Annotated in this window: 167 protein-coding genes, 1 tRNA gene and 3 pseudogenes; 105 read left to right on the top strand and 66 right to left on the bottom strand. The window is 63.3% G+C overall.

Annotated features, from left to right (window positions below; all coding sequences use genetic code 11):
* A pseudogene (locus VNZ93_RS04510) lies at positions 1–651 on the top strand (hypothetical protein); the annotation flags it as partial.
* 348 nt (positions 652–999) lie between these two features.
* Here the strand turns inward: VNZ93_RS04510 and VNZ93_RS04505 are convergent.
* From VNZ93_RS04505 to VNZ93_RS04495, 3 genes are all read right to left on the bottom strand, one after another.
* Positions 1,000–1,075 (bottom strand) — tRNA-Lys (locus tag VNZ93_RS04505).
* Between the two features lie 209 nt (positions 1,076–1,284).
* Entirely contained in the window at positions 1,285–2,277 is a 993-nt protein-coding gene (locus VNZ93_RS04500) for a tripartite tricarboxylate transporter substrate binding protein (protein WP_325700629.1), read from the bottom strand.
* Between the two features lie 148 nt (positions 2,278–2,425).
* On the bottom strand, positions 2,426–3,766 hold the full coding sequence (locus VNZ93_RS04495) for an LLM class flavin-dependent oxidoreductase (protein WP_325700626.1): 1,341 nt from the start codon (positions 3,764–3,766) through the stop codon (positions 2,426–2,428).
* A gap of 378 nt (positions 3,767–4,144) precedes the next feature.
* Between VNZ93_RS04495 and VNZ93_RS04490 the strand changes: the two genes are divergently transcribed.
* The 3 genes from VNZ93_RS04490 (at position 4,145) to VNZ93_RS04480 (ending at position 8,582) form a co-directional block, all read left to right on the top strand.
* A complete protein-coding gene (locus tag VNZ93_RS04490) occupies positions 4,145–6,457 on the top strand; it encodes a Tex family protein (RefSeq protein WP_414709982.1) in 2,313 nt (770 codons plus the stop codon).
* 208 nt (positions 6,458–6,665) lie between these two features.
* The gene (dusA, locus tag VNZ93_RS04485; protein ID WP_325700620.1) at positions 6,666–7,730 is read left to right on the top strand and encodes a tRNA dihydrouridine(20/20a) synthase DusA; all 1,065 of its coding nucleotides are present in this window, start codon (positions 6,666–6,668) and stop codon (positions 7,728–7,730) included.
* Positions 7,731–7,754: 24 nt separating this feature from the next.
* Positions 7,755–8,582 (top strand): sulfite exporter TauE/SafE family protein, encoded by an 828-nt coding sequence (locus tag VNZ93_RS04480; RefSeq protein ID WP_325700617.1) that lies wholly within the window; start codon positions 7,755–7,757, stop codon positions 8,580–8,582.
* Positions 8,583–8,731: 149 nt separating this feature from the next.
* Here VNZ93_RS04480 and VNZ93_RS04475 read toward each other — a convergent pair whose 3' ends face one another.
* The 3 genes from VNZ93_RS04475 to VNZ93_RS04465 all read right to left on the bottom strand — a co-directional run bounded on the left by VNZ93_RS04475 (position 8,732) and on the right by VNZ93_RS04465 (position 11,336).
* Positions 8,732–9,445 (bottom strand): retropepsin-like aspartic protease family protein, encoded by a 714-nt coding sequence (locus VNZ93_RS04475; RefSeq protein ID WP_325700615.1) that lies wholly within the window; start codon positions 9,443–9,445, stop codon positions 8,732–8,734.
* A gap of 13 nt (positions 9,446–9,458) precedes the next feature.
* On the bottom strand, positions 9,459–9,662 hold the full coding sequence (locus VNZ93_RS04470) for a DUF1289 domain-containing protein (protein WP_325700613.1): 204 nt from the start codon (positions 9,660–9,662) through the stop codon (positions 9,459–9,461).
* Between the two features lie 96 nt (positions 9,663–9,758).
* Positions 9,759–11,336 (bottom strand): HAMP domain-containing sensor histidine kinase, encoded by a 1,578-nt coding sequence (locus VNZ93_RS04465; protein ID WP_325700611.1) that lies wholly within the window; start codon positions 11,334–11,336, stop codon positions 9,759–9,761.
* A gap of 130 nt (positions 11,337–11,466) precedes the next feature.
* On the opposite strand from VNZ93_RS04465, the gene VNZ93_RS04460 reads away from it, so the two are divergent.
* Positions 11,467–12,078: a glutathione S-transferase gene (locus VNZ93_RS04460; protein WP_325700609.1), complete on the top strand. Its 612-nt coding sequence runs from the start codon at positions 11,467–11,469 to the stop codon at positions 12,076–12,078.
* A gap of 63 nt (positions 12,079–12,141) precedes the next feature.
* On the opposite strand, the gene VNZ93_RS04455 is transcribed toward VNZ93_RS04460, so the two are convergent.
* A complete protein-coding gene (locus VNZ93_RS04455; RefSeq protein WP_325700606.1) occupies positions 12,142–13,053 on the bottom strand; it encodes an NAD(P)-dependent oxidoreductase in 912 nt (303 codons plus the stop codon).
* Positions 13,054–13,180: 127 nt separating this feature from the next.
* Here VNZ93_RS04455 and VNZ93_RS04450 point away from each other — a divergent pair, with 127 nt between their 5' ends.
* Positions 13,181–14,356 (top strand): Mrp/NBP35 family ATP-binding protein, encoded by a 1,176-nt coding sequence (locus VNZ93_RS04450; RefSeq protein ID WP_325700604.1) that lies wholly within the window; start codon positions 13,181–13,183, stop codon positions 14,354–14,356.
* Between the two features lie 183 nt (positions 14,357–14,539).
* Here the strand turns inward: VNZ93_RS04450 and VNZ93_RS04445 are convergent, their stop codons facing one another.
* Complete coding sequence (locus tag VNZ93_RS04445; protein ID WP_325700601.1) at positions 14,540–15,202, bottom strand: Fe2+-dependent dioxygenase; 663 nt, start codon at positions 15,200–15,202, stop codon at positions 14,540–14,542.
* Between the two features lie 269 nt (positions 15,203–15,471).
* Between VNZ93_RS04445 and VNZ93_RS04440 the strand changes: the two genes are divergently transcribed.
* A complete protein-coding gene (locus VNZ93_RS04440) occupies positions 15,472–16,350 on the top strand; it encodes a hypothetical protein (RefSeq protein ID WP_325700598.1) in 879 nt (292 codons plus the stop codon).
* Positions 16,351–16,577: 227 nt separating this feature from the next.
* On the top strand, positions 16,578–17,666 hold the full coding sequence (locus tag VNZ93_RS04435; protein WP_325700596.1) for a TRAP transporter substrate-binding protein: 1,089 nt from the start codon (positions 16,578–16,580) through the stop codon (positions 17,664–17,666).
* Between the two features lie 190 nt (positions 17,667–17,856).
* On the opposite strand, the gene VNZ93_RS04430 is transcribed toward VNZ93_RS04435, so the two are convergent.
* Complete coding sequence (locus VNZ93_RS04430) at positions 17,857–19,515, bottom strand: TRAP transporter large permease subunit (protein WP_325700593.1); 1,659 nt, start codon at positions 19,513–19,515, stop codon at positions 17,857–17,859.
* A 21-nt stretch (positions 19,516–19,536) separates the two neighbouring features.
* Positions 19,537–20,118 (bottom strand): TRAP transporter small permease subunit, encoded by a 582-nt coding sequence (locus tag VNZ93_RS04425; RefSeq protein ID WP_325700659.1) that lies wholly within the window; start codon positions 20,116–20,118, stop codon positions 19,537–19,539.
* A gap of 302 nt (positions 20,119–20,420) precedes the next feature.
* Here VNZ93_RS04425 and VNZ93_RS04420 point away from each other — a divergent pair, with 302 nt between their 5' ends.
* Complete coding sequence (locus tag VNZ93_RS04420) at positions 20,421–21,953, top strand: methyl-accepting chemotaxis protein (RefSeq protein ID WP_325700591.1); 1,533 nt, start codon at positions 20,421–20,423, stop codon at positions 21,951–21,953.
* Between the two features lie 69 nt (positions 21,954–22,022).
* Here the strand turns inward: VNZ93_RS04420 and moaA are convergent, their stop codons facing one another.
* The 3 genes from moaA to gph form a co-directional block, all read right to left on the bottom strand.
* Positions 22,023–23,096, bottom strand: a complete 1,074-nt coding sequence (gene moaA, locus VNZ93_RS04415) for a GTP 3',8-cyclase MoaA (RefSeq protein WP_414709977.1) — start codon at positions 23,094–23,096, stop codon at positions 22,023–22,025.
* Between the two features lie 156 nt (positions 23,097–23,252).
* Positions 23,253–23,756, bottom strand: a complete 504-nt coding sequence (locus tag VNZ93_RS04410) for a PEGA domain-containing protein (protein ID WP_325700589.1) — start codon at positions 23,754–23,756, stop codon at positions 23,253–23,255.
* Positions 23,757–23,953: 197 nt separating this feature from the next.
* Entirely contained in the window at positions 23,954–24,646 is a 693-nt protein-coding gene (gph, locus tag VNZ93_RS04405; RefSeq protein ID WP_325700587.1) for a phosphoglycolate phosphatase, read from the bottom strand.
* 200 nt (positions 24,647–24,846) lie between these two features.
* Here gph and rpiA point away from each other — a divergent pair, with 200 nt between their 5' ends.
* The 5 genes from rpiA to VNZ93_RS04380 all read left to right on the top strand — a co-directional run bounded on the left by rpiA (position 24,847) and on the right by VNZ93_RS04380 (position 30,843).
* Positions 24,847–25,566 carry a ribose-5-phosphate isomerase RpiA gene (gene rpiA / locus VNZ93_RS04400; RefSeq protein ID WP_414709976.1) on the top strand — a complete coding sequence of 240 codons (720 nt, stop codon included), beginning with the start codon at positions 24,847–24,849 and terminating at the stop codon, positions 25,564–25,566.
* A 47-nt stretch (positions 25,567–25,613) separates the two neighbouring features.
* Positions 25,614–26,129 (top strand): DUF2059 domain-containing protein, encoded by a 516-nt coding sequence (locus VNZ93_RS04395; protein WP_325700585.1) that lies wholly within the window; start codon positions 25,614–25,616, stop codon positions 26,127–26,129.
* A 40-nt stretch (positions 26,130–26,169) separates the two neighbouring features.
* Positions 26,170–27,552: a glutathione-disulfide reductase gene (gene gor, locus VNZ93_RS04390; RefSeq protein ID WP_325700583.1), complete on the top strand. Its 1,383-nt coding sequence runs from the start codon at positions 26,170–26,172 to the stop codon at positions 27,550–27,552.
* Between the two features lie 125 nt (positions 27,553–27,677).
* Positions 27,678–29,066, top strand: coding sequence for a class II 3-deoxy-7-phosphoheptulonate synthase (locus tag VNZ93_RS04385; protein ID WP_325700580.1), 1,389 nt, complete (start codon positions 27,678–27,680; stop codon positions 29,064–29,066).
* A gap of 43 nt (positions 29,067–29,109) precedes the next feature.
* Entirely contained in the window at positions 29,110–30,843 is a 1,734-nt protein-coding gene (locus tag VNZ93_RS04380) for an NAD+ synthase (RefSeq protein WP_325700578.1), read from the top strand.
* Positions 30,844–30,955: 112 nt separating this feature from the next.
* Here the strand turns inward: VNZ93_RS04380 and VNZ93_RS04375 are convergent, their stop codons facing one another.
* The 4 genes from VNZ93_RS04375 to VNZ93_RS04360 form a co-directional block, all read right to left on the bottom strand.
* Positions 30,956–32,011 carry a DUF2865 domain-containing protein gene (locus VNZ93_RS04375; RefSeq protein WP_325700577.1) on the bottom strand — a complete coding sequence of 352 codons (1,056 nt, stop codon included), beginning with the start codon at positions 32,009–32,011 and terminating at the stop codon, positions 30,956–30,958.
* An 82-nt stretch (positions 32,012–32,093) separates the two neighbouring features.
* On the bottom strand, positions 32,094–32,984 hold the full coding sequence (locus VNZ93_RS04370; RefSeq protein WP_325700576.1) for a DMT family transporter: 891 nt from the start codon (positions 32,982–32,984) through the stop codon (positions 32,094–32,096).
* 167 nt (positions 32,985–33,151) lie between these two features.
* On the bottom strand, positions 33,152–33,787 hold the full coding sequence (gene maiA / locus VNZ93_RS04365) for a maleylacetoacetate isomerase (protein ID WP_325700575.1): 636 nt from the start codon (positions 33,785–33,787) through the stop codon (positions 33,152–33,154).
* A 56-nt stretch (positions 33,788–33,843) separates the two neighbouring features.
* Positions 33,844–34,323, bottom strand: coding sequence for a MarR family winged helix-turn-helix transcriptional regulator (locus VNZ93_RS04360; protein ID WP_325700573.1), 480 nt, complete (start codon positions 34,321–34,323; stop codon positions 33,844–33,846).
* 340 nt (positions 34,324–34,663) lie between these two features.
* Here VNZ93_RS04360 and hmgA point away from each other — a divergent pair, with 340 nt between their 5' ends.
* The 5 genes from hmgA to VNZ93_RS04335 all read left to right on the top strand — a co-directional run bounded on the left by hmgA (position 34,664) and on the right by VNZ93_RS04335 (position 40,264).
* Positions 34,664–36,004 carry a homogentisate 1,2-dioxygenase gene (hmgA, locus tag VNZ93_RS04355; RefSeq protein ID WP_325700571.1) on the top strand — a complete coding sequence of 447 codons (1,341 nt, stop codon included), beginning with the start codon at positions 34,664–34,666 and terminating at the stop codon, positions 36,002–36,004.
* Positions 36,005–36,016: 12 nt separating this feature from the next.
* Entirely contained in the window at positions 36,017–37,033 is a 1,017-nt protein-coding gene (locus VNZ93_RS04350; RefSeq protein ID WP_325700568.1) for a fumarylacetoacetate hydrolase family protein, read from the top strand.
* A 47-nt stretch (positions 37,034–37,080) separates the two neighbouring features.
* Positions 37,081–38,034: an MBL fold metallo-hydrolase gene (locus VNZ93_RS04345; RefSeq protein WP_325700566.1), complete on the top strand. Its 954-nt coding sequence runs from the start codon at positions 37,081–37,083 to the stop codon at positions 38,032–38,034.
* Positions 38,035–38,136: 102 nt separating this feature from the next.
* Positions 38,137–38,598: a DoxX family protein gene (locus tag VNZ93_RS04340; protein WP_325700563.1), complete on the top strand. Its 462-nt coding sequence runs from the start codon at positions 38,137–38,139 to the stop codon at positions 38,596–38,598.
* Between the two features lie 43 nt (positions 38,599–38,641).
* Complete coding sequence (locus tag VNZ93_RS04335) at positions 38,642–40,264, top strand: FAD-dependent oxidoreductase (RefSeq protein WP_325700560.1); 1,623 nt, start codon at positions 38,642–38,644, stop codon at positions 40,262–40,264.
* A 73-nt stretch (positions 40,265–40,337) separates the two neighbouring features.
* Here VNZ93_RS04335 and VNZ93_RS04330 read toward each other — a convergent pair whose 3' ends face one another.
* On the bottom strand, positions 40,338–40,757 hold the full coding sequence (locus VNZ93_RS04330; protein WP_325700557.1) for a four-helix bundle copper-binding protein: 420 nt from the start codon (positions 40,755–40,757) through the stop codon (positions 40,338–40,340).
* A gap of 172 nt (positions 40,758–40,929) precedes the next feature.
* Here VNZ93_RS04330 and VNZ93_RS04325 point away from each other — a divergent pair, with 172 nt between their 5' ends.
* Entirely contained in the window at positions 40,930–41,124 is a 195-nt protein-coding gene (locus VNZ93_RS04325; RefSeq protein WP_325700554.1) for a DUF2783 domain-containing protein, read from the top strand.
* Positions 41,125–41,183: 59 nt separating this feature from the next.
* Here VNZ93_RS04325 and VNZ93_RS04320 read toward each other — a convergent pair whose 3' ends face one another.
* Complete coding sequence (locus tag VNZ93_RS04320; protein WP_325700552.1) at positions 41,184–41,534, bottom strand: hypothetical protein; 351 nt, start codon at positions 41,532–41,534, stop codon at positions 41,184–41,186.
* A gap of 416 nt (positions 41,535–41,950) precedes the next feature.
* On the opposite strand from VNZ93_RS04320, the gene cysS reads away from it, so the two are divergent.
* The 3 genes from cysS to cimA all read left to right on the top strand — a co-directional run bounded on the left by cysS (position 41,951) and on the right by cimA (position 45,517).
* Positions 41,951–43,273 carry a cysteine--tRNA ligase gene (gene cysS / locus VNZ93_RS04315; protein WP_325700550.1) on the top strand — a complete coding sequence of 441 codons (1,323 nt, stop codon included), beginning with the start codon at positions 41,951–41,953 and terminating at the stop codon, positions 43,271–43,273.
* On the top strand, positions 43,270–43,776 hold the full coding sequence (locus VNZ93_RS04310; RefSeq protein ID WP_325700548.1) for a GNAT family N-acetyltransferase: 507 nt from the start codon (positions 43,270–43,272) through the stop codon (positions 43,774–43,776). Before cysS ends, VNZ93_RS04310 begins: the two co-directional genes overlap by 4 nt.
* 112 nt (positions 43,777–43,888) lie before the next feature.
* Positions 43,889–45,517, top strand: coding sequence for a citramalate synthase (gene cimA / locus VNZ93_RS04305; RefSeq protein WP_325700546.1), 1,629 nt, complete (start codon positions 43,889–43,891; stop codon positions 45,515–45,517).
* 24 nt (positions 45,518–45,541) lie between these two features.
* Here cimA and VNZ93_RS04300 read toward each other — a convergent pair whose 3' ends face one another.
* Positions 45,542–46,147 (bottom strand): TIGR00730 family Rossman fold protein, encoded by a 606-nt coding sequence (locus VNZ93_RS04300; protein ID WP_325700545.1) that lies wholly within the window; start codon positions 46,145–46,147, stop codon positions 45,542–45,544.
* Positions 46,148–46,350: 203 nt separating this feature from the next.
* On the opposite strand from VNZ93_RS04300, the gene VNZ93_RS04295 reads away from it, so the two are divergent.
* Positions 46,351–48,318 carry an ABC transporter ATP-binding protein/permease gene (locus tag VNZ93_RS04295; protein WP_325700649.1) on the top strand — a complete coding sequence of 656 codons (1,968 nt, stop codon included), beginning with the start codon at positions 46,351–46,353 and terminating at the stop codon, positions 48,316–48,318.
* 6 nt (positions 48,319–48,324) lie between these two features.
* Positions 48,325–49,023 carry a phosphatidylserine decarboxylase gene (locus VNZ93_RS04290; RefSeq protein ID WP_325700542.1) on the top strand — a complete coding sequence of 233 codons (699 nt, stop codon included), beginning with the start codon at positions 48,325–48,327 and terminating at the stop codon, positions 49,021–49,023.
* A gap of 21 nt (positions 49,024–49,044) precedes the next feature.
* Here VNZ93_RS04290 and oxlT read toward each other — a convergent pair whose 3' ends face one another.
* A complete protein-coding gene (oxlT, locus tag VNZ93_RS04285; protein ID WP_325700540.1) occupies positions 49,045–50,298 on the bottom strand; it encodes an oxalate/formate MFS antiporter in 1,254 nt (417 codons plus the stop codon).
* Between the two features lie 257 nt (positions 50,299–50,555).
* Between oxlT and pssA the strand changes: the two genes are divergently transcribed.
* From pssA to VNZ93_RS04250, 7 genes are all read left to right on the top strand, one after another.
* A complete protein-coding gene (gene pssA / locus VNZ93_RS04280) occupies positions 50,556–51,461 on the top strand; it encodes a CDP-diacylglycerol--serine O-phosphatidyltransferase (RefSeq protein ID WP_325700646.1) in 906 nt (301 codons plus the stop codon).
* A 225-nt stretch (positions 51,462–51,686) separates the two neighbouring features.
* Positions 51,687–52,469, top strand: a complete 783-nt coding sequence (locus VNZ93_RS04275) for a motility protein A (RefSeq protein WP_325700538.1) — start codon at positions 51,687–51,689, stop codon at positions 52,467–52,469.
* Between the two features lie 32 nt (positions 52,470–52,501).
* Positions 52,502–53,323 carry a flagellar motor protein MotB gene (locus tag VNZ93_RS04270; RefSeq protein WP_325700536.1) on the top strand — a complete coding sequence of 274 codons (822 nt, stop codon included), beginning with the start codon at positions 52,502–52,504 and terminating at the stop codon, positions 53,321–53,323.
* A gap of 147 nt (positions 53,324–53,470) precedes the next feature.
* Positions 53,471–55,387, top strand: coding sequence for a potassium transporter Kup (locus VNZ93_RS04265; protein WP_325700533.1), 1,917 nt, complete (start codon positions 53,471–53,473; stop codon positions 55,385–55,387).
* Between the two features lie 112 nt (positions 55,388–55,499).
* A complete protein-coding gene (locus tag VNZ93_RS04260) occupies positions 55,500–55,838 on the top strand; it encodes a rhodanese-like domain-containing protein (protein WP_325700531.1) in 339 nt (112 codons plus the stop codon).
* 19 nt (positions 55,839–55,857) lie between these two features.
* Positions 55,858–57,015 carry an aminotransferase gene (locus VNZ93_RS04255; protein ID WP_325700528.1) on the top strand — a complete coding sequence of 386 codons (1,158 nt, stop codon included), beginning with the start codon at positions 55,858–55,860 and terminating at the stop codon, positions 57,013–57,015.
* 11 nt (positions 57,016–57,026) lie between these two features.
* Complete coding sequence (locus VNZ93_RS04250; RefSeq protein ID WP_325700525.1) at positions 57,027–58,127, top strand: polyamine ABC transporter substrate-binding protein; 1,101 nt, start codon at positions 57,027–57,029, stop codon at positions 58,125–58,127.
* A 6-nt stretch (positions 58,128–58,133) separates the two neighbouring features.
* Here VNZ93_RS04250 and VNZ93_RS04245 read toward each other — a convergent pair whose 3' ends face one another.
* The 6 genes from VNZ93_RS04245 to VNZ93_RS04220 form a co-directional block, all read right to left on the bottom strand.
* A complete protein-coding gene (locus tag VNZ93_RS04245; protein WP_325700522.1) occupies positions 58,134–59,054 on the bottom strand; it encodes a lipid A biosynthesis lauroyl acyltransferase in 921 nt (306 codons plus the stop codon).
* Between the two features lie 46 nt (positions 59,055–59,100).
* Positions 59,101–60,123 carry a zinc-binding dehydrogenase gene (locus VNZ93_RS04240; RefSeq protein WP_325700519.1) on the bottom strand — a complete coding sequence of 341 codons (1,023 nt, stop codon included), beginning with the start codon at positions 60,121–60,123 and terminating at the stop codon, positions 59,101–59,103.
* 92 nt (positions 60,124–60,215) lie between these two features.
* The gene (locus VNZ93_RS04235; protein ID WP_325700516.1) at positions 60,216–61,490 is read right to left on the bottom strand and encodes a beta-ketoacyl-ACP synthase; all 1,275 of its coding nucleotides are present in this window, start codon (positions 61,488–61,490) and stop codon (positions 60,216–60,218) included.
* Between the two features lie 17 nt (positions 61,491–61,507).
* A complete protein-coding gene (locus tag VNZ93_RS04230) occupies positions 61,508–62,698 on the bottom strand; it encodes a beta-ketoacyl-ACP synthase (protein WP_325700512.1) in 1,191 nt (396 codons plus the stop codon).
* Positions 62,691–63,164 (bottom strand): 3-hydroxyacyl-ACP dehydratase FabZ family protein, encoded by a 474-nt coding sequence (locus VNZ93_RS04225; protein WP_325700509.1) that lies wholly within the window; start codon positions 63,162–63,164, stop codon positions 62,691–62,693. The genes VNZ93_RS04230 and VNZ93_RS04225 overlap by 8 nt, the downstream gene beginning before the upstream one ends.
* An 11-nt stretch (positions 63,165–63,175) precedes the next feature.
* The gene (locus tag VNZ93_RS04220) at positions 63,176–63,457 is read right to left on the bottom strand and encodes an acyl carrier protein (protein ID WP_325700506.1); all 282 of its coding nucleotides are present in this window, start codon (positions 63,455–63,457) and stop codon (positions 63,176–63,178) included.
* Positions 63,458–63,678: 221 nt separating this feature from the next.
* Between VNZ93_RS04220 and VNZ93_RS04215 the strand changes: the two genes are divergently transcribed.
* Positions 63,679–64,038: a septal ring lytic transglycosylase RlpA family protein gene (locus VNZ93_RS04215; RefSeq protein ID WP_325700503.1), complete on the top strand. Its 360-nt coding sequence runs from the start codon at positions 63,679–63,681 to the stop codon at positions 64,036–64,038.
* Here the strand turns inward: VNZ93_RS04215 and VNZ93_RS04210 are convergent, their stop codons facing one another.
* Entirely contained in the window at positions 64,039–64,356 is a 318-nt protein-coding gene (locus tag VNZ93_RS04210) for a hypothetical protein (RefSeq protein ID WP_325700500.1), read from the bottom strand. It abuts the gene before it with no gap.
* A gap of 242 nt (positions 64,357–64,598) precedes the next feature.
* On the opposite strand from VNZ93_RS04210, the gene VNZ93_RS04205 reads away from it, so the two are divergent.
* Positions 64,599–66,323 carry a hypothetical protein gene (locus VNZ93_RS04205; RefSeq protein ID WP_325700497.1) on the top strand — a complete coding sequence of 575 codons (1,725 nt, stop codon included), beginning with the start codon at positions 64,599–64,601 and terminating at the stop codon, positions 66,321–66,323.
* A gap of 25 nt (positions 66,324–66,348) precedes the next feature.
* On the opposite strand, the gene VNZ93_RS04200 is transcribed toward VNZ93_RS04205, so the two are convergent.
* From VNZ93_RS04200 to VNZ93_RS04190, 3 genes are all read right to left on the bottom strand, one after another.
* Positions 66,349–66,930, bottom strand: coding sequence for a carboxymuconolactone decarboxylase family protein (locus VNZ93_RS04200; protein WP_325700495.1), 582 nt, complete (start codon positions 66,928–66,930; stop codon positions 66,349–66,351).
* A 227-nt stretch (positions 66,931–67,157) separates the two neighbouring features.
* Positions 67,158–67,421 (bottom strand): membrane lipoprotein lipid attachment site-containing protein, encoded by a 264-nt coding sequence (locus VNZ93_RS04195; RefSeq protein WP_325700492.1) that lies wholly within the window; start codon positions 67,419–67,421, stop codon positions 67,158–67,160.
* Positions 67,422–67,538: 117 nt separating this feature from the next.
* Positions 67,539–67,973: a low affinity iron permease family protein gene (locus tag VNZ93_RS04190; protein WP_325700489.1), complete on the bottom strand. Its 435-nt coding sequence runs from the start codon at positions 67,971–67,973 to the stop codon at positions 67,539–67,541.
* Between the two features lie 183 nt (positions 67,974–68,156).
* Here VNZ93_RS04190 and VNZ93_RS04185 point away from each other — a divergent pair, with 183 nt between their 5' ends.
* Together VNZ93_RS04185 and VNZ93_RS04180 are read left to right on the top strand one after the other, a co-directional pair.
* The gene (locus VNZ93_RS04185; protein ID WP_325700486.1) at positions 68,157–68,771 is read left to right on the top strand and encodes a L,D-transpeptidase; all 615 of its coding nucleotides are present in this window, start codon (positions 68,157–68,159) and stop codon (positions 68,769–68,771) included.
* Between the two features lie 172 nt (positions 68,772–68,943).
* Positions 68,944–69,735 carry a class II glutamine amidotransferase gene (locus VNZ93_RS04180; protein WP_325700483.1) on the top strand — a complete coding sequence of 264 codons (792 nt, stop codon included), beginning with the start codon at positions 68,944–68,946 and terminating at the stop codon, positions 69,733–69,735.
* A 24-nt stretch (positions 69,736–69,759) separates the two neighbouring features.
* On the opposite strand, the gene VNZ93_RS04175 is transcribed toward VNZ93_RS04180, so the two are convergent.
* The 3 genes from VNZ93_RS04175 to VNZ93_RS04165 all read right to left on the bottom strand — a co-directional run bounded on the left by VNZ93_RS04175 (position 69,760) and on the right by VNZ93_RS04165 (position 75,382).
* Positions 69,760–71,532 carry an N-acetylglutaminylglutamine amidotransferase gene (locus tag VNZ93_RS04175; protein ID WP_325700480.1) on the bottom strand — a complete coding sequence of 591 codons (1,773 nt, stop codon included), beginning with the start codon at positions 71,530–71,532 and terminating at the stop codon, positions 69,760–69,762.
* A 150-nt stretch (positions 71,533–71,682) separates the two neighbouring features.
* Positions 71,683–72,882 carry an MFS transporter gene (locus VNZ93_RS04170; RefSeq protein WP_325700476.1) on the bottom strand — a complete coding sequence of 400 codons (1,200 nt, stop codon included), beginning with the start codon at positions 72,880–72,882 and terminating at the stop codon, positions 71,683–71,685.
* A 142-nt stretch (positions 72,883–73,024) separates the two neighbouring features.
* Positions 73,025–75,382 (bottom strand): xanthine dehydrogenase family protein molybdopterin-binding subunit, encoded by a 2,358-nt coding sequence (locus VNZ93_RS04165; RefSeq protein WP_414709975.1) that lies wholly within the window; start codon positions 75,380–75,382, stop codon positions 73,025–73,027.
* Between the two features lie 221 nt (positions 75,383–75,603).
* Here VNZ93_RS04165 and VNZ93_RS04160 point away from each other — a divergent pair, with 221 nt between their 5' ends.
* The gene (locus VNZ93_RS04160; protein WP_414709974.1) at positions 75,604–76,728 is read left to right on the top strand and encodes a Ppx/GppA phosphatase family protein; all 1,125 of its coding nucleotides are present in this window, start codon (positions 75,604–75,606) and stop codon (positions 76,726–76,728) included.
* Positions 76,729–76,784: 56 nt separating this feature from the next.
* Entirely contained in the window at positions 76,785–77,435 is a 651-nt protein-coding gene (locus VNZ93_RS04155; protein WP_325700465.1) for an RlmE family RNA methyltransferase, read from the top strand.
* Between the two features lie 14 nt (positions 77,436–77,449).
* Here the strand turns inward: VNZ93_RS04155 and VNZ93_RS04150 are convergent, their stop codons facing one another.
* Together VNZ93_RS04150 and VNZ93_RS04145 are read right to left on the bottom strand one after the other, a co-directional pair.
* Positions 77,450–78,379: a tetratricopeptide repeat protein gene (locus VNZ93_RS04150; RefSeq protein WP_325700462.1), complete on the bottom strand. Its 930-nt coding sequence runs from the start codon at positions 78,377–78,379 to the stop codon at positions 77,450–77,452.
* A 106-nt stretch (positions 78,380–78,485) separates the two neighbouring features.
* Positions 78,486–79,877 carry an MFS transporter gene (locus VNZ93_RS04145; RefSeq protein ID WP_325700459.1) on the bottom strand — a complete coding sequence of 464 codons (1,392 nt, stop codon included), beginning with the start codon at positions 79,875–79,877 and terminating at the stop codon, positions 78,486–78,488.
* Between the two features lie 467 nt (positions 79,878–80,344).
* On the opposite strand from VNZ93_RS04145, the gene guaB reads away from it, so the two are divergent.
* The 5 genes from guaB to VNZ93_RS04120 all read left to right on the top strand — a co-directional run bounded on the left by guaB (position 80,345) and on the right by VNZ93_RS04120 (position 86,736).
* Positions 80,345–81,838 (top strand): IMP dehydrogenase, encoded by a 1,494-nt coding sequence (gene guaB / locus VNZ93_RS04140; protein WP_325700457.1) that lies wholly within the window; start codon positions 80,345–80,347, stop codon positions 81,836–81,838.
* A gap of 7 nt (positions 81,839–81,845) precedes the next feature.
* Positions 81,846–82,271 (top strand): MAPEG family protein, encoded by a 426-nt coding sequence (locus tag VNZ93_RS04135; protein ID WP_325700455.1) that lies wholly within the window; start codon positions 81,846–81,848, stop codon positions 82,269–82,271.
* Positions 82,272–82,278: 7 nt separating this feature from the next.
* Entirely contained in the window at positions 82,279–83,580 is a 1,302-nt protein-coding gene (locus VNZ93_RS04130) for an RsmB/NOP family class I SAM-dependent RNA methyltransferase (RefSeq protein ID WP_325700452.1), read from the top strand.
* An 8-nt stretch (positions 83,581–83,588) separates the two neighbouring features.
* A complete protein-coding gene (guaA, locus tag VNZ93_RS04125) occupies positions 83,589–85,145 on the top strand; it encodes a glutamine-hydrolyzing GMP synthase (protein WP_325700449.1) in 1,557 nt (518 codons plus the stop codon).
* Positions 85,146–85,449: 304 nt separating this feature from the next.
* On the top strand, positions 85,450–86,736 hold the full coding sequence (locus tag VNZ93_RS04120; protein WP_325700446.1) for a tyrosine-type recombinase/integrase: 1,287 nt from the start codon (positions 85,450–85,452) through the stop codon (positions 86,734–86,736).
* Here VNZ93_RS04120 and VNZ93_RS04115 read toward each other — a convergent pair.
* Entirely contained in the window at positions 86,680–87,021 is a 342-nt protein-coding gene (locus tag VNZ93_RS04115; protein WP_414709980.1) for a helix-turn-helix transcriptional regulator, read from the bottom strand. The genes VNZ93_RS04120 and VNZ93_RS04115 overlap by 57 nt on opposite strands.
* A gap of 278 nt (positions 87,022–87,299) precedes the next feature.
* Here VNZ93_RS04115 and VNZ93_RS04110 point away from each other — a divergent pair, with 278 nt between their 5' ends.
* Positions 87,300–88,142 (top strand): DUF3883 domain-containing protein, encoded by an 843-nt coding sequence (locus VNZ93_RS04110; RefSeq protein WP_325700443.1) that lies wholly within the window; start codon positions 87,300–87,302, stop codon positions 88,140–88,142.
* A gap of 44 nt (positions 88,143–88,186) precedes the next feature.
* Here VNZ93_RS04110 and VNZ93_RS04105 read toward each other — a convergent pair whose 3' ends face one another.
* Positions 88,187–88,792, bottom strand: a complete 606-nt coding sequence (locus VNZ93_RS04105; protein WP_325700440.1) for a DUF6036 family nucleotidyltransferase — start codon at positions 88,790–88,792, stop codon at positions 88,187–88,189.
* Positions 88,789–89,148 carry a hypothetical protein gene (locus tag VNZ93_RS04100; RefSeq protein ID WP_325700437.1) on the bottom strand — a complete coding sequence of 120 codons (360 nt, stop codon included), beginning with the start codon at positions 89,146–89,148 and terminating at the stop codon, positions 88,789–88,791. Before VNZ93_RS04100 ends, VNZ93_RS04105 begins: the two co-directional genes overlap by 4 nt.
* 461 nt (positions 89,149–89,609) lie before the next feature.
* Between VNZ93_RS04100 and VNZ93_RS04095 the strand changes: the two genes are divergently transcribed.
* Genes VNZ93_RS04095 through VNZ93_RS04085 form a run of 3 tightly spaced genes read left to right on the top strand, consistent with a single transcriptional unit; the run spans position 89,610 to position 95,678 of the window.
* The gene (locus tag VNZ93_RS04095) at positions 89,610–92,594 is read left to right on the top strand and encodes an ATP-binding protein (protein WP_325700433.1); all 2,985 of its coding nucleotides are present in this window, start codon (positions 89,610–89,612) and stop codon (positions 92,592–92,594) included.
* Complete coding sequence (locus VNZ93_RS04090; protein ID WP_325700430.1) at positions 92,591–94,393, top strand: response regulator receiver domain; 1,803 nt, start codon at positions 92,591–92,593, stop codon at positions 94,391–94,393. Before VNZ93_RS04095 ends, VNZ93_RS04090 begins: the two co-directional genes overlap by 4 nt.
* Entirely contained in the window at positions 94,386–95,678 is a 1,293-nt protein-coding gene (locus tag VNZ93_RS04085) for a DNA cytosine methyltransferase (RefSeq protein WP_325700427.1), read from the top strand. Before VNZ93_RS04090 ends, VNZ93_RS04085 begins: the two co-directional genes overlap by 8 nt.
* An 81-nt stretch (positions 95,679–95,759) precedes the next feature.
* On the opposite strand, the gene VNZ93_RS04080 is transcribed toward VNZ93_RS04085, so the two are convergent.
* Together VNZ93_RS04080 and VNZ93_RS04075 are read right to left on the bottom strand one after the other, a co-directional pair.
* On the bottom strand, positions 95,760–96,473 hold the full coding sequence (locus VNZ93_RS04080) for a hypothetical protein (RefSeq protein ID WP_325700424.1): 714 nt from the start codon (positions 96,471–96,473) through the stop codon (positions 95,760–95,762).
* On the bottom strand, positions 96,445–97,164 hold the full coding sequence (locus tag VNZ93_RS04075; RefSeq protein ID WP_325700421.1) for a hypothetical protein: 720 nt from the start codon (positions 97,162–97,164) through the stop codon (positions 96,445–96,447). Before VNZ93_RS04075 ends, VNZ93_RS04080 begins: the two co-directional genes overlap by 29 nt.
* A gap of 227 nt (positions 97,165–97,391) precedes the next feature.
* Between VNZ93_RS04075 and VNZ93_RS04070 the strand changes: the two genes are divergently transcribed.
* From VNZ93_RS04070 to VNZ93_RS04060, 3 genes are read left to right on the top strand one after another with little or no spacing between them, the layout of a single operon-like run.
* Entirely contained in the window at positions 97,392–98,441 is a 1,050-nt protein-coding gene (locus tag VNZ93_RS04070) for a DNA cytosine methyltransferase (protein WP_325700417.1), read from the top strand.
* Positions 98,428–101,592 (top strand): ATP-dependent DNA helicase, encoded by a 3,165-nt coding sequence (locus VNZ93_RS04065; protein WP_325700414.1) that lies wholly within the window; start codon positions 98,428–98,430, stop codon positions 101,590–101,592. Before VNZ93_RS04070 ends, VNZ93_RS04065 begins: the two co-directional genes overlap by 14 nt.
* Positions 101,592–101,996: a very short patch repair endonuclease gene (locus tag VNZ93_RS04060; RefSeq protein ID WP_325700411.1), complete on the top strand. Its 405-nt coding sequence runs from the start codon at positions 101,592–101,594 to the stop codon at positions 101,994–101,996. Before VNZ93_RS04065 ends, VNZ93_RS04060 begins: the two co-directional genes overlap by 1 nt.
* 95 nt (positions 101,997–102,091) lie before the next feature.
* On the opposite strand, the gene VNZ93_RS04055 is transcribed toward VNZ93_RS04060, so the two are convergent.
* Positions 102,092–102,658 (bottom strand): hypothetical protein, encoded by a 567-nt coding sequence (locus VNZ93_RS04055; protein ID WP_325700408.1) that lies wholly within the window; start codon positions 102,656–102,658, stop codon positions 102,092–102,094.
* 503 nt (positions 102,659–103,161) lie between these two features.
* Here VNZ93_RS04055 and VNZ93_RS04050 point away from each other — a divergent pair.
* Both VNZ93_RS04050 and VNZ93_RS04045 read left to right on the top strand, forming a co-directional pair.
* The gene (locus VNZ93_RS04050) at positions 103,162–104,124 is read left to right on the top strand and encodes an ArdC family protein (RefSeq protein WP_325700404.1); all 963 of its coding nucleotides are present in this window, start codon (positions 103,162–103,164) and stop codon (positions 104,122–104,124) included.
* Positions 104,121–104,495: a DUF2958 domain-containing protein gene (locus VNZ93_RS04045; protein WP_325700402.1), complete on the top strand. Its 375-nt coding sequence runs from the start codon at positions 104,121–104,123 to the stop codon at positions 104,493–104,495. Before VNZ93_RS04050 ends, VNZ93_RS04045 begins: the two co-directional genes overlap by 4 nt.
* Positions 104,496–104,561: 66 nt before the next feature.
* Here VNZ93_RS04045 and VNZ93_RS04040 read toward each other — a convergent pair whose 3' ends face one another.
* The gene (locus tag VNZ93_RS04040) at positions 104,562–104,786 is read right to left on the bottom strand and encodes a hypothetical protein (protein WP_325700400.1); all 225 of its coding nucleotides are present in this window, start codon (positions 104,784–104,786) and stop codon (positions 104,562–104,564) included.
* A gap of 298 nt (positions 104,787–105,084) precedes the next feature.
* Between VNZ93_RS04040 and VNZ93_RS04035 the strand changes: the two genes are divergently transcribed.
* From VNZ93_RS04035 to VNZ93_RS04005, 7 genes are all read left to right on the top strand, one after another.
* A complete protein-coding gene (locus VNZ93_RS04035; RefSeq protein ID WP_325700398.1) occupies positions 105,085–107,217 on the top strand; it encodes a ParB/RepB/Spo0J family partition protein in 2,133 nt (710 codons plus the stop codon).
* A gap of 119 nt (positions 107,218–107,336) precedes the next feature.
* A complete protein-coding gene (locus VNZ93_RS04030; protein WP_325700395.1) occupies positions 107,337–107,930 on the top strand; it encodes a DUF6927 domain-containing protein in 594 nt (197 codons plus the stop codon).
* 170 nt (positions 107,931–108,100) lie between these two features.
* The gene (locus VNZ93_RS04025) at positions 108,101–112,441 is read left to right on the top strand and encodes a strawberry notch-like NTP hydrolase domain-containing protein (protein ID WP_325700392.1); all 4,341 of its coding nucleotides are present in this window, start codon (positions 108,101–108,103) and stop codon (positions 112,439–112,441) included.
* Positions 112,438–113,493 (top strand): DUF7146 domain-containing protein, encoded by a 1,056-nt coding sequence (locus VNZ93_RS04020; protein ID WP_325700390.1) that lies wholly within the window; start codon positions 112,438–112,440, stop codon positions 113,491–113,493. Before VNZ93_RS04025 ends, VNZ93_RS04020 begins: the two co-directional genes overlap by 4 nt.
* A gap of 344 nt (positions 113,494–113,837) precedes the next feature.
* Positions 113,838–114,821, top strand: coding sequence for a DUF2493 domain-containing protein (locus tag VNZ93_RS04015; protein WP_414709979.1), 984 nt, complete (start codon positions 113,838–113,840; stop codon positions 114,819–114,821).
* Positions 114,822–114,984: 163 nt separating this feature from the next.
* On the top strand, positions 114,985–115,425 hold the full coding sequence (locus tag VNZ93_RS04010; protein ID WP_325700388.1) for a hypothetical protein: 441 nt from the start codon (positions 114,985–114,987) through the stop codon (positions 115,423–115,425).
* A 554-nt stretch (positions 115,426–115,979) separates the two neighbouring features.
* Complete coding sequence (locus tag VNZ93_RS04005; RefSeq protein WP_325700386.1) at positions 115,980–116,303, top strand: DUF736 domain-containing protein; 324 nt, start codon at positions 115,980–115,982, stop codon at positions 116,301–116,303.
* A gap of 114 nt (positions 116,304–116,417) precedes the next feature.
* Here the strand turns inward: VNZ93_RS04005 and VNZ93_RS04000 are convergent, their stop codons facing one another.
* Together VNZ93_RS04000 and VNZ93_RS03995 are read right to left on the bottom strand one after the other, a co-directional pair.
* A complete protein-coding gene (locus VNZ93_RS04000) occupies positions 116,418–116,618 on the bottom strand; it encodes a hypothetical protein (RefSeq protein WP_325700384.1) in 201 nt (66 codons plus the stop codon).
* Positions 116,619–116,784: 166 nt separating this feature from the next.
* Positions 116,785–117,018, bottom strand: a complete 234-nt coding sequence (locus VNZ93_RS03995) for a helix-turn-helix transcriptional regulator (RefSeq protein ID WP_325700637.1) — start codon at positions 117,016–117,018, stop codon at positions 116,785–116,787.
* A 218-nt stretch (positions 117,019–117,236) separates the two neighbouring features.
* Here VNZ93_RS03995 and VNZ93_RS03990 point away from each other — a divergent pair, with 218 nt between their 5' ends.
* From VNZ93_RS03990 to VNZ93_RS03895, 20 genes are all read left to right on the top strand, one after another.
* Positions 117,237–117,500, top strand: a complete 264-nt coding sequence (locus VNZ93_RS03990; RefSeq protein WP_325700382.1) for a DNA -binding domain-containing protein — start codon at positions 117,237–117,239, stop codon at positions 117,498–117,500.
* Between the two features lie 170 nt (positions 117,501–117,670).
* The gene (locus VNZ93_RS03985; RefSeq protein WP_325700381.1) at positions 117,671–118,021 is read left to right on the top strand and encodes a transcriptional regulator domain-containing protein; all 351 of its coding nucleotides are present in this window, start codon (positions 117,671–117,673) and stop codon (positions 118,019–118,021) included.
* Positions 117,984–118,451 carry a DUF2285 domain-containing protein gene (locus VNZ93_RS03980; protein ID WP_325700379.1) on the top strand — a complete coding sequence of 156 codons (468 nt, stop codon included), beginning with the start codon at positions 117,984–117,986 and terminating at the stop codon, positions 118,449–118,451. The genes VNZ93_RS03985 and VNZ93_RS03980 overlap by 38 nt, the downstream gene beginning before the upstream one ends.
* 173 nt (positions 118,452–118,624) lie before the next feature.
* Complete coding sequence (locus VNZ93_RS03975; RefSeq protein ID WP_325700377.1) at positions 118,625–118,900, top strand: helix-turn-helix domain-containing protein; 276 nt, start codon at positions 118,625–118,627, stop codon at positions 118,898–118,900.
* Positions 118,897–119,394 (top strand): DUF2840 domain-containing protein, encoded by a 498-nt coding sequence (locus VNZ93_RS03970; protein WP_325700375.1) that lies wholly within the window; start codon positions 118,897–118,899, stop codon positions 119,392–119,394. The genes VNZ93_RS03975 and VNZ93_RS03970 overlap by 4 nt, the downstream gene beginning before the upstream one ends.
* On the top strand, positions 119,391–119,939 hold the full coding sequence (locus VNZ93_RS03965) for a S26 family signal peptidase (RefSeq protein WP_325700373.1): 549 nt from the start codon (positions 119,391–119,393) through the stop codon (positions 119,937–119,939). The genes VNZ93_RS03970 and VNZ93_RS03965 overlap by 4 nt, the downstream gene beginning before the upstream one ends.
* A 31-nt stretch (positions 119,940–119,970) precedes the next feature.
* Positions 119,971–120,306, top strand: a complete 336-nt coding sequence (locus VNZ93_RS03960; protein ID WP_325700371.1) for a DUF736 domain-containing protein — start codon at positions 119,971–119,973, stop codon at positions 120,304–120,306.
* A 22-nt stretch (positions 120,307–120,328) separates the two neighbouring features.
* A complete protein-coding gene (locus VNZ93_RS03955; RefSeq protein WP_325700369.1) occupies positions 120,329–121,105 on the top strand; it encodes a lytic transglycosylase domain-containing protein in 777 nt (258 codons plus the stop codon).
* Positions 121,106–121,379: 274 nt separating this feature from the next.
* Entirely contained in the window at positions 121,380–123,134 is a 1,755-nt protein-coding gene (locus VNZ93_RS03950) for a relaxase/mobilization nuclease domain-containing protein (protein ID WP_325700368.1), read from the top strand.
* Between the two features lie 35 nt (positions 123,135–123,169).
* On the top strand, positions 123,170–123,469 hold the full coding sequence (locus VNZ93_RS03945; RefSeq protein ID WP_325700367.1) for a DUF1778 domain-containing protein: 300 nt from the start codon (positions 123,170–123,172) through the stop codon (positions 123,467–123,469).
* A 3-nt stretch (positions 123,470–123,472) separates the two neighbouring features.
* Positions 123,473–123,982: a GNAT family N-acetyltransferase gene (locus tag VNZ93_RS03940; RefSeq protein ID WP_325700366.1), complete on the top strand. Its 510-nt coding sequence runs from the start codon at positions 123,473–123,475 to the stop codon at positions 123,980–123,982.
* A gap of 120 nt (positions 123,983–124,102) precedes the next feature.
* Positions 124,103–124,540, top strand: a complete 438-nt coding sequence (locus tag VNZ93_RS03935) for an antitoxin Xre-like helix-turn-helix domain-containing protein (protein ID WP_325700365.1) — start codon at positions 124,103–124,105, stop codon at positions 124,538–124,540.
* A complete protein-coding gene (locus VNZ93_RS03930) occupies positions 124,537–125,217 on the top strand; it encodes an RES family NAD+ phosphorylase (protein WP_325700364.1) in 681 nt (226 codons plus the stop codon). Before VNZ93_RS03935 ends, VNZ93_RS03930 begins: the two co-directional genes overlap by 4 nt.
* A 159-nt stretch (positions 125,218–125,376) precedes the next feature.
* The gene (locus tag VNZ93_RS03925) at positions 125,377–125,577 is read left to right on the top strand and encodes a hypothetical protein (protein ID WP_325700363.1); all 201 of its coding nucleotides are present in this window, start codon (positions 125,377–125,379) and stop codon (positions 125,575–125,577) included.
* Positions 125,578–125,765: 188 nt separating this feature from the next.
* A complete protein-coding gene (locus VNZ93_RS03920) occupies positions 125,766–127,757 on the top strand; it encodes a conjugal transfer protein TraG (RefSeq protein WP_325700362.1) in 1,992 nt (663 codons plus the stop codon).
* A gap of 28 nt (positions 127,758–127,785) precedes the next feature.
* Positions 127,786–128,271 (top strand): ribbon-helix-helix domain-containing protein, encoded by a 486-nt coding sequence (locus VNZ93_RS03915; RefSeq protein ID WP_325700634.1) that lies wholly within the window; start codon positions 127,786–127,788, stop codon positions 128,269–128,271.
* The gene (locus VNZ93_RS03910) at positions 128,264–128,872 is read left to right on the top strand and encodes an HlyD family type I secretion periplasmic adaptor subunit (protein WP_325700361.1); all 609 of its coding nucleotides are present in this window, start codon (positions 128,264–128,266) and stop codon (positions 128,870–128,872) included. The genes VNZ93_RS03915 and VNZ93_RS03910 overlap by 8 nt, the downstream gene beginning before the upstream one ends.
* Positions 128,873–129,271: an AraC family transcriptional regulator gene (locus VNZ93_RS03905; RefSeq protein ID WP_325700360.1), complete on the top strand. Its 399-nt coding sequence runs from the start codon at positions 128,873–128,875 to the stop codon at positions 129,269–129,271.
* A gap of 284 nt (positions 129,272–129,555) precedes the next feature.
* Positions 129,556–129,873, top strand: a complete 318-nt coding sequence (locus VNZ93_RS03900; RefSeq protein ID WP_325700358.1) for a hypothetical protein — start codon at positions 129,556–129,558, stop codon at positions 129,871–129,873.
* Positions 129,874–129,996: 123 nt separating this feature from the next.
* Positions 129,997–130,575 (top strand): hypothetical protein, encoded by a 579-nt coding sequence (locus VNZ93_RS03895; RefSeq protein WP_325700356.1) that lies wholly within the window; start codon positions 129,997–129,999, stop codon positions 130,573–130,575.
* A 418-nt stretch (positions 130,576–130,993) separates the two neighbouring features.
* Here VNZ93_RS03895 and VNZ93_RS03890 read toward each other — a convergent pair.
* The 3 genes and pseudogenes from VNZ93_RS03890 to VNZ93_RS03880 form a co-directional block, all read right to left on the bottom strand.
* Positions 130,994–131,449 (bottom strand): annotated as a pseudogene (locus tag VNZ93_RS03890) (L,D-transpeptidase); the annotation flags it as partial.
* A 926-nt stretch (positions 131,450–132,375) separates the two neighbouring features.
* Positions 132,376–145,983 carry a filamentous haemagglutinin family protein gene (locus tag VNZ93_RS03885; protein ID WP_325700354.1) on the bottom strand — a complete coding sequence of 4,536 codons (13,608 nt, stop codon included), beginning with the start codon at positions 145,981–145,983 and terminating at the stop codon, positions 132,376–132,378.
* Positions 145,984–146,122: 139 nt separating this feature from the next.
* Positions 146,123–149,653 (bottom strand): autotransporter domain-containing protein, encoded by a 3,531-nt coding sequence (locus VNZ93_RS03880; protein ID WP_325700351.1) that lies wholly within the window; start codon positions 149,651–149,653, stop codon positions 146,123–146,125.
* 762 nt (positions 149,654–150,415) lie between these two features.
* Between VNZ93_RS03880 and VNZ93_RS03875 the strand changes: the two genes are divergently transcribed.
* From VNZ93_RS03875 to VNZ93_RS03855, 5 genes are all read left to right on the top strand, one after another.
* The gene (locus VNZ93_RS03875; RefSeq protein ID WP_325700348.1) at positions 150,416–151,075 is read left to right on the top strand and encodes an STN domain-containing protein; all 660 of its coding nucleotides are present in this window, start codon (positions 150,416–150,418) and stop codon (positions 151,073–151,075) included.
* On the top strand, positions 151,072–151,797 hold the full coding sequence (locus tag VNZ93_RS03870; RefSeq protein ID WP_325700345.1) for an energy transducer TonB: 726 nt from the start codon (positions 151,072–151,074) through the stop codon (positions 151,795–151,797). The genes VNZ93_RS03875 and VNZ93_RS03870 overlap by 4 nt, the downstream gene beginning before the upstream one ends.
* Positions 151,798–151,987: 190 nt before the next feature.
* Positions 151,988–152,545 carry an RNA polymerase sigma factor gene (locus tag VNZ93_RS03865; RefSeq protein ID WP_325700343.1) on the top strand — a complete coding sequence of 186 codons (558 nt, stop codon included), beginning with the start codon at positions 151,988–151,990 and terminating at the stop codon, positions 152,543–152,545.
* A gap of 404 nt (positions 152,546–152,949) precedes the next feature.
* A complete protein-coding gene (locus VNZ93_RS03860) occupies positions 152,950–153,945 on the top strand; it encodes a FecR family protein (RefSeq protein WP_325700341.1) in 996 nt (331 codons plus the stop codon).
* 267 nt (positions 153,946–154,212) lie between these two features.
* On the top strand, positions 154,213–155,919 hold the full coding sequence (locus VNZ93_RS03855) for a ShlB/FhaC/HecB family hemolysin secretion/activation protein (RefSeq protein WP_325700339.1): 1,707 nt from the start codon (positions 154,213–154,215) through the stop codon (positions 155,917–155,919).
* Positions 155,920–155,929: 10 nt separating this feature from the next.
* Here the strand turns inward: VNZ93_RS03855 and VNZ93_RS03850 are convergent, their stop codons facing one another.
* Complete coding sequence (locus VNZ93_RS03850) at positions 155,930–156,142, bottom strand: hypothetical protein (protein WP_325700661.1); 213 nt, start codon at positions 156,140–156,142, stop codon at positions 155,930–155,932.
* Here VNZ93_RS03850 and VNZ93_RS03845 point away from each other — a divergent pair.
* From VNZ93_RS03845 to VNZ93_RS03785, 13 genes are all read left to right on the top strand, one after another.
* Positions 156,084–158,027, top strand: coding sequence for a DUF2341 domain-containing protein (locus VNZ93_RS03845; protein ID WP_325700633.1), 1,944 nt, complete (start codon positions 156,084–156,086; stop codon positions 158,025–158,027). The genes VNZ93_RS03850 and VNZ93_RS03845 overlap by 59 nt on opposite strands.
* 5 nt (positions 158,028–158,032) lie before the next feature.
* On the top strand, positions 158,033–158,437 hold the full coding sequence (locus VNZ93_RS03840) for a biopolymer transporter ExbD (RefSeq protein ID WP_325700337.1): 405 nt from the start codon (positions 158,033–158,035) through the stop codon (positions 158,435–158,437).
* A 51-nt stretch (positions 158,438–158,488) separates the two neighbouring features.
* Positions 158,489–159,007, top strand: coding sequence for a hypothetical protein (locus VNZ93_RS03835; protein WP_325700335.1), 519 nt, complete (start codon positions 158,489–158,491; stop codon positions 159,005–159,007).
* On the top strand, positions 159,004–159,771 hold the full coding sequence (locus tag VNZ93_RS03830; RefSeq protein ID WP_325700332.1) for an energy transducer TonB: 768 nt from the start codon (positions 159,004–159,006) through the stop codon (positions 159,769–159,771). The genes VNZ93_RS03835 and VNZ93_RS03830 overlap by 4 nt, the downstream gene beginning before the upstream one ends.
* Positions 159,772–159,845: 74 nt before the next feature.
* On the top strand, positions 159,846–161,699 hold the full coding sequence (locus VNZ93_RS03825; protein WP_325700329.1) for a putative porin: 1,854 nt from the start codon (positions 159,846–159,848) through the stop codon (positions 161,697–161,699).
* A 167-nt stretch (positions 161,700–161,866) separates the two neighbouring features.
* Positions 161,867–162,313 (top strand): hypothetical protein, encoded by a 447-nt coding sequence (locus VNZ93_RS03820; protein ID WP_325700327.1) that lies wholly within the window; start codon positions 161,867–161,869, stop codon positions 162,311–162,313.
* Between the two features lie 10 nt (positions 162,314–162,323).
* A complete protein-coding gene (locus tag VNZ93_RS03815) occupies positions 162,324–163,373 on the top strand; it encodes a peptidylprolyl isomerase (protein WP_325700325.1) in 1,050 nt (349 codons plus the stop codon).
* A 123-nt stretch (positions 163,374–163,496) separates the two neighbouring features.
* Entirely contained in the window at positions 163,497–164,003 is a 507-nt protein-coding gene (locus VNZ93_RS03810) for a YbjN domain-containing protein (protein ID WP_325700322.1), read from the top strand.
* Entirely contained in the window at positions 163,996–164,793 is a 798-nt protein-coding gene (locus tag VNZ93_RS03805; protein WP_325700319.1) for a hypothetical protein, read from the top strand. Before VNZ93_RS03810 ends, VNZ93_RS03805 begins: the two co-directional genes overlap by 8 nt.
* A 79-nt stretch (positions 164,794–164,872) precedes the next feature.
* Positions 164,873–165,364, top strand: a complete 492-nt coding sequence (locus VNZ93_RS03800; RefSeq protein ID WP_325700316.1) for a hypothetical protein — start codon at positions 164,873–164,875, stop codon at positions 165,362–165,364.
* A gap of 1 nt (position 165,365) precedes the next feature.
* Positions 165,366–166,193 carry a lytic transglycosylase domain-containing protein gene (locus tag VNZ93_RS03795; RefSeq protein WP_325700313.1) on the top strand — a complete coding sequence of 276 codons (828 nt, stop codon included), beginning with the start codon at positions 165,366–165,368 and terminating at the stop codon, positions 166,191–166,193.
* Positions 166,194–166,220: 27 nt separating this feature from the next.
* A complete protein-coding gene (locus VNZ93_RS03790) occupies positions 166,221–166,586 on the top strand; it encodes a hypothetical protein (protein WP_325700310.1) in 366 nt (121 codons plus the stop codon).
* Between the two features lie 85 nt (positions 166,587–166,671).
* Positions 166,672–167,577, top strand: a complete 906-nt coding sequence (locus VNZ93_RS03785) for a LysR family transcriptional regulator (RefSeq protein ID WP_325700307.1) — start codon at positions 166,672–166,674, stop codon at positions 167,575–167,577.
* On the opposite strand, the gene VNZ93_RS03780 is transcribed toward VNZ93_RS03785, so the two are convergent.
* The 14 genes from VNZ93_RS03780 to VNZ93_RS03715 all read right to left on the bottom strand — a co-directional run bounded on the left by VNZ93_RS03780 (position 167,568) and on the right by VNZ93_RS03715 (position 181,050).
* Positions 167,568–167,828 (bottom strand): DUF2274 domain-containing protein, encoded by a 261-nt coding sequence (locus VNZ93_RS03780; protein ID WP_325700304.1) that lies wholly within the window; start codon positions 167,826–167,828, stop codon positions 167,568–167,570. The genes VNZ93_RS03785 and VNZ93_RS03780 overlap by 10 nt on opposite strands.
* 12 nt (positions 167,829–167,840) lie before the next feature.
* Positions 167,841–169,016 carry a TrbI/VirB10 family protein gene (locus tag VNZ93_RS03775; protein WP_325700302.1) on the bottom strand — a complete coding sequence of 392 codons (1,176 nt, stop codon included), beginning with the start codon at positions 169,014–169,016 and terminating at the stop codon, positions 167,841–167,843.
* Positions 169,001–169,987 carry a P-type conjugative transfer protein TrbG gene (gene trbG / locus VNZ93_RS03770; protein ID WP_325700299.1) on the bottom strand — a complete coding sequence of 329 codons (987 nt, stop codon included), beginning with the start codon at positions 169,985–169,987 and terminating at the stop codon, positions 169,001–169,003. The genes VNZ93_RS03775 and trbG overlap by 16 nt, the downstream gene beginning before the upstream one ends.
* Positions 169,987–170,673 (bottom strand): conjugal transfer protein TrbF, encoded by a 687-nt coding sequence (gene trbF / locus VNZ93_RS03765; RefSeq protein ID WP_325700296.1) that lies wholly within the window; start codon positions 170,671–170,673, stop codon positions 169,987–169,989. Before trbF ends, trbG begins: the two co-directional genes overlap by 1 nt.
* The gene (trbL, locus tag VNZ93_RS03760; protein WP_325700293.1) at positions 170,673–171,788 is read right to left on the bottom strand and encodes a P-type conjugative transfer protein TrbL; all 1,116 of its coding nucleotides are present in this window, start codon (positions 171,786–171,788) and stop codon (positions 170,673–170,675) included. The genes trbF and trbL overlap by 1 nt, the downstream gene beginning before the upstream one ends.
* A gap of 3 nt (positions 171,789–171,791) precedes the next feature.
* On the bottom strand, positions 171,792–172,022 hold the full coding sequence (gene trbK-alt, locus VNZ93_RS03755; RefSeq protein ID WP_325700290.1) for a putative entry exclusion protein TrbK-alt: 231 nt from the start codon (positions 172,020–172,022) through the stop codon (positions 171,792–171,794).
* Between the two features lie 11 nt (positions 172,023–172,033).
* Positions 172,034–172,774, bottom strand: coding sequence for a P-type conjugative transfer protein TrbJ (trbJ, locus tag VNZ93_RS03750; protein WP_325700287.1), 741 nt, complete (start codon positions 172,772–172,774; stop codon positions 172,034–172,036).
* Positions 172,771–175,209, bottom strand: coding sequence for a conjugal transfer protein TrbE (gene trbE, locus VNZ93_RS03745; protein WP_325700284.1), 2,439 nt, complete (start codon positions 175,207–175,209; stop codon positions 172,771–172,773). Before trbE ends, trbJ begins: the two co-directional genes overlap by 4 nt.
* 7 nt (positions 175,210–175,216) lie before the next feature.
* Positions 175,217–175,489: a VirB3 family type IV secretion system protein gene (locus tag VNZ93_RS03740; protein ID WP_414709971.1), complete on the bottom strand. Its 273-nt coding sequence runs from the start codon at positions 175,487–175,489 to the stop codon at positions 175,217–175,219.
* A complete protein-coding gene (locus tag VNZ93_RS03735) occupies positions 175,489–175,812 on the bottom strand; it encodes a TrbC/VirB2 family protein (RefSeq protein WP_325700282.1) in 324 nt (107 codons plus the stop codon). The genes VNZ93_RS03740 and VNZ93_RS03735 overlap by 1 nt, the downstream gene beginning before the upstream one ends.
* A 1-nt stretch (position 175,813) precedes the next feature.
* Entirely contained in the window at positions 175,814–176,791 is a 978-nt protein-coding gene (gene trbB, locus VNZ93_RS03730) for a P-type conjugative transfer ATPase TrbB (RefSeq protein WP_325700279.1), read from the bottom strand.
* Positions 176,792–176,995: 204 nt separating this feature from the next.
* A complete protein-coding gene (locus VNZ93_RS03725) occupies positions 176,996–178,267 on the bottom strand; it encodes a matrixin family metalloprotease (RefSeq protein ID WP_325700276.1) in 1,272 nt (423 codons plus the stop codon).
* An 11-nt stretch (positions 178,268–178,278) separates the two neighbouring features.
* Positions 178,279–178,809: a DUF1353 domain-containing protein gene (locus VNZ93_RS03720; RefSeq protein ID WP_325700275.1), complete on the bottom strand. Its 531-nt coding sequence runs from the start codon at positions 178,807–178,809 to the stop codon at positions 178,279–178,281.
* 168 nt (positions 178,810–178,977) lie between these two features.
* The gene (locus VNZ93_RS03715; RefSeq protein ID WP_325700274.1) at positions 178,978–181,050 is read right to left on the bottom strand and encodes a phospholipase D-like domain-containing protein; all 2,073 of its coding nucleotides are present in this window, start codon (positions 181,048–181,050) and stop codon (positions 178,978–178,980) included.
* 397 nt (positions 181,051–181,447) lie between these two features.
* Here VNZ93_RS03715 and VNZ93_RS03710 point away from each other — a divergent pair.
* Positions 181,448–181,642: pseudogene (locus VNZ93_RS03710) on the top strand (hypothetical protein); the annotation flags it as partial.
* Between the two features lie 537 nt (positions 181,643–182,179).
* On the opposite strand, the gene VNZ93_RS03705 reads toward VNZ93_RS03710, so the two are convergent.
* Positions 182,180–187,480, bottom strand: coding sequence for an ATP-binding protein (locus tag VNZ93_RS03705; RefSeq protein WP_325700271.1), 5,301 nt, complete (start codon positions 187,478–187,480; stop codon positions 182,180–182,182).
* A gap of 1,763 nt (positions 187,481–189,243) precedes the next feature.
* Between VNZ93_RS03705 and VNZ93_RS03700 the strand changes: the two genes are divergently transcribed.
* The gene (locus VNZ93_RS03700) at positions 189,244–191,481 is read left to right on the top strand and encodes a hypothetical protein (protein ID WP_325700268.1); all 2,238 of its coding nucleotides are present in this window, start codon (positions 189,244–189,246) and stop codon (positions 191,479–191,481) included.
* A 394-nt stretch (positions 191,482–191,875) separates the two neighbouring features.
* Here VNZ93_RS03700 and VNZ93_RS03695 read toward each other — a convergent pair whose 3' ends face one another.
* Positions 191,876–192,226: a helix-turn-helix transcriptional regulator gene (locus VNZ93_RS03695; RefSeq protein ID WP_325700265.1), complete on the bottom strand. Its 351-nt coding sequence runs from the start codon at positions 192,224–192,226 to the stop codon at positions 191,876–191,878.
* A 192-nt stretch (positions 192,227–192,418) separates the two neighbouring features.
* On the opposite strand from VNZ93_RS03695, the gene VNZ93_RS03690 reads away from it, so the two are divergent.
* Together VNZ93_RS03690 and VNZ93_RS03685 are read left to right on the top strand one after the other, a co-directional pair.
* Positions 192,419–192,670 (top strand): helix-turn-helix transcriptional regulator, encoded by a 252-nt coding sequence (locus VNZ93_RS03690; RefSeq protein WP_325700262.1) that lies wholly within the window; start codon positions 192,419–192,421, stop codon positions 192,668–192,670.
* Positions 192,670–193,977 (top strand): type II toxin-antitoxin system HipA family toxin, encoded by a 1,308-nt coding sequence (locus VNZ93_RS03685; RefSeq protein ID WP_325700259.1) that lies wholly within the window; start codon positions 192,670–192,672, stop codon positions 193,975–193,977. Before VNZ93_RS03690 ends, VNZ93_RS03685 begins: the two co-directional genes overlap by 1 nt.
* 418 nt (positions 193,978–194,395) lie before the next feature.
* Here VNZ93_RS03685 and VNZ93_RS03680 read toward each other — a convergent pair whose 3' ends face one another.
* On the bottom strand, positions 194,396–194,686 hold the full coding sequence (locus tag VNZ93_RS03680) for a hypothetical protein (protein ID WP_325700256.1): 291 nt from the start codon (positions 194,684–194,686) through the stop codon (positions 194,396–194,398).
* Between the two features lie 246 nt (positions 194,687–194,932).
* On the opposite strand from VNZ93_RS03680, the gene VNZ93_RS03675 reads away from it, so the two are divergent.
* The 4 genes from VNZ93_RS03675 to VNZ93_RS03660 all read left to right on the top strand — a co-directional run bounded on the left by VNZ93_RS03675 (position 194,933) and on the right by VNZ93_RS03660 (position 198,238).
* Positions 194,933–195,313, top strand: coding sequence for a hypothetical protein (locus VNZ93_RS03675; protein ID WP_325700253.1), 381 nt, complete (start codon positions 194,933–194,935; stop codon positions 195,311–195,313).
* Between the two features lie 93 nt (positions 195,314–195,406).
* The gene (locus tag VNZ93_RS03670; protein ID WP_325700250.1) at positions 195,407–195,901 is read left to right on the top strand and encodes a hypothetical protein; all 495 of its coding nucleotides are present in this window, start codon (positions 195,407–195,409) and stop codon (positions 195,899–195,901) included.
* A gap of 330 nt (positions 195,902–196,231) precedes the next feature.
* Complete coding sequence (locus VNZ93_RS03665) at positions 196,232–197,176, top strand: ABC transporter substrate-binding protein (protein ID WP_414709978.1); 945 nt, start codon at positions 196,232–196,234, stop codon at positions 197,174–197,176.
* A gap of 51 nt (positions 197,177–197,227) precedes the next feature.
* Positions 197,228–198,238, top strand: a complete 1,011-nt coding sequence (locus VNZ93_RS03660) for a cobalamin-independent methionine synthase II family protein (RefSeq protein ID WP_325700244.1) — start codon at positions 197,228–197,230, stop codon at positions 198,236–198,238.
* Positions 198,239–198,460: the final 222 nt, after the last annotated feature.

Genomic DNA, 198,460 nt, shown 5'->3' with positions numbered 1-198,460 from the left:
CAGCCGGCGGCGGATCGGCTCGAAGCGATGCGCAGCCGCGCCGATGCCATGGTGGCGCGCGCGACCGCGCTCAAGCAGCTCGTCGATGCCGTCGATCCGCTGTATCGCAGCCTTGACGATGCGCAGAAGCGCCGCTTCACGATGCTGGCCGACGGGCCGACCCGTCAGCTCGGCTTGGGTCAGGGCCAGCGCGCAGGCGGAGAAGGCCGTCACGGGCGCGGCTGGAACCGCGGTCATCACGGCGACCATGGCCGGTGGGGCGGCTGGGGCGCCAATCGCGAAGACAGCCGCCGCGGTGACGAGAGTCGCCGCAGCGAGGAGGGTCGTCGTGGCGAGCAGGATCGCCGCTCCGAAGACAGCCGTCGTGGCGATGAGAGTCGTCGTGGTGAGGAGAGCCGCCGTGGCAATGAGGAACGTCGTTTCGAGGAAGGCCGCCGGAGTGAAGACAGCCGCCGCGGTGAAGAAGGCCGCCGGAGCGACGACCGGCGCGAGCGGCGCAGCGAAAGCCGCGAGGACAGAAGCGACGACCGTTCGCGCGAATTCCAGCGGGACGGGCGCTCCGATCGCGGATCTGGATTTGAAAGGGATCGTGACGGGCGGCGCGATGGCGGGAGCGAGAGGAACGAAGACCGGCAGCCCAGCCGCCTTTGACGCCCGGTCATAAAACGGAGAAGCGGCGAGCTGTTCTCGCCGCTTCTCCGCCGGTGTCTCTGGCACTGTTAACGGAGCGCCGGCGATCGCAATCGCCGCAGCGCCAGTTGTTTAGTCAACGCTGCCTGGAGCACGATCTCTGCTGCGATCCGAAGCGCGCCGATGCAGCGATGGAGAAGCTGGCGATAGAGAAGCTGGTGTCCTGGATGACCCGGCGGAGGGCTTTGCCTGAAACCTCTCACGGCGTGAGAGATGCAGCTATGCGAAATCTCTCACGGAGGCAGATGTTCTCAATCTGTCCCGTTCAGACGATCCATTTAAGTCATTGAAATATAATAGATTTGGCAATGGTGGGCGATGTAGGGCTCGAACCTACGACCCGCTGATTAAGAGTCAGCTGCTCTACCAACTGAGCTAATCGCCCCCGGCCGATGCGGCCAGCGGTGGTTGCTTTATCAAAGCGGCCCGGCACTGTCCAGCACGCGCGGCGTCTTTTATCGGTATCCCCGGCTTGGACCATCCGCCGCGCAACCGCCTCCGGCGCGCGAAGAGGAGTCCGGCTGCGCGCCCAACCACATGAGCGGCGGCGTTCGGGCGCGGGACGCAACCTCACCATAGCCTGTTGCTGCCTGGCTATTGCGTTCCGGCGATGCCGGCCTTGCGGACCACGTCGCCCCAGCGTTGGATTTCCGCGTTCACGAAAGCCTGGAGCTCGGCGACGGATTGCGGCGGCATCGGCAGCATGCCGTTCTGGCTGACGAGCTTGCGCGCCTCATCCGTCGCGAGAATGGCGCTGATCTCGCCATGCAGCTTCTGCACGATAGCGGGCGGCGTCTTCGCCGGGGCGACGATCATCTGCCAGGAGGCGGCATCGAAGCCGGGGACGCCCGATTCCGCGATCGGCGGAACGTCGGGAAGCATCGGCAGGCGGCTTGCCGTGGAAATGCCGATGGGGCGGACCTTGCCGGACTGGATCAGACCGAGCGCGGGCCCGAGATCGACGAACATCACTGGGATATGCCCGGCGACGACGTCGTTCAGCCCCGGCAGGCTGCCCTTGTAGGGAACCGGCGACATCTGGATGCCGGTCATGGTCTTGAACATTTCGGCAAAGAGATGATGCGGCACGCCGGGGCCGGCGGTGGCGTAGGACAGCTTGCCGTCCTGCTTCTTCGCATAGGCGATGAACTCCTGCACGGAGCGGACCGGCAGGTCCGGATTGACCACGAGAACGAAGGGCGTCGCCGCCGCGAGGGCCAGCGGCACGAAATCCTTTGCCGGATCGTAGGAGAGCGCTTTGAACAGCGTGACATTCACGGCCATGGTCGCGCTCGGCGCGATCATCAGGGTGTGTCCGTCGGGCGCGGCCTGAGCGGTGAGATTGGCGCCGATGACGCCGCCGGCGCCGGGCTTGTTCTCGACGACGACGGCCTTGCCGAGCTTCTGCTCCAGTTGATGCCCGACCATGCGGCCGAGAATGTCGCCGGCGCCGCCTGCCGTGAAGGGCACGATCATCGTGATGTTGCGGGAGGGAAAATCGTCGGCGTGCCCTGCCGTGGAGAAGGTGAGGGCCAAGGCTGCGCCGGCAAAAGCCGCATAAGCGAAGCGCGCGGTGAAACGCATCATCTGAAATCCTCCCTGGGTCTGCGGGCCGGCTTTGCGGCTTCCTGTCCGTCAGTGTGCCGGATCGACCCCGGTCAAGGCAATGACGGAAATGGCTGCGGCATGCAGCGCTTCGGCGAGCCTCAATGGCGCTTGTCCCGCCGTCGCGCGCCTATTCAGGAAAGAACCGGTTAGGCGGCCGTTTCAGGCCGAGATTCTCGCGCAATGTGCGGCCTTCGTATTCCGTCCGGAAGATCCCGCGCCGCTGCAATTCGGGGACGACCTTGTCCACGAAATCGTCGAGCCCGCCCGGCAGATAGGGAAACTGGATGTTGAAGCCGTCGCTGCCTTCGGTCGTCAGCCATTCCTCCATCTCGTCGGCGATGCTCGCGGGCGTGCCGACCATGGCGAGGCCCGAATAGCCGCCGAGCCGCTGGGCCAACTGGCGGACCGTCAGATTCTCGCTCCGCGCCAGCGCGACGGCGCGCTCGCGGCCGCTCTTGCTGGCGTTGCTCTCCGGGATGTCCGGCAGCGGGCCGTCCGGATCGAAGCCCGAGGCATCATGGCCGAGCGCGATGGAAAGGGAGGCGATGGCGCTGTCGTAATGCACCAGGCTGTCGAGCCGCGCGCGCTTCTCCAGCGCCTCGTCGCGGGTCTCGCCCACCACGACGAAACATCCGGGCAGGATTTTCAGGCTGTCGCGGTCGCGGCCGAGCTTGTCCATCCGGCCTTTGACATCGGCGTAGAAGCGCCGTCCCTCCGCCACCGTGCGCTGCGAGGTGAAGACGGCTTCCGCCGTCTCGGCCGCGAGCTGCTTGCCGGCCTCGGATGCGCCGGCCTGCACGATGACCGGCCAGCCCTGAATGGGCCGCGCGATGTTCAGCGGGCCGCGCACGGACAGGAACTCGCCCTTGTGGTCCAGCACATGCATCCGCTCGGGGTTGAAATAGATGCCGCTGTCAACGTCACGGACGAAGGCATCCTCGGCGAAGCTGTCCCACAGCCCCGTCACCACGTCGAAGAATTCGCGGGCGCGGCGATAGCGCTCGCCATGCTCCATATGTTCGTCCATGCCGAAATTGCGCGCGGCGTCCGGGTTGGACGTAGTGACGACGTTCCAGCCGGCGCGGCCGTTGCTGATATGATCAAGCGAGGAGAATTTCCGCGCGACATGATAAGGCTCGTTGAAGGTCGTCGATGCCGTCGCGATCAGGCCGATATGCTCGGTCACGGCGGCGAGCGCCGGCAGCAGCGTCAGCGGGTCGAACGAAGTGACGGTTGCGCTACGTTTGAGCGCCTCAACGGGCATGTTGAGCACGGCGAGATGGTCCGCCATGAAGAAGGCGTCGAAGCGACCGTGCTCCAGCTTCTGGATGAAGCGCTTGAGATGCTGGAAGTTGAAATTGGCGTCCGGAAACGCGCCGGGATAGCGCCAGGCGCCGGTGTGGATGCTGACGGGACGCATGAAGGCGCCGAGGCGCAACTGACGGGAAGCCGACTGACGGGAAGTCATGGGATCTCCGGATCTCCGGCGCGGTGGTTTATGCGAGCCTAGCGCACGATCCCGAAAAGTGGGAACCGGTTTCGGGCAAGATCATGCTCACACAAAAACGGTAGCGACGGGTCTGATTCAACGAAGTTGGGATCGGACCCTAGCCGAGATTGTCCGCCGGGAAAAAGCGGCGACGGAGCACATTCCTGTCAAGTCATGGGTGTCTTGCGGGCTGAGCCAAGGGCCGGGTGGAAGGGCGGTCGAAAGGCCGCATGTGCCTGTCCATATCTCCGGCGGCCGGGTTGAAGAATCGGAAGCCGGCCTTCCATATGACGCGCTGTGCCGCGCGGGAGATGAAACCTTCCGCGCGGTGCGTCCGGTGAAGGATGATTTTGCGTGATGTCGATCGAGAAGCGGATTGCCGAGGAACTCGGGGTGCGGCCCCAGCAGGTGGAGGCGGCGGTCGGCCTGCTCGATGGCGGCGCGACGGTGCCATTCGTCGCGCGCTATCGCAAGGAAGCGACCGGCGGCCTCGACGACGCGCAGCTTCGCACGCTGGACGAGCGGCTGCGCTATCTGCGCGAGATGGAAGACCGCCGCAAGGTCATCCTCGAATCGATCCGGGAGCAGGGCAAGCTGGACGACGCGCTGGAAGCGGCGATCAACGCCGCCGACAGCAAGAGCCGGCTGGAGGATATCTATCTCCCGTTCAAGCCGAAGCGGCGCAGCAAGGCGGATATCGCCAGGGAGGCGGGGCTGGAGCCGCTCGCCGCCATGCTGCTGGCCGACCCGCAACATGATCCGCAGATTGTAGCGACGGACTTCGTCAACGCTGACAAGGGCGTGGCCGATGTCGCCGCGGCGCTGGATGGGGCGCGCGCCATTCTGGTGGAGCGTTTCGCGGAAGATGCGGACCTCATCGGCCAATTGCGCGAGGAGATGTGGACCCGCGGGCGGCTCACCTCCAAGGTGCGCGAGGGCAAGGCGGAAGCCGGCGCGAAGTTCAGCGACTATTTCGAATTCGCCGAGCCGCTGGTGAAGCTGCCGTCGCATCGCATTCTGGCGCTGTTCCGCGGCCAGCGGGAGGACATCCTCGACATCGCCATCGAGCCCGAGCCGCCGGAAACGGCGAGCGGGCCGACAGCTTACGAATTGCGCATCATGCAGCGTTTCGGCATTGCCGATCAGGGTCGCCCGGCCGACAAGTGGCTGGCGGACACGGCCCGTTGGGCGTGGCGCACGCGCATCGTGATCCATCTCTCGGTCGATCTGCGGATGCGGCTGTGGACCGCGGCCGAAGAAGAAGCCGTGCGTGTCTTCGCCGCCAATCTGCGTGACCTGCTGCTGGCCGCGCCGGCTGGCACGCGCGCGACGATGGGGCTCGATCCGGGATTTCGCACCGGCGTCAAGGTCGCGGTGGTGGATGGCACCGGCAAGGTGCTGGCGACCAGCACGATTTATCCCCACGAGCCGCAGCGGCGCTGGGACGACGCGCTGGCGACGCTGGCGCAGCTCGCGCGCGCCCACAAGGTCGACCTCATCGCCATCGGCAACGGCACCGCCTCGCGCGAGACCGACAAGCTGGCGAGCGAACTCGTCAAGGGCCTCGCGGAGCTCAAGCTGCACAAGATCGTGGTGTCGGAAGCCGGGGCTTCCGTCTATTCGGCCTCGGCCTTTGCCGCGGAAGAACTGCCCGATCTCGACGTGACGCTGCGCGGCGCGGTGTCGATCGCCAGGCGCCTGCAGGATCCGCTGGCCGAACTGGTCAAGATCGATCCGAAGTCGATCGGTGTTGGCCAGTATCAGCACGACCTCAGCGAGCTCAAGCTGACGCGTTCGCTCGGCGCGGTGGTGGAAGACTGCGTCAACGGCGTCGGCGTCGATCTCAACACGGCGTCGGCGCCATTGCTGGCGCGGGTGTCCGGCATCGGGCAGGGGCTTGCCCAGAGCATCGTGACCCACCGCAACGCGCATGGTCCGTTCCGGTCGCGCAAGGCGCTCAAGGATGTGCCGCGCCTGGGGCCGAAAGCGTTCGAGCAGTGCGCCGGCTTTCTGCGGATCACCGGCGGCGACGATCCGCTCGACACATCGGCGGTGCATCCTGAATCCTATCCGGTGGTGCGGCGCATCATCGAAGCGACCAAAAGCGATATCAAGACGCTGATCGGCAATGCGCCCGTCTTGCGGACGCTGTCGCCGAAGTCATTTGTCGACGACACGTTCGGCCTGCCGACCGTCACCGATATCCTGCGCGAACTGGAGAAGCCCGGACGCGACCCGCGCCCGGCGTTCAAGACTGCCGAGTTCAAAGATGGCGTCGAGACGCTCAACGACCTGAAACCCGGCATGGTGCTCGAAGGCGTCGTCACCAATGTTGCCGCCTTCGGCGCGTTCGTCGATATCGGCGTGCATCAGGACGGGCTGGTGCATGTCTCGGCGATGTCGAAGACCTTCGTGAAAGATCCGCGCGCCGTGGCGAAGCCTGGCGATATCGTGCGGGTGAAAGTGCTCGACGTCGACAAGCCGCGCAAGCGGATCAGCCTGTCGCTGCGTCTCGACGACGAGGTGGGAAGCAGACAGGCGCGCTCCGCGCCCGCGCCGGAACGCAAAGCGTCGCGAGCGACGACGTCGGAGGCGCGCGGTGGCAGCGGCGGTGGTGGCGCGCTGGCGGCGGCGCTGCAACGGGCAGGGCTCGGCAGCCGGCCGAACTGACACTGCGGCGAACGCTTGTACCGGTGAGATGAACTGGCCCTTGCAAGCGAACCAGTATCGGAGAGGCCACGGACTCCGGCGGATGGCGAACCCGTCGCCGGCTTTTCCCGCAGCCGCGCTTCGTATAACCAGTGCTGCCGGCGATCCGGCGTGGTGACGTCGCGGCGCGACGATTGCCGCATCCCGATGTCTGGCCTATATTAGGTAAATGTCTGAAAATAAAAGACAATATAGCCAATGGCGCTTCAGCGTCGCGCCGATGATGGACTGGACGGACCGGCATTGCCGTGTCTTCCATCGTCAGCTCACGCGGCAGGCGCTGCTTTATACCGAGATGCTGACCACCGGCGCGGTGCTGCACGGTGACAGGCAGCGTCTGCTTGGATACGACGCTTCCGAACATCCGGTGGCGCTGCAGCTTGGCGGCAGCGACCCGCAGGCGCTCGCGGAGAGCGCCCGGATCGGCGAGGATTTCGGCTACGACGAGATCAACCTCAATGTCGGTTGCCCGTCGGACCGTGTGCAGGAGGGGCGCTTTGGCGCCTGCCTGATGGCGGAGCCGCAACTCGTCGGCGACTGCGTTGCGGCAATGAAGCAGACGGTGCGCATTCCGGTGACGGTGAAATGCCGGATCGGCATCGACGATCAGGACTCCGAACAATCGCTGGCGGCGCTGGCTGCCGCGGTGCGAGAGGCGGGCAGCGATGCGCTCATCGTGCATGCCCGCAAGGCGTGGCTGAAAGGTCTGTCGCCGCGCGAAAATCGCGACGTGCCGCCGCTCGATTATGATCGCGTCTATCGGCTGAAAGCGGCGATGCCGGAAATGCCGGTGTCCATCAATGGCGGTATTCGCAGCCTCGCCGAGGCGCAGCGGCATCTCGGCCACGTCGATGGAGTCATGATGGGACGCGCGGCCTATCAGGAGCCGTGGCGGTTGCTGGCCGTGGATCCGGACATCTATGGCGTCCCGCCGCCGTTCGCGACGGCGAAAGCCGCGGCGCTGGCGCTGCTGCCTTATATCGAGCACGAACTGAGCCAGGGCACCCGCCTGCATGCGATCACCCGCCATATGCTCGGGCTCTTCCGGTCGGTGCCGGGCGCGCGTGCGTTTCGGCGGCATCTTGCGACGGAGGCGGTGAAGCCCGGCGCGGATGCGCGCGTGCTGCGCGACGCGCTGGATTTCGTTGCCGACGATCCGGCGCATCACGGTTCGCTGCATGGCAGTCCTGCGCTGGACAGCCCGGCCGATTTGGCGCAAACCGCCGCGGCTTAGAGTCCCCTCCTGCGGAGTGCCCCGGTGCTGGGCGTCCCTGTTTCAGAACTGGCCTGGCTGGCCGCGATGATCATCGTCGGCGGCATGGTGACGGGCGTCCTTGCCGGCCTGTTCGGCATTGGCGGCGGCGGCATCATCGTGCCGGTGCTGTACGAAGTGTTCCGGGTTCTGGCTGTTCCGGAAGACGTGCGCATGCAGCTCTGTATCGGAACGTCGCTTGCGATCATCGTCCCCACCGCCATTCGCTCCTATCGCGCCCATTCTGCACATGGCGCCGCGTTGTCGACGGTGGTGCGCCAGTGGATGCTGCCGTCGATCGTCGGCGTCGGTGTCGGCGCCTTGACCGCCGCCCTGGCGCCGGCGTCGGTGTTCAAGCTGGCTTTCGTGGTCATCGCCACGTTCGTCGCGGTGAAAGTCTTTGTCGGTCACGACAAATGGCGCCTGGGCAAAACGCTGCCCGGCCGCCTTGCGATGTCTGCCTACGGTTTTGTGGTTGGCTTGTGTTCGTCGCTGATGGGCGTCAGCGGCGGTTCTGTTTCCAATATGGTGCTGTCCCTCTACGGGGTGCCGATCCACAATGCGGTGGCGACCTCCGCCGGCGCCGGCGTGCCGATCACCATTGCCGGTGCGCTCGGTTACATGCTGGCCGGCTGGCCCTATCAGTCACAGATGCCACCGCTGTCGATCGGTTTCGTGTCGATCATCGGTATCGCGCTGATGGCGCCGGTATCCAGTTTCATGGCCGGCTATGGCGTGCGGCTGGCGCACCGCTTGCCGCGGCGCAAGCTGGAGATTGCCTTCGGCGTCTTCCTGCTGCTGGTTGCCGCGCGCTTCCTCGTCAGTCTGTTTTGATTCCGCTTCGGCACAGCGCAGTGGTTTGATCGCGGCCCGAAGCGTTTTCGAGCGCAACGGACATTGGTTCGCGCGAAGCAAACGCGCCGGATCAAGAACCCCAGATCAAGAACCGGAGCCCTTCAGCGCCGCAATGAAACGGAAAGACGCTAGGAGCCTGCGCGCGCCGCGCGCAGCATCAGCTTGGTGCCGCGAACTTCCCAGCTTTCCAGCCGGTTGAGGAAGCTCATGCCGAGCAGGCTGGTTTTGAGCTGTCCCGGCTGGGCGATCAGCGCCGGCACCGCACGCTCGGTGATGCCGCCGATCGATATCCGGTCGAGAGTTACCGGCGCGGCCTGCGTATGGCCGTTCGCCGTGTCGACACGCACCGAATAGGAGAGGAATCCGGTCGGCAGTCCGGCGGCGTGGGCAGCTTCCGCGGTCAGCACCACCCGGCTTGCCCCCGTATCGAGGATCATCGACACCCGCGTGTCGTTGATATGCGCATTGATGGTGAATTCGCCGCCATGCGGGCGGACGATTTCAACCAGATCGCCATGCGTTGCGGCGCGGCCCGGCATCAGTTCGGCCAGGACGCGGTCCGCGACGTCGCGCAGCTCGAACCGGTAGGTGTAGCCGACGCCAAGCAGCGCGGCGAGCAGCATCCAGAACAGCAGTGCCTCAGCGGCTTTCCAGAGACGTCCGCGAAACATCAGCAGCGCAATCGCGCCGAAGATAATGGCCCAGATGATCTTGCGGCCGAGGATCAGCATGTCCTGGGTGTCGAGAAAGCTGCCGATCTGGTCCGGATCGAATGGCGTGATGATCACCGCCAGCGCCGCGGCACAGGCGATCAGGATCACGAGAGCGAATGGGCGGTTCACGGCGCGCGGTCCGTCAACGCGCCGCCCGCGCGCGGCGGGTGCGGGTCGGCAGCTCGGACATGATCCGCGCCCGTTCGCCGGCGGACATTGCGCGCCACCGGGCGATCTCGTCGATCCGGCGGTTGCAGCCGAGGCATAATCCGGTGCCGGCGTCCATGACGCAGACCTTGACGCATGGGCTTTCGATCATCGCGCTATCGGTGGTGGTGGCGGCCATGGCGGCACAGGCAACAGAAGGCAAAAAGACTCGCAGCGGCAAGATACGCACCGCGCGTTGCAAAGCAATTGCAGGGGACGGCGTTAAAATCCAGCCTCAAAGGTCGAGTCTGAACAAAAGACCTTTGCGAGGGGGGCGTGTCTCGGCGGCGCCCGGCGTTTCCGGGGCGATCGACGGCGCTTCGTCCGCGAGCGGGGCCATCGCGGTGACCACCCGTTCCGGCGGGAAGGTGACGATAACCTCGGTGCCGATGCGCAGCTTGGATTTCAGCGAGAAGGTGCCGCCGTGCAGATCGACCAGACTTTTGGCGATCGGCAGACCGAGACCGGCGCCCTGTTCGGCCGATTTGATGGAATTCGAGCCCTGGCCGAACGACGCCAGCACCACCGGAATCTCCTCTTCGGGAATGCCGGGGCCGGTGTCGGTGCAGCTCAGATATTGTCCGCCGGAGGCCGTCCAGCCGGCCTTGAGCCAGATCTCGCCGCCTTGCGGGGTGAACTTGATCGCGTTCGACAGGAGGTTGAGGCAGATCTGGCGCACCGCGCGTTCGTCTGCCCACAGGCGGGGCAGATCGGGCTCGAAGGCTTCATGAATGGTGATGTCGCGGTTGCTGGCGCGCAGCTTCAGCAGATGGTGGCAATCCTCTACCACCATGGTCAGCGAGATCGACTCTTCGTTCAACTCGTAACGGCCGGCCTCGATGCGCGAAAGATCGAGGATCTCGTTGATGAGGCCGAGAAGATGCACGCCGGAATTGTGAATGTCGGCGGAGTATTCCTTGTAGACCGGAACCGAGTGCTCGCCGAAGATTTCGCCCTTCATGACCTCCGAGAAGCCGAGGATCGCATTGAGCGGCGTGCGCAATTCGTGGCTCATCTGCGCCAGGAAGCGCGATTTTGAAATGTTCGCGGCTTCCGCGCGCCGGCGCGCTTCGTCGGAGATTGCCTTCGCCTGTTCCAGTTCGCCGATAAGGGCGTCTTTTTCGGCGCGGGCTTCCAGCGTCGACAGCGTGGTCGAGTAAAGGCGATACGACAGCAGCGCGAAATAACCCTGCGCCGCCACCGCCATCGCGGCGAGGATGTAGTCGCGCAGCGTGCCGAGCAGCAGAAAGTTGAGTGCGACTGCGGCCGCGACCGGAAAGGTCGCGGCGTAGACCGCTATCGGCAGGCTGGACGCCAGCATGCTCGCCACGGCAACCACCAGCAGCATCACGAACAGCATGAAGGTGCTGGAGCTTTCGTCGCCGCCGCCGACCGGATGGATGAGGATGAACATCCAGGCGAGGCCGTAGAACAGGTCGAGAATGATGAAACGCAGCCGCCAGGCCCGCATTTCCGCCGGGCCGTTCGCCGCCGCCAGGAATTGACGGCACTTGGTGATCATCACCGCGTGGATCACCAGAACCGACAGGGTCCATATGCTGGCGGTGAGCGCGCCGGCCCACAGGCTCGACAGGAAGCCGATCGTCGAGACCAGCAGCAGGATGATGAGCGAGGCGGAAATTCGGTTCTGCGCATAGAGACGCAGCAACTCGTAGTCGAATGCCGGACGGGTGCCGCTGGTCGACGTCAGGCGATCGCGTGCCTCGCGGACATGTTGCGCCGCAAGCCGGCGGTTCACGCGTGAACTTTCCGGCGGCAGGGCAAGGTCGGGTCTTTCGCTGAGAGTTGTCATTGCCACCGATACGCAGGAAACTGCCGTAAAGTCTCACGAATACGTTAAAGACGGTCTTAAGGAACCCGCGGGCCGTCATGGTTAACGATCCGTTGCGCCGCGGACGGACAACGGGCGGGAGAGAGCGGCGATGAAGCTTTACGACGGAGGCCGCGCGCCGAACCCCCGGCGGGTGCGCATTTTCCTGGCCGAGAAGGGGATCACGGTTCCGCTGGTGCCGGTCGATCTCGGCGGGCTCGAGCACAAGGGCGCGGCCTTCACCGCACTCAACCCGATGCAGCGGCTGCCGGCGCTGGCGCTCGACGACGGTACCGTTTTGACGGAATCGATCGCGATCTGCCGGTATTTCGAGGCGCTTCATCCGCAGCCGCCGCTGTTCGGGCGCGACCCGCAGGATCGTGCGGTCGTCGAGATGTGGGAGCGGCGCGTCGAATTCCACCTGCTGACGCCGGTATCCAACGTGTTCCGGCATTCGCACCCGGCAATGAAGGAGATGGAAGTGCCGCAGGTGCCGGCATTCGGTGAGGCCAGCCGGCCGAAAGCCGTTGCGTTTCTGGAATTTCTCGACGGCGAGCTTTCCCGACGTCCCTATGTCGCCGGCGACCGCTATTCGGTCGCCGACATCACCGCGCTGGTGAGCGTCGATTTCATGAAGCCGGTGAAACTGGCAGTGCCGGACCATCTCGCCCATGTCCGGCGCTGGCATGCCGAGGTCTCGGCGCGCCCGAGCGCCAAAGCATGATTTGAGGCGTGAGCCGGCGCGGTCATGACCGTTGAGTGGGAAGGGTCATGACCGAGGGTCAGGTCAGCGGTTGAGCAGCGCGATCAGGCTCGACGTGTCCCAGCGGTTTCCGCCCATTGCCTGAACCTGCGAGTAGAACTGGTCGACCAGGGCCGCGACGGGCAGGCGGGCGCCGTTGTTGCGCGCCTCCGCGAGGCAGATGCCGAGGTCTTTGCGCATCCAGTCGACGGCGAAGCCGAAAGAAAACTGACCCTCGGTCATGGTCTTGTAGCGGTTCTCCATCTGCCAGGACTGGGCGGCGCCCTTGGAGATGGTGGCGACCAGCTTCTCGATATCGAGGCCGGCCTTCATGGCGAAATGCAGCCCCTCGGACAGGCCCTGGACCAGCCCGGCGATGCAGATCTGGTTGACCATCTTGGCAAGCTGGCCGGCGCCGGCCTCGCCCATCAGGTTGCAGGCGCGCGCATAGGCCGCAATCACCGGTTCGGCGCGGCCGAAGACCGCCGCATCGCCGCCGCACATCACCGTGAGGACGCCGTTTTCGGCCCCCGCCTGGCCGCCGGAAACCGGCGCGTCGAGGAAATCGAAGCCGCCGGTCTTGGCGGCGGCATACAGCTCGCGCGCGATCTCGGCGGAGGCGGTGGTGTGGTCGACCAGCACCGTGCCCTTCTGCATGCCGTGGAAGGCGCCGTCCGGGCCGAGCATGACCTCGCGCAGGTTATTGTCGTTGCCGACGCAGGCCATGACGAAATCCTGACCCCGGGCGGCTTCCTGCGGGGTTCTGGCGCTGCTGCCCCCGTATTGCTTGACCCACTGGTCGGCCTTGGCGGCGGTGCGGTTATAGACGGTGACCTCGTGGCCGCCCTTGGTCTTCAGATGCCCGGCCATCGGGTAGCCCATTACTCCGAGGCCCAGAAACGCCACCTTCGCCATTGTCGCCCTCCCTGTGTCCTTGCGTATCCTCGCTGCTGCCATAGGTCATTGCTGGCGCAGGCTCGTCAACTGCCGGTTCGACCGACGGCGCATTGACCGCAGGGGCCGCGCCCCTATGGTGAGGGAGACGATTTCAAACGTTTGCTGCGCCGATCGGGGTCCGTTCGCCATGTCAGTCACCAAGGAACAGGTTCTTGAAGCTCTAGCGAAGGTGCCGTCGCCGGACGGCACGCCGCTGCCGCAGGCCGGCGTGCTTTCGCAGATCATCGCCAAGGATGGAAAAGTGTTCTTTTCCATCGGCGTCGAGGCCGCCGCCGTGAAGGCGTGGGAGCCGGTGCGCAAACAGGCCGAGGATGCGGTAAAGGCGCTGCCCGGGGTTGAGTCGGCGCTGATCGCGTTGACGGCGGAGCGGGCCGCGGGAGCCGCGGCGTCGTCAGCCGTGCCCCAGGGAGGCACCCAAAGCGGCACTCCAGGCGGGCATCGGCACGGAGCAGGACACGGCGGGCCAGCCCGTTCCAGCGGGCAGGGCAGCAACCAGCCCGGCGTTCCGGGAGTCGATGCAATCATTGCCGTTGCCTCGGGCAAGGGCGGGGTCGGCAAATCGACGACCGCGGTCAATCTGGCGCTCGGCCTGCGCGATCTCGGCCTGCGGGTCGGGGTGCTCGACGCCGACATCTACGGCCCGTCGATGCCGAAGCTGCTGGCGATCCACGGCAAGCCTGAAACCATCGGCGGCAAGCGGCTGAAGCCGATGGAAGGCTACGGCCTCAAGGTGATGTCGATCGGCTTCCTCGTCGAAGAGGAAACACCGATGATCTGGCGCGGCCCGATGGTGATGTCGGCGCTCACGCAGATGCTGCGCGAGGTCGAATGGGGCTCGCTCGACGTCATCATCGTCGACATGCCGCCCGGCACCGGCGACGCGCAGCTCACCATGGCGCAGCAGGTGCCTTTGCGCGGCGCGGTGATCGTCTCGACGCCACAGGACCTCGCCCTCATCGATGCGCGGCGCGGTGTCGCCATGTTCAAGCGCGTCAACGTGCCGATCCTCGGCATCGTCGAGAATATGAGCCACTTCGTCTGTCCGAGTTGCGGCACCCGCTCCGATATCTTCGGACATGGCGGCGCGCATGCGGAGGCGCAGCGGCTCGGCGTGCCGTTCCTCGGCGAAGTGCCGTTGCATATCGATATTCGCGAGAAATCGGACGCCGGCCTGCCGGTGGTGGCGACCGACCCGGACGGCCCGCATGCGAAGATCTATCGCGAGATCGCGACGCGCCTGCGCGACCAGTTGCGCGGCGGCAGCGCGGCACGCGCCGCGCCGAAGATCGTCATCGAGGCCTAAAAGCAATTCCAGGAAAAAGTGCGCGGCGGTTTTCCGTCCGGAATTGCGTCGGGGACAAAAGCAATTCCAGGAAAAGTGCGCGGCGGTTTTCCGTCCAGGATTGCGTGACTTCATCGAAGCGATCGTTTCGCCATATCCGTGAAACGCCGGGACGCGTGCGACGCGTCCCGCTGTGCTTGTCAGTCAGTCTTCCGCCCACATGCGCAGCAGGTTGGACAGCGATTTCGACAGCAGGTCGAAGTCGGCGCTCTTGCCGTCTCGCGCGAACAGCCGCCGCCGCGCCGTATCGAGATCGAACAGCAATTCGCGCTGCGCCGCATCGCGTATGAAACTGCGCGCCCATCCGGCACAGACGATGCGCGTGCCGCGCGTCACCGGATTGACGCGATGCAGGGTGGTCGCCGGATAGGCGATCATCGTGCCGGCCGGCAGTTTGTAGCTGTCCTCGCCGTCGTGATCTTCGATCACCAGTTCGCCGCCGCCGTAGCTTTTCGGTTCGCAGAGAAACAGCGTGAAGGCGACGTCGGTGCGCAGGCCGCGCATCAGCGCATCGTCGATATGCGTGCCATATTCCATGCCGGGCGCGGTCTTCGAGAACAACAGCGGCGTGAAGGCTTTCGGCCGTGCCGCCATTGTAAAAACGTCGTTGGCGCGCAGCCGGCTTTCGATCAGCTCCCGCACCGTGTCGAGCGAGTGGTCGCGCACCGCGGCCTGCCGGTTGTGCTTCACCAGCCTGGCGGCAAAGCCGGCCGTCTCGCGTCCGTCGACGAAGCGGGCTTTCGCGAGTGCCGAGCGCACGGTTCTGACTTCGTCGGCGCTCAGGACGTTTCCGATCACGAGCCGCATCTCAGGCTCCGCAAGTCACGGGCTGCACAAGTCACGGACTGTATCAGTGTCATTCTCATGATCATTCTATGACACTGCGCGTGCAAACTTGCCAGCCGGCCGGTTGCAGGACGTGCTGATTGGAACGCCTCAAAACTCGACTGCGGATGCGCCATTGAAAATGCGACGTGTCCGGAGGCGGCTTGTAAGCGATATGGTCGTGCGCGACATGTTTGTAACTGGACGCGATGCACGAAGGTTGTATTGTCCGGCGATCGACGAGGTGGACGATGAAGAAGAAAACCAAAATCTGGCTCGGTGTTGGCGCTTTCGCGATGGTGAGCAGCGGCGTTGCGGCAGGTGCGCAGTCTTCGCAGACCGCTGCGTCCGAGCCTTCGCTCGATCCGGTCAATATCAAGGCGCTCGCGGTCACGACGCAGCCGGCCGGCCATATTGTCCTCGCGCAAGGCAAGGGTGCCGGCGGCGAGGGAAGCGAAGGCGGTGAGGGTGGCGAAGGGCAGATCGACCCTGCTGCCGTCGATGCCGATCCGGTCGATTACGGTATCGCCCTGCAGGTGATCGCCGCGCACTACCATGCCGGCCTGCTCGCTTATGAGAACAACGAGCAGGATGCCGGCGCGCAGATGTTCGCGCATGGGCTCAGCGAGGTTTATGTCGAGCTCGAGGACATTCTGAAGAAGCGGGGCGTCGTGGGGCTCGGCGACAAGCTCAATGCGGCAGTCGACGATGCGGCCGACAAGAAGCCGGTCGATGTCGTGCGTCGTCGGGTGACGGATGTTCTCGATGCCCTGACCGGCGCCGAGGCACACGCGCCGAAAGACGACAAGCCGGCGATGGCGGTGAAGACCGAAGTGATGGCCGAAATGCTGGAGCGGGCCGCCGCGCAATATCACGTCAGCGCCAACAGCACGGATTTCGAGTCCTATCTCGACGGCCTCGGTTTTACCCTCGCGGCGCAGGCACAGGCGAAAACCGCGTTGCCATGGCTTGAGCAGCAGGCGCCGAAAAAGGCGGCCGCCATCCGCAAGGCGCTCGATCTGGCGACGCAGGCCTATCCGGGGATCAAGCGCCCGGCGGCCAAGATCGACGCCGGCCGGTTTCTGGCGGCGGCATCGGAAGCCCGTCTGGCTGTCGCGCGGATCCCCTGACGATGTCGCAGCGCAGCGAAGCTGCGCGGCCCGTTTAGGACTTTCTATCGAGCGCCCATCCGCCAGTCTTGTCTTGCTGGACTGCGGGCATTGGTTGTATGCAAAATGTTCGGATGTGCGTGCGGGGCTTCCTTCCGTGCACGGCATGCTTGCATGAGTTCGGCCCGGCCGTGTCCTCTTTGTCCGGGTAACTGAATGTGTTCGACAAAAATCATCGGAGCTGGAGAATGAAACGTCGGCAGTTTCTGGGCGCGGCAGGAGCCGGTCTCGCGGCGGCAACGATTGCAAAGCCGGCCATCGCCCAATCGAATCCCGAGGTGAAGTGGCGGCTCACGTCGAGCTTTCCCAAATCGCTCGATACGCTGTTTGGCGCGGCGGAGGTTTTCGCCAAATCGGTCGCCGAAGCGAGCGACAACAAATTCCAGATTCAGGTCTTTGCGGCCGGCGAGATCGTCCCCGGCCTGCAGGCTGCCGACGCGGTGTCGAACGGCACCGTCCAGATGTGCCACACGGCCTCCTACTACTATGTCGGCAAGGACCCGACCTTCGGGTTGTTCACGGCGCAGCCGTTCGGCCTCAATACCCGTATGCAGAGTGCATGGATGCTGCATGGCGGAGCGCTCGACCTCGCCAACGACTTCTACAAGAAGTTCAATTTCATGGCGCTGCTGGCGGGCAACACCTGCTGCCAGATGGGCGGCTGGTTCCGGAAGGAGATCAAGGACGTTGCCGACCTCAACGGCCTGAAGTTCCGCATCGCCGGTTTTGCCGGGCAGATTTTCAGCAAGCTCGGCACCGTGCCGCAGCAGCTCGCCGGCGGCGACATCTATCCGGCGCTGGAGAAAGGCACGATCGATGCGGCCGAGTGGGTCGGCCCCTATGACGACGAGAAGCTCGGCTTCCAGAAGGTGGCGAAGTACTATTACTATCCGGGTTGGTGGGAAGGCGGCGCGATGCTGCACAACTTCATCAATCTCAACGAGTGGAACAAGCTGCCGAAGAACTATCAGGCGATGGTCAAGGCCGGCTCGGAAGCGGCGCACAACTGGATGGTAGCGAAATACGATTCCGCCAATCCGGGGGCGATCAAGCGGCTTGTCGGTGCCGGGGCGCAACTGCGGCCGTTCCCGCAATCGGTGATGGAAGCCTGCTACAAGGCAACGACCGACACCTATAACGAGGTGTCGGCCAAGAACGCGGACTTCAAGAAAGTCTATGACAGCATGGTCGCGTTCCGGAACGACGAATATCTCTGGTGGCAGGTCGCCGAGCTCGGCTTCGACAGCTTCATGGTGCGCATGCGCTCGCGCGGCTGAGCGTCTGCATCGCGGTTCGACGCGTCATCGGGCCCTCCGCCGGTTTCGGCGGGGGGCTTTTTCATTGTGCATTGTACCGGTGCATTGTGCCGGTGCTGTGGCCCGGCGCCGGTGGCCCGGCGCGCTTCCATCGAATTGTGCGAGTCTGGACGGTACGAGTCGGGATGGTGCGAGTCTGGATGGTACGGGTCTAGAATTTCGGCGGCTGGTCGAGATTGAGCGGCGGCATCTCGATCTGCGGGACTTCGATCTTCACCTTTCCGGGGTCGATGACCACCGTGTCGCCCTTGTAGTGCATGACCATCGCCGGGAACAGGATCACCAGCAGGATCATGATGATCTGGATGCCGACGAACGGCACCGCGCCCCAGTAAATCTGCCCGGTGGTGACGGGCGCGATCCTCTTGCCGCTGACCCGGTCGATATAGGCTTCGCGCGGCGCCACCGAGCGCAAATAGAAAAGGGCGAAGCCGAACGGCGGATGCATGAACGATGTCTGCATGTTGACGCCGAGAATGACGCCGAACCAGATCAGGTCGATGCCGAGCCGGTCGGCCGCGGGGCCGAGCAGCGGCACGATGATGAAAGCGAGCTCGAAGAAATCGAGGAAGAAGGCGAGGACGAAGACCAGCGCGTTGACGAACAGCAGGAAGCCGACCTGTCCTCCCGGCAGCGAGACCAGCAGTTCCTCGACCCAGACATGGCCGTCGACGCCGTAGAAGGTGAGGGAGAACACCCGCGCGCCGATCAGGATGAACATCACGAAGGCGGACAACTTGGCGGTGGCGCGAACCGCCTGCCGCAGGAGATCGATGGTGAGCCGGCGCTTCAGGAAGCCGAGGACCAGCGCGCCGACGGCGCCCATCGCGCCCCCTTCCGTCGGGGTGGCGACGCCGATGAAGATCGTTCCCAGAACGAGGAAGATCAGCAGTAGCGGCGGCACCATGACGAAGGTGATCTCCTGCGCGATCCGCGACAGGAAGCGGAACTTGAACGCCGCGTCGCTGACGCGGTTGATCAGCGCCACCACCAGCGCAAAGCTGATGGAGACGAACATCGTCAGCACGACGAAATCGACGCCGCTCGTATTCGAACGCAGCATCACGAAATAGCCGAACAGGCCGCTGATCACCGCAAGCACGATGACCGAGGTCAGGCCGCGGCTGCCATTGTCCTCGCGAAAGCCCACGGCCTCGGGCGGCAGGCCGGGCGTTGCCTTCGGAAAGATGGTCGAGACGATGAAGATGTAGAGGATGTAGAGGCCGGCAAGCACCAGGCCCGGGATGAAGGCGCCCTCATACATGTCGCCGACGGAACGGCCGAGCTGGTCGGCCATCACGATCAGCACCAGCGAGGGCGGGATGATCTGCGCCAGCGTGCCGGAAGCGGCGATGACGCCGGTGGCGACGCGGCGGTCATAGCCGTAACGCAGCATGATCGGCAGGGAGATCAGCCCCATCGAGATGACCGATGCGGCAACGACGCCGGTCGTGGCGGCAAGCAGCGCGCCGACGAAGACCACGGCATAGGCGAGGCCGCCGCGGACCGTTCCGAAGAGCTGCCCGACGGTGTCGAGCAGATCTTCCGCCATGCCCGATCGTTCGAGAATAAGCCCCATGAACGTGAAGAACGGTATGGCGAGCAACGTATCGTTGTTCATCACGCCATAGACGCGTTCCGGCAGCGCCTGCAGGAAGTCCGGATGGAACTGCCCCAGCTCGATGCCGATCAGGCCGAAGATCAATCCGACGGCGCCGAGGGAAAACGCCACCGGATATCCCAGCAGCAGGAACGCCACCAGCGCCGCGAACATGATGGGCGCCATATTGTGGATCAGGAAGGCGGTCATGAGCGATCGGTGCCTGTTGGATCAACGTTTTTCGATGGCATCGACGAGATGCTCGACTTCGGCTTCCAGCGCGCTCACCTTGGCGGCATGCGGGTCGTCGATCAGGCCTCGCATGATGGCGATACGCTTGATGATTTCGGAGATCGCCTGAAGGAACAGGATGGCGAAGCCGATCATGATCAGCGATTTCGCCGGCCATTGCGGCAGCCCGCCGGCATTCATCGACTGCTCGTTGATCTCGTATGACTTCTCAAAAAACGGGACGCCGGTGACGATCATCACCACGGTCAGCGGCAGCAGGAACAAGGCGTGGCCGACGAGGTCGATGGTGTTGCGCAGCCAAGTCGGCATCAGATTGTTGATGATGTCGACGCGGATATGCTCGTTATCGAGGAGTGTCCACGGCGCGCACAGCAGGAAGACGACGCTGTACAGCACCCATTGCAGTTCGAGCCAGGAATTCGAGGACGTGTCGAAGATCTTGCGGACGGTGGCGTTGGTCGCCGACACCAGGACGGCGATCAGGATCAGCCACGACAGATATTGTCCGACGGCACGGTTGAAGGCGTCAATGACGCGCGTCAAGGGCAGGAGCGATCTGATCAGCGAGTTGAAACTGCGCACGTAACTCCCCAACGCTGCCGATTTGGCCGGCCGCATCGCCCCCGCGCCGTGAGCATCGATCTGCCCCGCGCCTCGGAGATTAGCCAGATGCCCCCGGCCACCGTCAATCGGAAGTTAAGCTGATAGTGTTGCTGATGCCATTGCCGGCGCATTTTTGGCCCTCAAGCCGGCCTGGCCTCCCCAACCCGTTGTTAACCGGCTGCGTGTAGGAACAATCTCCGAAGGCAGCTTCCGGGCAGGCGCTGCCATTTCCATGCACGCCCGCGCGGGGGACGGCCGCGATGCAGCATCTGACGATTTCGGAACGGTTCGTCGCCGCCGCGTCGGCGCCGGCGCTGGCGTTTTTGCTGTGGCACGGGCTGTCGGCAGTCGTCGCAACGCAGTTTGTCCCATCCTCCGGCGCCTTTCTGGCCGCGTCTGCAGCTCTCGGTATCGTTCTGGCGGCTGCGGCTGGCTGGGTGGTCTGGCGGCTGGCGCGGCAGCTTTCATCGACGCTGGACGGCGCGGCGGACACCCTGGAATCGCTGATCTATGCCCAGTTGCCGACGCGTGCGGCCGCGCCGGCGGGGCGCGACCAGGCGGCCCAGATCGCGGCCACGGTCGAGCGGCTGGCCGATGCGATCCGCGAGCGCGAACGGCGCGACCTCGTGCATCGCGATCTCGAACGCAGCCTGCAGACCTCGCGGCGCCTCAACCTGTCGAGCCTCGCCGATGAGGTGCAGAGCGTCACCGGTTATGGCGTGCAGCCGATCATCGAGGGCGTGGCGGCGCTGCGCCGGCGGGCCGGCGACATCCAGACCATGCTCGACAGTGCGCATGCGATCTTCGCGGACGCAGCGCAGACGGCGGAAACGGCGCGCGTCACGCACGGCACCATCGACCAGTTCTCCAGCGAAATGACCGCCGCCATTACCGAGATTGCCGCGCAGTTGCGTTTCGGCACGGAAATGGGAGACGCGGCCGTGTCGCGCGCCAACGCCTCGCGCGGCGCGATCAATGCTTTGGCGCGTGCCGCCGAGGACATCGGCGCCATCGTCGGCGTCATCCAGACGATTGCCGAGCAGACCAATCTGCTGGCGCTCAATGCCACGATCGAGGCGGCGCGGGCCGGGGATGCCGGCCGCGGCTTCAGCGTCGTCGCCGCCGAGGTCAAGTCGCTGGCCATGCAGACCGGCCGCTCCACCGAGCAGATCGCCGCCAAGGTTGCGGAAATCCAGTCGACAACGCGACAGGTGGTGTCGTCGCTTGGCGGCATCGCCGAATCGATCGAGCAGTTGTCCGGCATTACCGGCTCGATTTCCGCCGCCGTCGACGAGCAGCGCGCGACGACCGAGAGTTTCTGGGACAGCGCCAAGCAGATGACCGCGGTCTCCTCGGAGATCTCCACGCGTATCGCCGACGTTTCCCACGCTTTGACCGCTTCGGCCGAGGGCATTCGCGAGGTCGCGGCGACAGCCGAGGCGATCCAGGACGTCTCGGACACGCTGGGGACGTCCATCCCCGAGATGGTCCACCGCGCGGTGAAGGCCGATCTGCGCGAACACCCCCGCTACAATGTGGATCTGTCGGCGACGATCAGTTGCGGCGACCGCACTGTCGCGGTGCGCGTTTTCGATGTGAGCGAGGGCGGGGTGCGGATCGAACGGCTGGAAGGCATACAGATCGGCGACCGGGTGACGGTAGTCTTCGACGGCATGCGCGCCATCGAGGGGCATATCGTGCGCGAAGCCTCGGGACACGAGTTCGGTATCAGCTTCTCGCCGGCGACGCTGCGCCTGGAGGAACTGCGCGACCTGGTGACGCTGGCGGCCTGATCACGCCTATTCCGTCGTTGCGGCATGATCGGACGATGGCGAGCCGGAGGTAGTCTCCGTCAGAACCTGTCAGCCGCCGGTAACGCTCATATGTCGTCCCAGCGCCGGCCGCTTGTGCCGCCGGTCGATGACGAAATCGTGCCCTTTCGGCTTGTGCCGGATGGCTTCGTCGATCGCGGCATAGAGCGGGTCGTTGGTTTCCGATGCCCGCAGCGGCGCGCGCAGGTCGGCCGCATCCTCCTGACCGAGACACATATACAGCGTACCGGTGCAGGTGAGGCGGACGCGGTTGCAGGATTCGCAGAAATTATGTGTGAGCGGGGTGATCAGGCCGAGCCGCCCGCCGGTTTCCTTCACGCGCACGAAGCGCGCCGGCCCGCCGGTCCGGTAGTCGATATCTTCGAGCGTGAAGCGTTCGGAGAGCCGCGTGCGCACCATCGACAGTGGCAGATACTGGTCGATGCGACGCTCCTCGCCGATATCGCCGAGCGGCATCACCTCGATGAGCGTGAGATCCATGCCACGGCCATGCGCCCAGGAGAGCAGGGAAGGGATCTCGTCGTCGTTGACGCCTTTCAGCGCAACGGCGTTGATCTTCACCTGCAGGCCGGCCGCCTGCGCGGCATCGATGCCTTCAAGCACCTTGTGGAGATCGCCCCAGCGGGTGATTGCGCGGAATTTGTCGGCATCGAGCGTGTCGAGCGAAACGTTGATGCGCCGGACGCCGAGGTCCTTCAGCTCGGCCGCATATTTCGGCAATTGCGTGCCGTTGGTGGTCAGCGTCAGTTCATCGAGCGCACCGCTTTGCAGATGGCGCGACAGCGACCGGAACAGGGTCATCACACCGCGGCGGACCAGCGGCTCGCCGCCGGTCATCCGCAATTTGCGCACACCCTTGGCGACGAAGGCGCTGCACAGGCGATCCAGCTCTTCCAGCGTCAGCAGGTCGGCCTTCGGCAGGAACGTCATGTTCTCCGCCATGCAGTAGACGCAGCGCAGGTCGCAGCGATCCGTCACCGAGACGCGCAGATAGGTGATGGCCCGCGCGAAGGGATCGATCAGCGGACGCGGACGCTCACCGGCACGATCGATGTCGGTGGTCGGACGGTCGATCTTCAAATCCATCACGTCGGTTGCATTCATCGCACATCCTGCGGGCACGACAGGCCAGCTTGTAGCCATACTAATGTAGGCAGCCCGGCCAGCGAACGCGAGCACGGCAGTGTCATACAAAAGGCGGAATGCAAAAAGGCCGCACCATCGGGTGCGGCCTGCTGCGGGTCATACGGCAATGCGTGCTTATTGCTGCGATGCAGCGGGGGGCGGCGCCGACGGCCACGGCGACGAAGCCGCTGGTGCGGGCGCCGGGGCAGCGGGGGCCGGTGCCGCGGCCTGCGGCGTGGCAGCCGGCGCGGCGGCGCGCGGCTTCGGAGCCGGTTTCTTCGGTGCGGCGCGGCGGCGCTTGGCCGTCGGCTGCGGCGGTGCGGCTTCCAGCTCGACGGTCGCCGGATTGGGGCGCAGCGTCGGCGGGCCGTTGCCGGTAATCACCTGCAGGTTCTCGGTGGCGGTCTGGTAGCCTTCGAGGGTGAATGTTGCGGTCTGTCCCTCGGTCGTCTGCAGGGCAAGCGAGCAGGGGGTCTTGCAGGTCTGGTCGCCGACCTTCACCTCCGCGCCCGGCGGCTCGGATTCAAAGCGCACCGCATCCGTTACCGGTGCCGGCTTGAAGAAGTCGAAGTCTGAATTCGAAGACGAGCATGCCGCAAGCAGGAGGCTGCCGCCGATAATCGCGATCACTCGATACATGATGAATCCCGTCCATCAGGTGGATAGTCACCTGCCCGCATCAACCATACGGACGGCCACAGATCGGTGCAACCTTGGCAGCCCCGTTAACCTTACCGCGGTAGCGATGAACCATGTCATTCCCGGGGCAGGCCATATTTCACCCCGGGGCTTCCCGGGAAAGCCCTACCGTTTCCCGGGCAGTGCGTTTGGCTCGTTCAGCCGGATGCGGCCGTCTCGTCGCGCCGCAGCATGGCGTGTGCCGCGGCGGCCAATTCGGCGAAGCTGCTGATGGTATGATCGGCCCCGAGCTGCGCGGGTGGAACATCGCTATAGCCGAAGTCGACCGCGATCACCGGAATCCTGGCCGCGCGGGCGGTGCGGATATCCGTCGTTGTGTCGCCCACCATGACGGCAGCGGCCCGGTCGGCGCCGGCGGCCGAGATGGTGCGGAGCAGCGGCGTCGGATCCGGCTTGGGGACACCGAACGTGTCCTGGCCGCAGATCACCGGGAAGCGTCCGTCGATGCCCAGCGCGCCGAGCAGCCGGCGCGCCAGCCCCTCGAGCTTGTTGGTGCAGATGGCAAAGCGCCAGCCGCGGCTTTCCAGATGATCCATGGCCTCGATCGCGCCCGGAAAGGGGCGGGACTGCTCGGCGATGTGGTCGCTGTAATGTGCGATGAAAGCCTGAAACAGGCGTTCGAGGTTCGTCTCGTCGCAAACCCGCTGATGGGCGGCAAAGGCGCGCTGGATCATCACGCGGGCGCCGGCGCCGACGAGGCGGCGCGCGGCATCCAGCGTGACGGGTGGTATCCCTTCCGGCGCGAGCACGGTATTCAGCGTGCCGATCAGGTCCGGGGCGGTATCGACGAGTGTGCCGTCGAGGTCGAAGACGACGAGTGGCGCGTGCATGGTGCTGGTTCGCTAGCCCTGGCAGGCGCAATATGCAAGCCCGGCATGCAAGCCCGGCGCGCGGGCGGCGCCTCGCGCCATCTTGTGCGGTAAATGCTTGCGGCGATGCCTGCGGGATATCGGCCAAAACCGGCTATCCTCGCGCTGCAAACAACGGTAGATAGCCCGTTCACCGCCCCCGATCACCGCCGGATGCTGCGATGTCCGCCGAAAACGCGCCCCTGACCGTCGATGCCCAGAAACGCGCCGCGGCGGCGCGTGCGCTGGAATTCGTGCGCTCCGGCATGCGGCTCGGGCTCGGTACCGGTTCGACGGCCCGGCCTTTCGTTGAAATGGTTGGCGAGAAAGTGCGCGCCGGAATGCAGATCGTTGCGGTGCCGACGTCGGAAGCGACGCGTGCGCTGGCTGCGGAGGTCGGCATCCCGCTGACCACGCTCGACGAGACGCCCGAACTCGATTTGACCGTCGACGGCGCCGACGAGATCGACCCGGCGCTGACGCTGATCAAGGGCGGCGGCGGCGCGCTGCTGCGCGAGAAGATCGTCGCCAGCGCCTCGCACCGGATGATCGTCATCGCCGACGAGTCGAAATGGGTGTCGGTCCTCGGCCGGTTTCCGCTGCCGATCGAGGTCAATGCCTTCGGCCTGGCCGCGACCCGTCGCGCGGTCGAGCGCGCCATCGCCGACGCCGGCCTGCACGGGAGCCTGTCGCTGCGGTCCGGCAAGGACGGCCATGCTTTCGTCACGGATGGCGGCCACCTGATCCTCGATGCGGCGCTCGGCCGGATCGCCGATCCGCAGGCTCTGGCGGACCGGCTGGTAACCGTGCCGGGGGTCGTCGAGCACGGCCTGTTCGTGGGGATCGCGCAGACGGCGATCCTTGCCGGGCCTGCCGGCGTACGCATTGTCGAGCGGCCCTGATCCCTGATCGGTGTGCTGAAGTTTACATCAACGAGGAGCGTTGGAAGATGAACGTCGATCGAATGGTTGCGGGGCTGGCGCGGGGCATGATGGTTGCGGTTGCGCTGACGATGTTGTCCGTGCCCGCCTCGGCGCAACAGCAGCCGTCGGCGGCGGCGATGGCGAGCGCGCGCGAGATCGTCGAGGTGAAGGGGGCGATGAACCTGTTCAACCCGGTGGTTGCCGGCGTGGTCGAGAAGATCAAGCTGACGTTCCTGCAGTCCAATCCCAATCTTCAGAAGGATCTCGACAGCGTCGCCCATGCGCTGCGCGCCGAATATGCGCCCCGCGCCGTCGAAATCCGCGACCAGCTCGCGCGCCTTTACGCGCAGCACTTCAACGAGCAGGAGCTCAAGGACATCCTGACCTTCTACAAGTCGCCGCTCGGCAAGAAGATGAACGAGGAAGAACCGAAGCTCGTCGACCAGAGCATGGTCTTCGTCGAGGGCTGGGCGGAAAAGCTTTCCGAGGAAGTGCTCGGCAAGTTCCGCGCCGAGATGAAGAAGAAGGGGCACGACCTCTAAACCGCACCAACGGGGTCGCAACGCAGGCTGGCGCATCGCGATGGCAGAACAGGACGTCGATCTTTTCGTGATCGGAGCGGGCTCTGGCGGCGTGCGCGCGGCGCGTGTCGCCTCGAGCCATGGCGCGCGGGTGATGATCGCGGAGGAATACCGCGTCGGCGGCACCTGCGTGATCCGCGGCTGCGTGCCGAAGAAGCTCCTGGTCTATGCGTCGCGCTTCCGCGAGGAGTTCGAGGACGCCGCCGGCTACGGCTGGAGCATCGGCACGCCGGCGTTTGACTGGCCGACGCTGATCGCCAACAAGGATCGGGAAATCGCGCGGCTCGAAGCGGCGTATACGACGACGCTGGAGCGCTACAAGGTCGCGCTGGTGAAAAGCCGCGCGGTCCTCGACGGCCCGGGTGCCGTGCGGCTCGCCGACGGCACGCGCATCCGCGCGAAGACGATCCTGATCGCCACCGGCGGCTGGCCTTATCACGGCGACGACATTCCCGGCATCGAGCATGTCATCTCGTCGAACGAGGCCTTCCATCTCGACGTGCTGCCGAAGCGGATCGTGATCCAGGGCGGCGGTTATATCGCGGTGGAGTTTGCCGGCATTTTCGCCGGCCTCGGCAGCGAGGTGACGCTGGTCTATCGTGGCGAGAACATCCTGCGCGGTTTCGACGACGACGTGCGCGAGCATCTGCGCAACGAGATGGAGAAACGCGGCATCAGGATCATCTGCGGCCACACGGTCGCTGCCGTGGACCGCTCGGGCGATGAACTCGTCGTGCGGCTGTCCGACGGCACGCGCGTCCCGGTCGACAAGGTGATGTTCGCGACCGGCCGGCGACCGCACGTCGACGGGCTTGGCCTGGAGACGGCCGGCGTCAAACTCGCTCCCAACGGCGGCATTGCCGTCGATGCCGGTTCGCAGACTTCGGTGCCCGGCATCTATGCGGTCGGCGACGTCACCAACCGCATCAATCTGACGCCGGTCGCCATCCGCGAGGGCCACGCCTTCGCCGACACGGTGTTCGGCAACAAGCCGGTGACGGTCGATCACAGCAATGTGCCGACCGCGGTTTTCTCCGAGCCCGAGGTCGGCGTTATCGGCCTGACCGAGGCGGAAGCGGTGAAGGCCCTGCGGGTGGTCGATATCTACAAGACCAGCTTCCGGCCGATGAAGGCGACGCTTGCCGGCCGCGACACGCGCTCGTTCTTCAAGCTGGTGGTCGACGGCGAGACCGACCGGGTGGTCGGTTGCCACATCGTCGGGCCGGATGCCGGGGAACTGATCCAGGTGGTCGGCATTGCGGTAAAGATGCAGGCCACTAAGGCGGAGTTCGACGCCGTCATGGCCGTACACCCGACGGCGGCCGAGGAACTGGTGACGATGCGCGAAAAAGCCATGAGTTACGGCCGGGAGGCCGCCGAATAGGCCGGAAAGCCTCCCTGCCGCGCCTGGGCGGGCAACTTGGACGGGCAAATTGTCTCGATCTTTCAATATGCTGGCATCGCCTTGCGGCGGCGTGTATAAGGCCGCCACTTTCAGGAGCAGGTGTGATGGCGGAGCGTTGGACCCCCGATAGCTGGCGGAACAAGCCGATTGTCCAGGTGCCGGATTATCCGGATGCGGGAGCGTTGGCCGATGTGGAAAAGCAGCTTGCAAGCTTTCCGCCGCTGGTTTTTGCAGGTGAGGCGCGCAGCCTGAAAAAAGCGCTGGCGCGGGTCGCCTCTGGCGACGCGTTCCTGCTTCAGGGCGGCGATTGCGCCGAGAGCTTCGCCGAGCACGGCGCCAACAATATCCGCGACTTCTTCCGCATGTTCCTGCAGATGGCGGTGGTGCTTACCTATGCGGCGTCCTCGCCGGTGGTGAAGGTCGGGCGCATCGCCGGCCAGTTCGCCAAGCCGCGCTCCTCGCCGATGGAAAAGCGCGACGGCGTGGAATTGCCGAGCTATCGCGGCGACATCATCAACGATATCGCGTTCACTCCGGACGCGCGCATTCCGAATCCGCACCGCCAGTTGCAGGCCTACCGGCAGTCGGCGGCGACGCTCAATCTGCTGCGCGCATTCGCGAGCGGCGGCTATGCCAATCTCGGCAGCGTGCGCGAGTGGATGCTGGGCTTCATCAAGGACAGCCCGCAGTCGCGGCGCTATGTCGAACTGACCGACCGGATTTCGGAGGCGCTCGCCTTCATGCAGGCGTGCGGTCTTGATCTCGAGCGCCATCCGGAACTCAAGACGACGGACTTCTACACCAGCCACGAGGCACTGCTGCTCGGCTTCGAGCAGGCAATGACGCGCATCGATTCGACGTCGGGCGACTGGTACGACACCTCCGGTCACATGCTGTGGATCGGCGACCGCACGCGCCAGCTCGATCACGCGCATGTCGAGTTCTGCCGCGGCATCAAGAATCCGCTCGGTCTCAAATGCGGACCTTCGTCGAAGCCGGACGATCTCATCAGGCTGATCGACATCCTCAATCCGGAGAACGAGCCCGGCCGGCTGACGCTGATCGCCCGGTTCGGCGCCGACAAGGTCGGGGAACATCTGCCGGCGCTGGTGCGCGCGGTGCAGCGGGAAGGGCGCAGCGTGATCTGGTCCTGCGATCCGATGCACGGCAACACCATCACTTCGGCAAGCGGATACAAGACGCGGCCTTTCGATCTGATCCTGAAAGAGGTGAAGAACTTCTTCGCCGTCCATGCCGCGGAAGGAACCTATGCCGGCGGCGTCCATCTGGAGATGACCGGACAGAACGTCACCGAATGCACCGGCGGTGCGCGTGCCATCAGCGATGCCGATCTCAACGACCGCTATCATACGGTCTGCGATCCGCGTCTGAACGCCGAGCAGGCGATCGACATGGCGTTTCTGATCGCCGAGTGCATCAAGACGCAGCGCAACCGGCTGGCGCGGCCGTTGCCGGCTGTCTCGGCATTCTGACGGCGGATTGCGGGCGGATGTCGCGAGGCTTAAAAACCGAGCCATGAACACCCGCCCTGCCGACCGGCTGACGATCGCGATCGCGCAGCTTAATCCGACCGTCGGCGACATTGCCGGCAATGCGGAAAAGGTCCGCGCCGCACGTGCGCAGGCCGGCGACGCCGACCTGCTGGTTTTTCCGGAGCTCTTCATCTCCGGCTATCCGCCGGAAGACCTGGTGCTCAAACCGGCCTTTCAGGCCGCCTGCCGCGCGGCGGTGGAAGCACTGGCGCGCGAAACGACGAGCGGCCCGGCGCTTCTCGTCGGCATGCCATGGCGGGAGAACGGCAAGCTCTACAATGCGGTGGCGCTGCTCGATGGCGGCAGGATCGCGGCGCTGCGCTTCAAGGTCGACCTGCCGAATTACGGCGTGTTCGACGAAAAGCGCATCTTCGTGTCGGGGCCGCTGCCGGGGCCGGTGAGCTTTCGTGGCGTGCGCCTCGGCGTGCCGATCTGCGAGGATATCTGGGGACCCGATCCGGTCGAATGCATCGCCGAAACGGGCGGCGAAATCCTGCTCGTCGCCAACGGTTCTCCCTATCGGCGCGGTGTCTCCGACGAGCGCCTCAACGTCGTGGTCTCGCGGGTTGTCGAATCCGGCTTGCCGCTGCTTTATGTCAATCAGGTGGGCGGCCAGGACGAACTGGTGTTCGAGGGTCGCTCGTTCGTGCTCAATGCTGACAAGTCGTTCGCCGTGCAGTTGCCGGCATTCCGCGAATGCGTCGTCGCGACGCATTGGACGCGCGGACGGGATGGCTGGCGTTGCGACGGACAGCCGCTCGCGGCGGTGGAAGAGGGCGAGCGCGTCGACTACGCCGCCTGCGTGCTCGGCCTGCGCGACTACGTCAACAAGAACGGTTTCGAGGGCGTCGTGCTCGGCCTGTCGGGCGGCATCGATTCCGCGCTGTGCGCCGCGATCGCCGTCGATGCGCTGGGCAGCGACCGCGTCCGCTGCGTGATGCTGCCGTACAAATATACGGCACAGGAATCGCTGACCGACGCCGCCGCCTGCGCCAAAGCGCTCGGGGTGCAGTACGAGGTCCTGCCGATCGCCGATGCGGTGAAAGGTCTGGAAGCAGCGCTGGCGCCGATGCTCGCCGGGACCGGTCGCGACGTCACCGAGGAGAATCTGCAGTCGCGCGCGCGCGGCACGATGCTGATGGCGATCTCCAACAAATACGGCCTGATGGTCGTGACGACCGGCAACAAGTCTGAGATGTCGGTCGGCTACGCCACGCTCTATGGCGACATGAACGGCGGATTCAATCCGATCAAGGATCTCTACAAAACCGAGGTGTTCAGGCTGTCGCGTCTGCGCAATGCGTGGAAGCCCGAGGGCGCGCTCGGCCCCGACGGCGAAGTGATTCCGTCGCAGATCATCACCCGCGCGCCGAGCGCGGAATTGCGGGAAGACCAGAAAGACGAGGATTCGCTGCCGCCCTATGACATCCTCGATCCGATCCTGCGGCGTCTGGTGGAGGGGGAGGAGCCCGTCACCTCGATCGTCGCGGCGGGCTATGACCGCGACACGGTGATGCGCGTCGACAGACTGCTGAATATCGCCGAGTACAAGCGCCGGCAGGCAGCGCCGGGCGTCAAGGTGACGCTGAAGAATTTCGGCCGCGACCGCCGCTACCCGATCACCAACCGGTTCCGCGATCCGGGCACGCCGCTGCCGCAGGCGGACGAGAGTCTGATGGCCGCGCCGCCGATGGCCTCGAGCGCCGCCGACTTCTGATCGCTAGAGCATTTTTGCTTTTGATGGAATCAAAAGCAAAGCTCTGGGCTGTTGTTTTGACGCGTTTTCTTCAAGCGAACCGGTATCCACTTCGCTCGAAAACGCAGCCGGTTCACTGCACCGGCAGGAATTGCGGCCCGACGGTGCGGATCGTGCGTTTGGGCGCTGTCGATCCGCGCAGTCCGTCGTCGGCCGCGTTCGCCGGCGACGAGGCGGCGGCCTTTGCCGAAGGCGGAACTGCCGGATCCTTGATCGGACGGCCTTTGGCGTCGCGCGGCAACGACATCTGGCGGGCGCGATCCTGCGTCACCACGCTATCGCCGCGATCGAATTCGGTGGCGCCGCTCTCTTTCATCGCATCGGCCCAGCTTTGCCCGGGCTGCCGGCAACTGCAGGCCGCGTCGTATTGCTGACGATAGCGGAATGCGGTCGGCAGGCTGGAATAGTTCTGGCCGCCAAGCGAGACCGCCTGCGCGATCTCTTCGCCGGGATTGCGATAGGTGTAGAGGGAGACTTGCGCCGCCGGGCAGGTGCGCTGGCAGATGCGCTCGTCCTCCTGAAAGCGGCCGGGATTGGTGGCGAACGAGATCGGATAATAGTAGCCGTCGCAGGTGCGCACGCAGACGGTGCGATAGGTGCCGCTGGGCATTCCCGCGCCTTCGTCGGAATAGATGGCTTCGCCGCCGCCGCTGCGCCGGCTCGGGCCGAACAGCGTGTCGAACAGGGTCCGCGGCGCCGCGGCGCTGCGGTATTGCGGTCCGCAATCATTCTCGCCAAGCGCCGTCAGCAAGGCGCGGCGCTGGCCGGCGCGATCGAGATTGCCGCTCATCTGCTGCATCTCGGTGCGCAGACGGGCGATGTTGTTGCGGCTCTGCTCGATCTGCCGGTTCAGCGCATTGCATTGCGGCGATGGTGACTGGAACAGCGAGAAGAAGCCGGAACTGGTGCAGTCGAGCTGCCGCGCCTGGGCATTGAGCCGGTCGTATTCGTATTGTTGCCGATTGAGCGTGTCGTCATAGCGGCGCATCTGTTCGGCGCGCGCCGGGTCCATGCTGCCGCGATCGAGCGAGGCCAGTTGCGCCTCCAGCCGCTGGCAGATTGGGGACTGCGCCGTTGCCGCGACGGTGGAAACGGCAAGGATGAACGCGGCAGCGGACGGTATGCGCAAGGAGGCGGGCCTCGTTTTGGCTGTCAGGGCGGCGGCAATCTAACGATAAACGGCGCGCGGGGCGAGAGGCGGGGCGCCGAATTCAGTGCGGCCGATACGCCTCGGCGCGCAGGTTCCAGAGGATGCCGGAGAGGATGACGCCGGCGCCGACGAATACCCATGCGTCCAGCGCCTCGCCGAAGAAGGCCCAGCCGATCAGCGCGATCAGCGGCACGCGCAGGAAATCCAGCGGAACCACGAGCGTTGCATCGCCGGCGCGGAAGGCGTTGGTCAGACAGTAATGCGACGTCGTGCCGGCAATTCCGAGGGTGAGCGCCGCCAGCACGGCGGACTGGTCCATGCGCATCGGGAAGGTGATGTCGCTGCCGAGGAGGCTGAGCGGCAACTGGATGACGGTCATCCAGAAGATGATGCCGAAGGTCGTTTCCGTCGAGGTGAGCAGCTTCGTCGAGATGAACACGACCGCATAGCCGACCGCCGCCAGAAGGACGAGAAGGGCTGCCGGATGGAAGTCCGAGACGCCGGGCCGCAGGATGATCAGCACTCCGGCAAGCCCCAGCAACACCACGCCGATGCGGCTCCCGGTCAGCTTCTCGTGCAGCAGCCAGACCGCCAGCAGTGCCGTCCATGCCGGCGCGATGAATTCCAGCGCGAAGACGGTGGCGAACGGCAGCAGCGTCAGCGCCAGAGCCCAGCAATATTGCGCCGCGTAGTGGACGGAATTCCGGAAAACCTGCAGGCCGATCCGGTTCGTGCGGATCAGCGGCCGGTAGGCCGGCTTCAGCGCCAGCAGCACCAGCATGATGGCAAGGCCGATGCCGGAGCGGATGCTGAGGATTTCGAAAAGATTGAGCCTTGCTGAGAGCAGGCGGATCGACACCGCCATTCCCGAGAACGACAGCAGCGCGCCGGTCATCCAGAGAACAACGCGAGTGAGGTTGCCGATCTTCACGCTTCGGATTGCCCGCTTCACGAAGAAGAGATCGGCTCTCGAGAGCTTTTCGCTTCCGATGATGTCAGAGGCGAAGTTCTCGTTTCCTGTTCTGGTGCGCTTTCTTCACGCGAACCAAATACCCGCCTCGCCTGGAGGCGCTATAGCAGCCGGTCGTCGGTGCGTCATCAGACGAAAGCGGAGAGGTGCTATTCCGCGTCGGGCTGATTCTCGGGGCTGGCTTTCTGGAAGGCCGGCAACTGCATGCAGGCCGCATCGGCAGCGACGATCTTCGGAAAACGGTCCAGCGGCACTTTGAGCCGGCGCGCATTGTAGACCTGCGGCACCAGGCAGATATCGGCGAGAGTGACATGGTCGCCCGCCAGATAAAGCCCGGAGCCGATCATCGTCTCCAGCGCCTCGAAGCCCTGCAGGATCCAGTGATGGTACCAGGTGTCGATCTCGGCCTGCTCATGTTTGAGCACGCGCTTGAGATATTGCAGTGGCGCCAGATTGTTCAGCGGATGGATATCGCAGGCGATCAGTTGCGCCATCGCCCGCACCCGGGCGCGCTCGATGAGGTCGGTCGGCAATAGCGGCGGCTGCGGATGCGCCTCGTCGAGATACTCGATGATCGCCAGCGACTGGGTCAGGATCTCGCCGTTGTCGAGGACCAGCGACGGCACCCGCTGCTGCGGATTGATGGCGCGATAGTCGGGCCGGTGCTGATGGCCGCCGTCCCTGGTGAGATGTATGAACGCCATCTCGTAGGGCAGGCCCTTCAGATTGAGTGCGATGCGCGTCCGATAGGCGGCGGATGAACGGAAATACGAGTAGAGTTTCACGGCGTTGATCCTCCGAGGGCGATCGCGATATCCGGCGCTGCCGGAGGTCGGCGTTGCTAGTCTTTTCCGGCACTGTCATCGAGCATCATTGAACGTTTTGTCAATTTGTCCAGCATGCGATCGAGCATTGCGCGCTCCGACGGATCGAGCGCGTCGAGCAACTCGCGCTCGAAGTCGAGCGCGGTCGGCACCAGATCGACATAGATGGTGCGGCCGGCGGTGGTCAGCGAAAGGAACGCTTCGCGTTGATCGTTGTGATTGACCTTGCGGGTGACGAGCTTGCGTTTTTCCAGCAGCGCGACGGCGCGCGACACCTTGGTCTTGTGCATGTGGCTGTGCTGGCCGATCGCCTTGCCGGTCATCGTGCCATACTGGCCGAGCGTCACCAGCACGCGCCATTCCGGCACCCCGATGCCGTATCGCTCCGCATAGATCCGCGACAGGGCCTGCGAGGTCAGGGCCGACACGACGTTCAATCGATAGGGCAGGAACGTCTCGAGATGGAGGTCGGCGCTGCGGGTTGCCTCCTCGGTCATGCGTGAACCCCGTCCCCGGACCCTGTTTGATGGTTGCATTGCAGACGCTGCCTCGCATTGACGTGCGCCGACGCCCACCCGGTATCCCGCGGCGGGGCGATGCGATCTGAAGAGCGTGCTGGCAATCTGTGCTCCCCCCGACGTCGAGGGCCTCGGTGTCGCCGAAGCCGCCACTGAAGCCATTGAATCTGCTGGCGGACCATGACGGAAGTCGATCCGGCGCGCAACGCGCCGGTGGCGGATGCAAGGGGATAGACGTGCCCGCGCGGACCGGCTTGTTGGTTGCGGGCGCAACCAAACCGGCCTAAAAATGCACGATAGCGAACCGGGAGGATTTCCGATGTCGAGAGACACGATTGCGTCGGGTCCGACACCCGCAGGCTATATGTCGGGCTTTGGCAACAGTTTCGAGACCGAGGCGCTGCCGGGCGCACTGCCCGTCGGTCGCAATTCGCCGCAGAAGGTGAATTACGGTCTCTATGCCGAGCAATTGTCCGGCTCGCCCTTCACCGCGCCGCAGGCGTCGAACCAGCGCTCCTGGCTGTATCGGGTGCGGCCGACGGTGCGCCATACCGGCCGTTTCGTCCGCATCGATCGCGGCGTGCTGCGCACGGCGCCGGAGCGCGAGGATGCTACCCAGCCGCTCGGCCAGCGCCGCTGGGGACCGACGCCGTTGCCCGACGACAAGCGCACGTTCGTCAGCGGTCTGTTCACCGCCACCACGGCCGGCGACGCAGAAAGCATGGCCGGCATGGCCGCGCATGTCCTGCTCGTGACGCAATCGATGACGCACGAGCATTTCTTCAATGCCGACGGCGAGATGCTGGTGGTGGCCGAGCAGGGGCGGCTGCGTTTCCGCACCGAATTCGGCGTCATCGATATCGAGCCCGGCGAGATCTGCGTCATTCCCCGCGGCGTCGTCTTCCGCGTCGAACTGATCGACGGGCCGGCGCGCGGCTATGTCTGCGAGAACTATGGCGGTGCCTTCACGCTGCCGGATCGCGGCCCGATCGGCGCCAACTGCCTCGCCAATCCGCGGGACTTTCTGGCGCCGGTCGCCGCCTATGAGGATCGCGAGGAGCCCTGCATGCTGATCGTCAAATGGGGCGGCGATCTGCATCAGACCGAGATGCCACATTCGCCGCTCGATGTCGTCGCCTGGCACGGCAACTATTATCCGTACAAATATGACCTGCGGCGCTTCTCGCCGGTCGGCGCCATTGCCTTCGATCATCCCGATCCGTCGATTTTCACGGTGATGACATCGCCGTCGGAAACGGCGGGAACCGCGAATGTCGATTTCGTCATTTTTCCCGAGCGCTGGGCGGTGGCGGAAAACACGTTCCGGCCGCCGTGGTATCACCGCAACATCATGTCGGAGTTCATGGGGCTGGTGTACGGCGTCTACGATGCCAAGCCGGAAGGCTTCGTGCCGGGCGGCTTCAGCCTGCACAACACCATGCTGCCGCACGGACCGGACGCCGATGCGTTCGAGCACGCCAGCAATGTCGAGTTGAAACCGGTCAAGCTCACCAATACGCTGGCCTTCATGTTCGAGACCCGGTTTCGCCAGCGTGTCACCGCCTGGGCGGAAGGCCTGCCGACGCAACAGCGCGACTATATCGATTGCTGGTCGGGCCTGAGGAAAATGTTCGACGCGACGCGGCGCGATCCGCGATAGGATAGCGCTGCCATGAAGCTGGCTTCGTTGAAGGGCGGACGCGACGGACGGCTGCTGGTCGTGTCGCGCGATCTGACGCGGGCGGCCGATGCGGCCGGTATCGCGCCGACCTTGCAGGCGGCGCTCGATGACTGGGAACGCCTGGCGCTGCGGCTTGACGAACTGTCGAAGGCGCTGGAGGCGGGCGGTGTGGCGCACCGGCCGTTCGATCCGGCGCAATGCGCCTCGCCATTGCCGCGCGCCTATGCCTGGCTCGACGGCTCTGCTTACGTCAATCATGTCGCGCTGGTACGCAAGGCGCGCGGCGTCGCGGTGCCGGAAACGTTCTGGACCGATCCGCTGATGTATCAGGGCGGCTCCGATGTTTTCCTCGGGCCGCGCGATCCGATCCTCATGGCCGACGAGGCCTGGGGCATCGATCTGGAAGCCGAGATCGTCGTCATCCTCGGCGACGTGCCGATGGGCGCGACCCGCGTGGAAGCGGCCGCGGCGATCCGCCTGATCATGCTGGTCAACGACGTCACCTTGCGCAACGTCACCGGGCCCGAACTCGCCAAGGGTTTCGGTTTCGTGCAATCGAAGCCGTCGTCGGCCTTCACGCCGGTTGCGGCAACGCCGGACGAACTCGGCGCCGCCTTCGACGGTGCGAAAGTCCACCGGCCGATCCTCACCTTCATCAACGGCAAGCCGTTCGGCCGGCCGATGGCGAGCGAGGATATGACCTTCGATTTTCCGACGCTGATCATGCATGCGGCGAAAACCCGGGCGCTCTCGGCGGGGACCATCCTGGGCGCCGGCACCATTTCCAACCGTGCAGCCGACGGCGGGCCCGGCCTGCCGGTGAGCGAGGGCGGCGTCGGCTATTCCTGTATCGCCGAGCAGCGGACGGTCGAGACCATCCGCAACGGCAAACCGTCGACGCCGTTCCTGGCGTTCGGAGACCGGGTGACGATCGACATGCAGGACGATGCCGGGCGATCGATATTCGGCGTCATCGACCAGACGGTGGTGCGCTATCATCGCGGCTGAATGAGCGGCGCAATCCGTGATGCCGCGACAGCGCGTGGGAGGTGAAGATGGCGGTCAAAGGATTCGCGTCGACGACTGACCTGGCGGACAAGAAGGTTTCGTTCGACGAACTGGGGCCGGGCCTTTACGCCTATACGGCGGAAGGCGATCCCAATTCCGGCATCATCGTCGGCGACGACGCCGTCATGGTGATCGACGCGCAGGCGACACCGGCGATGGCGCAGGATGTTATCGCGCGTGTCGCCGCCGTCACCGACAAGCCGATCAGATATGTGCTGCTGACGCACTATCATGCGGTGCGGGTGCTCGGCGCCTCCAGCTACAAGAACGCCGAGATCATCTGTTCCGATACCGCGCGCGCGATGATCGCCGAGCGCGGCCAGCAGGACATGGATTCCGAGATCGGCCGCTTCCCGCGGTTGTTCCGGGCGGTGGAGACGATACCGGGGCTGACCTGGCCGACCATCACCTTTCCCGGTCAGATGACGGTCTGGCTCGGCAAGCGCGAAGTGCGCATCATGCATATCGGCCGTGGCCATACCGCCGGCGACGTGATCGCGGTGGTGCCGGACGCGAATGTCGTGTTCTCCGGCGACCTCGTCGAATACCGCTCGGCCTGCTATTGCGGCGATGCGCATTTCGGCGATTGGCCGGCGACGCTCGATATCCTCGCGGAGATGAAGGCGAAGGCGCTGGTGCCCGGCCGTGGCGCCGCGCTCACCGACCCGAAGATGGTGGCGGACGGCATCGCCATGACCGGCGACTTCCTGACGACCTTGTACGGGACCGTTAGCGAGCAAGTGGCCAAAGGGCGCTCACTCAAGGAGACCTTTGATGCCACCAAGGCGGCGATGGATCCGAAGTTCTCGTCCTATGCGATCTATGAACACTGCATGCCGTTCAACGTCTCGCGGGCATTCGACGAAGCGCGCGGCATCGAGTGGCCGCAGATCTGGACGGCGGAGCGCGACCGGGAGATGTGGGCAGCCCTGCAGGGATAGGCGGTGGGGCACCGCCCCACGCCGGCCGGCAGTTGTGGGGAGCGCGACCTATGCTAGCTTTGCAACGCGGCTGCCGACAGAGCGGCCGGAAAGGGGGCAAGGATGGCTACAGAACGTTCGCGTCTTTTCATTCCCGCGCTTTCACCTGTTTATGCTGGTCTCGAACCTCTCGTGTTGCCGCTGTTGCGCGTGGCGCTCGGCGTAATTCTCATCCCGCACGGTTGCCAGAAACTGTTCGGCTGGTTCGGCGGTCTCGGGTTCGAGCGCTTCAGCCAGCTTTTCGAAACCATCGGCTACAGGCCCGGCGCCTTGTGGGTCACGATCGTGGGGCTGACCGAAGTGGTCGGCGGCATCTGTCTGATCCTCGGCCTGTTCACCCGGGCGGCCTCGCTGCTGGTGTTCATCTTCATGATCAATGCGGTGTGGTTCACCTCGGCGAAAGGCTTCTTCTGGACGTCGGGCGGCTCCGAATATTCCTGGCTGCTGCTGGTCGTGTCGCTGGTCTTCCTGATCCGCGGCGCCGGCGACTATTCGATCGACAAGACGATGAGCAAGGAATTCTGATCGGGCGTGGCGGCCCGGCCGGCGTCGCGGCGGAGGCTGTCGCATGACCGGGTCGCAGCATAAGACGCTCTATCATTACGACTATCATCACTCGCCGGATCAGGACGGGCCGGCGGCGCATCACCGTGTCGTGGTGGTCGGCGCCGGCCCGGTCGGTCTCACCGCGGCGATCGATCTGGCCTTGCGCGGTGTGAAGGTCGTGGTCCTGGACGATTCCGACCGCATCGGCGAAGGCTCGCGCGGCATCTGCTGGGCCAAGCGCACGCTGGAGATCTGGGACCGGCTCGGCGTCGGCGACGCGCTCGTCGCACGCGGCGTCACCTGGCAACTCGGCAAGGTGTTTCTCGGCGACGAACTCGTCTATTCCTTCGACCTGCTGCCGGAAGGCGGCCACAAGATGCCGGCCTTCATCAACCTGCAACAGTATTATGTGGAGCGCGCCTTGGTGGAGCGCGCGGCCGCGCTCGACGCGATCGACCTGCGGTGGAAGAACAGGGTCGTCGGGCTCGAGGCGCGCAATGACGGCGTCCATCTGTCGATCGACACGCCGGAGGGGCCCTATGCGATCGCTGCCGACTGGGTGATCGCTGCCGACGGGGCGCGCTCCGCGATGCGCGACATGCTCGGCCTGGAATTTTCCGGCCATACCTTCGAGGAGAAATTTCTGATCGTCGATGTGCGCATGCACGCCGACGACATTCCGACGGAGCGGCGCTTCTGGTTCGACCCGCCATTCCACACCGGCCAGTCGGCGCTGCTGCATCGCCAGCCAGACGACTGCTGGCGCGTCGATCTGCAACTCGGTCCCGACGCGGATATCGAGGCGGAACTGAAGCCGGAACGCTATCTGCCGCGCATCGAGCGGATGCTCGATGGTCGCTCCTTCAGTGTCGACTGGATATCGATCTATCGTTTCAATTGCCGTCGCATCGACCGCTTTGTCCACGGCCGGGTGATCTTCGTCGGCGACAGCGCGCATCAGCTCTCGCCGTTCGGCGCGCGCGGCGCCAATTCCGGCATCCAGGATGCCGACAATCTCGGCTGGAAGCTCGCAGCGGTGCTCAACGGCGAGGCCGGTTCAGAACTCCTCGACAGCTATGATGCCGAGCGGATGCAGGCCGCGGACGAGAATATCGGTCACTCCACCCGCTCGACCGATTTCATCGCGCCGCGTTCGCCGGCCGAGCATGCCTTGCGCAATGCGGTGCTGACGCTGGCGCCGCGCGCCGCCTTCGCCCGGCGGATGGTCAATTCTGGGCGGCTGTCGGTGGCGACGGTTTACGAGACGCCGCTGAGCACGCCGGACGAGGCGCCGTTCGCCGGCTCCGCGCGGCTCGGCGCGCCGGTGCCCGATGCGCCGGTGACGGATCGCAGCGGTGTCGCCGGCAGCCTGCTGCAGCATCTGACGGGCGGGTTTCAGCTTCTGCATGTCGGCGCGCTCGCGCCGGTGGACGTTCCTTCGGGCCTCGCCCTGACGACAGTCGGCAACGAATTTGCCGATCATATTGATCTTGCCGATCATGCCGGCCTGTTCGCCCAGCGCTTCGATGCGGCGCCCGGCTCGACCTATCTGCTGCGGCCCGACCAGCATCTGGCGGCGCGCTGGCGTATGCTCGATGCGGCGAAAATCGCGGCGGCGCATCGCCGCGCGCTGGCTATGCCGTGAGGCTGAGGCGCGCTCAGGATTTGTCGAAACGCACTTCTTGCCCAATGACCGGTCGTGCTTTGCGGATCGTACTTTAAGCCGGCATCCGCAGTGCATTGAGCATGGCTTCGCACGCGGCCGCACATGCGTTGCAGGCTTCCATACAGACGCGGCAGTGCTTGTGCATGTCGGCATGATTGGCACATTCGCGTGCGCAGGCGCGGCAGAAGGCAATGCAAGTCGTCAGTTGCGCTTCCAGCGGCTGACGGTTCCCGGCCTTGTTGGCGCGGGTAACGATCCGGCCCGTTGCCGCGCAGGCGTCGGCGCAATCGAGATTGAGACGGATGCAGTTGATCAGCGTGGCGACGGAGCGTTCCGACAGGCACGCATCGGCGCAGGTGGAGCATGCTTCAAGGCAGGTGAAACATGTATCGACGCAACGGCTCATCGCTTCGCCATAGGGGGGATGGTCCGGGTGACTCTTGTACATCGTCCGCATCGCGGCCGCCGTCATCGAAACCTCCTGCATTGTCGTTGCGTGGAGAAACCCGGCAACTGTGCATTCGTTCCGGGAACATCGATGACGGTGCGGATTTATCGCGCCGGTTCCGGCCGCGAGTTCCCATGCCACGCGGCGCGATCTAACATGGTGTGGCGATGCGATCGCAGAAGCGGGGCAGGATGGAATGAGCAGACTCAATACCGATGCGGAGGTCGCTGCTGCCGACGCCATCTACACGGCACTGGTGGAAGCGCGCCGCGGCCTCTCCGAGGCCGATGCGGCAGCGCTCGATACGCGGCTGGTGCTGATCCTCGCCAACCACGTCGGCGATGTCGACATATTGCGCGAGGCGATCGCACTGGCGAAGACCGATAGATGAACCAGGGATGAACCAAGGATGAGCGAGCGGTGCTGGCAGTCGCGGCTTTGCCGTCCGCCTCAGCGCGCGCACTCGATAGCGACGAAATCCTGGCACAATCCGCCGCTGCATGGACCTGTCGGGCCACTCACCGGGATCGCGCCGGTGATCTCGTCGCGATCGACCCGGTGGAACGAGCGCGCGGCGGAGAAAGCGCGGGCACGGCAGAACGAGGTGGCGATGGCCGCACCACAACGCTCGCCGTTGGCGAGGCAGCGGTCGATGCCGTAGCCGTCCGGATTGTTGGCGACGATGAACAGGCGCCGGTCGGGCTGGGCCGCAGGCGTGGCGGCAAGGTCGGCAGCAAGCTCGGTGGCCGGCGCACCGGTGCAGAACACCAGAAGGGTGAAGGCCGCAAACAGGCTGCGCATGGGGAAATCTGCCGGATAAAGCCGAGGGCTGGCGGAAAATGCCGCACCCGGTCCGCGAGAATGCCGCTGAAATCTTGAAGGTCCCGTTAACTTCGGGGAGGCGGCGGAACCGGGCGGATGGGCTCTCCTGATGCCCTCAAACCCGGGCGTGTCTTGCGCCGGCGACAGCGGATGGAAGCCCGGGGGAGCGTCGGGAGGCTCGAACGATCGGACAGGGGCCTGACCGGAAAGCGGAAGGTGCGCTGCACCCTTGACGCGGTGCGCGCGGATGCCCATTGTCCCGCCCGTGAACGGCCTCGACCATATCTGCGGCATTTGCCCGGAGATTATTCGCTAGCGGACCCTCGCTGGCTGCGGCCGTCTTTTCTCGAATCGAGATACGAAGGGACGCCCGGCCGGCGGGGCCAGGGTGACCCATGGATTTGAAGCTTTACGATACGCTGACGCGCGAGAAACGGCCATTTCAGCCGATCGATCCGGCGCGCGTGCGAATGTATGTCTGCGGGCCGACGGTCTACGACCACGCCCATATCGGCAATGCCCGGCCGGTGATCGTCTTCGACGTGCTGTTCCGTCTGCTGCGCCAGATCTATGGCGCCGACCATGTCGTCTATGTCCGCAACATCACCGACGTGGACGACAAGATCAATGCGCGGGCCGCCGAACGCGGCATCCCGATTCGTCAGCTCACCGAGGAAACCTACGCCAATTTCAAGGCCGACGTGGCGGCGCTCGGCTGCCTGCCGCCGACCGTCGAACCGCGCGCCACCGAACATATCGCGGAGATGAAAACGCTGATCGAGCGGCTGGTCGCCAACGGCTGCGCCTATGTCGCGGAAGGCCATGTGCTCTTTCATGTCGCGGCGATGACCGATTACGGCCGCCTGTCGAACCGCTCGCTCGATGAGATGGTGGCCGGCGCCCGCGTCGAGGTCGCCCCCTACAAGAAAGACCCGATGGATTTCGTGCTGTGGAAGCCGTCGAAACAGGGGGAGCCCGGCTGGTCGTCGCCTTGCGGCATCGACACGCCCGGCCGCCCCGGCTGGCATATCGAATGCTCGGCGATGTCGTGGAAGCATCTCGGCGAGACCTTCGATATCCACGGCGGCGGCATCGACCTCGTCTTCCCGCACCATGAGAACGAGATCGCCCAGTCGCGCTGCGCTTTCCACACGCCGGTGATGGCGAATTTCTGGATGCACAACGGCTTCCTGCAGGTCGAAGGCGAGAAGATGTCGAAGTCCCTCGGCAACTTCCTCACCATCGACGATCTGCTGAAAGACTGGCCGGGCGAGGTGCTGCGCTTCAACATGCTGCGCACCCATTATCGTCAGCCGATCGACTGGACGCTGCGCGGTCTGGAGGAAAGCTTTTCCAGCTTGCGGACATTGATGGATGGCATCGAGGCGCAGACATCGGATTCGATCGCGCCGGGCGTGTACGAGGCGCTGTGCGACGACATCAACATGCCGAAGGCGATTGCCGAACTGCATGCCATGCATGGCCGTGGCGACGGCGCTGCACTCGCCGCGACGCTCGCTGCGCTCGGTTTTGTGCGGCGGCCGCAGAGCCGACGCAAGGTTGATGAGACAGCCATCGCCGCACTGATCGACAAGCGTCGCGCGGCACGCACGGCGAAGAACTTTGCGGAGTCCGACCGTATCCGCGACGAGTTGCAGGCGATGGGCGTCATCCTGAAGGATTCCAGGGACGGCACGACATGGGAGTTGGCGCCGTGAGCGCCGTCGCGCACCCGCAGATCGCGTTGCGGCCTTTCCTGCCGCAGGACGCGCCGTTCCTCGCCGACATCTTCCGCGCCAGTGTCGAGGAGCTGACCGGCGACGACTACAGCGAGGCGCAGCAGGACGCATGGACGTCGTCGGCCGACGACCTGGAAACCTTTGCCGGTCGGCTCGGCCAGCAGTTAACGTTGATCGGCACGCTCAACGGTTCGGCGGTCGGCTTCATCTCGCTCGCCGGCACCGAAGAGATCGACATGCTCTATGTGCACCCGGCGGCGGCCGGTGCGGGCGTCGCGACGATCTTGCTCGATGCCATCGAAAAGCTCGCCAGGGCGCGCGGGGCGATGCGGCTGACAACCGAAGCGTCGGATACGGCGCTCGGCTTCTTTGCGCGGCACGGTTTCGAGCCGCAGAAGCGCAACACCGTTTCGCGGGCCGGAGAATGGCTCGCCAATACGACGATGCATAAACCGTTGACGTCATCGGGAGCGAATTCATGAAACGACCGGATACGCCGTTTCCGCGTCACTGGCTCTATTACATCGTGCTGAAATTTGTCGTGCTCGCTGCCGCGCTCGGTCTGGCGCTGTATGTGTTCGGGGTTTGGTGGTGATGACTGACGGGCGTGAAGCTGATCAACCGCATCGCAAGGAGCGGCTCTATCTGTTCGACACCACGCTGCGCGACGGCGCGCAGACCAATGGCGTCGACTTCACCTTGCATGACAAGCTGGCGATCGCCGCGATGCTCGATGAACTCGGCGTCGATTATGTCGAGGCCGGTTATCCGGGTGCGAACCAGACCGATACCGAGGTGTTCGCGCAGCACCGCGGCCTGAAGAATGCGGCTTTTACCGCCTTCGGCATGACGCGGCGTCCCGGCCGTTCCGCCTCCAACGATCCTGGTCTGGCGATGCTGCTCGATGCGGCGGCGGATGCGATCTGCTTCGTCGCCAAGTCGTGGGACTATCACGTCAAGGTGGCGCTGGAGACGACCAATGAGGAAAATCTCGCCTCGATCCGCGACAGCGTGACGGCGGCGAAGGCGAAGGGGCGCGAGGTGCTGCTCGACTGCGAGCACTTCTTCGATGGCTACAAGGCTAACCCGGACTACGCCGTGGCCTGCGCGAAGGCGGCCTATGACGCCGGCGCGCGCTGGGTGGTGCTGTGCGACACCAATGGCGGAACGCTGCCGCATGAGGTCGAGGCAATCGTGCGCGCGGTGACCGAATATGTGCCCGGCGACCATCTGGGCATTCATGCGCACAACGACACGGAGCAGGCGGTCGCCAATTCGCTCGCCGCGGTTCGCGCCGGCGTACGGCAGATTCAGGGCACGCTGAACGGGCTCGGCGAGCGCTGCGGCAATGCCAATCTGGTGTCGATCATCCCGACCCTGAAGCTGAAACCGGAGTTCGCTGCCCGTTTCGATATCGGCGTCACCGACGCGAGTTTGCGGAAGCTGCCGGACGTGTCGCGCAAGCTCGACGAACTGCTCAACCGCGCGTCGAACCGGCATGCGCCCTATGTCGGCGAAAGCGCCTTCACCACCAAGGCCGGCATCCACGCTTCGGCGATCATCAAGGATCCGACCACCTATGAGCATGTGACGCCAGAGGCGGTCGGCAACATGCGGCAGGTCCTCGTATCGGAGCAGGCGGGAAAATCGAACGTCCTCGCCGAGCTCGACAAGATCGGCCTGGCTCTCGACAAGGACGATCCGCGCGTCGGGCGGCTGCTGGAAACGGTCAAGGAACGCCAGACGCTCGGCTATTCCTACGAAGCCGCCGGCGCCTCGTTCGAGTTGCTGGCAAGGCGTGCGCTCGGCAGCGTTCCCGACTATTTCGATGTCACGCAGTTCGACGTCAATGTCGAACAGCGCGACAATGCGCTGGGCGAACGCGTCACCGTGACCATGGCGGTGGTCAAGGTGCAGATTGGCGACGACACGTTCCTCTCGGCGGCAGAAGGCAACGGCCCGGTCAATGCGCTCGATCACGCGCTGCGCAAGGACCTCGGAAAATACCAGCGCTATATCGATGGGCTCGAACTCACCGATTACCGTGTCCGTATCCTCAACGGCGGCACCGAGGCGGTCACCCGCGTCACTATCGAGAGCCGCGACGAGACCGGTGCGCGCTGGACGACGGTCGGCGTGTCCGCCAACGTCATCGCCGCCTCGTTCCAGGCGCTGATGGATTCCATCGTCTACAAGCTGCTGAAATCCGGCGCGCCGGTCTGACGGAGCCGGCGGACGCCGACCGCGTTACATCTTGCTGGTCGGCGTCAGATCCATCTGCTTGTCCGCTTCCGGGATGCCGGCGACGGTCGCCTGGAGCATCGGAATGATCTCGGGCACCGTATTGGCGACCTGCACCGCGACCGGCATGCCCTGACGGATGAACTGTGTTTGCCGCATGTGATCGAGCAGACGGGACAGCGGATCCCAGAAGCCGTTGATATTGGCGAGCAGGATGGGCTTCTTGTGCTGGCCGAGCTGCGCCCAGGTCAGTTGCTCGACCAGTTCTTCCAGCGTGCCGACGCCGCCGGGCAGCGCCACGAAGGCATCGGCGGCATCGAACATCTTCTGTTTGCGCTCGTGCATATTGGCGGTGACGATCAGCTCGTGCGCCTGGCGCAGTGCGCGCTCCCGCGTCATCAGGAATTCGGGGATGATGCCGATCACCTCGCCGCCGTGGTTGAGCACCGAGCGGGCGATCGTGCCCATCAGGCCGACATTGCCGCCACCGTAAACCAAGCCGATGCCGGCCGCGGCCATCGCCTGTCCGAGTTCCTCGGCGGCTGCGGCGAAGCCGGGGTCGCTGCCCAGGCCGGAACCGCAATAAACGCAGATTTTGTTGATTTTGCTCATGGGATCAGCTCGGGATGTGCCTGTCGGGACGTCCGTCGTCAAGCCATCCTTGCACGGGATGAATATGTCCGAGAATCTCCCTATATGGACGGAGCCGGCGGCCTGTTTCCGATCCATTCAGCCGGTCCGTTTTGCCGCGGACGCGGTGCGGAGAAGGAATGAGTCGCGCGCCTGACCGACAGCCTGACGAGACGCCCCCGGGGATGCCGCATGCGGCGCCGCCGGTGGAGCAGGCGTCGCTGCTGCAGACGCTGGCCAATCTCTGGCCCTATATCTGGCCGTCCGATCGTCACGATCTGAAGCTGCGGGTGCTGTGGGCGCTGCTGCTGCTGCTTGTCGCCAAGCTCGCCACCATGGCGGTCCCGTTCACGTTCAAATGGGCGACCGATGCGCTGACCGGGCAGGGGGCGCCGACACCGGCCGCCGACGCCGAATGGCTCAGCGGCGCCATCGGCTGGGCGCTTGCCGTACCGGCGGCGATGACCATTGCCTATGGCGGCACCCGCATCCTCATGGCCGGCATCACGCAACTGCGCGACGGCGTCTTCGCCAAGGTGGCGATGCACGCTGTGCGGCGTCTCGCCTTGATGACCTTCGAGCACATGCACCTCCTGTCGCTGCGTTTCCATCTGGAGCGCAAGACCGGCGGCCTGACGCGCGTGCTGGAGCGCGGCCGCAACGGCATCGAGACCATCGTCCGCATGGTGATCCTGCAGGCGGTGCCGACGGCGGTCGAACTGTCGCTGCTCGTGGCCGTGCTGTTCTGGCAGTTCGACTGGCGCTACGTTGTCGTCATCCTGGTGACGGTAGCGCTTTATATGGCGTATACCTATTACGCCACCGAATGGCGCATCGGCATCCGCAAGCGGATGAACGAGAGCGATAGCGACGCCAATACCAAGGCGATCGACTCGCTGCTCAATTACGAGACGGTGAAATATTTCAGCGCCGAGCAGCGCGAGCTTGCCCGCTACGACAAGGCGATGGCGCGCTACGAGGCGGCGAGCGTCAGTGCCTATACCTCGCTCGCGGTGCTCAACGCCGGGCAGGCGCTGATCTTTACCGCCGGGCTGACGCTGACCATGCTGATGTGCGTGCGCGGCATCGCCGCCGGCACCAATACGGTCGGCGATTTCGTCATGATCAACGCCATGATGATCCAGCTCTATCAGCCGCTCAACCTGATGGGCATGCTCTATCGCGAGATCAAGCAGGCGGTGATCGACATTGAGATGATGTTCTCGATCCTCGGCCGCAAGCCGGAGATCGTCGACCGGTCCGACGCACCGGCGATCAAGGTTGGGCCGGGGACCATCCGGTTCGAGAATGTCGCCTTCGCCTACGAGCCGTCGCGGCCGATCCTCAAGGGCATCAGCTTCGAGGTGCCGGCCGGCCGGACGGTGGCGGTGGTCGGGCCTTCCGGCGCCGGCAAGTCGACCATCTCGCGGCTGCTCTACCGCTTCTACGATCTTAGCGCCGGCCGTATCACGATCGACGGCCAGGATATCAGCACGGTGACGCAGCAGTCGGTGCGCCAGATCATCGGCATCGTGCCGCAGGACACCGTGCTGTTCAACGACACGATCCGCTACAATATCCGCTATGGCCGCTGGGACGCGAGCGATGCCGAAGTGGAAGAGGCCGCGCGGCTGGCGCAGATCGATGGTTTCATCCGCCGCTCCCCGATGGGCTATGAAACGGAAGTCGGCGAACGCGGCCTCAAGCTTTCCGGCGGCGAGAAGCAACGCGTGGCGATCGCCCGCACGATCCTCAAGGCGCCGCCGATCCTGATCCTCGACGAGGCGACCTCGGCGCTCGACAGCCATACCGAGAAGGAAATCCAGGACGCGCTCGAGCGCGTCGCCCGGAATCGCACCGCGCTGGTGATTGCGCACCGGCTGTCGACCATTGTCGGCGCCGACGAGATCATCGTGCTTGACGCCGGCGAGATCGTCGAACGTGGCAGCCATGCGCAGTTACTCGCCCGCGGCGGGCTTTATGCCAGCATGTGGAACCGCCAGCGCGAAGCCGAAGAGGCGCGTGAAAAGCTGGCGCTCGCCGAGGAGCAGGCGGCGGCGCCGAACCGCAACCCGCCGCCGGTGGCGGACGACCTCGGCGAGGCCACCACCGATCGCCGCCCGTTCCCCGAACCGCTAGACGCCGCAGAGTGAGGACTGATGTCGATCGTCAATTCGATCCGTTCGCAGATGGTGCCGATCAGCCCCGAGGGCTATCCGTTCATCGGCATTTTCGCGCTGGTCAGTCTGGTACTGTTCTGGCTGTGGACGCCGCTCGGCTGGATCGGCACGGTGCTGACGCTGTGGTGCGTCTATTTCTTCCGCGATCCGCCGCGCGTGACGCCGGTGCGCGACGGGCTCGTCGTCTCGCCTGCCGACGGCCGCGTCAGCCTGGTGCAACTGGCGGTGCCGCCGCCGGAGCTCGGCCTCGGCACCACGCCGCTGCCGCGCGTCTCGATCTTCATGAGCGTGTTCGACTGCCATGTGAACCGCAGCCCGCTCGCCGGCCGCGTCGAGCGCATCGTCTATCACAAGGGCAAGTTCCTTAACGCCGATCTCGACAAGGCGAGCGAGCATAACGAGCGAAACGCGCTGGTGATCGCGACGCCGACGCAGCGGATCGCCGTCGTCCAGATCGCCGGGCTGGTGGCGCGGCGTATCCTCTGCTTCGTCCGGGAAGGGCACATGCTCGGCGCCGGAGAGCGGTTTGGCATGATCCGCTTCGGCTCGCGCCTCGACGTCTATCTGCCTGTTGGCACCGCGCCGCTCGTCGCCGTCGGGCAGACGGCGATCGCCGGCGAGACCGTGCTCGCCGATCTGCTCGCCGCCGACGCGGCGCGGAGTTACCGGGCCGGGTGAAGCCGGCCCGGTCGGCCGCGTTCAGGTCGATTGCAGATATCGTTGCCGCATCGGTTTAAGTAGCGTCAGCGCGAGGATGCCGGTCAGGGCGTCCATGGCGATGATGATGCCGAATACCGGCAGCCAGCTTCCGGTCTGGAGATAGAGCAACGCCGCGATCGGTCCGCCGAGGACCGAGCCGATGCCCTGCGCCATATACAGGAAGCCGTAATTGGTGGTCGCGTGCCGGGTGCCGAATGTGTCGGTCAGGGTCGAGGGGAACAGCGAGAAGATCTCGCCCCAGCCGAAGAACACGACCGCGGACAGGAACACAAACGCCATCGCGTTGTCGCGGAACAGCACCAGCAGCGTCACCGACGCGGCTTCAAGCAGGAAGGCAAGCGCCATCGTGTTTTCCCGCCCGATGTGATCGGACACCCAGCCGAAGAACGGCCGGGTCAGGCCGTTGGTGATACGATCGACGGTCAAGGCCAAGGGTAACGCCGCCATGCCCCAGATGACGATATGGGCGACGCCGAAATCGCGCGCGAAGCTCGCGAACTGCGAGATGATCATCAGGCCGCCGGTGGACATCATGGTCATCATGACGAACATCACCCAGAACACCGGGGTGCGGAGCATTTCCTTCGGCCCGACGTCGCGGACGCCGACGAGAACGGCCGGCGGCGGCAGGCGGTCGTTGGAGGTCGGAGAGCGCATCATCAGCGCCGCGGCGGCGCCGATCACGCCGAGGATGATGCCGAACACCACCAGCGTGTGCTGATGGCCGGCGGTCTTGATCATCGTGTCGATCGGGAAGGTGGTAAGGATCGCGCCGAAGCCATAGCCGGCCGCGACCACGCCGGTGGCGAAGCCGCGGCGGTCGGGAAACCAGCGCACCATCAGGCCGATGATGCCGATATAAACGATACCGGTGCCGACGCCGCAGAGCAGGCCGTAGGTCAGATAAAGGCCGATGATGCTCGAAACATAGGCGGACGTGATCCACCCGAGCCCGGAAAGCGAGCAACCGATGGCGATGAGGAGCCGTGGCCCGTAGCGGTCCACGAGATAGCCCTGCAGTGGCGAAAGCCAGGTCTGCAGAACGATCAGCAGCGAGAAGGTGACCTGTACGGCGGCCAGCGTCGCGCCGAGGCTGTCTTGGAAAGGCTTGGTGAAGAGCGTCCAGACATATTGCGGGCTGGAGATCGATGCCATGGCGATGAGGCCCAGCGCGAGCTGGAACCAGCGCGTTGATGGAATGGCGGCAGGCTGTTCGATGGCTTGGGTCGTCATATCGCAACTCCGATGTCTACAGAGGAAGACGCAGACCCAGCAGGCAAGTTGTAGACCACCAGGGGTCTGCAGCTAACGTGTTGAATTTTCGGAATTTCTATTACGACGCCTGCAATCCTAACGTGTTTCCTTGCGAGCCTCTTCCGCAAAAGGCGTAGCGGAAGGCAGTCATGCACAAGATTTCCGCAGCGGGGGTGGGCGCGGCAGGTTCCGCAGCCCGTCGCGCGCAATGGCAAATCGCGCTATATATCGGCATCATGGTTTTCAATCCGATCGATCCCGAACGTCGTCGCCGGTTCAAGACGATTCCCGTCCGCATGCTGGTGCCGAACGTCATCACGCTGTTGGCGCTCTGCGCCGGGCTGACGGCGATCCGCCTGGCCTTCGAGAACAAGCTCGATCTCGCTTTGGCGGCGATCGTCTTCGCGGCGCTGCTCGACGGGGTGGACGGGCGGGTCGCACGGCTGCTCAAGGGCACGTCGCGTTTCGGCGCCGAACTCGACAGCCTTGCCGATTTCGTCAATTTCGGCGTCGCGCCGGCGCTGATCCTGTATTTCTGGGGGCTGCACGACTTCAAATCGGTCGGATGGATCGCCGCGCTGGTCTTCGCCATCTGCGGCGCCCTGCGGCTCGCACGCTTCAATGTGATGATCGACGATCCCGACCAGCCGGCCTGGGCAGGAAATTTCTTCACCGGCATTCCGGCGCCGGCGGGCGCGATCACCGTCCTGCTGCCGATCTACGCCAACTTCCTCGGCCTCGAGCGCGGCTGGGCCCTGACCGCGTTCACCTTCGTTTATGTGCTGAGTATCGCCTTCCTGATGGTGTCGCGGCTGCCGGTGTTTTCCGGCAAGCAGTTCGGCAAGCGCGTGCGGCCGGAAATGGTTCTACCGATCTTTGTCGTTGCGGTGCTGTTTTTTGCCCTGCTGCTGGCCTATCCATTCGAGGTGCTGACGATCTGCACGCTGCTGTATCTCGGGGCGCTGCCGTTCGGCTGGCTGTCGTGGCAGGCGCATGCACGGGCCGCGGCTGCCGGCCATGTCGTCGCGACACCTGCGGCGCAGACGGCGTCAGGGAAGCCTGAAGCCGCGCCGCCGCCGGTGCAACCCGGCGGCGCAGACCCGCAGACCGATTCCGACGAGCGGCCGGCGCGGCTGAACTGAAGGTCTGCGCATCAGCCGCTTTGGGGCCGGCCTTACCAGCCGGCAGCGGGTCTCCATATTCTGTTGTGGCCTGTCGTGTCCTCTCTTGCCCTCTCTTGCCCGCGCGCGTCCGCGCGGGAAGGGGGCGATTCACGATTTCTTACCCTTTACGCCCCGTTAATCGGCCGCGGCTAGGCTCTCCGGCAGCCTTCAGGCGTGCTCGTCTTCGGATACCGGAGCAATTTGATGGATATCACCACCGGCCTTGGCCTGATTGCTGGGGCAATCGTCGTCGCCACGCTGATCCTGATGGGCGGCGACTTCCGGATGTTCTACGACTCGCACGCCGTCATCATCATTTTCGGCGGCTCCTTCGCCGCAACGCTGATCCGCTTTCCGCTGGTTGCCATGTTGCATGGCCTGCCGCTCGGCATGAAGTTCGCCTTCACGATGCGGCGCACGACGCAGAGTGAACTGGTCGACGAGATCGCCGGTCTCGCCGAGATCGTCCGCAAGCAGGGGCCGATCGGACTCGAAAAAGTGCAGGTTGACGACCCGTTTCTGGCGAAGGGGCTGCGCTTCGTCGCCGACGGCTATGACGGCGATTTCATCCGCGACAATCTCGAGCGCGATCGCGACAACTTCCTGACACATCTCGACGAGGGTCAGAAAATCTATCGCGCGATCGGTGATTGCGCGCCGGCTTTCGGCATGATCGGCACGCTGATCGGTATGGTGCAGATGTTTGCCAACATGACGGATCCGTCGAAACTCGGCCCCTATATGGCGGTGGCGCTGCTGGCGACGCTTTACGGCGCGCTCGTCGCCAACCTCATCTGCCTGCCGATCGCCGACAAACTGCATGGCAAGCTGGTCGACGAGGAAGTCAACCGGACCCTGATCATCGACGGGGTGCTGATGATGCGGGAGGCAAAGAGCCCGACACTGGTGCGCGAAATGCTGATGGCCTATCTGCCCGAGAAGCATCGCCACAATCCGGACGACGCAGTCGCCGCGGTCGCGGCATGACCTGACGGCCGCAGCGTGAAGGCGTAATCGCGATGGCTAAGAAACGGGGCGGACACACAGGCGGTCACGGCTGGTTCGTCACCTTTGCCGATCTGATGGCGCTGCTGATGGCTTTCTTCGTGATGCTCGTCGCCTTCTCGACCCAGGATCAGCAGAAAATGCAGGTGGTCGCCGGCTCGATGCGCGAGGCCTTCGGGGTCCAGGACAAGACCCGCTATTCCGGTATTATCGAGATTCCCGGCTTGCCGACGCGCCCGCGTCTGAAGAACGCCGCCAATATCTCGCCCGACGAAGCCTCGCCGATGCCGAGCGACGACGAGAAGGACCACAATCGCGCTTACGGCGCCCGCTTCAAGGAAGACCAGAAATTCGCGCTGGCAGCGGCATCGCTGCGGCAGGCGCTGCAGGACATGCCCGAGATCACCGAAGCCTCGAAGAACGTGATGCTGGAGGAGACCAAGGACGGCCTGAATATCCAGATCATCGATCAGGACGGGCGCGCGATGTTCGCCGAAGGCTCGCGGGTGCCGAACGAGCGCACCCGCAGGCTGATCGCGCGGATGGCGCCGGCGTTGAAAGCCATGCCTTACCGCCTGACGATCACCGGGCACACGGCAACGGTGCGCGTGCCGCAGCCTGATTATGCGCCATGGGACCTCTCCGCCGATCGCGCCAATGCGATCCGGCAGATCCTGCAGAGCGAGGGCGTGCGCTCCGGGAATATCTTCATGGTCGCCGGCAAGGCGGATACCGAACCTTTGTTCCCCGATAATCCCACTTTGTCGTCGAACCGGCGGGTGACCATCACCCTGATGCGGGAGGAGCCGCCCATTCCCCCGAATTTCAAGCCGTAATCGCCGGTTCCGCCGGAAACCCTGGTATTCCATGAACGAGCAGCGGCAGTCTCGTGCCCCGTTGCCGACGTGATATAAGCCGCGTCTCGTCCAGGCCGCCGCGGTGCGGTTTCCATCTGATCTGCGGATTCAGCGCAACGGTTGAGCATGAGCAACGGATTGAACGAAGCCGCGCCGCCAGATGCGGTGGTCGAAAACGAAACGCCGGCGCCGGTCGGCTTCTGGGCGCTGTCGCTGGGCAGCGTCGGGGTCGTCTATGGCGACATCGGCACCAGTCCGCTCTATGCCTTTCGCGAAGCGGTGCGCGCGGCGAGCGAGAACGGCGTGCCGACGCGGGCGACGGTGCTTGGTGTTCTGTCGCTGATCGTCTGGTCGCTGGTCATCACGGTGACGCTGAAATATGTGCTGATCCTGCTGCGCGCCGACAACAACGGCGAGGGCGGGACGCTCTCGCTGACGGCGCTGGCAACCCGCGGTCTCGGTCGGCGCACTGTGGTGGTGTTCATCCTTGGCATCATCGGCGCCTCGATGTTTCTGGGCGATTCCGTCATCACGCCGGCGATTTCGGTGCTCTCCGCCGTCGAGGGATTGCAGCTCGCGGTACCGAGCCTGACCGACTATGTGGTGCCGATCGCGCTGGTGATCCTTGTCCTCCTGTTCGCGGCGCAGAGCCACGGCACCGCACGGGTCGCTGCGTTTTTCGGCCCGGTAATGACGGTGTGGTTCCTTGCCATTGCCGTGAGCGGTCTTTTGCATATCAGCGACGATCCGCAGGTGCTCTATGCGATCAATCCGGTCTATGCCGTCGAATTCGTCCTGCAGAACGGCCATATCGGCCTGATCGCGCTTGGCGCGGTGTTTCTGTGCGTCACCGGCGGCGAGGCGCTTTATGCCGATCTCGGACATTTCGGCCGCAAGCCGATCCAGGTCGCGTGGCTCGGACTGATCCTGCCGTCGCTGCTGCTCAACTATTTCGGGCAGGGCGCCAAGGTGCTGTCCGATCCGGCGGCGATCGAGAACCCGTTCTTCCTGTTATTGCCGGAAGCGCTGCTGCTGCCGATGGTGATCCTAGCGACAGCGGCCACGGTGATCGCCAGTCAGGCGGTGATTACCGGCGCCTATTCGCTGGTGCATCAGGCGATCCAGCTCGGCCTGCTACCGCGGCTTGCGATCCAGCACACCTCGGCCTCGCATGTCGGGCAGATCTACATTCCCCGCGTCACCGTGGCGCTGTTCATCGGTGTCATGCTGCTGGTTGGCCTGTTCCGCACCTCGAGCGCCCTGTCGCACGCCTACGGCATCGCAGTGGCAACGACCATGGTGGTCGACGGCCTGTTGGCGTTCCTGGTCGCCTGGAAGCTGTGGCAGATGAAGTTCTGGCAGGCGGCGCTGATGATGGTGCCGCTGATCTTCGTCGATGCCGTATTCTTCTCGGCCAACCTGCTGAAACTCCTGGAAGGCGCTTGGGTGCCGATCCTGTTCGGCATCGTCATGGTGCTGCTGATCCTGACCTGGCGGCGCGGCACCAATCTGCTCAGTAGTAAGACCCGCCGCACCGAGGTGCCGCTCGAAACGTTGCTGCGCAGCCTGAACAAGAAGTTGCCGCATCTGGTGCCGGGCACGGCGGTGTTCTTTACCAGCACGCCGGACTTTGCGCCGACCGCGCTTCTGCACAATCTCAAGCACAACAAGGTGCTGCACGAGAACAACGTCATCCTGACCATCCATGTCGCCGACACGCCGCGTGTCAAAGGGGAAGACAGGGTGCGGATCACGCCGGTGAACGAGCGTTTCCAGCGGGTGGTGCTCAAATTCGGCTATATGGAATCGCCCAACGTGCCCAAGGCGCTGGCGATCGCCCGCAAACATGGCTGGCAGTTCGACATCATGTCGACCTCGTTCTTCCTGTCGCGCCGGGCGCTGAAGCCGTCGCCGCAGTCGGAGATGCCGCGCTGGCAGGATCGGCTGTTTATCGGCCTGGCGCGCACGTCGAGCGACGCTTCCGAGTTTTTCCAGATTCCGACCGGCCGGGTAGTCGAGATCGGTACGCAGGTAGCAATCTGATGCCATGCGCGGCATGGTGCGAAGCATTGGAAATGCGGCTAGGCTTGAAGCGCTCCGGCGCGGCCATGCCGGGCTGCCGAAATCTGAGGCCGGTATCTGAGGCGCTGTACGAATGACCGATGATCGTCCACCGCAGGTCCATGATCTGACCCCGCAGGAGGTGGCGCGCGGTCTGGTCGAGGGGACAATCCTGCTCGTCGATGTGCGCGAGCCGAACGAGACGGCTGCGGAAGCCTATCCCGACGGCGTGGCGGTGCCGCTCTCGACCTTCGACCCTGACGCGATCCCGGATCCCCAGGGGCGACAGGTTGTGTTCGCCTGCCGCTCTGGCAAACGTTCGGTGACGGCATCGCTGGCCGCGCAGACGGGCGGGCTGCCCTACGACCACCACCTGGCTGGTGGCATGATCGCATGGAAGGCCGCGGGCTTGCCGACCAAAGTCCCGGGCTGATGAGACCAACGACAGCAACATGAACTCCATTTTTTCCGACCTTCCGACCACGATTTTCGAGGTCATGTCGTCGCTCGCGCGAGAGCACGAGGCGATCAATCTCGGCCAGGGTTTCCCCGACGACCCCGGTCCCGAGGATGTGCGACGCAAGGCGGCCGAGGCGGTGCTGTCCGGCTGGAATCAGTATCCGTCGATGCTTGGCCTGCCGGAACTGCGCCGCGCCATCGCCGATCACTATCGCCACTGGCAAGGGCTGGCGCTCGATCCCGACAGCGAAGTCATGGTGACATCCGGCGCGACGGAGGCGCTGGCCGGCGCGCTGCTCGGCCTGATCGAACCCGGCGACGAGGTGGTGCTGTTCCAGCCGTTCTACGACGCCTATGTGCCGATGGTGCGCCGTGCCGGTGGTGTGCCGCGCTTTGTGCGGCTGGAGCCGCCGCACTGGCGCTTTACCGAAGAGATGCTGGAGCGCGCCTTCACGCCCAAGACCAGGGTGGTGATGTTCAACAACCCGCTCAACCCGACCGGCACGGTGTACCGCCGCGAGGACCTCGAACTGCTAGCGCGTTATTGCGAGCGCTTCAACGCCATCGCCGTCTGTGACGAGGTGTGGGAGCATGTGGTGTTCGACGGCTGCGAGCATATTCCGCTGATGGCGCTGCCGAACATGCGCGAGCGCTGCGTGAAGATCGGCTCCGCCGGCAAGATTTTCTCGCTCACCGGGTGGAAGGTCGGTTTTGTCTGTGCCGCGCCGTCGATTCTGCGGGTACTGGCGAAAGCGCACCAGTTCCTCACCTTCACAACGCCGCCGAACCTGCAGGTGGCGGTTGCTTACGGTCTGACGAAACCGGACGACTATTTCGTGCAGATGCGGACGAGTCTGCAACGCAGTCGCGACCGGCTGGCCGCCGGTCTGCGCGGGCTCGGCTTTCCGACCCTCGACGCGCAGGGCACCTATTTTCTCAATGTCGATCTGGCGCCGCTCGGTCTCAACGAGGACGACGAGACATTCTGCAAGCGGCTGGTGAGCGAATACAAGGTCGCGGCGATCCCGGTCTCGGCATTCTACGCCGTCGAGCCGGTGCGCTCGGTGGTCCGCTTCTGCTTTGCCAAGAGCGACCATACGCTCGACACGGCGCTGGAACGCCTCGCGGGCGCGTTGCGCCGCGCGAAATGAGGGCAGGGCGAATGCCGGCGTTGCGGTGGATCGGCGCTGTCGCCGTGGCGCTGGCGCTGCTCGTCGCCGGGCCGGCGGTCGGCGGCAAGCGCATCGTCAACGTCTACAACTGGTCCGACTATATCGACCCAGCGGTGCTCGCCGCATTCACCAAAGAAACCGGCATCGAGGTGCGCTATCATACCTTCGATGCCAACGAGATGCTGGAAACGAAGCTGCTGACGGGCAATTCCGGTTACGACCTCGTTGTGCCGACGGCGTATTTTCTCGAACGGCAGATCGGCGCGAGCGTTTTTTTGCCGCTCGACAGACAACGGCTGCCGAACAGCAAGAATCTCTGGCCGGAAATCGAACAGCGCCTGGCAACCTACGATCCCGGCAATCGTTTTGCCGTAAATTACATGTGGGGCACGACCGGCATTGGCTACAATGTCCGCAAGATCCGCGAGATCCTCGGTCCCGGCGCCGGGATCGATAGCTGGGATACGATCTTCAAGCCGGAGAATCTGGCGCGCTTCAAGCAATGCGGCGTGCATATGCTGGATTCTGCAGCGGACATCCTTCCGGCCGCGCTCCATTATCTCGATCTCGACGTCAACAGCCTCGACCCCGCGGCACTCGACAAGGCCGCGGCGCTGATCGCGCAATTGCGCCCGTATGTGCGCAAGTTTCATTCCTCGGAATATCTCAATGCGCTGGCGACCGGCGAGATCTGCCTGGTGGTCGGCTGGTCCGGCGACATCAAACAGGCGCAGAAGCGCGCTGCAGAAGCGAAGAACGGCGTCGAGATCGCCTATGTGATTCCGAAAGAGGGCGCGCAGATGTGGTTCGACAATCTGTCGATCCCGAAAGATGCGAAGAATGTCGACGAGGCCTATGCCCTGATCGATTATCTGCTGCGGCCCGACGTGGCAGCGAAGAACTCGAACTTCATCTCCTATGCCAACGGCAATCTGGCGAGTCAGCCGCTGATCGATAAGGCGGTGTTCGAGGATCCCGGCGTCTATCCCGACGCAGCGATGATGAAGAAGCTCTACATCGTGCGGGCGCACGATGCGCGTACTCAGCGCCTCATCAACCGGCTGTGGGTGCGGATCAAGACCGGCTGGTGAGAAGGCTCAGCGCCGGTCGTCCGGTCGCCAGCGGCGATGCAGCCAGAGCCATTGCTCGGGATATTCGCGCACCCAGCTCTCGACGACCGAGGTGATTGCCTGCATCGTTGCCTGAACGTCGAGCGCGCCGTCGGCATCGCGCACCGGCGGGACCGCTTCGGTCAAGTCCGCCTGGAAGCGGTTGCCGCCGGGCAGGCGGATCATCCGCACGCCGTGGATCGGGCAGTCGATGTGGCGCGCCAGCCGTGCGATCAGCGGATTGGCGCGGGTGCGCTGGCCAAAGAACGTCACCTCGACGCCGCGCACGCTGTACTGGTCGACCAGCATGCCGACATGGCGGCCCTGCGCCAGCGCGTCGGCGAGCTTGACCGGCGTGTCCATGGCCGTTGCCATCAGCGTGCCCATGCTGCCGGCGCGGATCGCGACCACCGCGTCGGCGACCGCGGCGATATTCGGGCGGCGATAGACCGAGATGGCATCGAGCCCGTGCGCGGCGGCGACGACCGCCGGCAGCTCCCAGTTGGCCAGATGCGCAGTGAAGATCAGCGCCGGTTTGCCATCGGTGCGCAGCCGGTGAAAGCGCTCCAGCACCTCCGGCGTATAGACGATATCGACCGGCCCGGGATTGTCGGGATCGTCGACGCGGAACCGGTCCATATGCGCGAATTCGGCGCCGACGCGGCCGAGATTGTCCCAGACGCCGGCGAGAATCCGCTCGATCTCCGCCGGTGATTTGTCCGGGAGCGCCGCGGTGAGCTGAGCGCGGGCGAGCTTGTGCTCTTTCAGGAGCGGCCCGACCTTGCGCATCACCCAGGCGGCACCGGGAGCGATGCGGCGACGGTCCACCAGCCGGAGCAGCTTCAGCATCGCGACGGTCAGGCGGCCGAGCAGTGCGTCGAGGAAAGTCTTTAAAGGTCGCGAAGCCATCAGAGGGGCTCGGGCTTTGCGGGCCGGTTGATCATCATCGCGCTCGCTAGAACGTCACGATGACTTTGCCGAAGACCTGCCGGCCTTCGAGCCGCGCCAGACCGCGCTCGAATTCGGCAAGCGGCACTTCGGTGTCGATCACCGGCAGCATGCCGTCAGCCATCTTTGCGAGGCTCTCGCGGATATTGCGGATGGTGCAGCCGAACGAACCGAAAATGCGGTATTGCTGCTGGAAGAGCTGCATCAGGTTGATCTGCACTGTCGGCCCGGCAGTCGAGCCGCAGGTCACGAGCCGTCCGCCGCGCTTGAGCACCAGCAGCGATCCGTTGAAGCCTTCGCCGCCGACATGCTCGAACACCACGTCGACGCCCTTCTTGTTCGTCAGCTTGCGGGTGATCGTCTCGAAACGGTCCTTGCGGTAGTTGATGACGTGGTCGGCGCCCAGCGCCTTGGCTTTCTCCGCCTTCTCGTCGCTGCCGACCGTGGTGATGACGGTGCAGCCGATCGCCTTTGCCATCTTGATCGCGACGGTGCCGATGCCCGAACCACCGGCATGGACCAGCACCGTTTCATCGGGCTGCAGTCTGGCATTGTCGAACAGCATGTGCTGCACGGTGCCGAAGGCGATCGGCGCGCAGGCGGCGTCGCGCATCGTGATCCCGGCCGGGACCGGGACGACCAGCCGCGCCGGCATGTTGACGAGATCGCGCGCGAAGCCATCGACATGGAAGCCCATGATGCCGCCGACGGCCTCGCAGAGGTTGTCGCGGCCCTCGCGGCAGGCGCGGCAGGTGCCGCAGGTCAGCGCGCCATACATGACGACCGGGTCGCCCGCCTTCAGCGCGGTGACGCCGGCGCCGGTCGCGGCGATCTCGCCGGCGGCTTCCGCGCCGACCACCAGAGGCATTTTGCGTTTGGCGAAGGCCATGCCGCGAAAGCCCCAGAGATCGAGATGATTGAGGCCGACCGCCTTGATGCGGACCTGGACTTCGCCGGGGCCGGGCGCCGGCGGCGGCGGGACATCGGCAAGTTCGAGCTGGCGGTCTGCGACCAGGGTAAGCGCGCGCATGGAAGGGTCCGGGAAGCAACGGTTGAAACGATGACAGGCCGTGGATGACCCGCCATCGGGGCGGCGTCAACCCGGGCAATACCGCAGTCGGATCAGCCCGGCTCGCGCCCGAGGATCAGCGACACGTTTTGACCGCCGAAACCGAAGGAGTTCGACAGGACATGGCGAACCGCCACGTTGCGCGCGGCATTGCCGACGATGTCGAGCGGAATCGCCGGGTCGGGCACGGCGTAGTTGATGGTCGGAGGAATGCGCTGGTGCAGGAGGGTCAGCAGCGAGATCACCGCCTCGACCGCGCCGGCAGCAGAGAGCGTATGGCCGATCATCGACTTGTTGGAGGTGATCGGTAACGCTTTCGCCCGCTCGCCGAGCACGGCGGCAAGGCCGGTATATTCCATCTTGTCGTTTTCCGGCGTCGAGGTGCCGTGGGCGTTGATATGGTCGATATCGTCCGGCGACAGGCCGGCGTCGCGGATCGCATTGGCGATGCAGCCGATGATCGGTTTGCCGTCGGGGCTCGATCGCGTGCGGTGGAAGCTGTCCGCCAGTTCGCCGCAGCCTTCGATCACGCCGAGAATCGTTGCGCCGCGTGCTTTCGCCGATTCATAGCTTTCCAGCACCAGCGCGCCGGCGCCCTCGGCCATGACGAAGCCGTCGCGGTTCTTCGAGAACGGTTTCGACGCGGCTTCCGGCACCTCGTTCTGCGTCGACAGGGCCGAGAGCAGGGAGAAGCGGACCAGCGATTCCTGGTTGACCGAGCCGTCGGAGCCGACGCACAGCGCAGCCTCGGTCTCGCCGCGGCGGATCGCTTCGACGCCGAGCTGGATCGCGGTGGCCCCGGAGGCACAGGCGGTCGACAGCGAGATCGGCGAGCCTCTGGTGCCGAAGCGGTCGGCGAGATGGTCGGCAACCGAGCCGAACATGAAACGCGAATGATAGGCCGGGAATTGCGCGCTGACGCGCAACAGATCCTGGTAGCCGATATCGCCATTGCCGCCGGAGGCGGCGGCGACGTCGCGGCGTTGCGGCCATTCGAGTTCGACCGGTGGCACCGCCAGGAACAGCGGGCCGGGGAAGTCGCCCTTCGCGCCGATGCCGGATTGGGCGATCGCTTCCTCGACCACGAGATCGGCGAGCTTTTCCGACATCGCCGCGGCGTTGAGCGGCTCGCGCGACAGGAAATCGATGGTACCGGCAATGCGCGTGCGCAGGCCGTCGGTCGGGAAACGCGAAATCGCGTGGATACCCGACTGGCCGGCGCACAGTTTCGTCCAGTTGTCGTCCTTGCCGGTACCGAGCGATGTGACCACGCCCATGCCGGTGACGACAACGATAGGGCGGCCGGCGGTGTCGCGTATCGATGCCATGATGCCTAGCCCCTGTTTCAATCCGCCCGTTCGATCAGTGCCAGGCCTTCGCCGCGCCAGTGGCCGACTCCGGTGACGACGACCTGCGTCAGCGGCGCGTCCATCGGTTTCTCCAGCCCGGACGCATCGCGCGGCGGGAACAACGTCGCATGGTCGAGCGCCAGGGCCGCGAGCGCGATGTTCATCGGAAACTGCGGCTCCAGCCCATGCCCGAGATAGGTACCGGTGGCGCGCACGGCAATATCCGGCAGACTTTCGAGGAAGGCCCGTTCCTCGCCGGTGGCGGCGGCGGCGCCGCTTGCCCCGGAGATAACCGCGTGACCGGGCTTGAGGCGCGGCTCGATGGCCTTCCACATCCGGCGCAGGGCGTCGCGTGCCGCGCCGTCCTTGCGGTTGCTGCGGTCGGACATCACCGTGGCGATGCGGGCCAGCGGCCGCGCGCCGCGGGCGAGGGCATGTTCGCGCGATTCCAGCACCAGGAAGGCGCCGAGCGAGCCGAGAGCGAAGCCGCCCTTCGTGCCGCGCTCCCACACCGGCAGATGCGCGTCCTTGAGCGCATGCGAGCCGAACTCGTAGAGCATCAGCAGATCCTGCCGCTCGCCGTTATGCGCGCCGCCGACCAGCGCGATCTCGCTCTGGCCGGCCGCGATACGCGAAACAGCGATGCGCACGGCATCGACGCCGGCGGCCTCTTCACCCATGAATGTCCGGGACGAGCCGGTGACGCCGTGAACAATAGAGATGTTGCCGGCGAGCAGGTTGGAGAGCTGCGCCAGAAACAGGGTCGGGCGCAGGTCGTTCATCAACCGCTCGTTGAGGAAGGCCTCCGGATCGGCGGCCTTGCCGATGCCGGTGAGGATCGCGCCATCGACGGTGACGTCGCGTTCGCCGCCGCCGGCCGCGACGATCATGTCCATATGCGACAGGATGTCCTTGTTGCCCTTCACCCCGGCCGAATCGAGCGCCAGCCCGGCTGCGTAGGTGCCGATCCGCTGCCAGGCTTCCATCTGGCGCTGATCGCCCTTTTTCGGGATCTGCGTGTCGAGGTTGAGCGGCACGATCGGGTGGACGACGAACGGCGCGAAAGTCGCGGTGTCGGTCTTGATCTGTCCCTGCGTCAGCGCCTGCCAGTGCGCCTGCGGGCCTTCGCCGAGGCAGGAGACGATACCGAGGCCGGTGATCCAGGTCTCGTTGACGGTATCAGCCATCGGCCAGCGCTCCCATCGGGAATTCGAGCACCTTGGCGAGCGATTCCATGTGCCCGCGCATCTCGGGATTGGGAAATTCGACGACCCGGAAGGTGATGGTGGCGTCGCAGACCAGCTTGCCTTCGACGTGTGTCCGCGCCCGGGTCATCGCGAAGCCCGAGCCGTCATGGACGAGGGTGGCGTCGAGCGCCAGTTGCTGGCCGGGCTGGACGAAGCTGCGCAGCTTCAGTTCCTTGATTGCCGCCAGGAACGGCATGCGCTCGAAGCGGTTGAGCGCGATGATCAGCCAGCCGGAGGTCTGCGCCATCGCCTCCGCCAGCAACACGCCGGGCATCAGCGGGTGACCGGGAAAGTGGCCTTCGAAGATGGTGCTTTCGGTCGGAACCGTCGCTTCGACTGCTATCGTCCGTTCGGCCGGATTGAGATCGACGATCCTGTCGATAAGCTGGAAATACTCAAGGCGCATGCTCGGCCGGATCAGGCTCCCTTGGCAGCGACGAGATCGTCGATGCGGGCGGCAAGGTTCTTCAGCACGAAATACTGTTCGGTCGTGGCCTTGCCGTCGTTGACCTCCTGCGTCCACTGTTCCAGCGGCAGCTTGATGCCGAAGGCCTTGTCGATCGCGAAGGCGATATCGAGGAAATCGAGGCTGTCGATTCCGAGATCGTTGATGGCGTGACTTTCGGGCGTGATCGTCTCACGCGGGATATCGCACGTCTCGGCGATAATATTCGCAACGGTATCGAAAGTCGAAGACATCGGTAAATCTCGGTGGAAACAGGGGTAGCCGACAACGCTGCCCGGGTCGGCTCCGACCCGTTCGAAAGCGCTTGCCCGTATAGCGAAGAGGGGCGGCGAGTTCAATGCCGGGTCCGGGACCGGGGAAGTGCCGATGTGGCCAAATCGGGGAAACTTTTTCCCCGTTTTGGACTTATTCGTCCGTTAGCGGGCCGGTTTCTGCCACAGCGACGGGAGTGGGCATGCGAAAGCGTCTATTGACCCTGTGCATGGCGATTCCGCTCACCGCCACGGTCGCGGCCGCCGAACCGGCCGGACGCTGGACCGGCGTCGCCTCGGTCTATTCCAAAGCTCATTCCGGAGGCAAAACCGCGAGCGGGGAAATCCACCGTTCCGGCGCCATGACCGCCGCCCACCGGACCCTGCCGTTTGGCACCCACGTGCGGGTGACCAACATGCGCAATGGTCGTGCCGTGGTGGTGCGGATCAATGACCGGGGGCCGTTCGTCCGTGGCCGGGTGATCGACCTGTCGCCGGCGGCGGCCCGCGTGCTGGGATTTTCAGGGCTGGCGCGTGTCCAGTTGGCTCTGGAGCGCCCCTGATCATCGCGCCTGCGGGATATAGTCGACCGTCGCGCAGGTCCGTCGGCCGGTAAGCACGCAATCCTGGTTCTTGCGCATGGTGAACATGGCATCCGCCATCCAGACAGCAGCGCCGATCAGCACCAGCACGAAGGCGAGGGCTGCCAGATTGACTTTCATCCGGTGGCGGTAGGCCTCAGGAGATTCCGCGCCCTCCTGCTCGAAACGGCGGAGGTCGTCATCGGCCGGGGCGGGGGCAGGCGGGTGGGATGTCCGGTTGCCGCGCAGGGGGATTACACGGTCCCCGTTATCTTCTGATGAAGATTTGTTCATCGACATGCCCGCACTCTAGCATGGCGCAACAGTTACGAGCATCACCATGCAAGCAAGCGGTGTTGATGTGTTGTTTATATCTTGTCGGCCTTGCGACGGTCGGTCTAAATAGCGGCGGGGGACTCTACCGCTTTCAGATCTGAAATTCCTGATCGAGATGACGGTCTGCAGACGCGTACCCGGATTGGGCGGGGGCGTCGGAGGCGCGGTCGTCTGGACGCTCGCGGTAAAGTATTGGGGGACTGCGCGTGTTCGACGCTATCGCATCGTGGCTTGTCGCCTCGGGCGACGTATCCTGGTTCGCGCAAATTCTGTCGCTGCTTTTCCTGCCGTTTGCGCACGAAGACCTGGCGATCATTCTCGGCGGCTATCTTATCGTCAACGATGCGATGCCCTCGCTGCTCGTCGCCGGATGTCTTTATTTCGGGATCGTCGCCAGCGACTTCGCGCTCTACGGCCTCGGCTTTGCCGCCCGTTCCGTTCCATGGCTGAAACGCTACGCGGTCGACGAGCGCGTTCAATATCTGGGTACAACGCTCAGGAACAATGTCTTCGCGATTGTCGCGTTGTGCCGCGTCGTGCCGGGCATCGTGTTCGTCGCCTTCGTCGCCTGCGGCTGGGCGCGCGTCTCGCTTGCGCGCTTTACTGTCGCGACGCTGATCGTCTCGGCGCTCTATCTGCCGGTCATGCTCTATCTGGTGATGGCCTTCGGCGATGCGCTCGAAAGCCATGTCGGCCTTTGGGCATGGCCTCTGCTGTTCGTCGGGCTGACGGCGATTGCGCTGATCCGCCGGCGCATCTTTGCGCTGGTCAAAACCGCGGATGCTCCCGAGCAGACCGAAAACAGCATTGTCTATGGTCACAGCGGCATGCCGGAGCTGACGCTCGGCGACCGCAGGCTGGCGATCGCAGAACGCATTCCGCCGATGCTGTTCTATCTGCCGCTGATCCTGAGCTGGATCGGATTCAGCTTGCGCCACCATAGTTTCACATTGCCGACGGCTGCCAATCCGCGGATTTTCACCGGCGGTATGTGGGGAGAATCGAAAAGCGATTATCTGCTCGATATTGCGCCGCACGAACGCAAATGGATCGCCGATTTCTCGATTGTCACCCGTGGGGCCGGTGCGGCGAGCGTCGACGCAGATGTCGAACGCGCCGAAGCGGCAATCACTGGCTCCGGTATCGCCTATCCGCTGATCGCCAAGCCCGACATTGGCTGGCATGGTCACGGTGTGCGGCGGATCGCGAATGCAGAGGAACTGCGTGGCTATATCACCGGTTTCCCGGAGAACGCGACGATCATCCTGCAACGCTATGTGCCATTTGCCGGCGAGGCTGCCGTGCTGTACGCGCGGTTGCCCGGCGAGCGGCGGGGGCGCGTTCTGTCGCTGACTTTCCGCTATTTCCCGCATGTCGTCGGCAACGGTCGTGAAAGCGTGCGCGATCTCATCGGCAAGGATGCGCGCGCCCGCTGGAAGGCCAAGCTGCATCTCGGTGGCGACGCCACGCATCGCGGTCTCGGCGAGAATGAGCTGGCTCGCGTTCCGGCTGTCGGCGAGGTCGTGCAGATTGCCCTGATCGGCAATCAGCGCGCCGGGGCGCTCTACCGGGACGGGCGTCGCTATATCACCGATGCGATGGCGCGCAGGATCGATGCCATCGCCTGCAGCATGACCGAATTCCACTACGGACGTTTCGATCTGCGTTTCGATACGGTCGAAGCGCTGGCGCGCGGCGAGGATTTTTCCATCGTCGAAGTCAACGGTATTGGCGGCGAGGCAATCGACGTCTGGGATCCGCGATTGCCGGTAGGCGAGGTCTACCGGAGACTTGTCGATCAGCAACGGCTGTTGTTCCTGATCGGCAAGCGCAACCGCGCGCGCGGCTTCCGGCCGACGCGGCTGCGCGATTTCGTCGGCAGCCTGGTGCGGCAGAACCGGCTGATCCGGCGATACCCGGCGTCGACCTGATGGCGCAGCGACGGGCGGCGCTGTGTCAGCGCTCGCTGCCGAAGGGCAGCTTGCTGTCTTCCGGAGGCAGCATGCGGAAGACGTTCAGCGACATCGCCACCATTGCGTAATAGCCGAGGATGCCGACGAACTCGACGGTCGCAGCGGTTCCCAGAATGTCGTGCAGCCGCTTGTAGGTGCGGTCGCTCACCCGGCGGGTCTTGTAGAGTTCGCGGATGAAGTCGTAAACGATGCGTTCGTCTTTTGCGGCGCTCCGTGGAATGCGGCCGGCGCGCAGTTCGGCGATGGTCTTCGGCTTGACGCCGGCGCGCTCGGCGATCGGCGCGTGAACGTGCCATTCGTAATGCGCCCGCCACAGCCGGGCGGTAACGATGATGGCGAACTCCGACAGGCGCGAGGGCACGCCGGTGCGCAGCCGGGCAAAGCCGCCGAGCGCTTGCGCCGGCATGCCAAATTCCGGTGCGTGCAGCCAGATCGCAAATGGGCCGCTGTTGTTGAACGTGCCGCGCGGCCCGGAGCTGATGGCCTTCACGAGGGTGCGTTGCTTGGGCGTCCGCTTGTTTTCCGCGACGGTGGCAAGGCGCGGGGCGGGTCGTTCGACTGGCATGGGCGGGTCTCGCGGAAGAGGAAGGGTGAGACAGCGCCCATATCATGCGGTTTGCCGCTTAGCGAGAGCCGGCAAGCCAGCGGCAAAATGCGCGGCAACGTGGAAGCGCCCCGGACACGGAGAAAGGCAGGACAGGAAACGAGAGCCATGAAAGAGCATGAAAGAGGTGACATGAAAAAAGCCCGCGCGATGCGCGGGCTTTTTCCTCGTCAGGAGCAATAATTGCGTCAGCAACGATACCAGCGGGTGCGGCCGTAGCGGTCGACATAACGGCAGCGGTCCGGCGTCGTTGCGTTGCCGATGATCGCGCCGCTCGCCGCGCCGATCGCACCGCCGGCGAGCGCGCCGCCGGTCGTTCCGGTCGCCAATCCGCCGATGAGCGCGCCGGCGCCGCCTCCGATCAGCGCGCCGCCGAGGGTCCGGTCCTGGCGCTCGGTCTGGCAGCCTGCCAAAGCCAGCGCGGCCACGCTGACAAGAAGAATCTTTTTCATGGTCTACTCCCGCTTGTGCCTAAAATGCCAAAAGATAACAGAAACATTAAGCCTTGGTTCCATCACTGTGGCGATTTGCCGGCTTCCCGGTTCCTGTCGGTTTAGAATCGATGTTTTTTAACCCGTGCGCGCTTCGCTTGCTACTGTGCTGCGCCGCCTCTCGAGCGCGTCGCCGGCCCGTTCGGCCTGTTCGCGGCACTCCCTGTGCAGTGCTTCCAGTTCTTCGTCCGAAAGGTCCTCCATCGACGCAAACCGGTTACGGGCCCCGCGCATTGCGAGGATCAGTTCGGAGAGCTTGAGCTGAATTTCCAGGGAGTCGCGATTTTGCGAGTTCTGGATCAGGAAGACCATCAGGAAGGTGACGATCGTCGTCCCCGTATTGATGACGAGCTGCCAGGCATCCGAATAGCCGAACAGCGGTCCGGAGAGCGCCCAGAACACCACCAGCACGAGGGCCGCGAGAAATGTCGTCGGTTGTCCCGCGAACCGGGAGACGGCATGTGCGAACCGCGTGAACCGGGAAGGGACATGCTGGGCTGGTCCTGGCGACATCTCGCTCGGCGTCCTGATGCTGGAGCACGTTTTCGGTCTCATCTGAACGGTTCGTGCCCTAGGAGTTCTTTAGTCAATATTCGGTAGACTATGGAAAATGTTCGTCTTGGCCGCTGCGTACGCCATCGGTGGTGTGCGGCGATCGCATTTGTTTTGTATTGAATTGTGAGGCTGCATTTCACGATGCGTAAAGCCGTCGCGCTGGCTCTGGTCATGGCGTTTGCAGGTGCTGCCGCGGCGCAGGCCGGCGTTCTGGTGCGTGTTGACAAAACGACCCAGCGGATGACGGTCAGTGTCGACGGTGTGCCGCGGCATCAGTGGAATGTCTCCACCGGGCGCGCAAACTTCAGTACGCCGAACGGCATATATGCCCCTCAGCGGCTGGAACGACGCTGGTTCTCGCGCAAATACTATAATTCGCCGATGCCCTATTCGATCTTCTTTCATCGCGGTTACGCGATCCACGGCAGTTACGACATTGCGCGGCTGGGCGGGCCGGCTTCGCATGGCTGCATCCGGCTGCATCCGCAGCATGCGGCAACGTTATTCGCGCTGGTTCGTTCCGCCGGCGCCGGGGCGACGTCCATTGTCGTCTCCGGCGAGACGATGACCGCGCGGCGAGCGTCGTCGCGCCAGCGTACTGCGGCCGGGCCGAGGGGGCGGATGACGCCCGTGGCCGCGACAACGCCGCGCATGGCGCGCGATCATGCAGTGCGCTCGCGAGCCTCCGCGGCCAGACGCGCCCAGGCGCCGGCCGCCGGCAGCGGCTGGGCCGGCTGGGGCCGTTCGACCGATTGATGCCGGCGGCCGGGCTTTCCGCGGCTGCAACTGCTTCGGGCGTCGGACGTTGGTGTTCCAGTGCTGCCACAGCGACAGAAAATATCGACGGGCCGGGTTTGTTTGCCTGAAAACAACCATTTTTGCCGATGATTCCCGCGACGTCCGGCTCGAATACCAAGGAGATCAGGGAATGTGCCGTTGGATCGCATATAGCGGCGATACGATCGCACTCGAACATTACGTCACCGAACCCGCCCATTCGCTGGTGTCCCAGAGCCTGCATGCGCTGCAGTCGACGGCCAGCACCAATGGCGACGGATTCGGCCTCGGCTGGTACAGCCATCACCCGGAGCCGGGGTTGTATCGCGAATTGCGGCCGGCCTGGTCGGACGAGAACCTGCGCTATCTGTGCCGGCACATCCGTTCGCATCTGTTCTTCGCGCATGTGCGGGCCTCGACGGGGACGCCGGTGACACGCCAGAACTGCCATCCCTTCGCCTGCGGCTCCTGGATGTTCATGCACAACGGCTTTGTCGGGAACTGGAGCGGTCTGCGCCGTCGGGTCGAGGAGTTAATCCCGGACGAACTCTATCCGGCGCGCACCGGGACGACCGATTCCGAGGCGATTTTCCTGGCGATGATGGCGCACGGAATCAACGAGGATCCGGTCGGTGCGACCGAGCGCACCCTCACCGTGCTCGCGCGGCTTCTCACCCGCAACGGCGCCAGCGACAAGTTGCGGTTCACCTCGGCGCTGTCGAACGGCCGTGATCTCTACGGCTTTCGCTACGCCGTGCATGATGACGCCAACACGCTCTATTACCGGCAGAGCAGCCACGGCGCTCTGCTCGTCTCCGAGCCGCTCGACGACAATCCGTCGGAATGGATCGAGGTTCCGCCCAACCATGTGGTGGTGGCGCGTGCCGGTTGCGCCGTCGAAATCCTGCCGTTTCTCGAGCGTCTGCAGGTCGCCGCCGAATAGAACAGCGCGGGGTTGCGGGGCGGCTTAGTGAATGTTGTGCGCCTGCAGCCAGCCCTCCAGCAGCGCCACCTGCCACAGCTTCGAGTGACCCTTGGGCGTCAAATTCCCCTCGGGATTGTCGAGCAGCCGCTCGACATAGTCGCGCTTGAACAGGCCGCGCTGACGCGCCTCCGGCTCATTGAGAATGTCGCGAACATAATCCCGATAGGGACCGCGCAGATACTTTAACGCCGGGACGGGGAAGTAGCCTTTCGGCCGGTCGATGACCTCCGAGGGAATGACATCGCGTGCTGCTTCCTTGAGGATGTATTTGCCACCGTCGCGAATTTTCAGATCCGGCGGAATCCGGCCGGCGAGTTCGACGAGTTCGTGATCGAGGAAGGGGACCCGTGCTTCGAGACTCCATGCCATGGTCATGTTATCGACGCGCTTGACCGGATCGTCGACGAGCATGATCTCCGTATCGAGCGCGAGCACTTTGTCGATCGGCTGCGTGGCGCGCGATCTCTCGAAATGCGTCTCGATGAAGTCGCGGCTGTAATCGGCGCCGAGGACATCGTCGGAAAGCGTTTCCTGCATCTCGGCGTGATCGCGATCGAAATAGATGCTGCGATAATCTGACGACACGTCGTTGGAATGCATCAGCGGCGGGTACCAGTGGTAGCCGCCGAATATTTCGTCGGCGCCCTGGCCGCTCTGCACGACCTTGACGTGTTGCGACACCTCCTGCGACAGCAGATAGAAACCAACGGCATCGTGGCTCATCATCGGCTCCGACATCGCGGCGATGGCGCCGGGCAGGGCAGTCAGCATGCGTTCGGCGCCGATGCGGATCTGGTGATGATCGGTGCCGTAATGGCGGGCGATGAGATCGGAATAGCGGAACTCGTCGCCGCTGAGATCGCCGATACTTTCAAAGCCGATCGCAAACGTCTTGAGATCGGTGTGGCCGGCCTTGGCCATCAGGCCGACAACCAGCGAACTGTCGAGACCGCCGGAGAGCAGCACGCCGACCGGGACGTCGGCGACGCGTCGGCGTTCGACGGCGCGCGTCAACGCATCCAGCGTCGCTTCCTTCCATTCCTGTTCGGTCATTGCGCGGTCCTGAGCCCGCTGTTGCATCGACAGATGCCAGTAGACGCGCTTGCGTCGACGGCCGTCAGCGTCGATGGTCATGATCGTCGCCGGCGGAAGTTTTTTGACGCCTTTAAGAATGGTGCGCGGCGCCGGCACGACCGCGTGCAGGCTCATATATTGATGCAGCCCGACCGGATCGATGCGGGTGTCGACATCGCCGGCAGCGACAAGCGCCGGCAGCGTCGAGGCGAAGCGCAGACGGCCCGGGGTTTCGGAAAGATAAATCGGCTTGATGCCGAGCCGGTCGCGCGCCAGAGTGACGCGACCGCTGTCGCGTTCCCAGATCGCGAAGGCAAACATGCCGTGGAAACGCTCGACGCAGCGTGTCCCCCAGGCATGGAACGCTTTCAGGATCACTTCCGTGTCGCCGTCTGAGAAGAAGCGATAGCCTTTCTTCGTCAGCGTCTCGCGCAGCGCGCGATAATTATAGATGCAGCCGTTGAAAACGATGGCGAGTCCCAGCTCGCTATCGATCATCGGCTGTTGCGATGGCGCTGCCACGTCAATGATGCTGAGGCGGCAATGACCCAAAGCCAGATGGTCGCGCGCGAACACGCCTTGCGAGTCCGGGCCACGACTGTGCATGACCTCGGCCATGGACTGAATGGTGGAGAGCTGTGGGCGACCGTTAAACGTCAATTCACCGCAGATGCCGCACATCAGCCCGACACCCGCTTGTAGCGCGATAACATAAAACCTCCAGAAACCGGATAACGGTACGAAGACCGATCGGTTCCCGATAAGGTGGGAATTGAATAAGGCGAGAATGTGCGGATCGAACCTACGGAACCGAGATTCCGCGCGTATGAGTTATTCGCGGCGTGTGCCGCCGGCGACCGTCACGATACACAGCGCACAGGCGGCGGCGACGAGTACGAATACGAATTGAGGATGACCGTGGTCCATCAGCAGGCCGAAAATAATCGGCCCGATGATGCCGCCGAGATTGAATCCGCTGGAGACGAAGCCGAACACTTTCCCGAACGAACCGGGAGGAGTTGCGGCGCGCACGATGAGGTCGCGTGACGGCACCAGCAGTCCGGTGAATAGGCCGCTGACCGACATGGTGAGGATCAGCAGCAGGGTGCCGAGGTCGAACAGGCCAATGCTCAGCGTGATCAGCGCGGCGATGCCGAGGCTGGCGGCGGCGACGAACACATGACGCGACGTGCGCGTCACCACGAATCCACCAAGGAGAACGCCGATCGCGGTCGCCGTCAGGTAGCAGGTCAGCGCCGTATTGGCGACGGCGAGCGGTGTGGCGTGCAGCGCGTTGAGCGCAACGACCGAATAGCCGTTCATGCCGGAGCTGAGGATCGCCAGCAGCAGATAGAACAGAAGGTTGCGCAGGATGGGACCGGAGAGCAGCAGGCGCCAGGCCGTCGGTGCGGAGTTGCCGCTGCTCTTCCCGCTCTTGGAAACCTGCGGAGCGTCCCCGATCATCAGGACCAGCGCCGCGACGGCGAAACCGAACATGGCGGAGGCGAAGACTGCGCCGCGCCAGCCCCACAGGCTTTCGAGCAGCAGCAACGTCACCGGCGCTGCGGCAGTGCCGGCAAATCCGGCGAAAGAATGCACGGAATAGGCCGGCCCCATTCGCTCGTCGGAGACGTGGCGCGCCAGCAGCGCATAGTTTGCCGGATGGTAGACGGTGTTGCCGAGACCGGCGAGCGCGAACATCACCACCAGCAGCCAGTAGGAATGTACCAGCGCGACGATCATGAAGGCGAGCGCGCCAAGCACGATGCCGCTCACCAGCACGACCCGCGCGCTGATCCGGTCGACCAGGAAACCTGCCGGCGTCTGTAGCGCGGCCGACACGATGTTGAAGACGGCGAGCGCGAAGCTCAGCGCGGTGAAGCTGACGTTGTATTCGTCGCGCACGAACAGGAACAGCGGCGGCAGCAACAGGATGTAGTAGTGCGAGAGGAAATGCGCAACGCTGATGCCGCCGACGAGACGCAGTTCATCGCTCCCCGACGGGCGCGTCAGTTCGGTTGCTTCGGTCATGACGTGATTCCGGAAGGCACTATCGACCTATTGCCAGAAACGATCCAGCAGCGAGCAGGCAAAATCCATGCGATGACCGCATGCTGGCGCCGCAATTCGGTATATCGAGTGGAGCAATCAGCGATGCGCGGTGCCGCTCATCTTACCGTGACGCATCCTGCAGCGCCTGCCAGATCCGCGCCGGGCTCGCCGGCATGTCGATATGGGTGATGCCGTGCTCGGAAAGCGCATCGACCACCGCATTCATCACGGAGGTCAGGCCGCCGGCGCAGCCGGCTTCGCCGCAGCCCTTGGTGCCAAGCGGATTGGTCTTGGCCGGGACCGGATGATTGACGACCTCGAACATCGGTGCGTGGCGCGCGCGCGGCAGCGCATAATCCATGTAGGAGCCGGTCAGCAACTGGCCGTCTGCGTCGAAGCTGACGTTTTCCATTAGAGCCTGACCGATGCCCTGCACCACGCCGCCATGCGTCTGGCCCTCGACCAGCAGCGGATTGATGACGGTGCCGAAATCGTTGACCGCGGAGTATTTGACGACCATGGCGACGCCGGTCTGCGGGTCGATCTCCACCTCTGCGATGTGGCAGCCATTGGGAAACGCCGAGGGCGGCCCGTCGCTGACGTGGTCGACATCGAGGCTCGTCGGCAGGTCGGGCGGCAGCGCGAGGCCGGAGCGCAGCTTCTGCGCCAGTTCCATGATGTGGATGGCGCGGTCTGTCCCGGCGATGACGAAACGGCCGCCATGGAATTCAATGTCTTCGGCGGAGGCTTCCAGCACATGCGCCGCGATCAGCCGTCCATTGTCGATCACTTTCACGGCCGCCTCGACGATGGCTTGGCCGCTCGCGGTGATCGAGCGTGAGCCGCCGGTGCCGCCGCCTGCGAGCAGCGCGTCGCTGTCGCCCTGCAGCAGCCGGATACGATCGAACGGAACGCCGAGCCGTTCGGCGAGGATCTGCGCGAACGGTGTCGCATGGCCCTGACCGTAGTCGAGCGTACCGGTGACGATCGTCACGCCGCCGTCGGCATCGAACCGGATGCCGCCCATCTCCTTGTTGGCCGGGGCCGTGACCTCAAGAAAACAGCCGATGCCGAGGCCGCGCAGCTTGCCGGTCTTGCGGCTTTCGCGCTTGCGCTTGGCGAAGCCTTTGACGTCAGCGAAGGCCACGGCGTGCTTGAGCACTGCCGGAAAGTCGCCGCCGTCATAGTTCATGCCGGAGGCTGCCGCGTAGGGGAACGCCTCGACACCGATGAGATTGCGCCGGCGCAGTTCGACACGGTCGATACCCATGGCGCGCGCTGCGTTGTCTATCAGCCGCTCCATGTAATAGTTGCCTTCCGGCCGGCCGGCGCCGCGATAGGCGGATACCGGCGTGGTGTTCGTATAGGTGAGCTTCGACGACACCTCGATCAGCGGCGTGCGGTAGACGCTGGCGACGTTCTTTACCGTATTGATCGTCGCCGGCATCGGCCCGACATTCGCGAGATAGGCGCCCATATTGCCATGGCCGGTGATCCGCAGCGCCAGGATGCGGCCTTCGGCGTCGAGTGCCAGTTCGCCGACGACTTCATGGTCGCGGCCATGCGAATCCGAGACGAAACTGCCGGACCGTTCGTCGGTCCATTTGACTGGACGGCCGAGGTCGCGGGCGGCGTGCAGCAGGCAGATATATTCCGGATAGACGGCTGCCTTCATCCCGAAGGAGCCGCCGACATTGCCGGTCAGCACGCGTAGCTTGTCGGTCGTCGTGCCGAGAATGGCGACGAGTTGCGCCCGCATGCCGAAGACGCCCTGACTTTCGGTGTGCAGCGTGAAGGCGCCGGAACTGGCATCATGTACCGCTACGGCGGCGCGCGGCTCCATCGGCGAGGCGACGAGCCTTGTATTGCGGATCGACAGCCGCTCGACATGGGCAGCGCGGGCAAAGGCGGCAGCGGTCTTCTCGGCGTCGCCGTAGTGATAGTCGAGAACCAGATTGTCGGGTACGGCGTCGTAAAGCTGCGGTGCGCCCGGCATGGCCGCCTGGCTGGCGGACGTCACTGCCGGCAGCGGATCGATGTCGAGAATCACGGCTTCCGCCGCATCCTTCGCTTGTGCTGTCGTTTCCGCGACGATGCAGGCGACGGGATCGCCGACCCAGCGCACCTCGTCGGGTGTCAGTGCCGGGCGAGGCACCTGACGGATCGGCGAACCGTCGCGCCCTTTGAGCGGCAGGTTGCATTTCAGTGGTCCATAAGCAGTCAGATCCGCGGCGGTATAGACCGCGATCACGCCGGGCATGGTTTTCGCCGCGGCCGTATCGAGGCGACGGATGGTGCCATGCGCATGCGGGCTGCGCACGATCGCCGCATAGGCCTGTCGCGGCAGGACGAGGTCGTCCGTGTAGCGACCCTGACCACGGAGCAGGACCGGGTCTTCGCTGCGGGGCACCGGCTGGCCGACGCCGAATTGGGTGAGCGCGAGTCTGGTGTCGTCGGACGCGATATCCATGGAATTCATATGCCCTGGCAGCGGCTGTCGTGCCATATCGGAGCGCTGTGTCGGCGACAAGGCAGCTCTGAGCGGAGAGCCGTTCGGGTTGCTCGCCGTAGCCGCGGATGAACAGCTTGGTTGCGTCTCCGCCGGCCCCTGCTAAACTTTTAACGATGATGGTACAGGTTTGTCGCCACGCGCGGCCGGATGCCGCCGTTGCCGGCATCCAGGAAGGTTAAAAGATCGAGATGGGAGTGGGGGTCCAGGCTATTCCTGGCCTCGGCCCGGCGGCGTCGCGTGAGCGGCCGCACGGGAACGGGTCAGCCTCGCGCCGCCCGCACAGCCGTCCGCACCACCATGGGGCTGACGGTGGCGTCGCAACCTATGCCGCGCTCGATCTCGGCACCAACAACTGTCGTTTGCTGGTTGCGCGGCCGACTGGCGGCGGATTCCGGGTGATCGATGCGTTTTCGCGCATTATCAGACTGGGGGAAGGCGTCTCGCATTCCGGCCGCCTGAGCGATGCGGCGATCGCCCGCGCGATCGAGGCGTTGACGATCTGTCGGGACAAGATGACGAACCGCGGCGTCACGCGGGCGCGCCTGATTGCCACCGAGGCCTGCCGCACGGCGGAGAACGGCGCGGCGTTCCGCGAACGGATCGCCAATGAAGTCGGTTTGACGCTGGAGATCGTCGAGCGTGAGACGGAGGCGCGGCTGGCGGCGATCGGCTGTACGCCGCTGATCGATCCGCATGCGAGCGGGGTCGTATTGTTCGACATCGGCGGCGGATCGTCCGAACTTGTGCGTCTCGGTTCTCCCGGTGCCGCGCGCGGCGGGCCGCCCCCGCCGCAGATCGACGGCTGGATTTCCATGCCGCATGGCGTCGTGACGCTGGCCGAACGTTACGGTGGCCGGGACGTGACCCCAACAACCTACGAGGCGATGGTCGAGGAAGTCCTCGCAATTATCGCGCCGTTTGCGGCCGATCACGGCCGCGATCTCGGTAACGGGCGCAGCGCTGTGCACCTGCTTGGCACCTCCGGCACGGTGACGACGATCGCCGGCGTTCACCTCGCGCTTGAACGGTATGAGCGTCGCCGCGTCGATGGCTGCTGGATGAGCGCCGAGGAGGCGCGGGTCGTCGGGCGCAAGCTGCTGTCGATGAGCTATGCGGAGCGTATCGCCAGCCCCTGTATCGGGCGTGAGCGCGCCGACCTGGTGCTCGCCGGCTGCGCCATTCTGGAAGCCATTTGCCGTGCGTTTCCCTGCCGGCGGCTGCGTGTTGCCGATCGTGGATTGCGAGAGGGCATGCTGGTCGACCTGATGCGCGCCGACGGTGTATGGAACGGTAGCCGGGCTGCCTCGCCGTGAGTGTCGGCGGGAAAGGGACCGGCAGCGGACGCGGCACGCGTTCGCTGAAGGTCAGGGTGAAAACCGGCAACAAGCGGTCGCTGTCGTCGAAACTCTGGCTCGAACGCCAGCTCAACGATCCTTATGTCGCGCGCGCCAAGCGCGAGGGGCTGCGTTCGCGCGCCGCGTTCAAGCTGACGGAGATCGACGATAAATACCGCGTGCTCAGACCGGGCGCGCGGGTGGTCGATCTTGGCGCCGCGCCCGGCGGGTGGAGCCAGGTCGCTGCTAAGCGCGTCGGGCCGAAGGGGCGTGTGGTTGCCATCGACCTGCTCGATATCGACCCGCTCGAAGGCGTCGAGTTCGTTCAGATGGATTTCACCGACGACGATGCGCCGGAGCGTCTGAAGGCGATGCTCGACGGGCCTGCCGACATCGTGCTGTCCGACATGGCGGCGAATACTACGGGCCATCGACGCACTGACCATCTCAAGATCGTTGGATTGGTCGAGATGGCGGCGGAATTCGCCCGCCAGGTGCTGGCGCCCGGAGGCGCGTTTCTCGCCAAGGTGTTTCAGGGTGGCACCGAAGGGGCCTTGCTGAGCGCGCTGAAACGGGATTTCGCTATCGTGCGGCACGTCAAGCCGGCGGCGAGCCGCTCGGATTCGGCCGAACTCTATCTGCTGGCGACCGGCTTCCGCGGCGACGCACCGCCTGCGGACGGCTGAGACACAGCCTTATCTTAACGTCGGCCGATTCCGCCGAAAGCATCGTTGAAGCCTGGCGTCCGGTTGCGGGCTTCGCGGCGCAGCGGAGGCTTTGTCGGCTTGGCGCTCCGGGCGGCATGCTGCCTCGGCCTGGGTGGTGGGGCGACCCCGCCCTGCGTGGATGACTCGCTCTGCGGCGGCGCCGTCTCCGGATCCGGAGCGTCCGGCAGATGATAGATACCGGGTTCCAAGCCGCTGCTGGCGATCATTTCGCTGGCGACGCCGCCGCGCACGATCCGCAGGGGCGTATCCTGCTGCGGCGTTATGGCCGCCGGGGGTAGCCCCGCAGTGTCGCTGCGCACCGGCGGCGCGATATCCGGTTTGGTCGGCTGGACGCCTGCCGGAGGCACCGAGCCGGTGATGTCGGGCTGCTCCGACGGCTGTTGTGGCAGGATTGCCGCGAGACGGGATGCCGCCGAGTGCGCCTCGGCATTCCGCGGATCGTGCGTCAGCGCCTTTCGATAATCGGCGAGGGCGCCCTGCCGGGCACCCAGGGTCTCGCGCGCCTGTCCGCGCAGCAGCAGGGCGGCACCGTCGTCCGGATCAAGCCGGATCGCCTGGTCGAGATCGTTGATCGCCATGCGATAGTCGGTCCGCAGCAGCAGCAATGCGGCGCGCTGGCGATACAACGCGGCCTCGGGCCGCAGCGCCACGGCGCGGCCGTAATCGGCGATTGCGCCGTTGATGTTGCCGGTGCGGGTTCGCAGCCTAGCGCGGGCGATCAGGGCAGCGCGATCGTCCGGATTGCGCGCCAGCGTGGCGTCGTATTCGGCGAGACGCTGTTGGTCGCCGGCTGTCGTTGCGGGTTCTGCACGCACCGGGTGAATCGTCGCGGCCACGACCAGCAGCGCTGCGGCCATGCCGCCGAACGTCCGCCGCCAAAGTCTGCCGGACCTGCCGCGCATATCGATGTCTCCGTCTCCCGCAGGGATTCGCGTACTGGATTCGCGCATAGATTCGCGAAGTCCATAGAAGCACCGCGCTTTACCGCTGACCAGTCCGATGGCCCTGTTACGGGTTCCGGTTGGCGAGTTCCGCACCTGCATCTTTCGGCAGTTGCGCGAAAATCAGTGCGGCACAGGCGGATATCGCCGCCGTGATGAGAAATGCGAGCGCGAAATCGTCGGCGCCGATGGTCGGTTCCAGCTTGAGATGCACCGACGTCTCCACGATCAGCGCGCCGAGCGCGACGCCGGTCGAGATCGATAATTGCTGCGCCACGCTCATCAGTGCGGTCGCGCGGCCGACCCGCTCCGGTTCCACCTCTGCGAAGGCTATGGTGTTGATGCATGTGAATTGCAGCGACCGGAAGAAGCCGCCGATCGCCAGCAATCCGAAGATCACTGCCACTGGCGTGGCGATGGTGAACAGAGAGCAGATGGCGAGAAATGCGGCGCTGATCAGTGCATTGATAACGAGTACGGCACGGAAACCGAACTGCCGCAGCACGCGCGCGACGCCGAGCTTCATCGTGATGGCGCCCAGCGCGGTCGCAAAGGTGATGAGGCCAGATCGAAAAGGCGTCATCCCGAAGCCGATCTGCAGCAGCAGCGGCAACAGGAACGACAGCGAGCCCATGCCGAGGCGGAAGAGGAAGCCGCCGCCAATGCTGGCGCGGAAGGTAGGCAGCCGCAGCAGCGAGAGGTCGATCACCGGGTTCGGGATGCGCCGGCTGTACCAGACGTAGAGCACGATCGCGACGGCGCCTCCGGCGATCAGACCCACCGACACCGTCCAGGGCAGGAAATTCAGCCCGAGCACCGAGAAGCCGAAGGCCACCCCGGCGATGCCGAGACTCGCGATCACCATGCCGACGAGATCGAACCGCGCCGGCTCCGGGGCGCGGATATTCTCGATATAGCGCGTGACCAGGACGATCCCGATCAGCCCGATCGGGATATTGATGATGAAAATCCAGTGCCACGTCGCATAGGTCGTCAGGAAACCGCCGACCGGGGGCCCGATAACCGGCCCGATCAAGGCCGGGACGCTGACCCAGGCCATTGCGCCGACCAGTTCGCGCTTGCTGATGGTGCGCACCAGCACCATCCGGCCGACCGGCGTCATCATCGCGCCGCCCATGCCCTGAACGATGCGGGCGATCACGAAATCGGTAAGCGAGCCGGAAAATGCGCAGCCGAGCGAACCGATCATGAAGACCGCGATCGCCGTCCGGAATACGGTGCGCGTTCCGAAGCGGTCCGCGACCCAGCCGCTCGCCGGAATAAAGACGGCGAGTGACAGCAGGTATGAGGTGATCGCCAGCTTCAGCGCCAGCGGGTTGGTCCCGATGTCGTCGGCAATGGCCGGCAGAGAGGTGGCGATGATCGTCGAGTCCATGTTCTCCATGAACAAGGCAACGGCGACGATCAGCGGTACGAGGCGGTTCGGGGGGAGGGCCATCGGCGAACAGAGACCTTTTCGGCAAGACGCCCCGATGGCGGAGCGCAGGTGATGGGCTTGTTGCCGCAAAGGGCGGCAGAGTCCGCAGGTCGCTTGTTGCCCTGCTCTTAAGGCCGCCGTCTGCCGTTGAAAAGCCGCGCTGAAGCAGGTGAGCCATCCGCTAGGCGAACGGGGCAGGGAGCTGCTTCACCCCAGAAAACAGGGCGACGGAGCCCCGAATCGTCTCTCCGCGTCAGGATATTGTGGGCGCCGTTCTTTGCGGGAAGCGGCTGCACACTTTTCCCGTCCGTGCTCTAGGAATCGTGCCTGCGGCGTGATAACGACCAGCGCCAATCCAAAAGCAGGCCCGGAACGGGCCCGTTTTGCCGGCGGGGTTCGCTCCCCGCGGGGTTGTCGTATAACCCCTAAGGTTCCTGTCGCACCTTTGGCATTCGGGTATCCGATGGCCCCGGGTAACGGAGTTGGCGATGCCGCGCTTTCCAATCGATGCCCCTCGCGAAGCCTTTACGTTCGACGACGTGCTGCTGAAGCCGGGCCTGTCGGACGTGATGCCCTCGGATGTCGATATCCGCTCGCGCATCACCAGGTCGATCGCGGTCAATATGCCGATCCTGGCCTCGGCCATGGATACCGTCACCGAGGCGCGAATGGCCATCGCCATGGCGCAGGCGGGTGGGATCGGCGTCCTGCATCGCAACATGGAGCCCGAGGATCAGGCGGCCCAGGTCCGGCAAGTGAAGAAATTCGAATCGGGCATGGTGGTGAACCCGCTGACCATCCATCCCGACGCGACACTTGCCGATGCACTGAAGTTGATGGCGGATCACCACATTTCCGGCATTCCGGTGGTGGAGCACACGCATCATAGCGGCCCGGCGAAGCTGGTCGGCATCCTGACCAACCGCGACGTGCGGTTTGCCCGCGACCCGCGGCAGAAGGTCTCCGAACTGATGACCAAGGATCGCCTGATCACCGTGCGGGAAGCGGTCGAGCAGGAGGAGGCCAAGCGGCTCCTGCATCAGCACCGGATCGAGAAGTTGCTGGTCGTCGACGACCAGTACCGCTGCGTCGGCCTGATCACGGTCAAGGATATCGAGAAAGCAGTTGCCAATCCCAATGCCTGCAAGGACGAGCAGGGGCGACTGCGCGTCGCGGCCGCGACGACGGTCGGCGACAAGGGCTTTGCACGCACCGAAGCGCTGATTGCGGCGGGCGTCGATCTCGTCGTTGTCGATACGGCGCATGGCCATTCCGAGCATGTGCTGGCCGCCGTCAACCGGATCAAGAGATTGTCGAATTCGGTGCAGGTGGTGGCCGGCAATGTCGCCACCACGGAAGGGACGCAGGCGCTGATCGACGCCGGCGCGGACGCCATCAAGGTCGGTATCGGCCCCGGCTCCATCTGCACGACGCGCATCGTTGCCGGTGTCGGCGTGCCGCAACTCACCGCCATCATGGACAGCGTCGAGGCGGCGAAGAAGCAGGACATCCCGGTGATCGCCGACGGCGGCATCAAATATTCCGGCGATCTCGCCAAGGCGCTCGCCGCCGGCGCCGACTGTGCGATGGTCGGCTCGCTGCTCGCCGGCACCGACGAAACACCCGGCGAGGTGTTTCTCTATCAGGGCCGTTCCTACAAAAGCTATCGCGGCATGGGCTCGGTCTCGGCGATGTCGCGCGGCTCCGCCGACCGCTATTTCCAGCAGGACATCAAGGATACGCTGAAGCTGGTGCCGGAAGGCATCGAAGGGCAGGTGCCTTACAAGGGCGCCGCCGCGACCGTGCTGCATCAACTGTCCGGCGGCCTGCGCGCCGCCATGGGCTATGTCGGCGCCCGCACGATCGAGGATCTGCATAAGAAGGCCGAGTTCGTGCGTATCTCCAATGCCGGACTGCGCGAGAGCCATGTCCACGACGTGGTGATCACCCGCGAAAGCCCGAACTATCCGAGCCGGCTGTAGGCTGATCATGTCGGTTGCCAGCATCCTGCTTCCGCTGTTCGTTCAGGTGGTGCTGACATTGGTGCTGGGCTTCATGCTGGCCGGCGCGCGCATGAAGCCGCTGGTCCGCGGCGAGATCCGGCCGGAGCAGGTGGCCTTGCGGCAACCCAACTGGCCGACGCGGACGCTGCAGATCGGCTATGCCTTCCAGAACCAGTTCGAAGTTCCGGTGCTGTTCTATGTGCTGACGATCCTGGCGCTTGTCACCCGCCACGCCGATCTGCTGTTCGTGGTGCTCGCTTGGATTTTCGTAGCGTCGCGGCTGGTACATGCCTTGGTGCATGTCACGAGCAACAATCTGCGCGCTCGCGGCGGATTCTTCGGCATCGGCGTTCTGGTCATCGCCATCATGTGGCTGATCTTCATCGTGAAGATCATGCTCGGCCTGCCGTGAGACAACGATGACACCCGCCGCGCGGCTCGCCGCCGCCATCGAAATTTTCGGAGCGATCGAACAGAATCGGATTCCAGCGGCCGATGCGCTGAAGGAGTGGGGCAGGGCGCACCGGTTTGCCGGATCGGGCGACCGCGCCGCGATCGCCGGGCTGGTCTACGATACGCTGCGCCGGAAAGCCTCCAGCGCTTTCCTGATGGATGCGGCGACGCCGCGTGCGATCGTGCTCGGCATGTTGCGGCGCGAGCGTGCACTGTCGACGCAAGCCATTGCCGCGCTCGCCGACGGTTCACGCCACGCACCGGCACCGCTGAGCGACGAGGAGCATCGCCGGCTCGACCATGAAACAGCCGGCGGCATGCCCGCATGGATTGCCGGCGATTATCCGGAATGGCTCGACCCGCAGATGCAGGCGAGCTTTGGCGATCTGCGCGCGCAGGAGGGGGCGGCGCTGGCGTCGCGCGCGCCGCTCGATCTGCGTGTCAATACGCTGAAGGCGACGCGTGCCGAGGCGCAGGCGGCGCTTTCCGATCTCGCGGCAGTGGAGACGCCGTGGTCGCCGACGGGTTTGCGCATCGTGCTGCCGCCGGATGCGAGAAACCCCGGCATTCACGCGGAAGCCGCCTTCATCAAAGGCGCAATCGAGGTGCAGGACGAAGGCTCGCAGCTCGCGGCGCTGTTTGCCGGCGTGCAGCCCGGCGAGCAGGTGCTCGATCTGTGCGCCGGCGCCGGCGGGAAAACGCTTGCTCTGGCCGCGTCGATGCAGGGCAAGGGGCAGCTCTACGCGACCGACAGCGACAAGCGGCGGCTCGCGCCGATCTACGAGCGGCTCGAGCGGGCCGGCGCACGCAATGTGCAGGTGATCGCGCCGCGCCGCGACGGCAACGAACTGACCGCACTGGCCGGGCGCTGCGATCTGGTGCTGATCGATGCGCCATGCTCCGGCACCGGCGCCTGGCGTCGCAACCCCGACGCCAAATGGCGCATGCGGCCCGGCGCACTGGAGCAACGGCTGCGCCAGCAGGCCGAGGTGCTCGACCGCGCCGTCACCTCGCTGAGGCCGGGCGGGCGCATCGCTTATATCACCTGCTCGGTGCTGGAAGAGGAGAACGGCGCGCAGATCCGCGCCTTTCTCGGCCGTCATCATGCCTTCTCGGTGCTTCCACCCGCCTCCGTCATCGCGGCGTTAGGCGACGCCGCACCGGCATTCCGGACTGCCGCGCTGCTTAGTGGAGAAGGGCTGCTGATGACGCCGCGGCGGACGGGCACCGACGGCTTCTTCGTTTCGATCCTCCGGCATCAGGATTAGGCGTTAACATGAGCGATCACGATAAAATTCTCATCGTCGACTTCGGGTCTCAGGTCACGCAACTGATCGCCCGGCGGGTGCGGGAGGAGAAGGTCTATAGCGAGATCGTGCCGTTTCAGAAGGCGGCGGAGGCTTTCGCCCGGATGAAACCCTCAGGCGTCATTCTCTCGGGCGGCCCTGCCTCGGTGCATGCCGACAATGCGCCGCTGGCACCGCCGGAGATTTTCACTGCCGGCGTGCCGGTGCTCGGCATCTGCTACGGCGAGCAGGCGATGGCGCATCAGCTTGGCGGCAAGGTCGAAGGCGGACATCATCGCGAGTTCGGTCGCGCCGAACTTGAGGTGACCGACGATGCGAGCCCGCTGCTCGAGGGCGTCTGGCAGAAGGGCGGGCGTTATCCGGTCTGGATGAGCCACGGCGACCGCGTCACGCAACTGCCGCCCGGTTTTCGCGTGCTCGGCGTTTCCGAGAACGCGCCGCTGGCGATGATCGCCGACGATACGCGGCGCTTCTACGCCACTCAGTTTCATCTGGAGGTGATGCACACGCCGCAGGGCGCGGCGCTGCTGCGCAACTTTGTCCGCAAGATCGTCGGCGCGAAAGGCGACTGGACGATGCGGGCATTCCGCGAGGAGGCTATCGACAATATCCGCGCGCAGGTCGGCAACGGCAAGGTGATTTGCGGCCTGTCCGGCGGTGTCGATTCATCGGTGGTGGCGGTGCTGATCCACGAAGCGATCGGCTCGCAGCTCACCTGCGTGTTCGTCGATCACGGACTGCTGCGCAAGGGCGAAGCGGAGCAGGTCGTGTCGCTGTTCCGCGACCACTACAACATCCCGCTTGTTCACGTGAACGCGTCCGATATGTTTCTCGGCGCGCTTGCCGGCGTCACCGATCCCGAGGTCAAGCGCAAGACAATCGGCAAGTTGTTCATCGACGTGTTCGAAGCCGAAGCGAAGAAACTCGGCGGCGCGGAATTTCTTGCGCAGGGCACGCTCTATCCCGACGTGATCGAGAGCGTATCATTCACCGGCGGACCGTCGGTGACGATCAAGTCGCATCATAATGTCGGCGGCCTGCCGGCACGCATGAACATGAAGCTGGTCGAACCGCTGCGCGAACTGTTCAAGGACGAAGTGCGCGCGCTTGGCCGCGAGCTCGGTCTGCCGGACGCATTCGTCGGGCGGCATCCCTTTCCGGGGCCGGGACTGGCGATCCGCTGCCCGGGCGAGATCACGCGCGAGAAGCTCGACATCCTGCGCAACGCCGATGCGATCTATATCGACGAGATCCGCAAGGCCGGTCTCTACGACACGATCTGGCAGGCATTCGCGGTGATCCTGCCGGTGAAGACGGTGGGCGTCATGGGCGACGGCCGTACTTACGATTTTGTTGTCGGTCTGCGTGCCGTCACGTCGACCGACGGCATGACGGCGGATTTCTATCCGTTCGACATGGCCTTCCTCGGTCGCGTGGCTACCCGCATCATCAACGAGGTCAACGGCGTCAACCGTGTGGTCTACGACGTGACGTCCAAGCCGCCGGGAACAATCGAGTGGGAGTGATTCCACGTCTGACAGCGGCTGTCGATAACAGTCGCTTTTCTCTTATAAGTGTCTGAAACAAATATTATTATCTGTTTTTTGTGGTCGATGGCAGTCGACGGCGATCACTCTATGCTGTCGTCCGATCTGACGGTACGACTTCGGCGTCAATTCCAATGCCCACCTCCTACCGTCAGCCCCAATCCGACCATCATTTTCCGCAAGCTATTGCAATATCGTCAGAAAAATAAAGATTGACGGTAAATCGTCTGACGGTAAAAAGTCTGGAATGTACCCATTTTGTTCTCAATGTGGAGGCTTTCCGATGTTGACGGATGCTGCTCTCAAGTCTCTCAAATCAAAGGGAAAACAGTACAAGGTCTCTGACCGTGACGGTATGTATGCGGTCGTCTCGCCTGCTGGGGCGGTTACCTTCCGCTACGACTACCGTCTCAACGGCCGGCGGGAGACGCTGACGATCGGGCGCTATGGGAGAGGCGGGATTACGCTCGCCGAGGCCCGCGAGAAGTGTCTTGCCGCCCGGGCCGAAGTGGCCAAGGGCAATTCGCCGGCCCTCGAAAAGCAGCGGGCGAAGCGCCGGCTGTCGGACAGCGAGACCTTCGAAGCCGTGGGAAAACGCTGGTTTGCGGATGCGCAGATGGCGGAAAGCACGCGCTCGATGCGCAAGACAATCTACAATCGAGACATTCTGCCGGCGTGGAAAAACCGTCTGCTGACCGAGATCCTTGCGGACGATCTGCGCGCCCTGTGCATGAAGGTCAAAGACCGAGGGGCTCCCGCCACGGCCGTCCTGGTTCGAGATATCGTCAAACAGATCTACGGCTTTGCCAACGCTCACGGCATCAAAGTGCCCAACCCGGCCAGCGAGGTGGGACCTTCGTCAATCGCAACCTTCACACCGAAAGACCGCGCGCTCACGCCGTCTGAAATTCGCATCGCCTTCAACTTGGTCGGGCAGGTTGCGACTCTTCCCACGATCAGGCTCGGACTGAAATTCATTCTGCTGACCATGGTCCGCAAAAGCGAACTGCTCGACGGGGTCTGGGACGAAGTCAACTTCGAGCGGGCGGTCTGGAGCATTCCGAAGGAGCGTATGAAGCGAAAGAAACCGCACAATGTCTATCTTTCGCAACAGTCGCTCGACATTCTCGTTGCGCTCAAGACGTGCGCCGGCAATTCGCGGTACATTCTTCCGTCCCGCTATGACGCCGACGCACCGATGTCGCGCGCGACCTTTAATCGGATCACGATGGCGGTGGTCGCCCTCGCCAAAAAGCAGGGCCTGCCGCTGGATTCGTTTACGGTCCACGATCTGCGCCGCACCGGTTCCACCCTTCTGAATGAGTTGGGATTCAACAGCGACTGGATCGAGAAGTGTCTTGCGCACGAGGACAGCCGCAGTTCGCGAGGTGTTTATAACAAGGCCGAATACGAGCAGCAGCGCCGCCACATGCTTCAAGAATGGGCCGATCTTGTCGATGCATGGATCGAGGGCAAAAACCGAACGCCCGCGCTTTATCCGCCGCACATGCAGTTAGTCGCCTTCGACGGAGCCGCTTTGCCGGCGGCTTCGTCTGTGGGGACGGACTGACGGCAACCGTTTGGCTTGATGCGCGTCCGACTTCTGTCGGCGCGCATCAAGCCAAGCTTCAACCTCGGCGAGATTCCAGACCACGCAACGCTCCGTGATAAAGAAGCGGCGCGGAAATTCTCCGCGTTGCTCCAGCTCATAGATCGTTGAATCGGCCAATGGAACAAGCTGATGCAACTCCGGGCGCCTTATCGTGCGTGCGCCCGACAGTAGCGATGGAAGATTTCGCGTCCGCTTGCCATCCTGAACCGCTCTTGCGGCTGACTCTTCCGGTCGTCCGAGCATCCCGAGCGGTTTTCCGGGCTCCGGTACGGCAGATTTCCTTTCGGTTTTTTTCATATTTCGTCGCTCGTCTCTATCGGTCTTTGTCTCTCATCAAACGTCATGGAATGACTGATGAAAAGAGACAGCCGATGTCGATCGTAGAAACGGCGGCAATCACCTAGACCGGAGTTGTTCCGTGGTCCGATGGTTTCGCGCAAACGTAACCTTTCGCGACGTCGCTCTTCGGTATTTGCGTCGCTCTCGCCGCCTGGTACGTTGTGGCGGTTTGGAGCTGGGGATTGAGCGACACAGATTTCCGCATCGGAGGTACGGCATGGACGGAAAGCGAGGTTTCCGCCGTCGTCGATAGCTATTTCCGAATGCTGGCCTTGGAAAAGGCTGGCGCCCCTTACAATAAGTCTGAAAATCGGCGCCGGTTGATGGCGGTGGTCGGTCGCTCAGAAGGGGCGATTGAACGGAAACTGCAAAATATCTCCGCCGTTCTGGATGAGGTGGGTGTGCAATGGATCAACGGCTACAAACCGCTGGCGCACTACCAGGACAGTCTTGTGGTTGCGGTCGAACGTGTTCTCCGCCGAGAGCCTCGGTTTCTTTATCCTGAAGACGTGAACACCCCGTCGGCAACGGGCAGGGGAGATGTTCTTGTCCCTGCGCCGTCTCTTGCCGGATCGGATACGTCTCTCACACCCGCAGTGCGGCGCTTGGTGGGCGACTTTGATCCCGCCGAACGGGATGCGCGAAATCGCGATCTGGGCAGGGCTGGCGAAAAGTTCGTTGTGGAATTCGAGCGCGGCCGGCTCCGCCAGGCCGGGCGGGACGACTTGGCGGACGGCGTGAGGTGGGTCTCCGATTTGGACGGCGACGGCTACGGTTATGACGTCAGATCTTTTGAAACCGACGGCCGGGAGCGGTTGCTGGAAATCAAGACGACCTGCGGTCACGAGCGAACGGCATTCTGGCTTACCAGGCGGGAGGTCGACGTTGCTGCGGAAAAGAGCGAGATTTATCGGATTCGGCGCGTGTTCCACTTCCGCAACAGCGTGCGGATGTTTGAGATCGCCCCGCCGTTGCATGAAGGTTTGCGGATGACTGCGGCGACCTTTCTTGCGACTCCCAAATAGCGAATGCTGATCGAATTGTCGCTCACGCGGGCGCTGCACGTTCTTCAATTCGCCGCTTTGGCAAGTCGCTCGACGAAGGCAAGCGCCCGTTCCGAAATTTCGGCATCCAAATCGGTCGCCTTGATTCGATCTTTGATCAGCTTCGGATCGAGCGGCCGAGCCGCGTGGTACGCTTCGATAAATTCCTTGTCTTTCTCCGCTAGTCTGGCGAGCTTTGAGACGACCACATCCTCGGGACAAGGCGTGATGGCAAGGACGGGTCGCCCGTCGACGTCAACCGGACGAGATATGGCCCTCGTTGTCCAATCACCCGGCAGACGCGCGGTGTTCTCGTCGACGCCGTCGATGTAAAAGCCGTGCTTGCGATGAAACGTCGATCCTTCACCAAACAAGGCGGCGATTTCCTCGGACGCTTCGGGATCGTCATCGGGATCGATTGCCTTCCTGGTAACCTCCCAAATCTTCGCGTTTCCGGGGTAGGCGTCGATTTCTCCGGACGTCCGCATGATCGCCGGCGCATCGGGCCATGACAATAAGATGCTTTGGCTGCCGATGATGAAGACCTTGTCGGTCTGGAATTGCCGCGCGATAGCCTTTACGGTCTCAATGAGGTCTTCGATCGTTCTGACAAGAGATCGTTCGCTCGTCACGCCGTCATCCGCAGACCGCGTGTGCGATCGTCCTCCGTCGACCTGACGGCAATGCGCTTCGCCGCCCGCCAGATCCGACGCCGCAAGGCCTCGTCTTCAAAGTCGACGCCCTCCGCCAGCACGAACGGGGATGACAGTCGCAGGCGGGTCATTTTCTCGTCCCGGCAGGTCAACCGATGTCGAATTTCGGACACCGGAAGTTCGAGGAGTTCGTTCCAGTCATGAACGAAAGTGTAATTGCCGAAGCGATCCGCACTCCTGCCAAGTGACACTTTCGCTCTTTCGATCAGCGAAGGGTCATGACTCAACCGCCGCGCAATAAGCCGATGCATCATCAGCTTCGCAGTGTCGTTCACCCGCTCTTTGTCGACTTGGTTCGGCATCGCTCTAAAAGGATAGGCTCGGGGCGGTAAAAAACCAACTACGTGATATGTGTGCCAAGATCGTACAGTTATCGACTGTACGTCTCAGCGTATTGATAAACATATGAATTTTGGTGCCGAGCGGGTCGCGCAAGGGATATTTCGCTCCTGCTGCCGCCGCGACCATGGAATTGCAGCCCTGCGGCCGGCCAAATCGATCAACTTGCAAAGTATCACCCTAAGCTATTGAAAACAATTAGCATTCTTGATGATGAGCGCGACGGTTGTGATTTTGACAGGTTGCATCGCGCGTGTGGTATAGGCTCTGCTAAGATATTGGTGATATTGGTGTTCCGTCAGTCCCTTGCGGGCGGGCAAAAGCGCCGTTTGGGGCCGGCTCGGCGCAGGCAGACAATACAACCGGCTCGCGGCGTCGGGGGGCGCTTGAGAGCAAGATGCCGCACGGGAAGACTTCCGAAAGCAAAGGGCGCGGGTTGCGCCAACCGAACGGCGTTACGTTCCAGACGCGCGCCCGCACGATCGACCATCTCGGTCGAGGACAGATCGCCGATGCGCCGACGGCGGTGAGCGAGCTCTGGAAAAACGCCTACGACGCTTATGCAAAGGATGTGGCGCTCCACATCTTCGACGGCTCGCCCGAAGTTGCGCTGGTTGTCGACGACGGCGCGGGCATGTCGGTCGAAACATTCCGGTCACGATGGCTGGTGATCGGCACCGAATCGAAGATCGAAGACGGTGAGACGACGCCGGTCGATACGTTCGGACTGCGCAAGCGGGTCAGGCAAGGCGAGAAAGGCATCGGTCGCTTATCGGCGGCGTTCCTCGCTCCGGTCTCGCTCGTTCTTTCGAAGACGCGCAATGATCGGTTCGCGGCCGTTCTGGTGGACTGGCGGCTTTTCGAAAATCCCTTTCTGCTCATCCAGGATATCCGCATCCCCATCGTCGAATTCGACGAGCCCGGCGACATCGGACGTCTGCTGAAGGGGATGGCCGATATTGTGCGCTCCAATTTCGGCGTCACGGCCGGGGAGGCGAAGCGCGATCCGGATTCCCGTGTTGCGCGGTTGTATGACGGGTGGCGCAGGTTCACGGACTACGAGCATTCGCAGAATCTGGACACCTCCACGCACGAGGAGCTCGACGCTTTTTGGTCGCTGCCGATCCCCATCGAACCGCGGCATTTCAACGAATGGCCGGTTTATTCGGGGCTGGGAACCCACGGTACGGCGCTCTACTTGCTTGGAGTCCATCACGACCTGGCGCAATGGGTTCAACCCGGACCGGAAGACGACGACGAACGCGCGACCGTGCGGGATCTTTTGTTCAGGACGTTGTCTGGCTTCGTCGATCCGTTCGCCAACAAGGACCCGGACTTTACCTATGAGGTTCTGCTGCACTTCGGCGAAAGGACCAGGCGGGTTCTGGCGTCAAAGGACGTGTTCGGTTACGACGATCTGATGTCGCTTGAGCACGTCATCGACGGCGCATTCGACGCACGGGGCCGCTTCAAAGGTCGAGTGATTGCGTTCGGGAAAGACCTGGGGCTGCAAGAATTCGTTCCCGGTCGTCCGCCCTCGCCGAACCGCCGCGATCAGGTCGGTCCTTTCAAATTCTGCATCGGTACGTTTGAACAAAATCCCGAAAACACGACGCATACCGAGCAGCAGTTCGGTCAACTTATGAGTCAGGCCGAAAAATATGCGGGGCTTGCCGTCTACCGCGACGAACTTCGCGTCATGCCTTACGGCAGGCCTGACAGCGACTTCTTCAAAATCGAGGAACGAAGGACGCTCCATGCGGGTCGAGAGTTCTTCTCTTTCCGGCGGGTATTCGGGCGAGTAGCCCTCTCGCGCCTGACAAACCCGCATTTGAAGGACAAGGCCGGACGAGAGGGGCTGGTCGAGAACAAAGCGAGACGCGAGCTGCAGATTCTTGTGATCGATTTGCTGAAGGATTTTGCCCGCCGTTTCTTCGGCACCGACGCGCCGATCCGGAAAGAGCATCTGGAGGAGGTCGCCGCCCGGACCAAGGCCGGCAGGGATGCGACGGAAAAGCTGCGCTCTGATCAGCGATCGACGCTTCGGAATTTCATAAAGGCAAACGAACGGCCGATGGAGGCGACGCGGACCAGGATCGCGCAACTCAGATCTAAGCTCGATCAGGTCGTGAAGTCGAAAGACAGTCGGCAGATCGCCGTCATCTCCTCCGAGGTCCGGAACCTGAGCCGCGAACTCCAGGACTTCAAGCCGCCTCCGGCCCCCAGGAAGCTCGGCAACCTTGAAGACGTATATCGACGATACCGGGACTTGTTCGGAGCCGTATCCGATGAAGCCGTTGATCTGCGATCGGCGCTCGTCGATGCGGAAGTAAAGATCGGCAAAGATGATCCTGCGGAGGTGGTCGCCGCTCGCGTCAAGGCGAATACCGAAGCAATCGCGACATTTCTCGGTGAGGCGCAGCGATCATTCCTCGCCAAGTTCGAGGCGCTGCAAGCCGAGTGGCGGGCGGCCGTTCAAACGGACAAGGAGCGCTATCCCGAAGCGGCCGCACCCTATGCGAAAGGCCGCATCAGTCAGGCCGCGCTCGCATCTGTGCTCGGCTTGGTCGACCAGCGGCGCTCGGAAATAGAGTCCGATCTTCGGTCGAAATACTCGGCCCTGTCCAGGGCGCTCGATCGTCTGAAAGAGGGCATTGATCTGGAAGAAGCCTTGTCGGTCATCGACGATGATCGCGCCGAGCTGGAAGACAGGTTGCGGGACATCTATCAGGTCGCACAACTCGGTATCGCCGTGGAGATCATCGGACACGAACTTGAAACGCTCGACGTCGAAGTCCGAAGAAACCTCGAAAAGCTGCCGTCGGACATCAAGGCGTCGCGACCCTATAAGCTGGCGTTTGAAGCCCACTCCGCGTTGACGGACAAGCTTAAGTTTCTTGCTCCGCTCAAGATCGCCGGTTATCGCAATCGCGAACGAATCACCGGCGCCGAGATCGCCGACTATATTCAAGAGTTCTTCGAGCGGCGCTTTCGTACCGAGAAGGTGGCGTTCGACGCGACCAAAAGCTTCAAGGGCATCGCGTTCAACGATCTGAGGTCGCGCATCTACCCGGTGTTCGTGAACCTCGTGAACAATTCGCTCTACTGGCTGCAGTTCGTTCAAGATCGCCGCATCGTCTTTGATTTTCGCGACGGCAAAGCCGTGATTTCGGATTCAGGTCAAGGCGTCGACCCGGACGACGTGGGCCGGCTGTTTCAGCTTTTCTTCACCCGACGGGCCAAGGGTAGGGGATTGGGCCTTTTCCTTTCGCGCGCGAACCTCGCCGTTGCCCGCCATCACATCCGTTATGCGACCGGAGAAGACCCGCGGCCCTTAAAGGGCGCAAATTTCATTATCGAATTTCAAGGTGTGGAAACGTGAGCGTTAATTACGAAGAAGCGGTCAAGTCGACCTTTATCGGAAAATTGAAGAGCGTGTTTCTGGTCGATGACGCATTCCCGACCTACTCCGAGATGTTCGGTGATCGTGCGAACTTGGATAAGTTCGGGGAACACGACCGCGCGCGAAAGCTATATACGGCCTTTCGCGGCAATCATCTTCCCTGTGACATCGAAAATACGTTCACGTCCGGCGATCTTCACATGGTCGAGAGATTGCGGAAGTGCGATCTTGTCGTGCTCGATTTTCATCTGGACGGAGAAGGAGGGGACAATTCGAAGTCGATCGAGATACTCCGAAAGCTGGCCGACTCTCCGCACTTCAATACGGTTGTAGTCTACACGAATGCGGACCTTAAAGAGGTTTGGCTCGATGTTGCCGCGAATCTTCGGCCGGATCTGCGACTCGATCCATATTTGAGTGCGAACGAAATCGAAGCGGCCTGGTGGGCTTCTGTCGATATCGACAAGCTGCTGCTGCCGACGAGCGATGCTCTTGCTTCATATCTGACGCGGGGGATCGATGCGGTCGACGGGAATGCAAAACGTGAAATGGTCGCTCGGATCAAGGAAACGCTCGGAGACGAAAAAGGAACAAAAGAAGACGGAAAAAGAAAACCGAATCTGGGTACGATGACGGAGATATTGCTGCGGCGCGCTACCGATAAGCGTCGCCCCGCGGTGATCGGACGACTGGACCAGGAAGATCGTCTGGGCCCCAGGTCCCTTCAGGGCAAGTACGCGCCCGATGGTCCGCATTGGTTGCAATGCCGCGGTTGTTTCATAGCAATCGTCAAAAAATCGGATGCCGATAACGAGGCCGACCTTCTGATGTCGGGTCTTCGGTCTGCTCTTCTCGATTGGAAGCCGAATTTTCTGCAAATACTGGTTTCCGAAATCCAGAATAGGCTGGAGCTGGACTCGGTCGCCGCCGATCCGAAGGTCTTTTCAGAGGCCAATCGTCAGGTCGCGCTCAGTCACTATTTACTGGAGCAACTGGACGCCAACGAAGATCCCGAAAGCGCCATCGAGAGCGTTATCGACCGCATCGTGGAGACGTTGCGTCTCAGAATATCGAGTGATTCGAGAATACGCGAATTTGCCGGGAAAGTGCTGGCTGATATTCGCTCCGGCCTTGGCGACAAGTTGGTCCAAGGTGATCCGATGGCCAAGGCGGCGGCTCTGGCCCACGTGGAAGATCGCGTCGATCCGAACGGCGTCATCTCGTTCCTGAACGCGTTCGTCTCAACGGAGACCTTTTCGAAGTCGCGCATTACGACCGGCAGCGTCTTCAGTGTCGGGGAAGAGTTCTGGATGGTCGCGACACCCGCATGCGACTTGACCTCTCGCTCCCCCGGCGCCGCCCAGGAGTGGATGAAGAACATTCATCCCATTCGCGCGATGACCGCGATCCGTCTCCGGAAAAAGAAACTTCAAGACGCCCTGAAGAAAGCCACCCAAGGACGACATGCGTTTATCCTCCATCAGGACGAAACGCTTTGTTTGTCGCTCCTCGACCATACCACCGCCACCCCGGACCCGGAGGTGTTCTTCACTCTGGAGTCGGGCAAGGTGACGTCTGTTGAAGGGGGGCTTCCGACCTTTCGCGCCATTCGGGTGTTGCGTGCCGACAATGCTCCCCAATTGTCCGAAGCGGCCGAATACACCGTCATAGGTCAACTTCGCCCGAACTACGCCAGCCGCGTGTTGCAACTCACCGGCGCTCACCTGTCTCGTATCGGTATCGACTTTTTCAACGTCGGGGACGATCGCGATGAGTAAGGCGGCGCCTTCGGCCCGCGATCTCATGGGCGTATCGGTCGTGCAGGCCGCGACTTACCAAGCCCGAATCCCGGCTTTTCTCGCCGTCGATTTCTTCAGCGGCGCCGGCGGCACGACGCGCGGACTGCTTGACGCAGGCGGATACGTGATCGCCGGAATCGACAAGGACGTCGGCTGCGAACGTACTTTCGTCGACAACAACAACAACACGACGTTGGATCGGCGTCCTCCGTACTTTCTTTGCCGCGATATTTTTCCGGCCTCAAATACGCATCCGGAAGGGCAGCAGGAAAAGCTGGAAAAGGAGCTTCATCTTCTCATTGCGAAATATCGCAGTCTTGCTCCGGGCGTGCCCATACTCTTTGCGATTTGCGCACCCTGTCAGCCGTTCACGACGCTTGCGCGGAAAGACTTGTCGGAGAAACGTATCGAGCGAAGGCAGAAGGACAAAAACCTGCTGTCGGAAGCGTTGAAATTCGTGCAACGATTTGAACCCGACATCGTGCTCTCTGAAAACGTCGCAGGCATATCGGATCCGAAGTTCGGAGGAATCTGGACGGCGTTCTGCGAAGGACTGCGCGAAAATGGGTACGCGGTCGGTACGGATGTTGTTTGCGCGTCCAACTTCGGCGTTCCGCAGTATCGGAAGCGCTCCATTCTCGTCGCCGCGAAGCGGTCGAAGGTCAAAGGCGACGCCGCCAGAACCGGAGAGCTGGCCATTCCATTGTCGTCGACTTCCAGCCTGTCAACTTCGGTCAGGCAGGCGATTTCTCATTTGCCGAGAATCGAAGCCGGGGAATTTCACCCGAACGTTCCCAACCATCGTGCGCGCAGCCTCAGCGATACGAATCTGAAGCGGATCGCGTCGGCGAGGCCGGGGGAGAGCAACAACTACCTTTCATCGACGCCATACGGCGATCTGTCGCTGCCATGTCACCGGCGCGTCAACAAGAAACTGAAGACGGCCTGTTTTACCGACGTCTACACACGGATGAGCGCAGACCGCCCGTCGCCTACGATCACCACCAAATGCCACAGCATATCGAACGGCAGGTTCGGTCACTACGACACGACGCAGAACCGCGGCATTTCCTTGCGCGAGGCGGCGGCATTGCAGTCATTCAGGGACGATTACATTTTTTATCCGGAGGATAGAGTTTGTACGGTCGCGAGAATGATCGGCAATGCGGTTCCCCCGCTCCTTTCGAAGTCGTTTGCGGAGTTCGGTTTGACCCTTCTTGACCGAAGATCGTTCCGATCCGGTCGATCTGCGGACCGAGCCTGACAAGCGGCGACTTCCAGGACATCCGGGTCATGGTTGCGGCCCATCTTCTCGCCGCCGGTCGACGCCGGATTCGCGGTTTGGCTAGGGCTTCGAACGGGGCACATAGCTTCTGATCAACATCGTCTTGCGCGGTTCTCCGTGCTTTGCCTCGAATACCAGATACTTCCCGCCGGGAAGAAGCGGCTGGTCGGTCATCGGGAAACCGTTCGCTTCGGCTAACGCACGACGGGCGTCGAGTTCGCCTTCGGCCAAGATCAAATAGGCCTGCTCGATGCACGAACCGGGAAAATGAGTCGTCGGATCGTAACCTTGCATCTTCTTGTAAGTCGCAAGCAAGTTGTCGCTGAGAAAATAGAAGTCCTCGCGCATCAGATCGCGCTCTACAGCATCATCGGTGAGGATACTGTAGAGCCGCTCCATCAAAGCGAGCTTTTCACCGCCTTGTGCGTCGACCGGCAGCGACAGGTCGGGACGGGCGTTGAACCCGCGATGAAGCTCCCGATGACAGGGGCCGCAAAGCGTGATGCCGTTCCCGGTGTCGAACTGCGCCCCGACAATGAACGACTTGCGGCAAATATGGTGAGCCGAGAGACGGCGGCGCGAATGGCAATCCACGCACCGGTGCCCGTCACGCTCCCTGATAAACTCGCTCCAGCGGCGCAGGCAGCGATCGCGGGACAAGCCGTCGGCCAGCGCGGACTTAAGCCGCTCAAGTCGGATCGTGATCGCCGCAATATCGGGAACGGCGGTTCGTTCAATCATATCGCTACCTCTCCCAATGAACTTCGACGGCAAGATATTCCGACAGAACGCATCGGACCCGCACGCCCCCGTCTTCCAGCACCGCGTATCGGTAGATTCCCTCCTGCACGATGACCCAGGGACCGGCCATGTCCTCGCCGGTGAGGAGTCGCGTCATCATGCGGCTTCCGACGTCCGGCCAGGGAGCGAGGTCGATTTCGCTCTCTCCCTCGAGTTCCCGACGCTCCGTCGGCGTCATGCCGACCAGCGGGTAAACAAAGACGCTGGCCGGGCTCTCCAACATCGGTTCACCAAATTCAAAATAAGCGTGCCCGCGTGCGTTCTTCAGGATCACCCGTTCGATGCGCTCCGTGTCCGGCTTACATAGGACGCGCGTTTCGCCGCCCGACGTCCTGAACTCGGTTTTGAATCGGTCGATGAGGGCGCGGAGACCTGGGCTTTCCGTCAACGCGCGCGCCGCGCTTCCGTTTGTTTGCTTTTCCAGTTCGGTCGAGCCGGCCAGCACGCAACTGAGGAAGGTTGCGGTGTACTGCTCATCCAATGAAAAGCCCGTGTTGCATTGTCTGCAAACCGTCACCACCGGCAGGTGATGCGGACGCGGCTTGAGCAGCAGGCTTTTTGAGGGGACGTGATCTTCACTCTTCTCAAGATCGGCGAGCGACCGCGCGCAATGGATACACCACGATTTAAGCCGTCGGTCGGCGAATTCTTCGGTTTTTTGCATCGCAGCGCGCGCCCTTTGCGAGGCGGGGATCGAGGACCGGCGAGAGATTCGGATGTGCGTCCGTCGAAATGTCAGTGCGTCGATCGTCTTGAGGATGACGAAAGGCAAATTTAATCAATCGGTTAGTCTTTGCGCGCGAAACGCGCTTGAGTGCGGCTCGACAATTGAGCAAATATGCAACTCTAGGAATCTCTGCGCCTCGTCGGAGGTGCCAATTCTTTTATAAAATGAAAAAATTTACTGCGATCGACCTGTTTTCAGGCTGCGGAGGATTAACGCTCGGACTGAAGCTTGCCGGCTTCAGGGTCTTGGCCGCAGTCGAGTTGGACGAGCTTGCCGTCCAAACATACAGGGCGAATCATCGCGGGGTTCGAATTCTACACGATGATATTCGTCGGATCAAAGCCAGGCCGCTGCGGGCGAGCCTTAAGCTCAAACCCGGCGAGTTGGACCTCTTGGCGGGATGTCCTCCTTGCCAGGGGTTTTCTTCGCTGCGCACGCGAAACGGCGCCAGGCAAAAACGGGATCGTCGCAATGGGCTGATCCGGGAGATGATGCGCTTCACCCGCGCTTTCCTTCCGAAGGCGGTCATGATGGAGAACGTTCCGGGACTTGCGCAGCATCGGTCGTTTAAGACGCTGTGCCGCGATCTCCGAAAGCTCGGGTATAAAGTCACTTGGGATATCAAGGACGCCCGTTACTACGGCGTTCCGCAACGTCGCAAGCGACTGATCCTTATCGCAGGCCGCGGATTCGATATTCCGCCGGCGAAAGAATCCGCGACGTTGAAGACCGTGCGCACCGCCTTTGCCAATCTCCGCAAACCCGGCAAGAGCCGCGACGCGCTCCAGAATCTCTCCGAACAGCGAAGCGCCAAGGTGCTTGAATTGATCAAGGCCATCCCCAAGGACGGCGGCAGTCGCGGCGATCTGCCCCGATCGCGGCAGTTGGAGTGCCACAAGCGTGTAAACGGCTTCAAAGACATCTATGGCCGCATGGCTTGGGACCGGCCGTCGCCGACGATCACAGGCGGGTGCTTCAATCCCTCAAAGGGGAGGTTCCTGCATCCGGCCGAAAACCGTGCGATCACGCTTCGCGAAGCGGCGATCCTGCAGAGCTTCCCCCGTCGCTATCGCTTTCCCATCGACGCGAGCAAGGAGTCGGTCGCGCTCATGATCGGCAACGCGCTCCCGCCGACATTCATCAAGTGTCACGCAAACCAGATCGCCAAGTCGCTCAAAGCCGCCCGCAAAGAGTCGGCTCATGACGCCCGCTGAAATCGAAACACTGCTGTTTGCGGGGCTGACCGACGATCAAAAAGCCGCCGTGAAGTTCGCGAAACGGCGGCTGCTTGTGGTCGCCGGGGCGGGGTCCGGCAAAACCGAGGTGATGGCGCGCCGTATCGCCTGGTGGGTCGGCGCCAAAGGTGTTTCCAAGGACAACATCGTCGCGTTCACCTTCACCGAGCGCGCCGCCGAGGAAATGAAGTTCCGAATCCGAGGCTGGATCGAGAAGATCACACCCGCGGGTCAGGAGGTCTCTCTCGGAAATATGTATATCGGCACCATTCACGGATTTTGCATCGCCAAAATCCGTGAATTCTGGCCGGACGAGTACCATAACTACGACATTCTCGATGAAGCCTCGCGGTCCGCTCTGATCTTGCGCGGGTTCAACGGCGTGCTGGCGTTGCAGCCGCTTCGGGCGGCGCTCGGCCTCGGCCAATACGCGACGATCGACTCGTTCATGCAGGCCTACGACCAACTGCACGAACATAACGTCTTCAAGATCAAATTGCCCTCCGACGATCCGCCGTTTCAGTTGGGAGAAGAAGAACGCGAGTGGTGCCGGCAGGCCGAGCTTCAGACCGATACGGGCGAAACGCCCGCCGCCGAAGCCTTCGCCAAGTCGGCCGCGCGGTACTACGCCTATTTGCGCTGCCGCCGCTTTCTGGATTTCAGCACGTCGCAATCCGAATTTATCCGCAGGCTCGCCGCGGACAAGCAAAGAAGACGGCAGATCGAAGAGACCGGGATTCATCTGGTCGTCGACGAGGTGCAAGACATCAATCCGGTTCAGCGGCAATTGATCGAACTCTTGAGCGGCCAAACGGGCCGCCTGACGGCGGTCGGCGATCATCGCCAGGCCATCTACGGCTTCCGCGGCGCCAAGGTCGAGATCATCGCCGAACTGTGGGAAGCCTTTAAGAAGGCACCCGACGCCGGCGTGGTCGATCTCAAGGAGAATTTTCGCTCGACGCCGCGCATCATCGATCTCGCGAACCGTTGGACCGATACGCTGTCGCCTCTGCGGACGATGAAAACGCCGGCGATGAAGCACGGTAATAAGAGCCGAAAGGACTACAATCGATCCCATGTGGCTCTGATCGGTTTTGACAGTCGCGACGACGAAGCGGCGTGGATTTCCGACGCCATTCGCGCACTGGTTCCCTCCGAGCAGGAAGGGGCCTTGCACGACAAGAAGGACGGCGCCGTGCGCGGGTTGGCGCTTTCGGACATCGCCGTGCTGGTGCGGTCGTCGACAAGCGTCAGGGACTACATGAGGGCGCTCGAAACGGCCGGAATTCCCTGCGTGGTTCGGGCGGGACCGGACCTTTTTTCCCAGCCTGAAATTCTCCTCATGCTCGGCGCCTTGGGAGTGACATCGGGTCAGGAAGAATTCATTGGGAACGAGCACAATCCCAAAAGCATACCGAACCGCATCAAGGATGTTTTAGGGTGCAAACCGCGGCCGACCGATGTCATCAAGGCGGCGGCGCGGCTGCTTCGCCAATCGGGTCTCAGCTTTGATCGCGAAGCCGAAGACCGGCTCTTGCTCGCCGCCGAGGCGATCCATCGGCGGGTCGCCGAAGGCCGCTCTTACACCGCGGCGCAGGTGGCCGGTTTGCGGACGCAGAGTCTGCGGGATTATTTGACGTCGAGAAATTCCATACGCCGCGTCTTTCCCCAGCAGCTCTTCCACTTCCTGCTTTCGGAGGCGGCGGTCGACGCTTGGGATACCTGCGAGGGGCGCGGCCAAACAGCCATGTTCCACCTGGGTGCGCTCAGCAGCATGATCACCGGAATAGAGACGCCGGGATGGACCAGCGCGCAGGACTACCGTTGGCAGATCATCGGCCTTTGCCAATACGGCGCAGAAGAGGGGCGCGTCGAAGAGCAGCCGCTCATGGTTCAACCCGATGCCGTATCCATCAGTACGATTCATTCGGTGAAAGGGTTGGAGTTTGCCGCGGTGTTTTTGGCGGACGTACAACCGCAGCGCTTCCCGAGCTCCTTCGCCAAACGCAAAACCAATCTGCCGCTCGACGGAAAGATAACGCGCCAAATCGATATCGACGGCCTTTCCGACAACGACAACCACGACGGCGAGCGAAGGCTTATGTATGTGGCGCTTACGCGCGCCGAACGGTTCCTTCTGATCAGTCACTCGGGCAACAGGACGTCAAAATTTGTCAAAGAGCTGAGGACGCTGATCGCCGACACGGGCGGCAGCGTGACGGATGATTCCGAGCAGATCCTGCACGATCTCAAGTATGCGCCGAAGGAAACCCGTCGTGATCTGCATCTCGCGACATCGTTCTCCGATCTCCGGTATTATCTCGAATGCCCGCATGACTTCTATCTTCGCAAGGTACTCGGCTTTGCGCCCACCATCGACCAGGCCTTCGGCTACGGACGCGGCGTCCATAATCTTTTGCGCGCGATCCATGCGGACCCGAAGAAATGGGCCGCGATCGCCGGTGACAAGGCGGCCCTTGGGCGGGAAATCCAGAAATTAATCGACCGCGGCCTTTTTTATCTCCGTTACACGACCGGCGATCCTGCGGACAATATGCGCCGGAAGGGCGGCGCCGTCGTCGCCGACTACGTCAAGCACTATGCGGAGGAACTGGCCAGGCTGAACTTTGAACCCGAAAAAGCGTTCGAAACGTTGGTCGGCTACGGGGACGGCGAGGGGGGCGCGCTTATTTCCGGTGCGATCGATATCGTGCGCCAGGACAGTCCGCCGCGCGTCACCCTGATCGACTTCAAATCCGGCGATCCGGACTCGGATAACCACCAAAAGCTGGACGAGCAGGAGATGAAGCTGCAGGTGGCGATCTATGCAGTGGGCGCCAAGAAGGAGTTGGAATATCAACCCGAAAAGGGCATGGTTCGTTATCTCGGCGTGGAGCCGGGCGCACCATCATCGGAACGCGAACTGGAAGTGCCGCTGGATGACGCTTCGATCGCAGAAGCAACGGCTCTCGTTTCGGCGACGGCCCGCCGTATTCGGGATCGACACTTCGCAGCGGGACCGCAACAGGATTCCAAGGGCGGCCCGCGTTGCCCCGGTTGCGATTTCCTGGGTTTGTGCGGAATGAAGCAAGCCGCTGCGCATAAGAAAGTCGGCGGACGAAAGCGCTAATGGCGGACGTTTTCTCGCCGCAGAAGCGTTCCGAGATCATGTCGCGGGTTAAGAGCCGCGGCAATCAACTCACGGAAATGCGTCTGATCGAATTGTTCCGCACGCACGGTTTCGTCGGGTGGCGCCGTAACGCGCGACTTTTCGGACGGCCTGATTTTGTTTTTCGAAAGCAACGGGTGGCGGTATTCGTCGACGGGTGCTTCTGGCATGGATGTCCTCGGCACGGATCAGTGCCGGCAAGCAATCGCGAGTTTTGGTCGGCAAAACTCGAGCGCAACAAGAAACGAGACCGTCTTGTCGTCAGGGAACTGAAGAAGAGAGGCTGGACGCCGTTGCGGATCTGGCAACACGAACTTAAGCGGCCCGGTCCTCTGGTCCGGCGTCTGGAAAGGATCTTGAGATAACGTTTTTCATGAATTTGGCGACCTCAGGCGCATTTTTCATGACTCGTGAATATTTTTCACGACCGGGGACTGCCGGAGGCAGCACCACTTGGCCGTTAAGCCGGATAGTGCGCATTCCACGGCAGATTGAAAGCCGCGACATAGTCATGGTCCCGTGAATATTTCCGGGCCATGACCTTCAGCGTTTTCTCTACGCACTGTTCGGCCTGCGTTTTCATGGCCTCCGAGAACGCCTCGGATTCGTTTGGTGGGGAGTACTTTTTTATGTTCTGAATGTGGACGCGGTTACGAAGTTTCCGCAACTCGTCGAGGCGCGTGTAGAAGGCGTCGTTGGCGGGCTCTATCAGGCCTTGCTTCTTGGCGCTTTCGATCGTGGCTTCGAGTTTTTCCATTTTCTTGCGCGAGCGGATGTAGTTGCGGGATTCCTCCAGCACATTCCTCACGCCCTCGGTCCGGAATTCCCGGATGCGTTGATGCAGGTCATGGAGAACGGCGTCGATGATCGCCACCAGCAGAATGATGATCGGCTTGCACAACAGTCGCCGTTGTTCGGGCTGCGCGGCGTTGTAATAGCCATACAGAAGCGCGAGCACCTCGAGATTGTGGACGATGTTGTCGCCCGTTTTGAAGATGCCGATAAATTTGCTTTCGACCGTGACCATGCCGAGTCCCCCCTCCGCGCAACATAGCGGAACAGCGATGGTCACGGCGACCAAAGATTCTAACGAGATAGGTCTCCGCCGACCCTTTGACGGTCCAAGTTGAAATTTCCCATAGACATCGCTCCTTCAGCCGTCTTCCGGACGGCGCGGATCCGCAGGTCCGGCACTATTGTTCAGCCTCGATCACTGCTCCTTGGGAAGAAGCGATATGGTTCGACCGATACTCAAGTCGGTGCGGCAACTTCGAGATAGGCCGCACCAACCGTACCGGGCGTGTCCCTGTCGGGACCGGGCTGTCGGCTGCCGCTGAAACCCCGGCTGCGCCGGGTTTTCACCCTTCGGGTTTCCATCCCTCACGCGATCCTCGCGGCAGCATCTTCGGAAAATCGCTCCCGCGGGATTGCGCGGTGAGACCGCGTGGAGAGTGAGAGTGCGGGCCGGGTTGGCCGTGACGGGTTGGAAGCTGCGGGAGAGGCTCGCGGCGCCCGTCGCGGAGACCCGTGATGTCCAGACTTCAGGATCCTGTTCGCGCCGGCGAGGACCGGGCGAACCTCTATGACGAAATCACCGACAAGATCATCGCCGAACTGGAGGCCGGTCGCGTGCCCTGGGTTCAGCCCTGGGGGACGGCGGCGGCGAAGGCGCCGCTGGCGATGCCGAAGAACGCCTCGACGTCGCGCCAATATAGCGGCGTCAACATCCTCATTCTTTGGGGGGCTGTGATCGAGCGCGGTTTTGCGGGGCAGAGCTGGCTGACATTCCGCCAGGCGCTGTCGATGGGCGGTCACGTCCGCAAGGGCGAGCGCGGCACCACCGTCGTCTATGCCGATCGTTTCGTACCGAACGATGAGAAGCGCCGGGCGGCCGAGGCGGGCGAAGAAGCGCAGGCGATTCCGTTCCTCAAACGCTTCACGGTCTTCAACACCGATCAGTGCGATGGACTGCCCGCCGACATTGCGACAGTCGCGCCACCGCCGCTGCCCGGCATGATCGAGCCGCGGGTAGAGGCGCTCATCAAGGCCACCGGCATCGACTTCTGCATCGGCGGCAATCACGCCTTCTACATGCCTGCTAAAGACTACATTCAGGTGCCGCCGCCGGCCGCGTATTTCGAGCCGATCAACTGGCATCGCACCGCGTTGCACGAGCTGGGTCATGCCAGCGGTCACCGCTCGCGTCTCGATCGCGATCTGTCCGGCACGCACGGCTCGAAGAAATATGCCTTCGAGGAACTGATCGCCGAACTCTGCGCTGCGTTTTCCTGTGCCTCGCTCGGCATCGTACCGACCGTGCGGCATGCCGACTATATCGGCTCGTGGCTCGAGGTGCTGCGCGAGGACAACCGCGCCATCGTGCGCGCCGCATCGCAGGCGACCAAGGCCGCCGACTTTATCCTCGGCTTCTTGCCTGACGCGCAGGCGCCTGCCGCGATCCCGACCTACACCATCGAGGGGAGGGCGGCATGATCCTTCTGACACCGGATCTGCGCGAACGCCTGCTCGCCAATGGCCGACGGCGCGGCCTCGATCATGTCCCCGTGGTGAAGTTTTTCAATCCGCTCGGGATCGGCACATGGCTTGCCACCGAACTTGATGAGGACGGCGATACCCTGTTTGGCCTTGCCGATCTCGGATGCCCCGAACTCGGATCGTTCAGTCTCGAGGAGATGCAATCGATCGAACTTCCTCTCGGCATGGGCATCGAACGCGACATCCTGTTCGAGGCCGAATTCCCCTTGTCGGTCTATATTGAGGCGGCGCGCGCTTCGGGACACATCGTCATCGACCAGCGATCGCTGCGCGCCGTGGCCCTGGCGTTGCAGCGGGAGGGATTGTGAAAGGGCAATGCCCGAGACGCCAACAAGAGATCGCGGGCTGCCAATCAGCCCGCGATCCGCCTCACATCAAGCTGCGCCGCCTCCATCGTCCGATGCAAGCGGTTCAATATAGATGCGATGGAACGTGATCGGCGTGGAGTGTCCGTCGAACAGGATAATGACCTGATTTCGGGTGCGGGCTCGCCGAAGCACAGTCCCGATCTTGGCGGCCTGCTTGGGATTGCGCGACTTTCCCAACTCGCTGAGACGAAACCGCGTGCCGGCTTCAAAGACGACGGGGTCTCGCGCCATTTTTCTCATGTTCCCCATTCAGCTCCGTCCCGTCAGGCACTTGTGGCAGCCGCTGATCCAGTCCGCTGCGGACGCCTGTCCCTTAAGACAACTGAGATCCCCGTAACCTGAAATCGATTTGGGAAGATCGGCCATGCGCGTGACCACTTCGCCGGGGCGCGCGGCCGATCCCGATCGGCCCGGTCGTCCGGCCACGATCGCTGGCGCCGGACTAGAGAGGGAGAGGGGCGAGGCGTGTCCGTGAACGGGTTGGAGGTCGAGAGAGAGGCTTTCGGCCGCCCGTTCCGGAGAAACTGACATGGCAAAGGCCGTTCAGAAGATTCAGTTGTCGCCCCCGTGCGTCATTCCCTTCAACAAGCTGGTGCTGTCCCAGTCGAACGTGCGGCGGACCAAGGCCGGCATCTCGATCGAGGATCTTGCCGAGGATATCGCCCATCGCGGAAAACTGCTGCAAAGTCTTTACGTGCGGCCGATCCTGGATGCCGAGGGTGAGGAAACCGGCATGTTCGAAGTGCCCGCCGGAGGCCGCCGCTATCGCGCGCTCGGACTCTTGGTGAAACAGAAGCGCCTTGCCAAGACTGCGCCGGTCCCCTGCATCGTCGGCAAGGCGAATGACAAGATTTCCGCGGAAGAAGACTCGCTGGCCGAGAACGTGCATCGGGTCGCGCTTCACCCGCTTGACCAGTTTCGCGCCTTCCAGACGCTGCGTGAACAAGGCCGGTCCGAGGAGGACATCGCGGCGATCTTCTTCGTGTCCGCCAATGTCGTGAAACAGCGCCTCCGCCTCGCATCGGTCTCACTGAGGCTGCACGAGGTCTATGCCGAGGACGGCATGACGCTGGAGCAACTCATGGCGTTCTCGGTCTCAACCGACCACGACCGACAGGAACAGGTCTGGGAGACTATCAGCAAGTCCGGCTATGACGAGCCGTACCAGATCCGGCGGATGCTCACCGAAAGCACCGTCCGCGCCTCCGACAAGCGGGCGCAATTCGTCGGCGTCGTAGCCTATGAAGCCGCCGGTGGCGCCGTCCTGCGCGACCTGTTCGAAGCCGATGATGGCGGCTGGCTGCAGGATGTGCCGCTGCTCGACCGGCTCGTCACAGAGAAACTGAAACGCGAGGCGGAGACGATTGCCGCCGAAGGCTGGAAGTGGATCGAGGTCGCCGTCAGCTTCCCCTACGGCCATGACGATGGTCTGCGCCGGCTCGACGGCACCCCTGCGGACATCACCGCGGAGGAGCAGGCGGCGATCGAGGCCCTTCAGACCGAGCAGGCGCAGCTCGAGGCCGAGTATCAGGACGCCGACGAACTGCCCGATGAGGTCGATGCGCGCCTTGGCGAGATCGAGGAGGCCCTGTCGGCTTTCGATAATCGGCCGCACATCTTCGAGGCGACTGACATCCCGCGCGCCGGCGCTTTTGTCAGCATCGACACCGATGGCAGCCTTCTGGTCGACCGCGGCTATGTGAAGCCGGAGGACGAAAAGCCCGTCGAACAGCCGGACGGTGAAGTGGGCGGTGAGTCCGATGGTGCGGATGGCGCCGATCCCGACGCTCTATCAGCGCGCCGGACCGTCATCACCGTCGGCGGCGAGACGGAAAGCGAGGAGGAAGAAGACGACGGCATCAAGCCGTTGCCCGATCGCCTGGTCATGGAACTGACGGCCCATCGCACGCTTGCGTTGCGCGACGCCGTGGCGAACCATCCGCATGTTGCCATGACGGCGCTCTTGCACAAGCTCTGCCTCGATACCTTTCAGCGCGAGACGCCGAATGGCTGCCTGCAGGTATTCGTTCGCGAGGTGCATTTCGGCGTTCAGGCGGCGGGTTTGAAAGACAGTGTGTCGGCGAAATCCATCAACGACCGCAACAATGCCTGGGCCGCCGACATGCCGTCGGATGAGGCGGCGTTGTGGGACTGGCTCGATGCGCTCGACGATCACAGCCGCCTGGCGCTGCTCGCCCATTGCGTCTCGTTCGGCGTCAATGCGCTGTTCGAGAAGGTCGATCGCTACGGTGGCAACGGCGTCTCGCTGCACGGTCTGCAGCGTCGGCTCGGCCAGGCTGATCGGCTGGCGCGGGCCGTCCACCTCGACATGGTCGAGGCCGGCTGGCGTCCGACTGCCGATAACTACCTCGGTCGCGTCACCAAGAGCCGGATCCTCGAGGCGGTCCGCGAGGCCAATGGCGAGGGGGCGGCTCAACTCATCGACCATCTCAAGAAGACCGAGATGGCGAAGGAGGCGGAACGCCTGCTCGAGGGCACCGGCTGGCTGCCCGAGCCTCTCCGGCTCGCCGAGACCGAGGCCGAGGCTTCGCAGGCGCAGCCCAGCGAAACCGGGACCCTTCCGGAATTCCTGGCCGGTGAGGACGACGAAACGGCCACCGCCGACGAAGACGAGCAGCCGCACGCCGTCGCGGCCGAATGACGCCAACACGCGGGGCGGCTCCGGCCATCCCGCATCCTCTCACCCGCACCGTCAATCCCGAAAGCCCGGACATCGCGCCGGGCTTTCGCGTTCAACACAAGCATCGAAGGAGACCCGTCATGGGTTGGCTCTATATGCAATCTCTCAACGGTTATTCCGGTCCGCGCCAGTATCTCGACGCGCAATTCACCTTCACACGGCCGGACATCCGCTCGAAAGTGCTGCGATCCGCACTCGTCGGCATGCGCGTCTACTATGCGGCGATCGAGATCGTCCGCGGCCCCGCTGGCGAGCGCACCGTCTTCGCCACTGTCTGTCTCGTCAACTACAATCCACGCGACCGCGAAGGCTACATCTTCGGCTATAAGGACATGGACGAGTCCGTGGGGCCGAATGAGAGCGAGTGTCCCTCGGGAATCCTCGATCTTCTGACGCCGACTGAATACCCTTATGCCAAAGCATGGCGCGAGCGTTGCCACGCGAACCTCACGGCGCGGCGTGCCTTGTCGAACAAGCCATCGCCGCGGCCCGGTCAGACCATCGTGTTCGACGAGCCGCTGTCGTTTTCCGATGGCCGCCACCTGGATCGCTTTGAGGTGGTGAAGAATCCGCGCAGTCATCGCACCGTGCTGTTTCGCGCGGCGGACACCGGCGGGCTCTATCGCATCGCTAACGTCAAGAAGTGGACTTATCGCCTGATCGACGGGCGGTGAGGAAAATCGACAAGCGGTCGCAATTTGCGAGGGGTCCGGCGCGTCAGCGCCGGGCCCTTCGCATATGCGCGCGTCAGAGAGGAAGAGGCGGGCCGGGACGGGTTTGAGCCGCCGTGGATCGAGAGAGCATCCGCGCGGCCGATCCGTCCCCGCTCTCCGAGGCCTTCCTCATGTCCCCATCCTCCGCTTCCGCGCCCGCTATCGCGGCCGGGCCGCTTCATACCGCCGTCGATCCGGCATCCGCCATCGTCGAGGCCGCGCGCCTTCTTCTTCCCCATCTTGAGCGCGGCCAGCGCGTCGATGCGGCCATGCTCCGAGCCGCCATGCAGACGGCATTCGGCGCATCCGATGCCGATGGCGCATGGGACTGGAAGACCGCCTACGACGCCTGCGAGGCGGCGACGGTCTTGTTCGTGCGCAAATACGGCCCCGCGATGCGCGCGAAAGCCGGCTCGAACATCGCCATGCTGCCGATGCTCGCCAAGGTGACGCAGCTTCTGCCGACCCACACACGGCGTTCCGCCGAGAGTGAATCCTTCCAGCAATTTTCGACCCCGATCGCGCTCGGCTTCGCCGCCAGCGTGGCCGCTGCGATCACGCCCGTCGACGTGGTGCTGGAGCCATCGGCCGGCACCGGCCTCCTTGCGATCCTCGCCGAGATGTCGAATGCGTCGCTGGTTCTCAACGAACTCGCTGAGACCCGCGCCGGCATTCTTGAGCGGCTGTTTCCCGCCGTCTCCACGACACGGTTCGACGCCGCCCAGATCGACGATCATCTCGACGCCGGCATCGTGCCGAGCGTCGTTCTCATGAATCCGCCATTCTCCGCGCTCGCCCATGTCGATCGCCGGATGGCGGACGCAGCGCTGCGCCACATCGCCTCCGCTCTGGCGCGCCTGCCGGAGGGCGGACGGCTGGTCGCGATCACCGGCTCTACCTGCGCGCCCGACAATCCAGCCTGGCGTGAGGCCTTCGTGCGGCTGCAGGAGCGCGGCCGCGTCGTGTTTTCGGCGGCGATCGACGGTGCCGTCTATGCCAAGCATGGCACGACGACGGGCACGCGGCTGACCGTTATCGACCGGCAGCCCACCGGCGATACGACGGCGTTTCCGCCATCCGCCGGGATCGCGCCTGATGTCGCCACGTTGCTGGGCTGGATCGCCGAGTGCGTGCCGCCGCGACTGCCGATCGCAGGCAATGTTTCCGCGCCGGCCATTTCCCGCCCGTCCGCGCCCCGCACCGTCCGCGCCTACGTCGTTCAGCGGGCATCGGCACCCGCAACACCGGCGGCCGACGTGGCGGCGGTTGAACTTGCCTATGAACCAGTCGTCTGGGCGCCGGCGGACAAAAGCGAAATCACCGATGCGATCTACGAGGCATACGCCCTTCAATCGGTTCGTATTGTGGGATCGGCCGCGCATCCCACCAAACTCGTGCAATCGGCGGCGATGGCGTCGGTCGCGCCGCCGGCGCCGACCTATCGCCCGCATCTGCCGGCGAACGTCGTCTCCGCCGGCCTGTTGTCCGACGCCCAGCTCGAATCCGTCATCTACGCCGGCGAGGCCCATGCCGAGTTTCTGGCGGGGTCGTGGAATGTGGACGAGACCTTCGATCTCGTCACCGCAGCGCGCGACGACGCTGAGAACGCCGTGCGGTTCCGCCGCGGCTTTTTCCTCGGCGACGGCACCGGCGCGGGCAAGGGGCGGCAGGTCGCCGGCGTCGTGCTCGACAACTGGCTTAAAGGTCGACGTCGTGCCGTCTGGATCAGCAAGTCCGACAAGCTGATCGAGGACGCGCAGCGCGACTGGTCGGCGCTTGGCATGGAGCGGCTCCTGATCACGCCGCTGTCGCGGTTCCGGCAAGGCACGCCGATCCGGCTGGAGCAAGGCATCCTTTTTACCACCTATGCCACGCTGCGCTTCGACGAACGCGGCGACAAGCTTTCGCGCGTCCAGCAAATCGTTCAATGGATGGGGGCCGACTTCGATGGCGTGATCGTCTTCGATGAATCGCACGCCATGCAGAATGCGGCCGGCGGCAAGGGCGAACGCGGCGACCAGGCTGCCTCGCAGCAGGGACGCGCGGGCTTGCGCTTGCAGCACGCGCTGCCGAATGCCCGCGTGCTTTACGTGTCTGCGACGGGTGCGACGACCGTGCATAATCTGAGCTATGCCCAGCGCCTCGGTCTGTGGGGCGGCGAAGACTTCCCGTTCGCCACACGGGCCGAGTTTGTCGAGGCCGTCGAAGCCGGCGGCGTCGCCGCGATGGAAGTGCTGGCCCGTGATCTCAAGGCGCTCGGACTCTACGTCGCCCGCTCGCTCTCCTATGACGGTGTCGAATACGAACTCTTCGAGCACCGGCTGACCGATGAGCAGATCCGCATCTACGACGAATATGCCGGCGCATTCGCGATCATACACAACAACCTCAATGCCGCGATGCGGGCCGCGAACGTCACGGGCGAAACTGGTACGCTCAATGCCCAGGCAAAGTCCGCCGCACGCTCGGCGTTCGAGAGCGCGAAGCAGCGGTTCTTCAACCATCTGATCACCGCGATGAAGACGCCGACCCTGATCGCCTCCGTCGCGCGCGACCTGAAGGCCGGCCATGCCGCCGTCATCCAGATCGTCTCCACCGGCGAGGTGCTGATGGAACGACGGCTGGCGGAAATTCCAACTGAGGAATGGGGGGACGTCCAGGTTGATATCACGCCGCGCGAGTATGTCCTCGACTATCTCGCGCATAGTTTTCCGACGCAGCTCTATGAGCCGTTCACCGACAGCGAGGGAAACCTGTCGTCGCGGCCGGTCACGCGCGACGGCCAGCCCGTGCAAAGCCGGGACGCCGTCGCGCGCCGGGATCGGCTGATCGAGAAACTGGCGTCGCTTCCTCCCGTGCATGGCGCGCTGGACCAGATCGTGCAGTGCTTCGGCGCCGATCACGTTGCCGAGGTCACGGGCCGCTCGCGCCGCATCGTGCGCAAGACCGGGTCCGACAACATCGATCGCCTTGTCGTCGAGAACCGCGCCAGCTCGGTCAATCTCGCCGAAACCCAGGCGTTCATGGATGACGCCAAACGCATCCTGGTGTTCAGCGATGCCGGTGGTACCGGACGCAGCTATCACGCCGAGCTGTCGGCGCGAAACCGGCGGCTGCGCGTTCACTATCTTTTGGAAGCCGGGTGGAAAGCCGACGCCGCGATCCAGGGTCTCGGGCGCACCAATCGCACCAACCAGGCACAGCCGCCGCTGTTCCGGCCAATCGCGACCAACGTCAAGGCTGAGAAGCGCTTCCTGTCGACCATCGCGCGGCGTCTCGACACGCTCGGCGCCATCACCAAGGGGCAGCGCCAGACCGGCGGGCAAGGATTGTTCCGCGCCGAGGACAACCTGGAAAGCCATTATGCGCGCGACGCCTTGCGCCAGCTCTATCTCCTTTTGGTGATGGGCAAGATCGAGGGGTGCCCGCTCCAGACCTTCGAGAATACGACAGGTTTGAAGCTGACCGACACGAACGGCATCAAGGACGATCTGCCGCCGATCACAACATTCCTCAATCGCCTGCTGGCGCTGACCATCGACTTGCAGAACGTGCTGTTCAGCGCGTTCGAGCAGTTGCTCACCGCCCGCATCGAGGGGGCGATGGCGTCGGGCACCTACGACGTCGGGCTCGAGACGCTGACGGCGGAGCGTTTCACGGTGACCAAACGCGAGACGATCTACACCCATCCCGGGACCGCCGCCGAGACCCGGCTGCTGACCATCACGCAGCGCGAGCGCAACCAGCCGGTCACGCTGGACGAGGCACTCGGTTATCTCGCCGATCCACGCGCCGTGCTTCTGGTCAACACGCAGTCGTCCCGTGCCGCGGTGCAAGTGCCGGCACGCAGCATCATGCTCGATGACGGCGAGGTTGAGCGCCGCGTCCGTCTGATCCGGCCGATGGAGCAGCCGCTGATGCCGCTCGCGGCCATGCCGCAGACCCATTGGCGCGAAGCCGACCGCAAGATCTTTGCCCGCATCTGGTCGGATGAACTCGCGATCGTGCCGGCGTTCACCGACAGCGAGATCCATATCGTCGCAGGACTTCTGCTGCCGATCTGGAAGCAACTGCCGAATGACTCCACGCGCGTCTATCGGCTCCAGACCGATACCGGCGAGCGGATCATCGGCCGCAAGGTGTCGCCCGCATGGGCCGCGAGCGCAACGGAAACAGCCGTGTCATCGCTTGCACCTGACGTTGCCTTCGCGGCGCTGCTCGACGGCAAGACCGTGCTCGACCTCGCCGACAACCTCCAGCTTCGCCGCGTCCGGGCCATGGGCGCGAACCGCATCGAACTGACCGGATTCAGCGACGCGATGCGCGAACGGCTGTCGGCCTACGGCCTGTTCCACGAAATCATCTCGTGGAAACTACGCATGTTCGTCCCCGTCGATGCCACCGGCATCGACGTCCTGGCTAGGGTGCTGGACCGCTACCCGGTCACGCGCCTCACTGATCGGACCGCATGACCTTGCCGGGATCTGCGGGCGAATTGGCACGCCGCCTCGCGCGCGACGCCGAGGCGGTGTGTCGCAAGTATCTCTCGAACGGTCGCCGCCAGGGGCGCTACTGGCTGGTCGGCGATGTGAACAACACGCCGGGCCGCTCGATGTTCGTGCGCCTCTCCGGACCCGAAACCGGGAAGGGCGCGGCGGGGAAATGGACCGACGCGGCAACCGGTGAGCATGGTGATCTGCTCGACGTGATCGGCGCAAGCTGCGGTTTGGCCGATTTCCGCGAGGTCGAAGACGAAGCGCGGCGCTTCCTCAGTCTGCCGCGACCGGCACCCGATCCGGCGCCGAAGCCACGTCTTGCCTCGACACCTGCCGGTTCGCCGGAATCCGCCCGACGTCTCATTGCGATATCGCAGCCGATCGCCGGCACGCGCGCGGAAAGCTATCTGCGCGGTCGCGCCATTACGGCGCTACACGACACGGGTGCCTTGCGCTTCCATCCGCGCTGCTACTACCGGCCCGATGCGAACGCACCAACGCAAACATGGCCCGCGTTGATTGCTGCCGTCACCGATCTCGACGGCCGTATCACCGGCGCGCACCGGACCTGGCTCGACCCGGCGGGCTTCAATCCCGTCACGCTCGGCAAGGCGCCGCTCGACACGCCGCGTCGCGCGATGGGGGATCTGCTCGGCAACGCCGTCCGGTTCGGAATGGCACACGATGTCGTTGCCGCAGGCGAGGGCATCGAGACCGTGCTGTCGCTGCGCTGCGTCATGCCCGGCTTGCCGATGATGGCGGCTCTGTCGGCCGCGCATCTCGCCGCTATCCTGTTCCCGGCGACACTGCGCCGGCTCTATGTCGTGCGCGATAACGATCCGGCGGGCGACGGCGCGCTGGCGGAATTGTTCGACCGCGCTCATGCGGCCCGGATAGAGGCAGTCGCGCTGTCGCCGCGAAGCGACGACTTCAATCTGGATCTGCGGCGCTACGGCATCGATGCGCTCCGGGCAACGGTTCGCGTGCAACTCGTCCCCGAGGACGTCGCGCGCTTCATCCGGCTCTGAGGAGGGTGCCGGAACGGAGGGGCTTTTGGCTTGTGCCGCTTGCTCGGCGGCAGGGGATGCTTCCTCGGGCGCTGGAGAGGGTCGCGCTCACGGCCTTCTTGAGAGGGCGACGGATGCGGCAGCCGGTCCGGCCCGGCAATGGCTGTGGCCGGCTATTTTCCGCCGCGCGCCGCCGAACATACGCTCACATTATATATAGAATATATAGAGCAGCGACGGCGCGCTTTGCATCGCGAAGCAAAATAGCCGGCCTCCGCCATCCTCCGCTTCGCTTCGGCCGCTGCGCTTCGCTCCGCGATGCAGGTCCGGCCCGCCCGCCGCTTTTGGTCGCCATGAAGGCCGCGATGGGCGCGGCCATCCGCCAGAAAGGGAAGCACCCCATGACGACCGAACACGACGACGCTTATCCGGAGCGCTACGCCTCATCCGCGACCGACACCATCCTCACCGAACTCCAGCTCCACGGCTATCACCCCTTCGAGGACGAACCCGACCCGCGGCAGCTGCCGGAAGCGCGCATCATCGGCGGCGCCGTCGCCGACATTTTCGACGCGCTCGTGGCGACCCTGACCGACACCCGCCTCGAACCTGACCTGGAAGACCTCCTGTGGTCGACCGTCAATCTCTTCCATCGCGCGGGCGGCCGGATCGAGCGCGAACTCGACGACAATGAGCAGGCGCAACGCCGCTCCCAACGCGAACAGGACGGCTCCGAGGTCCGCTCCGTCGAACTCGAACGTCTTACTGCGCAAGGCTTGACGCTGGTCGAGCGCCGCAACGTCATGGAATTCTTCCGCGACCAGGCCGCCGAGCACTTCGCGCGCCACACCGGCTCGCACTGGCACCCGCGCAACGGTTCGAAAGTCAACCATCGCTCCCTGACCGCCGCAGTCATTGACAGCCGCGACTTCATCGCCGCCAAACGACGGGCCGACACCGAGATCATGCTGCCGGCCGGGCCGAAGATCGCCTTCACCGGCGGTTTCGACTTCAACGACACGTCGCTGATCTGGGACCGGCTCGACCAGGTCCGCACCAAGCATCCCGACATGGTGCTCCTGCACGGCGGATCGCCGAAGGGCGCCGAGCGCATCGCTGCCCGCTGGGCCGATCACCGCAAGGTGCCGCAGATCGGTTTCAAGCCCGATTGGGCCAAGTACGCCAAGGCCGCGCCCTTCAAGCGCAACGATGCCATGCTCGAGGCGCTGCCGATCGGTGTCCTGGTTGCACCGGGCTCCGGCATCCAGGCGAACCTCGCCGACAAGGCGCGCCGGCTCGGCATCCCGGTCTGGAAGATCGGCCGGACTGGCACGAGAGGCGGCGCGTAAACGCTGTCTCGCTTTGACCATCATCGCAGCATGGCAAGTCGGCGGGAGTGGCAGCATCCGCTGAAGTCGCTTTCGCGCGAGAATAATTCCGACTAGATTCGCCTCGCGCCGTGGAGGTGGTGGAAGGCGTAAATCCTGTCATGAAATCACGGGAGCATCCGCCATGCTTGCGCTTGCCATTCCACTCAGCATTATCGGCCTCGGCTTCTTCTGCTGGCTGCTCTACAGCCTCGCGATCTATGCCCTGCCGTTCTTCATCGGCCTGTCGGCCGCGCTCTATGCCCTTAGTAACGCGGCAGGGGCGGCCGGCGCGATCGTGCTTGGCTTCGTCACCGCCGGCTTTGTTCTCGCAATCAGACAAACGGCCTTCACGCATGCGCGCTCGCCGAGCTTTCGTTTCGTGCTCGGACTGACCTTCGCCATTCCCGCCGCACTCGCAGGCTACTATGCGACCTTCGGTCTTTCCGGCCTGACGCTGCCGTCAGAGGGCTGGCGGCAGGCCTTCGCGCTTCTCGGCGCGCTCGCTGTCGGCACGACCGCCTTGCTGCGCCTCTCGCCGATGCCCGCCGGAGCGGAGGATCGTGATCCGCCGGCGCGATCGTAAGCCGCGGCGCGGAGATCACAGCGCAAATGGTGTCGCGCCCTTCTTCGCCGGTGTAGCGCAGGTTCGCGCGGGAAGCTGTGTCGGCGAACGACGCCGTGGACGCGCGGACCGCTGGATCGCGGCAGGGCGGCGTAACGGCTCGGACCCGGCACGGCGGTGAAGGGGGATCTTTCGTTCTGCTCTTGCCGGCACGATGTTCGCGCCTGTACCGGGAAGCGATTTCGTTTTGCCCGCCGGTTTTCATTGTGGTGCGCATGTTCGCTCGTTCTCCTTGGCAATCCCTGTTCCGAGGAGCACGTCCATTTCGCGTTGACGATGGCTTGACCTTGGCCGGACACCGGCTGCGCCTCGATCGACTAGCCGCAATGCCGTCGTTCAACTTTCTTCCCCTGGCCGCTGCGCGTCCATTCCTCGCGAGACAAGAAAGTTGCCCGCCTGGCATCCTCCGCTGCGCTTCGGTCCGCAAGCGGATGCGGCGTCGCTCGTCTCCAGCCTGACGGTCGCCATCGAGACCGCGATGGTCGCGGCTCGGAAACAGAGCAAGGAGAACTACCATGGCGAACATCGGCACCTTCACCAAGACCGAACAGGGCTTCATCGGCGAAATCGTGACCCTGAGCTTTCAGGCCAAAAACGTCCGCATGGTCGCCGAGCCGGCGAGCAGCAACGAGAACGCGCCATCCCACCGCGTCTATGTCGGCCGAGCCGAGATCGGCGCCGCCTGGGCCAAGCGTTCCAACGAGGGCCGCCTCTACCACTCGGTCAAGCTCGACGATCCTAGCTTCAACGCACCGATCTTCGCGAACCTGGTCGAGGACGAAGGCGGCGAAGCCCAGACGCTGATCTGGTCCCGCAGCCGGAAGGCCAACGCCGACTGATCCGTCAGCGCCCGATGCTCCGCCGCAAGGCGGGGCATCGTCCGTTTTTTATGCAGCGGCGGCCGCCACTCGCGGCCGTCTTTCTTTGCGCTCAGGAAGAAAGAGAAGGGGGCGTCACTTCGCCATCGGCGGCGAGTCGATCGTCACGAGGCCGGTTTCGAATCGATGATCGCAAGAATCACAACGCCAATGCAGCGTGATTCGATCACCGCCACCAAAGATACCATGCTCGGCGGCGAACAGCGTTTCGCCGCACGCCGGACACGCACGGAATCCTAGAAAACGTGAGATGCGCTCGATATTGCCTGTCATCATGGCCGCTTCCACCTTCGATCCTGCGGATAGGCAGCGGGTGTGAAGGCAGCATAACTGCCAGATCGATATCCCCGGCATCATCGTGGGGCAGCTTCGGCCAGATCGTGTCCTTGGCACCGCATGGCACGACCTGCGCATATTGCCGAAGTTTCAAGATTGCTTTGAGCTAGCTTTTGACTCGGGCAGAAGCGGGGGCTCGCCGCAGCAATTCGTCCGGCTCGATGCCGAGCACGTCCGCCAGCTTTTCGATCATATCAACGCTCGCGGCATAGGTGCCGCGTTCGAGCGAGCTGATATAGGTGCGATCGATATGCGCATCATGCGCCAATGCCTCCTGCGACAGGTTCTTGGCCTGCCGGGTGCGGCGAAGATTGCGAGCGAACACGTCCCGTAAACGCATCCCCGAAGTGTTCGGCTTGTAGAGTATTTCACCACGGAGTATGCTCGACAAAACGATCCGACCCGTCGTTCCCAACTCCAAGGCTCGCCTCGCGACTGCCGGGCTTGGAAGCGCCAGCGGACAACTAGGTCCTTGATAGTCGCAATTCTGTCATGGCAGCGCGGCATCTGTGTCTTATTGTCGCTTGCCATGCGCGTTCATTCTTAACAGGCTCAGCTATGGCGACAGAGGCTCATGACGATCAGCCGCCCAATGTGCCGCATCTGACACCTTATGATGAAGAGCACATCGTCAGTTATCTTCGGCTGCTCGACGCCGATCGGGAAGGTGCCGACTGGCGCGAAGCGGTCAAGGTCATCTTCGGGATCGATCCGGACCAGGAGCCGGATCGCGCGCGGCGCGTGCATGACAGCCATCTTGCACGCGCACGATGGATGACAACGACCGGCTATCGCGAGCTGCTCAAGCCACCAGCACAATAGGCTGAAAACCCGCGCATTTTTGAGCGGTATCGTGGCCGCTGTCAGACACAGACCTGTCGCGTCTGCAAAACGTTTTGCACTGGCGAGTCTTCTGGCCCGGGCACGCCATCGGAATACTCCATCACGGGACGGCCCACGGCTCTGTTCAAGCAGATTGCTGGAGGTACGGCATGCCGGATGACGAAGGCTGGCGATCAGCCGACGCAAGCGACTATCTCAAACGCGCACAACGCACCGGCCTTGCCTGGGAGCTGCTCCGGCGCAATCTCGACTATTGCCGTGATTTCGAAACCATGAACCGCATGCTGCAAAGTGGCAGCCCTGACGATCTGGAGACGGTCCTGGCGCTGGTTCGGCGCTGGGGCCTGGGCTTTCCCGTGCGATCCGGCGCACCCGTGCGATCAGGCAAAGGTCATCTGGGACATTGCGAGCCAGCCAGCGGCCGTCACGCTCAGCGCTGCGCCATTCGCAAGCAACGCCAGCGTGCGGTTCGGCGACTTCCCGACCGCGGCGTTCGCTAGAGACCTGCCCGATGGCCGGCACGAGCTGTGGTCCGGCACCGGCGATGTCCAGCAGGTGTTCATCCGCGGACCGGCAGAGCCTTGCACGCCGGCCGCCGTCCTTCTCCCGCTCGACGAACATATCCTGGTTCGTCTCGCGGCTGTGCGCCGCCTTTGGCGCAGCCTGACCGGACGCACCGATACCACACCCGTTCTGCCGATCACCGCGCAGCAGCGTCGCCGCCTGATCCTGATGCTGCGCGCAATCGACGGGTGGCGCGAACACGCCACGTATCGCGAACTGGCAGCAGCCCTTCTCGATAGAAACGCGCAGCACCAAAGCAGGCGCGACTGGCTGACATCGCCGATACGCGCGCAAATCATCCGCATCGTCCAGGATGCGATGCGCCGCGTCGAAGGCGGCTATCGCGATCTCCTGCTCGGCCACTAGGCCGCCACGCTCGGCGTTCATCTTGCGCGACGTGCTTCTCATCACGCCGAGAAGGGGATGGACAGATTCCGTCCCTCGATCTTCGTCATCCTCCCGAGCCTGCCAGATACGCCAGACTACGCGCATTCCACCGACACGCCGCGAACGCGGCGGTTTCTTGCGGGATGCGCCTTATGGCCGAGAAAGATCGCTTCGAACGATTTCTGCGCACGCCCGAAGTGGCGCGTCTCCTCGGCCTGTCGCCGCGCACGCTCGAGAAGCATCGCACTTACGGTACCGGGCCACGCTACCGCAAGCTCGGCGGCCGCGTCGTCTACGCCATGGAGGATGTCCGCGCCTGGGCTGACATTGGTTTGCGCGAGTCCACCAACGATCCCAATGCGCGCACGATTCCCGCAGCCAAGCCGATCATTCTGCCGCTGACGCCGCGCAGACGGGGCGGGCGATGAGGGAAGGCTCCGCCATCGCTGCCGATGTCGCCGGCATGCTGACCCATGTCGAGTTGATCTGGCGTACCAAGCAGATCGAGCATCGCCTGCGCTTCGGCCGTCCCGCCGCGACGTTGCGGCTTGGCACTGAGCGCCGGCGCGTCAGCTTTGCGCCCGGCGCGGTGTTTGCGGTGCTGCGCTGGCGTGGAAACGAATACGGCACCATTGCCTCGCGCCTCGACATTCTGCGTGCCGTGGGTTGCGGCGAAAGCTTCACGACCGTGCCTGACGTCGCGCCGGGGGCGGCGATCCTGTTGTCGCTGACCACATGGCCGAAGGTGGAGCGCGCGCTGCACGCCATCGACGCGGTGGACGCGCTCGGGCTCGATCCCGCCGACGTCGCGCTCGACTACTGGCTGCACGTCCACAACCGCCTCAGTGTCGGCGAGGTGCCGCGCCGCTATACGCGCACGCGCCACCAGGCCTGGCTGAAACGCCGAAGGATCGCGCCATGATCGCGCGGTCATCCACGCTTCTAGTCACGCTCTCGGCTGTTGCCGCGATCCTCGCGAGCCGGCCGCAGGAGATCCCGCATTACGTCTGGAATCTGACGCCAAGCATCCCGCGCGGCTTCTACCGGCTAGACGCACATGCGCCGCTCCGCGTCACCACGCTGGTGGCCGTTCGGTTGCCCGAGCCGCTCGCCACCATCCTCGATCTCAACGGCTATCTGCCGCTCGGCGTGCCACTTTTGAAGCGCGTTCTTGCGATGCCCGGCCAGCGTGTCTGCCGCAGCGGCGCCGTCATCACCGTGGACGGGATGCCGGTCGAGGTCGTGGCGCGCGAGCGCGACTCGCGCGGCCGGCTGCTGCCGTCCTGGCAGGGCTGTTTCGACATCGCCGCTGACGAAATTTTTCTCATGAATTGGGACAGCGGCGACAGTTTCGACGGCCGTTATCTCGGCGCTCTTCCGCGCTCTTCCATCATCGCCGCCGCCATCCCGGTGTGGACCGACGAAGCTGGTGACGGCGAATTCGTCTGGTTCGCGCCGACAGAATGACTCCCGTTCCCGCAGCACCACCAAGGAGACCATGATGTCACATATCGGCACCTTCACCCGCACACCGGACGGATTTACCGGAACTATCACCACGCTCATGCTCAAGCGGCAGGTCATCGTGATCGTGCCCGCCATCGCGACGGAAACCGAGAACGCGCCGAACTACCGTGTGCTTGCAGATGACGCCGAGATCGGCGCGGGCTGGAAACGCAGGGGCGACAAGATCGGCGACTACGTGTCGTTCGTCATCGACGATCCAAGCTTCGTGCAGCCGCTGCGCGCCAATCTGTTTCCCGCGACCAGCGACGGCAAGACCTTCCATCTGATCTGGACACGCCCGACGCGGCGTCAACCTGTCGCCTCGTAGCAGCGCAGGCGAGGGCGATGCCATGCGGCACGGATCATCTTTCGACACAGCTCCGGCCGTTCGCCTGACGCGGATGGCGCGGGTGTCCTGCAGCGCCATCGTCCTCGCCACGATCTGTCTTCTTCCCATTCCGGTCGACGCAGAGCCTGCGCCGGCCGCCGTCGCGGAGATGAAATCCCGTCACGAGCCGGTCGTCCTGGAAGCCGCCGAACGCTTTGCGATCCCGGCGGCCTGGATCCGCGCGGTGATCGACGTCGAAAGCCACAGTGACACGCGCGCTGTGTCGCCGAAAGGCGCCATTGGCCTGATGCAGATCATGCCGAAAACCTACGAGGAATTGCGCGCGCGTTACGCCCTCAGCGCCGATCCCTACGATCCCGAAAGCAACATCATGGCCGGCGCTGCGTACCTCCGCGAGATGTACGATCGCTTCGGCGTCTCCGGGTTTCTGGCGGCCTATAATGCAGGTCCCGGACGCTATCAGGAGCATCTCGCGAACGGCCGGCCGCTGCCGCTGGAGACGCGCGCGTACGTCGCGCAACTTGCCCTCCGGCTGGCCGGCACGCTGCCGGATGGCGTCACGATCGGCAATGCCATCGACGTGGCGGAAGACAGCAAATGTTGCAGCGCATCGCTGTTCGTAGCACGCGCCCGGCGCGTGGCCAACGACACCGCAAACACGCTCATGGTGATGCCGACGGCGATAGCGAAGAACAAGTCGCAATCGACAGCCGATCCGCTGACGCCGCCTCGCGGCGCACTCTTCATTCCGCTGTCCGGCAAGACCACCACGCCATGATCGTTACCTGCCATCGCAGCGCGCCTGCACACCTTTCGAAGCCCTTGCGAAAGAAGCCATCTGCACTGGATCAACGACAGAGGGACGGCAAGATAAAAGAGGTGCCCCCGCGTGCATGCCAAGCCACTGGCGTGGCTTGCCTTCCTGCGGGGGCGTCGGTCGGCGCGCGCGCCGCGCGAAGGAAAAGAGCAAGCAAGAACAACGCTGTTTCCGGCACCATTCGCGCACGCGGCGTGTTTGGCACGGTTGTGCGGCACGCGATGCGAAGATCGTCATGAGCCAGCACGACGACGACGATTTTCGCGTGCGGCCAGGCCGCATCCGCAGCCGCGGCGATGCGCGCCAGAAGCCATTCGTGCAGCTGGTGCTGCGGGCCGCGAAGAAGGATGGCGGGGCAGGCGGGTCCGGCGCCGCCGGCCATCGTCGTGGGTCCCGGTTCGGGCGGGGCGGCGCTTCCTTCGGCCGCAGTCGCCTGCTCGGTGCCCAGCGCCGCGTCGTGGTGAAAGCTCGTGTCGTTCGCGGGTCCTCGCGCGGGGCGCGGACGAGTCCGCTCAGCGCGCATCTTGCCTATCTCAAACGCGATGGCGTCACCCGTGACGGCGCGCGCGGACAGATGTTCGACGCCGCGGGCGATGTCGCCGACGACAAGGTATTCATGGAGCGCTGCGCCGACGACCGGCATCATTTCCGGTTCATCATCTCGCCGGAAGACGCCGGCGAGATGAGCGACCTTCGCGCCTTCACCCGTGACCTTGTCGGGCAGATGGAGAGCGACCTCGGAACGAAGCTCGACTGGGTCGCGATCGACCACTGGAACACCGACAACCCACACGTCCATCTCCTGGTGCGCGGGGTAGCGCAGGATGGCGGTGACCTCGTCATCGACCGCGATTACATCAGCCGGGGGCTCCGGTCGCGGGCCGAGGATCTGGTGTCGATCGAGCTTGGCCCGAAACCCGAACACGCAATCCGTTCCGCCCTCGAGCGCGAGGTCGATGCGGAGCAGTGGACGCGGCTCGACACCGAGATCAGGCGTGAAGCCGATAGCGCGGGCTTGATCGACCTGCGTCCGCCCGAGAGCGGGACAGGGGACAAGCAGATCCGGCGACTGATGCTGCGCCGCCTCGAGCGGCTCGAACGGATGGGGCTCGTCTCACGCGCCGGCGCCGGACAATGGATGCTGCGGCCCGATGCCGAAACCGTGCTACGCGACATCGCGGTGCGTGGCGACATCATCAAGACCATGCACCGCGCGCTCGGCGAACACGGTGCTGATCGCGCGGTGACGGATTATGTCATCGAGCCGGCGAACGCCCCGTCGCCCGTCGTCGGGCGCCTGGTCCAGTCCGGCCAGCATGACGAACTCACCGGGGAGGCCTACGCCGTCATCGATGGCGTCGACGGGCGTCTCCATCACGTTCGTTTCGCGGGAACGTCCGCGTTGGAGCAGGCCTCGCCACCCGGCGGCGTGGTCGAGGTTCGCCGCTTCGGTGCCGCGGACGATCCGTCCCCGACCTTCGCGCTGGTGTCGCGATCGGATGTCGATATCGCGGCGCAGGTTAGAGCGCCCGGCGCGACCTGGCTCGATCATCGGCTGATCGCAAAGGATGGCGCGTCCTTCGCGATGGGCGGTTTCGGCGCGGAGGTGCGCCAGGCGATGGAGGCGCGCACCTCGCATCTCGTCACTGAAGGACTGGCCCGGCGCTACGGAGACAGGGTCGTGTTCGCGCGTGACCTTCTGTCGACGCTGCGGCGCCGCGAACTCGATTCCATCGGCGGCGCACTGGCGGGGGAAACCGGGCGGCCATACCGGCCGGCCGCGAGCGGCGAGCGGGTCTCAGGCGAGTATGTGCGCCGGTTCAATCTGACCTCCGGCCGCTTCGCCATGATCGATGACGGTCTGGGCTTCAGTCTGGTGCCTTGGACGTCGGCGCTGGAGCGGCATATGGGCCGGCATGTCAGTGGGATCGCCCGGTCCGACGGCGGGGTCGATTGGAGCCTTGGGCGCACACGGGGGCTGGGCCTGTAGCCGGCGCGTCTTTTATTTAAGGCAGGTCCAGCGACATGGCTGCCACGGTCGAACGCAAGGAATACCCGATCTCGATGCGCCTGCCCGAGGCGGATGTCGCGATGATCGATCGCGCGGCCAACCTGCGTGGCCGTTCTCGGACGGATTTCGTGCGCGAAGCCGCCGTGCGTGCCGCCGAGGAAGTCGTCATGGAGCAGGGGCTGATCCGCATGAGCCCGGAGGGCTTCGCCGACTTCATGGACATCCTGTCCCGTCCGCCCACCATCGTCCCTGAGATGATGGAAGTGCTCAAGCGGCCCGCTCCGTGGGAACCCGGCTATGTCGCGAAGCGGTGAGCCGTGGCGCTATCGGCTCCCGAACCGCTGACCGCCGCGCATGACGTTTCCGAATTCTCCTGTGGCAAGCCGCCGCTCGATCATTGGCTGAAAACGCGAGCCCTTTCCAATCTGGAAAAGGGCTTCACCGCGGTCGTGGTCATCCATGATGCGGGGCGCGTCGTCGGATATTACGGGCTTGCGCCGACCGTGGCTGTCCCTTCGATCCTGCCGCGCGCGATCCGCACCGGACAACCGCCCAATCCCGTCCCCTCCCTGCTTCTCGGGCAACTCGCCACGGATACGGCCTGGGCCGGACAGGGCATCGGCACCGGCTTGATAAAGCATGCCCTTGAGCGTTCCGTTCAGGCTGCGCGCCTGATCGGCGGGCGGGCGTTGATCGTCAACGCCGTCGATGAAGAGGCTGCCCGGTTCTGGCAGCGACGAGGCTTTATCCCGTCGAAGGACGATCCGTTTGTTCTGCTTCGGTCGATCGCCGACGTCGCCGCGATGCTGGCGAATATTCAATCCTAGCAAGGCTGGTCCGGAAAACGGGGGCGAGGGCCAAAGATTTCGCGGCAGGCAGCTACCCGCTTCAAGCCCTTGCAGTCTCCAATATAGGAGTTATTATACTCCGATATTGGAGTGTCTTTCATGCCGTTGGCGCCCCGCTATCCGGCCACCCGTTATGAGCCGTCGCCTCTGGTCGACCTCTCGCTGAAGGACGAACGTGATCGGCTGAGCCCCGCGGCGATCAAAGCCTTTCTGAACATCATGACCCGATGGGGCGTGCGTGACGAGGACGCCCGCGCGCTGCTCGGCGGCGTTTCCAACGGCCAGTTCTACGAGATGAAGAAAGGCGCAAAGCGCTCCCTCGATGCCGACACGCTCACCCGGATTTCCTATCTGATCGGCATCTTCAAGGCGCTGAACATTCTCTACTCGGAGAAGCTGGCCGATGCCTGGGTGCAGCGGCCGAATGCCAACCCGATCTTCGCCGGCGCGACCGCGCTCGCCTACATGATCAAGGGCGGTCTGCCGGCCATGCAGATGGTCCGCCGTCTGCTCGACGCGCGGCGAGGCGGGGCGTGACGCTGCCGCGTGTCAGCCTCGTCCGGCAGAACGACACCCATCGGCTCATCCCCTCGAAATACAGCGCGAATGGCGACAGCATCCTGGTGCGTATCGCGGATGACGATACGCATCTGGCTGACATCTTCGATCTCGACAACGCCACCAACGATCGTCTGTTCGCCGAGAACAATCTGTTGCCCGGCATCGGTATCCACGAACTCGTCTTCGGCGTGCCGTATTTTCGGATCGTCAACGCTGCGTTCTGTCACGCTCATCCGCTCGGCAGCCGCTTCAACGATCCGGACCGCGGCGCCTGGTACGCCGGCTTTGCCATCGAGACCGCCCAGGCCGAAGTCGCCTTTCACAAATCGGTCGAACTCGCCGAGGTCGACTGGTTCGAGGAGGAGGTGACCTATGATGACTATCTCGCCGACTTCAGCGCCACCTTCCATGACATCCGGGGCGAGATACAGTTTGCCGACTGTCTTGCCCCGGACAGCTACCGCGCGTCGCAGGATCTGACACAGCTCCTCCTGGCGGCGGACTCGCTCGGCGTGATCTATCCAAGCGTGCGTCAGGGTGGCGGGATCTGTGTGGCCTGCTTTCGGCCAGCGCTGGTCATGAACGTCCGCAAGGACAGAACTTACCGCTTCGTATGGACCGGCCGCCCCGATCCCGACATCTCGTTGGCATGACCCTTGTCGCTGGTCTGACGCCCGGGAAACATCCCGGCAACAGCGCGTTACCGCCGCGATGGGCCGTGGGTAGGGCTCCCGAAAAGGCGCCAGTTTGCCGAGCCGCCAGCTCTGCTAGACTGGGGACGAGGCGGAGGAGGCGTGGAAAGGAGCATTGGTATGACTGCGACCCCGACCGTATCTCGACAACATCGCAAGACATGGACCGAAGAGGTCAGGCACGAACTCGACCGGGCGATGGAGCACGAACTGCGCTGGCGCGCCGACCTGCGGCGGGAACGCATGCGCGCGCTCGGCGCCGGCGACGAGACGTCCGCCACGACAGAACGGCCTTCCAGTCCTTCCAGTAAAGTCTCCTAGCGCAGGTCGGCCGCGTTCTTGAGACCGCGCATTTAAGCACTTGCGGCATCCGTGTCGCTTTATCCAAATTATCTCATCAGTATTTGCGCGCGCGCCCCGCCGTTTCTACGACGGGCGGCCGGCATGGCTTGTTTTGATCGGGAAGGCGTCGCTTCCTTGCGGCGAACCCGTTCCTGCAGAGCAAGCCCGTGCCCGCAACTAAGATTCTCTGGGGTCAGATCCTCGCCGTTTTCACCATCGTGCTCGCGACCACCTGGGGCGCGACGCAGTGGACGGCATGGCGGCTCGCCTACCAGTCGGAACTGGGGCGGCCGTGGACCCATATCGGCACCTCACCGGTCTATCCGCCGCCAGCCTTCTACTGGTGGTGGTTCTCGTTCGATGCCTATGCGCCGCACATCTTCGTCGAAGGCGCCTTCATTGCGGCGTCCGGTGGGTTTATCGCGGTCGCGATCGCCATCGGCATGTCGGTTTGGCGTGCTCGCGAAGCCGCCGAATCGCAAACCTACGGCTCGGCCCGATGGGCGACGAAAAAGGAGATCGAAACCGCGGGATTGTTCTCGTCCGATGGCGTCATGCTTGGACGCCTCGATCGCGCCTATCTGCGTCACGACGGTCCGGAACATGTGCTTTGCTACGCGCCGACCCGCAGCGGCAAAGGCATAGGTCTGGTCGTGCCGACGCTATTGACCTGGCCGGGCAGTTGCATTGTCCACGACATCAAGGGCGAGAACTGGCAACTCACCGCCGGCTGGCGCGCGCGGTTCGGCCGCACCCTGCTGTTCGATCCGACCAATCCGGACTCGACGCCGTATAACCCCTTGCTGGAAGTCCGCCGCGGCGACAGCGAGGTGCGGGACGTCCAGAACATCGCCGACATTCTGGTCGATCCCGAGGGCGCGCTCGAGCGACGTAATCATTGGGAGAAGACCAGCCACGCGCTCCTGGTCGGTGCAATTCTGCATGTACTCTACGCCGAGCGAGACAAGACGCTCGCCGGCGTCGCCAATTTCCTGTCCGATCCGAAACGTCCGATCGAGACGACGTTGCGCGCGATGATGACGACGCTGCATCTCGGCGACCGGGCGCATCCCGTCGTGGCGTCCGCGGCGCGCGAGCTTCTCAATAAATCCGAGAACGAGCGCTCCGGCGTGCTCTCCACCGCCATGTCGTTCCTCGGCCTCTATCGCGATCCTGTCGTCGCCAAAGTGACGGCGCGCTGCGACTGGCGGATCATCGATCTTGTTGAAGGCGAGCGGCCGACGACGCTCTATCTCGTCGTGCCGCCATCCGACATCTCGCGGACCAAACCGCTCATTCGCCTGATCCTCAACCAGATCGGCCGGCGTCTCACCGAGGATCTTCACGCCAAATCGAAACGCCGCCGTCTGCTCCTCATGCTCGACGAGTTTCCGGCGCTCGGCCGTCTCGACTTCTTCGAGTCCGCGCTCGCCTTCATGGCCGGATACAACATCAAGGCCTTCCTGATCGCGCAGTCGCTCAATCAGATCGAGAAGGCCTACGGCCAAAGTAATTCCATCATGGACAACTGCCATGTTCGGGTTGCGTTTGCGACCAACGACGAGCGCACCGCCAAGCGCGTGTCCGATGCGCTCGGTGTCGCCACCGAATTGCGCGCCATGAAGAACTATGCCGGCCACCGCCTGTCGCCCTGGCTCGGACATCTGATGGTCTCGCGGCAGGAGACCGCGAGGCCACTCTTGACCGCGGGCGAGGTGATGCAGTTGCCGGCGACGGATGAGGTCGTCCTGGTGGCGGGACTCGCGCCGATCCGCGCGCATAAAGCGCGGTACTTCGAAGACATCCGCCTGAATGAACGCGTCCTGCCGCCGCCACGGCCGGATGTCACCCATCGTCAGAATGGAAGCACGCAGCCGAAACCGGATGACTGGTCGACCATGCCGGCGCCAAAGTTGGCAGCGACCGCCAATGAGAAAATGCCCAGCGCCGATCCCTCCACCGATGGCGGCATCCGCCGCGAGCCCGCGCTCCCCGAGCATGAAGCGATCGTCACGGAGATGCCGCCGTCGCTCACCGAATTCGCGATGGTCGAAGATGATGTCGAAGAGAATGCCAAGCGGGCCGCCATAGCACGCCGGCGGCTGCGCATGGTCGCACGCCAGGCCGCCATGGACCCTGATGACGGCATTGCACTCTGAAACGGCATTGCACTCTGAAGGAGGCAGAATGAGAGAGCGGATCAACGTCTATATCCCCCCAGAACTGCTCCGGCAGCTGATCGATCTATCGGCGCGCAAGCGCTTGTCGCGGAGCGCCATCGTCGAGGCGGCCATCGAATCTTTCCTGTCGCCGGATGGATCCGAGCGCATGGAGGCCGCACTGGCCCGCCGTCTGGATCGGTTGTCTCGGCAGGTACAGCGGCTGGAACGGGACATGACAATCGGAACGGAAGCACTCGCGCTGTTCGTCCGGTTCTGGCTGACGGTGACACCGACCTTGCCGCCCGACGCGCAGGCCAGCGCGCAGGCGAGGGGCCGCGAACGTTACGAAGACTTCGTCGAAACTCTCGGACGCCGCCTCAGCAAGGGCGGGGCGTTTCTGCAGGAAGTCCCGTTCGAAGCCGTGCGATCGCCCGAGCCCGAGCCGTCCCCGCCGGCGGGCCAATGCGGCCGCGGCGGCGCTCGAACGGGATCGGGCGCGCAGCGTGGCTGAATTCGCACGCACGATGCAAACTAGCCTTACCGAAACCGAAACCAGGGCCGCCGGACTCCAACAGGAAGTCATCAAGTCCACGCAAAAGACGTCGCTGCAAACCTTGCGCGCTCCGGTCGACGGGCGGGTACAGCAGTTGCAGATCCATACCGTCGGCGGTGTGGTAACGCCCGCACAGCAACTGATGGTGATCGTGCCGGACGACGCCGGCCTCGAAGTCGAGGCGCGCATTGAGAACAAAGATGTCGGTTTCGTCCAGATCGGCCAGCCGGTTGAGGTCAAGATCGAAGCCTTCAACTTCACGCGATATGGACTGCTCCACGGCAAGGTCACAGACATTACCCGCGATGCCATTGATCAGCCGCAGCAACCTCAGCAGAGCACTGCATCTTCAAGGAACAATGGCACAGGGACGGCGCAATCGGTCTATCTCGCGCGCGTATCGCTCGATCGCACCAGTATCCAGACAGAGAACGGTCTAACCGAGGTCGGGCCGGGCATGGCCGTCACGGCCGAAATCAAAACCGGCAGCCGCCGCGTGATCGAATATCTCCTGTCGCCACTCGCGCGCTATGCGCACGAGACTGCGAGGGAGCGGTAAATGCTTCAAGGACGCACCCCGAAATCTCCTAGCCCGGCGCGCGACTGCGCCTCACAAGCGCATGCGACTACGCGCACCGTTTCTCAATTGGAAGAAGCGGTCCTCGTCCGCATTGTAGAATTCATAGACGAAAACTTCGCAAGGCCGATATCGATCCAGGAACTGGCTGCGCTCGCTGAAATGAGCCGCTATCATTTTAGTAGGCGCTTCAAACGGAAGACAGGCGTGTCACCCTATGTATTCCTAACGATCGCCAGGATGGAGCGCGCAAGAAAGCTCCTTCTCGAGACCGGTCTTTCTCAAGAAGAAATCGCCGAGAAAGTGGGCATCTCCCATGTTGGGCACTTTCGGGCGCAGTTTCGTAAGCACTTCGGTCTAAACCCGTCTGACATTCGGTAAATCGGGCTAGGCAGAGTCTTGCGACCTCAGCGTTGTTTGCGGTGGCGAAAAAAGAAATGACAAAAACGCAAAAGCGCTCGAATGTGTTTGTTCAAGGTCCGTTGCGTGTCCAAGGAAAAACTCATGTCCGCAACTGCTCGATATAGATTTCGTCGACTACTTCGAGGCGCTTACGCAGACGCCTGACGAGCTCGTGGAAGGGCTTCTAAGCGACGCCACCCGACGCGCGACGCTGGCGACGCAAAAAAATGGGCCCGACACCTGGCAGAGACAGAGAGGTTCTTATGGTTGCTGGCGTGATGATGACGGAAGGTCAACTCGCCGAACTGGTCGACGTTGCGCGAGCAAACGATCATCTGTGGGAGATGATCAAGTGCCGGGAGCTTGAGATCGAGAGGAATTTGTCAGAGTCCGCAAGACAGGGGCGTCAGATTGACGATCCGGATGTTGTCCTTCCGGCTGCTGAAATGCCGACGTTGGCAATGATCGCTGCAGACCTCGCAAAAGCCCGTTATGGCGCGGATGAAAATTACATTCATGGCTTTCTCATCTTAGCGCTACGACGAGCTGCGCGTGAGAGCCTCGGCCTATCGGCTCTGTAGCCGAATACAAAGATGGGAGAAACGATCTATGGCTGACAGGAGCTTCCCGTACAATACAAATTTTTCGAACTACGCAGGCGACAAGCCCGGCAAGTTGACAGAAGCGATTTTTGGGAGAGATCAATGAAGCCGAGATCACTGTGGCAACGGCTTGTGAAGGCGATTTTGGTGCTTGGTGCAGCTATCGTTGCCATCCCGGTTCTGCTCGCCGCGTATCTCTATATTGATCTCGCACCCAAGCGCTACTGCAATCCGCCAGCGGTGACTCAGGCGGACGCCGTCGAGATTGCGAGGGAGTATTTCTTATCGCGGAGTCTCGCCAAGCTAAAAGTTGGAATGCGGGCTGAGCGGGCTGAGGCGGAGCGTATGAGCAGGGCTGGTTTAACTGAAGATATTTATCGCGAGGTATTTGAACGGGCCGTGGAGAATCGCGGCCGCTATGTTGATGGTAAGAAATGCGGATACCCACTGATCTATTTTGAAGTGCGCCGTAGCTATAACTACGAAGGATTTAACGGCTTTAATATTGCTTTTACGCGCATTGTGCCGGACGGCAAAAGCGGATGGCCCACGACAACAACGGGGGTCACTATTACATCATGTGGAGAGTTTGGAGGTTTCGATGGGACGACCAAAAGCTTGCTCAGAGAGAATTGCGATCGGCTGAGTCCCGAAGGGCCCGGAATTCAGCAGTGCCCTTAGCCGTCTGTCCGAGGCGGATGGAAGTCCATCTCGAAGACGTTGCAGCTGGAACGGTTCAATTTGCTGCAACGGTTCGCGTTGCTTGCGCCCACGCGCTTGTGCGACCGCGTGAACGCATCCAGATCGAGCGATCTTGAGAACTAATCCATGAATGAAAAGAAGCCGCGAGACTGCCCGCCAAGCGATGCGGCGCTGGCTTGTGGGCGGCTCCGGCCGTCGCCGGCACGACGTCGATCGCGCGCGGCGAGGTCGTGTTGTCTCGCGGATCGTCTGCCGACAACATCCGTACCCTCGACAACCGGCTGTGATCGGGTTTGCTGTTCGGCCGCACGTCCTGTTCGTTGAGCTCGTTCGGGGAGTGTGCCGGCGGCGTCGTCAGCGGTCAAAGACTCGCGGGTTGCAGATGCAGCGCGGGACGACGGCCGCGGGTTGTTTGCAATCGCTACTCTTGACGATCCTGAAAGCGCCACCGTTGTGTTGAGTACGCCTTCGCTTTGAACCAGCGCGAACAGGGTCGCAGCGTTTTCCGTGAGAGCCTGACGCAACCATGTGAAGCGGGCGAGCCGAGACGATCGACGGAATCGGTGCCGTGAATGGCGTGGCCGGATCGCGTGAAGAAAATCGAATGCGGCATCGGTGCGTCGTCGAATTCCTTCGAATAGTGATCCTCCTCCATCCGGAAGGCGCGGAATTGGCCGTTCGGTGTCTCGTGGGACGGCTTGCCGGTCGAGACCGGCCATTGATAGCGCTCGACGTCATCGACCGAGACGACCATGGTTTGGCTGTTCTTGTCGACGACGATTAAGACGCGAGCCTGCGCTTCATCCGCGGCAAGCAGCATCAATACACCGAACGCCGCAATCCGGATGCGCATCATCTTGCTTTCCGTAGGTCGCTGAGATCTGCGTTGACCGGCTTTTTGGATCGCCTGCGTCGAATTCGGTCTTTGCCGGAGATCGGCTCGATATAGGTGGAATGAAGCGTGATGGGCGTAACATTGCCGTCCCACAGAACGTAATATTGTAGGCTGTTGCGCGACTGCCGCAGGATCGTGCCGATCTTGGCCGGGAGCTTGGTGCTTCGTTGTCGTCCCAGTTCGGTCAGGCAGCATCAATTCGCTCGAAAGAAGGCTGCTCGAATGATCAACAGACTCAGTGTTTAATGTGCTGCGGACGGTGAGGGGATAAATCTCGCCGAGGCATCGATCGAAAGGCTTCTGTCCATCGCAGCAGCCAATCTGGAGCAGGCCTTTTGCCGGCTGATAGACGGCGCTCTCGCCGCTGTAGCTGTCGCACAGAACGAGCCATGCCTCGTCATTCTGAATCACGAGCGCGATAACTTCCTCCGGCGAGACATAATCGCGATCACATGCTTTTTGATAGAGCTTACGCCAGCCTGCGGTCTCGAGCCGTTCCAGGATGAGATTTGCTGCGCGCGCGCTCTGCGGAGCATCGCGCAGGCGCTTGTCGTGGGCCTCCGGCCTCTCGGTATAATCTTTGCGCTCAGATAGAAACGAGCCGACGCGAATTGCCCGCCAGTCGACGTCATTGGAGACGCCGTTGAACCTCGCCGGACAGGAGGCGACGATCACCGGACCGTCGCCGAGCACGCGTAGATCGGCAACCGCATCAGCAAGAAGCGATAGAAGCTTTTCGCAGGCTTCCGTATTGCGGATCGTGGTCGGATGTTGGACGAGGTGCGTCATGTCGGTTGCCGACGAAGAGAACGTGCGATCCTGGGCATCGGGCAACGGCAAAGCGCATGCCGCGCTTTGCCGTTGCATCGACGCGGATGCGCACCTCACTCTCTTTTCTTCTGCTGGCCGTTGTTGTTTGTCGAACCGCCGCCGATCGGAGTAGGCGTGCTGCCCTCGGCGCCGCTTCCGCCAAAGCCAAGCACCTCGACGATGATGATCGACGGCTGCGCCTGGGTTTCCTGCTTCTGCTCGCCCATTTGCTTGGCCGCCTGGCCGGCGGCGTTCGACGCTTCCGAAAGCCCACCGATGTTCGGCGCGACCAGGGTCGGCAGACCGGAGACATTGCCGGAGGCGCGGAAGTTGTCGGCGTTGGCGATGGTCAGCGCGGCGACGCTGATGTCGCCGGCCGAGCGCACGCCGGCGTCGCCCGCGTCCACGGTGCCGCGCGGCGCCAGCAGATAGACGTTCGGCGCCGGCTCGCCCGGTTTGGCCGGGAAGGTGGCGATGCCCGCGCCGGTGGTGGCGCCGGTGCGGTCCACCGTCGGGATCATGTCCTCGTTGAGCCGCACCACCACCGGCGGGAAGTTCGGCGTGGTCTTCGCCCCCTGGCCGCCGTTGAGGTCGGCGTTCGACGACCACATGGTGATGTCGCCGCCCGACACCGTGAACAGCCGGCTCTGGTTGAGCAGGAAGTCGCCGTCGGTGAAGGTGTTGATGAAGCCGCCGCGCTGGGTCAGCACGCCCTCGAAGCCGGGCGGGATGGCGAGTATGTAGGAGCCGTTGCCGCCATAGGTGATGTTCTGCACCGGCTTGAACAGGCTGAGCCCGACATAGTTGCGGCGCTCGATCTGGGCACTGGTGGCGACCACCGAGCCGGCGAGCACGCGCCCGCCGGGGCCGAGGATGGTGACGTTGCCGCCATACAGCGTCTCGATCGTGGCGAGCCGCAGGTCGAGGTCGCCGGTGTGCACCATGTTGTCGCTCTTGGCGCCGCCGTCGAGCCCGTTCTCGGTGTAGCCGAGCGAGGCCGGGAACAGCGTGTTCACCGCGGTGTAGCCGCGCGAATACTTCAGGTAGGACTCGCTGGTGGAATCGGCCGGCGCGCGCAGCTCGTTGAAGTAGACCTCGTCGAGCAGGAACGGCCGCTGGCGCAGCCCGGACAGCGTCAGGAACGTCGCATAGGCGTCGTCGGCGCTCACCTCCGCGGTGCCGTAGGCTGCCTTCAACTCCGCGGCGGCGTTCTTCTTCATCCAGGCGAGCAGCTTGGCGCCGTAGTCGCCGAGTGCGTTGCCCGGTGCGCCGGGCGCGACGTAATAATCGCGCAGCGCCGCGTAGTCGGCGCCCTTGGCGGTGCCGAACGTCGCGGTGATGTTGGCGCTGACCGCCGGCAGGTACGGGTTCCACTCGTTGCCGACGGTGATAATGCCGCCGCCGTAGCGGAGGGTCGGCATGGTGGAGCTGTTGGAGTCGTAGATGTCGGCCGAGTTGAGGAACGGGCCGAGATTGCGGCCGGCCTCGACCGACAGGTCGCCCGGGCCGCCGAGGATGAAGGTGTTGCCGAGCATGGTCGGCTGCGGGCTGCGGGTGTGATAGGTGATCGGGCTCGTCGAAAAATCAAGATACAATGCGCCCACTAGCGACGAGGTGCCGATGATGTCGCGGCCGGCGACCACCCGCGTCATGTCGGACGGGTCGAGGTTCTGGCCCAGGAAGATCATGTTGACGATGTCGTTCCCGGCATAGACGCGAGCCTGCTTGGGCAGCGACAGGCTGAGTCCCGAGTCGGCGTTGCCGATGTCGCCGCCGGCGAGGATATAGACCGGATCGTTGTCGCGGGGGTTGCTCAGCGGATCGACATGCTGCCGCTTGAGCTGCGGCACGCTCAGCGTGCTCTTGTAGCGCGGGAAGCCGACGGAGTCCCACTGGTAGGGCCGGTTGGTCCGGCTGTCGAAGTTCGCGTTCAGGATGATGTAGAGGGTGCTGCCGCCCAGCGTGAACAGGCCCGGCAGATAGTTGGGGTCGATGTCCAGCATGGCGATCTTGGACGGCAGGATGTCGCCGCCGGCCATGATATGGAGCTGTCCGTGGGGGCTCGGCGCCATCAGAAGCTCGACCGGCGCAGTGACGTTGTAGGACGGCAGGATCTGTCCGACCTTGCCGGTGGTGTAGTCGAGGCCGGGTTTGAACGTCACCGGCGCCGCGTAGGTCTTCAGGTTGACGTCGCCGGTCAGCGCGGTGGCGCTGAGCGTGCCGGGATAGACCGCGACCGCGCCGGCGCCGTTCGCCGCCACCGTCGTCATCTGGATGTTGTTGTTGACGGTCACCGAGCCGCCGGCCGAAAGGTGCAGCGCGGCATGGGGCGAGTAGAAGCCATCGAGCGGGGCGATGCCTTTGAGCTCGATGTCGCCGCCGGCCCTCATGTCGACCGTGGCGTCGTCGATCCGCACCCTGGTCTCGTTGAGGATGGTGGTTGCCAAGGTGGGCGTGCCGTATTGCGCATAAAGCTGCCAGCTCGGCGTGCCGTTCAGATCGACATAGCTGAAGCTTGAAGCAGCGCCTTCCCCCGTCCGGATCGGCGCGGCGGCACCGATGTTGCCGCCGGCGGTCATCTGCACGGTGCCGGCGGGCACGTCCACGCGGGCGGCGAGGATGTCGCCGCCGGCGCGGATCGCCACGTTGCCGCCGCCGAAGGTGAACAGCACGCTGGTGGTGAGCCCGCCGCCGGGCGGCGTCATCGTGGTGCTGGCGAGCGAGGTCTCAGAGACCACGGTGATGTCGGACACGGAGTGGCCCGCGTCGATGGTGACGTTGCCGCCGCCGAGCGCGCCGATGCCCTCGCGGAACAGTTGGGTGCTGATGGTCGCGGTGGGACGGCCGCCGACGCCCGGGCCTTCGTCCACCCGGCGCCAGGGCTGCTCCGGCAGCGCGCCGCGCTCGATCGTGCCTTGCTGGTAGGGGGGGACGATCATGCCGAACCAGGGATGCACCGGCGTCCAGCCGGTGCTTTGGTTCGCGGCTAGCGTGCCCGGCCGCAGGTCGCGGCGGCTCAGCACGCTGCCCTGCACGGTCACGTCTATGTCGCCGCCGCCGGTGAGGGCCACGGCGTCGGCCGCCAGGGTGCCGAGAGCGCCACCATAGTTGAATCTGGCGTTGTTCACCATAAAAGGCGTCGCGAAGATCGACGCCGCCGGCGTCGGCGTCGCCACCGCGACCGGCGCGCCCGTCACCGGGTCGGGCAGAACGGCCGCGACCGGAGCGACGAGGTGGCCGGCGGTGTAGACCGCGACGCCGCCGAGCTGGCTGCAGCTCGCGCTGGGCGTCGCGCAGGCGGTGCCGGAGGCGGTGACGTAGGCGACAGGACCGTCGGTGAGGTCGAGGTCGCCGCCGGCGCCGAGCCGGATGCTGCCGGTGCCGCTGCGCACCATCGTGCGCACCATGGTCGCCGCTCCGGCGTTGTTGCTGGAGGTGGTGGTGGGAGCCGGCAGCGGGAGCGCGCCGGACACCGCCGTCACGCCGCGCAGGTTGGCCTCGATCTGCGGCATCGCCGGGATCAGCCTCTCGGCGACGAACAGCTTGAAGTTCTTCACCGACATGGCGATGAAGGTGGTCGAGGCGTCGGTCGCGGACAGCGTGTCACGCCGCCAGCCGGTGTTCGGGTCGGTGCTGTTGAGCACCAGGCCGTGCTCGGCCGCAAAGGCGGCGAACAGGTTCAGCACCAACGCGCGGTTGGGGTCGTCGCTGGCGACGTTGGTGCGTCCGAGATAGAGCAGCGCGACCGAGGTGTCGCTGACACCGCGGAACGCGGCCGGGTTGGTCGCCTGCGCCAGCCAGTCCGCGAGCGTGAGCATGCCGCCCGCGGTCGGACGCGTGGTGCCGGAGAAGCTTGCACCGCCGCCGGAGTTGGTGTTGAGGTTGTCCACCATCAGGCCGGGGACGTTCACGCCGTCCGAGCTCGTCAGGGGGGAGCCGGCGGGCGGCTGGTAGAACGAGCGTCCGATCACGGTGAGGTCGGCCGCGGACGCCGGGTTGATCCGGAACGGATCGGCGCTGGCGTCGAGGACCGAGCCGCTGGCAAGGCCCGCGGCGCCGGCGACCAGCATGTAGGATGTCGATGGCGCGGCCTTGCCGCCGGGCAGCAGCGGGAACACCACGGCGCTGCCGAGCGGATCGCCGCCGCCGTCCACGTTGCCGAGCCCGTCGGAGGCCCGGTAGGTGCCCTGCGCCGCCGGCGAGTTGCCGAGGGTGGAGTAGGGCACGTTGGTGGTATCCGCGGTGAGCGCGGTTTGCGCGAGGAAGCCCGCGCTGCGGGCCGCGACCGAGAGGCCGAGATAGATCTGCGGCGCGGAGGTTCCGGTCCAGGCGCTCCACTCGGTCAGGTTGTTCAGGCCGCTGCCGGAGTTGAAGCCGCCGTTGAGGGTGACCACGTAGTCGGTGCTGTAGGTCTTGTTGAGCGCCTGCCGGTAGGTCCGGTCGGTCTGGTCGCGGAACATGAAGAAGCCGTCGGTCAGGCTGCCCTTGAGGGTCACCGCGCCGCCCGCGCGCAGCGACAGCACCGGGGCCTCGCCGTTCACGTCGCCGTGGTTGGTGCGGTAGATCAGCGTGGTATTTTCTGCGAAAACCTTGCCCTCGGAGCCCGACTTGATCACATAGCCGGTGGCCGGCTCGCCGGCGCGTTGCAGCATCGGGTTGAGGATCACCGAGCCCGCGGCCAGTGCGGCCTGCAGGTTGACCGTGCCCGCGCCGAGGTTCCAGTTCGAGTTCAGTACGATGTTGCCGGTGGCGGCGAGGTCGATGCCCGGCCGCGCGCGGAAGTTCTCCCGCGCGGCAAGGCCGCCGAGATTGCCGTAGGCCGCCGACACGTCCAGATTCTGCACGAAATCGACGATCGTGCCGGTCCCGTTGTCGCCGAGGAAGTTGACGCCGCCGACCGCGCTGCGGGTGCCGTCCACATTGGCGGTGTCGAGGTCCGCCGTCACGTCGAGCGACACGGTGTTGGTTGCCGCGTCGCGGGTCACGCCCGTGTAGAGGCCGCTCGCGGCCACCTGCGCGAGATCCCAGCGCTTGAAGCCGACGAGATCGATCGATCGCGCGCCCGCGATGCTGTCGGCGCTGGCCACGCTGACGTTGACTGTGTTGCCGCCGCCGCCGGCCACCACCGGGGCGCGCAGCGTGACGATGCCGCCGAGGTCGCCCTCGACATAGGCGTAGTTGACCACGCCGCCGCGCATGATGCGCACCAGCCGGTCGCCCGGCCGGTGCGCGGAGGCGTCGATCCTGGCTCCGGACGCGATGGTGATAACGCCGCTGGAGCCGGTCACGCTGCCGTCGTTCTGGATGATCGTGGTGCCCGGCAGGAAGTCGGTGCCGAGCGTGATGTGGCCGGCCCGCGCCTGGCGGGTATCGTCGGCCGCATAGCCGTCGGCATGGCTGTCCAGCAGCGCGCCGCCCTGCAGCGTCACGCCGTACGTGCCGTAAAGCTCGATGTTGCCGCCGTTGACGCCGGAGGTGTCGATGGTGCCGCCGATGATGACGAAGCCACCGTCCGCGGTGAGGTTGACGGAGCCCGAGCGCAGCGTCTGCCCGGCGGTCAGCTCGATGTTGCCGGTGCGGGTGCGCGCCATGAAGCCGCCGGTGAAGCCGTCTGCGCCGACGCGGGTGTTGATCGCCACGAGGTCAATGCCGCCCTTCGTGTCGATCGAGAACGTGCCGCCCTGGCCGCCGTCGCCGCCCTTGCCGTCGAGCGTGACGCTGCCCCAGTCGATGCTGCCGTTTGCCGTGGACAGTTTCAGCGTGCCGGCGTCGCCGGTGCCGTTGCCGACCGACAGCGTGGCGTCGCCGAGCGAAATGCCGCCGGCGCCGAGCGCCGACAGCGTCAGTGTGCCGCCGAGCGCGGATTTCGTCTGCGGGTCGAACTGGTCGCCGAAGGTCTGGCTGTAGCCGGGCGTCTCCAGCCGCGCGCCGCCGGACAGCGCGATGGCGCCGGTGGCGCGCAAGGTGAGCGTGCCCGCGGTGGCGCGCATCGTCGTGCCGGAGACCGTGACGTTGTTGCCCTCCACGATGATCGAGGAGCCGGGGATGCCGGGGTAGGGCGCAAGGTCGATGGGGCTGGTACCGGCGCTGGTGATCGCGACGTTGCCGGTGGTGCGCAGCGTCAGGCTCGTGGCCGGATCGGTGAACACGCCCGGCGTGCCGGCGTCGCCGATATAGGGCGCGACGATGGAAAGGTTGGCGGCGCCGATGTCGAACACGCCGCGCATGTCGGGCGGCGCGACCGGCGGGCTGAGATAGCGCACCACCGGGGCGATGGCTGCGTTCACCGGCGTGCGGCCGGAGAACAGGCCCTCGCGCGCGGTGAGGTGGACGCCGTTGCCGAAGCCCGCGGTCGCCATGGTGCCGCTGCCGAAGCCGATCTGGCCAGCGACGATGTTGAGCGTGCCGGTGCCGCCGGTCACGGCGCCTGCGGCGCCGGCGTTGCTGAGCTGGACGCTCTTGTCGGCGTTGAGGGTGACGGAGCCGCCTTCGAGCGACTCGAGCGTCGCGGCGTCGAGCGCGACCGACTTGAACTGATAGGTGCCGTTGTCGAAGCCGATGAAGCTCTGCGAGCGCAGCGTGAGCTGATCGCCCTGCGACAGGATCGCCTGCAATTCGGGGGTGATGACGACCACGTTCGAGGGCTGCGCGCCCCTTGTGAAGGCCATGGCCGCCGCGCCGAGCGCGATGTCCCGGCCGCGCAGCTGTGCGTTCGAGCCGATGGAGACCGCATGCGAGGTGTCGAAGCCGATGGCACCGCCCTGGAGCGTGACGTTGCCGACGAGAAGCGAGGCGTCGGGGCCGGTCGGTGTGCCGGTCGCGCCCGGCAGCACCGGGTCGGGCGCGGTGCGCAGCCGCTCCACGATGCGCTGCGGCCCGTTGGCGACCCGCACCAGCGCGCCGGTGGCGCTGTTGACCGGCAGATGGAAGACCTGGGTGCCGCCCTGGCTGGGCGAATCGTCGAGATTGCCGGTGTCGTTGGTGACGATGACGCGGCCGTCGATGACATAGGCGCCGCTGCGCTGGTCGTTGACCGCGCCGGTGGCGATCACCGTCGCGCCGTCGCGCAGGATCAGCTCGGCGGCGACCTGGTTGGTGACGCCGTCGTCCACCGCGAACAGGATCTCCGGCCCGGTCAGTGGATGCGCCGCGTCGTTCTCGATCACGATCGAGCGGCCGGTAATGGTGAGATTGGTGGTGCCGTCGGTGTTGTCGGTGCGGGTCGCGCCGATCAGGAGGCTCTCGGCGTTGAGCTTGTTGAGGCTCTCGGCGGTGAGGTGGATCACGCCGGCCGGCACGGCGTCGGCGGCGGTCGAGGTGATGACGATGCGGTTGCCGCCGATGTCCACCTGCGAGCCGCGGCCGCCGTCCGCCGGCGTGCCGAGGACGGTGGCGCTGATCGTCAGCGAGCTCAGCGGGTTGAACACCAGCCGGCCGGCGTCGAGGCCGTTGCGCGCCGCGACCAGGCCCTGGGAGGCGGCCTGCGACAGGGTGAATTCGTTGCCCGAGGTGAGCACGATGTTGGAGTAGGAGCGGATGACGTCCTGCGACATCACGCTGAACTGCCGGACCTGGTAGTCCGATGCGCCGGACAGCGCGTCGCCGTAGCGGCCGGACACCAGCAGGCTGCCGTCGCCGAGCTGGAACGAGGAGCCGGGGATGACGTGTTTCGTACCAACTTGCTCGACCACGCGCATGCCGCCGGGCAGCATCGCGTATTGCGCCGGAAGCAGGGTGTACCAGCCCGCGGCCAAACCGTTGCCGCCGTCGAGCCAGACGCGTCGTCCGGCGCCGGAAGCCGAGATCAGGCTCGCATAATTGGCGGAATAGATCGGGTCATAGACCGAGACCGGTGCATCGGACAGGCCCGGTACGATCGCGTAGACTTGCCGTCTGTCGGGATACTGGTAGCCGACTCCGCCAACCACGTTGGCGCTGTACTGGTCGGCGTTGAACTGGCTCAGCACGTCGCGCGAGCCGCCGGTGCCGGGCACGAACTCGTAGGCGTAGACGTCGCCGCCGCCGGACAGGTCGACGGTCGCACCTTCTGCAAGCGTGATGTCCTTGCCGTTCAGCGCCAGCACCTTGACCGGCGGGCCGTCCAGCTTGGAGTTGCTGGTCGGGGCGAAATACCATTCGATGGTGTCGGTGGTGGTGCCATAGGGGATCGACAGGCCGCCGGCCGAGACGCTGGTGATGCTGCCGTCCGCGAGCACCACGCTCTGCGTCGCCGGCGCGATCTGCGGCGTGAGCGCCGATGTCGCGCGCATCGGCTCGTTGCCGCCGAGCGTGAGCGTGCCGAACGGCACGCGGATCACGCCGCCCTGTACGATATGCGCGGCCTGGATCGTGAGGTTGCCGCCCGCGGTGTAGGGCGCCGGCGGCGCGTCGGCGCCGTTGCGGCCGATGGTGATGGTGCCGTCGGCGGCCGCCGAGGTGATGGTGAAGGTCGAGCCGGTGGTCGGATAGATCTGGGCGGCGTTGAGCGTCAGGTCGCCGCGCACCGCGATCGCGCCTGTCAGCGTCGGATCGGTGACCTGGAACGAGGGATCGAACTGGCGGTACCAGCCGGCGTAGTCGACGCCGATCAGGCGCATGTCGCCGGTGGCGTCGAGCGTGGCATGGGTCACCGAGGCGTCGAAGCGGACGACGCCGGTGACGTCGATCTGCCGGCCGCGCAGCGTCACGGTGCCGGCCGGGGTGCCCCCGGTGGCGGGCACCAGCCTGTCGATGTTGTTCAGGAGGCCGATATAGGGCGCCTCGATGGTCAGCGCGCCGCCGGTCGAGATCGTCGGCGACAGGATGTCTTCCGGCACGACCGAGGGGCTGGGGTTGGCGCTGTCGTATTTCCACTGCTGCGGCATCAGGATGAAGGCGCGGTCGAGCGTCACCGTGGCGTCGCCGGACGAGGTGACCCCGCCCATCGCGATCAGCGTGTCGAAGCCCGAGCGCGTGATGAAGTCGGCGGAGACCACGTTCGGAGCCGACGTCGCCGGATCGTGCTGCGCGAGCACCGGGCGCACGAACTGCAGCGTGCCACCCCGGGCCTGGACGTTGCCGCCGTGGGCGCGGATGTCGATGCCGTCGAGCGTGGCACCGGCGCCGATCGAGAGCGTGCCGCCGTTGCTCCACACCTCGGTCGGCGCATAGCCGTTCGCGGTCGGCTGGCGCAGCACGCCCGACGCGCCGGACAGGTCGATCACCGCGCCGGGCGCGGCGGTGAGCGTGCCGCCGGCCTGGTAGTACGGCAGCTCGTAGCGCCAGCCGCCGAGGTGGTGTGGCGCGACCGTCGCCAGTGTGCCGCCGCCGACGATGCGTCCGTCCACGGCCGCGGGCGAGGCATAGGGGTTGAGGATCACCGCGCCGGACAGGTCGATGACGCTGTTGGCGCCGAGCCTGATGCCCTCGCCCTGGTCGAGCAGGCCGAGCTTGTAGACGGGATGGCTGGCGATCAGATCCTGGTTGGAGCCGGTGAGCTTGCTCGGTGCCGTCGGGTCGATGCTGCCGTCCGGGTTGATGGTGAAGATGTCGGAGAAGTCCCGGAATCCGATCGGGTCGCGCGAGTTCCCGATGACGGAGAGATCGTAGAGGCCGGTGACGTAGGGCGATGGCAGGTCCCAGCGCTGCGTCACGGTGCCGCCGGCGATGCGGATGGTGCCGTCGTTGATCAGGCCGCCGACCGTGAGCGAGGCGCCGGCCGCGCCGGTCACCGCGCCGCCTTCGGCGACGTGCAGCTCCATCAGGCCGCCGAGCGTCAGGTTGACCGGTTTCTGGTCCCACGCCTCGGTCGGGACCGCAGGCGACAGCACGGAGCGGATGTCGCCGCCGCTGGCGAGGCCGCGCAGCGCCAGCGCCTGCGTGGTGTCGAGTAAGTTGGGCAGCACCGACTGCGTCAGCAGCAGCGTCTGCCCGGCGCCGACCGTGATCGTCTGGGTGGCGAGCACGGCGTTGTAGCCGCCATAGCCGTTGGTGAAGGTCGAGGGCGTGATCTCGGTCTTGAACGAGGTGATGTTGTAGTTGGCGAAGCCCGCGGTGGAGAAGAAGTCGAACGGCAGGATAGTGCCGGTGGCCAGCGTGCCCTCGCCGAGCGAGAACTCGGGCGTGTAAAGGTTGAAGGTGCCGCCGCCGCCGAAGCCGTGCGCGGTGATCGCATCGCGGTCGAACACGATGCGTGCGTTGATCTTCTCGGGAACGACCGGGACGACGATGATGTCGAGGTCGGGGCCTCTTTGCAGGGTCGCCAGCCGCCAGCCGTGGCGGATGCCGAACTCGCCGAAGTCGTAGAAATATTCCGGCCCGCTCTTCAGCGACAGGCTGCCGCCCTTGCCGGTAAGGTCGAACTTGCCGTTCTGGTCGATGCGGCCGCCGCCGGACAGGTCGAGCCGCGCGCCGGGGTTGATCAGGATGCTGCCGGAGAGATCGACGCCGGTCCGGTTGGACTGGGAATTGGGGGGCGGAGAGATGAGCTGCCCCGATGAATCGTAGACCCCGCTGCCGACGCCGCTGCCGATGGTCTCCGTCCAGTAGTCCACGCGCGAGGCGGCCTCCATCGTGATGCTGCCGCCGTTCAGCCAGCCCGGCCCGAGCGCCGCGTCGTTGGATGCGCCGTAGTCGTTGACCCAGCGGCCGGCCACCGACAGCCTGCCGTTGACAATGATGTCATGGTAGCCGGCCTCGAAGACCTGGGGAGGGACCGTGGTCGGCGGGGTGGTGCTGTTGGGCTGGCGGTAAGCAAGGGGATGGAAGGCGGTGCGCAGCACGATCCGGCCCGCCGGCACGGTGACGTTGCCGTCGATCTCGACCCGCGAGCCCTCGGCGCGGAATATGCCGCCGGGGTTGAGGACGATGTTGGCGCCGGCTTCCACCCGGATCGAGGAGGCCGCGGTTCGGACCGACGGGGCGATGGCGACGCCGGCCGAACCGGCCCCGCTCTCGTTGATGCCGAGGATCGACAACTGGCTCAGGCCGGCGTCGGAGATCTGCTTGTCGGTGATGGTGAGGTCGCCGAGCCGCTCGGCGGGGAGCGGAAGCCCGGTCGTAAGCGTGGGGCGGATGTAGACGTACTTGCCGTCGTCGTTGAGCGCGAGGCCGCCGCCGACCCAGTTGCCGTAGTCGCCGTCGGGCAGCGCGGCGGATTCGTCGGCGGTGATGCGCACGTTCGCGCTCGGGCGGAAGATCAGCGCGCCGCCGGCCGGCAGTTCGTCGCCGCCGCCCTGCACCAGGCGATCGTCCCCGGAGAAGGCGGACTTGCCGGTGCCGGCCTTGCCGGCGGCGATCTGGTTCTCGCCGGCATAGGCGCGGGCGTGGAAGGTGCCGTCGAGCACCAGCGCCGTCGTGGCGATCTGCATGATGCCGGCGTCGCGGCCCTCATTGTAGCCCTGCACCCAGCGGCCGCCGGTGCGGCCCAGCGTGCTGCTCCATGTATCGACCTTGCCCCAGTGCGCGTGATCGCGCGTCCAGCCGTTGGCGATGCCGATATAGGTTTCGTTGGGATCGGCGCGGCTGATGTCCACGACATGGCCGGTAGCCGTAATGAGCTGGGTGGAGCGGACGAAGCCGGCCTCGTAGCTGAGCCAGCCGCCGGACATGTCGATCACCGCGCCTTCGCGGACCACGACGGTGCTCGGATAGCCGGTTGATGTGCCGGGGACGTAGGTGCTGGCGTAGCCGACGCCGAGGGTGACGCTGCCGCCCTTGGTCATCAAGCGGTCCACGCCGACGCCGACGAGCTGGTAATACGCCGTGGCGTCGATCAGCGGCGAGCCGATCCACGGCACGCCGTCGTCGCGCACGCCGGAGATGCGCGGGTCGAGATAGATCACCGCGCCGTTGAGGAAGCCCGAGCGGTAGAGCGGGCTGTCGCGCAGCTCGTTCTTCTTGGCAGGGTCGATGACGATCTGGTTCTCCGAGATCGGCACCAGCACGTCGGGCAGGCCGGCGACGTTGATCTCGGCGCCGCGGTTGATGACGATGCTCGGGGCCCCCGCGAGATAGGGATTGACCATGTCGGAGCGGCCGAACAGCACGTCGCCGCCGGGCGCGAGGATGAGCGCGTCCTCGCCCATCTCGGTGCTGGTGGCGTTGCGGCCGATGCGGATCGCGGAGGGCCGGAAATCGGCCAGCGAGGATGGGCTCTGCGGGATGGTCTCACCGCCGGTGTCGGGCAGGATGGCGAGAGTGGAGCCCGCGCCGAGCCGCACGTCGTTGGCGTCGAGGAAGATCGAGCCGTTGCGCGACACGCTGGTGGTGGCCGACAGCACGCCGTCGTTGCGGACCAGGCCGCTGCCGAGGGTGACGCCGCCGCCGTTGTCGAAGAAGTAGCCGTTCACGTTCTGCGGGTTGGCGTTGCCGGGGCTGCGCAGATAGATGTTGCCCTGCGGCACCTCGATCAGGCCGGTGTCCTGGTTCCAGACATAGAGATCGCTGCGGTCCCGCTCGGCCTGCGGCAGCGGCACCAGGCCGCGGATGTTCTTGTCTGCGGCGGCCCAGACAGATTCGCCGCCTCCGCCTTGCGGCTTGTTCGATTGCGGGATCGGGTCGCTGCCGGCGCCGGTGGAGGGCGTCAGCGCCAGCGCCGTGGATGCGGCGGTGAGGATCACCTGGCCCTGCGGCGCGCGCAGGTGGCCGGCGTTGATGACGTAGGGCGCGGCCATCAGGATCAGGCCGGTGTCGTCGGCAGTGATGGAGGCGCCGGCCTCGACCTTGATGGTGCCTTCGTTGCGAATCGGCGTGATTTCGGGAGTACCCCACGGGCTCGTCGTGACCGCCCCATACGGCGTGAACGGTGCCGATTGCATAAGATTGCTGTTCTCGGGCGCCTCGTAGCCCAGCAAGCCGTTCGCCAGGAAGTTCTGGTTGCGCCATTCTGTCGTCGAGGTGATAAAATTCCCGGTCTCGTTGAGGATAATCGCCGGCCCGACGTCGAGCGTGGTCGCGATCAGCGAGCCGACATTGACCTGCGCGCCGGCGCCGAACACGATGCCGTTCTGGTTGATGACGAGCACGGTGCCCGGCGCCTTGACCGAGCCGAGGATGGTGCTGGGCGCGGTATCCAGAACGCGGTTGAGCGCGACCCATTCGGCGCTCAGCTGGTTGAAGACCAGATCGGTGTTTTCTGAAACGTTGAACTTGTTCCAGGTGAAGACCGCGCGCTGCTGCGTCTGTTCGACGGTGACCTTCGTGCGGCCGTCGCTCTTGGTTTCCGAGGGTGCATTACCGCCGATCCATTGGCTCGGGTTGACGACGGGATCGAGTCCGCCGGGCTTGAGGCCGTCTGGAATACCACTTGGCGTGCGGGCCAACATTGCTTTTGCGGCATCGCGCGCGGCCTGTTGTGTTGCTTGCATCGCCTGGATGGCTGACGTCGCGCGTTGCAGGGCGTTGAGGGAACGTTGCGCCGCTGCTGCGGCTTCGGCGGAACTTGTCTGCGCAGCAGCAACTGCTGCGGCCGTTGGAACAGGGGTCCAGCCGCCCATCGGTTTCGCATGGGCTTCCGGCATGGACATGGCCAAAGCCGCGATGCTGACGCCTGTGAGAAGTAAGTGACGACGCGCTGCGCGAGAGCCGGAAATCATCGCGATTGCGGTTGACAGTCTCGGTCGCGCCGAAGCGTTGCGCGCGGCTTTTCGTGCCAGCGCCTTATCCCTGGAGGAGTCGTTCTTGCGGTGCGGCTTCGACGTCATGGCTTGGCTCCTGGCGGTCGCTCGAATGCATGGGGCGATTGTGCAGACAGCGCTGCTACAGCAGGGATGGGGACCAGCGTACCGGTCCCCTCGAATCTTGTCGGCGTGAGCCTAGCTCACGCCGTGGCTGGGATTTATGTCACCAGCGATACACGAACTGGCCCTTCAGCCGATTTTCGTTGGCGTTATTCCCAAACTGTCCGGACCAGGCGATGCCGAGTGTCGCCGCGGGCGAGAAGTTCAGGTCAAGGCCAGCCTCGCCGTAGGCCGCATCGGTGGCGATCGGCGTGCCAGTCACGCTGAACGGCGATCCGCCGGCAAAGGCAGCCGATATCGCCGTATCAGTGTCGCCGAAGGCGTGACGCCATCCGAGAGTGCCACGGCCCACCAGCGTGAAGGTTCCGCTCTGGGCGAGCATGGCCGAAGAGCGAAGACCGACCGTCGTGAACACCACATCGCGATCGTTGCTGGTGACTGCGAGGGCCGCCGCGCCGCCACGTTCGGCGAAGCTGTCGGTTTGATGGTGCATGTAGTTGAAGCCGGCGAACGTCTGAAGCGCGGTGCCGTTCACCAGGAACTGGTAATTGGTCTCGCCGAACAGATGCGTTGTGCCCGCATTGTAGTCAGCCCGAACGGTGTCCATGAAGCCCGGGAACATGACCGCGCGGTTCGACGCGATCTCGTTCCAGCTATAGATCAGGCCGCCCTGGAAGCCGAACCGGCCTTGTCGCGCACCGCCATAGACCGAGATATGGTAGCTGTCCGCGTCGAGCGACGCCCCCCGCGCACCAACCGAGATATCGGACTGGCTGTAGCCGCCGGCGATACCGAAACGGTACGTATCCCAGAACGTCACATCGAGTCCCGAAATGACGCCGGCGGTCGAGCTCTTCATCTTGGCGGCGTTGCCGTCGCCGCTGTGGTTGAGCCAGCTTCCGAGACCTTGAGCCCAGAGCGAATAGATGACGGCCGGAGGCGGCGCCACGACCGGAGCCTTTCGCGCCATCCATGGCGCCTTGGCCGCGCCTCTCTTGTCGTCCGCATAGTTCAGCGATGCAAAAGCGTCCTCGGCAGCATAGCCGATCGCCCTTGTCGCAGGCGCGCCCGGCAGCGTCTCGCCGCCAAAGCCCCATGCCAGGCGATTGTTGATCGTATCGCCGACGATCAGCGAGTTGTTGATCAGCGCACCTTGCGCGCTGGCATGCGCTTCGCCGGACAAGGCGTCGAACGCGGTGCGGGCTCCGCCGATGTCCTGCTGCACGACCGCGTCGTACACGGCATTGCCGGCGGGCAGGCCGCCGACGCCCGTTGCCGCCGCGCGCTGGTTCTGCGTGAGTGCGACGGAAGCGAATGACGTCGCATTGCGTGTGATCGCGAGATTGACCTTGCTCGGATCCGCATAGTCGAGACCCGCGCTCAGGAACGCAAAGTTTGTGTTCACTGCATTGGCAAACTGCCCGGTCACGCCCCCGGTCGTGCTCAGGATCGTAAAGGACGTGCCGGGTGCGTAGTTGCCGCTGCCCGCCAGCACCTGAACCGTACCGCCGTTGAGGGTTGCGCTATTCGCCGCGATGCTGCCGGTCCCGCCGGTCGGATTGATACCGACGTTATAGATCGACCCGGCGGCGAAGGTGATATCCTTCACGGTCAGCGTGTTGCCGGCGCTCTGAGCGATGGTGCCGCCGCTCGCCACGCTCACATTACCAACGCTGCCCGCGCCGGACAGGGTGCCGCCGCTGTTGACGGTGGTGAGGACCGAGTCAGCGATCGACGCGCCGTTCGCGATCACGAGTTTGCCAGCATTAACGTTCGTTGCGGACGTGTAGGTATTCACGGCCGTCAGCGTCGTCGTGCCGGAGCCGATGAAGTTCACCGAGCCGCCAACGGGCTGACCGGCGTGTGTGGAAATGACGTTGGAGAAGATGTAATTGGATTCATTGTGGTTGAAGTTGATGGTCGGACTTGCGCCTCCCATGGTCACCGTGCCGTCCACCGTGCCCGCCGCGCCGCCGGCGCCGATATTGAGCGTGCCGTGGCCGGCCGGGTTGAAGCCAACGTAGACAGTGGGTGCTTTGATGACGCCGCCTTCCGCAACGGTCAGCGTTCCGGTCGAGGGGCCGGTGCCGGTATCGTTGCCGATCTGGATGGCGAGGTTGCTCTCCATACGCGTGCCGGCCCCGGTCACGAGGGCCGTGCCGGTGCCGCCGCCCCAGCCGACCGCCACCTCTCTCTCAAAGACGAACTGGCCGCCGCTGGTGACGTTGAGCGTGCCGGTGCCGCCCATATTGCCGATCAGCGCAGCGCCGGCCGAGGTGACGATGCCGCCGTTCGACACCGTGAGCGCGCCGGTGTTGACGAAGCCGACCGTCATGCCTGCACTAGTGCTGATAATGGAGCCCGGTCCGTCGACGAGGCCGGTGCCAACGCCCTGCGTGCCGATGTCGAGCGAACCGGCGGTGACGTTGATCTTGCCGCCGCCCGTGACATTGAGCGTGCCGTTGCCGCCGGCGTTGCCGACATAGATGTTGTTTTCGCTGTTGAGGGTGGCGCCGTTCGACACGTTGAGCGTGCCGGTACCGTCGTGATGGCCGATGATGACGGTATTCACGCCCCCGAAATTGGCGACGGCGTTGTCGGTCAAGGTGAAAGTGCCGGTCGATCCGGCGCCGGTGCCGATCCCGAGGCCGCTTTGGGCGGCCTCGAACAGCGAATTGGCCCCGCTGACCAGGACCTCGCCGGTGCCGCCCTCTTCGCCGACCTGAATCGCGCCGTTGGGGTTCTGGTACAACAGTTTACCGCCATCGGTGATGGTCAGGGTGCCGGAGCTGCCGGCACCCCTGCCAATCGCCAGCGTGCCCTGCGGGCCGATGGTCCAGCTCGATCCCGCGCCGGAGATGGTCATGATGCCGGTCGCGGGCGACGCGCCGGTGCCGTCGCCGATCGTGTTCTGGGCCGCCGAGCTGCTCGACGTCACTAGCGTGCCGGCGTTGGTGATGTTTACCGTACCGGTCGCGCCGTTGAAGCCGAGGCGCAGTGCCTCCACATTGTTGGCCGAGCCACCGTTGATGTTGAGCGTGCCGTTGCCGCCGGCGTTGAGGCCGACTGAGAGCAGGCCGCCGGTCATGTGGAGCGCGCCGCCGTTGGAGAGGGTCAGCGTGCCGGTCGCGCCGTTTCCGACGCGCACGCCGGCGTTGCCGGCGTTCCAGGTCGAGCCGGCGCCATCGATCAGCATGGTGCCGGGGCCGGCGGCGTCCGGATTGAACGTCGCGGAGAGACCAATGGTGTTGATGCCGTTGGCAGTCTGCGCCGGGGTCGTGGTCAGAATGCCGCCGCCGATGATCTGCAGCGTGCTGCCGTTGCCGACCTGAATGTTGCGGCTCACCGCGTCGTTGGTGTCGATCGTTACGTTACCGGCGGTGCCGGCTCCGATAACGGTGGGCGTAGGCGTCGCCGGATCAGCAAAAACGCCGGTCGGCAAGTCACCGCTCCATCGGCCGGCTTCGGACCAGTTGCCGTCTCCTCCGGTCCAGTTGTTGGCCTGCGCGTTTGCCTCGCCGGCGAACGACAGCGCGACAATGAACGCGCACAGCGCGGTCGAGCCGCACAACATGCGACGCCGACGCGACAGCATCGTCTGGTGACCGTCATTCGACGCGATACGTTTAAACATCTTCAACCCCTTGTCTGTTCATTCGTCCGGCCGCGCCGGCACTGCCCCAATCCAGAACGGCCATGCGGCCATGCGACTCCGTTCGCTGCCGCGCATACGGCCGCGTTTGCCCGCTCACCACGGACAACGATGATTGTTGTGTTTCTTCCGAAAGGCCTGCGCGCTTTGACGAAGCCAAAAGCGACAGTCCCATTGTGCCCGGCGCGAGATCCGTGCTGCTCGAACGTTGGTTCTGGCACGTGCCTCGCACCCTCACGGATGCAGTCGGTCCCCCCACAGAAGACAGGCCAGCCGAAGCAAGGATTTGCCTCTCGCAACCAGGCCCACGTCTAGAAGACACTTGAGCGAGGCCCGACCCGCCACCTTTGACCAAATATTTTTGTTTGGCTGAGACGATTTCGATTCCAGCGTCGATGGCGCCGCAGTGGCTTCGTCACGATGCGAAGGCGTGCGAAAGAGCTCCGAACTGCAAGGGTGCGATGCGCCCTGGGGGATAACAAACTGTCACGGATCGGACCTAAAACGTTGCCAGTGGGCATCTTCGATGAATTTTCGGATCCAAGACGCGTTGTCCAGAGAGGGCAGGTGCGAGATGAAATCAGGGCTGGCGGATGCGCGTCATAGCTTGCAGAAGGCTGTCGGCGGGTTTCCGCGTCATGTCGGTAGAACTCCCGGCGAAGTAAAATGTCACGGGCTGCGATTTTAATGGTTCCCCGACGATCGCGTCGCTGGCCTTTATTGGCATGCGCGCTCGTTGCGGTCGTGGTCAGCTGTCTCGTTCAAGTCGCAGCCGGTGAGGCTGACAGTTTCGGCTCCGCGACCATCGAGTTTCATATTCCCGAGCAGCCGCTCGCCGGCGCCCTGCAGGCGTTTAGCGCTGCCAGCGGCGTCGCCGTGCTCTATGCCAGCGGTGCTGAATCCGGTTTGCGCTCGGCGCCCCTCAACGGCGAATATAGTCGCGAAGCGGCCTTGAAAATCCTGCTCGGAGAGAGCGGATTGGTCGCACGCTATGCGCGCTCCGACGCCATCGCATTGGTCGATCCGACAGCACCGAATCCGTTTGCACCGCCGGACGATTCGTTGCTCGGCGCCGATATGTCGCTGGACACGCTTCACGTCGCGGGGGCAACAAAGGGGCCTGATCGCAACGAACTTTCGGATTACATTGGCGCAATCCAGCAGGATCTTCAGAAGGCGCTGAAAACAAACGGCGCAACGCGTGACGGCAGCTATCGTGTCGGCGTTGACCTTTGGGTTGATCCCTCCAGAACTGTTCGCCGCACGGAGGTCTTCCGCTCGACGGGCAATCCCGTCCGTGATACCGCAGTCGCTTCCGTTCTGCAGGGTGTCGTCATCCGACGGCCCGCACCCGCGCACACGCCACAACCGGTTCGGGTCATGATCGTTGTCAGGTCGATGTGAAATACGCTTTTTCAGACGACGAAGCTGAAATTGATGATGCGGTTGCGCCGACGAGATTTCATGTGCTCGACCGGCATGCCCGCTCGATTCCCTATTTCGACACCCGCTGGCTATGGGGAATTGTCATCATTTCCCCGATCGTCTTCTCCGCAGGAGTCTACTTCCTCCAGCGTATGACGCTCGGCTCGCAAGAGAAATCTGGTTTCCCGGTGGTTGAGGTTCGGCTTGTCGAGCAACAGGCACCAGCGGTCTTGCCGCCGTCGCCCCAAAGCAACCTGACGAGCGAGGGACGCCGTGAACCTCTGATCGAGGCCCCGAACAAGCCGATCCCCGAAGAAACCAAGACAGCAGCGCTCGACCCTGCGCCAACACCGGCCGTTCCCATCCCCGAAAAGTCGTCTGCAACGCCAGGAAGTCGACCGCGTGGCACAGCCACCGGCACGATGTCTGCATTTCAAAGAATCCTGCTCAGCCATATTGCGCGCTTTCGTCAATACCCGGCCGGCGCAAAGGCCGGCCAGCACGGTGTGACGCAATTGGTGTTTGCAATGCGGCGGGACGGATCGGTGAGCGAAGTGTGGATCCGCGAAACCTCTGGCAGTCGGTTGCTTGACGATGCGGCTGCCGACATCATCCGCCGCGCACAGCCGCTTCCGGTGATTCCGACTGACTTGCCGGATCAACTCACGATCCGGTTGCCGATTTCATTCGATCCGCCGTGACGTCGCCCACAATCGTGTGAGGCGGCAATGCCACACTTGGTCAGCGACTGGTGGGCAGCGTCCAGGATTTACCCGGCTGTCATCCATTCGTCATGAGCGACCATTAGCGAAAAGCTGCGAAATTTACGGTCCATAAACGTCTTGTGGTTCGTGGGTTTGATTCTCATCGTTGCGTAGGGGAGTGGGTGAGTTGAGCGCGTCCAATCGCACGATTTTGCAGAGCGTGCTCGCCGCCGACTACGACAACATCGTTCGTAGACTTGCCCGCAGGTTTGGCAGCGCGGAATTTGCCCGCGAAACCTTGCATGAGACATTCGTTCGTCTCAGTGGAATATCCGATCAGACCGAACTGCGCAGGCCGCAGGACTATCTATTCCGGGCCGCGATCAATATCGGGAAGAACCTTCGTCGAAACGAACAGATCCGGGCGACGGACGGAGAGGTCGAAGCGTTCTTCGATATCCCGGACGAGACTCCCAGCCCGGCGCATGCCATCGAAATTCGAGCGGATATGAATGCTCTGTTGGGGGCGATCGCGGAATTGCCGCCCCGGACGCGCTCGGTATTCAAAGCCGCGCTGTTCGACGAGACACCCTATGCACAGATTGCCTTGAATTTTGGGGTGTCGCTGCGCACGATCGAGCGAGATGTCCAGCGTGCCACCGACTATTGTGTCCGGGTGCTCGAGACGCAGGGCCTCGGTCCGGCGCGATCTCAAGACTTAGATGGTTCGCCGGACGTCCAGTAACAGGCCGCTGCCAGGGTAGCCACCTTTCCCGCATCCCCGTTAAACCTTGCGCCGGGTTCGTCGCCTCGGCTCATGACGTCAATTTTTTCGCTGGAGCGTGGCGGGATTGCCCTGTCCCGCGTGTCTATAGATTAGGAAGACATGTCGCCAAATGTTTCCCTGGCATGCCCGGCAGGGGATGATCCTGCCAAGACGCAAATTCGGAGTCGAACGTCGAAGAATTCGGCAGCATGATACGGGTCGTTCCGCCAAGACAGGACCTCCCGGGCGGGAAAGACGGCCACGACACCAGATTCTGGATCGCTGGTTTGCCTTGGAATCACTTAGAAGGGTGCTATGCGGCTGTCATGCGCTATATGCTGCGTTTCAGTGTCTTTTGCTCTTGGTGCGCTGGTGATTGATCGGTGAGCGAGCCCGGTGAATATCCTCCTGATCTCGACCCCCTGATGCGCGAAGCGCTCGGCTGGGTGGTGCGGCTTCGTTCCGGGAACGTTCTAAAATCCGATCTGGAAGAAGCACAACGCTGGCGCGATCAGAGCCTTGAACACGAACAAGCCTTCAGACAGGCGATCCGGCTGTGGCGTCATTTGAAAGAGACGGCAGACGCCGTCACGCAGCAACGCGCGGCAGATGTCGCCAAGCAGAATTCCTGGCATCCTCTGCATTGGAGCACAACGCGACGAACCGTGATCGGAACAGGCCTTGCAGCAACCGCCGCTGCGTACATGGTCTACAATCCGCCCATGAATGCCTGGCCGTCATACAGCGAGCTTCGCGCGGACTACCGGACAGGGAAGGGCGAGCGGCGAGAGATTGACATTGCCGACGGCGTAGCCGTCACCCTCAGCACCCAAACCAGCATTGCGAAATTATCGCCGGAGCGCAATGATCCGCGGATCGAACTGATATCCGGGGAAGCTGCGATCGTGGCTGACCGCCCGCAAGATCGGCCACTGATTGTGCAGGCGCTCAGCCTTCGCATCATCGCTGCGAAAGCGACACTGAATGCGCGGTGCGTTGACGGAATGGTGTTCGCAACCTGCTTTGAGGGAACAGCAGATGTCGAGGCGTCTCGGCACGTCGCGCAGCTGCGAGGTGGGCAGCAGGTGACCTTTTCCGAGACCACCGGGTTCGGAGAACCGGGGCGCGTCGACGTCGAGCAGGCGGTTGCCTGGCAAAAGGGATTGCTGATCGTACGCGATCAGACCCTTGCTGACGTCGTTCAAGAGGTTAACCGCTATCGAGCCGGTCGCATCATTGTCGCCAACCCCGTTCTCGGACAGCGCCTTGTCACCGGTACATTCCACCTTGACCATCTCGACAACTTCCCAACCCAGGTCCAGCAGTTGTTCAGGGTCGGCATTCACGCTCTGCCGGGCGGTATTGTCGTTCTGACCTGATCAGTCTCGCCTAAGTTATTCGATAGAAAGTCTTTTTCGCCGAGCCACCACTTTGCTGCGTGGTCTCGCAAACACGATCTCCCTCATTTCTCAAAATATTTGCGCAAAGCGTGGCGGGTCGGGCCTCGCTCAAGTGTCTTCTTAGCATGGAGGCTTTTGTTCGCGATCCCGGATCGCGGGCAAGCGCTTTTGCGCAGAGGACGAGAGGGCATCGTGCGAATTGGGGCGTTTCGATCAAGCGACGGGCACATTCCGTCGCGAAACACGATGCAGTTGACGGCTGCGCTCGCTATTGCGATCGCGATTGCCCCCGCGCCTGCGGCATTTGCACAACGCGCGGCGACGGAAAAGCCTGCCGCCGGCAAGCCTGCGGATACGTCCCGTGCGAGCTCCGGCGCGACCGCTGCACCCGACGCGCAAGCGCCAGCAAACCCGGAGAACGCTGCGCCTGAGCGCTTCGATATCGATGAGTTTCGCGTCGACGGCGCCGACAAGCTTCCGCAGATCGATGTCGAAGAGGCGATCTATCCGTTTCTGGGGCCGAACAAGACGGCCGGCGACGTTGAGAAGGCGCGCGCCGCACTCGAGAAAAGCTACCACGATCGCGGCTTGCAGACGGTCAGCGTCGCCAGTCCGCCTCAGGACGTCTCAAGCCGGGTCATCGTCCTGAAGGTCACGGAAGGCAAGATCGGCCGACTGCGCGTGACGAACTCGCGATACTTCGACCTCAATAAAATCAAGCGCGGCGCTCCGTCTCTGAAGGAGGGCGAAGTCCCGAACTTCAATGATGTCACCAAGGACATCATTGCGCTCAATCAGTGGCCCGATCGCAGGGTGACGCCTGCCTTGAGAGCGGGCGTGACGCCGGGGACCGTCGACGTCGATCTCAATGTCGAAGACAAGTTTCCGCTGCACGGAAATCTCGAATACAACAACCGGCAATCTCCGAATACGACCCCGACACGCCTCAATGCGACGGTGAAGTACGACAATCTGTGGCAGCTTGGCCATTCGCTGAGCTTCACCTATCAGGTTGCTCCCGAGAGAAAGGATGACGCCGAGGTATTTTCCGGTTCGTATCTCGCGCGGATCACTGATTGGACGAGTTTTCTCGTCTACGGCGTCAGTTCCAAGAGCGATGTTGCAACGATTGGCGGCATGAATGTCGTCGGTCCAGGCCAGATCGTCGGTGGCCGCTTTGTCCTAACCTTGCCGGCACGAGAGCAGTTCTTCCATTCGCTGTCATTCGGCATTGACTACAAGCATTTCGGCCAAACCGTCCAGATGGACTTAAACAGCTTCAGCACACCGATCACGTACTATCCTTTGAATGCGACTTACGGCGCAACGTGGCAGGGGGACGGCTGGCTGACGCAATTCAATCTCAGCGCCACCGGAAATCTTCGCGGATTCGGAAGCCAGTACGAAGAATTCGACGCCAAGCGATACAATGCGAATTCCAGCTTCGTCCATATCAACGCCGACCTCTCTCATACCCAGGATCTGCTGAACGGCTATCAGCTCTTCGGACGCGTCAAGACGCAGTGGTCCGACGGACCGCTCGTATCAAGCGAGCAATTCAGCCTGGGCGGTCTCGATACCGTGCGCGGTTATTTTGAATCCGCAGCGCTGGGCGACAATGCCGCGGCGGCGACGGTCGAATTTCGTTCTCCCGATATCGGCGTGTGGCTGCAAAGCAATCTGAAAAACGAAACCGGTGAAGGTCAGCCGCGGTTCACCACGTTCAACGAGTGGCGTCTGTTCGCCTTCGCTGATTGGGGCACAACGCGAATTTACGACCCGCTGGAGGAGCAAACGTCACGCTTCGACATGTGGAGCTACGGCTTCGGTACGAAATTCAGGGTCTTTGATCGCTTCACCGGAATGATCGCCGTCGCGACGCCGATGATCGACCAGGGAACGACGAGGAAGAATTCGCACCGCGTGTTGTTCAGCGTTGGTGGAGATTTCTGATGACTGGGGGTCAATTCATCATGTTCTGCGGAAGAAAACTGGCAAAAAAGCGAACCGGCGGTGTTGCCGGTGGCATGAATGTTCTGCGCTTTGCGCTCGCTCTTGTGTTGGCGACTGGCGCGCTGACGGGCTCCGCCCACGCCTGGTGGAATGACGAATGGTCGATGCGCAAGCAGATCACCGTCGACACCAGTTCGACGGGGGCCAACATCACCGATCCCATCGGAAGCGTTCCTCTTTTGCTCCGTCTGCACGTCGGCAATTTCCGCTTCGCATCCGCAAAGCCCGATGGAAGCGATCTGCGCTTCGTTGCCGGTGACGACAAGACACCGCTGAAGCATCACATCGAAAAATTCGATTCCCTGCTCGGTGAGGCGCTGGTCTGGGTGAATGTCCCGAACCTGCAGCCTGGCTCCAAGACCGACGTCTGGCTCTATTACGGTAATCAAAAAATTGGCGCCGCAAACGATGCAAAGGCAACCTACGACCCCGACACGCTGCTTGTTTACCACTTTGGCGAGCGCGGCACGCCGTCGCTCGATTCCACGGTTTGGGTCAACAATGCGCAGAGCGTCGCTCAGCCTGCTGATGGTGCGATCATTGGGGCTGGTCTGCGTCTGACGGGCGTCGCTCCTCTGACTTTGCCGGCATCGTCATCGCTGGCAATCACCGCGAATGCGCCGCTGACCTGGTCGGTCTGGAGCAAACCCGCGACGCTGCAGCCGAATGCAGTGATCTACAGCCGGCGTGATCCGGCCACGTCCAATGGTCTCGTCATCGGGCTCGATAACGGCGTGCCGTTTGTCGAAGTCATCCATGCCGGCGCCGTGCAACGCGCCAGCGCGAGCGCCGCCGTTGCGCAAGGGGCGTGGCGTCATTTCGCAGTCGCCGCCGGCAATGGACAGATCACGCTGTACGTCGACGGCGTGTCCAGTGCGACGATGGCAGCGGGGCTGCCGGTCTTGAATACGATTGCCCAGATCGGGAGTGATACAGCCACCTCCACTGTAGCTCCCGTGACGCCGCCGTCCGCAACTGCGCAGCCCGAGGTCCCCACTGCGCCGGCTGCGGACGGCACCGTCGCTCCAGCGCCCGCAGATGTGGCAGTGCCAGCCGAGGCTGCTCCAGTTGCCCCGGTTGTTGCCTATCCGGGATTTGTTGGCGACCTTGATGAGCTTCATATCTCTAAGGTTGCGCGGCCAGCCGGCTTTCTGAAGTTCTTGGCCATCAATCAGGGGCCCGAGCCCTCCAAACTCCTGACTCTGAGTGTCGATGAGGAAACCGCGAGCTGGTTTTCCGGATACTTCGGCGTTCTGCTCAAGGCAGTGACCTTCGACGGCTGGGTTGTCATCATCATTCTCATGGTGATGGCCCTCGCAAGCTGGGTCGTGATGGCGGAGAAACACCGCTACTTGAAGCGGCAGAAGCAGGGCAACGATGCCTTTGTTCCAGCCTTCCGCCGTCTCGACCATGATCTGACCCGTTTCGCCGACAGCGCGGCGTTAGAAGCCGATCAGCTGGTGAACGGCTCGGCCCACGAGAGCGCATCAAAAGGCAAGACAAAGTCCAAGGCAAAATCCAAGGACGCCGAGACCGTGCTGCGCCATTCTGCGATCCATCGCATCTATCTGATCGGCGCCGAGGAAATCCGCAGGCGCTTTCCGGATGATGCCATCGGCGGCGGTACTCACGTTTTGAGCGCAGAGGCGATCGCGGCCATTCGCTCGGCGCTTGACGCAGGTCTTGTGCGCGAGTTGCAGGCGCTGAACCGATTGATGGTGATCTTGACAATCTCGATTTCTGGCGGACCGTTTCTCGGTCTGCTCGGCACCGTGATCGGCGTCATGATCACGTTTGCGGCGATTGCAATGTCCGGTGACGTGAACATCAACGCGATCGCCCCGGGTATCGCAGGCGCCCTGATGGCGACCGTTGCGGGTCTCGTCGTCGCGATCCCAGCTCTGTTCGGCTACAACTGGCTGACGCTGCGCATCAAGGACCTGACGAGTGATATGCAGGTTTTCGTCGATGAGTTCACGACGAAGATGGCCGAGGTCTATAGCAACGAACGGCCCGGCCCCGCGCTTCATCGCATGGCCGCGGAGTAACGTCGATGCAGATCCAGGCCGACAACAAGCCCTATGACGATATCAACATCACGCCGATGCTCGATCTGGCGTATGTGCTGCTGATCATCTTCATCGTCATGACGACTGCGACAGTGCAAGGAATGAAGGTGAATCTGCCGAAGGCGTCTGCTGCGCCAAGCCTGGCGCAACAGACGACAAAAGCCATCACGATCGGCAATGACGGAAAAATCTATCTCGACACCATCCCGGTAACCCTGCCGGAGCTTGAGCAGCGTCTGGTGCAGCAGAAGGCGCTCACGCCCGAGTTCCCGATCGTTCTGCGTGGCGACTCGCAGACCCAGTATCAAAACGTGATGGACGTGCTCGATCTTCTTGGTCGTCTGAGCATCACGCAAGTCGGTCTGGCAACGAAGCCGCCGGCGAAATGAGCGGGCGGAGTCATGGCGACCATAGCGGCACGACAGACACGGACAGGCAAGATGACGCCCAGACGCGACGTCTTCAAACACGGCAGGAACTCCGCCGCGGACATCGGGCGGGTCGGATTGCTCGCACGGCTGAGGTCGTGGGCTGTGTCTTTTATTTCTCCTGACGCAACGGTGCGGGTGACACATCTGGCACCGCTCCAAAACGTCCGGCGACGAGATCATGCGCAGTTCGACCCGAGCTGCAAGATCTTTCAATTTCCGGGATCCGATCAGGCGTCGCTCAGGCGGCTGGCGGTCGACATGAAAGCGCGTTTTGCGTCGCTTGGTGTTGACGATTTCTCGCCGTTCATCTTCGACGTCGATCGGACTCTCGGGTCACGCTTTTGGATCGACCCGGTTGCTTATGTAGATCTGCTGAATTCGCAGCCCGGTTTTCGCATCGTGATCGACGATGAGATGTTCGGCTACATGACGCTGGAGACTGTGGATTTCGAGTCCGTTCACACGCTCGTCTGTCACTATGTTATCGCCTGCCTGACCGCGCGGCTCCGCAATGGAGAAGCGGAATGAATTCGCAGGTCGATCAGGAAGATCCGGAGGAATTCGAACGGTCGGACAGGTTTTCGGCTGTGCGCGGCCTGGCCGGGCATATAGCCGGCTTCGTCAATCAAAACCGAACTGCTGCTGCTTCGATCACCGCTGTCGTGCTCCTGGGCGTCGGTTTGTTCGTCTTTTTGCGCGGCGATGACACGCCACCGCCGCGAAGGGTTCAGGAATTCACGATCGTCAACGTCGTGCCGCCGCCCCCGCCGCCGCCTCCACCGCCACCTCCTGAGGAGAAGCCGCCGGAGGAGCAGAAGATGGTCGAGCAGCCCGAGATCAAGGAGCCCGAGATCAAGGAAGAGGCGAAGGTTGAGGAACCTGCCGATGCGCCGGCGGACGAATTGCCGCCGGGACCGCTTGAACTCGACGCGCCGGCGCAGGGGCCTGGTGACAATTTCGGTATGCGCAGCGGCACCGGCAACGGCGCCGGCGGCGGAGGAGGAGGAGGCAGCCGTTGGGGATATTACGCCGCCATCGTTCAGCAGCAGATCGAGGCCGCGCTTCGCTCCAATCCAAAGACACGCAATATCGGCGCGCAGATCCGGCTCTCGCTTTGGGTTGACAGCACCGGCCGCATCACCCGCGTGCAGTTCTCGCCGTCGACCGGCGACCCGGAGGCCGACGCTGCCATCCGATCGAATGTTCTTGTTGGCCTGGTGCTGCGCGAGCGGCCGGCGGCCGACATGCCGATGCCGGTGCAGACACGCGTCACTGCACGGCGGCCGGGATGACACACAAGAGCGCTCATTCAATAACCGTACGGAACAAGAACCGTTGTGACTTCAAGAAACAAGGCTGGGGACTCATGTTCAAACTAACATCTTCCAACAAGCGCGTGCGATCTTCGCTGATCTCGGCGTCCGCTCTCGTCCTCGCCTTTGGTGTGCCATTGACGATTGCGCCAGCATTCTCCCAGGACGGGGACCGGCCCGTGGTTTCGAAAAAGAAGCCGCCGACCACGGGCAGCACCGTCACACTGGTCAACATTCTGGTACAGAAGGGCATCCTCAAGGAAGACCAGGCGGCAGACCTGATCAAGCAGGCCGAGGACGAAGCCTATGTGTCTCGCGAGGCTGCACGCGACGCCAACACGAAGGCGGATGAGGCGGCGAAGACGGCCACTGCCGCAGCCGCTGCCGCGTCGCCACCCGGCAGCAAGCGCGTCACCTATGTTCCGGAGATCGTCAAGCGCCAATTGCGCGACGACCTGCGCAAGGAGGTGATGGCTCAGGCGAAGAACGAGGGATGGGCATCGCCCGGAAAATATCCGGAGTGGGCATCGCGCATCCGGTTTTACGGCGACCTGCGCGGCCGCTGGGAAAATGTGATGTATCCGAGTGGAGGCTATAACTCTCTAGGCCGAATATTCGATTTCAATGCGATCAATAACGGGTCGCCTTACGATATCTCGGAGATCAGTAATCCGAATTTCAATCCGCAGCTCATCAACACGACCCAAAACCGCGAACGTGCGCGGCTCCGCGCGCGCCTAGGCATGGAGGCTGATCTGTTTGAGGGGTTCACGGCGGGTCTTCGGATCGCGACCGGCTCTGACACGTCGCCGATCTCCACCAACCAGACCATGGGCGCCAATGGCGGCAACTTCTCGAAATATGCGATCTGGCTGGATCGCGCCTTCATCAAATACGAGCCATTCAAGAGTCCATGGGGCTGGGGCGTCGCTGAACCGTCCTCAGTATCTCTTCTCGCTGGACGCTTCGACAATCCGTTCTGGTCGCCGACCGACCTTGTCTGGCATCGCGATCTTGGGTTCGACGGTGTTGCCTTTCAGGCACGGCACGAGATTGCGCCCGGATTCACGCCGTTCCTGGTCGCCGGCGCGTTTCCCATCTTCAACACGAGCCTCGATTTCTCCTCCATCGAGCAGGTCAAGTATAAGAGCGAGAACAAATATCTTTTCGGCGGGCAGCTCGGCTTTTCCTGGAAGTTCGACCCGATGGTCAGCATGACCGTCGCGGCCAGCATGTTCGATTTCAACAACGTCAAAGGCCGGCTATCGAGCCCATGCGACCTGTCACAGGTCAAGGATTGCGATACCGACATCACGCGGCCGTCTTTCGCCCAGAAGGGCAATACCTATACCTATTTGCGCGACATCGTTCCGAATGCCGCCAACCTTAACGGCACCATTAACCAGTTTCAGTACTTCGGCCTCGTTGGCGACTATCGTCCGGCGGTGTTTTCCGGTCGCGTCGACTTCGCGCATTTCGATCCGGTGCATATCGTTCTGGACGGCGAGTATGTCTGGAATACCGCATTCAAGCGCGGCGCGATGGATGCTCTCGCTGTCAACAACCGGGCCAAGGACATCGTTCCCGGCGTTGTCCCCGGCGCTTACGAGGGCGGCAACATGGGCTGGATGACCCGCCTGACCGTTGGCAATACCAAGCTTGCCCAGTTCGGCGATTGGAATGTTCACGTCGGTTACAAGTATCTCGAATCCGACGCCACGGTCGATGCGTTTGTCGACAGCGATTTTGGTCTGGGCGGCACGAATCTCAAGGGCTATTTCCTCGGCGCTAATTTCGCCCTGTCCCAAAACGTGTGGGCATCGGCGCGCTGGATGAGCGCAAACGCCATCGCGGGACCACCCTATGCGGTGGATCTCTTCCAGATCGACCTTAACGCGAAGTTCTGATCATGAAGGCGTGTCGCACATCTCTTATCGCTGGGTGGCTTGCGCTGCTGGCGTCGGTAATAGCGTCGATTGCGCCAGCGCTGGCACAATCGGAGGCTGATCGTCTCCGTGAAGCGTTGCGCAGTGCCACCGTACAAACGCGAAGCCTTGAAGATCAGCGCACAGCGATGCAGGCGCAGATCGCCGAAATCACGCGGGCGCGGGACGAACTCAAGGCCGAGGTCGTAGCCGCGAACGCCAAGGCGAAAAAAGCCGAAGCCGACTATCGAGCGGCTGTCCGCGAATTCAATGATCGTCTGGAAGAGCGCAACCAGGCGCTCGAGAAGTGGAAGGAGGCCTACACGGAAGCTGCGAATGTTGCGCGCACCAAAGACGCCGAGCGCGCCAAGTTCGAGGGGCTATCGAAAGCCTATCAAGCCAGCACACGGTCCTGCACCTTGAAGAACAAGGAACTCGTGATCGCGGGGCGCGAGCTATTGCAGCATTATGAAGGCGTCACATTTGGCGACCAGATACTTGCCCAAGAGCCATGGATCGGCATCCGCCGGGTCCAGATCCAAAATCTTCTGCAGGATTACGGAGACAAGATCCTGAACCAGAAGGTCGAACCGTGAGGCCGTTATCGTGACCGACTTTTCCAAATCGGCGGCATTCGCCGCCACGCTGCTCACCCTGACGCTGCCGGTGTCGAACAGTGTCGTGCTGGCCCAAAGCCAGCAACCGCAACAGCGCGCCGCACCGCAGGCCCAAGGCGTCCAACCTCCGGCGAAGCCGAGGCCAAAGGCGGCTGCGCCAGCTACGCCTGCGGAGGCAGCGCCGGCGCAACGCCAGACCGCTGCGCAAGGAGGGGAGGTGGTGGCACGCGTCGGCGGTCGCGACATATCGACGGCCGAAGTTCAGGCGTTCCTCGCCGGCATGGCCGCGGACCAGCGCGCGGCGCTGGCAAGGGATCCGGTCATGCTAAGCCAGGCATTGCGGATCATGCTCGCCAATCAGCTCGTGCTGAAGGAGGCGACCGACAAAAAATGGGAAGATCAGCCAGCGGTCGCGGCCCAGCTCGCCAAATTGCGCGACGATGCCATCATCGCGATTTACTTGCAGTCCGTTTCTCAACCGCCGGCGAACTATCCCGACGAAGCCGAGATTCAGAAAACCTATGACGCCAACAAGAGCGCGCTGATCGTGCCGCGTCAGTTCCGTCTTGCGCAGATTTTCCTGGCCTTGCCGGAAGGCGCCGACAAGGCGATCGAGGATCAGGTCCGCAAGAAGCTTGCCGAGGTCCAGCTCAAATTGAAGCAGTCGAAGGCCGATTTCTCCGCGATCGCGAAGGAAAACTCGATGCAGGCCGGTGCCGCGGAGAACGGCGGTGATCTGGGGTGGGTTGCCGAGACATTGCTGATTCCCGAGATCAAGACGCAGGTCATGGGCATGGCGAACAATGCGGTCAGCGAACCGATCAAGCTTGCCGATGGATTTCACATCATAAAACTGATCGAAACCAAGCCGGCCGCGACCCGGCCGCTCGCCGAAGTGCGCGATGCCCTTGTTCAGCGTCTTCGCGCCGAGCGGGCCGAGCTGCTTCGCCGCGCCTACCTCGCGCGCGTCCTTGAGCAAAACCCACCTGCGATCAACGAACTGGCGCTCTCCAAGGTCTTCGAGGCACCGGCGCGGTAGCAAAAGACAAAACAATACAGACCGATTTACTCAGCAATCGAGGTTCATATGTCGAATACCAATAACACGCTAGCGACTGCGGATGCGCCGACCAATGCTGCGGGTCAAGAGCCGCTGGCGTTTGTGACGCTGGAGACCTTGCGCGCGATGATTCAAGGCAGCGGATATCGTGCGGAAGTCGTCACCGACGGAAACATCTCGTTTCTCCGGTCCGCGTCCAACGGTCTCGATTTCGATCTGCGGCCCGGAAACGTCCTCGTCAAGGAGCCGGGAGCCGTTGGTGAAAAGCCGGATCGGCTTGCAGATTTCGTCTTTGTTGTGCTGTTCACAGTGCAGGGAGCATTCCCGGTTGACCTGCTGAATCGCTGGAATCAGACTCATCGTTTCGGGCGCCTCTTTCTCGACAAGACAAACCCCGAAAGACAGTTTCTTGTCATGACGCTTGATGTCTCTGTCGCCGGCGGTGTGACGTCAGCATCTCTCCGGCATCAACTTGCGATCTGGGACAGTCTGGTACAGCAACTCGTCCCCTGGCTGCGTGAAGAGCTCGGCAAGATCGCGTCAACCGTGGATACGCAAAAGACAGCGTCGTCCGATCAGGTCCAGCAGATCCAACCCGCGAATGCGTGATCGCTTGCGCGTGCCGCTGAGAGGCGGCACGCGCGAAGCATCCCGAACAATGGGGTCTTCAATGCCCTCGGCTTTACCGCATCAAATCAGCGATATCCAGACAACCTTAGCGGCTCTCGGCTACAAGGAGCGGCTTGTACCGGTTTTCTGGTCGCTGGGGCTTCCGGCAGGGAGTAAACTCGCGGTTCAGTTCGCAGAGAGCGTCGTGACCAGCACGAAGGGCCGGTCGAAGCTTGTTCTCGACGGCACGTTCCAGATCAATGCCGACGATGGCCCCTCGGCCGGTCTGGTCCACATGGAAGTGGAGAAAGTCCATCGGCTTCGTGGTGAACGTCCGATTGATCTGGTCCTGAAACTCAAACTCCTTATCGGGATCGAAATCGACTTGCATGTGCCAAGCGAGCTTGAGTTTGGCAGATCTGCTATCCACCGCGCCGAATCCTATAATTACCTTCAGTCGCTGGCAGCGGACGCACTTCAAACCGCGATAAACCTCCAGGTCGATCCTCTTGAGAACACGCTTTGCGGTCCTGCCATACGGATCGAAGCACGATTGCTCGGAGAGCTGGCGCTGGGCCGCACGGGTGTCGTCCGTTCGTCCAAACAAACGGCTTCACGAGACTTTGCATCCTGCACCACGGCGGCGTGCGAGTGGCTGCAACACCGAGTGCTTCCTGAACTGCGTTCGGTCATTAATCGCCTGAGTCGAAAAGACCAGTTCATCGTCACTGATCGTGCAGCTCTGGTGGATAACCCCGCAGTAAAGCCGCAGCCGTTTCTGGTGCGGTAGGACCCGGCGACGCGTGCAATGACAACCGAAGGCCCATTGTTTTGAAGACAAGGCGGAGCCATCAAGACGACCAAAGGCAATGACAACGATGACGGGCGCAGCGAGAAGTCACAAGAAACGAAAGGGATTCGTCGGCCGGCGATTGATCGGGCTGCTGGCGTGGGTAACGGGGATCGCGCCGCTTGTTGCCGCGTCAGCACCGAGCGCGCCCGCGCAAGACGTCGGCTACAAACCTGCCGCAGAGGCGCCCGCAGCATGGCGCGACTTCGCAGGGGAGTTGCAAACCCGCCTGCAAGAACGCCTTGCAGCAGACGACGGGGCGACGCGACGATTTCATGAGTTCATGAGCCAGAATAACAAGTCGTCGCCCGCGTTTGCGACCGTTCGTGCATGGGTTGCGCAAAGCGGAAAACTCGAGCGCATCGAGTTCGACGGCATCGATGATCCTGCCGTCACCGTAAATCTGCGGGCACTCCTTGTTAGCATCAGCGTGGGTGCGCCGCCGCCCGACATGCTCCAGCCGCTGCGCCTGCGTATCGGATTGCGGGCGCCAGACCAGCAGGAGCGCTAGTATGGCCACGCGCTTCTGGCCGAATAGGAATGATGCACGGCGACATCGGTTGCGCGGTATCGCGATCGTTGGAATCGTTCTTCTCAGCTTCTACATCGCGGATAGTCGGGCTGACACCAGGGCAGAGCCCGCGTCCTTCAACGACCGCTTCCTGTCCGCGTCGGCACAAGACGAGAATGTGCCGGCCGCCGAGAGTGCCGACAAGACAAGCGAGCGTGCCGCTATTGCCGGCACTCCCGACCGCGGCCGCCTTGTGCCCGCGCGCGATGCACGAGGCGACTATCGCACCCTGATTGAGAGCGAAGCCAAACGTGAAGGTCTGGCGCCCGAAATCGCCGAGGCCGTGATGTCCGTCGAAAGCGGATTCAATCCCGCGGCCATCGGCGGCGACGGCGAGATCGGTCTGATGCAGATCCTGCCTTCCACCGCGCGGATGCTGGGATTCGTCGGCAGCAACGCCGATCTGGCCGTTCCTGCCACCAACATCCGCTATGGGGTGACCTATCTGGGGCAGGCCTGGCGTCGGGCCGGCGGCGATCTCTGCACCGCCGTCATGAAGTACCGTGCGGGGCATGGCGAGACGCGGTTTTCGTATCTGTCGGTCGATTACTGCCGCAAGGTGAGGACCAGGCTGGCCGCGCGTGGATTCGCCGTCACGGGCGTTGTGCCGACACCGACATTCGGTTCGCCGGTTCGCCTTGCGCGCGGAGAACGCTGCCGAGGCCGTTGCCTCGCCGGATCAGGCGGCGGCGCCGATATCGTCGCCCTCAACGCCAGGCTCAGCCGGATTGTCTTCCGGGTGAGCGTTCTCAACGTGCCAAGGCCTTAACGACGAAGGTGGCTCGAAAGGGGAGAGATGATGCATGAGTACCGGTTCGCTTTCCCGTTAGTCGCGTTTCTGCTCGTCGGCCTGACTGTCGCAACGAACGCACAAACGCCGCCGCAACTGACATTGCCTGAAATTACCGTGAGACCTGATGGTGCGAACCGGGACAAGGAAAAGCGCGCACTCGACCAATTGAACAAACAGCTTCGCCGCAAAGTCGATGAGACCAATCCGAGTCTGAACCTGCCGCCGATCGATGCGCGCTCGCAGGACCTCAAGACCGGTATCGTCAATATCCCGGCTCTTCAGCAGCAATACGGCAAGAACTTCGGCCGCTCCGTCATTCCCTACCGGCCCGGACCGCCAGTTTATTCGGTTCCCATCGGGCGGCGGTAGGAGGCGAAAGCATGGACCCAGTGACGGGGTACGCCATCGCATCCATGTTTCCAGCGTTTCGCTAGGCGCAGAGGATGCGTGGGTCATGATCCGAAACACGGAGCTTGTGATCCTGATCCAGACACTGGCCGCCGCCGAACACGGAAGCTTCTACAAAGCCGGCCAGCAATTCGGCATCCCGGCCTCAACCGTCAGCCGCCGCGTGCGCTCGCTCGAAGCGCAGATGGGCGTGACCCTGTTTCGCCGGCACCGTCATGGCATCCGGAGCACGGCCATCGGAAGCAGCTTCATCGAGGAGATCCGCCGCGTACTGGATGATCTCGACCTGGTTCTGGTCAACGCTTCGGCCAGCAATGGCGCCACAAAAGGCTCGCTCAGAATTGGACTTTATTGCTCGCCCTGGCGCGGCCATCTGCGCGGAGTGCTGGCCGCCTGCAAAAATGCCTTTCCGGCGATGCGGATCCAATATGTCGTAGCCGAGCGAGAAGACCTTGTGCGGCGGCTTGATGCAGGCGGAATTGACATCGCGATCCTCGCCGATCACGCGCGGTACGGACCACATGAGGTTCTGCCTCTCTGGAACGAGAAGGTGTTTGTCGCGATGCATCACTCGCACCATCTTGCCGCGAGGAAAGCGCTCACATGGGATGATTTGCGCGATCAGCATTTCGTCCTCGGTCGCGATCCTGGGCCGGACTTGCGGCACCACCTCATGGACGAACTGAAGCGATCGGGACGCGTTCCGACTGTGCATCAGCACGATGTCAGTCAGGATTTTGCCCTCAGCCTGATCGGGATCGAGGACGCCGTCACCCTTGTCTATGAAAGCGACGCCCGCCCGGACAACCGAGAACTTGTCTACCGCGAGATCGCCGGACGCCATGCGGCGAGCCGCGTTCCGTTTTATGCGTGCTGGATTCAGCAAAACGACAACCCGGTCCTTCATAACTTCCTCGACCTGCTCCGCAAATGCTCTGAACATCAGGATTGATGCGACGAGGGCGTGGCTGGCTCCCGCCGTGTGCGCGAAGAGGCCTTGGTCGCCTTGCGGAAGGCGCGGTCGGTGGCCATGAAACGGGACAGCATCGGATCGATGAGCCGAACAGGATCGATGGCTGGCTTGCCATCACCCGACAGCATGGCGGCATAAGCGACGAGATCGCGATGCACGGCGCCTGACAATTCATGCGTGACCTTGACGGGCTTGTCATCCGCCAATTCGCTCAGTTTGAGTTTGTTCATGGTTGCCCCCGTTTAGGCCTTGTAGGGCTGCAAGATCAGATCGCGATTGAGGATAACCCGCACCGGAAAGCCCGGCCGGATGGTGAGCGTCGGCTGCACATTGAGTTGACGTCGCACCAGAGTCTGTCCGGTCTGATTGACGGTGTCCTGGGTACCGCGGCGCAGTGCCCGCACGAGCGAGTCGTCGCTGTCGAGCACGAGTTCGCTGCCGAGCCCGAGAAGGGTCGAGATCGCCGCCGCTTTCAGGAGATTGCTCCAGTGGTAATCGACCTCGTCTTCGAGACCCGAATAGCCGGCTGTGTCGGCGCCGGACTGCCGCTCGAGGACGATGGATGAACCGTTCGGCATGATGATCCGGTTCCACACCAGCAGCACCCGCGACTGCCCGAACGAGATCTGGCTGTCATATTGTCCGATGAGGCGCGCGCCCTGGGGCACAAGCAGATATTGGCCAGTCGGAGAGTCATAGACATTTTCGGTCACCTGCGCGGTGATCTCACCGGGTAGGTCGGAACGGATGCCAGTGATCAGCGCGGCAGCGATCACCGCGCCGGCCTGCACGACAAAGCGCGACGGCGGCTGCGTCAGCCGATCCGGACTGAGCGTGCGCTTGTCGGGCGCGGCGGTGACAAACGCGATCTTGCGGTCCTGCATGTTCTGCAGCGATTCCGGATCGAGTGGCGGCTTGTTCTCGCCCGATGCCGCGGCCTGCGACGCGGAGGGTGCGGAACGATCCGATGACACCGGCGCGCGCACGCCGCTCGTGCTGAACAGTTTGCTGACGCGCGCCGCCTCGATCTCCTGGGCGCTGCGCTGGTCATCCGGATCGAGACCCTGCGAACGCAGAATGGGACGACCAAGATCGCCCGGAAGAGGAGGACCGAGTTGGGGTGCGGGCGGTGCCGGGGGCTGCGGCAGTCCCGTATAGTCCTTCGGAAGTTTCGCAAGCTGGTCGGCCGTAGTCTTGCGGTCGGTGCTGTAGAGTTCGGTCCCCGAATCCTGGCGCGGGCCGCGCGATTGCAGCGCCCATAGCACCGCGCCGCAGATTACGATGGCTGCGATCGCGCCGAGGCCGGCGACTACCTTGCGCGAGAGCCGCGTCACCCGCGGTGGCTCCGGTCGCAGCCGCAACTCGGCCGCGATCCGGGCTTCGTCGGAGGGACGGGGATCGCTCACCACAGCCTCCATCCGTCGGTGCGCACGATCCGCACCTTTTGCTGGTTCTCGCCACCAAGCCGCAGCTCCGCCGCCGCGAACAGCCTGTCCACAATGTAGTAGTTCTGCCGCGCGCGATAATTGACGAGTTCGGTGCCGCCGTCGGCGCCGATCACGAACAGCGGCGGCATCTCGCCTTGCGGAATGCCGCGCGCGAATTCGATGTAGACTTTGCTGCCGTCATCGAACACTTGCGTCGGCCGCCACGGCGGCGCATCGCCCTCGATCGCGTAGCGAAAGCGCAGCCTGCCAAGGTCGATGCCGCTGTCGATCGGTGCGGCAGCCTCCGCCGCGTCCGCCTGGCGCCGCAACGCAATCAGCTGGTCCTGCGGATATTGCCAGGATACGGAGGCCATGTAGGTCTTCTCGGTGGAACGTAGCTCCATCAGATAGGTGCGGCGGTCGGTATTGATGACAAGGTTCGTCGTCAGATCCGGCCGCGTCGGCTTGGCGAGGATGTGAATGCGCTTCGTCGGGCCGGTGCCGCTCTCGGTGTCGCCAATGACCCAACGCACGGTGTCGCCGGCTGCGACGGGCCCCGAACCGACAAGCTGTTCGCCGGGCTGCAGGGCGATGTCCGTGACCTGACCCGGCGCGGTATAGACCTGATAGAGCGCACCCTCCGCGAACGGATAGACCTGCACAGCATTGAGATAGCCGTGACGGGTCGGCTGCACCCGCGCCGCGTTGTTGGCGGACGCGACCCGTTCTTTCGGATCCTTTGGCTCAGGCTTCGCGCCGCTTCTGCCGGGAAGCGGCTTGAGCTGACCGGGCAGGGGAAGTGGCTTGGGGACCTCCACGACTTGCACCGGCTTCGGCGGATCGGCCAGGAGGACGGCCGGTTCCGGATCGTCATAGCTGATCACCGGCGGCTTCCAGGTATTGGAACAGCCCGCGGCCGGCAGCGTACAAAGTATAATGTGAAGAAGGGCGCGGGGGGTCATTAGCCAAGCTCCTTTGACCAGTTGATGGCGTGGATGAAAATGCCGAGAGGGTTCTTGCGCAGTCGGTCGGCGTCGCGCGGCGGCGCCACCACGATGGTGACGATCGCGCTCCAGCGCTCCGTCGCGGCGAGCGAAGAATTCTCGTAGCGGCGCTCGGTCCAGGAGATGCGGAAGGATTCCCGTGAGGCGCGGATCACGCTGGAGACGTCGACGCCGATCTGCACCTTGCCGACCTTCGCGAAGGGATCGTTGCTCCGTGCGTAGTCGTTGAGAGCGAGCGCACCGCGGTCGGTGACGAAGTCGTAGGCCGACAGCCAGTTCTGGCGCACGATCACCGGATCGATCGGGATCGCGCGGACCTGCTCGACAAACCGCGCCAGATGCCATGCGATCTGGTTGTCGCTCGGTTTGTAGTCGGCAACCGCTGGCGCCACCGCCTGCGCCTGGCCGATCTGGTCGACCTGCACGACCCACGGCACGATCGTGCCACGCGTCGCCTGCCATACGACGGCGATGGCGAGGCCCGCGGCAAGCAGGAGGTTGCCGAATGCGATCAGCCGCCAGTTGCGCGCCTGTACCCGCGCTGAACCGATGCGCTCGTCCCAGACCTGCGCGGCCTTCTGGTAGGGTGTCTCAGCTGCTGGCGTTCTGCCGTAGCGCAATGTAGGGCGATGAAAGGGTGTCATCAGCGGTTGTCCTCCTTGAGCGAAACCGAATTCGAGCCGCCGGAATGACCCGATTGCACTGCGTGGATCGCAGCCGACGTGCCGTGCTTCATGGCTTGCGAGCGCTGCATCCGCTGCGCCCAGGCCGGCGGCGACGCCGATGGTGCTGATGCCGCCGCGGGGGCCGCACCGCCCGACAGTGAACTCGCGGCGCGACCCGTCGCGCTGACCGCTGAACCCGCGCCCGCCGCGACAGCGCCTGCGCCCGCGCCCGCGGCCACACCAAGACCGCCCACGGCCAGCGCCGTGCCCGCCGCCGCGCCTGCACCCAGTTGCGGCGCACCGGAGACGAGGCCTGTCGCAATGGACGGACCGAAGATGCCGAGCCCGAACAGCGACAGCGCGCCGAGCATGATGGCAAGCGCGTCCTCGAGCGTCGGCTGGTTGCCGGCAAAGCCTTGCGTGAACTGGTCGAACAGCGTGGTGCCGATGCCGACGATCACGGCGAGCACCAGCACCTTGACGCCGGAGGCGACGACATTGCCGAGGACTTTTTCGGCCAGGAACGACGTCTTGTTGAATAGCGCGAACGGGATCAGCACGAAGCCGGCGAGCGTCGTCAGCTTGAATTCAATCAGCGTGATGAAGAGCTGGACCGCCAGGATGAAGAAGGCGAGCACCACCACGGCCCAGGCAATCAGCAGCACAAAGATCTGCACGAAGTTCGTGAAGAACGAGACATAGCCCATCAGCCCCGATGCCGCGTCAAGGATCGGCTTGCCGGCATCGATTCCGACCTGCGCGAGCTTGCCCGGCCGCAGGAAATCCGAGGGCGACAGCGCGGAGCCTGCGGCTTTCAGGCCGAGACCCGAAAAGCTCTCGAACACCACGCGGCAGAGGCTGTTGAAGTTGCCGATGATGAAGGCGAAGAAGCCGATATAGAGCGTCTTTTTGACGAGACGCGCGATCACGTCCTCGTCCGCCGCCATCGCCCAGAACAGGCCCGCCAGTGTGATGTCGATCGCAATGAGCGTGGTCGACAGCCAGGCGACATCGGTGCCAAGCAGCCCGAACCCGGAATCGATGTAGCGCGTGAACGTATCCAGAAACAAGTCGATGACGCCGGTGTTGTTCATGGCCTACTTCTCCGGGGCGATGGGCAGGATGCGGCTGCGCGCTTCCGAAAACGCAGCGACGCAGTCGGGATCGTCCTGCGCTTTCGCTCCGAGCGCGCTGCAACGCAAGAGCCGGCCGTCGAGCGCCGCATCGCTGTTCGAAACAGTTGCGCCCCCATCGCCGCTGCGCAGTGGCGTCGTGCAGCCCGCCAGCAGAAGGGCAATCAAGGAGACGATGAGGAATGTGCGCGGCATCGCTATGCGCCTCACCGGAACATCGTCACGGTCTGAGGCTGATAGCCCTGACCATTGTTCAGGAAGCGCCGCACTTGCTCGCGCGCCTGATCCTCCGCCGCGCCCTGCCGCGCCATCTCGAGCGCCTGTGCGCGGTTCTGCGCGGCGACGATCGCCGTCAGGTCCGAGAGTTGACGGGCCTGCACCGCGAGCAGCTGATTGCCGGCTTGCCCGGCCTGCAGGACGCCCACCGCCGATTGGCTGGCGCTGACCAGCGTGTCGGTTTGCGCCTGGGTCGACGGCAGGTTGTTCACGGCAGTCGCGCCGACGCCGAGCGAATGCTGGAACGCCGACAGAGAATTCTGCCAGCGATCGCGCGCGCCGGCGATCATCTGCTGGTTGGTCTGCGCGCCGCCGAAGTTCTGATACTTGGTAAAGGCCTGCTCGATCGCCTGCACGTCATAGGCAACGCGTTCGGCCTGGCGCAACAGGTTGAGCGTCTGCGTGAAATTGCGGTCAATGTCATTGATAAGCGTGGTCGGCAGGCTGGTCAGTTGCCGCGCCTGGTTGAGCAGCATCTGCGCCTGATTTTGCAGTGACGTGATCTGGTTCTCGATCTGTCGGAGCGTGTTCGCCGCCGTCTGCAGATTCTGTGCGTAGTTCGTCGGATCGAACACCGCGATCTGCGCGGACGATCGCACGGACGCAAGCGACAGTGCGACGAGGACGAGCGCCGGGAGGAGATGGAGGCGGGTCATCGGCAAGCGGATCATCTGAAATTCTCCGGGGTGAGAGAGGCAAGAAGAAGGTCGGCGGCCCAGGCCGCGTCCTTGCGGCGCAGCCAGGCATCCGCGAAACCTTCGCGACCGTGTGCGGCGACAAGCTCGGCGATCGCGGTCTGGTCGGTCTTGGAAGACGCCGCGGTAAAGGCGAGGGCGACGGGGCCGAGCCCGAGCTCGAACAGGCGGTTGCCGCGCCGCGACTGGCAGTAATAGTCCTGCTTGGGCGTCGCCCGGCTGATGATCTCGATCTGGCGGTCGTTCAGACCGAACTGCCGGTACACCGCCATGATCTGCGGCTCGATCGCGCGTTCATTCGCGAGGAAGATCCGTGTCGGGCAGCTTTCGATCAGCGCAACGGCGATCGGGCTGCCGGCGATGTCGGACAGCGATTGCGTGGCGAAGATCACCGAGGCGTTCTTCTTGCGCAGCGTCTTCAGCCACTCTCGGAGTTGTTCGGCGAAGCCGCTGTCGTCGAGCGCAAGCCAGCCCTCGTCGACAATGATCAGCGTCGGTGCGCCGGAGAGACGCCCCTCGATGCGATGGAAGAGATAGGCAAGTACGGCCGGCGCCGCCGCGCTGCCGATCAGGCCTTCGGTTTCGAACGCCTGAACGTCGGCTTCGCCAAGCCGCTCGGCCTCTGCGTCAAGCAGGCGGCCGAACGGACCACCGAGAGTATAGGGTCGCAGCGCCTGCTTCAGCGCGCTCGACTGGAGGAGCACTGCGAGTCCCGTCAGCGTGCGCTCGCCAGGCGGCGCGGAGGCAAGCGACGTCAGCGCGGTCCACAGATGCTCCTTCGCCTCCGGCGTCATGGTCACGCCTTCGCGGGCAAGGATCGCCCCGACCCATTCGGCGGCCCAGGCGCGCTCGGCGGCATCGTCGATCTGCGCGAGCGGCTGCAACGCGACCACCTGGTTGCCGTCGTCGGAGAGCGCGCCGCCGAGATCGTGCCAGTCGCCGCCCATGGCAATGGCCGAGGACCGGATGCTGCCGCCGAAATCGAAGGAGAACACTTGAGCATTCGCATAGCGGCGAAACTGCAGCGCCATCAGCGCCAGCAGCACCGATTTGCCGGCGCCGGTCGGGCCGACCATTAGCGTATGGCCGACATCGCCGACATGGAGACTGAAGCGGAACGGGGTCGAGCCTTCGGTCTTTGCGAAGAACAAGGGAGGCGCACCGAAATGCTCGTCCCGTTCCGCACCCGCCCACACTGCGGAGAGTGGCATCATGTGAGCGAGATTGAGTGTCGAGACCGGCGGTTGCCGGACATTGGCGTAGACATGGCCGGGCAATGTGCCGAGCCAGGCCTCCAGCGCGTTCACGGTCTCGGCGATGCAGGTGAAGTCGCGGCCCTGGATCAGCTTCTCGACGAGACGCAGTTTCTCGTCGGCGGCTCGCGCGTCGGGGTCCCACACGCTCAAGGTCGCGGTAACGTAAGCCTCGCCGATCATGTCGCTGCCGAGTTCCTGCAACGCGGCGTCGGCATCGGCCGCCTTGTTGGCGGCGTCGGTGTCGAGCAAGGTCGAGGCTTCGTTCGTCATCACCTCCTTCAGGATCGCCGACAGCGACTTGCGCTTGGCGAACCATTGCCGCCGGATTTTCGTGAGCAGCCTCGTCGCATCCGTCTTGTCGAGCATGACGGCGCGCGTGACCCACCTGTAAGGGAACGCGAGTTGGTTCAGCTCGTCGAGCACGCCGGGAAACGTCGCACTCGGAAAACCGATCACGGTCAGGGTGCGAAGATGCTGGTCGCCGAGCCGCGGCTCGAAGCCGCCGATCAGCGGTTGATCCGCAAGCAGTGCGTCAAGGTGCATCGGCACCTCGGGCACGCGCACCCGATGCCGGTTGGTCGAGATGCAGGCGTGCAGATAGGTCAGCGTCTCGACGTCATCGAGCCAGTCGGCTTCCGGAACAAAGCCCTCGATCAGCTGTAGCACCCGGTCGGTGCGGTCGATGAAGGTGCGAATGATCTCGCGCCCGTCGGCACCGCTATTGTCGCGGCCCTCATAGAGCCAGGCCTCGGCACGGGCGGCGTCTTCCGCCGGCGGCAGCCAGCACAGCGTCAGGTAATACGCGCTCTCGAAATGTGTGCCGGCGTGCTCGAACTGCGCGCGCCGTTCCAGATCGACAAGCCGCGAGACCGCGTCGGGAAACGTGCTCGCCGGATAGGTGTTGGCGGCATTGCGCTGCGCCTCGACGAAGATCGCCCAACCAGAACCAAGCCGCCGCAGCGCGTTGTTCAGCCGCGACGTGGTGCCGACAAGCTCCGCCGGAGTGGCGCTATCGAGATCAGGACCGCGAAAGCGCGCGGTTCTTTGCAGCGAGCTATCCTTGTTGAGCACGACGCCGGGAGCGACCAATGCGGCCCATGGCAGATAGTCGGCAAGGAGCGTGGGGCGGGAGCGATACTCGGCGAGGTTCATCATGACGGCCTCACACTCCGAAATAGGTCGGGTAGCGCAGGTGACGGCGCACGACGTCGACGAATTGCGCATCGCGCTTGGCTGCCCAGACAGATGCGGCGTGACCGATCGCCCACAGGACGATGCCGACGATCCAGAGCCGCAATCCGAGACCGACAGCCGCCGCGAGCGTGCCATTCGCGATCGCGACCGTTCGCGGCGCGCCCGCAAGCAGGATCGGATCGGAGAGCGAGCGGTGAACCGGCGCGAAGAAACCGGCGATAGGTTCGTTGCCCGTCATCATCAGATCACCGCCCCGCCGCCGAAGCTGAAGAAGGAGAGAAAGAACGAGCTCGCCGCGAAGGCGATGGAGAGGCCGAACACGATCTGCACGAGGCGACGGAAGCCGCCGGAGGTGTCCCCGAAGGCAAGCGTCAGCCCGGTCGTGATGATGATGATCACCGCGACGATCTTGGCGACCGGCCCTTCGATCGATTGCAGGATCTGCTGGAGCGGCTGCTCCCAGGGCATGTTCGATCCGGCCGCGGAGGCCGGCGCAGCCGTCAGTGCGATCGCGGCAAGTGCGAGAGGAGCGATAATGGCGGGCAAGCGAGACGTCTTGATCATGTCAGTCACCTGAAGGCTCGGAGTGATGGGAAATGAGGACGTAGTCGCCGCCGGGCGCGAGCTGTTCGACGCTGGCCAGCTCGGCAACGCGTCGTTCGCGGCCGCGGCCGGCAAGAACGACGATGACGTTGACGGTTTCGGCGATCAGCGCGCGCGGCACCGTGATGACGGCTTCCTGGATCAGTTGCTCGAGCCGCCGCAGCGCGCCGATCGCGCTGCCGGCGTGAATGGTGCCGATTCCGCCGGGATGTCCCGTGCCCCAGGCCTTCAGGAGTTCGAGCGCTTCGCTGCCGCGGACCTCGCCGACCGGAATGCGGTCGGGGCGAAGCCGCAGCGAGGACCGCACCAGATCGGAAAGCGAGGCGACGCCATCCTTGGTGCGCAGCGCGACGAGGTTCGGCGCCGCGCATTGCAGTTCGCGGGTATCTTCGATCAGCACGACGCGATCGGATGTCTTGGCGACCTCGGCGAGCAGGGCGTTGACTAGCGTTGTCTTGCCCGTGGACGTGCCGCCAGCCACCAGCACGTTGCGGCGTGTCTCGACCGCCTGACGCAGCAGCACGGCTTGGTTGGGCTGCATGATGCCGGCCGCCACATAGTCGTCGAGCGTGAAGACCGCGACGGCCGGTTTGCGGATGGCGAAGGCGGGTGCCGCGACGACCGGCGGGATCAGTCCTTCAAAGCGTTCGCCGGTCTCGGGCAGTTCGGCCGACACGCGCGGCGACGCAGGATGAACCTCGACGCCGACGTGATGCGCGACAAGACGGACGATGCGTTCGCCGTCGGCAGGAGAAAGCCGCTCGCCGGTGTCTTCCAGTCCACCTTTAAGACGATCGATCCAGAGCCGACCGTCCGGATTGAGCATGACCTCGACAACGGAGGCGTCCTGCAGGAACGTCGCGATGGCTGGGCCAAGCGCGGTGCGCAACATTCGCGCACCGCGCGAGGCGGAATGCTCAAGTTGTCCGGTCCCAGCCATCGCGTCCCCCAAGATGTTCGGCGCGATTTCGCCGAACGTCGGGGACGAATAGAAAAGGCATCATCAGGGGCGGAGCAACAAGCCAATCAGGGTCATCGTAGTCTGGCGTAGAATGACCTGCGATCGGCGATCTGATCTCTACGCGTGAAGTGACGAGCGTAGTGGATAAAGAGGATAAGGCAGCCGTGTCGTGGAGGGCTTTCTCTAGTTGCACTCCGGCTGCGAACTGGGCGCGGCTTGCGGCGGGCATTCAACATAATCCGCGGGCGGCTGAACACCATTGCTGGAAACCATGGTGATCGCCCCCGGTAAATCCCCTTCGATTGAGCGGCTCAAGACGGCGATGAGTTGGGCGACGTCACCGTCTGTCGGCACGAGGGCATCGCGGGAAAATCGTTCATCCATGAGCGCATGAGCCGCCGGATCATTGATGTGGTGGATCCCGAACGCATGGCCGAGTTCGTGCGTCATGATCGGGACGAGGTTGAGACATCCTTCCGGAAGTTCAAACCGCAGCCGCTTGTTGGCATCGAAACGAAACTCGGCACGAAAACATTTGATATCGAACACATTCAGCGCAATCGTTCGCCCCTCGGTCTGGGCTTTTGCGAGGACCAGCGGTGGACGCGGAAAAAGACCGCGATTGCCAAAACTGAGATCGACCACGAACGTCGCCGCTTGGGGGCATGCCAGTTCGATCACCTGCGGCGGAAGCAGCATCGTATAGCCGCTCGTGCTTCTGCTGATGCGGGACTCGAGAAAGCGCTGAATCGGCTCCGTGAGCATATTCTGGCGTTCGTGCAGAGCGGATGTCCAAAGTGAGATTCCGTTTTGGAATGCGCTTTTGACCTCTTTGCGAAACGCATCGAGGTCGAAATAGTCCGGCTTGCTCCCCGAGACGCGGACGTAGAATGAGAATCCGTTGGTGAGGATGCGGTTGCTGAGCGGCGTCTTGTAGTCGAAGGCAACGGCAACCTGTCGCGGCTCACTGCAATAGGATAAAGGAAGGGCGATATCGCGCTTAAGGTCGTCTCGACAGACCGTAACCCTTGTGATTTGACGGACATCCTCTACGTCACCGTGGGCCTGATCCCAGGGATCCAGCAAATCCAGATGCAACATGCGGTTTCTTGTCATTGCCGCATTTTCGGCAAGCACAGGCAGAGCAGAATGTTTGAACACCACGGCGAACACTTGGAAGCCCTCTGCCGAACAACGATGGTTGATCGGTTGCGACGACCTCTCCGGCGGGCCATCGCAGGCGCCGCCGATTTCGGCGCTGATGATCGCGGTCCATGAATGTGAAAGCGCGTCGCCAAGACAGCCGTCGGCGAAGACCACCTGCTGGCGATCGAATGCAAGCAATCGTCCCGAAAGACTGCTACCCCCCTGCAGAACAAGCGTGTCGCCAGAAGCAGGGACACTGATGCCAGCGACGAGCGCACAGAAAATTCGGATGAGCCACCTGTTCGCCATCGTGCGCTTTGTTATCTTATGAAGACCGGCGTTCCAATTTCCTGCTTCTGGATATCCTTGCGGAACAAGGCGTCAGCTTCAGCCTCAAGAGCTTCGACAGAGGCGCCGCCTCGTGCTCTTGCCTCAAGCGCATCGTATTCGGCCTGGTTAAACTCCGGCAAGAACTGATCGACGCGATGTGGAACAGCGGCGCAATTGGGACAGTCAGGCGTGTATTCGAAATCCCAACGTGGGCCGAATCGATACACCGCCGCATACATGATCCGAGCCTGAATGCCGTCCACCTGATTGGCGAGCATGGCGGTATAAAAGTTGCGATGCACCAGTTTCCACGGCGCAGTTTTGGTATCGCAGAAGTAATCATGCACGACGGACGCTTCTCGATATCGTCCGGTCCATGGACTTCCGATGATGCTCCACAACGGCCATGGGATCGATGCGCCGTCGACCCGCGTCCCCGTCGGGACGTCCCAATGCTTTCCATTCGGATCGATGTAGGCGAATTGCGCAAGCAACGTTGCGGTCCGGCCGTCGTCCGACATTCGCAGGTCCAGAGGGTAGGGGAAGGATCCATACTGGGATTGGGCATGGGCCGTCGCGGTGCAAATCACAAGCCACGCCAGTAGGGAGCAAAAACTGAACAATCGCGAGCCAATCATAACTTTCCCCGAAGCAATGAAATGAAAGCATCGATCCTACCACTCGTCCCGTCAGCCCGTGAAATATCGCGACATGCGGTGTGACGATTTCTGTTGCCAGGTGTCAGTGGTGTCGAGAAAGCCGACCCAGCCCTGCTTCTCCTTGCCGGTGCTCGTCTTGCCCTTCTTCGGCTTCTTGCCGGCGTTCACTTCCGCCTCAACGGCACGGAAGCGATAGTGATCGTAGACATCGAGCACATGCACCGCATAGGCCTCGGCCAGTGCCCGATGCCCTCGCACGATGGTCAGATTTTCGTCGTTCGAGTATGAGGCCTTGTATCCGAGATTGTGGCTGCCGAATGCAACGACGCAGTTGTCCGGATCGAGCGGATCAAGGACAAGAATCTTATCGTGAATGATCGCGCGGCCCACCGTCAATTTCTCCACGAGCCGGAAGTCGCCAAGCTCTCTGCCGATTTCCTTGTCGGTGAGCGCGGTTGCGCGCACGACCGAGACGCCCCCTTGCTGAAACACATGAGGCGAGGAGGCCGGAATCTTTGCGCCCGTTTCGGTTTTGCGGCTCGCCTCATAACCCCACATCGCTTGCGTGTCCGAAATCGCGCCAACGACGTTGAGCGACGTATCCTTGATGCCAAGATCGACGGCTTCCGCGACGATCGAGTTGGCGCCGCCGCGCGAGGGCATGAACACCAGGAAGAATATCGCCTTCCGCGCCTTGCGCATCAGCGAAAACAGGCGATCGAGGTCGGGCGGGGGCGGCGGTGGCCGCTTTACGGTCTTGGCCGGCGGCTGCGCCTTGCCCGGCATGTTCGGCGAGAACCAGCATTCGAATGTGCCGCCCCCGGTCAGCTTCCCCGTCACGGCGCTACGATTGTCGGACTTGAGTTCGTCGCTTTGATTGGCGCCGGTTGCCTTCGCGCTCAGCGGCTTGGGAATCGGCAGGGCGTCCTTGTGCAGGCGCTGCCAGTAGGCCAGGAACGCGGCCGCGATCTGCTCGTCGTCGATGCGGATGCAGTTGTTGCTCTGGCCGGCGACCCCGGACCAGGTCCAGTTCGTCGAGCCCGTGAGGACCGATTTCGCGACGCCAGCGTCGTCGACATACACGATGAACTTGTTGTGGCCGATGTGACCCGAGCCATTGAACATCCGGTGCTGCAGTGTAAAGGCGGTGTCACGCTTCCTGGCAAGCTGTTGCAGGCGACGGCGCGCTGCGGCGTTGCGGGTATCGTAAAGAGTGACTTTCTTGCTTTTCCTGGTTGCAGCCTTTTTCTTTGCCGCAGCGGATGTCGCCCTTTTCTTCTTTGCGGCCGGGCGTTCGTCCTCATCCTTGCCGGACCCACTGCCGGCATCGGATAAGATCAAATCAAGACGCTCCGCATGGGCAACAAGGAATTCCTCGAGCTGTTCGTCCTCAAGTTCGTAGAGAGCGGCATGAAAGCGACCGCCAGGTTGCGCAAAGAAATTCTTGATGAGGGGGAGCGTTTCGCCGGCCAGATAATTGCGTAGAAAGTCGCCCGGCTGCCTCAGCCGATCCTCCAATTCACCGGGCGTAATCTTGCCATCCTCCTCGAGGATGCGCACGATGAACTGCGTTGATAGGATGCCGTTAGTGAATGTCGACGTGAACGGCTTGCGATCAGCCGGCACGTCCATGACATTGGTGCGAAATTCGGGGGTCAAATAGCCGAGCGCGATGGGATCGCCCTCGTAAGTGTGTTGAATCTGCCGTTTCGAGTTGCGGTCGAAATGGCTTTCCGGCACCGCTTCAACTTTCTCTAGGCCATCACGGAAATGGCCAACGGCGCGAATGCAATAGCGCACCTTCAATTTCTGCTCACGCCGTTCGAGCGCACTCCGGCGTTTGCGGAGTGTCAGATCGCGCCAATTGAATTTCTGAACCGGCCACACCGTGGTGTTCTGCGCCAACCCATCCGGATTATGCTGTCCCTTGAAGGCGACATAAGCGGCGAGCGGCTTTGCCTCGATCACGTCGCCGGCCGCGTTGAGGAATTCGCGCACGATGTTGAAGCCGAGGCATCCGGGAATAACCGGACCGTCAATCTCCCAGGCAATGTAAGCCACTTCGTTGTTCGAAAATGCCGTTGCGCTTATGATTGCGGCCATGGTGATGCCCCCCGACACCAGGTTGACCAAAATAAGCCAGCTACAATGTAAATATGCTATCGTGCAAAATGCGACTGCGCTAGCGAACTTTCGACCGCTGTGGTGGCCCAGGTTATGCGCGATCTAGGGTGCGCTCCAAAGTCATGACCGGCTTAAGCGTCTGAAAGAAAACCCGACTTGCCTCAAGCTGCAAACGCCGAGGCGGCTTCGACTAAGATTTTCTCACCGCCATCTTTCTTCTACGGTCTCGGTGCGGACATCTGAATTATTGGCCAATTCCGATAAAGGCCAATTATCGGAATTGGGTCATAATTTTCGTATGGCAGACTTGGCGCGCAGTCCAAAGCAGATCGGCAACCTCATTCGCCGCACACGTAAGTAGAGTGGATGGAGCCAGACGCATCTCGCTGATAGGGCGGGTTTGCGCCAGGAAACGATCTCCTTACTTGAGACGGGTAATCCCGCCGCTATGCTGGACACGATCCTTGCTGTCCTCGCTGCGCTTGACCTTGAATTTCAGGTTGGGCCGCGATCGAAGAGTAGTGCATCGGTCATCGAGAAAATCTTTGATAGCGAATCGTTTAAGGCATAGGTGGTCAACCGCGCGTCAGCGCTCGTTTGCGAGTGATTGAGTGCTTCGCTCCGTATCGTTAGTTTGGCGACTGTCTTTGTCAGATACCGAAATGCCAAAATCAAAGAGCACACGAAAAATTTCAATGATTTCAGAAGCAAAAAGTTTTGACGGTCATGTGGACGGAATTGCAAGGCCTTGTTGGAAAGTTAGAGGCGCCGAATCAAGGCGTTATGTCTTTAAGCAATAATCGAGTGGGAGTAGGGGAGCGTAGCTTGGAGTACTTTATCGTAGGTTTTTCGCACGGAAAAACAGTAGCTTGTGTTATCCCATTCACTATCCAACCTACATCATTATTAATAAGCGCTCCGAGTTAGCCAACGCATTGAATTTTTGGCTGACTTTGGTGCACCAATTAGTGCACCGGATCTGCGAGTACCTTCGGGGACTTGAGCATTTATCGAATTCTCTGCTTGGCTCCGCAGCCAGAAGTTTGGTTGATTCTGGAGCAGGTTGGGGTAGGCCGCCACTCGACCACGCTAAGCTAGCTTGGCTGCATCAGGCGGACGTTCGGGATAATGCCAGCCTCACAATCTTCTCCTCGATTTCACGGGCTCGGGGAACGCCGGAGCGGATCAGCACATCGAGCGACCTGAGCAACTCTTGGACCCCGTCCAGAGCTACGACCGAAGCTTCGTCTGTCGCCAGCACCTGCTCGAGCCAACGGCAAACCCTGTCGCCGATACCCCATTCCGCCCAAAAATTGGCGTCGGCCCCGTAGGCCGAGCACCAGGCGGTTACTGTTTCAGCGACGGCTGGCAACAGCGAAATCGTCGGAGATGATTCAACGAGATTGAGAAACAGGTTCGCCACATATACGGAGGTGCCGGCATCCTTTGCCATGCTAGCAAGTGTCGGGAACGTGGCCTGCAAGCCGGGCCACCGCTCAGGAAGGAGAGGTCGCGTTGGCCTTCCCCAATGCGATCCGTGATAAAACATCGCGTGGACGGCATCGCCGAAGTGGCTTTCGACAGTCGTTCCCTTTTCCCGGGCGGCGCGCTTGAACCCCCAGCCTTGCCGCATGCGATCAGAAACCAATCTGCGTACTGCCGCCGGGTCTTCGGGATCGCTCGTGTTGATGGCCAGGGTTGCGCGGTCAAAGCCGCGCAGGAATCCTGCCGCCGCTTCGTGAAACGCATCGTCCTTGAACCGACAAATCGGTTCTAGGAACGACGTCTTCACCTGTGCGTGGGGCAGGCCGACGCAAAGGACACCCACAAAATCGAAAAAATGCGTGTTCCATGTAGTTGGGCGATGATCATGTTGACGGTCGTTGACACCTTGCGGGCCGTTCGCCTCGGAGGTCCATTTCATCATGTACTCGCTCAGGTCCACCAGCCAATCGGGTGGGCTTCCAGCCGTCAGCGGCACAAGGTGGCCGAACAGGTTACCCATCGGATGCTCGTCCACAAACAGTTCGGGAATATGCCTATCCTCGTCCTCTAGCTCATCGCCAGACCAACCGCCGATCCGGATGCCGCGACGCGGCCGCGATAGCCAAGGAGGCATTTCCGGCCAAGGCGGTTCATTTTCGCCGCCATTCAGCCAGGATATTTCGGCGGTGATTGCAACTTCGATCCGGTCCTCCTGCTGCTTTCTGATCCGCTCCTTTGCTTCCGGGCTTTCGCCCCGGCGCGCATAAATTGAGCGGGCCATCACGATGCGGGCGAATGACCGGACGAGGCCCGGGTCGTGCTGATGGAAGCGGACGAATTGCTGTCCGAAGGCGTTCAGCACCGCACCATGCTGATGCGTGGTCAGGCGGAGCAGTGCGTCTCGCGTCGCCGCGTCCTGGTCCCTGAAATAAAGGGCGATGAGGCCAACCGCGGCGATGGCCCGCGTGCTGTACTCGATCTGGTCGTTGCCGCGATACTCCGTGTCATCATCTTTTGTTGCCGCATGCAGCAGCAGAGGTTGAGCCCAAGCCAGGATCTGTTTCCGATCTGCACCTTCGTAGTCTCGCGCCGACAACGCCGCGGCCATGATCATGGCGCGCCGGTCGCATTCCCTATTGAATGCTTCGTCCCTGTCCTCTTCGCCGCCGTTCGGCGCCGGTTGCGGATCGGTAGGCTGCGTTTGTGCCCAATAGATCCCCTGGGTCACGATCTCTGGCGTCGATTTCGCGGGATCAAGCAGCGCGGCCTGTAACCGCAGTCGCAGCGCTAAGTGCTGCATGTGCGCATCGGATTCTGCCTTCGCGGCATCGAGGCGCGCTTGTTCCTCGGGCGCCGGCCTGTACTGATGCGCTTCGGCCTGCGTCCCATCTGCCAAGGTTACATTGGTCAGGATCCAGTTCGCAGGATCAGTCATGTGCACGGCGCGATCGGCCGTTGCCCGCAACCCGTTGATGGGATCGCCATCGTCAGGCAGCGCAGCGATGCGATTGCGCGCTTGTTCCAAGGTGCTGCGGAGTTCGGCAAGCCGCTCCGGCGGGGCTCGAAACACGTAGTGGCCGATTTTGTCGGAAAGGCGCGTGTGCCGCGAGGGCCGCGCATCAAGATCGGCCCGCTTGACGCGCCAGCTTGCCGGTTCGGTTTCAAATGCGAGATGCCGGTCTGCGCCTGCCGCATGATGGTTGAAACGGGCATCTTCGAATTGAATGAGTTCGGGGGTTGCCACCAAAGGCCACGCGGTGTCCTTGGCCGCTGACCAGTGGGAGAGCACAAGATCGACGCCGACGGCTAGAAACGCCACACTCGATCCATCGGCGCTGGCTACATCGTCGAGAACTTCTGCAAAAGGACGGCCGGCTTCGATTTGCCGGTGCGCCCACGCCTCAAGCGCCAGGAGAGCCGATCCCACAATAACGGACGGGCCGTTGCCACGGGCCCATTGATAGGTGCCATAGCCACCCTGAAACGTCTTGGGGCCGCCCGGAAATGGAACAGTCACCGACGGAATTGTCTGCCCGGCCTCGTCATAGGCTTCGCGCCGCCATCGCATCGCGTGTTCGACCAGGCCGCGGACCAGCCCCAACCCTTCGGCGGGTGCATGTTCCAGCAATTCGAAGAACGGTCCTTGTCCTGGCGACACTGGGGAAAACAGTGTGTCGTGTACGCCGAACGGCCCAAAGCGGTCAGCCCTGCGCCTGTAGAGGTCGTCCGGGTCCGCCTTCTCTATCAGTGCGGCAAGCGCGAAGGTCGCCAGTGCCCCGGGCGCTGCTTTGACGAGTTGGCCCGGCGCCCGAAGAATGTCACGCATCTCATGATGCCTGACTGTATCGGGATCGAGGCCAGAGACATACTGTTGGGCGGCAGCCGGGTTGAGGTGAGCGAACGCAAAGAACGTCACGCGGATATCGTCCCGCACTGTCCGCATATGCGGAAAATTGAGATCGACCTCCGGCAGTTCGCTGGCATCTCGCACCATGACGGGGCGCATCGCATCTTCGATCCGCGCCAGCCACGCGCCGAGTAGGGCGACGATGCGGGCGTTGACCGGCAGGAGTTCAGTTTGCGCTTGTGCGGCGAGAAGCCAGAGCTGGAACAGCTTGGCGAGGTCGGGGATGAGCGCGCTCGGAATCATGGCAATGTGCCTTACAGCCCACATTACCAGCCAGCTCCAGCCGTGGCCTTTGGGCAACCTCAAGGTGTTTGCCCGATCGGGAACTTCAACATTGGGTTGAAGCGCCGCCATACGCTTTGCCAGCGGTTCAGATTCAACCGCGATCATCAGCTTGATGACCTCACCGAGACGGCGGCCATCGTTCTCCAGCAAAACGCCTTGCAGCCTCTCGAACAGGTCGAACGCATGTTCCGAACGCGGCAGCGCAAGCAACACAGGACGCCCCCAGCTTCCATGACACCTCTCGCGCTCGATCAGACGAAGGAAGTCCGCCCAGCGCCCACCTGTCGGATCACCCTCAATGGCGAGACGAGCCGCGATTTCCACAGCGCGTGACAGACCGCCGGGCAGCGGCTGGCTCATGTCAATGACGGCAAACCGCTCTGGTTCTTCGTCAAGAAGAAATCCAATCGTCCAGTCACGTAACACATCGTGCCGGAACGCGACCGTCGAGCCCGGCCGATCTTCGCGCAAGCTGTCAAGACGCAGCAATGACGCGATCGCGTCGGAGTCGTGTGCGTCGCTCTTAAATGCTGCCCGGCCGGGATGCGCGATCACCTCGGCTCCCAGAGCGCGAAGAACCTTCAAGCGCACGAACTTGCCGTCTTCGGAGCGGCCGCCACCGTAGCGCCACCAAGTGCGTGCCAGATCGATTTCGCTGGCGATACCGATGCCCGCCTGATCTTGCCCCGATATGAGTTCGGCCATGCGCGAAAGATAGAAGAGGTTACGGGCGATGCCCCGTGCCGGATGGGAATTGCCAAGCAGCACAGCGAGAGTAGGGTTTCCGGCAGCCAGCAAGGCGGTTTCTGCGTCGTCGATCTCCGCAACATCGAGTGTCGCCATCGTATCCTTGAGGCCGTCCGGCACCCTGGTCTTCCAGTCGCCGGTGCCGGTGCGGACCGTTACGGCTACGCGCCAGCCCGGATTTGCAAGGACTCCTTGCAGCAGGTCCGCCACCGTTGCCCATTCGCGCGGATCGTCGATCTGGTCGATGTTGTCCACGAACAGTGTAGCGCCGCCTCCGCAGCCAAGCTCTGTAAACAACTCATCGCGCGTAACCGGGCAGCCGATTGCATGTGCCAGTTGGAGCCAGCCCCCTGGTACGATACGGCCCGGTCCTTGGACGACAATCGTGCCCTCAGGCTGAGCATGCTCGGCAAGCCCTTTCAGCACTGCCGACTTGCCGACGCCGCCTTCGCCAAGAAGCACCACCATCTTGGCTTGATCGAAAGCAAGATGGGCTTGCTCGATAAGTTCGGTGCGGGAGAGTCGCACACCGCCAACCTGGTCCTTGATGTCGTTCAGTGCATGCCGCGCATCTTCGGCGAGCCGCGCATGCACCGGCCGCAAATCTGCGCGCGGTTCAAAGCGGAATCCATGCTTCTCTCCCAGCGATTGCACCAGCCCTGCATGGTTCGCATCACCCGCCGCCGTAGCTATAGTTTCTGCTTCAATCGCCAGCAGTGGCCAGAGCTCGACGGCGCGCGCGGCCTGATTGGGCGCAAGCACCATGCGCGCTCGTTCGCGGGCACGATGGTTGTAGTCCGAACCCGGTGCCTCGAAGTCGAAAACAAGAATCTGAAATCGTCTCAGCAGCCGCCAGACGGTCGTGTCATCTGTCGGGGCGCCTGCGGAAGCCAAATGCCCGCGAAAAGCGGCAACAAAATCCCGCATTCCCCTCGATGAGAATCCTTCACGGCCAATATGAGCGGCAAAATCTTCCGCCGTAGTAAGCTGTCGGGCCCAGTGAAGGACTTCTTGGCAAGCGCGCTCAATGCGTGTCGAACTTCGCGAGATTGCAACGGCCAGTTCATAGCGCGTCGTGTCGAACTCGGGCTTTTGCGCGCTCTGCCACATCCGCCGCACCACGTCGGCGAACTCGGCATCAGACGCAGTGAAATCCATCGTGCGCTTTGCCTGAATCTCAAGCAGCGCCGGCGTGCCGTCGGCGTTGACCGCATGAACGATGATGTCATCGAAAGGCCGCCCATCGACCGCACGCTGGAACTGGACGCGCCGAATAGCCGCGCCCGCGAGACCGCGGGGCTCCCCGGACGATAGCACCGCGAGCAGATAGAACGCGCCGACCCTGGCTTCGAAGCGGGCACCGGCGTTGGCGGTCGCCGCGGGCGGCGCGACCTGTGGACGATCTGGACCATTTTGGGGCATGGCAGCATATTGTTCTGGATTTGTTCGGCGCGCAATGGATAGTTTCAAGCAGAGCGACCCCATTCATGGTCGTCCTTTGTCACATTGCTCGTCAAAGTAGAAATCGGCCCCATTTCCCAAAAGCGTTATGAATCAGACCGCAGATGCCGAAGACTTATGGAAGCGCAGCCGCTCGGGCGCCCGGGCTGGCCGAGGCTTTCGGTTTCAGGATGCTGCCGCGACTGCCGCGGCGGTTTTGTGCTGGGCAGGCCGCATTGGTGGCAATGCGGTAGTGCCTGAAAGCTTCGACGATTTTACGATCGAGACGACCGATCACGCCGTCTATGTCCAGACGAAGTCGAAGGCAAGCACTGAGCGCGGGTTCTCCGCAGCGGAGATCGCTGAGATCCTGTCAACGCCGCCAACCTCTTTTCTTACTGCCGAGCCAGCAAAAGCGACTCGGTTCGTTCTGATCGACAGGCCTTTTGACGGGCTGTCATTTGAAAATTGGGGCCAACGAATTGGAAGCAACCTAGACCTTGCCAGAAGATTTAAGCCAGTCGTAACGGCAATCCTGGGTGACGAAGCAGAGACGGACCGGATTCTATCGCGAAGCGGACTTATCACTTGGCAATCGCCTGCAGAGCTTGCCGCTAGCGTGATCGCCGAAAGAAGGAATGTGCCATTGGGCGCGGCCAAGTGCTGTGTTCACAGCCTCATTGCGCTTATGGGCACGCGAACCGACATCAATGCGTCCACCACGTTTGAACATCGCTCCAAATTGACGGTAGGTGAGGTCGATAAGGAAATTGAAGCTGTTCTATCGCTGGTCGACTGGAATGCCGTTGAGTCGGCTTTCCGCAAGGGCATCGCGGAGCATATCGATTTTGGGAGTCCGCTACCGGAGTCCGCATACTACCTCGGAGTTGCAACGCAAGCCGGTCACGTGGCGGCGGGTCTCACATTTCCGCGCGACGCCATAGTGAGCGAGATCATAGAATCGCTCTTTCATAACCGTCGTGTGCTTGTTACCGGCCCATCGGGAGCTGGGAAAAGCGCTGTCGCATTTTTGGCAGCATTTGAGACGCGCCATGCCTTTCGCTGGATACAATTGAAAAGGTCTGCGTCCGAAGATTATGAAAGCTTGCGCCGATGCCTGATTGCCCAGGCCCCGACTGCTGTCAGTCCGGTAGTGCTGTACTTGGATGATGCGGGAAGCGGAGACGGTCCGCCCTGGCAATTCGCGCTTGAGGTAAGCCTTTCTATATCGTTTGTTTTTGTCGTCGCTACTGCGCGAGAGGAAAACCTCGCCATTTTGCAAGGGACCGAACAGTTCACCAAAATTCGTCCGGAGCTGGACGCCCCGTTTGCAGAAAAGATGTGGCAGCAACTTAGGGAGGATGGCGCCACAGCCTGGGTATCGTGGCGGGAGCCGCTTGAGCGTTCCCAAGCGCTGTTACTGGAATATGCGCATATTCTGACGCAGGGACGGCGGCTGCAGGAAGTCGTTTCAGATCAAGTGCGGCAACGTCTGAACGAGAAGCGTGATAATGAGTTTGAAGTGCTGAGGCTCACAAGCGCCGCTGCGTCACTTGGAGCGAGTGTCAGCACCGCGCTGCTTGCGAGTCATCTGAAACTGACGCCAGCCGAGTGCGCGAGAGCGCTACAACGTTTGATCGACGAACATCTCATTCGTCGTGCGGGAGAAGATGACGTTCTCGGTTTGCATGAGCTTCGGTCACAATGCATCTTTGACGCCTGTATCGCGTTGGTGCCCGGCGCCGCGGCGGATGCGCGTCGTGAGGTCTTGTCGGTCGTCAGTGCGGAGGGGGGAGGGGCTACGGATTTTGACAGCCGCCGCGATGCGTCTCGGGCAACTTGCGGAAGCCGACATTGTTTCAGCCGCAGTGAACAGGCTAAAAAAGAACCGCGAGCCCGCTGTTTTGATCGGCGCGCTCGAGGGACTCAAGCTGTCCGCACTTGATCGTGATGCCGAAGCGTTCAAGAGGATCGCCGATAAACACGGCATTGCGGCGCGATTCTACTTTTTGATTTCGATCGTGATGTTGCTCGGTGATGAAAAGTACACAGGAAGCAAGCTAGAAGTGCTTGCGAAGGTTCGTGATGAATTTTTTGCTCAGCGTGGAAAAGATTTTAGAAAGGAGCTCCTCGCTGCAATCGATGATGAGCTCTTTGGAGAGATCGTTGCGCATATTAAATCGTTTCAATCGACTTTCGTATTCTTGCGTTCGATGGCGGGCTTGGAACTTGGAACTAAGCTGTCCAGACTAACTGCTCTCTCGGCGACGCTGGATGGTGTGGCTTCATCCGAACTCGCATCCGCGCTCATGATTGCGGAAGATATCTCCTTAGATTTGGTCCGGGTGCTGGTTTCCGATCTCGGTGGGCCCGAAAGCCTCATGGGCAAACATTGGAGAGAAACGCCTTGGGCGCTTCAACCCACGATAACGCAAGGCGACGATGGTGAGGTTGAGGTCCATGCTGATATCCTTGCCGTTGAGGGGGAACTGACGAGGAAGCCGGACTCCATCGTCTTCGACTACGCGGCTCGGATGCTTGCGTTTTTTCCAGACGCCCAGCGCATAACGTCCCGACCGGTCCAAGTGACTGGGCTGCCGATCACAATTAATGGCTTCAGCCAGGGTGTAAAAAGCTTTCCTCGGCGCAATAGCTCAAGCCAAGCGACGATCACTTGGAACCGACTTCTGCTCTACGCCGTCGCCTTGCGGTACGAGTCCGGGTCGACAACCGACGTCATGCAGCGGCGTAAAGAAAGCTTGGAGATTGCTGCTACCCGATTGGTATTGCATGCCGATCGGCGATGCCGCGGGCAACGTCTTACATCGCGCCAGGAGGCAGAATTACAGGCACTTGACCTCCTGCAAGATTTCTTTCCGCGCCTTCCTATGGACAAGCCAGAAATTGCGCTTGGTTTGAATAAGAATCCAGAATTCTCTGATCCGAGTAGCGATCTTATCGCCGATATCGCTTCGGCCTGTCGTCGCATATATGACGGCTCTGTTGATGGATGTCTGCTCGCGTCCGATATGGAGGGCATCGCCAAAGGCGCTAAGACCAGTCAGGAAGACAAGCGCTGGTCTTACATTGGTGGCGCGCCTGATGACGCTCTGATTCAGATTGAAGAGACGGCAAGCGGGCTTCGTGAAGTGTTTCACGCTGTCAGCAAGCAGGGCGGTGTTCCATCATCACTCGTTATGATGCCTTCGCATCAGATGTGGGGAAAAGGAACGGGATTGAATAGAGCGCGTGAGAGGGCCAAGACACAACACCAGCGAAAGCTCGCCGAATTGAAGCAGCGTCTCGACGCCGCTCTCTCCGCAGAGGGGACGAAAGTGCGTACCACATGTGATCCATCAATTGAGGACAAGAAGAGGGGATGGCCGGATTGCGATGTTTGTGTGCTTGTCGAATGTCAGACCTACTTGGAGTTTCTACAGTGGCTCGATGGACATGCAGCGAGACTGCAATCTGAGAGTCAGCACCTGAACTCCCTGATGGTTGCTCCGGTGATGAAGGGGAGGGTCTCAGTGTCTTGCGCGCTGCATGTTATGTCCTCGGTGGGTGTTTTGCCCGCTCCCGAATTTGAGGCGAGATGGAGTAATAGGATTAAGGGAGTATTTTTCGACCAAGGAGCGGCGATACGGGCATTTGACGAAGCGTTTGGGAACATGCTGTCGTTCTATGCGGCGCGTGAATTGCTGAGTGGAAAAGTGTTGCATGATGTCGAGCAGGCCCACATCGAGCGTGCCGGAGAATTGACAACGCAGGCCTCTGATCGATTTCAGTCAATAATTTCCGACAGACCGACTGAGTTGGGCGCCCTCAGTGCCAAATTTCTGAGCGATTTGAATGGTGCGTTCGCTACGGACGACAAACCTGCAGATGCAAGGCCCGCTGTCGAACTTGCGCGGCAACTGTTTTCGGGGCTTGGAGACAATCAGCAGAACGCGACGCCAACGGATATCCAAAGCGCGATCCTTGGAGTTCGCATGGCTCTCATAGAGTTTCATATGATGGCGACTGGCCCAATCGGTGTCGGTTAACGCCAGGGCGCCAAGCCGTTAGTCTGGCTCGCGTTATTGAGCTTAGGAATATCGTTCGCAACCGTTGATAGGTTTGCTCTCCTAGAATAGGCGGAATGTGTCTCATGGCATTCCGTCCCAATCTCGTGCAACACCTGCGGCAAGGTGGAATCTGGCGGCTTGAATAGCAGGGGAAGCCAACGTCAACCGTCACGCGGCAAGGCCAATAGGTAACTTTGACGAAGGTGCGCCAAATGATGCACGGCGCGCTTCAAGATTGTTCGCTCCGGGCTCGATTTGTGCGGCGACGGCTTTCTTTTGTTCGCGAATGCCAAATCTTGCAAATTAAGTCGATGTCGTCGCCCACGTTGAGAGCTATCGCGCCGCATGGCACGATAGCTCAGTCGACGTAGGCTCAGCGTTCCTTCATTGGGCGTGTCTTGCGCAGGCGGATGTCAGGCGCTGGCGCCTTCCTGATGTGTCCGGCATCGCTGTCTGCACGGCGCTGTCTCAGCCAGGCCTCGACCTCGCCGAGATCCCACACTACGCATCGCGACGAGAGATAGAAGCGGCGTGGAAACTCACCTCGCTGCTCCATCTCATAGATGGAGCTGTCAGCGATTGGCACGATCAGTCTAAGCTTCGGTCGTCGGATCACGCGCGGCAGGCCCATCGCTTTGGTCGACATAAGAGCGCGGCCGATCGAAGTGTGGTCCTCACTTTTGGCGAGCGGTGTTGGTAGCATACGAGTTGGTTTCTTAGTCATGGATATCCTCCATATGAGTGGAGGGTGCAGGAATAGACAGGGGTAGGGGCGGTTTGATGAGTCCATGGAGGGTGGATCAGTTGATTATGTGTTAATTCACATAAGCTGTATTTATGACATCCAACACATAGAACGCTATTATTAGCCAATTACGATATTGACGAATTATCGGAATTGGACCATAGTCGAGCTATGGCAGACTTGGCGCGCAGTCCAAAGCAGGTCGGCAACCTCATCCGCCGCGCACGCAGGCAGTGGGGATGGAGCCAGACGCAGCTCGGCGAGAGGGCGGGTCTCCGTCAGGAAACAGTCTCCTTAATCGAAAGCGGCAATCCCGCCACCAGGCTGGACACGATCCTTGCGGTGCTTGCCGCGCTCGACCTTGAATTCCAGATCGGACCACGATCGAAGGGCAGGGCGGCCGCTATCGAGGATATCTTCTGATGGCGCGCCGCCGGCAGCATGTGCCGTTGCACGTCTATCTCAACAACCGCCTGGTTGGTCATCTTCTCAAGGAGCCGGGCGGCGCGATCAGCTTTCAATATGACGAAAGCTGGCTTGGGTGGGAGAGCGCCATCCCGGTCTCGCTTTCACTGCCGTTGCGGGAAGACGCCTGGCGTGGTGCTCCGGTCGTTGCGGTCTTCGAGAATTTGCTCCCTGATTCCGAACTGCTGCGCCGCCGCGTCGCCGAAAGGGTCGGCGCGGAAGGGAGCGACGCCTATAGTCTGCTCGCGGCCATCGGGCGGGACTGCGTCGGCGCCCTCCAGTTTGTTGCCGATGGAGTCGAGGAGCGTAGCAGCGGGATCGAGGGAGAGCCCATCGATGACACGGCGATCGAAAAGCTACTGCGGAACCTTGAGCTGGCGCCCCTTGGTCTCAACAGAGACGATGATTTCCGGATTTCCGTTGCCGGCGCGCAGGAAAAGACCGCTCTGCTGTGGGACGGCAAGCGCTGGCGCAGGCCTCTAGGGACGACGCCAACGACCCATATCCTCAAGCCTCAGATCGGTGAACTGCCGAACGGGATCGATCTGTCGAACAGCGTCGAGAATGAGTTCTATTGCCTGAGGCTGCTCGCAGCCTTTGGGCTTCCGGTCAATAATGTCGCTATCAAAACGTTCGGCAGGACTACGGCGCTGGTTATTGAGCGCTTCGACCGACGCTGGACGCGGGACGGACGCCTGTTGCGCCTGCCGCAGGAAGATTGCTGCCAAGCGCTGTCGGTTCCTCCGAGCAGGAAATATCAGAGCGACGGCGGGCCGGGGCTCGTGCAGGTCCTCGACCTCCTCAGGGGCAGCGACACGCCGGACGAGGATCGCAAGACCGTCCTCAAGGCCCAGATCATGTTCTGGCTCATCGGGGCGACCGATGGACACGCCAAGAACTTCAGCATCTTCCTCGGACCGGGCGGCACTTTCCGCCTGACGCCCCTCTATGACGTTCTGTCAGCCCAGCCGAGCCTCGACACCCGCCAGATCGAACGCAAGCAGATGAAGCTTGCCATGGCCGTTGGTGCGAAGAACCACTACAGGATTGATGGAATTCAAGGTCGGCATTTCTTCGAGACTGGACGAGCGGCGGGACTTTCGAAGCCAGCGGTGCAAACGGTGATTGACGAAATCGCTGCCACCGCAGGCGATACGCTGGAACGGTTGACAGGCGAGTTGCCCCCTCGGTTTCCCAAAGCGATTCATGCCTCTGTCAGCAAGGCTTTCATCACACGTCTTCGTGTTCTTTCAGCTGGAACATAAGGTACGCGTGAAGTCGGGAGTCTCCGCGTGGGCAAAACATCATCGCGGCAAACGATATGAGATAGGTTTCGAACGTCAGCGATAGTTGTGCAGATCAATGCAGGCGGCTTGTGATATCGGTGTTGACGGTCATTTTTGTCCTTCGGTGAAGTGCCGTTCCAGTTGTCGCGCGCCGTTTTCGTTCCTCGATCTGTCGATGGTTCACTCGATCGTTGTCGATAGATTCGGAAACGACGTTCAAAAGAAGATCGTGATTTTCTGTGGGAAAATCAGTGGCAAAATTTTTTAACGGATCGCTTTTCGGATTCGCAGACTGGATCAGAATCAATTGCGCTTAGACTTCAGCGCCCTATCCGGACAAAAAATAATCGAGTGGGAGTGAGCGCTTGATCCGGGAGCCTTGTATGGCAGGCGGCGCTTACAAGGTCGGCGACAGTCCCTCGATCACCGCCAGCAGCCAGCTTGCCGCCTGCAGGATGCCGAGCCGCTGCGTCAGCGATGAGCGCCGATAGGTTTCGTTGAGAAGTTTGGCCGCCCGCTTGCAGCCCGGGTGGCCGCGCGCTTCCTTGCTGATCAGCGTCAGCCGGTCGATGAGGACCTGACGCTGCCGCTCGAGCTCGTCATAACGTTTACGGAAGCCGGCGCCGGTGCGCAGCGCTGGTACGGCGGTCGGTGCCGTCGGGCCGGGGCGTTTACCGGATCTTGGCATTAAGCATCCGCGGTTGCGTGGCACATGGTTAAATCCAGGTTGCGCTAGGCCGTGGTCGCGAAAACAAAGCTGAGCCAAACCAAAACCGTTCCCGCGACGCCCGCCGCTGCGGCGGGAGGGGCTGCGCCCGCTGCGGCGGCGTGCTCCCGAAGTTAATGTTACCTCGCAATTCCTTTCGGCGTCGATGCTCAATGTCGACCGATATCGGCTAAAATGCCGTCGAATGGAGTGATACGCGAGATGTGTATGCGCAGAACCCTTGCCGCCGGTGTTCCGTTGCTGGCTGCCGTCCTTGCTATGGGCACGGCCGCGGCTGCGGATCTGAGCTGGAACGGCGGCTATGCCGGTGGTTACGGCAGCGCTGCAATCGTTCGCGGCGGCACCACCGATGTTTACGAGTTCGTCGGCCAAAGTCCGTTCTACGTCCGCCGCTGGTGGCGCGAACCGTGGGCGCATCGCCATTTTTATCCGGCCTCGGACCGCATTCCGGTGGTCGGACGGCGGGAAGTGCTGCCGAAACATCCGGCGCCGCCGCCGGAAGATTATTTTCGCTATTGGTCCACGCCGCCCGGCTACAGCGAGGAACCGCCGCGCATCATGCGCTTCGATCCCGGTGTGCCGAAATAGCCGCCGTGGGCGTGGATATGACTCTGAATCCAAGGACAAACACGCGCCTCGCGCCGAAAGCCGGGACGCATTTAAGGACCTCCGATGCCCAGCATGCGTAAACTGACCTTCGTCGCGACCCTTGCTGTCGCGACTCTTGCCGTCGCGTTCCTGACCGGCCTCGGCGGGGCCAGCGCGCAATATTATGAACCCGGCTATGCGCCGGGCTATCCGCAGCAGGGCCGCTATAACCGGGTGATCGTCACGCATGACGCCGTTCCGACCCATTACCGGGCGAGCGATGCCAGGCGGGCTTATCCTTACGTCCGGCCTTCGGTCGCGCCGCTGCCGTATCAGCCGGTGCCGGGCTATCGTTATCGTCGGACGAAGGGACATGCGGGGCGCGTTGTCGCGCCGTCTCACCGCGCAATCTATCGCTCTGCTCGCACAGTGCGCAGCAAGCGCGTTGCGCCAAGGCATGTAGTGGCGCCGCAGCGGCGCGCCAGCGGCAAGGTAAGCCGCGTCATCCGTGCGGAAGCCGAAGTTCGCATCATCGGCAACGACCAGATGAGCATCCGTCTGTTCCGCAAACGGCCGCACACGCGCTGACCGGACTTGTATTGGCCGGTCTTGCATTAACCGGACCTGCGCTGATCGGACTTGCGATGAATCCTGCGTGTCACGGCGGACCTCGGTCCGCCGTTTGCGTTTTGTGGGTAACGCAGATTTCTGTGTTTCCATAAGAGGGATGATGTTCGTCGTGCCTGCCTCGCCTTGACGAGCGGGAACACCGTCCATAGGGTTTAACCAAGCGGTTAAAAACGAAATGACGGAGGTTACCCCGTGGCATTTGCAGCATTTCGCGCAACCCTTCGCTGCTTCGCTCGAAACGCATTGAGACCCGGCGGCGCAGCGCTGCTTGCGGCGGCGGCGCTCGGCATGGGTGCCGTGTGGCCGGTGCAGGCTGCCGAGAAGGCGACGCTGCTGCTCAACTGGTATCCCTACAGCGAGCACGCGCCGTTTTTCCTTGGCAAGGAGCGCGGCTATTTCGCCGCCGAGGGCATCGACCTCGACATTCAGGAAGGGCGGGGCTCGGTATCCACCATCCAGGCCGTAGCAGGCGGAACGGCGGACTTCGGCTATGCCGACATTCCGACGATGATCAAGGCGGCAACGAAAGGTGCGCCGGTGATCAGCACCGGCGTGCTGCTGCAGAAGAGCCCGATGGCGGTCATCAGCCTTACCGAATACAACATCCGCAAGCCGCAGGATCTCAAGGGCAAGACCGTCGCCGTGACGCCGGGCGATGCGCCCTCGCAGGTCTGGCCGCTGTTCCTGAAAAAGGTCGGACTGACGGAAAGCGAGATGAACATCGTCGGCGGCGATGCGCAGACCAAGATCAATGCGGTGGTCAACGGCCGCGCCCACGCGATGCTCGGCTACCTCATGGATCAGAACATGAAAATCGAGGAGGCGTCGAAGAAGCCGACCTCCGTCATGCCGTTCTCCGACTACGGTCTCAATCTGATCAGTTCGGGTTTGCTCGTCAGCAAGGATACGGCGACGAAGCGCGCGGCGCTGGTTCGCGGTTTCATGAAGGCGGCGATCCGCTCGGTTCAGGAAACGGAAAAGGATCCGGAGGCGGCGATCGACGCGATGCTGCGCGCTTATCCGAAGGCCGGCCCTCGCGCTGCTCTGGTGGCGGGGCTGAAGCTGACGATCCCGCTCTATTACACCGACGAGACCAAGGGGCAGTCGCCGTTTCGCGTCAGCGACGCGAACTTCGCTGCCTCGGTCAACATGATGGTCGACTATCAGGCGATCGAGAAGGATGCGGCGGCCGATCCGAAGCGGTTCTACTCGCTCGATTTCCTGCCGAAGTAAGGCCGGCTCGACGCGATGCTGACGACACGTTGGAATTGGAGTGCATGACAAATGGCTGAAGCGCGTATCAAGACCACGACGGTCGGTTCCTATCCTCTTCCGGAATGGCTGGTCGCCAATCCGTCGGAACAGGCCGTCGCCGACGCAACGCGCGTCGTCATTGCCACGCAGGAGCGGGCGGGCATCGACCTCGTCTGCGACGGCGAACTGTCGCGCTTCGACGTCAACCACCCCGAGACCAACGGCATGATCGAATATTTCGTCGTGCCGCTGGGGGGCGTGCGCACGGAGATGACTTTCGAGGAAATTCTCGCCTATCGGCAAAATCAGGGAATGAAATTCCGGACCCGGCCGCCGGGCGTGGTGGACGGACCGATCACCTGCGGCACGCTCGATCTGCCCGCGGCCTGCCAGAAGTCGCGGATGCTGGCTTCGAAGCCGTTCAAGTTCACGCTGACCGGGCCGCATATGCTGGCGAAGACGCTGCTCGACAAGCATTACGGGGATATCGAACCGCTGGCGATGGCGATTGCTGACGCGCTGGCCGAGCAGGTCCGTCATATCGAGGCTGATGTCATCCAGGTCGACGAAGCCAATCTGCCCGGCCATCCCGAGGAATGGCGCTGGGCGGCGGCGGCGATGAACCGGGTGCTCGATGCGGTGAAGACGACGCCGGCGGTGCATCTGTGCTTCGGCAATTACGGCGGCCAGTCGATCCAGAAGGGCAGCTGGGATCAGTTGATGGCCTATCTCAACAGTCTGCATGTCGATCACATCGTCATGGAGAATTCGCACCGGCCGCCGGAGGAGCTGGCGGCGTTCCGCGAACTGCGCTCCGACATCGGCATGGGGCTGGGTGTCGTCGACATCAAGGCGACGGAGACGGAGAGCGCCGATGCCATCGCCCGCCAGATCGAACGCGCCGACAAGGTGCTCGGGCCGGGTCGCGTCCGCTATATCCATCCCGACTGCGGCTTCTGGATGCTCAAGCGCTCGATCGCCGACAGCAAGATCGCCGCGCTGGTGGCCGGCCGCGACCGCTACGAGGGCCGCGCGTCCTAGAGCACGCTCCTGAAAAAGCCGGCGCTCGGCTTTGCCCGGAGGCTGCGGTTTTCGCAGGCATGCGCATCGTTCTTTCCCGCTTGCAGGCATGCGTGATCGCCCCTGTTGTTTGACGGCGCGGGGGCGCCGGACGTTCTTTCTTTCCCCTCGGCAACAGCGAGGGGCGACGGAGCGCCTCGGGCGCAACGTCGTGGTTGTCCGCCGCCGCCTCGCGACGGCAAC

The organism is Pseudorhodoplanes sp., from assembly GCF_035565795.1.
GTDB lineage: Bacteria > Pseudomonadota > Alphaproteobacteria > Rhizobiales > Xanthobacteraceae > Pseudorhodoplanes.
The sequence above is the reverse complement of the archived record's forward strand: the minus strand, read 5'-3'. Positions and strand labels throughout refer to the sequence as shown.

What these genes read in the sequence shown, in the direction of transcription:
- VNZ93_RS04500 (WP_325700629.1), bottom strand. Translation starts at nt 2,277, where the DNA reads ATGATGCGTTTCACCGCGCGCTTCGCTTATGCGGCTTTTGCCGGCGCA.
- VNZ93_RS04495 (WP_325700626.1), bottom strand. Translation starts at nt 3,766, where the DNA reads ATGACTTCCCGTCAGTCGGCTTCCCGTCAGTTGCGCCTCGGCGCCTTC.
- VNZ93_RS04490 (WP_414709982.1), top strand. Translation starts at nt 4,145, where the DNA reads ATGTCGATCGAGAAGCGGATTGCCGAGGAACTCGGGGTGCGGCCCCAG.
- dusA (WP_325700620.1), top strand. Translation starts at nt 6,666, where the DNA reads ATGTCTGAAAATAAAAGACAATATAGCCAATGGCGCTTCAGCGTCGCG.
- VNZ93_RS04470 (WP_325700613.1), bottom strand. Translation starts at nt 9,662, where the DNA reads ATGGCCGCCACCACCACCGATAGCGCGATGATCGAAAGCCCATGCGTC.
- VNZ93_RS04465 (WP_325700611.1), bottom strand. Translation starts at nt 11,336, where the DNA reads ATGACAACTCTCAGCGAAAGACCCGACCTTGCCCTGCCGCCGGAAAGT.
- VNZ93_RS04460 (WP_325700609.1), top strand. Translation starts at nt 11,467, where the DNA reads ATGAAGCTTTACGACGGAGGCCGCGCGCCGAACCCCCGGCGGGTGCGC.
- VNZ93_RS04455 (WP_325700606.1), bottom strand. Translation starts at nt 13,053, where the DNA reads ATGGCAGCAGCGAGGATACGCAAGGACACAGGGAGGGCGACAATGGCG.
- VNZ93_RS04450 (WP_325700604.1), top strand. Translation starts at nt 13,181, where the DNA reads ATGTCAGTCACCAAGGAACAGGTTCTTGAAGCTCTAGCGAAGGTGCCG.
- VNZ93_RS04445 (WP_325700601.1), bottom strand. Translation starts at nt 15,202, where the DNA reads ATGCGGCTCGTGATCGGAAACGTCCTGAGCGCCGACGAAGTCAGAACC.
- VNZ93_RS04440 (WP_325700598.1), top strand. Translation starts at nt 15,472, where the DNA reads ATGAAGAAGAAAACCAAAATCTGGCTCGGTGTTGGCGCTTTCGCGATG.
- VNZ93_RS04435 (WP_325700596.1), top strand. Translation starts at nt 16,578, where the DNA reads ATGAAACGTCGGCAGTTTCTGGGCGCGGCAGGAGCCGGTCTCGCGGCG.
- VNZ93_RS04430 (WP_325700593.1), bottom strand. Translation starts at nt 19,515, where the DNA reads ATGACCGCCTTCCTGATCCACAATATGGCGCCCATCATGTTCGCGGCG.
- VNZ93_RS04420 (WP_325700591.1), top strand. Translation starts at nt 20,421, where the DNA reads ATGCAGCATCTGACGATTTCGGAACGGTTCGTCGCCGCCGCGTCGGCG.
- moaA (WP_414709977.1), bottom strand. Translation starts at nt 23,096, where the DNA reads ATGAATGCAACCGACGTGATGGATTTGAAGATCGACCGTCCGACCACC.
- VNZ93_RS04410 (WP_325700589.1), bottom strand. Translation starts at nt 23,756, where the DNA reads ATGTATCGAGTGATCGCGATTATCGGCGGCAGCCTCCTGCTTGCGGCA.
- gph (WP_325700587.1), bottom strand. Translation starts at nt 24,646, where the DNA reads ATGCACGCGCCACTCGTCGTCTTCGACCTCGACGGCACACTCGTCGAT.
- rpiA (WP_414709976.1), top strand. Translation starts at nt 24,847, where the DNA reads ATGTCCGCCGAAAACGCGCCCCTGACCGTCGATGCCCAGAAACGCGCC.
- VNZ93_RS04395 (WP_325700585.1), top strand. Translation starts at nt 25,614, where the DNA reads ATGAACGTCGATCGAATGGTTGCGGGGCTGGCGCGGGGCATGATGGTT.
- gor (WP_325700583.1), top strand. Translation starts at nt 26,170, where the DNA reads ATGGCAGAACAGGACGTCGATCTTTTCGTGATCGGAGCGGGCTCTGGC.
- VNZ93_RS04385 (WP_325700580.1), top strand. Translation starts at nt 27,678, where the DNA reads ATGGCGGAGCGTTGGACCCCCGATAGCTGGCGGAACAAGCCGATTGTC.
- VNZ93_RS04380 (WP_325700578.1), top strand. Translation starts at nt 29,110, where the DNA reads ATGAACACCCGCCCTGCCGACCGGCTGACGATCGCGATCGCGCAGCTT.
- VNZ93_RS04360 (WP_325700573.1), bottom strand. Translation starts at nt 34,323, where the DNA reads ATGACCGAGGAGGCAACCCGCAGCGCCGACCTCCATCTCGAGACGTTC.
- hmgA (WP_325700571.1), top strand. Translation starts at nt 34,664, where the DNA reads ATGTCGAGAGACACGATTGCGTCGGGTCCGACACCCGCAGGCTATATG.
- VNZ93_RS04350 (WP_325700568.1), top strand. Translation starts at nt 36,017, where the DNA reads ATGAAGCTGGCTTCGTTGAAGGGCGGACGCGACGGACGGCTGCTGGTC.
- VNZ93_RS04345 (WP_325700566.1), top strand. Translation starts at nt 37,081, where the DNA reads ATGGCGGTCAAAGGATTCGCGTCGACGACTGACCTGGCGGACAAGAAG.
- VNZ93_RS04340 (WP_325700563.1), top strand. Translation starts at nt 38,137, where the DNA reads ATGGCTACAGAACGTTCGCGTCTTTTCATTCCCGCGCTTTCACCTGTT.
- VNZ93_RS04335 (WP_325700560.1), top strand. Translation starts at nt 38,642, where the DNA reads ATGACCGGGTCGCAGCATAAGACGCTCTATCATTACGACTATCATCAC.
- VNZ93_RS04330 (WP_325700557.1), bottom strand. Translation starts at nt 40,757, where the DNA reads ATGACGGCGGCCGCGATGCGGACGATGTACAAGAGTCACCCGGACCAT.
- VNZ93_RS04325 (WP_325700554.1), top strand. Translation starts at nt 40,930, where the DNA reads ATGAGCAGACTCAATACCGATGCGGAGGTCGCTGCTGCCGACGCCATC.
- VNZ93_RS04320 (WP_325700552.1), bottom strand. Translation starts at nt 41,534, where the DNA reads ATGCGCAGCCTGTTTGCGGCCTTCACCCTTCTGGTGTTCTGCACCGGT.
- cysS (WP_325700550.1), top strand. Translation starts at nt 41,951, where the DNA reads ATGGATTTGAAGCTTTACGATACGCTGACGCGCGAGAAACGGCCATTT.
- cimA (WP_325700546.1), top strand. Translation starts at nt 43,889, where the DNA reads ATGACTGACGGGCGTGAAGCTGATCAACCGCATCGCAAGGAGCGGCTC.
- VNZ93_RS04300 (WP_325700545.1), bottom strand. Translation starts at nt 46,147, where the DNA reads ATGAGCAAAATCAACAAAATCTGCGTTTATTGCGGTTCCGGCCTGGGC.
- VNZ93_RS04295 (WP_325700649.1), top strand. Translation starts at nt 46,351, where the DNA reads ATGCCGCATGCGGCGCCGCCGGTGGAGCAGGCGTCGCTGCTGCAGACG.
- VNZ93_RS04290 (WP_325700542.1), top strand. Translation starts at nt 48,325, where the DNA reads ATGTCGATCGTCAATTCGATCCGTTCGCAGATGGTGCCGATCAGCCCC.
- oxlT (WP_325700540.1), bottom strand. Translation starts at nt 50,298, where the DNA reads ATGACGACCCAAGCCATCGAACAGCCTGCCGCCATTCCATCAACGCGC.
- pssA (WP_325700646.1), top strand. Translation starts at nt 50,556, where the DNA reads ATGGTTTTCAATCCGATCGATCCCGAACGTCGTCGCCGGTTCAAGACG.
- VNZ93_RS04275 (WP_325700538.1), top strand. Translation starts at nt 51,687, where the DNA reads ATGGATATCACCACCGGCCTTGGCCTGATTGCTGGGGCAATCGTCGTC.
- VNZ93_RS04270 (WP_325700536.1), top strand. Translation starts at nt 52,502, where the DNA reads ATGGCTAAGAAACGGGGCGGACACACAGGCGGTCACGGCTGGTTCGTC.
- VNZ93_RS04265 (WP_325700533.1), top strand. Translation starts at nt 53,471, where the DNA reads ATGAGCAACGGATTGAACGAAGCCGCGCCGCCAGATGCGGTGGTCGAA.
- VNZ93_RS04260 (WP_325700531.1), top strand. Translation starts at nt 55,500, where the DNA reads ATGACCGATGATCGTCCACCGCAGGTCCATGATCTGACCCCGCAGGAG.
- VNZ93_RS04255 (WP_325700528.1), top strand. Translation starts at nt 55,858, where the DNA reads ATGAACTCCATTTTTTCCGACCTTCCGACCACGATTTTCGAGGTCATG.
- VNZ93_RS04250 (WP_325700525.1), top strand. Translation starts at nt 57,027, where the DNA reads ATGCCGGCGTTGCGGTGGATCGGCGCTGTCGCCGTGGCGCTGGCGCTG.
- VNZ93_RS04245 (WP_325700522.1), bottom strand. Translation starts at nt 59,054, where the DNA reads ATGGCTTCGCGACCTTTAAAGACTTTCCTCGACGCACTGCTCGGCCGC.
- VNZ93_RS04240 (WP_325700519.1), bottom strand. Translation starts at nt 60,123, where the DNA reads ATGCGCGCGCTTACCCTGGTCGCAGACCGCCAGCTCGAACTTGCCGAT.
- VNZ93_RS04235 (WP_325700516.1), bottom strand. Translation starts at nt 61,490, where the DNA reads ATGGCATCGATACGCGACACCGCCGGCCGCCCTATCGTTGTCGTCACC.
- VNZ93_RS04230 (WP_325700512.1), bottom strand. Translation starts at nt 62,698, where the DNA reads ATGGCTGATACCGTCAACGAGACCTGGATCACCGGCCTCGGTATCGTC.
- VNZ93_RS04225 (WP_325700509.1), bottom strand. Translation starts at nt 63,164, where the DNA reads ATGCGCCTTGAGTATTTCCAGCTTATCGACAGGATCGTCGATCTCAAT.
- VNZ93_RS04220 (WP_325700506.1), bottom strand. Translation starts at nt 63,457, where the DNA reads ATGTCTTCGACTTTCGATACCGTTGCGAATATTATCGCCGAGACGTGC.
- VNZ93_RS04215 (WP_325700503.1), top strand. Translation starts at nt 63,679, where the DNA reads ATGCGAAAGCGTCTATTGACCCTGTGCATGGCGATTCCGCTCACCGCC.
- VNZ93_RS04210 (WP_325700500.1), bottom strand. Translation starts at nt 64,356, where the DNA reads ATGTCGATGAACAAATCTTCATCAGAAGATAACGGGGACCGTGTAATC.
- VNZ93_RS04200 (WP_325700495.1), bottom strand. Translation starts at nt 66,930, where the DNA reads ATGCCAGTCGAACGACCCGCCCCGCGCCTTGCCACCGTCGCGGAAAAC.
- VNZ93_RS04195 (WP_325700492.1), bottom strand. Translation starts at nt 67,421, where the DNA reads ATGAAAAAGATTCTTCTTGTCAGCGTGGCCGCGCTGGCTTTGGCAGGC.
- VNZ93_RS04190 (WP_325700489.1), bottom strand. Translation starts at nt 67,973, where the DNA reads ATGTCGCCAGGACCAGCCCAGCATGTCCCTTCCCGGTTCACGCGGTTC.
- VNZ93_RS04185 (WP_325700486.1), top strand. Translation starts at nt 68,157, where the DNA reads ATGCGTAAAGCCGTCGCGCTGGCTCTGGTCATGGCGTTTGCAGGTGCT.
- VNZ93_RS04180 (WP_325700483.1), top strand. Translation starts at nt 68,944, where the DNA reads ATGTGCCGTTGGATCGCATATAGCGGCGATACGATCGCACTCGAACAT.
- VNZ93_RS04175 (WP_325700480.1), bottom strand. Translation starts at nt 71,532, where the DNA reads ATGTGCGGCATCTGCGGTGAATTGACGTTTAACGGTCGCCCACAGCTC.
- VNZ93_RS04170 (WP_325700476.1), bottom strand. Translation starts at nt 72,882, where the DNA reads ATGACCGAAGCAACCGAACTGACGCGCCCGTCGGGGAGCGATGAACTG.
- VNZ93_RS04165 (WP_414709975.1), bottom strand. Translation starts at nt 75,382, where the DNA reads ATGAATTCCATGGATATCGCGTCCGACGACACCAGACTCGCGCTCACC.
- VNZ93_RS04160 (WP_414709974.1), top strand. Translation starts at nt 75,604, where the DNA reads ATGGGAGTGGGGGTCCAGGCTATTCCTGGCCTCGGCCCGGCGGCGTCG.
- VNZ93_RS04150 (WP_325700462.1), bottom strand. Translation starts at nt 78,379, where the DNA reads ATGCGCGGCAGGTCCGGCAGACTTTGGCGGCGGACGTTCGGCGGCATG.
- VNZ93_RS04145 (WP_325700459.1), bottom strand. Translation starts at nt 79,877, where the DNA reads ATGGCCCTCCCCCCGAACCGCCTCGTACCGCTGATCGTCGCCGTTGCC.
- guaB (WP_325700457.1), top strand. Translation starts at nt 80,345, where the DNA reads ATGCCGCGCTTTCCAATCGATGCCCCTCGCGAAGCCTTTACGTTCGAC.
- VNZ93_RS04135 (WP_325700455.1), top strand. Translation starts at nt 81,846, where the DNA reads ATGTCGGTTGCCAGCATCCTGCTTCCGCTGTTCGTTCAGGTGGTGCTG.
- VNZ93_RS04130 (WP_325700452.1), top strand. Translation starts at nt 82,279, where the DNA reads ATGACACCCGCCGCGCGGCTCGCCGCCGCCATCGAAATTTTCGGAGCG.
- guaA (WP_325700449.1), top strand. Translation starts at nt 83,589, where the DNA reads ATGAGCGATCACGATAAAATTCTCATCGTCGACTTCGGGTCTCAGGTC.
- VNZ93_RS04120 (WP_325700446.1), top strand. Translation starts at nt 85,450, where the DNA reads ATGTTGACGGATGCTGCTCTCAAGTCTCTCAAATCAAAGGGAAAACAG.
- VNZ93_RS04115 (WP_414709980.1), bottom strand. Translation starts at nt 87,021, where the DNA reads ATGCTCGGACGACCGGAAGAGTCAGCCGCAAGAGCGGTTCAGGATGGC.
- VNZ93_RS04095 (WP_325700433.1), top strand. Translation starts at nt 89,610, where the DNA reads ATGCCGCACGGGAAGACTTCCGAAAGCAAAGGGCGCGGGTTGCGCCAA.
- VNZ93_RS04085 (WP_325700427.1), top strand. Translation starts at nt 94,386, where the DNA reads ATGAGTAAGGCGGCGCCTTCGGCCCGCGATCTCATGGGCGTATCGGTC.
- VNZ93_RS04075 (WP_325700421.1), bottom strand. Translation starts at nt 97,164, where the DNA reads ATGCAAAAAACCGAAGAATTCGCCGACCGACGGCTTAAATCGTGGTGT.
- VNZ93_RS04070 (WP_325700417.1), top strand. Translation starts at nt 97,392, where the DNA reads ATGAAAAAATTTACTGCGATCGACCTGTTTTCAGGCTGCGGAGGATTA.
- VNZ93_RS04065 (WP_325700414.1), top strand. Translation starts at nt 98,428, where the DNA reads ATGACGCCCGCTGAAATCGAAACACTGCTGTTTGCGGGGCTGACCGAC.
- VNZ93_RS04060 (WP_325700411.1), top strand. Translation starts at nt 101,592, where the DNA reads ATGGCGGACGTTTTCTCGCCGCAGAAGCGTTCCGAGATCATGTCGCGG.
- VNZ93_RS04055 (WP_325700408.1), bottom strand. Translation starts at nt 102,658, where the DNA reads ATGGTCACGGTCGAAAGCAAATTTATCGGCATCTTCAAAACGGGCGAC.
- VNZ93_RS04050 (WP_325700404.1), top strand. Translation starts at nt 103,162, where the DNA reads ATGTCCAGACTTCAGGATCCTGTTCGCGCCGGCGAGGACCGGGCGAAC.
- VNZ93_RS04045 (WP_325700402.1), top strand. Translation starts at nt 104,121, where the DNA reads ATGATCCTTCTGACACCGGATCTGCGCGAACGCCTGCTCGCCAATGGC.
- VNZ93_RS04040 (WP_325700400.1), bottom strand. Translation starts at nt 104,786, where the DNA reads ATGGCGCGAGACCCCGTCGTCTTTGAAGCCGGCACGCGGTTTCGTCTC.
- VNZ93_RS04035 (WP_325700398.1), top strand. Translation starts at nt 105,085, where the DNA reads ATGGCAAAGGCCGTTCAGAAGATTCAGTTGTCGCCCCCGTGCGTCATT.
- VNZ93_RS04030 (WP_325700395.1), top strand. Translation starts at nt 107,337, where the DNA reads ATGGGTTGGCTCTATATGCAATCTCTCAACGGTTATTCCGGTCCGCGC.
- VNZ93_RS04025 (WP_325700392.1), top strand. Translation starts at nt 108,101, where the DNA reads ATGTCCCCATCCTCCGCTTCCGCGCCCGCTATCGCGGCCGGGCCGCTT.
- VNZ93_RS04020 (WP_325700390.1), top strand. Translation starts at nt 112,438, where the DNA reads ATGACCTTGCCGGGATCTGCGGGCGAATTGGCACGCCGCCTCGCGCGC.
- VNZ93_RS04015 (WP_414709979.1), top strand. Translation starts at nt 113,838, where the DNA reads ATGGGCGCGGCCATCCGCCAGAAAGGGAAGCACCCCATGACGACCGAA.
- VNZ93_RS04010 (WP_325700388.1), top strand. Translation starts at nt 114,985, where the DNA reads ATGCTTGCGCTTGCCATTCCACTCAGCATTATCGGCCTCGGCTTCTTC.
- VNZ93_RS04005 (WP_325700386.1), top strand. Translation starts at nt 115,980, where the DNA reads ATGGCGAACATCGGCACCTTCACCAAGACCGAACAGGGCTTCATCGGC.
- VNZ93_RS04000 (WP_325700384.1), bottom strand. Translation starts at nt 116,618, where the DNA reads ATGATGACAGGCAATATCGAGCGCATCTCACGTTTTCTAGGATTCCGT.
- VNZ93_RS03995 (WP_325700637.1), bottom strand. Translation starts at nt 117,018, where the DNA reads ATGCGTTTACGGGACGTGTTCGCTCGCAATCTTCGCCGCACCCGGCAG.
- VNZ93_RS03990 (WP_325700382.1), top strand. Translation starts at nt 117,237, where the DNA reads ATGGCGACAGAGGCTCATGACGATCAGCCGCCCAATGTGCCGCATCTG.
- VNZ93_RS03985 (WP_325700381.1), top strand. Translation starts at nt 117,671, where the DNA reads ATGCCGGATGACGAAGGCTGGCGATCAGCCGACGCAAGCGACTATCTC.
- VNZ93_RS03975 (WP_325700377.1), top strand. Translation starts at nt 118,625, where the DNA reads ATGGCCGAGAAAGATCGCTTCGAACGATTTCTGCGCACGCCCGAAGTG.
- VNZ93_RS03970 (WP_325700375.1), top strand. Translation starts at nt 118,897, where the DNA reads ATGAGGGAAGGCTCCGCCATCGCTGCCGATGTCGCCGGCATGCTGACC.
- VNZ93_RS03965 (WP_325700373.1), top strand. Translation starts at nt 119,391, where the DNA reads ATGATCGCGCGGTCATCCACGCTTCTAGTCACGCTCTCGGCTGTTGCC.
- VNZ93_RS03960 (WP_325700371.1), top strand. Translation starts at nt 119,971, where the DNA reads ATGATGTCACATATCGGCACCTTCACCCGCACACCGGACGGATTTACC.
- VNZ93_RS03955 (WP_325700369.1), top strand. Translation starts at nt 120,329, where the DNA reads ATGCGGCACGGATCATCTTTCGACACAGCTCCGGCCGTTCGCCTGACG.
- VNZ93_RS03950 (WP_325700368.1), top strand. Translation starts at nt 121,380, where the DNA reads ATGAGCCAGCACGACGACGACGATTTTCGCGTGCGGCCAGGCCGCATC.
- VNZ93_RS03945 (WP_325700367.1), top strand. Translation starts at nt 123,170, where the DNA reads ATGGCTGCCACGGTCGAACGCAAGGAATACCCGATCTCGATGCGCCTG.
- VNZ93_RS03935 (WP_325700365.1), top strand. Translation starts at nt 124,103, where the DNA reads ATGCCGTTGGCGCCCCGCTATCCGGCCACCCGTTATGAGCCGTCGCCT.
- VNZ93_RS03925 (WP_325700363.1), top strand. Translation starts at nt 125,377, where the DNA reads ATGACTGCGACCCCGACCGTATCTCGACAACATCGCAAGACATGGACC.
- VNZ93_RS03915 (WP_325700634.1), top strand. Translation starts at nt 127,786, where the DNA reads ATGAGAGAGCGGATCAACGTCTATATCCCCCCAGAACTGCTCCGGCAG.
- VNZ93_RS03905 (WP_325700360.1), top strand. Translation starts at nt 128,873, where the DNA reads ATGCTTCAAGGACGCACCCCGAAATCTCCTAGCCCGGCGCGCGACTGC.
- VNZ93_RS03900 (WP_325700358.1), top strand. Translation starts at nt 129,556, where the DNA reads ATGGTTGCTGGCGTGATGATGACGGAAGGTCAACTCGCCGAACTGGTC.
- VNZ93_RS03895 (WP_325700356.1), top strand. Translation starts at nt 129,997, where the DNA reads ATGAAGCCGAGATCACTGTGGCAACGGCTTGTGAAGGCGATTTTGGTG.
- VNZ93_RS03885 (WP_325700354.1), bottom strand. Translation starts at nt 145,983, where the DNA reads ATGACGTCGAAGCCGCACCGCAAGAACGACTCCTCCAGGGATAAGGCG.
- VNZ93_RS03880 (WP_325700351.1), bottom strand. Translation starts at nt 149,653, where the DNA reads ATGTTTAAACGTATCGCGTCGAATGACGGTCACCAGACGATGCTGTCG.
- VNZ93_RS03855 (WP_325700339.1), top strand. Translation starts at nt 154,213, where the DNA reads ATGCAGTTGACGGCTGCGCTCGCTATTGCGATCGCGATTGCCCCCGCG.
- VNZ93_RS03845 (WP_325700633.1), top strand. Translation starts at nt 156,084, where the DNA reads ATGCGCAAGCAGATCACCGTCGACACCAGTTCGACGGGGGCCAACATC.
- VNZ93_RS03850 (WP_325700661.1), bottom strand. Translation starts at nt 156,142, where the DNA reads ATGGGATCGGTGATGTTGGCCCCCGTCGAACTGGTGTCGACGGTGATC.
- VNZ93_RS03840 (WP_325700337.1), top strand. Translation starts at nt 158,033, where the DNA reads ATGCAGATCCAGGCCGACAACAAGCCCTATGACGATATCAACATCACG.
- VNZ93_RS03835 (WP_325700335.1), top strand. Translation starts at nt 158,489, where the DNA reads ATGACGCCCAGACGCGACGTCTTCAAACACGGCAGGAACTCCGCCGCG.
- VNZ93_RS03830 (WP_325700332.1), top strand. Translation starts at nt 159,004, where the DNA reads ATGAATTCGCAGGTCGATCAGGAAGATCCGGAGGAATTCGAACGGTCG.
- VNZ93_RS03825 (WP_325700329.1), top strand. Translation starts at nt 159,846, where the DNA reads ATGTTCAAACTAACATCTTCCAACAAGCGCGTGCGATCTTCGCTGATC.
- VNZ93_RS03820 (WP_325700327.1), top strand. Translation starts at nt 161,867, where the DNA reads ATGCAGGCGCAGATCGCCGAAATCACGCGGGCGCGGGACGAACTCAAG.
- VNZ93_RS03805 (WP_325700319.1), top strand. Translation starts at nt 163,996, where the DNA reads ATGCGTGATCGCTTGCGCGTGCCGCTGAGAGGCGGCACGCGCGAAGCA.
- VNZ93_RS03800 (WP_325700316.1), top strand. Translation starts at nt 164,873, where the DNA reads ATGACAACGATGACGGGCGCAGCGAGAAGTCACAAGAAACGAAAGGGA.
- VNZ93_RS03795 (WP_325700313.1), top strand. Translation starts at nt 165,366, where the DNA reads ATGGCCACGCGCTTCTGGCCGAATAGGAATGATGCACGGCGACATCGG.
- VNZ93_RS03790 (WP_325700310.1), top strand. Translation starts at nt 166,221, where the DNA reads ATGATGCATGAGTACCGGTTCGCTTTCCCGTTAGTCGCGTTTCTGCTC.
- VNZ93_RS03785 (WP_325700307.1), top strand. Translation starts at nt 166,672, where the DNA reads ATGATCCGAAACACGGAGCTTGTGATCCTGATCCAGACACTGGCCGCC.
- VNZ93_RS03780 (WP_325700304.1), bottom strand. Translation starts at nt 167,828, where the DNA reads ATGAACAAACTCAAACTGAGCGAATTGGCGGATGACAAGCCCGTCAAG.
- VNZ93_RS03775 (WP_325700302.1), bottom strand. Translation starts at nt 169,016, where the DNA reads ATGGAGGCTGTGGTGAGCGATCCCCGTCCCTCCGACGAAGCCCGGATC.
- trbG (WP_325700299.1), bottom strand. Translation starts at nt 169,987, where the DNA reads ATGACCCCCCGCGCCCTTCTTCACATTATACTTTGTACGCTGCCGGCC.
- trbF (WP_325700296.1), bottom strand. Translation starts at nt 170,673, where the DNA reads ATGACACCCTTTCATCGCCCTACATTGCGCTACGGCAGAACGCCAGCA.
- trbL (WP_325700293.1), bottom strand. Translation starts at nt 171,788, where the DNA reads ATGAACAACACCGGCGTCATCGACTTGTTTCTGGATACGTTCACGCGC.
- trbK-alt (WP_325700290.1), bottom strand. Translation starts at nt 172,022, where the DNA reads ATGCCGCGCACATTCCTCATCGTCTCCTTGATTGCCCTTCTGCTGGCG.
- trbJ (WP_325700287.1), bottom strand. Translation starts at nt 172,774, where the DNA reads ATGATCCGCTTGCCGATGACCCGCCTCCATCTCCTCCCGGCGCTCGTC.
- trbE (WP_325700284.1), bottom strand. Translation starts at nt 175,209, where the DNA reads ATGATGAACCTCGCCGAGTATCGCTCCCGCCCCACGCTCCTTGCCGAC.
- VNZ93_RS03740 (WP_414709971.1), bottom strand. Translation starts at nt 175,489, where the DNA reads ATGATGACGGGCAACGAACCTATCGCCGGTTTCTTCGCGCCGGTTCAC.
- VNZ93_RS03735 (WP_325700282.1), bottom strand. Translation starts at nt 175,812, where the DNA reads ATGATCAAGACGTCTCGCTTGCCCGCCATTATCGCTCCTCTCGCACTT.
- trbB (WP_325700279.1), bottom strand. Translation starts at nt 176,791, where the DNA reads ATGGCTGGGACCGGACAACTTGAGCATTCCGCCTCGCGCGGTGCGCGA.
- VNZ93_RS03725 (WP_325700276.1), bottom strand. Translation starts at nt 178,267, where the DNA reads ATGGCGAACAGGTGGCTCATCCGAATTTTCTGTGCGCTCGTCGCTGGC.
- VNZ93_RS03720 (WP_325700275.1), bottom strand. Translation starts at nt 178,809, where the DNA reads ATGTCGGACGACGGCCGGACCGCAACGTTGCTTGCGCAATTCGCCTAC.
- VNZ93_RS03715 (WP_325700274.1), bottom strand. Translation starts at nt 181,050, where the DNA reads ATGGCCGCAATCATAAGCGCAACGGCATTTTCGAACAACGAAGTGGCT.
- VNZ93_RS03705 (WP_325700271.1), bottom strand. Translation starts at nt 187,480, where the DNA reads ATGGGGTCGCTCTGCTTGAAACTATCCATTGCGCGCCGAACAAATCCA.
- VNZ93_RS03695 (WP_325700265.1), bottom strand. Translation starts at nt 192,226, where the DNA reads ATGACTAAGAAACCAACTCGTATGCTACCAACACCGCTCGCCAAAAGT.
- VNZ93_RS03690 (WP_325700262.1), top strand. Translation starts at nt 192,419, where the DNA reads ATGGCAGACTTGGCGCGCAGTCCAAAGCAGGTCGGCAACCTCATCCGC.
- VNZ93_RS03685 (WP_325700259.1), top strand. Translation starts at nt 192,670, where the DNA reads ATGGCGCGCCGCCGGCAGCATGTGCCGTTGCACGTCTATCTCAACAAC.
- VNZ93_RS03680 (WP_325700256.1), bottom strand. Translation starts at nt 194,686, where the DNA reads ATGCCAAGATCCGGTAAACGCCCCGGCCCGACGGCACCGACCGCCGTA.
- VNZ93_RS03675 (WP_325700253.1), top strand. Translation starts at nt 194,933, where the DNA reads ATGCGCAGAACCCTTGCCGCCGGTGTTCCGTTGCTGGCTGCCGTCCTT.
- VNZ93_RS03670 (WP_325700250.1), top strand. Translation starts at nt 195,407, where the DNA reads ATGCGTAAACTGACCTTCGTCGCGACCCTTGCTGTCGCGACTCTTGCC.
- VNZ93_RS03665 (WP_414709978.1), top strand. Translation starts at nt 196,232, where the DNA reads ATGGGTGCCGTGTGGCCGGTGCAGGCTGCCGAGAAGGCGACGCTGCTG.
- VNZ93_RS03660 (WP_325700244.1), top strand. Translation starts at nt 197,228, where the DNA reads ATGGCTGAAGCGCGTATCAAGACCACGACGGTCGGTTCCTATCCTCTT.